Origin of the sequence: Psychroserpens jangbogonensis (assembly GCF_000797465.1) — a bacterium.
Classification (GTDB): domain Bacteria; phylum Bacteroidota; class Bacteroidia; order Flavobacteriales; family Flavobacteriaceae; genus Psychroserpens; species Psychroserpens jangbogonensis.
In genome coordinates this window covers 1-230,686 of the sequence record NZ_JSWG01000012.1, presented here as the reverse complement: position 1 = coordinate 230,686, position 230,686 = coordinate 1, and the positions used below count along the sequence as shown (strand labels likewise).

Annotated in this window: 218 protein-coding genes, 1 tRNA gene and 1 pseudogene (1 of these 220 cut by a window edge); 115 read left to right on the top strand and 105 right to left on the bottom strand. The window is 33.3% G+C overall.

The window, feature by feature from the left end; genetic code table 11:
* On the bottom strand, window positions 1-959 hold the 5' end (the start) of the coding sequence (locus RH81_RS13130; RefSeq protein WP_033961293.1) for a urocanate hydratase. Its footprint begins 1,027 nt before the window's first position; only the first 959 of its 1,986 coding nucleotides appear in the window; it begins with the start codon at window positions 957-959; its stop codon lies off the left edge, out of view.
* Between the two features lie 14 nt (window positions 960-973).
* Window positions 974-1,135, bottom strand: coding sequence for a C1orf53 family protein (locus RH81_RS17045; protein ID WP_161791994.1), 162 nt, complete (start codon window positions 1,133-1,135; stop codon window positions 974-976).
* Window positions 1,136-1,268: 133 nt separating this feature from the next.
* On the opposite strand from RH81_RS17045, the gene RH81_RS13125 reads away from it, so the two are divergent.
* Window positions 1,269-1,514: a hypothetical protein gene (locus RH81_RS13125; RefSeq protein WP_338152382.1), complete on the top strand. Its 246-nt coding sequence runs from the start codon at window positions 1,269-1,271 to the stop codon at window positions 1,512-1,514.
* Here the strand turns inward: RH81_RS13125 and RH81_RS13120 are convergent.
* The 3 genes from RH81_RS13120 to RH81_RS13110 form a co-directional block, all read right to left on the bottom strand.
* Window positions 1,511-7,012 carry a CUB domain-containing protein gene (locus RH81_RS13120; protein ID WP_033961035.1) on the bottom strand — a complete coding sequence of 1,834 codons (5,502 nt, stop codon included), beginning with the start codon at window positions 7,010-7,012 and terminating at the stop codon, window positions 1,511-1,513. The genes RH81_RS13125 and RH81_RS13120 overlap by 4 nt on opposite strands.
* Before the next feature lie 28 nt (window positions 7,013-7,040).
* Window positions 7,041-7,472 (bottom strand): hypothetical protein, encoded by a 432-nt coding sequence (locus RH81_RS13115; RefSeq protein ID WP_033961032.1) that lies wholly within the window; start codon window positions 7,470-7,472, stop codon window positions 7,041-7,043.
* A 383-nt stretch (window positions 7,473-7,855) separates the two neighbouring features.
* A complete protein-coding gene (locus RH81_RS13110; RefSeq protein WP_033961031.1) occupies window positions 7,856-11,233 on the bottom strand; it encodes a T9SS sorting signal type C domain-containing protein in 3,378 nt (1,125 codons plus the stop codon).
* 171 nt (window positions 11,234-11,404) lie between these two features.
* Here RH81_RS13110 and RH81_RS13105 point away from each other — a divergent pair, with 171 nt between their 5' ends.
* From RH81_RS13105 to hemL, 3 genes are read left to right on the top strand one after another with little or no spacing between them, the layout of a single operon-like run.
* Window positions 11,405-12,283, top strand: a complete 879-nt coding sequence (locus RH81_RS13105) for a 1-aminocyclopropane-1-carboxylate deaminase/D-cysteine desulfhydrase (protein WP_033961030.1) — start codon at window positions 11,405-11,407, stop codon at window positions 12,281-12,283.
* 6 nt (window positions 12,284-12,289) lie between these two features.
* Window positions 12,290-13,087 (top strand): glucosaminidase domain-containing protein, encoded by a 798-nt coding sequence (locus RH81_RS13100; RefSeq protein ID WP_033961029.1) that lies wholly within the window; start codon window positions 12,290-12,292, stop codon window positions 13,085-13,087.
* Window positions 13,088-13,092: 5 nt separating this feature from the next.
* Window positions 13,093-14,379 carry a glutamate-1-semialdehyde 2,1-aminomutase gene (gene hemL / locus RH81_RS13095; protein ID WP_033961026.1) on the top strand — a complete coding sequence of 429 codons (1,287 nt, stop codon included), beginning with the start codon at window positions 13,093-13,095 and terminating at the stop codon, window positions 14,377-14,379.
* Between the two features lie 54 nt (window positions 14,380-14,433).
* On the opposite strand, the gene RH81_RS13090 is transcribed toward hemL, so the two are convergent.
* The 3 genes from RH81_RS13090 to RH81_RS13080 form a co-directional block, all read right to left on the bottom strand.
* A complete protein-coding gene (locus tag RH81_RS13090; protein ID WP_152604835.1) occupies window positions 14,434-14,766 on the bottom strand; it encodes a hypothetical protein in 333 nt (110 codons plus the stop codon).
* 125 nt (window positions 14,767-14,891) lie between these two features.
* Window positions 14,892-15,335, bottom strand: a complete 444-nt coding sequence (locus tag RH81_RS13085) for a hypothetical protein (protein WP_033961016.1) — start codon at window positions 15,333-15,335, stop codon at window positions 14,892-14,894.
* A gap of 86 nt (window positions 15,336-15,421) precedes the next feature.
* Window positions 15,422-16,930 carry a hypothetical protein gene (locus RH81_RS13080; protein ID WP_033961002.1) on the bottom strand — a complete coding sequence of 503 codons (1,509 nt, stop codon included), beginning with the start codon at window positions 16,928-16,930 and terminating at the stop codon, window positions 15,422-15,424.
* Between the two features lie 151 nt (window positions 16,931-17,081).
* Between RH81_RS13080 and RH81_RS17040 the strand changes: the two genes are divergently transcribed.
* From RH81_RS17040 to RH81_RS13050, 7 genes are all read left to right on the top strand, one after another.
* A complete protein-coding gene (locus RH81_RS17040) occupies window positions 17,082-17,240 on the top strand; it encodes a hypothetical protein (protein ID WP_161791993.1) in 159 nt (52 codons plus the stop codon).
* Between the two features lies 1 nt (window position 17,241).
* Window positions 17,242-17,709: a hypothetical protein gene (locus RH81_RS13075; RefSeq protein WP_033961001.1), complete on the top strand. Its 468-nt coding sequence runs from the start codon at window positions 17,242-17,244 to the stop codon at window positions 17,707-17,709.
* A gap of 11 nt (window positions 17,710-17,720) precedes the next feature.
* A complete protein-coding gene (locus tag RH81_RS13070; RefSeq protein WP_161791992.1) occupies window positions 17,721-18,470 on the top strand; it encodes a ceramidase domain-containing protein in 750 nt (249 codons plus the stop codon).
* A gap of 34 nt (window positions 18,471-18,504) precedes the next feature.
* Window positions 18,505-18,987, top strand: a complete 483-nt coding sequence (locus RH81_RS13065) for a hypothetical protein (protein WP_033960999.1) — start codon at window positions 18,505-18,507, stop codon at window positions 18,985-18,987.
* Window positions 18,988-19,158: 171 nt separating this feature from the next.
* Complete coding sequence (locus tag RH81_RS13060; RefSeq protein ID WP_033960998.1) at window positions 19,159-20,445, top strand: DUF2157 domain-containing protein; 1,287 nt, start codon at window positions 19,159-19,161, stop codon at window positions 20,443-20,445.
* 4 nt (window positions 20,446-20,449) lie between these two features.
* Window positions 20,450-21,004 (top strand): GDYXXLXY domain-containing protein, encoded by a 555-nt coding sequence (locus RH81_RS16575; RefSeq protein ID WP_081988318.1) that lies wholly within the window; start codon window positions 20,450-20,452, stop codon window positions 21,002-21,004.
* Window positions 21,005-21,079: 75 nt separating this feature from the next.
* Window positions 21,080-22,723, top strand: a complete 1,644-nt coding sequence (locus RH81_RS13050) for a dipeptidyl-peptidase 3 family protein (protein WP_033960997.1) — start codon at window positions 21,080-21,082, stop codon at window positions 22,721-22,723.
* A 75-nt stretch (window positions 22,724-22,798) separates the two neighbouring features.
* Here RH81_RS13050 and RH81_RS13045 read toward each other — a convergent pair whose 3' ends face one another.
* From RH81_RS13045 to kynU, 7 genes are read right to left on the bottom strand one after another with little or no spacing between them, the layout of a single operon-like run.
* Window positions 22,799-23,884, bottom strand: a complete 1,086-nt coding sequence (locus RH81_RS13045) for an amidohydrolase family protein (protein ID WP_033960996.1) — start codon at window positions 23,882-23,884, stop codon at window positions 22,799-22,801.
* Between the two features lie 37 nt (window positions 23,885-23,921).
* A complete protein-coding gene (locus RH81_RS13040) occupies window positions 23,922-24,458 on the bottom strand; it encodes a 3-hydroxyanthranilate 3,4-dioxygenase (RefSeq protein ID WP_033960995.1) in 537 nt (178 codons plus the stop codon).
* Between the two features lie 36 nt (window positions 24,459-24,494).
* On the bottom strand, window positions 24,495-25,277 hold the full coding sequence (locus RH81_RS13035; protein WP_033961289.1) for an SDR family oxidoreductase: 783 nt from the start codon (window positions 25,275-25,277) through the stop codon (window positions 24,495-24,497).
* An 8-nt stretch (window positions 25,278-25,285) separates the two neighbouring features.
* Window positions 25,286-26,725, bottom strand: a complete 1,440-nt coding sequence (locus RH81_RS13030; protein ID WP_033960994.1) for an aldehyde dehydrogenase — start codon at window positions 26,723-26,725, stop codon at window positions 25,286-25,288.
* Window positions 26,725-27,129 (bottom strand): RidA family protein, encoded by a 405-nt coding sequence (locus tag RH81_RS13025; RefSeq protein ID WP_033960993.1) that lies wholly within the window; start codon window positions 27,127-27,129, stop codon window positions 26,725-26,727. Before RH81_RS13025 ends, RH81_RS13030 begins: the two co-directional genes overlap by 1 nt.
* A 5-nt stretch (window positions 27,130-27,134) precedes the next feature.
* Window positions 27,135-28,529 (bottom strand): FAD-dependent oxidoreductase, encoded by a 1,395-nt coding sequence (locus tag RH81_RS13020; protein ID WP_033960992.1) that lies wholly within the window; start codon window positions 28,527-28,529, stop codon window positions 27,135-27,137.
* A 1-nt stretch (window position 28,530) separates the two neighbouring features.
* Window positions 28,531-29,799 carry a kynureninase gene (kynU, locus tag RH81_RS13015; RefSeq protein ID WP_033960991.1) on the bottom strand — a complete coding sequence of 423 codons (1,269 nt, stop codon included), beginning with the start codon at window positions 29,797-29,799 and terminating at the stop codon, window positions 28,531-28,533.
* A 126-nt stretch (window positions 29,800-29,925) separates the two neighbouring features.
* On the opposite strand from kynU, the gene RH81_RS13010 reads away from it, so the two are divergent.
* A complete protein-coding gene (locus RH81_RS13010) occupies window positions 29,926-30,345 on the top strand; it encodes a (4Fe-4S)-binding protein (RefSeq protein WP_033960990.1) in 420 nt (139 codons plus the stop codon).
* A 156-nt stretch (window positions 30,346-30,501) separates the two neighbouring features.
* On the opposite strand, the gene RH81_RS13005 is transcribed toward RH81_RS13010, so the two are convergent.
* Complete coding sequence (locus RH81_RS13005; RefSeq protein ID WP_033960989.1) at window positions 30,502-31,188, bottom strand: hypothetical protein; 687 nt, start codon at window positions 31,186-31,188, stop codon at window positions 30,502-30,504.
* 112 nt (window positions 31,189-31,300) lie between these two features.
* On the opposite strand from RH81_RS13005, the gene RH81_RS13000 reads away from it, so the two are divergent.
* Window positions 31,301-32,095, top strand: coding sequence for a class I SAM-dependent methyltransferase (locus tag RH81_RS13000; RefSeq protein WP_033960988.1), 795 nt, complete (start codon window positions 31,301-31,303; stop codon window positions 32,093-32,095).
* Here the strand turns inward: RH81_RS13000 and msrA are convergent.
* The 3 genes from msrA to RH81_RS12985 form a co-directional block, all read right to left on the bottom strand.
* Window positions 32,092-32,748 carry a peptide-methionine (S)-S-oxide reductase MsrA gene (msrA, locus tag RH81_RS12995; protein WP_033961286.1) on the bottom strand — a complete coding sequence of 219 codons (657 nt, stop codon included), beginning with the start codon at window positions 32,746-32,748 and terminating at the stop codon, window positions 32,092-32,094. The genes RH81_RS13000 and msrA overlap by 4 nt on opposite strands.
* A gap of 136 nt (window positions 32,749-32,884) precedes the next feature.
* Window positions 32,885-33,664, bottom strand: coding sequence for a zinc ribbon domain-containing protein (locus RH81_RS12990; RefSeq protein ID WP_033960987.1), 780 nt, complete (start codon window positions 33,662-33,664; stop codon window positions 32,885-32,887).
* 2 nt (window positions 33,665-33,666) lie between these two features.
* Entirely contained in the window at window positions 33,667-34,761 is a 1,095-nt protein-coding gene (locus tag RH81_RS12985) for a Nif3-like dinuclear metal center hexameric protein (protein ID WP_033960983.1), read from the bottom strand.
* 71 nt (window positions 34,762-34,832) lie between these two features.
* On the opposite strand from RH81_RS12985, the gene lpxK reads away from it, so the two are divergent.
* Window positions 34,833-35,846: a tetraacyldisaccharide 4'-kinase gene (gene lpxK, locus RH81_RS12980; protein WP_338152381.1), complete on the top strand. Its 1,014-nt coding sequence runs from the start codon at window positions 34,833-34,835 to the stop codon at window positions 35,844-35,846.
* Here the strand turns inward: lpxK and RH81_RS12975 are convergent.
* From RH81_RS12975 to RH81_RS12945, 7 genes are read right to left on the bottom strand one after another with little or no spacing between them, the layout of a single operon-like run.
* Window positions 35,841-38,072 carry an ATP-binding protein gene (locus RH81_RS12975; RefSeq protein WP_033960980.1) on the bottom strand — a complete coding sequence of 744 codons (2,232 nt, stop codon included), beginning with the start codon at window positions 38,070-38,072 and terminating at the stop codon, window positions 35,841-35,843. The two genes, lpxK and RH81_RS12975, sit on opposite strands and share 6 nt — an antisense overlap.
* Before the next feature lie 51 nt (window positions 38,073-38,123).
* Window positions 38,124-39,119: a type I glyceraldehyde-3-phosphate dehydrogenase gene (gene gap, locus RH81_RS12970; RefSeq protein ID WP_033960978.1), complete on the bottom strand. Its 996-nt coding sequence runs from the start codon at window positions 39,117-39,119 to the stop codon at window positions 38,124-38,126.
* Window positions 39,120-39,998 (bottom strand): lipoyl synthase, encoded by an 879-nt coding sequence (gene lipA, locus RH81_RS12965; RefSeq protein ID WP_033960972.1) that lies wholly within the window; start codon window positions 39,996-39,998, stop codon window positions 39,120-39,122.
* 49 nt (window positions 39,999-40,047) lie between these two features.
* Window positions 40,048-41,259: an Nramp family divalent metal transporter gene (locus RH81_RS12960; protein WP_033960969.1), complete on the bottom strand. Its 1,212-nt coding sequence runs from the start codon at window positions 41,257-41,259 to the stop codon at window positions 40,048-40,050.
* 6 nt (window positions 41,260-41,265) lie between these two features.
* The gene (locus RH81_RS12955) at window positions 41,266-41,814 is read right to left on the bottom strand and encodes an RNA polymerase sigma factor (RefSeq protein ID WP_081988317.1); all 549 of its coding nucleotides are present in this window, start codon (window positions 41,812-41,814) and stop codon (window positions 41,266-41,268) included.
* Window positions 41,805-42,917, bottom strand: coding sequence for a glycosyltransferase (locus RH81_RS12950; RefSeq protein WP_033960967.1), 1,113 nt, complete (start codon window positions 42,915-42,917; stop codon window positions 41,805-41,807). The genes RH81_RS12955 and RH81_RS12950 overlap by 10 nt, the downstream gene beginning before the upstream one ends.
* A 6-nt stretch (window positions 42,918-42,923) precedes the next feature.
* Window positions 42,924-43,127 (bottom strand): membrane or secreted protein, encoded by a 204-nt coding sequence (locus tag RH81_RS12945; RefSeq protein WP_033960966.1) that lies wholly within the window; start codon window positions 43,125-43,127, stop codon window positions 42,924-42,926.
* 181 nt (window positions 43,128-43,308) lie between these two features.
* Here RH81_RS12945 and aqpZ point away from each other — a divergent pair, with 181 nt between their 5' ends.
* On the top strand, window positions 43,309-43,995 hold the full coding sequence (gene aqpZ, locus RH81_RS12940) for an aquaporin Z (protein WP_033960965.1): 687 nt from the start codon (window positions 43,309-43,311) through the stop codon (window positions 43,993-43,995).
* Between the two features lie 81 nt (window positions 43,996-44,076).
* Here aqpZ and RH81_RS12935 read toward each other — a convergent pair whose 3' ends face one another.
* The 4 genes from RH81_RS12935 to RH81_RS12920 all read right to left on the bottom strand — a co-directional run bounded on the left by RH81_RS12935 (window position 44,077) and on the right by RH81_RS12920 (window position 47,841).
* Window positions 44,077-44,880: an anti-sigma factor gene (locus RH81_RS12935; protein WP_033960963.1), complete on the bottom strand. Its 804-nt coding sequence runs from the start codon at window positions 44,878-44,880 to the stop codon at window positions 44,077-44,079.
* A gap of 11 nt (window positions 44,881-44,891) precedes the next feature.
* Window positions 44,892-45,422: an RNA polymerase sigma factor gene (locus tag RH81_RS12930; protein WP_033960962.1), complete on the bottom strand. Its 531-nt coding sequence runs from the start codon at window positions 45,420-45,422 to the stop codon at window positions 44,892-44,894.
* A gap of 215 nt (window positions 45,423-45,637) precedes the next feature.
* The gene (murB, locus tag RH81_RS12925) at window positions 45,638-46,651 is read right to left on the bottom strand and encodes a UDP-N-acetylmuramate dehydrogenase (protein WP_033960960.1); all 1,014 of its coding nucleotides are present in this window, start codon (window positions 46,649-46,651) and stop codon (window positions 45,638-45,640) included.
* Window positions 46,651-47,841 carry a pyridoxal phosphate-dependent aminotransferase gene (locus RH81_RS12920; protein ID WP_033960958.1) on the bottom strand — a complete coding sequence of 397 codons (1,191 nt, stop codon included), beginning with the start codon at window positions 47,839-47,841 and terminating at the stop codon, window positions 46,651-46,653. Before RH81_RS12920 ends, murB begins: the two co-directional genes overlap by 1 nt.
* A 118-nt stretch (window positions 47,842-47,959) precedes the next feature.
* Between RH81_RS12920 and RH81_RS12915 the strand changes: the two genes are divergently transcribed.
* Window positions 47,960-49,300, top strand: coding sequence for an aspartyl protease family protein (locus tag RH81_RS12915; RefSeq protein ID WP_033960956.1), 1,341 nt, complete (start codon window positions 47,960-47,962; stop codon window positions 49,298-49,300).
* A gap of 34 nt (window positions 49,301-49,334) precedes the next feature.
* On the opposite strand, the gene RH81_RS12910 is transcribed toward RH81_RS12915, so the two are convergent.
* Window positions 49,335-49,763 carry a DUF1573 domain-containing protein gene (locus tag RH81_RS12910; RefSeq protein ID WP_033960955.1) on the bottom strand — a complete coding sequence of 143 codons (429 nt, stop codon included), beginning with the start codon at window positions 49,761-49,763 and terminating at the stop codon, window positions 49,335-49,337.
* A 188-nt stretch (window positions 49,764-49,951) separates the two neighbouring features.
* On the opposite strand from RH81_RS12910, the gene RH81_RS12905 reads away from it, so the two are divergent.
* Entirely contained in the window at window positions 49,952-52,582 is a 2,631-nt protein-coding gene (locus RH81_RS12905) for a valine--tRNA ligase (protein ID WP_033960953.1), read from the top strand.
* 58 nt (window positions 52,583-52,640) lie between these two features.
* On the opposite strand, the gene rodA is transcribed toward RH81_RS12905, so the two are convergent.
* From rodA to purH, 6 genes are all read right to left on the bottom strand, one after another.
* Window positions 52,641-53,921, bottom strand: coding sequence for a rod shape-determining protein RodA (gene rodA, locus RH81_RS12900; protein WP_033960951.1), 1,281 nt, complete (start codon window positions 53,919-53,921; stop codon window positions 52,641-52,643).
* A gap of 2 nt (window positions 53,922-53,923) precedes the next feature.
* Window positions 53,924-55,867, bottom strand: coding sequence for a penicillin-binding protein 2 (mrdA, locus tag RH81_RS12895; protein ID WP_052172549.1), 1,944 nt, complete (start codon window positions 55,865-55,867; stop codon window positions 53,924-53,926).
* Window positions 55,864-56,370, bottom strand: a complete 507-nt coding sequence (locus tag RH81_RS12890) for a hypothetical protein (protein WP_033960949.1) — start codon at window positions 56,368-56,370, stop codon at window positions 55,864-55,866. Before RH81_RS12890 ends, mrdA begins: the two co-directional genes overlap by 4 nt.
* Window positions 56,363-57,190: a rod shape-determining protein MreC gene (gene mreC, locus RH81_RS12885; RefSeq protein ID WP_033960947.1), complete on the bottom strand. Its 828-nt coding sequence runs from the start codon at window positions 57,188-57,190 to the stop codon at window positions 56,363-56,365. The genes RH81_RS12890 and mreC overlap by 8 nt, the downstream gene beginning before the upstream one ends.
* Before the next feature lie 19 nt (window positions 57,191-57,209).
* Window positions 57,210-58,238 carry a rod shape-determining protein gene (locus RH81_RS12880; protein WP_033960946.1) on the bottom strand — a complete coding sequence of 343 codons (1,029 nt, stop codon included), beginning with the start codon at window positions 58,236-58,238 and terminating at the stop codon, window positions 57,210-57,212.
* A gap of 216 nt (window positions 58,239-58,454) precedes the next feature.
* Window positions 58,455-59,987, bottom strand: a complete 1,533-nt coding sequence (gene purH, locus RH81_RS12875) for a bifunctional phosphoribosylaminoimidazolecarboxamide formyltransferase/IMP cyclohydrolase (RefSeq protein WP_033960945.1) — start codon at window positions 59,985-59,987, stop codon at window positions 58,455-58,457.
* A gap of 189 nt (window positions 59,988-60,176) precedes the next feature.
* On the opposite strand from purH, the gene RH81_RS12870 reads away from it, so the two are divergent.
* The gene (locus tag RH81_RS12870; RefSeq protein WP_033961281.1) at window positions 60,177-61,427 is read left to right on the top strand and encodes an ABC transporter permease; all 1,251 of its coding nucleotides are present in this window, start codon (window positions 60,177-60,179) and stop codon (window positions 61,425-61,427) included.
* 3 nt (window positions 61,428-61,430) lie between these two features.
* Here the strand turns inward: RH81_RS12870 and RH81_RS12865 are convergent, their stop codons facing one another.
* Window positions 61,431-61,889: a GAF domain-containing protein gene (locus RH81_RS12865; RefSeq protein ID WP_033960944.1), complete on the bottom strand. Its 459-nt coding sequence runs from the start codon at window positions 61,887-61,889 to the stop codon at window positions 61,431-61,433.
* An 88-nt stretch (window positions 61,890-61,977) separates the two neighbouring features.
* On the opposite strand from RH81_RS12865, the gene xrtF reads away from it, so the two are divergent.
* From xrtF to RH81_RS12835, 6 genes are all read left to right on the top strand, one after another.
* Window positions 61,978-62,529, top strand: a complete 552-nt coding sequence (gene xrtF / locus RH81_RS12860) for an exosortase family protein XrtF (RefSeq protein WP_033960942.1) — start codon at window positions 61,978-61,980, stop codon at window positions 62,527-62,529.
* Window positions 62,522-62,950 (top strand): exosortase F system-associated membrane protein, encoded by a 429-nt coding sequence (locus RH81_RS12855; protein ID WP_033960940.1) that lies wholly within the window; start codon window positions 62,522-62,524, stop codon window positions 62,948-62,950. The genes xrtF and RH81_RS12855 overlap by 8 nt, the downstream gene beginning before the upstream one ends.
* 69 nt (window positions 62,951-63,019) lie before the next feature.
* Entirely contained in the window at window positions 63,020-63,433 is a 414-nt protein-coding gene (locus RH81_RS12850) for an HYC_CC_PP family protein (protein ID WP_033960938.1), read from the top strand.
* Between the two features lie 79 nt (window positions 63,434-63,512).
* Window positions 63,513-64,244, top strand: coding sequence for a heavy-metal-associated domain-containing protein (locus RH81_RS12845; protein WP_033960936.1), 732 nt, complete (start codon window positions 63,513-63,515; stop codon window positions 64,242-64,244).
* Window positions 64,245-66,485, top strand: a complete 2,241-nt coding sequence (locus RH81_RS12840) for a TonB-dependent receptor plug domain-containing protein (protein WP_033960933.1) — start codon at window positions 64,245-64,247, stop codon at window positions 66,483-66,485.
* Between the two features lie 20 nt (window positions 66,486-66,505).
* The gene (locus RH81_RS12835; protein WP_033960931.1) at window positions 66,506-66,862 is read left to right on the top strand and encodes a heavy-metal-associated domain-containing protein; all 357 of its coding nucleotides are present in this window, start codon (window positions 66,506-66,508) and stop codon (window positions 66,860-66,862) included.
* 65 nt (window positions 66,863-66,927) lie between these two features.
* On the opposite strand, the gene RH81_RS12830 is transcribed toward RH81_RS12835, so the two are convergent.
* The 11 genes from RH81_RS12830 to miaB form a co-directional block, all read right to left on the bottom strand.
* Complete coding sequence (locus tag RH81_RS12830) at window positions 66,928-69,354, bottom strand: hypothetical protein (protein ID WP_033960929.1); 2,427 nt, start codon at window positions 69,352-69,354, stop codon at window positions 66,928-66,930.
* 54 nt (window positions 69,355-69,408) lie between these two features.
* Complete coding sequence (locus RH81_RS12825; RefSeq protein WP_033960927.1) at window positions 69,409-71,829, bottom strand: hypothetical protein; 2,421 nt, start codon at window positions 71,827-71,829, stop codon at window positions 69,409-69,411.
* Between the two features lie 151 nt (window positions 71,830-71,980).
* On the bottom strand, window positions 71,981-73,615 hold the full coding sequence (gene groL, locus RH81_RS12820; RefSeq protein ID WP_033960925.1) for a chaperonin GroEL: 1,635 nt from the start codon (window positions 73,613-73,615) through the stop codon (window positions 71,981-71,983).
* A 22-nt stretch (window positions 73,616-73,637) separates the two neighbouring features.
* Window positions 73,638-73,913, bottom strand: a complete 276-nt coding sequence (gene groES / locus RH81_RS12815; protein ID WP_033960923.1) for a co-chaperone GroES — start codon at window positions 73,911-73,913, stop codon at window positions 73,638-73,640.
* A gap of 149 nt (window positions 73,914-74,062) precedes the next feature.
* Window positions 74,063-74,416, bottom strand: a complete 354-nt coding sequence (gene secG, locus RH81_RS12810) for a preprotein translocase subunit SecG (RefSeq protein ID WP_033960922.1) — start codon at window positions 74,414-74,416, stop codon at window positions 74,063-74,065.
* Window positions 74,416-75,372 carry a hypothetical protein gene (locus RH81_RS12805; RefSeq protein ID WP_033960921.1) on the bottom strand — a complete coding sequence of 319 codons (957 nt, stop codon included), beginning with the start codon at window positions 75,370-75,372 and terminating at the stop codon, window positions 74,416-74,418. Before RH81_RS12805 ends, secG begins: the two co-directional genes overlap by 1 nt.
* Window positions 75,373-75,379: 7 nt before the next feature.
* The gene (locus RH81_RS12800) at window positions 75,380-75,886 is read right to left on the bottom strand and encodes an LptE family protein (protein ID WP_033960920.1); all 507 of its coding nucleotides are present in this window, start codon (window positions 75,884-75,886) and stop codon (window positions 75,380-75,382) included.
* Window positions 75,887-75,889: 3 nt separating this feature from the next.
* Complete coding sequence (locus RH81_RS12795) at window positions 75,890-76,081, bottom strand: hypothetical protein (RefSeq protein WP_033960918.1); 192 nt, start codon at window positions 76,079-76,081, stop codon at window positions 75,890-75,892.
* Between the two features lie 77 nt (window positions 76,082-76,158).
* Window positions 76,159-78,105 (bottom strand): immunoglobulin-like domain-containing protein, encoded by a 1,947-nt coding sequence (locus tag RH81_RS12790; protein WP_161791991.1) that lies wholly within the window; start codon window positions 78,103-78,105, stop codon window positions 76,159-76,161.
* A 64-nt stretch (window positions 78,106-78,169) separates the two neighbouring features.
* Window positions 78,170-79,438: a sigma 54-interacting transcriptional regulator gene (locus RH81_RS12785; RefSeq protein ID WP_033960912.1), complete on the bottom strand. Its 1,269-nt coding sequence runs from the start codon at window positions 79,436-79,438 to the stop codon at window positions 78,170-78,172.
* An 8-nt stretch (window positions 79,439-79,446) separates the two neighbouring features.
* Window positions 79,447-80,892 carry a tRNA (N6-isopentenyl adenosine(37)-C2)-methylthiotransferase MiaB gene (gene miaB / locus RH81_RS12780; protein WP_033960911.1) on the bottom strand — a complete coding sequence of 482 codons (1,446 nt, stop codon included), beginning with the start codon at window positions 80,890-80,892 and terminating at the stop codon, window positions 79,447-79,449.
* A gap of 169 nt (window positions 80,893-81,061) precedes the next feature.
* On the opposite strand from miaB, the gene RH81_RS12775 reads away from it, so the two are divergent.
* From RH81_RS12775 to RH81_RS12735, 9 genes are all read left to right on the top strand, one after another.
* Window positions 81,062-81,826: a hypothetical protein gene (locus RH81_RS12775; protein ID WP_033960910.1), complete on the top strand. Its 765-nt coding sequence runs from the start codon at window positions 81,062-81,064 to the stop codon at window positions 81,824-81,826.
* Between the two features lie 44 nt (window positions 81,827-81,870).
* The gene (locus tag RH81_RS12770) at window positions 81,871-82,314 is read left to right on the top strand and encodes a hypothetical protein (protein WP_152604834.1); all 444 of its coding nucleotides are present in this window, start codon (window positions 81,871-81,873) and stop codon (window positions 82,312-82,314) included.
* 164 nt (window positions 82,315-82,478) lie between these two features.
* The gene (gene topA / locus RH81_RS12765; RefSeq protein WP_033960908.1) at window positions 82,479-84,983 is read left to right on the top strand and encodes a type I DNA topoisomerase; all 2,505 of its coding nucleotides are present in this window, start codon (window positions 82,479-82,481) and stop codon (window positions 84,981-84,983) included.
* A gap of 5 nt (window positions 84,984-84,988) precedes the next feature.
* Entirely contained in the window at window positions 84,989-86,155 is a 1,167-nt protein-coding gene (locus RH81_RS12760; RefSeq protein WP_033960907.1) for a formimidoylglutamase, read from the top strand.
* 195 nt (window positions 86,156-86,350) lie between these two features.
* Window positions 86,351-87,715 carry a T9SS ring complex lipoprotein PorK/GldK gene (gene porK, locus RH81_RS12755; RefSeq protein ID WP_479551606.1) on the top strand — a complete coding sequence of 455 codons (1,365 nt, stop codon included), beginning with the start codon at window positions 86,351-86,353 and terminating at the stop codon, window positions 87,713-87,715.
* A gap of 72 nt (window positions 87,716-87,787) precedes the next feature.
* Window positions 87,788-88,420 (top strand): type IX secretion system motor protein PorL/GldL, encoded by a 633-nt coding sequence (gene porL, locus RH81_RS12750; protein ID WP_033960905.1) that lies wholly within the window; start codon window positions 87,788-87,790, stop codon window positions 88,418-88,420.
* Between the two features lie 57 nt (window positions 88,421-88,477).
* Window positions 88,478-90,040, top strand: a complete 1,563-nt coding sequence (porM, locus tag RH81_RS12745) for a type IX secretion system motor protein PorM/GldM (protein WP_033960904.1) — start codon at window positions 88,478-88,480, stop codon at window positions 90,038-90,040.
* A gap of 42 nt (window positions 90,041-90,082) precedes the next feature.
* Window positions 90,083-90,982 carry a type IX secretion system ring subunit PorN/GldN gene (porN, locus tag RH81_RS12740; RefSeq protein ID WP_033960903.1) on the top strand — a complete coding sequence of 300 codons (900 nt, stop codon included), beginning with the start codon at window positions 90,083-90,085 and terminating at the stop codon, window positions 90,980-90,982.
* 135 nt (window positions 90,983-91,117) lie between these two features.
* Window positions 91,118-92,161: an NAD(P)/FAD-dependent oxidoreductase gene (locus tag RH81_RS12735; protein WP_033960901.1), complete on the top strand. Its 1,044-nt coding sequence runs from the start codon at window positions 91,118-91,120 to the stop codon at window positions 92,159-92,161.
* Between the two features lie 8 nt (window positions 92,162-92,169).
* Here the strand turns inward: RH81_RS12735 and RH81_RS12730 are convergent, their stop codons facing one another.
* Window positions 92,170-92,553 (bottom strand): DUF983 domain-containing protein, encoded by a 384-nt coding sequence (locus tag RH81_RS12730; protein WP_033960899.1) that lies wholly within the window; start codon window positions 92,551-92,553, stop codon window positions 92,170-92,172.
* 81 nt (window positions 92,554-92,634) lie between these two features.
* Here RH81_RS12730 and RH81_RS12725 point away from each other — a divergent pair, with 81 nt between their 5' ends.
* The 4 genes from RH81_RS12725 (at window position 92,635) to RH81_RS12710 (ending at window position 96,041) form a co-directional block, all read left to right on the top strand.
* Window positions 92,635-94,542: an ABC-F family ATP-binding cassette domain-containing protein gene (locus RH81_RS12725; protein WP_033960897.1), complete on the top strand. Its 1,908-nt coding sequence runs from the start codon at window positions 92,635-92,637 to the stop codon at window positions 94,540-94,542.
* Window positions 94,543-94,560: 18 nt separating this feature from the next.
* Entirely contained in the window at window positions 94,561-94,743 is a 183-nt protein-coding gene (locus RH81_RS12720; RefSeq protein ID WP_033960895.1) for a CPXCG motif-containing cysteine-rich protein, read from the top strand.
* Between the two features lie 142 nt (window positions 94,744-94,885).
* Window positions 94,886-95,791: a leucine-rich repeat domain-containing protein gene (locus RH81_RS12715; protein ID WP_033960892.1), complete on the top strand. Its 906-nt coding sequence runs from the start codon at window positions 94,886-94,888 to the stop codon at window positions 95,789-95,791.
* A 177-nt stretch (window positions 95,792-95,968) separates the two neighbouring features.
* Window positions 95,969-96,041: transfer RNA gene (locus RH81_RS12710), tRNA-Met, on the top strand.
* 100 nt (window positions 96,042-96,141) lie between these two features.
* On the opposite strand, the gene RH81_RS12705 is transcribed toward RH81_RS12710, so the two are convergent.
* Window positions 96,142-97,191: an adenylate/guanylate cyclase domain-containing protein gene (locus tag RH81_RS12705; protein WP_206539389.1), complete on the bottom strand. Its 1,050-nt coding sequence runs from the start codon at window positions 97,189-97,191 to the stop codon at window positions 96,142-96,144.
* A gap of 307 nt (window positions 97,192-97,498) precedes the next feature.
* Between RH81_RS12705 and RH81_RS12700 the strand changes: the two genes are divergently transcribed.
* The 6 genes from RH81_RS12700 (at window position 97,499) to RH81_RS12675 (ending at window position 104,896) form a co-directional block, all read left to right on the top strand.
* A complete protein-coding gene (locus RH81_RS12700; RefSeq protein ID WP_161791990.1) occupies window positions 97,499-98,431 on the top strand; it encodes a helix-turn-helix domain-containing protein in 933 nt (310 codons plus the stop codon).
* Between the two features lie 237 nt (window positions 98,432-98,668).
* On the top strand, window positions 98,669-99,634 hold the full coding sequence (locus RH81_RS16800; protein ID WP_081988315.1) for a YSC84-related protein: 966 nt from the start codon (window positions 98,669-98,671) through the stop codon (window positions 99,632-99,634).
* A 94-nt stretch (window positions 99,635-99,728) separates the two neighbouring features.
* Window positions 99,729-101,189 carry an amidase gene (locus RH81_RS12690; RefSeq protein ID WP_033960889.1) on the top strand — a complete coding sequence of 487 codons (1,461 nt, stop codon included), beginning with the start codon at window positions 99,729-99,731 and terminating at the stop codon, window positions 101,187-101,189.
* 171 nt (window positions 101,190-101,360) lie between these two features.
* Window positions 101,361-103,742: a TonB-dependent receptor gene (locus tag RH81_RS12685; RefSeq protein WP_033960886.1), complete on the top strand. Its 2,382-nt coding sequence runs from the start codon at window positions 101,361-101,363 to the stop codon at window positions 103,740-103,742.
* Window positions 103,743-103,746: 4 nt separating this feature from the next.
* A complete protein-coding gene (locus RH81_RS12680; protein ID WP_033960882.1) occupies window positions 103,747-104,592 on the top strand; it encodes a DUF4249 domain-containing protein in 846 nt (281 codons plus the stop codon).
* A gap of 34 nt (window positions 104,593-104,626) precedes the next feature.
* Window positions 104,627-104,896, top strand: a complete 270-nt coding sequence (locus RH81_RS12675) for a hypothetical protein (protein ID WP_033960880.1) — start codon at window positions 104,627-104,629, stop codon at window positions 104,894-104,896.
* Between the two features lie 99 nt (window positions 104,897-104,995).
* On the opposite strand, the gene RH81_RS12670 is transcribed toward RH81_RS12675, so the two are convergent.
* From RH81_RS12670 to RH81_RS12660, 3 genes are all read right to left on the bottom strand, one after another.
* Window positions 104,996-105,478, bottom strand: a complete 483-nt coding sequence (locus RH81_RS12670; RefSeq protein ID WP_033960878.1) for a YybH family protein — start codon at window positions 105,476-105,478, stop codon at window positions 104,996-104,998.
* 161 nt (window positions 105,479-105,639) lie between these two features.
* A complete protein-coding gene (locus tag RH81_RS12665; protein ID WP_033960876.1) occupies window positions 105,640-106,893 on the bottom strand; it encodes a pyridoxal phosphate-dependent decarboxylase family protein in 1,254 nt (417 codons plus the stop codon).
* A 128-nt stretch (window positions 106,894-107,021) separates the two neighbouring features.
* The gene (locus tag RH81_RS12660; protein ID WP_033960874.1) at window positions 107,022-108,689 is read right to left on the bottom strand and encodes a formate--tetrahydrofolate ligase; all 1,668 of its coding nucleotides are present in this window, start codon (window positions 108,687-108,689) and stop codon (window positions 107,022-107,024) included.
* A gap of 235 nt (window positions 108,690-108,924) precedes the next feature.
* On the opposite strand from RH81_RS12660, the gene RH81_RS17335 reads away from it, so the two are divergent.
* The 3 genes from RH81_RS17335 to era all read left to right on the top strand — a co-directional run bounded on the left by RH81_RS17335 (window position 108,925) and on the right by era (window position 110,291).
* Window positions 108,925-109,107: a T9SS type A sorting domain-containing protein gene (locus RH81_RS17335; protein WP_033960872.1), complete on the top strand. Its 183-nt coding sequence runs from the start codon at window positions 108,925-108,927 to the stop codon at window positions 109,105-109,107.
* A gap of 8 nt (window positions 109,108-109,115) precedes the next feature.
* Complete coding sequence (locus tag RH81_RS17150) at window positions 109,116-109,280, top strand: hypothetical protein (RefSeq protein ID WP_173424373.1); 165 nt, start codon at window positions 109,116-109,118, stop codon at window positions 109,278-109,280.
* A gap of 126 nt (window positions 109,281-109,406) precedes the next feature.
* Complete coding sequence (era, locus tag RH81_RS12650; protein WP_033960871.1) at window positions 109,407-110,291, top strand: GTPase Era; 885 nt, start codon at window positions 109,407-109,409, stop codon at window positions 110,289-110,291.
* A gap of 1 nt (window position 110,292) precedes the next feature.
* On the opposite strand, the gene RH81_RS12645 is transcribed toward era, so the two are convergent.
* Window positions 110,293-110,835 carry a GTP-binding protein gene (locus RH81_RS12645; RefSeq protein ID WP_338152380.1) on the bottom strand — a complete coding sequence of 181 codons (543 nt, stop codon included), beginning with the start codon at window positions 110,833-110,835 and terminating at the stop codon, window positions 110,293-110,295.
* 127 nt (window positions 110,836-110,962) lie between these two features.
* Here RH81_RS12645 and der point away from each other — a divergent pair, with 127 nt between their 5' ends.
* Window positions 110,963-112,270, top strand: a complete 1,308-nt coding sequence (gene der, locus RH81_RS12640; RefSeq protein ID WP_033960868.1) for a ribosome biogenesis GTPase Der — start codon at window positions 110,963-110,965, stop codon at window positions 112,268-112,270.
* A 60-nt stretch (window positions 112,271-112,330) separates the two neighbouring features.
* On the opposite strand, the gene RH81_RS12635 is transcribed toward der, so the two are convergent.
* Genes RH81_RS12635 through RH81_RS12615 form a run of 5 tightly spaced genes read right to left on the bottom strand, consistent with a single transcriptional unit; the run spans window position 112,331 to window position 115,511 of the window.
* Window positions 112,331-113,155 carry a TPM domain-containing protein gene (locus tag RH81_RS12635; RefSeq protein ID WP_033960867.1) on the bottom strand — a complete coding sequence of 275 codons (825 nt, stop codon included), beginning with the start codon at window positions 113,153-113,155 and terminating at the stop codon, window positions 112,331-112,333.
* Window positions 113,156-113,593, bottom strand: coding sequence for a TPM domain-containing protein (locus RH81_RS12630; protein ID WP_033960866.1), 438 nt, complete (start codon window positions 113,591-113,593; stop codon window positions 113,156-113,158).
* 2 nt (window positions 113,594-113,595) lie between these two features.
* The gene (locus tag RH81_RS12625; protein WP_033960865.1) at window positions 113,596-114,198 is read right to left on the bottom strand and encodes a LemA family protein; all 603 of its coding nucleotides are present in this window, start codon (window positions 114,196-114,198) and stop codon (window positions 113,596-113,598) included.
* A gap of 12 nt (window positions 114,199-114,210) precedes the next feature.
* Window positions 114,211-114,540, bottom strand: coding sequence for a MerR family transcriptional regulator (locus RH81_RS12620; protein ID WP_033960864.1), 330 nt, complete (start codon window positions 114,538-114,540; stop codon window positions 114,211-114,213).
* Complete coding sequence (locus RH81_RS12615) at window positions 114,540-115,511, bottom strand: M23 family metallopeptidase (protein ID WP_033960863.1); 972 nt, start codon at window positions 115,509-115,511, stop codon at window positions 114,540-114,542. The genes RH81_RS12620 and RH81_RS12615 overlap by 1 nt, the downstream gene beginning before the upstream one ends.
* Before the next feature lie 153 nt (window positions 115,512-115,664).
* On the opposite strand from RH81_RS12615, the gene alaS reads away from it, so the two are divergent.
* Both alaS and RH81_RS12605 read left to right on the top strand, forming a co-directional pair.
* The gene (gene alaS / locus RH81_RS12610) at window positions 115,665-118,280 is read left to right on the top strand and encodes an alanine--tRNA ligase (protein WP_033960862.1); all 2,616 of its coding nucleotides are present in this window, start codon (window positions 115,665-115,667) and stop codon (window positions 118,278-118,280) included.
* A gap of 24 nt (window positions 118,281-118,304) precedes the next feature.
* Window positions 118,305-119,657 (top strand): UDP-N-acetylmuramate--L-alanine ligase, encoded by a 1,353-nt coding sequence (locus RH81_RS12605; RefSeq protein WP_033960860.1) that lies wholly within the window; start codon window positions 118,305-118,307, stop codon window positions 119,655-119,657.
* A gap of 10 nt (window positions 119,658-119,667) precedes the next feature.
* Here the strand turns inward: RH81_RS12605 and RH81_RS12600 are convergent, their stop codons facing one another.
* From RH81_RS12600 to RH81_RS12585, 4 genes are all read right to left on the bottom strand, one after another.
* Window positions 119,668-120,435: a LytR/AlgR family response regulator transcription factor gene (locus tag RH81_RS12600; RefSeq protein WP_033960859.1), complete on the bottom strand. Its 768-nt coding sequence runs from the start codon at window positions 120,433-120,435 to the stop codon at window positions 119,668-119,670.
* A gap of 1 nt (window position 120,436) precedes the next feature.
* Window positions 120,437-123,034 carry a tetratricopeptide repeat protein gene (locus RH81_RS16570; protein ID WP_052172548.1) on the bottom strand — a complete coding sequence of 866 codons (2,598 nt, stop codon included), beginning with the start codon at window positions 123,032-123,034 and terminating at the stop codon, window positions 120,437-120,439.
* 12 nt (window positions 123,035-123,046) lie between these two features.
* On the bottom strand, window positions 123,047-123,403 hold the full coding sequence (locus tag RH81_RS12590; RefSeq protein WP_033960858.1) for an Hpt domain-containing protein: 357 nt from the start codon (window positions 123,401-123,403) through the stop codon (window positions 123,047-123,049).
* A gap of 227 nt (window positions 123,404-123,630) precedes the next feature.
* Window positions 123,631-124,302, bottom strand: coding sequence for a hypothetical protein (locus tag RH81_RS12585; protein ID WP_033960857.1), 672 nt, complete (start codon window positions 124,300-124,302; stop codon window positions 123,631-123,633).
* Window positions 124,303-124,620: 318 nt separating this feature from the next.
* Between RH81_RS12585 and RH81_RS12580 the strand changes: the two genes are divergently transcribed.
* Window positions 124,621-125,259 carry a hypothetical protein gene (locus tag RH81_RS12580; RefSeq protein ID WP_033960856.1) on the top strand — a complete coding sequence of 213 codons (639 nt, stop codon included), beginning with the start codon at window positions 124,621-124,623 and terminating at the stop codon, window positions 125,257-125,259.
* Between the two features lie 2 nt (window positions 125,260-125,261).
* On the opposite strand, the gene RH81_RS12575 is transcribed toward RH81_RS12580, so the two are convergent.
* The 3 genes from RH81_RS12575 to RH81_RS12565 all read right to left on the bottom strand — a co-directional run bounded on the left by RH81_RS12575 (window position 125,262) and on the right by RH81_RS12565 (window position 127,268).
* Complete coding sequence (locus RH81_RS12575) at window positions 125,262-126,161, bottom strand: proline and serine-rich protein 1 family protein (RefSeq protein ID WP_033960854.1); 900 nt, start codon at window positions 126,159-126,161, stop codon at window positions 125,262-125,264.
* 73 nt (window positions 126,162-126,234) lie between these two features.
* Window positions 126,235-126,825 carry an FMN-binding negative transcriptional regulator gene (locus RH81_RS12570; protein ID WP_033960852.1) on the bottom strand — a complete coding sequence of 197 codons (591 nt, stop codon included), beginning with the start codon at window positions 126,823-126,825 and terminating at the stop codon, window positions 126,235-126,237.
* The gene (locus RH81_RS12565; RefSeq protein WP_033960850.1) at window positions 126,825-127,268 is read right to left on the bottom strand and encodes a DUF1569 domain-containing protein; all 444 of its coding nucleotides are present in this window, start codon (window positions 127,266-127,268) and stop codon (window positions 126,825-126,827) included. Before RH81_RS12565 ends, RH81_RS12570 begins: the two co-directional genes overlap by 1 nt.
* Window positions 127,269-127,338: 70 nt before the next feature.
* Between RH81_RS12565 and radC the strand changes: the two genes are divergently transcribed.
* From radC to RH81_RS16565, 4 genes are all read left to right on the top strand, one after another.
* Window positions 127,339-128,037 (top strand): RadC family protein, encoded by a 699-nt coding sequence (gene radC / locus RH81_RS12560; protein WP_033960849.1) that lies wholly within the window; start codon window positions 127,339-127,341, stop codon window positions 128,035-128,037.
* 94 nt (window positions 128,038-128,131) lie between these two features.
* Window positions 128,132-129,433 (top strand): polysaccharide deacetylase family protein, encoded by a 1,302-nt coding sequence (locus RH81_RS12555; RefSeq protein WP_033960848.1) that lies wholly within the window; start codon window positions 128,132-128,134, stop codon window positions 129,431-129,433.
* Complete coding sequence (locus RH81_RS12550; protein WP_033960847.1) at window positions 129,423-130,112, top strand: YjjG family noncanonical pyrimidine nucleotidase; 690 nt, start codon at window positions 129,423-129,425, stop codon at window positions 130,110-130,112. Before RH81_RS12555 ends, RH81_RS12550 begins: the two co-directional genes overlap by 11 nt.
* 37 nt (window positions 130,113-130,149) lie before the next feature.
* Entirely contained in the window at window positions 130,150-131,037 is an 888-nt protein-coding gene (locus RH81_RS16565; protein ID WP_052172547.1) for a hypothetical protein, read from the top strand.
* Here RH81_RS16565 and RH81_RS12540 read toward each other — a convergent pair.
* Entirely contained in the window at window positions 131,034-132,314 is a 1,281-nt protein-coding gene (locus tag RH81_RS12540) for a replication-associated recombination protein A (protein WP_033960846.1), read from the bottom strand. The genes RH81_RS16565 and RH81_RS12540 overlap by 4 nt on opposite strands.
* A gap of 88 nt (window positions 132,315-132,402) precedes the next feature.
* Between RH81_RS12540 and RH81_RS12535 the strand changes: the two genes are divergently transcribed.
* Entirely contained in the window at window positions 132,403-133,149 is a 747-nt protein-coding gene (locus tag RH81_RS12535) for a rhomboid family intramembrane serine protease (RefSeq protein WP_033960845.1), read from the top strand.
* On the opposite strand, the gene rlmB is transcribed toward RH81_RS12535, so the two are convergent.
* The 3 genes from rlmB to RH81_RS12520 form a co-directional block, all read right to left on the bottom strand.
* On the bottom strand, window positions 133,146-133,880 hold the full coding sequence (rlmB, locus tag RH81_RS12530) for a 23S rRNA (guanosine(2251)-2'-O)-methyltransferase RlmB (RefSeq protein WP_033960844.1): 735 nt from the start codon (window positions 133,878-133,880) through the stop codon (window positions 133,146-133,148). The genes RH81_RS12535 and rlmB overlap by 4 nt on opposite strands.
* A gap of 61 nt (window positions 133,881-133,941) precedes the next feature.
* Window positions 133,942-135,585, bottom strand: a complete 1,644-nt coding sequence (locus RH81_RS12525) for an aryl-sulfate sulfotransferase (RefSeq protein WP_033960843.1) — start codon at window positions 135,583-135,585, stop codon at window positions 133,942-133,944.
* 174 nt (window positions 135,586-135,759) lie between these two features.
* The gene (locus tag RH81_RS12520) at window positions 135,760-137,397 is read right to left on the bottom strand and encodes a POTRA domain-containing protein (RefSeq protein ID WP_033961274.1); all 1,638 of its coding nucleotides are present in this window, start codon (window positions 137,395-137,397) and stop codon (window positions 135,760-135,762) included.
* Between the two features lie 223 nt (window positions 137,398-137,620).
* On the opposite strand from RH81_RS12520, the gene rpsL reads away from it, so the two are divergent.
* The 34 genes from rpsL to eno all read left to right on the top strand — a co-directional run bounded on the left by rpsL (window position 137,621) and on the right by eno (window position 157,489).
* Window positions 137,621-137,995, top strand: a complete 375-nt coding sequence (gene rpsL / locus RH81_RS12515) for a 30S ribosomal protein S12 (RefSeq protein WP_008269190.1) — start codon at window positions 137,621-137,623, stop codon at window positions 137,993-137,995.
* A gap of 22 nt (window positions 137,996-138,017) precedes the next feature.
* Window positions 138,018-138,494, top strand: coding sequence for a 30S ribosomal protein S7 (rpsG, locus tag RH81_RS12510; RefSeq protein ID WP_033960842.1), 477 nt, complete (start codon window positions 138,018-138,020; stop codon window positions 138,492-138,494).
* 6 nt (window positions 138,495-138,500) lie between these two features.
* A complete protein-coding gene (gene fusA / locus RH81_RS12505; RefSeq protein ID WP_033960838.1) occupies window positions 138,501-140,627 on the top strand; it encodes an elongation factor G in 2,127 nt (708 codons plus the stop codon).
* Between the two features lie 12 nt (window positions 140,628-140,639).
* Complete coding sequence (gene rpsJ / locus RH81_RS12500; protein WP_007650482.1) at window positions 140,640-140,945, top strand: 30S ribosomal protein S10; 306 nt, start codon at window positions 140,640-140,642, stop codon at window positions 140,943-140,945.
* 142 nt (window positions 140,946-141,087) lie between these two features.
* Window positions 141,088-141,705, top strand: coding sequence for a 50S ribosomal protein L3 (rplC, locus tag RH81_RS12495; RefSeq protein WP_033960831.1), 618 nt, complete (start codon window positions 141,088-141,090; stop codon window positions 141,703-141,705).
* The gene (gene rplD / locus RH81_RS12490) at window positions 141,705-142,334 is read left to right on the top strand and encodes a 50S ribosomal protein L4 (RefSeq protein ID WP_033960830.1); all 630 of its coding nucleotides are present in this window, start codon (window positions 141,705-141,707) and stop codon (window positions 142,332-142,334) included. Before rplC ends, rplD begins: the two co-directional genes overlap by 1 nt.
* A 6-nt stretch (window positions 142,335-142,340) precedes the next feature.
* Window positions 142,341-142,631, top strand: coding sequence for a 50S ribosomal protein L23 (gene rplW, locus RH81_RS12485; protein WP_033960829.1), 291 nt, complete (start codon window positions 142,341-142,343; stop codon window positions 142,629-142,631).
* A 10-nt stretch (window positions 142,632-142,641) separates the two neighbouring features.
* The gene (gene rplB / locus RH81_RS12480; RefSeq protein ID WP_033960828.1) at window positions 142,642-143,469 is read left to right on the top strand and encodes a 50S ribosomal protein L2; all 828 of its coding nucleotides are present in this window, start codon (window positions 142,642-142,644) and stop codon (window positions 143,467-143,469) included.
* Window positions 143,470-143,479: 10 nt separating this feature from the next.
* Entirely contained in the window at window positions 143,480-143,758 is a 279-nt protein-coding gene (rpsS, locus tag RH81_RS12475) for a 30S ribosomal protein S19 (protein ID WP_033960826.1), read from the top strand.
* A gap of 6 nt (window positions 143,759-143,764) precedes the next feature.
* On the top strand, window positions 143,765-144,172 hold the full coding sequence (gene rplV, locus RH81_RS12470; RefSeq protein WP_033960823.1) for a 50S ribosomal protein L22: 408 nt from the start codon (window positions 143,765-143,767) through the stop codon (window positions 144,170-144,172).
* 8 nt (window positions 144,173-144,180) lie between these two features.
* The gene (gene rpsC / locus RH81_RS12465; protein WP_033960820.1) at window positions 144,181-144,903 is read left to right on the top strand and encodes a 30S ribosomal protein S3; all 723 of its coding nucleotides are present in this window, start codon (window positions 144,181-144,183) and stop codon (window positions 144,901-144,903) included.
* 19 nt (window positions 144,904-144,922) lie between these two features.
* Entirely contained in the window at window positions 144,923-145,342 is a 420-nt protein-coding gene (rplP, locus tag RH81_RS12460) for a 50S ribosomal protein L16 (protein WP_033960818.1), read from the top strand.
* 11 nt (window positions 145,343-145,353) lie between these two features.
* Entirely contained in the window at window positions 145,354-145,545 is a 192-nt protein-coding gene (gene rpmC, locus RH81_RS12455) for a 50S ribosomal protein L29 (protein WP_033960816.1), read from the top strand.
* Window positions 145,546-145,563: 18 nt separating this feature from the next.
* On the top strand, window positions 145,564-145,821 hold the full coding sequence (gene rpsQ, locus RH81_RS12450) for a 30S ribosomal protein S17 (protein ID WP_033960814.1): 258 nt from the start codon (window positions 145,564-145,566) through the stop codon (window positions 145,819-145,821).
* A gap of 2 nt (window positions 145,822-145,823) precedes the next feature.
* Window positions 145,824-146,192: a 50S ribosomal protein L14 gene (gene rplN / locus RH81_RS12445; RefSeq protein ID WP_033960812.1), complete on the top strand. Its 369-nt coding sequence runs from the start codon at window positions 145,824-145,826 to the stop codon at window positions 146,190-146,192.
* Window positions 146,193-146,203: 11 nt separating this feature from the next.
* Window positions 146,204-146,515, top strand: coding sequence for a 50S ribosomal protein L24 (gene rplX, locus RH81_RS12440; RefSeq protein WP_033961272.1), 312 nt, complete (start codon window positions 146,204-146,206; stop codon window positions 146,513-146,515).
* A gap of 2 nt (window positions 146,516-146,517) precedes the next feature.
* Entirely contained in the window at window positions 146,518-147,066 is a 549-nt protein-coding gene (gene rplE, locus RH81_RS12435) for a 50S ribosomal protein L5 (RefSeq protein ID WP_033960810.1), read from the top strand.
* A 3-nt stretch (window positions 147,067-147,069) separates the two neighbouring features.
* Window positions 147,070-147,339 (top strand): 30S ribosomal protein S14, encoded by a 270-nt coding sequence (rpsN, locus tag RH81_RS12430; protein ID WP_033960808.1) that lies wholly within the window; start codon window positions 147,070-147,072, stop codon window positions 147,337-147,339.
* A gap of 86 nt (window positions 147,340-147,425) precedes the next feature.
* Window positions 147,426-147,824 carry a 30S ribosomal protein S8 gene (rpsH, locus tag RH81_RS12425; protein WP_033960806.1) on the top strand — a complete coding sequence of 133 codons (399 nt, stop codon included), beginning with the start codon at window positions 147,426-147,428 and terminating at the stop codon, window positions 147,822-147,824.
* A gap of 17 nt (window positions 147,825-147,841) precedes the next feature.
* The gene (rplF, locus tag RH81_RS12420; protein ID WP_033960804.1) at window positions 147,842-148,384 is read left to right on the top strand and encodes a 50S ribosomal protein L6; all 543 of its coding nucleotides are present in this window, start codon (window positions 147,842-147,844) and stop codon (window positions 148,382-148,384) included.
* 10 nt (window positions 148,385-148,394) lie between these two features.
* Window positions 148,395-148,751: a 50S ribosomal protein L18 gene (gene rplR, locus RH81_RS12415; protein WP_033960802.1), complete on the top strand. Its 357-nt coding sequence runs from the start codon at window positions 148,395-148,397 to the stop codon at window positions 148,749-148,751.
* A gap of 6 nt (window positions 148,752-148,757) precedes the next feature.
* Window positions 148,758-149,282, top strand: a complete 525-nt coding sequence (gene rpsE / locus RH81_RS12410) for a 30S ribosomal protein S5 (protein ID WP_033960800.1) — start codon at window positions 148,758-148,760, stop codon at window positions 149,280-149,282.
* Between the two features lie 11 nt (window positions 149,283-149,293).
* Window positions 149,294-149,476 carry a 50S ribosomal protein L30 gene (gene rpmD / locus RH81_RS12405; RefSeq protein ID WP_033960798.1) on the top strand — a complete coding sequence of 61 codons (183 nt, stop codon included), beginning with the start codon at window positions 149,294-149,296 and terminating at the stop codon, window positions 149,474-149,476.
* 9 nt (window positions 149,477-149,485) lie between these two features.
* On the top strand, window positions 149,486-149,938 hold the full coding sequence (gene rplO / locus RH81_RS12400) for a 50S ribosomal protein L15 (protein WP_033960796.1): 453 nt from the start codon (window positions 149,486-149,488) through the stop codon (window positions 149,936-149,938).
* 13 nt (window positions 149,939-149,951) lie between these two features.
* Window positions 149,952-151,301, top strand: a complete 1,350-nt coding sequence (gene secY, locus RH81_RS12395; RefSeq protein ID WP_033960793.1) for a preprotein translocase subunit SecY — start codon at window positions 149,952-149,954, stop codon at window positions 151,299-151,301.
* 7 nt (window positions 151,302-151,308) lie between these two features.
* Window positions 151,309-151,524 carry a translation initiation factor IF-1 gene (gene infA / locus RH81_RS12390; protein WP_026753784.1) on the top strand — a complete coding sequence of 72 codons (216 nt, stop codon included), beginning with the start codon at window positions 151,309-151,311 and terminating at the stop codon, window positions 151,522-151,524.
* Between the two features lie 4 nt (window positions 151,525-151,528).
* Window positions 151,529-151,645, top strand: coding sequence for a type B 50S ribosomal protein L36 (ykgO, locus tag RH81_RS16795; protein ID WP_081988313.1), 117 nt, complete (start codon window positions 151,529-151,531; stop codon window positions 151,643-151,645).
* A gap of 2 nt (window positions 151,646-151,647) precedes the next feature.
* Window positions 151,648-152,022 carry a 30S ribosomal protein S13 gene (gene rpsM, locus RH81_RS12385; protein WP_033960790.1) on the top strand — a complete coding sequence of 125 codons (375 nt, stop codon included), beginning with the start codon at window positions 151,648-151,650 and terminating at the stop codon, window positions 152,020-152,022.
* An 8-nt stretch (window positions 152,023-152,030) separates the two neighbouring features.
* Window positions 152,031-152,414, top strand: a complete 384-nt coding sequence (gene rpsK, locus RH81_RS12380) for a 30S ribosomal protein S11 (RefSeq protein ID WP_033960788.1) — start codon at window positions 152,031-152,033, stop codon at window positions 152,412-152,414.
* 212 nt (window positions 152,415-152,626) lie between these two features.
* On the top strand, window positions 152,627-153,232 hold the full coding sequence (gene rpsD / locus RH81_RS12375; RefSeq protein ID WP_033960786.1) for a 30S ribosomal protein S4: 606 nt from the start codon (window positions 152,627-152,629) through the stop codon (window positions 153,230-153,232).
* A 94-nt stretch (window positions 153,233-153,326) separates the two neighbouring features.
* Window positions 153,327-154,319, top strand: a complete 993-nt coding sequence (locus tag RH81_RS12370) for a DNA-directed RNA polymerase subunit alpha (RefSeq protein ID WP_033960784.1) — start codon at window positions 153,327-153,329, stop codon at window positions 154,317-154,319.
* A 61-nt stretch (window positions 154,320-154,380) separates the two neighbouring features.
* Entirely contained in the window at window positions 154,381-154,851 is a 471-nt protein-coding gene (gene rplQ, locus RH81_RS12365; protein ID WP_033960782.1) for a 50S ribosomal protein L17, read from the top strand.
* An 86-nt stretch (window positions 154,852-154,937) separates the two neighbouring features.
* A complete protein-coding gene (gene carA, locus RH81_RS12360) occupies window positions 154,938-156,041 on the top strand; it encodes a glutamine-hydrolyzing carbamoyl-phosphate synthase small subunit (protein WP_033960780.1) in 1,104 nt (367 codons plus the stop codon).
* Window positions 156,042-156,196: 155 nt separating this feature from the next.
* Complete coding sequence (gene eno / locus RH81_RS12355; RefSeq protein WP_033960778.1) at window positions 156,197-157,489, top strand: phosphopyruvate hydratase; 1,293 nt, start codon at window positions 156,197-156,199, stop codon at window positions 157,487-157,489.
* Window positions 157,490-157,597: 108 nt separating this feature from the next.
* Here eno and RH81_RS12350 read toward each other — a convergent pair whose 3' ends face one another.
* On the bottom strand, window positions 157,598-158,371 hold the full coding sequence (locus tag RH81_RS12350; protein WP_161791989.1) for a DUF481 domain-containing protein: 774 nt from the start codon (window positions 158,369-158,371) through the stop codon (window positions 157,598-157,600).
* A 187-nt stretch (window positions 158,372-158,558) separates the two neighbouring features.
* Here RH81_RS12350 and RH81_RS12345 point away from each other — a divergent pair, with 187 nt between their 5' ends.
* Both RH81_RS12345 and RH81_RS12340 read left to right on the top strand, forming a co-directional pair.
* The gene (locus RH81_RS12345) at window positions 158,559-159,845 is read left to right on the top strand and encodes a citrate synthase (RefSeq protein ID WP_033960774.1); all 1,287 of its coding nucleotides are present in this window, start codon (window positions 158,559-158,561) and stop codon (window positions 159,843-159,845) included.
* Window positions 159,846-159,910: 65 nt separating this feature from the next.
* Window positions 159,911-160,822, top strand: a complete 912-nt coding sequence (locus tag RH81_RS12340) for a dimethylarginine dimethylaminohydrolase family protein (RefSeq protein ID WP_033960771.1) — start codon at window positions 159,911-159,913, stop codon at window positions 160,820-160,822.
* 8 nt (window positions 160,823-160,830) lie between these two features.
* On the opposite strand, the gene RH81_RS12335 is transcribed toward RH81_RS12340, so the two are convergent.
* From RH81_RS12335 to rsfS, 9 genes are all read right to left on the bottom strand, one after another.
* Entirely contained in the window at window positions 160,831-161,397 is a 567-nt protein-coding gene (locus tag RH81_RS12335; RefSeq protein ID WP_033960769.1) for a hypothetical protein, read from the bottom strand.
* A gap of 34 nt (window positions 161,398-161,431) precedes the next feature.
* Window positions 161,432-162,511 carry an NADH:flavin oxidoreductase gene (locus tag RH81_RS12330; protein ID WP_033960767.1) on the bottom strand — a complete coding sequence of 360 codons (1,080 nt, stop codon included), beginning with the start codon at window positions 162,509-162,511 and terminating at the stop codon, window positions 161,432-161,434.
* A complete protein-coding gene (locus tag RH81_RS12325; protein WP_033960765.1) occupies window positions 162,512-163,672 on the bottom strand; it encodes a M28 family peptidase in 1,161 nt (386 codons plus the stop codon).
* 27 nt (window positions 163,673-163,699) lie between these two features.
* On the bottom strand, window positions 163,700-163,966 hold the full coding sequence (locus tag RH81_RS12320) for an acyl-CoA-binding protein (RefSeq protein WP_033960763.1): 267 nt from the start codon (window positions 163,964-163,966) through the stop codon (window positions 163,700-163,702).
* A complete protein-coding gene (locus RH81_RS12315) occupies window positions 163,963-164,616 on the bottom strand; it encodes a phosphatidylserine decarboxylase family protein (RefSeq protein ID WP_033960761.1) in 654 nt (217 codons plus the stop codon). Before RH81_RS12315 ends, RH81_RS12320 begins: the two co-directional genes overlap by 4 nt.
* The gene (locus RH81_RS12310) at window positions 164,606-165,427 is read right to left on the bottom strand and encodes a phosphatidate cytidylyltransferase (protein ID WP_033960759.1); all 822 of its coding nucleotides are present in this window, start codon (window positions 165,425-165,427) and stop codon (window positions 164,606-164,608) included. The genes RH81_RS12315 and RH81_RS12310 overlap by 11 nt, the downstream gene beginning before the upstream one ends.
* Complete coding sequence (locus RH81_RS12305; RefSeq protein WP_033960757.1) at window positions 165,428-166,033, bottom strand: LUD domain-containing protein; 606 nt, start codon at window positions 166,031-166,033, stop codon at window positions 165,428-165,430.
* A gap of 107 nt (window positions 166,034-166,140) precedes the next feature.
* Window positions 166,141-168,129, bottom strand: a complete 1,989-nt coding sequence (gene ftsH, locus RH81_RS12300) for an ATP-dependent zinc metalloprotease FtsH (protein ID WP_033960755.1) — start codon at window positions 168,127-168,129, stop codon at window positions 166,141-166,143.
* Between the two features lie 30 nt (window positions 168,130-168,159).
* Entirely contained in the window at window positions 168,160-168,531 is a 372-nt protein-coding gene (rsfS, locus tag RH81_RS12295) for a ribosome silencing factor (protein ID WP_033960754.1), read from the bottom strand.
* A 96-nt stretch (window positions 168,532-168,627) separates the two neighbouring features.
* On the opposite strand from rsfS, the gene RH81_RS12290 reads away from it, so the two are divergent.
* On the top strand, window positions 168,628-169,359 hold the full coding sequence (locus RH81_RS12290) for a biotin--[acetyl-CoA-carboxylase] ligase (protein ID WP_033960752.1): 732 nt from the start codon (window positions 168,628-168,630) through the stop codon (window positions 169,357-169,359).
* On the opposite strand, the gene RH81_RS12285 is transcribed toward RH81_RS12290, so the two are convergent.
* The gene (locus RH81_RS12285) at window positions 169,356-169,751 is read right to left on the bottom strand and encodes an orotate phosphoribosyltransferase (RefSeq protein WP_033960750.1); all 396 of its coding nucleotides are present in this window, start codon (window positions 169,749-169,751) and stop codon (window positions 169,356-169,358) included. The genes RH81_RS12290 and RH81_RS12285 overlap by 4 nt on opposite strands.
* 36 nt (window positions 169,752-169,787) lie before the next feature.
* Window positions 169,788-170,432 (bottom strand): orotate phosphoribosyltransferase, encoded by a 645-nt coding sequence (pyrE, locus tag RH81_RS12280; RefSeq protein WP_033960748.1) that lies wholly within the window; start codon window positions 170,430-170,432, stop codon window positions 169,788-169,790.
* A 124-nt stretch (window positions 170,433-170,556) separates the two neighbouring features.
* On the opposite strand from pyrE, the gene RH81_RS12275 reads away from it, so the two are divergent.
* Together RH81_RS12275 and RH81_RS12270 are read left to right on the top strand one after the other, a co-directional pair.
* Window positions 170,557-171,138 carry an NUDIX hydrolase gene (locus RH81_RS12275; protein WP_033960746.1) on the top strand — a complete coding sequence of 194 codons (582 nt, stop codon included), beginning with the start codon at window positions 170,557-170,559 and terminating at the stop codon, window positions 171,136-171,138.
* 120 nt (window positions 171,139-171,258) lie between these two features.
* Entirely contained in the window at window positions 171,259-171,699 is a 441-nt protein-coding gene (locus tag RH81_RS12270; RefSeq protein ID WP_033960744.1) for a hypothetical protein, read from the top strand.
* A gap of 1 nt (window position 171,700) precedes the next feature.
* On the opposite strand, the gene RH81_RS12265 is transcribed toward RH81_RS12270, so the two are convergent.
* On the bottom strand, window positions 171,701-173,446 hold the full coding sequence (locus RH81_RS12265) for a M14 family metallopeptidase (RefSeq protein WP_033960743.1): 1,746 nt from the start codon (window positions 173,444-173,446) through the stop codon (window positions 171,701-171,703).
* A 124-nt stretch (window positions 173,447-173,570) separates the two neighbouring features.
* Between RH81_RS12265 and RH81_RS12260 the strand changes: the two genes are divergently transcribed.
* Window positions 173,571-173,960, top strand: a complete 390-nt coding sequence (locus RH81_RS12260; RefSeq protein WP_033960742.1) for a hypothetical protein — start codon at window positions 173,571-173,573, stop codon at window positions 173,958-173,960.
* Window positions 173,961-174,008: 48 nt separating this feature from the next.
* The gene (gene ctlX / locus RH81_RS12255; protein ID WP_033960737.1) at window positions 174,009-174,941 is read left to right on the top strand and encodes a citrulline utilization hydrolase CtlX; all 933 of its coding nucleotides are present in this window, start codon (window positions 174,009-174,011) and stop codon (window positions 174,939-174,941) included.
* Here the strand turns inward: ctlX and RH81_RS12250 are convergent.
* The 3 genes and pseudogenes from RH81_RS12250 to RH81_RS16920 all read right to left on the bottom strand — a co-directional run.
* Window positions 174,938-175,573: a chromophore lyase CpcT/CpeT gene (locus RH81_RS12250; RefSeq protein WP_033960735.1), complete on the bottom strand. Its 636-nt coding sequence runs from the start codon at window positions 175,571-175,573 to the stop codon at window positions 174,938-174,940. The two genes, ctlX and RH81_RS12250, sit on opposite strands and share 4 nt — an antisense overlap.
* A gap of 37 nt (window positions 175,574-175,610) precedes the next feature.
* Complete coding sequence (locus RH81_RS12245) at window positions 175,611-177,671, bottom strand: tetratricopeptide repeat-containing sensor histidine kinase (protein ID WP_033960733.1); 2,061 nt, start codon at window positions 177,669-177,671, stop codon at window positions 175,611-175,613.
* Window positions 177,672-177,996: 325 nt separating this feature from the next.
* Window positions 177,997-178,134 (bottom strand): annotated as a pseudogene (locus RH81_RS16920) (glycosyl hydrolase 53 family protein); the annotation flags it as partial.
* Window positions 178,135-178,307: 173 nt separating this feature from the next.
* On the opposite strand from RH81_RS16920, the gene argS reads away from it, so the two are divergent.
* Window positions 178,308-180,089, top strand: a complete 1,782-nt coding sequence (gene argS / locus RH81_RS12240; protein ID WP_033961271.1) for an arginine--tRNA ligase — start codon at window positions 178,308-178,310, stop codon at window positions 180,087-180,089.
* A gap of 2 nt (window positions 180,090-180,091) precedes the next feature.
* Here the strand turns inward: argS and RH81_RS12235 are convergent, their stop codons facing one another.
* From RH81_RS12235 to RH81_RS12220, 4 genes are read right to left on the bottom strand one after another with little or no spacing between them, the layout of a single operon-like run.
* Window positions 180,092-180,634: a YfiT family bacillithiol transferase gene (locus RH81_RS12235; protein ID WP_033960731.1), complete on the bottom strand. Its 543-nt coding sequence runs from the start codon at window positions 180,632-180,634 to the stop codon at window positions 180,092-180,094.
* Between the two features lie 19 nt (window positions 180,635-180,653).
* On the bottom strand, window positions 180,654-182,969 hold the full coding sequence (locus RH81_RS12230; protein ID WP_033960730.1) for a TonB-dependent receptor plug domain-containing protein: 2,316 nt from the start codon (window positions 182,967-182,969) through the stop codon (window positions 180,654-180,656).
* Complete coding sequence (locus RH81_RS12225; protein WP_033960729.1) at window positions 182,962-183,858, bottom strand: FecR family protein; 897 nt, start codon at window positions 183,856-183,858, stop codon at window positions 182,962-182,964. The genes RH81_RS12230 and RH81_RS12225 overlap by 8 nt, the downstream gene beginning before the upstream one ends.
* A gap of 60 nt (window positions 183,859-183,918) precedes the next feature.
* The gene (locus RH81_RS12220; protein WP_033960728.1) at window positions 183,919-184,434 is read right to left on the bottom strand and encodes an RNA polymerase sigma factor; all 516 of its coding nucleotides are present in this window, start codon (window positions 184,432-184,434) and stop codon (window positions 183,919-183,921) included.
* A gap of 352 nt (window positions 184,435-184,786) precedes the next feature.
* On the opposite strand from RH81_RS12220, the gene ffh reads away from it, so the two are divergent.
* The 4 genes from ffh (at window position 184,787) to RH81_RS12200 (ending at window position 195,153) form a co-directional block, all read left to right on the top strand.
* Entirely contained in the window at window positions 184,787-186,115 is a 1,329-nt protein-coding gene (gene ffh / locus RH81_RS12215) for a signal recognition particle protein (protein WP_033960726.1), read from the top strand.
* 38 nt (window positions 186,116-186,153) lie between these two features.
* Window positions 186,154-187,029: a bifunctional 5,10-methylenetetrahydrofolate dehydrogenase/5,10-methenyltetrahydrofolate cyclohydrolase gene (locus RH81_RS12210; RefSeq protein WP_033960724.1), complete on the top strand. Its 876-nt coding sequence runs from the start codon at window positions 186,154-186,156 to the stop codon at window positions 187,027-187,029.
* 22 nt (window positions 187,030-187,051) lie between these two features.
* Complete coding sequence (locus RH81_RS12205) at window positions 187,052-187,774, top strand: YwaF family protein (protein ID WP_033960722.1); 723 nt, start codon at window positions 187,052-187,054, stop codon at window positions 187,772-187,774.
* A 284-nt stretch (window positions 187,775-188,058) separates the two neighbouring features.
* Complete coding sequence (locus tag RH81_RS12200; protein WP_161791988.1) at window positions 188,059-195,153, top strand: T9SS type A sorting domain-containing protein; 7,095 nt, start codon at window positions 188,059-188,061, stop codon at window positions 195,151-195,153.
* 72 nt (window positions 195,154-195,225) lie between these two features.
* Here RH81_RS12200 and RH81_RS12195 read toward each other — a convergent pair whose 3' ends face one another.
* From RH81_RS12195 to RH81_RS12170, 6 genes are read right to left on the bottom strand one after another with little or no spacing between them, the layout of a single operon-like run.
* Complete coding sequence (locus tag RH81_RS12195) at window positions 195,226-195,648, bottom strand: VOC family protein (protein ID WP_033960720.1); 423 nt, start codon at window positions 195,646-195,648, stop codon at window positions 195,226-195,228.
* Window positions 195,649-195,678: 30 nt separating this feature from the next.
* Window positions 195,679-196,431 carry a pseudouridine synthase gene (locus RH81_RS12190; protein WP_033960718.1) on the bottom strand — a complete coding sequence of 251 codons (753 nt, stop codon included), beginning with the start codon at window positions 196,429-196,431 and terminating at the stop codon, window positions 195,679-195,681.
* Between the two features lie 18 nt (window positions 196,432-196,449).
* Window positions 196,450-197,277 (bottom strand): alpha/beta hydrolase, encoded by an 828-nt coding sequence (locus RH81_RS12185; RefSeq protein WP_033960710.1) that lies wholly within the window; start codon window positions 197,275-197,277, stop codon window positions 196,450-196,452.
* Window positions 197,278-197,640 carry a cupin domain-containing protein gene (locus tag RH81_RS12180; RefSeq protein ID WP_033960702.1) on the bottom strand — a complete coding sequence of 121 codons (363 nt, stop codon included), beginning with the start codon at window positions 197,638-197,640 and terminating at the stop codon, window positions 197,278-197,280.
* Window positions 197,641-197,690: 50 nt separating this feature from the next.
* A complete protein-coding gene (locus RH81_RS12175) occupies window positions 197,691-198,248 on the bottom strand; it encodes a hypothetical protein (RefSeq protein WP_033960701.1) in 558 nt (185 codons plus the stop codon).
* 22 nt (window positions 198,249-198,270) lie between these two features.
* Window positions 198,271-199,800 (bottom strand): helicase HerA-like domain-containing protein, encoded by a 1,530-nt coding sequence (locus RH81_RS12170; RefSeq protein WP_033960700.1) that lies wholly within the window; start codon window positions 199,798-199,800, stop codon window positions 198,271-198,273.
* A 110-nt stretch (window positions 199,801-199,910) separates the two neighbouring features.
* On the opposite strand from RH81_RS12170, the gene RH81_RS12165 reads away from it, so the two are divergent.
* The 4 genes from RH81_RS12165 (at window position 199,911) to RH81_RS12150 (ending at window position 206,019) form a co-directional block, all read left to right on the top strand.
* Window positions 199,911-200,543: a 7-carboxy-7-deazaguanine synthase QueE gene (locus RH81_RS12165; protein WP_033960699.1), complete on the top strand. Its 633-nt coding sequence runs from the start codon at window positions 199,911-199,913 to the stop codon at window positions 200,541-200,543.
* Between the two features lie 103 nt (window positions 200,544-200,646).
* On the top strand, window positions 200,647-202,665 hold the full coding sequence (locus RH81_RS12160; protein ID WP_033960697.1) for an ATP-binding protein: 2,019 nt from the start codon (window positions 200,647-200,649) through the stop codon (window positions 202,663-202,665).
* Between the two features lie 2 nt (window positions 202,666-202,667).
* Window positions 202,668-203,309 carry a response regulator transcription factor gene (locus RH81_RS12155; protein ID WP_033960695.1) on the top strand — a complete coding sequence of 214 codons (642 nt, stop codon included), beginning with the start codon at window positions 202,668-202,670 and terminating at the stop codon, window positions 203,307-203,309.
* 217 nt (window positions 203,310-203,526) lie between these two features.
* Window positions 203,527-206,019: a tail fiber domain-containing protein gene (locus RH81_RS12150; RefSeq protein WP_033960693.1), complete on the top strand. Its 2,493-nt coding sequence runs from the start codon at window positions 203,527-203,529 to the stop codon at window positions 206,017-206,019.
* A gap of 27 nt (window positions 206,020-206,046) precedes the next feature.
* Here the strand turns inward: RH81_RS12150 and RH81_RS17035 are convergent, their stop codons facing one another.
* Window positions 206,047-206,187 carry a hypothetical protein gene (locus RH81_RS17035; protein WP_161791987.1) on the bottom strand — a complete coding sequence of 47 codons (141 nt, stop codon included), beginning with the start codon at window positions 206,185-206,187 and terminating at the stop codon, window positions 206,047-206,049.
* A 107-nt stretch (window positions 206,188-206,294) separates the two neighbouring features.
* On the opposite strand from RH81_RS17035, the gene RH81_RS12145 reads away from it, so the two are divergent.
* Together RH81_RS12145 and RH81_RS12140 are read left to right on the top strand one after the other, a co-directional pair.
* Window positions 206,295-208,544 carry a hypothetical protein gene (locus RH81_RS12145; RefSeq protein ID WP_033960691.1) on the top strand — a complete coding sequence of 750 codons (2,250 nt, stop codon included), beginning with the start codon at window positions 206,295-206,297 and terminating at the stop codon, window positions 208,542-208,544.
* 18 nt (window positions 208,545-208,562) lie between these two features.
* A complete protein-coding gene (locus RH81_RS12140) occupies window positions 208,563-210,875 on the top strand; it encodes a lamin tail domain-containing protein (protein ID WP_033960689.1) in 2,313 nt (770 codons plus the stop codon).
* 80 nt (window positions 210,876-210,955) lie between these two features.
* Here RH81_RS12140 and RH81_RS12135 read toward each other — a convergent pair whose 3' ends face one another.
* On the bottom strand, window positions 210,956-211,501 hold the full coding sequence (locus tag RH81_RS12135) for a DUF2911 domain-containing protein (RefSeq protein ID WP_033960687.1): 546 nt from the start codon (window positions 211,499-211,501) through the stop codon (window positions 210,956-210,958).
* A 101-nt stretch (window positions 211,502-211,602) separates the two neighbouring features.
* The gene (locus RH81_RS12130) at window positions 211,603-212,877 is read right to left on the bottom strand and encodes a YCF48-related protein (protein WP_033960685.1); all 1,275 of its coding nucleotides are present in this window, start codon (window positions 212,875-212,877) and stop codon (window positions 211,603-211,605) included.
* 181 nt (window positions 212,878-213,058) lie between these two features.
* Between RH81_RS12130 and asnB the strand changes: the two genes are divergently transcribed.
* From asnB to secDF, 6 genes are all read left to right on the top strand, one after another.
* Window positions 213,059-214,720, top strand: a complete 1,662-nt coding sequence (asnB, locus tag RH81_RS12125; RefSeq protein ID WP_033960683.1) for an asparagine synthase B — start codon at window positions 213,059-213,061, stop codon at window positions 214,718-214,720.
* Window positions 214,721-215,014: 294 nt separating this feature from the next.
* Window positions 215,015-216,964, top strand: a complete 1,950-nt coding sequence (gyrB, locus tag RH81_RS12120) for a DNA topoisomerase (ATP-hydrolyzing) subunit B (protein WP_033960681.1) — start codon at window positions 215,015-215,017, stop codon at window positions 216,962-216,964.
* 161 nt (window positions 216,965-217,125) lie between these two features.
* Window positions 217,126-217,863: a hypothetical protein gene (locus RH81_RS12115; RefSeq protein WP_033960679.1), complete on the top strand. Its 738-nt coding sequence runs from the start codon at window positions 217,126-217,128 to the stop codon at window positions 217,861-217,863.
* A gap of 237 nt (window positions 217,864-218,100) precedes the next feature.
* Entirely contained in the window at window positions 218,101-219,027 is a 927-nt protein-coding gene (locus RH81_RS12110; RefSeq protein WP_033960677.1) for a malate dehydrogenase, read from the top strand.
* A gap of 67 nt (window positions 219,028-219,094) precedes the next feature.
* Window positions 219,095-219,733: a hypothetical protein gene (locus tag RH81_RS12105; protein WP_033960676.1), complete on the top strand. Its 639-nt coding sequence runs from the start codon at window positions 219,095-219,097 to the stop codon at window positions 219,731-219,733.
* A gap of 219 nt (window positions 219,734-219,952) precedes the next feature.
* Window positions 219,953-222,922: a protein translocase subunit SecDF gene (secDF, locus tag RH81_RS12100; RefSeq protein WP_033960674.1), complete on the top strand. Its 2,970-nt coding sequence runs from the start codon at window positions 219,953-219,955 to the stop codon at window positions 222,920-222,922.
* Window positions 222,923-222,992: 70 nt separating this feature from the next.
* Here secDF and RH81_RS12095 read toward each other — a convergent pair whose 3' ends face one another.
* The 5 genes from RH81_RS12095 to folE all read right to left on the bottom strand — a co-directional run bounded on the left by RH81_RS12095 (window position 222,993) and on the right by folE (window position 227,197).
* Entirely contained in the window at window positions 222,993-223,496 is a 504-nt protein-coding gene (locus RH81_RS12095; protein WP_033960672.1) for a DUF192 domain-containing protein, read from the bottom strand.
* A 2-nt stretch (window positions 223,497-223,498) separates the two neighbouring features.
* Window positions 223,499-224,422: a prolipoprotein diacylglyceryl transferase gene (lgt, locus tag RH81_RS12090; protein WP_033960670.1), complete on the bottom strand. Its 924-nt coding sequence runs from the start codon at window positions 224,420-224,422 to the stop codon at window positions 223,499-223,501.
* Window positions 224,423-224,730: 308 nt separating this feature from the next.
* Window positions 224,731-224,967 (bottom strand): membrane protein insertion efficiency factor YidD, encoded by a 237-nt coding sequence (gene yidD, locus RH81_RS12085; RefSeq protein ID WP_033960669.1) that lies wholly within the window; start codon window positions 224,965-224,967, stop codon window positions 224,731-224,733.
* 44 nt (window positions 224,968-225,011) lie between these two features.
* A complete protein-coding gene (gene cysS / locus RH81_RS12080; protein WP_033960667.1) occupies window positions 225,012-226,493 on the bottom strand; it encodes a cysteine--tRNA ligase in 1,482 nt (493 codons plus the stop codon).
* Window positions 226,494-226,519: 26 nt separating this feature from the next.
* Window positions 226,520-227,197 (bottom strand): GTP cyclohydrolase I FolE, encoded by a 678-nt coding sequence (folE, locus tag RH81_RS12075; RefSeq protein WP_033960666.1) that lies wholly within the window; start codon window positions 227,195-227,197, stop codon window positions 226,520-226,522.
* Window positions 227,198-227,499: 302 nt separating this feature from the next.
* Here folE and RH81_RS12070 point away from each other — a divergent pair, with 302 nt between their 5' ends.
* Both RH81_RS12070 and RH81_RS12065 read left to right on the top strand, forming a co-directional pair.
* The gene (locus RH81_RS12070) at window positions 227,500-227,976 is read left to right on the top strand and encodes an RNA-binding protein (protein ID WP_033960664.1); all 477 of its coding nucleotides are present in this window, start codon (window positions 227,500-227,502) and stop codon (window positions 227,974-227,976) included.
* A gap of 10 nt (window positions 227,977-227,986) precedes the next feature.
* Window positions 227,987-230,686, top strand: a 2,700-nt coding sequence (locus RH81_RS12065) for a PKD domain-containing protein (protein ID WP_152604833.1), incomplete at its 3' end; no start/stop codon positions are given.

Sequence of the window (230,686 nt, the reverse complement as noted above, 5' to 3'; positions counted from 1 at the left end):
TCCCAGACTTCGACAATATTTCCTAAATAGGCTATTGATACTGTTTCTTGGTTAGACTTTGCTTGATTTACACGAGATACCAACGTATCTAAATCTGTAACTTTCTCATCTATCCAACCTTGATCTAATCTAACTTGTGTGATTTTCGGATTTACTTCAGCACAAACAGTTATACAGCCAGCAATATTACCTGCTTTTGGTTGTGCGCCAGACATACCGCCTAGTCCAGAAGTCACAAAGAGATTGCCTTTAGGTTCTTTTTTGATTTTTCTAAATCCGTTTAAAACAGTTATTGTTGTTCCATGTACAATGCCTTGAGGACCAATATACATAAAGCTTCCAGCGGTCATTTGTCCATATTGGGTTACACCTAACGCATTAAATTTTTCCCAATCATCTGGTTTAGAGTAGTTAGGTATCATCATACCATTTGTTACAACAACTCTTGGTGCATCTTTATGACTTGGGAATAATCCCATTGGGTGACCAGAATACATAGCGAGAGTTTGCTCATCACTCATTTCTGATAGGTATTTCATTGTCAACCTGTACTGTGCCCAATTAGAAAACACACCTCCATTCCCTCCATAAGTAATCAGTTCATGAGGGTGTTGAGCAACCGCATAATCTAAATTGTTTTGAATCATTAGCATTATAGCTGCTGCTTGCTGAGACTTTGCAGGATACTCTTCAATAGGTCTTGCATACATTGCGTAATCAGGACGAAATCGATACATATATATTCTTCCGTAAGTATCTAATTCGCTTTTGAATTCTGAAATTAATTCAGCGTGATTAGATTTATCAAAGTATCGTAATGCATTTCTTAATGCTAATTTTTTTTCTTCAGAAGATAATATTTCTTTTCGCTTAGGAGCGTGATTTATTGAGGAATCATAAGGCTTTGGTTGAGGCAAAACATTTGGTATTCCTTCTTTTATTTGTTCTTTAAAAGAGATATGTGTTGTTTGCATTACTTTTTTTTTAATGTGTTTTTGTCGAAACCATAAGGGCAATGTCTACATCCACTTTCACAACAATAGCCTCTTTTTAAGAGATACTGTTCTGTGAAGCAACGATAACCTTCAGGTGTTAAATAATAATCGCCTTCTTCTAAAGGAATGATTTTCTTCATATATTACAAAGATAGTGGAAATTGGATTGATTTTTGAATGCAATAAACTATGATTTTAATCTCTAAATATTTGGTGCCTAAAGGTTATGTTGGAATTACGATTTTCCCTTTCGTTTTCCTTAAACATAGGCGTTTGAAAACTGACATTAATTTAGTGAACCATGAGAAAATCCATTTAAGACAGCAATTAGAACTTCTTATTATTGTATTTTATTTATGGTATAGTATTGAATTTTTGATTCGCCTTTTAGTTTATGGAAATTGGAAAAAAGCTTATAAGAATATTTCATTTGAAAGAGAGGCTTATGTAAATGAAAAAGACCCTAATTATTTAAAATTAAGGCCTCTTTGGAATTTTATAAACTTTATTAAAATTTAATTTTTTAATACTATTTTTTGAGCTTTAGATTGACCATTTGCTAATGTTGCTTTTACAATATATGTACCACTAGAAAAGTTATGGTTATTTAAAATGAATTCAGATTCGTTAATAGAATTCTTATCAAATAATACTCTTCCTAAAAGGTCATAAACAATGACTGATTCAATTAAGCTTCGCTCAGAATTTACTTTAATATAATTGTTTTGCGGAGCTACAATAATTAATCCTGAGCCTAATTCTAATTCATTTATTCCGAGAGTATCATTTGTATATCTTAGAATGAATCGGTCGTTAAAAGTTCCATTTTCAGAAGTAAAACTATAAGGTGATATGCGTAAATCATGAATTGTATTTGTATAGGTATCTTCTAGATAAATATCTTGTGATTCATTTTCAAATAAACCATCAACGGTATTTATAGCTATTTGATGTATAGCATTTTCAGTTATTATTATACCAAGTGGCACTCTATCCTCTTGATCAAAAGGCAAGGTTTTTCCTTGAATTGAAAATTCTTTGTCGTCAATTATTGAATATAGTCTTGTCCCAAATTTATTTAAATCATAGCCATCAAATAAACGATCAATAGCATTTGTAGCATTTTCAATATAACCAACTAAGATAGATGTCGCATCATTATTTGGTTTTATTAAATCTAACCATATTCTATGACGTTCAATTGCATTAGTTGTAGTGGATTCGTTAGTTGCGGATCTTAAAAAACTGTTGTTATCATATGCATCATTATCACCAGATATTGTGAAATACCTCATTGAATTTCTAAATGTGATATCAGCACTTAAGGTTGGTCCAGCTATATCTTCCATAAGCACGAAGAATCCTTGCCCTGAAGCAATGTTGCCATTAAAACCACTAGGGTTTGGTCCAGATAAATTATATGCAGCATATTGATTTCCATTGTAATTATAGTAATAATCACCATAAAAAGGGTCATTAATTATACTGGTCGTATTTTCATGACGCCATAGCCATATTGTTCCGCTAATGCTGGGATCGGTGTCGTTAGTTATCAAAGCTGCATTTTCGGTAATAAAAGCATCTGCCGAAATAGAAGATGGATATGGATTACCAATTAAATTCCAGTTATCATCTAAAGGTGTTGCTTGCGTATTTCCTGCACCAGGATAGTTTCCATCAGCAGGAAGGTGATTTCCTCTATAAATAGGTATTGTTAATTCACCATTACGAGGTACTCCAATAAATTCTGATGTAGTTGCAGGAGGCGTGATGGTTCCACCCTCAGGAGTAGTGCCAAGAATGTCTCTAATAATATAGCCTTTTCCTTGAGTCATAGTAGAACTTACTGGATTTATCCAGTTACCATAAGGTACTGCTACTGATGTAGTAGGATCCCATTCGAAAATATTGCTAGAAAGCGGTGAAACATTTTGTACGTCAAATCCTTCAACTGGCGAAGACCAATACACATAACTGTCAGATGCAACACCTGTCACACTTCGTTGCATTTTGATATCTCCGCTATTGTTGTTTGTGTTAATAGCTCCGCCTGTTATTTGAACTAAATTACCACCACTTCTGATGAGTAATTTACCATCAGTAATGGCAGGAGAGGGGTCTTCTTCAACAGTAATGCTATTGGTTACAATTAATCTTCCACCATTTCCTATTTCGATAAATCCATCATATTCAATGGTCAAACATCCAGCTCTAGATACAGCAGGAGGTATAGGAGCTCCTCCCAGAATTAATGGTGATTGTATTGCTGTGATATTTGGGATAATTACACGTTCGCTATCAGTTGGAATAGTTCCTAATGACCAATTTGTTGCTGTATTCCAATCACTAGTATTTCCTAGCCAAATATTGTCATTTCTGTCAACAATAATAGTATCTGTACATGCAGAAGAATCTTCTGTTGCAGTATAGGTTAGTGTACTGTTAGGGTTTGCATAAACTGTGCCTGCGTAATCATTTAGAATATAAGGCGTAGTTAAGGAGCTGTCTGTAAATAAGCCAACGACTGGGGCCCATGTGATTTGTGGCGCTGTTGGTATACCGTCTGCAGTTAATAAAATATTATCTAAGTACCAATAATTAAAACCAAATGGATTCCCATTCATTCTAAATCTAATTTGAAGATTGTTTCCACTTATAGCAGATAAATCCAAATTAGGTGCATTAGGACCAATATCTGCTCCAATATTAAGATTAGAACTTTGTGTTACCCAACCAGCACCATCAACATTTGTCTCTACATAAATAGAGTGAGGATAGGTGGCTGAATAATAATCAAAGAATTGATTGTATTCAAGTGCTAAATTTGTTTCACCAGAAATTACAATAGTTGGCGAGGTTAGTCTCCAATTACCAGTATCTGTAGTTCCAGAATTCCAATCTAATACAACTTCGTTAGCAGTACCACCTGCTTGATTACTATTTGCAATTGTCCAAATTGTATTTGGAGTTGCATTAAATATAGTCCAGCCAGTAGGCATACCTGCTCCATTAAAATTTTCAGAAAATATATCTATTCTATTTAATGATGGGTTACCTGTTGTAGCAACTAATTCAGTATAGTCAAGCGTACATTCGTCTGCACCAATTGGATAGATTGTATCTGTAATGCTTAAGTTGCAGTTGCTTGCACATGTTACGTCAGCTGCCCAACCATCATATTGAACAGAGCTATCACTATCAAAAACAAAAGTTAATGCACCACTAGCATCCGAAGATGTGAAAGGTCCTGGAATTGTGTTTCCAGCAAATGTTCCTAGTAAGGGATATGTTGCGTCTGGACCATCATACACTAATAATTCATCACAACATGTTTCTAAATCAAATGCAGTAAACGTTACTGTAACAACATCAACAGGCGTATCAGGGAAAAATGTTGTGGTTTGAAATTCATAGGCAGAGTAATCTCCACCAGCGCCACCACTGTCATAAAACGTAGTGCCACAAGTTGGAGGTGGTAAACAAATTACGTCTGCAGCCCAACCGCTGTTTTGAATAGTACCATTACTGGTAAAAACAAAGGTAATAGCACCAGTTGCTAAGTCTGAAGACGTAAAAGGGCCAGGAATAGTTGTACCAGAGAATGTTCCTAGTAATGGGTATGTTGCATCAGGACCATCATAAATACTTAATTCATCAATACCATTCTGTGTGTTAAAAGCAGTAAAAGTTACATTTACTAAGTCGCCAGCAATATCTGGATATAAGGTTGTTGTTTCCGATTCGTTAGCTGAATAATTTCCTCCTAAACCACCACTGTCATAAACTGTAGTACCGCAAATGGGAGCGCTACAAGTTAAATCTGCTGCCCAACCACTATATTGAACAGAGCTATCACTGTCAAAAACAAAGGTTAAAGCTCCTGATGCATCAGTAGATGTAAAAGGTCCTGGAATTGTAGTTCCTGCAAAAACACCCAAGAGTGGATATGTGCTATCAGGACCATCATAAACATAAAGATCATCGCAACATCCTTCAGTATAAAATGCTGTAAATGTTGCTGTAACAACATCACCAGGCGTATCAGGGAAAAATGTTGTGGTTTGTAATTCATAGGCAGAGTAATTTCCACCAGCGCCTCCACTGTCATAAAATGTATTACCACATGTTGGAGGTGGTAAACAGATTACGTCTGCAGCCCAACCGCTGTTTTGAATAGAACTATTACTGGTAAAAACAAAGGTAAGAGCACCTGTGGCTAAGTCCGAAGACGTAAAAGGGCCAGGAATTGTAGTGCCAGAGAATGTTCCTAGTAATGGATATGTTGCATCAGGACCATCATAAATACTTAATTCATCAATACCGTTTTGTGTGTTAAAAGCAGAAAAAATTACGTTTACTAAGTCGCCAGCAATATCTGGATATAAGGTTGTTGTTTCGGATTCGTTAGCAGAATAATCTCCTCCTAAACCACCACTGTCATAAACTGTAGTACCGCAAATGGGAGTCCTGCAGGTTAAATTAGCAACCCAACCACTATATTGAACAGAGCTATCACTATCAAAAACGAAAGTCAATGCACCACTGGCATCTGAGGATGTAAAAGGCCCTGGAATTGTTGTTCCTGCAAAAACACCTAAGAGTGGATATGTGCTATCAGGACCATCATAAACATATAGATCATCACAGCATGATTCTATATCAAATGCTGTAAATGTCGCTGTAACAAGATCACCAGGCGTATCAGGATAAAATGTGTTGGTTTGTAATTCATTAGCTAAGTAATCTCCACTTGGCCCACCACTGTCATAAAAGGTAAAGCCACAAGTTGGAGGTGTTACACATGTGATATCTGCTGTCCAACCACTACTTTCAATAGTGGCATTACTAGTAAAAACAAAAGTTAGTGCACCTGACAGGTCACTAGAGGTAAATGGACCAGGAATCGTTGTGCCTGAGAAGATTCCAAGTACAGGATAAGTAATATTCGGGCCATCATAAACGGTTAATACATCAGCACCATTTTCTGTGTTAAATGCTGTAAAGGTTACTGTTACTATATCACCAGCAGTATCAGCAAAAACGTTTATTACTTGTGCTTCGTTAGCAACATAATTACCTCCAGAACCTCCACTATCATAAAACGTTTCGCCACAAGTTGGAGGAGGAGGTGGTGGTGTACAGGTGATATCTGCTTCCCAACCAGTACCAACGTTGGTATCATTGTTACTTATGAGTTCAAAGGTTATAGCTCCAGTAGGATTTGCTGCTGTTGTAGAAGTGAATATAGCTGGTAGTCCAGTAACAATACCCAAAACAGGAAACGTATTATTAGGACCATTATATACGGTTAATACATCTCCAGGATCTGGAATGTCAACAAGTGTGAAATCTACGGTTACAGTTCCTCCTGCAAAATAAGGTGTTATAGTCGTTGTTTCGTAACCTGCATGATTTCCAGTTGGACCGCCTACATCAAAGTATTTATTACCACAAACTGGCAAGATAGAACAGGTTGTAGTTCCTAGTCCTCCAACTTGCTGGAAATTAATAATCCCTTCATCACTATCAAAATTAGTAATTAATACAACATAAATTTGACCAGGTAATGCATTTAAAATAGTCATTGTTTCAGTTGGAGCTGCATCATAGCTACAGTCTGTAATATAATCCGGAGCATAAGGGTAAAATGTAGGATTACCTGCATTGTTAGGACATGTAGGGCAATCTGTATAAGTAATACTTGTATTTGCATCATTAAGATCGATAAAAGGTCCCCAAGCAATAAAATCTACATCAATAGGTGCTCCAAATAGATCCTCTTGATTAATATTGAAATATAAATCTCCTGGTTGATCAATTACCATATAGAAATAACTAGCATTCGGTATTGAGCCTAAACAGCCAACAGGTGTGAAATCTGAGCCACCATAAACATTGTTAAATGTTAATTGAGAATTGCCAGAACAAAATTGTTCAGCACCTAGTATATCAGTTCCTTGCGAAAAGGATAAGTTAAGCGAAATTGAAAAAATAATGAGAAATGTAATTTTTTTCATGTCATCAAATGCATTAATTCGTTTGTAATTACAAAAAGCTAGTAAATTGCCATTCAGTTTCAATTTGACAGTTTGTTCTTAGGTCAATTATTATAGCCTTCCATTTTAAACATTTGCAATTCAGGTTATTAAATTCTAGTTTTTGACTTCCACTAGTGTTTTCAATGAAATTTCTAATTTTATATGTTTTAAGACTTGAGCGAATTTTTCCGTCAAGCTTTTTCCAGCAAGAATTTAGAGGTTGAACTTGGAAACTTAGTTCTACATTTTCTAACTTGGAAAGTTCTTTGAAATCCCATGAGATTAGAATATCATCAACACGTTGATTGTTTCCTGCTATAGTTTTGGCTTCTATTGTATAATCTTGAATACAGTCATTAGGATTAGAAATAACAGTCTGTCCGTTAACTGAGCAATAAAGAAGTGTAGTAAGTGCTAAAAAAAGTAATTTTCTAATCATATTATAAAATTTAAAAATAAGACCTGTAAACCATATACTAATGGGTCTTAAATGAGGTTAAAAATTTCAGATAGATTTGGGTAGCAATACGATAACAATGTAATCAATATACTTGTGATTTTAACAAAAATTTAATTTTTTTTTTTTTTTTGGTTTAAGTGTTTCTTTTTTTGGATAAAAACCTTATCGCCATTGATTACCATGTATTTATGATACTTATAAATTTAGATTAAAATTTATGTTTCAGTAATTAGCCTAGGAAGGATTAATGCAATTTATTTGAAGTTAAAAAGGTATGGTTTTTTAAAATCGGAGTATTAACAAATCAAAAGAGCCTTGATTTAAAATAGTCAAGGCTCTTTTGGAAGTTTATATAGTAATACTTAACGTTTTAATACTATTTTCTGAGCTTTAGATTTACCATTTGCTAATGTTGCTTTAACAATATATGTACCACTAGAAAAGTTATGGTTATTTAAAACAAATTCAGATTGGTTAATAGTGTTCTTGTCAAATATCACTCTTCCTAAAAGGTCATAGACTATAACCGCATCTATTGGGCTGCTGTCTGAATTGATTTTTATATATTCCCCTTTTGGAGCTATAATACTTAATGCGTTTAATTCCAATTCGTTTATACTTAAAGCATCATCTGTATACCTTAGAATGAACCTGTCTTCGTAATCTATAGCCTCACTTTCTGTAAATGAGTATGGCGCTGCTCTTAAATTATGGATTACTCCAGTTTGCGTGTCTTCTAAATAGATGTTTTGACTATCATCTAAAAATAAGCCATCTACATTACTTATTGCAATTGTATATTCTCCAGCTTGAGGAATAACTGTTCCTAAAGGCACTTGATCATTTTCATCAAAAGGTAATGAACGTCCTTGAATTATCATTCGTTCATCTCCAATTTTAGAATAGATGCTTAAGCTATTAACTTCTCGAGTAAATGCGTCAAATAATCTGTCTTTTTCTTGAGTTGCACCTTCAATATAACCAACTAATATGTTTGATGATGCGCCGTTTTGATTAATTAAATCTAACCAAATACGGTGACGTTCTATTGTGTCAGTATTTGATACGTTTTCATTTCCGCTAGATGTTCTGTAAAATTCAGTATTACTATGCGTTCTGCCACGCATACTGTTATTGAAAGTTACATTACCAGACTCATTATCTGCTAAAGCCAATACAAAAAAGCCTTGTCCAGAAGCAATATTTCCTAAAAATGTCTCATTTGGATAGCTGCTACCTGATATGTTGTAAGTGATATAATCAGCAGCACTGTAGGTGTATACAAAATCATCATAAAACGAATCTCCATTGTTACCAATAGCTGTTCCATGAGTCCAAATATGCACAGCGCCTTCTATTATATTATTACTTGGAAGCATTAAAAAAGCATCAGCATCTAAAGCAGATGGGTAAGGATTACCAATGAGATTCCAGTTATCGTCAAGTTGAGTTGCGCTTAAGTTATCTGTACCATAAGGGTTGTAGAGCAAACCACCTCCAGAATAATTACCACTGCTAATAGCTTGTGTAATCACACCATTATTTGGTACTCCAGTGAACACTGAGGTTGCTGTTGATAAAGTTGCTGTATGATTAGAAGGGCCTCTTACCGCATAGCCTTTACCAAGATCCATGACTCCAGAATTTAAATTATTCCAATTACCTACAATAATAGGTACATTTCCTGGCATACTTAAAAAACCTGTTGCTGTTGTTGGTTCCCATTCATAAATATGAGTGGGTGTAAAACCACCATAAACATTGGATACATCAAACCCTTGAACAGGACTGGAATAATAGACGTAGTCTAAAAGTCTAATAGAAGCATTTCTATTTAGTACGATATCTCCACTATTCGGAGCAGAAGGTGTGTCATTTACTTGAATTAAACTAGCATCATCACCAACCGTTAATAATCCAGTGCCTTGTATAGCAATGTAATCTTGAATTGTTAATGTAGAGCCAGTGAGGTCATCATTAATATTAGATGTTAAAGTAAGCGAAGCTCCAGTTTCAATGTTTAGGTTAAAACCATCTCCATTGTCATCATCGGCAATAATAGGGTCATTAGGAGTTCCTGCTGGAATATATATACATTGAGAATCAGTAGGAACTGAATTTCCAGACCAATTTGATGGAGTATTCCAATCATTTGTTGTACCATTCCAATGTTTACCTATCACGTAATCTACTCGAGTTCTTATTGTTGGAGCAGTAGAACAAGCAAACCAATACGGGTAAATCCCAGGAATACTAGTATCTGTTAATCCAGAACCAGGAAAGTTTACAGGGCTAAAACCTGCTCCTGTTGTAATAGGAGAGCCTCCAACGGCTACAGTATACCAATCTATTGGAATTACTGTAGTCCAATTTACATTTTGCCCAGAAGTTATCGTCCAAGTATAAGGGCTATTTCCACTGCCACCTGAAAAATACTCAGTAGTAACAAGTGTATAAGGTGTTGCAGCCGTTAATGTTACTGTTAATTGTGGTAAATTGCCTGGGCCTGAATCATCATCAACTCTCACAAATCCGGCTCCACAAACCCCAGGTGTAAAACCTTGTTGAACAATATATCCCATACCATCAAAACCAGAAGCTGCTGTCATTTCAAATACATACACACCATTTGTAGGCACTGTGAAGTTTATTTCTTCATATCGTCTTAGTGATGTTGAAAAATTACAAACTGCCGAATTGACTGGGATACCGTTTGGTTTAAATGCAGTTGGAGCACTCTCAAGATTTCCAAAAACTACAGCTGCTGCATTCACACCAGCAGGACAAGTATAATCTGATGTCAATTCTAAGCCTCTTTCATTTGGGCAGTCTGAATACACGCCATTGTTGCCAGGAGGTAATGGTGTTGTAACACAAATTTCAAAAGTACCATTATTGTCATTTCCATATTCCCAAAGTCTTACATAAATAATCTCTCCAGGTGGTCTGCCTGTAAGCGTTATCGAAGACATACTTGCAAACCCAAAAAAATCATTATTGCAATCTAACTGAGTTAAAGAACCACAAGTACCTGAATATACTGACATACCGCTATCTGTCATTACATTAGCTTCAGTAGTAATAGTAAATTCTCCACCAGAATCTACCTCATAAGTGAACCAAACATCACCACCTTGATAATTACCACAAGTTGGAAGAGGTTCTCCTGTAGAATTCGTAGCGCCTTCATTGGTATATGTAACAAAGGAACAGTCTACGGTTGAAAATAATTCAACGGCACCAGAACAATCACTATTTGAAATAGGTGTTGTTATCAATAATTCAAAAACAGCAGGCTGGAAAGTACCAGCGGGTGAGTCAACAACTAAATAATAGGTGCCAGGTGTCAAGACCGCTGTTGATGTTCCCTCATTATTTGTACCACCAGTTAAAATACCATTAGGTACACAAGCAGTAAGAGGGCAAGAATTATAAACCCTAAGTGACTTCCATACAGTGCCATAGTTGGCGAATTCAAAAGTATAAGTGCCACCTAAAACAACATCAATAGAGTATACGCCATCTATACCCCCGACAAATATAGCGTTCCCTACACCACAACCTATTAATGCATAATCATTAGTTAATCCTATATTTGATTGTTGGCCTGTTGATACGGCAGTACCAGGAGCAAGAGTTATAGGGACAGCAGATGCGCAGTCATTACCAGGAGCTTGTGCTAGAGCTAGTTGGGGTGTTGTTGCTAATAATAAAAAAAAGAAAAGTATCTTTCTAGTCATAATCTTTAAATTTAAGGCATAACAATATTGACTATTTTGCAATCAATTTTTGTAGGATTTATAAGATCTAGATACTACTGTGGCTAAGTAAACTCTAAATTTACTCAAAAATAAATAATTTTTACAGATATTTAGTGTTTTATTTACTTTTTTGATAAAGTGTTTCATTTTATGGATAAAAACCTTATTTCAATTGATTATCATGTTTTTATAAAGCCTGAATATCTAAATCACCCCTATGTTTCGGGTAATAAATTGAGGAAGCTTAAGTACAATTTGATTGAAGCTGAAGCGCTTAATAAAAAGGTGTTATTGACTTTTGGAGGTGCTTTCTCAAACCATATAGCTGCTGTGGCTCATGCTGGGCAGGAAAAAGGACTTCAAACCATAGGTGTTATTCGAGGGGAAGAGCTTCAGGATTTAAAAACATTAAATTCTACATTGTCATTTTCGAAGGCTTGTGGAATGAAATTTAAATTTGTTACTAGAGAAACGTATAGAGATAAAACTTCTAAAAGTTTTATTGAAGAACTTGAAAACGAGTTTGGTGATTTTTTCCTCATTCCAGAAGGAGGAACTAATGAGTTTGCAGTTAAAGGTTGCGAAGAGATTTTAACTGAGGTTAATGAGAAATTCGATTATATATGCTGTCCAGTAGGAACTGGAGGTACTATTTCAGGTTTAATAAATTCTAGTGATCCTGATCAGAGAATTATTGGTTTTCCGACCTTAAAAGGTGATTTTTTAAGAGAAGAAATTACTAAATTTGCAACGAAGTCCAATTGGGAACTTGTTACCGATTATCACTTTGGTGGTTATGCCAAAGTAAATGAAGATTTGATTCATTTTATAAATCAGTTTAAGAAGACACATAATGTGCCATTAGATCCAATTTACACTGGTAAAATGATGTTTGGTATTTATGATTTAATTTCAAAAGGTTATTTTAAAAAAGACTCGAAAATCTTAGCTATTCATACTGGTGGTTTACAGGGAATTGTAGGAATGAATGCGAAATTGAAACAACAAAACAAGCCTTTAATCGTTTAAAAATTTATGAAGAGAATTAGTATTGTTTTGATGATTTCGTTTTTAGTTTTAGGTTGTGGTTCTAAGCGGAAAATTGTTACCAAAAAGAAAGGTAGTGGTCAGAAAACAGAGCAAGTTTCAAAAAAAACTGAATCTGAAAAGACTTCAACGCCTGAAACACCTTCAAAACCTAAATCTTTTGCAAATGCTACTGAAGCTTATATTGCTAACTTTAGTGAAATAGCTAAAGAAGAGATGCGGATGTATAAAATACCTGCTAGTATTACATTAGCTCAAGGGATTTTGGAGTCGGGCTCAGGGAAAGGTCGTTTAGCGGTTAAAGCAAACAACCATTTTGGGATTAAGTGTCATGGGTGGACAGGTCAAAAAATATATCATGATGATGATGCGTCTCAAGAATGCTTCAGAAAATATAAACATGCAAAGTCTTCATTCGAAGATCATTCTACATTTTTAACAACTCGTGGTCGCTATTCAAAATTATTCCAATTAAGAGAAGATGATTATAAAGGTTGGGCAAAAGGGCTTAGATCTGCAGGCTATGCAACAGATAGAAAATATCCTGAAAAGCTAATTAGTTTAATTGAACGCTATCAACTTGATCAGTATGACGATGAAGTTTTAGGTAGAAAAAAAGTTACTCAAAAAAATAAGAAAAACAATCAAATCAATCATGTGGTAATTAAAGGTGATACTTTGTATTCATTATCTAAAGCCTATGATACCACTGTTGATGAACTCAAATTACTCAATAATCTTACTGATAATGAATTGTCAATCGGTCAGGTTTTGATTATAAAATAAATACTATGTTATACAAAAGAAGTAGTGCGCTTTTTAAAGATGCTGAGCATGTTATTCCTGGAGGTGTTAATTCTCCAGTTAGAGCTTTCAAAGCGGTTGGAGGAACACCGATTTTTGCTAAATCTGCCAAGGGAGCTTACGTTTATGATGAAGACGATAATCGTTTTATAGATTATATTAATTCTTGGGGACCAATGCTTTTAGGTCATGCTTTTGAGCCAGTAGTAAATGCAGTTATTGAAAAAACGAAACAAGGCACATCCTTTGGGATGCCAACTGAAATTGAAACGAAAATAGCGGAGTTGGCCGTATCTATGGTGCCAAATATTGATAAAATCCGATTTGTAAATTCTGGGACAGAAGCTTGTATGAGTGCTGTTCGATTGGCTAGAGGTTATACTAAAAAAGACAAAATCATAAAATTTGCTGGATGTTACCATGGTCATAGCGATTCTTTTTTAATTCAAGCTGGAAGTGGAGCGGTTACTTTTGGGAGCCCTAACAGTCCAGGAGTGACTCAAGGAACTGCTAAAGACACTTTATTAGCAAGGTATAATGATATAGATGCTATAAAAGCGCTGATTGAAGCTAATCCAGATGAAATTGCTTGTATTATTTTAGAACCAGTTGCTGGAAATATGGGATGTATTCCGCCAAAAGCTAATTTTCTACAAGATCTAAGAAGCCTTTGCGATGCTCATGATATTTTACTGATTTTTGATGAAGTAATGACTGGTTTTAGACTTGCTAAAGGTGGGTGTCAAGAACTATTTGGAGTTGATGCTGATATTATTTGCTTTGGAAAAGTAATAGGAGGTGGTCTTCCAGTTGGTGCTTTTGCCGCTCGTGAAGAAATCATGAATCATTTGGCACCTCTAGGAAGTGTATATCAAGCTGGGACTTTAAGTGGTAATCCATTAGCGATGGCTGCAGGATTTGCAATGCTAACATCTATTGATAATGATGCTGAATTATTTCAACGCTTAGCAGAGAAAACGGCATATTTACATAAAGGCTGTTCTGAGGTTTTGATTGCATCGGGAATTACACATACAATTAATAGAATTGGGTCAATGATTTCGATACATTTTTCTGAAGATGAAGTGGTAGATTTTGAAAGTTCTGCCAAGGGTAATAATGATACATTTAAAACCTTTTTTCACGGCATGTTAAACGAGGGTATTTATATTGCTCCAAGTGCTTTTGAAACTTGGTTCATTACAGATGCGCTATCCTACAAAGATTTAGATGAAACTATTGCTGCTGTTGAAAAAGTAGCGAAAAGCTTATAACAAAAAAGCCTGCTTATAGTTAAGCAGGTTTTTTTGTAGTATAAATGATTTAGATTACTGATTTGTTCTATAGAGTGCAAGGTATCTGTCGAATTGCTCTTCGCTTAAGATTCCTTTTAGTTTAGTATCTAAAATAGTATTAATTTTTTCCAGTTTTGCTTCGTTACCTTGTAAATCACTGCTTATTTTTTGATATGTAATTTCATATGTTTTATAAGCTTGGTAAACTTCTTCTAACTGATTGTTATTAATCTTTATAGTTTTTCGGATTTCTTTAGCTTTTTCAGAAGCAGCTGCATTGATTTCTAATTTATTTTGAGCATCCAATCCTTGTGTGCTAAATAAAAGTGCAAAGGCAAAAAAGCAAAGTGTTATTAGTTTTTTCATCATCGTTAATTTTAAGAAAGAAATTTAAGTGACTAAATTAATGATTTTAAATTTAAAATGGCAAATAAAAAAAGCATTGGTTTAAAAAAAACCAATGCTAATTAAACTACACTAACCAATCATTATTAATGTTTTTCATCAGATTTATTATCATGATGTCTTTTTCGTTTCTTTTTGTTTCTCTTAGAAAGCGATGTTTCCCACTTTTCGTATTGATCGGCATTTAAGATGCTTTTCATCTTTTTCTTCATTACAATTTGTCGATCTAATCGCTCGTTAGTCATTGTGTAACGTTCTTCTTTTGTAGGTTTCTGAGATGATTCTTTTTCCTTTTTTTCTTTACGAATAGCTCTTTTAATTTCTTTATGTTTTGCTTCTTCAAGAGCTAAAGCCATTACTTCAGTTTGTTGTGATTCCGTAAGATCTAGATGTAAAGTCATCTTTTTCGTTTTTAAAGTAGCTACTTCTTCAGTAGATAAATCTTTAAGATGTCCTTTCTTGTTTTTTTTGTCTTGAGCAATTGCGTTTAAGGTTAATAAAGCAATTGCAATTAGCATTAATTTTTTCATAATTTTAAAATATTTGTTTTTAATTGATATACTTAGGACTTCAATAGCCTTGAAAAGTTTAATCCATTTTTTGTTTTAACGTCTATTTAACTTTTTTGAGCAATTTCTACCAGTTGTAAAGTTGTTTCGTAAAGAGGTTTGTTTTCCATTTTACTTTTCAGCCAAGCGAAAAAACTCATAACAAAAATGTCTTCTTGTTTAGCTTCTATCCAATTGAAGGACATTTCAACCTTATTTTTGAATGTATCAGTTGTTGCCGATTCAGGATGCTTATAATATTGGTTAACGAGTTGCAAATAGGTTATGACACGTTCTTGATGAATTTGTTTTAAATAGGAATTGTAGTTCCTCTTAAAACTAAGTAGTCTTGATTCAACCAAATCAATATTTTCTAATTCGATGTGTAGAATAATTTCCACAAGATTTTTTTTAATAACCCATTCAATACCTGCTTTTTCAGTATAGTATTTGTCAGTATGGTAAAATTTTGAAAAAATGTGATGCGCTTCTTTGAATCTTGAGCCTTGTATGTAAAACATAACCAAGCTTAATTGGATGTCTAAAACCGATTCGGTATCAGGATGTTTCGATTGTTTAAAATTCTCAAGATGTTCAATGGCTCTATTTTGATTTCCATTGTAGTTTAAATTTAGGGATAACAGTAAATTGTATTTTAATTCAAAAGCTCTGAAATGCTTTTTTCGTTGTCCTTCCATTAAACTCTTCATTTGTTCCAAATGTGATAACGAGGCTTCAAATTTTTTGTTTCTGAATAAGGTATTCGCAATCATATAAACGATTTGAATATGATAATAGAGCTGCTTGTCTTTTAATTTATGTGTTTGAATCTTTAAATAGGTATCTAAAAGGAAGGGTTCTATTTTTAAATAATCATTAGTCACAAAAGCCGAAATACTTACAATAGTCATTAGTTGATAAAGTGATTTGAAAGACATCGAATCGTTAAGACTAATGTTGTGTTCTGCTAATGTGGTATTTAAAATCGTTTGAAAATCTAATACCTGACCTTTGTAGGTCATGTCATTAAGGGTTTGCTTGATTTTTGCATAAACCATATTGAGTTCTTCCTCTAGGTAATGGTTTTTTTGATTGGTTTTAAACTCCGAAACCAAGCTATTTATATCTACTGAAGGGTTTAAATAAGCATACTCAATTTTAGTGTGATAGATTTCATTTAATATTGGGAATAATGAATGCTCCTGAGCTATTACTTCGGCTTTTTCTAAAATAGCATATGCTATTTTAGCCTGTTTATTGATTAAGAATGTTCTGGATGCAAGAATGTATTTGATGATTTGCATGTCAATAGAGTTTTCTTCTTCCAGGTTTGTATTGGCAATAAAATCTATTAGTGATTGGTAAAGCCGTTTTCGAAGTGCATGGTAAGCTACTTTGTTGTCACTTTCATAAATGGCTTTGCACAACTCTTTAGAGTTGAATTCTTCTTTAACCAGTAGTGTGAATAGTTGAATGTTTTTGGTGTCGTTTCGCTTGTTCTTTTTTTCGAGATATTTAATAAACTGTTGTTGTTCTTCGGTAGAAAACGTGGAAACTATTGCGTTTAGGTTAGTCATTTAATCGTCAGTATTTTAAGTAAAAATATAATAAAAATAGTATTTATTTATTGTTTATTAATTATTTAATCGTCAGTTTTTAGTAAAACTTGTGTTTTGTTGTTGAGCTATTCGTTGCACATTTGTATCATAATCATTAAAACAAAACAGTATGAAAACTTTTTTCAAAACCACGATTTTAATCGCTTTCCTAAGTGTTATAGTGATGTATTCTAAGTCCATTCAAATAGAACTTATTGAAAGATATAATAATGCGATTTCATTTTTGTCAGATCGTACCATAACAGAAGTAAATATTGCAGGTTTTTAAGATGAAACTTAAGCAAGTAAATACTGCCTTTATAATAACTATAGGCGTTTCCGTAGTGGTATTTGTATATCTGGTGTTTCTAGGATATGACGAAATCAAAACCTTAAAGGATGTCATAAAAATTATAGCGTCTATTCTATTTCCAATACCAATGCTATTTTTTGTACGCTTTCTTTTGATTGAACATTTTTTGCCTAAAAACACTGATGAATACAAACGGAAAAATCAGAAACCAGCAATTCTATTACTAATCGTAACAATGATAATTAGTGTTGGAAGTATGCAATTGATTGAGTATTTCACGCAACAAAAACTAGAAGACCATCTCATTTTTGCACACCTTATCAACTCAACGACAATTAGTAGTTACGTGCTGAATTATATATTGTACAACAATTTAAAAGTGAACGGAATTTTAAGCGGAGTGTTGCTCTCTTTGGCTATACATGTGTTTTTTATAACCAGTTAATTATTATGAAAATGAAATTTGAACATATAGGCGAAATATTGACTGTGGTAATTGCTGTGGCTTTTGGAATCGTTATTTTTAATTTCCCTCCAATTGAACAGCGTTTAGATTATCATAATTTTATAGACATAAAGACCATATTTAATATTCCTAATTTTTGGAATGTCTTGTCAAACCTTCCTTTTTTGATTGTAGGAATATTAGGCTTAACGAAACTTAATGTATTCAATAAAAAGAGATTTCAGTACTTAATATTTTTTATGAGTATTCTGCTTGTTGCTTTGGGTTCTAGCTATTATCATTTAAACCCTAATCATGAAACCTTAGTTTGGGATAGACTGCCAATGACAGTTGCATTTATGTCTTTGCTTTCCATATTGATAAGTGAATCAATTAACGACAAAATTGGGAAGAACCTATTATTTCCACTATTGGTTTTAGGGATTGCTTCTATAGTCTATTGGCTGATTACAAAAGATCTGAGACTTTATGTTTTTGTTCAGTTTTATCCAATTCTGATTATACCTATCCTTTTGCTGTGCTTCAGACTTAAAATTAATGCTGTTAATGGCTACTGGTTTTTGCTACTAGCTTATGTAATTGCCAAAACACTTGAATATTTTGATGCGCTAGTTTTTGATTACCTCAAGTTTAGCGGACATTCTTTAAAGCATATCATTTCGGCAGTAGGACTTTTTGTTCTATACAAATATTATAAAAGAGCACTAACATCTAAAATGCCTCAACCATATAATTATTAAATAACAAAAGTAAAATCATCTAAAACTAAAAATTATGAATCCAATCATTGACAGTCCAAAACCCAGAACAAATTCTAATAAAAGAGAATTGTTATTCACCTTTCAATCTATTATTGTAACGGGCTTGCTTGCCTTTACTGCTATTGCTTTCTTTTTTTATTTTGACTTAACAATAGTTAAAGGAATTAAGATCATTTTCGCGCCCTTCTTATCGGTAGTGCCGTTGTTGTTCATTCTCTCTATTCTAAGAGATCTAAGAAAAGGTTTTAAAGAAGGTAACTATACTAAAGATGAAATTATAAGATTTTGTCTTATAACTGTAGGCATTACCATAGCATTTACTGGAATTACTTTTTTATTGGCTAAAATTGAAGCCTTAGAAATTTTACTGGCAGCAATTATGGCCATTTTAAGTGCAGTTTTCTTTTTGAGAAGTAAGATCAAGGATATTCTAGGGATGAGTATTATTACTGGAATAGCCGAAGGTATTATTGTGTATATGATTTTTTTGTTTTGATGATGGTTAGCAAAATAAATTGCTAACAATAAGCCTCGTAGCTTTTGCTGCGAGGTTTTTTTTAATACTTAAATTCAAAAACTTGAAACTTGATTTAAGAAGTCTATTTTATGTCTTTCAGTACTCTTGTTTCTAATTTTATACTTAACTTATTTTTATAAATGTATCATTATGAATTCTAGGCTTTTAAAAGAGTTGCCAGATTTGGTTAACAACGCCGTTATTTCTCAAGAAGTTGCAGCAAATATCGAAACATACTATCAATCACAGCAAAGTAATTCACCTAATCGATTATTTGTGGTTTTTGGTGTGTTGGGATCCTTACTTGTTGGGCTAGGTGTTATTTTAATACTAGCTCATAACTGGGATGATTTTAGCAGGTCAACAAAAACCCTATTTGCTTTTTCACCATTGCTTATTGGTCAGATAAGTGTTGCGTTCTCTATTCTAAAAAAGAAAAGTAAAACTTGGAAAGAAGCATCAGGAACCTTTTTGTTTTTTACAGTAGGATCAAGTATTGCATTGGTAAGTCAGATTTATAATATTCCTGGCGATTTGAGTGCTTATGTCCTCACTTGGATTTTATTATGTGCTCCTTTGATTTATCTCTTGAAATCAAATATGCTGGCTATTTTACATCTAGTATTTGTAACTTTTTATGCCTATGAAATAGGTTATGGCAACTATTATTCAGATGAGACACCATGGATGTATTTAGTATTAATTGCTATAGCATTGCCACATTATATTCAATTGCTGAAGCATAAAACAAACGATAATATAACCTCTGTTTTTAACTGGTTGTATCCTTTAAGTTTTACTATTGTTTTAGGAGCTTTTGTTAAAGATTTATCTGAATTAGGATTCTTGATGTATATCTTATTGTTTAGTATATTCTATACAATTGGTAAGATTCCGTTTTTTGATTCGCAAAAACTTCGTAAAAATGGCTATCTGATTTTCGGGTCTTTAGGGATTGTTATTTTGATGCTAACTATGAGTTTTGATGGTTTCTGGTCTGTTGAGCAGTTGTTATTCTTTGCTCAAGAAAGCTACTTGTCTTTAGTTTTATTTATTGTAAATGTATTGATTCTCGGATTTGCTTTTTATAAGCATTGGATTAAATCGTTTAATTTATTTCAATACGTTTTTATCCTATTTGCATTGCTGTATTTAGGAGGTTTAAATCTGCCGGTCGTAGGAACAATCATTGTTAATGTTTTGATACTTGCTTTAGGAATTACGACAATTAAAATTGGAGCAGATAAGTTTCATTTTGGGATTTTAAATTACGGATTGTTTATCATCACAGCTTTGGTTGTATGTCGATTTTTCGATACGAACATGAGTTTTGTGATTAGAGGATTGCTGTTTGTTGGTGTTGGTTTAAGTTTCTTTTTAACCAATTACATCATGTTAAGAAAACAAAAATCTAAAGCTAAAACCTTAAAACAATAATCTTATGAAAAGTAAATATATATTCATTCTATTTATCATTTTGGCAATAGTTCAATTGTGTATTCCTGCTCAAATGATTAATCATCGTGAAACCATTCTAGATGAAGGAAAAGCATTCAAGTTTAAAACAGAACCTATAGACCCTTCAGATCCATTTAAAGGAAAATACATTTATCTCAATTATGAACTCGAAAGTTTCAAAGTTGACAGTATGGATTGGAAGACTAATCAAGATATTTATGTGTCTATTGTAAATGATAGTTTCGGATTTGTAAAAGCAAGTGCTATTCAAAAGGAAGCTCCAGAAAATGGAGATTTTGTTAAAGCTAAAGTTGATTGGTATAATACCAATATGAAAGAAGTCCAATTTACATTTCCATTTAACGAGTTTTATATGGAAGAAACTAAGGCTTATGATGCTGAATTAGCACATAGGGAAGCGCAAAGGGATTCTTTGCCAGATAACACATATGCATTGGTTTATATAAAGAATGGAGAGGCGGTATTAGATAATGTATTTATCAATGATATTCCCATTGCTGATTTTGTTGAGAAATAATTAAAATTTGGCTAACTTTGATACCTATCAATAACTAATTATCGCTTTCGCGGAATTTAAAATCAAAACTATAAAATGAAGAATTTAGTATTAATAGCCGTATTGGCTCTACTTGTAATTTCTTGTAAAGAAGATAAAAAAGAAGAGATTGTTATTCCACAAGAAAAAATGACTCCAATGGAAAAGAATCTTAGTAAATATGTGAGTTTTAAGCTTACAGCAGATCTTAGTGGATTAACAGAAAATGAACGTAAAATGCTTCCTTTGCTTATAAAAGCTGCAGATAAAATGAATGATTTGTTTTGGTATGAATCTTTTGGAGATAAGGATGCGTTGTTAAAATCTATTTCAGACGAAGACACTAAGGAATATGTGAAAATTAATTATGGTCCTTGGGATCGACTTGATGGTAACTCATCTTTTGTAGATAGTTTTAAAGAAAAACCTTTAGGAGCAAACTTTTATCCAAAAGACATGTCAAAGGAAGAATTTGAAACTGCAGATATAGAAAACAAATCAAGCATTTATAATTTTGTAAGACGTGATGAGAGCGGAGAATTATATTCCATTCCTTACCATGTACATTTTAAAGAAGAATTAAAAGAGGTTTCAGATTTACTGAAACAAGCTACTGAGTTTGCAGATGACGAAGGTTTGCTAGTCTATTTAAAGTTAAGAGCTCAAGCTTTGCTAGATGATAATTACCAAGCCAGTGATTTAGCTTGGATGGACATGAAAACCAACACGCTTGATATTGTCATTGGTCCAATTGAAACCTACGAAGATCAGATGTTTGGGAATAAAGCAGCTCATGAAGGTTATGTGCTTATTAAAGATCAAGAATGGAGTAAGCGTTTGGCAAAGTTTAGTGCTTACTTACCCGAACTTCAAGAAGGTTTGCCTGTCGAAGATTTGTATAAAGCAGAAACGCCAGGAACAGATAGTGATTTAAATGCATATGATGTTGTGTATTACGCAGGAGATTGTAATTCGGGTAGTAAAACCATTGCGATTAACCTTCCTAATGATGAAGAAGTACAATTGCAAAAGGGAACACGTCGTTTACAATTAAAAAATGCTATGCGTGCAAAATTTGATAAAATTTTAGTACCAATTGCAGATGAATTAATTGAAGAAAGTCAACGTAAGCATATCACATTTGATGCGTTTTTTGCAAACACAATGTTTCATGAAGTCGCTCATGGTTTAGGTATCAAGAATACCATTAATGGCAAAGGAACTGTAAGGGCATCTTTGAAAGAACTCGCTAGTGCTTTAGAAGAAGGGAAAGCGGATATCTTAGGATTATACATGATTCAACAATTACATGCTAAAGGAGAACTGAAAGAAGATTTAAAAGATAATATGGTCACATTTATGGCAGGTATTTTTCGTTCTGTTAGATTTGGAGCGTCTTCAGCTCATGGTAAAGCAAATATGATACGTTTTAATTTCTTTAAAGAAAAAGGAGCCTTTACTCGTAATGATGACGGAACTTATAAAGTAAACTTTGAAAAAATGAATGGAGCGATGAAAGATATGTCAAACCTTATTTTAACGCTTCAAGGTGATGGTGATTATCAAGGTGTTGCTGATTTAGTAAAGGCAAAAGGTGTTATTTCTCCAGAACTTCAAGTAGATTTAGATCGATTGACTGATGCAAATATACCTGTCGATGTTATTTTTGAACAGGGAGTAGAAGCATTAGGCTTACAATAGAAAACCAAACAGAACAGAAAAACCTTTCAATTCTAAAATCTAGAGTTGAAAGGTTTTTTATGATTTAAATTTATGTTAAGACAAAATTCTATTTACTAGTTTTTGTTTAGCTGCTTCGTCATCACCGCACAACCATTGTATTACATTGTCTTCCCAAATGGCATCACGTTGTGTTTCGTTTATTATGTTTTGGTCTACAGCTAAATCTAATATTTTTCCTGGATAAGAACTTTGTTGTTCGCTTTCCATTTCTCCTAACGGATAGGGATCATCTAATCCCATCAATACCTGTTTAGAACCTTGATTTTTCATAAGTAAATCAAGTCCACCTGTATCATGTACTAAAGTGTCAAAGAAAATGTTTTTATGACCAACAGCTTTCCTAGGATGTGTTTTGCCTTCAAATAAATCAGGTCTGCCATCAAACCCTTGAATTCGTCGTCCTAAGTTGATTTGTGCTAATTGTCCACCATGAGCAAAGCAAACACGCATGTTCTTGTATTTTTCATAGTAACCATTTAAGGTTAAAAAATGATAGGCATCTGCACATTGTGCTAACATCCATATCAAATGAAAACGCCAAGTCGTGTTTTCAAGTTTTATAAATTTCTCTCCATCATATGGGTGAACTTCAACCGCCAAATTATATTTATCTGCAAGTTCAAAAATAGGCTCGTTTTCTTCATCAAAAATACATCGCCAAGTACCAATAGTATCCATGTAATGCGTTGGTAGACATAGTAGTTGCATCCCTAATTCTTCAACACAACGTTCAATTTCCCAACAAGCACCTCTTACAAAACCAGGATGCACTACAAAACCTGTGGTGAATTTACTCGGATTTTCTTTCTGGACTTTAGCATTAAAATCATTTTGAAAACGCAAGGCTTGTTTCATTTCTTCAAGCCTTAATCCATTTCCATAGAGTTGAGATAAATTTAGAACAACCGCATGATCAATCTTAAAATGTTCCATCCAAGCAAGCTTTTCATCTAAAAAGAAACTAGAATCTGTAATCGGTCGATTCCAATCTTTTTGAAGCATAAATTTTCGGTCTTTATCTACCCAAAAGATTCCTTTGTCTTTCATGAATTCAGGAATCTCTTCAGGATAAGGAAGAAGGTGTGAGTGACCGTTTATTCTTAGTTTGCGTTTTTCCATAGTAGTTATCCTAAATTACTTCAGGATATAATTAAATTTAGTTTTCTAATTGTACTTTTTTAGGTGGTTGCATAATCTCTCCACATTTTGGACAGCTACGTTTATCTTTGTCATTATAATATTTATCAAATATAGCAGGCATATCGGTTTCTATATTGTCTAATGTAAAGTCTTCTTCATACAACTTGGTTGTGCAGTTTTCACAAAACCATAATAGAGCATCTTGAACGCCTTCTTCACGTGGATATTCAATAACTAAACCTACAGTATTTGCACCTCTTTGCGGAGAATGTGGCACTTTTGGTGGTAATAAAAATATCTCACCTTCTTTTATATGAATGTCTTTTGGAGTGCCTTTATCAATCACTTTTAAAACAATATCACCTTCTACTTGATAGAAAAATTCTGGTGTTTCATTATAGTGATAATCTTTCCTGCTATTTGGACCACCAACAACCATGACAATAAAATCGCCATCTTTCCAAACGACTTTATTTCCAACAGGTGGCTTTAATAGGTGTCTGTTTTCTTCAATCCAAGCTTTAAAATTTATTGGTGGAAACAATTTGCTCATAAGTCTAGTTTTTTAGAATTCTATAATGATATAAAGTTACAAACTTTTTGTTCGTCCACCATCAACTGGTAGGTTAATTCCGTTTATATATGCAGCACGTTCACTTGCCAAAAATGTAATAGCATCAGCCAATTCTTCTGGTTTTGCAAACCGTTTTGCAGGTACAGCGCTTTTCATGGCATTGGCAGCTTCATCTTCTGTTGTTCCAGTTTTAGCCGATTTGTTTTTAATGATTTCAGCAAGACGATCTGTTCCTGTAGCTCCAGGAAGTACGTTATTAACTGTAATCCCAAATTGCCCTAATTCATTGGCTAACGTTTTACTCCAATTAGCTACAGCACCACGAATAGTATTACTAACACCTAAACCGTCTAGTGGCTGTTTAACAGATGTAGAAATCACATTTATAATTCGACCATAACCTTCGTTTTTCATAGAAGGTACAACAGCTTGTGCTAAAACATGGTTGCATTTTAAATGTTGAGTAAATGCGCTTTCAAATTCTTCAACTTCAGCTGAAAAAACGGGTCCTCCTTTTGGTCCACCTGTATTATTTACAAGAATATGGAAGCCATGATGTTCTGTAATATAAGCGCTTACTTTTTCTTTTAGTTCTTTTGGGTTTGAAAAATCGGCAACAATATAATCATGATTTCTATGTTGAGGTAATTCAGCCAAAGTCGCTTTAAGTTTGTCTTCATTCCTTGCGATTAAAGTTACTATCGCGCCTTCTTCAGCCAGTGCTAAAGCAGTTGCTTTTCCAATTCCTGCAGTACTTCCGCAGACTAATGCGTGTTTGTTATTGAGATTTAAATTCATAGTTTTTTTTAATATTTTATACACACATTTTTAGCTTCTGTAAAAAAACGTAAGGCTTCAAAGCCGCCTTCACGACCAACACCTGAAGCTTTTACACCTCCAAAAGGTGTTCGTAAATCACGCATCATCCACGTATTTACCCAAACGATACCTGCTTGTAATTGGTTGCTCATTCGCATTGTGCGTTTTAAATTGTTTGTCCAAAGTGTTGCTGACAATCCGTATTTAACTTTGTTTGCCATTATTAAAACATCGTCTTCTGTATTAAATGGCATTATGGTAACTACTGGACCAAAAATTTCTTCTTGATTTACTCGACATTCGTCAGAATCAACTTCAATAACTGTAGGTTCTAAATAATAGCCATTTTCGTAACCTTTGACGGTAACTTCATTTCCTCCAAATAACACAGTGCCATTTTCGTCTTTGGCAATTTGTATGTACTCTTTTACTTTGTCTAGATGAGGTTTTGAAACTAAAGCTCCGATATTAGTATCTGCTTCAGATGGATGTCCAACTTTGAGTTGTTTTATTTTAGCTACAAAATCAGTTTTGAATTTCTCGTAGATAGTTGCCTCTACAAAAATTCGACTTCCGCAAAGGCAAATCTGCCCTTGATTAGCAAATGAAGAACGCACTGTCGTATTAAGCATGTCGTCATAATCGCAATCTGCAAAAATGATGTTTGGATTTTTTCCGCCTAATTCTAGTGATAGCTTTTTAAACATTGGAGCTGCAACTTTAGCAATATGAGCACCTGTTGCTGTTCCTCCTGTAAATGAGATGGCTTTGATGTCTGGATGTTCAATAATAGCTTGACCAGTAGAACCACCAAGACCATGAACAATATTTAAAACACCTTTTGGTAATCCTGCTTCGTTGCAAATTTCTCCAAGAAGATATGCTGTCATTGGCGTAACTTCACTAGGTTTTGCAACCACACAATTTCCGGCTGCAAGCGCTGGAGCAATTTTCCAAGTAAATAAGTAGAGAGGAAGGTTCCATGGTGAAATACAGCCTACAACTCCAATAGGTTGGCGTAAGGTGTAGTTTATGGCTTGTTGACCAACACTTTCGTGGCTTTCGCTAGCGAATTGTGTAATTGCGTTTCCGAAGAATCTAAAATTGCTAGCTGCTCTAGGAATGTCTACAGCTTTAGCTAATGAGACAGGTTTTCCATTGTCTTTAGATTCGGCTTCTGCAAAACGTTGCAAGTTAGCTTCTAATAATTCTGAAATTTTTATAAGGATGCGACTGCGTTCTTCTAGAGTGGTTTGCGACCAAACTGGAAAAGCAGATTTTGCTGCGATGTATGCGTTTTCAACGTCTTCTTTAGATGAGTTAGGTATTTGTCCGTAGACGTCTCCACTAGACGGATTATAATTGTCAATCCAATTGTCTTGAATTGGATTATGAAAGTTGCCGTTGATGTAGTTTTGTATGTTCATTACGATTTCTTATAGGCCATGACTTTAATTTCGACAACCAAATCTGGATGTGGTAATTGATGTACTGCAACAGTTGTTCTTGTTGGTCCTGTTGCTTTTTCAAAGAATTCTCCGTAAGCTTTATTATAGCCTGCAAAATCATTCATGTTTACTAAAAAAGAAGTCACGTCAACCACGTCTTTTAAACTAGCTCCAACTTTTTTTAAATTGGCATCTATGTTTTTTAAAACTTCACGAGTTTGTGCTTCAGCATTAAGACGTTTCGTGCCCATTTCGTCAATAATATCAACGCCTGCAATTGAATTGTCTGGTCTTCTTGAGCTAGTTCCTGAAACGAAAATGAAATCGCCTACTTGCTTAACATGTGGATATGCTCCTCTTGGTGTTACTATTTTTTCGCTCATATTTTTTAATGTAATCCTGCAATTCTATCGTCTTGTAGAATGGCTTCGGTTTCTGTATTTACTTTATCTAAAATGTCTTTTATATCATCTTCTGTTGAGATAATATCATCAGCTAACAGGTTTAAAATCGCTTTGTCTTGAGCTCTTCCTTTAAGCATAGCTTCTCTATAACCAATATGTTCGTTAAAGGTAACTAAGCTATATTTTGAAGAATAGTCTTCTGGAAATTCTCTTTCTAAAGCCATTTCAATTTTTCGTTTCTCTTGAAATATAGCTTGACCAACGTGGTCTTTCATTTCATGGAAATTATCAATAGCTAAATCAGCAATAGCATCTGTATCTTTTTTTCTAGTCTTTTCGTATTCACTAAAAATGGTTTCCCAATCGCCTTCATGTTTATCTAAAACAGCATCAAACTCGACAACATCTTCAAAAGATGCGTTCATCCCTTGTCCGTAAAACGGAACAATTGCATGAGCTGAATCTCCCATGAGTAATGTGTTTCCTTTGTAATGCCAAGGAGAACATTTTACAGTTCCTAATGGAGCCGTTGGATTGTCGAAGAAGTCTTCAACTAAGTTTGGCATCAATTCTAAAGCATCTGGGAACTCTTTTTGGAAGAATTCGGTTACGATTTCTGGTGTTGTTAAATTATTGAAATTGTATTCACCTTCATCAAAACTCAAAAATAAGGTCACTGTAAAACTACCATCTAAATTTGGTAAAGCGATGACCATAAAGTCTCCTCTTGGCCAAATATGCAATGCGTTTTTATAGGTTTTATATCCTCCAGTTTCAGTTGGAATAATTGACAATTCTTTATAACCGTGTGTCAAATAATCTTGTGAAAAACTGAATAAAAATTTGCGCTCTAAATAATAGCTTCTTCGCAATGCAGAACCAGCTCCATCTGTTGCAATAATAACATCTGCATCTTCTATAAATTCTTTTTTAGTTTCAAAATCTTGAAACCTAGCAGTTGTATGTTCAAAATCTACCGATTTACATTTTTTATTAAAGTGAATCGTAACATTATCGTGTTTTTCAGCTTCAGTTAGCAATAGCCCATTAAGTTCGCCTCTTGAAATAGAATTGATATATTCATGATCTCTTCCACTATAATTTGATAAAAAAGTATCGCCTTCTTTATCGTGAAGCATGCGACCATTCATTGGAATACAAAGTGCTTTAACAACATCTTCAATACCAACAAGTTTCATGGCTTTATTGCCGCGATCTGAAAATGCTAAGTTAATAGAACGGCCAGCTGAAATATCTGTTTTACGTAAATCTGGACGCATTTCATAAACGGTAACGTTATAACCACGTTGTCCTAAACGCAATGCGAGTAGACTTCCACAGAGTCCTGCACCAATAATAAGTATATTTTGTTGTTTCATATTAGTTTAAAATGGTCTTTAAGCGTTCTACAAATCCATAAATATCCATAAACGAATTGTATAATGGAACAGGTGCACATCTAATCACATCAGGTTCTCTCCAATCGGTAATAATTCCAGCTTTAGTCAGTTTGTCGTGTAATGCTTTATCAGCATTTTTTACTTGAATTGAGAGTTGACATCCTCGTTCATCTGGATTGCTAGGAGTAATTATTTTAATATCAGAATTATTGAGTTCATTTAACAGAAACTCAAAATAACCGGTTAGCTGTTCCGATTTCTGACATAGATTTTCAAATCCAGCGTCTTTAAATACATCTAAAGATGCTCTAATGGCAGCCATAGATAAAATAGGCGGATTGCTTAATTGCCAACCTTCTGCTCCAGGTAATTGTTCAAATTCATCACGCATTCTAAAACGTGTTTGCTTGTTATGTGACCACCAACCTGTAAAGCGGTTAAGATCTTTATTATATGCATGACGTTCATGAACGAAGGCGCCAGATAAACTTCCTGGTCCTGAGTTTAAATATTTGTAACTGCACCAAACTGCAAAGTCTGCTCCAGAATCATGAAGATTTAATGGAACATTTCCAGCGCCATGAGCACAGTCAAAACCAACAACACATCCATGTTTATGCCCTAAGGTTGCTATCCGTTTTAAATCGAAAAATTGTCCTGTATAATAATTAACACCACCAATCATAACTAGTGCAATCTCATCACCATGTTGCTTTAAAATGGTTTCTAAATCATCATAGTTGGCTAATTCTTCGCCTTGGCGAGCTTTCCATAAAACTAATCCTTCTTTATCATCATATCCATGGTGACGCAATTGTGATTCTACAGCATATTTATCACTAGGGAATGCATCAGCTTCAATTAAAATTTTAAAACGTTTTGGAGTTGGTTTGTAAAAGCTTACCATCATAAAATGAAGATTAGCCGTTAGAGAATTCATCACAACAACTTCTAAAGGTTTAGCTCCAACAATATTTGCCATTGTTTCAGTTAAAAACTCATGGTAATGTAACCAAGGGTTTCTACCTTCTGTATGACCTTCAACACCAAGATTTGCCCAATCTTCGAGCTCTTGATTAATGTAGTCTTTTGTTATTTTAGGCTGTAAGCCTAAAGAGTTTCCTGTCATATAAATGAGCTCATTTCCGTTTTTGTCTTTAGGAAGATGAAACTGCTTTCTATAAGAAGAGAGTTTATCATTTTGGTCTTGTTGTTTAGCGAAATCAAGACCTGATTTATAGTTGGACAAGTTGTTTGGTTTTATGGTGTCAAACAAAAATAAGAATAATTACGATAGGAAAGAACTGTTGAAAGCGTCAATTTTAGAGAGAAAACGAACTACTTTTTTTAGTATCTTTAAAGAAATCATTGAGGTATGGGAAAGACAAAAGAATACAGCAACGGAGAGGTTACTATTGTTTGGAAGCCTGATTCTTGCATTCATTCGGCAATATGTGTTAAAGGTTTAGCTGATGTATTTCGGCCTAAAGAGAAGCCTTGGATTAAAATTGATGCAGCTTCCACTGAGGCATTAGTAAAACAAGTTAAAGCTTGTCCGTCTGGTGCAATAAGTTATTATATGAATGGTGCAGATGATAATGAAGCCGAATCTTTAGAAACTAAAGTTGAGGTGTTAGAAAATGGACCACTTTTGGTTTATGGCACGTTGAATGTAACACATAAAAATGGGAGTGAAGAAACTAAAAATAGAACAACAGCTTTTTGTAGGTGTGGTGCTTCTCAAAACAAACCATATTGTGATGGCGCGCACGTGGACAAAGGTTTTAAAGGATAAGTAAAAAGCGCTACAACTAAATAGATGAAGCGCTTTGAATATATATAGACGCAAAGTGCGGAATATTATTATACTTTATATACGTCTTTAAGTCGTGAATTGGATGTTATAATTACAATCAATATCCAACTTTAATATTTATTTAAGATTTAGAATTTACTTCACTGTAATATTTGAGAAGTAGAGATTAAAATTACCTTCAGCCATTTTGTGGTCTTTTGCTATTTTGATTCCGTTGAAATCTTCGTGGTTTTCAAAAGTTGTTGTCATTGAAGGTTCTTTACTATTACCTTCTCTAAAAACCCATTCTTTAATTATGTAGTCGTCGTCATAATAGATGTCATAAGCATCTCCTGGTGTATAACCACCTTCATTTCCGTAAGTCAAGGTGATTTTATTTAATTCGGTTTTAGAAATAGGAGTAATTTCTTTTATAGCTTCTGAAAATGTTGTGCCTTCATCCCAAACGAGTTGAAAAGGAATGAGCATCCAAAATTTGTCATTAATGAAAGCTCTATCGGTTTTCATGGATACGCTATCCATTGATTTTCGATTAAAGTTAATGGTGTCTTTTTTAGAAACTAATCTTACGTTATCAATTTTAGGATTCCACGTCCATGAGCGTTCAAAATGGTTTTCACCTCTATCGACATTAAAGGTAAATTTAATTTCGTTGACGTTTTTCCAATTGTCAAAGCCATGAGCTTTTGCGATTTTTTCAGCTGTAGTAAGTTCTTTTTTTTCTTCTGAAGCTGTTTCAGCTTCAGTGGTTTGATCTTTTGTTTCAGATTTACAAGCTGTCAGAATAGTAAGCAAGCATAAAATGGTTAGTAGTCTTGTCATTCTTTTTTTTTTGTAAAAATACTTTTTTGAATGCTCTTATCTACAAGGTTTTTGAAAGCTTTTAGAAAAAATAAGGTTGTAAGTATTATTTTAGGGTTTTAATACTGAAGTTATGAGTGACGACTATTTTGAAGTTAACAGACAAACATGGAATGAAAAAGTGAAAATTCATTCTAAAAGTGATATGTATGATTTGGATGCCTTTAAGAATGGAAAATCGTCTCTAATGTCATATGAGTTGAATGCTCTAGGAAATGTACAAGGGAAGTCTTTATTGCATTTACAATGTCATTTTGGGCAAGACACCTTAAGTTGGAGTAGAGCAGGAGCAAAATGCGTTGGCGTTGATTTAAGTGATGAAGGCATTGTGATGGCAAAAGCTCTAAATGAAGAACTTCAACTTGATGCCAACTTTGTGCGATGTAATGTTTTGGATACTTCTGAGTATGTAAACGAAACTTTTGATATTGTATTTACATCTTATGGAGTTATTGGCTGGTTGCCAGATTTGAAGCCATGGGGACAAATGATTGTAGAGCGTTTAAAAAAAGGAGGTACTTTTTATATGGCTGAATTTCATCCTATTGTTTGGATGTTTGATTACTTAGATGGCAAACAAATTATGAAATATGGTTATATGCAAGATGACGCCATTTATGAAGAATATGAAGGGACTTATGCTAATCAAGATTCAAAAATGACGAGTAAAGAATATGGCTGGAATCATGGATTAAGTGAAGTGGTTAATGCGCTTATTGAAGCTGGTTTAAAAATTGACTATTTAAACGAGTATGACGAAAGTCCGTATAACGTATTGCCAGATCTAGTAGAAACCAAATCTGGCAATTATGAGACTAAGAATAAACTGTATCCTCTTATTTTTGAAATTAAGGCAACTAAGCTTTAATGGTTTTCTTTTAAAATACCTGGCATTTTAGCTTGAAAACTTCTTAGCCTTGGTAGGGATACGTTTCTAATGTAACCATTGTTTGGATGAAGTCTTTCATAATTTTGATGATAATCTTCACCTATCCAAAATTTTTGAAATGGGTAAACTTCAGCTGCAATTTTTGAATTGAGTTTTTTTGCTAAGGCTGTTTTTTTTTGATCAATGATTTTCTTTTGCTCGTCGTTCTGGTAAAAGATAATAGAACGATACTGAGAGCCTCGATCTGGTCCTTGGCCATTAACTTGTGTCGGATTTTGTGAAGCAAAATAAACATCAACTAAAGTGGCAAAACTAACGACATTGGGATCGTAAATAACTTCTACAGCTTCGGCATGACCAGTTCTACCAGTATTGCTTAATTGATAGGTTGGCTTGTCAGAATGTCCTCCAGCGTATCCATTAATAACTTCGTCTACACCTTTAACGCTTTCGTAAACTGCTTCTACGCACCAAAAACAGCCACTTGCAAAGTAGGCTTTGGCTTTTCCGTTTTCTAATGATACTTCAATGGGATTTGCGTTAATAACCGCTTGTTGCTCTGTACTAGGTTGTGCAATGTTTTGGCAACTGAATAGTAATGTGATGGCTAATGTTGTAAAAAATGTTCTCATTTTTAAATATTGATTTTTCCTTTTCATTATGTCGATAAAAGATACGAAACCTTAATATGAAGATTGTGAAAGTTTTATTAAAATAAAAAAGCCTTCATTAGATGAAGGCTTTTTTAAATTTATAATGAGATGTTGACTATAGTTTAGAAAACATTTTCCCCATTTTATCTTGTTCTTCTTGTGCTAATTCAGCATCAACAAGAATTCTTCCACTATGCTCGTCTGTAATTACTTTTTTACGTGAAGCAATTTCAACTTGTATTTGTGGTGGAATTGTAAAAAATGATCCTCCAGCTGCACCTCTTTCAATTGGTACAACAGCTAATCCGTTTTTAACATTGTTTCTTATTCTTAAGTATGCATTCACTAAACGATCATCTAATTTCTTTTGAAAATCTTCAGATTTTTTAAGTAACGCATCTTCTTCTTTTTGTGTTTCAGCTAAAATTTCGTTCAACTCACTACGCTTATGCTTAAGATGTGTCGTACGATCTTTAAGTTTGTCTTTAGTTGTAGAAATAACTTCTTTTTTCTGATCAATCTGAACTTTAAACTCTTTAATATGTTTATCAGCTAATTGAATTTCTAATTCTTGAAACTCAACTTCTTTAGTTAAAGAATTATACTCTCTGTTATTTCTAACATTCTTTTGTTGCTCAGAATACTTTTTGATTAACGCTTTCGCTTCCTCAATAAGGTTTTTCTTTCCTTTGATTTGGTCATCGATAAGATCTAAGTTAGTACCTAACTTTTCAAGTCTTGTATTTAAACCTTCAACTTCATCTTCTAAATCTTGAACCTCTAAAGGTAATTCTCCTCTAAGGTTTCTAATTTCATCTACTCTAGAATCGATTAATTGTAAATCATACAATGCTCTTAATCGAACTTCAACAGTTGCTTCAGCTTTTTTTGCCATAATTATAAATACTTTACCGGATTTGTATTCGTCGTTGATAAAACGACTGCAAAATTAGTGATTTTTTTCGAGAGATAGTCTACTAAAAAGGTTTTTGTGAACTGTTCACTTTCATAATGTCCAATATCTGCTAAAATAATGTCATTTTCTGCCGAAAAGAAATCATGATATTTCAAATCTGATGTAATTAAAATATCTGCTCCAGCAGCTTTAGCAGCTGATATAGCGAAACTTCCAGATCCTCCTAATACTGCAATCTTGGACACATTCTCTTTTATAAGGTTAGAATGTCTGATGCATGAGACATTCATTTTTTCTTTTACAAATTGAAGAAATGTTTCAGTTTTCTCGCTGTTTACTATTTCCCCAACCATTCCTATACCTATATTTTGGTTATAATTATCAAGTGTTGTGACTTCAAAGGCAACTTCTTCATATGGATGGTGTTCAAAAAGTGTATTTAAAAGTCGCGGCTCTATATGTTTACTAAAGGTTACAGAAATTTGAGTCTCAGGCTCTTCATGTAATTCACCTTTTATGCCTACTTGAGGTTTTGAAGATTCATTTCCTCTATACGTGCCTTTGCCTTCTGTATTGAAACTGCAATTGTCATAATTTCCAATATTGCCAGCTCCTGCCTTAAACAATTCGGTTCTTAAAGATTCAGCATTTTTAGTAGGAACATATGTTGTTAACTTTTTAATGGTTCCTTTTTGAGGAATTAATATTTTTTTATTTGTTAACCCTAAAGTGTTACAAATAATATCATTAACGCCTTTTAGTGCATTATCTAAAGCTGTATGAATCGCAAAAATTGCGATATCATTTTTAATGGCTTTCAAGACGGTTCTTTCAACATAAGATTTCCCTGTTATTTTTTTTAATCCTTTAAAAATAATGGGATGAAAACTCACGATAAGATTGCAATTTTTTTCGATGGCCTCATCGACCACTGCTTCTAGAGTGTCAAGTGTCACTAGAACTCCTGTGACTTTTGATTGCTTGTCTCCAACTAAAAGTCCAACATTATCAAAGTCTTCTGCGTAATTAAGAGGTGCTAATTCTTCTAAATAGTTGATGACATCTTTTACAATCATAATTGTGAATTTGTTTCAAATATAAAATTTTATAGTCATTTGATATGATTATATTAGCAATTGATTTCGTAATGATGAAGCTAATCCGAAAGATACTTTTACCTATCGTTCCCATATACTATTTAGTAACTTGGTTTCGTAATGTGTTATATGATTTAGGTTGGAAGTCTTCAACTTCGTATCAAATTCCGGTGATATGTGTTGGAAATTTGAGTGTAGGAGGTACTGGAAAAACACCTACAATAGAATATCTCATCAGATTTTTAAGTCAAAATTATAAAGTAGCTACATTAAGTAGAGGATATAAGCGCGAATCTTCTGGGTTTATTATAGCTGATGAAAATTCAACTGCGATTTCAATTGGAGACGAACCATTTCAGTTTTATAAAAAGTTTAAAGATGTTATCGTTGCTGTAGATACAGATAGAAGACATGGTATTTTACAATTATTACAGCAAAAAAAGCCAGAAATTATATTACTGGATGATGCGTTTCAACATAGAAAGGTGAAAGCAGGCTATAATATTTTACTCACTTCATATGATAACTTGTATAGCGATGACATAGTATTGCCTACTGGTAATTTAAGAGAGCCAAGAGCAGGAGCTAATCGCGCTAATTTAATTGTTGTGACCAAATGCCCAGAAACAATCTCTGAGCCTAAAAAACAAGCGGTAGTTAATAGATTAGAACCATTACCTAATCAAAATGTGCTTTTTAGTTCTATTGTGTATTCTGAAAATGTTTTGAATGAAAATGGAAGTTTCGCTTTAAGTGAATTAAAAGATGAAACGTTTACGTTAGTTACAGGAATTGCCAATCCGAAACCGCTAGAAGATTATTTAACGCATAATGGGTTGCAATTTGAACACTTAGAATTTAAGGATCATCATAATTTTACTGATGAAGATATAAAAAACTTAAAAAGCAAAAAAAGAATACTAACTACAGAAAAGGATTATGTAAGGTTGCTGCCTTATTTTAAAGACGATAATTCACTGTTTTATTTACCAATTGAATTCAAAATAGATCAATCAAAGTTGTTTGAAGATTCGCTTAATGCGTACTTGAAAACTTCACTATAAAGAAGGTGTCGTTTTCTCGTTTTCAGAAAGCACTTCATACAATTTCTTTTCAAAATCTTCTTGTTTGAAAGGCTTAGAAATGATATCATCAAATCCTGCTTCGTCAAACTCATGCATTTTGTCTTCTAACGTTACAGCTGTAAGTGCAAAAATAGTAAGTTCTTTGTCGAATGTTCTAATGATTTTAGTGGCTTCGAGTCCACTAATTCCTGGCATATGGATGTCCATAAGTACAACATCGTAAGTGTTTTCTTTTACCTTTTCAACTGCATCCTCACCATTGTCTACGATTTCGCACTCAAGACCCATCTTATTCAAGATTTTCTTGGTAATCATTTGATTAATCTTGTTGTCTTCAACAATCAAAATCTTAATGTTGCTAATGTCCAATTTGCTAATGTTTTTAGAGTAATCCTCTTTAATAATTTTAACTTCTTCTGGAGCGTAGGTTAATGGTATTTCAAAAAAGAATGTTGTTCCTTTTCCGAGTTCACTTTTGAGGTAGATTTTTCCTTTTAATATTTCAATTAATCCTTTAACAATAGAGAGGCCAAGTCCTGTACCTCCATATTTCCTATTAATCTGAATTGAGCCTTGGGAGAAGCTCTCAAACATATTATCTTGCTTTTCTTTAGAGATACCAATACCATTATCTTCAATTTCAAATCGCAGAACATGGTCGTCTCCATTTTTAGAAATACTATATACTCTTACCCAAATATCTCCATCTTTGGTAAACTTAATCGAGTTACCAATTAGATTGATTAATATTTGTGATATTTTCAAATTATCTCCAACAAACGTATGTGGTAAATCTTTTTGAAAATCGTAGTGCATTATGGTATTGTTGTCTAATGCTGAATTATTTAAAGCAGAAACAACGTTTTCTACTTTCATCTTAAGGTTAAACTGAACTGGGTCAAGTTCAACTTTATTTGCTTCAATTTTGTTAATCTGAAGAATATCATTAATAAAGGTCAGTAAGTAATCTCCTGAAAACTTTAAAGACTTTAAATGCGGTATTTGGTGTTCTTTTGGCTCTTCATCTAATAACATATTTGTTAATCCTGTTACTGCATATAAAGGAGTTCTAAGCTCATGAGTAACGGTAGATAAGAAGTTCGCTTTAGTTTTAGAAGCTTGTTCTGCTTTACGCATAGCTTCAATAAGATCATCATTTTTTTCATGAAGCATATTATTTGACTTCAATCTAATATTGTTGTTTTTGTAAAGCGCTAATGTTAATAATGATAAAATTGTAATTAAGGCAATACTTAATATAGTTGTGATTTTTGCTAAACTACTTTCAGATTCTTGTTCTTCTATTATCGTTTTTAGCTTTTCATAGTCAGCAGCGTTGTATGCCTCAATATATTGTACTCTTTTCTCGGGAGTTAAATTTTCGCGTTTAATATCAAGTATGGAGTCAGATAAGCGGACATGTCTAGCCAAATAATCGTGTGCTAATTCAAAATCAGTTTCATTCTCATAAATATTACTTAGCGTTAAATAGGCTTCATTAGTGTTTTCAATAAATCCATTTGCTTCTGCAATTTCTAGACCTTCTTCAGTTATTGAAATAGCTAACTTATTGTTGCCAAGTTTATCTATTGTTTTTCCACTATAGATTAATGCATTCGACAGAATATTATTTTGATCATACTTTTTGGCAAGCACGATAGTGCGCTCAAGTAATGATTTTGCAGTTTTATAATCTTTAAGTTTAAGATTTACTTTTGCTTCGTTTAAAGTAACTTCAGGTATATATCGCTCAAGGTCTTCTTCCTCAAATTTGGTTTTTGCTGAGTTAAAGTAGTCTAAAGCTGTTTGATATTCTTTTTTACTTGCATGAAGTAAACCTCTAATATTATAGGTCATGGCTAGGTTACCATAATCATTAATTTCTCGTTGAATTTCTGCTGCTTTAGTAAGTGAAACAAGAGCATTCTCATGCTCGTTAACAGTGAATTGAAGTTTCGCTATTTTGGTGTGAATTTCACCTTCACTTTTCCTATCGCTTATTTTAATAGCGATAGTTAGGGCTTTTTCAAGGTTGTCTTTCGCATTAAAATAGTCACCTCTCTCATTATCAAAATTTGATTGAGTGATTAGGTTTTCAATGCGCATTTTTAATATATCAACGTCTTCTTCTGAATCTTCTTGAGCAGAGACAGATATCGAAAAAGTGATTAAAAAAGCTAATATGTAATATCTAATTTGGGACATATTTTGGCCACTTTATTTGGACAAATATAAATATTTATTCGATAAAAGACACTATTTCATCGACAAATTGCAAATTAAATCTAAAATTCGAGTAGAATAGCCAGTTTCATTGTCATACCAGCCCACTATTTTTATCATGTTTCCAATGACTGAAGTCATTTGAGAATCAAATATGCAAGAATGAGGATTACCGACAATATCTATAGATACAATTGGATCTTCAGTATATTCAAGAATATCCTTTAAATACGTTTGAGATGCGGTCTTAAAGGCCGAATTAATCTCTTCTATAGTAACTGTACGTTCTACGTTAAAAGTAATGTCTGTTAATGATCCGTTAGCAACGGGAACTCTAATTCCACAGCCACCAATTACGTTGGATAAATCAGGAAAAATTTTGGTTAGTGCCTTTGCTGCTCCTGTAGTTGTGGGAACAATAGATTGTCCTGCAGCACGTGCACGTCTTAAATCCTTATGAGGTTGATCGTGTAAACTCTGATCTGTAGTGTAAGAATGTATTGTTGTTATATAGGCTTGTTTTACTCCGCAAAGCTTGTGTATAACCGAAATCATAGGAGCGGCATTATTAGTCGTGCACGATGCATTTGAAATAATAGGCTCATTGCCTTCAATCTCATGATCATTGACTCCTAATACCACAGTTTTTATATCGTCTTCAATTGGAGGTACTGATAAAATGACTTGTTTTGCGCCATTTTTTATATGGTATTCTAAATCTGAAGATGTTTTAAATTTTCCAGAAGATTCAATGACGTAATCAACATTATATGGGTTCCAATCAATATCTTTTGGATGATTTTGATTTAAAAGCGGAATGCTTCTGTCGTTTATAACAATATCAGCTTCTGAGCATGAAATCTTATGTTTTGATACACCATGAATACTATCGTATTTCAATAAATGACTAAGAGTTTTGGTGTCTGCCAGGTCATTGATCGCTACAACTTGTATGTCTTCTCGTTCCTGAATGAGTCTAAAAACACGTCTTCCAATTCGACCAAACCCATTAATTGCGACATTAATCATTTAGTTGATATGTTTTTGTGCTTTGTACGAAGATCTCACTAAAGCGCTACTTTCTACATGTCGAAAGCCTAAATCTAGCCCAATGGTTTTGTACTCATCAAATTGTTCTGGTGTGATAAATTGCTTTACAGGTAAGTGCATTTTACTTGGTTGGAGATATTGTCCAATAGTAACGACATCTACATCATTTGCTTTTAAATCATGAAGTGTTTCGATTACTTCCTCACGAGTTTCACCTAAACCTAGCATAATACCAGATTTGGTACGACGTTGTCCTTGTTGCTTTAAATATTTAAGCACATGCATGCTACGGTCGTACTTGGCTTGAATACGAACTTCACGACTCAAACGTCTTACAGTTTCTATATTATGGGACACCACTTCTGGAGCTACTTTAATAATTCTGTCAATGTGTTGCTCTAAACCTTGAAAGTCCGGAATAAGAGTTTCTAAAGAAGTTTCAGGATTCATTCGCCTCACAGCTTTAACCGTTTCACTCCACATAATACTTCCCATATCTTTAAGGTCGTCTCGGTCAACACTAGTTAAAACGGCATGTTTGATTCCCATAATTTTAATAGAACGTGCTACTTTCTCAGGTTCGTCCCAATCTACAGTTTCTGGTCTTCCTGTTTTAACACCGCAAAAACCACAAGAACGTGTACAAATATTCCCTAAAATCATAAATGTTGCAGTCCCTTCTCCCCAACATTCTCCCATATTCGGGCAACTACCAGATGTGCAAATTGTATTTAATTTGTACTTATCTACTAGACCTCTGAGCTCTGTGTACTTTTTTCCGGTAGGAAGCTTAACACGAAGCCATTTAGGTTTCGGTTGACGTTTAGTGGTTGTATTTGAAGTTACTTCTGTACTCATTCTAAAAAATTTCAACTACAAAGATACGAAGTATTCTTTTAAATAAATCCTAATAAATAAGATACCAAATGCTAAATCCTACTAAAAATATTATTCCAAGAATACTTAGAAGATGTAAGCCTTTAGAAGGCCTCCATTCTTTAGGTGTGTGCTTGCTAGAAATTAAGATGTAATTAATTATAGCATAAAAGGGAGCAGTTAAAAACGATAGTATTGTTGCTGCTTTTATAAGTAAACCCATTTCAGATGCGAAGAGAAAGAAGATAATAATTGTGCCGCTGGTTAAAATGAGAATCCAGAATAAATATCCTTTTTTTAAGATATTGCCAGTAAGGAGTTGAGTCGTTTTAGCCATTGCCCTTGGTGATGCATCTAAAGTTGTGATTGTGGTGCTAAACATTGTTGTGAAAGCAGCTATGCCTATAAATACATATGCCCAATTACCAAGACTTTGAGTATACATGTCTAGTAGTTGGTTGGCAAACATTCCGGCAGAACCACTAAATGTTTCTCCGCTTTGAAACATGACTAAAGCACCTAAGGCTACAAATGCAATGCCTAGAACGATGGTACTAATGTATCCTACATTAAAATCGAATAATGCCGATTTTGGTGAAAATTCTCCTGAAGATTTCTTCTTTTCAATGGTCCATAACGAATGCCATACAGAAATATCTAAAGGAGCTGGCATCCATCCCATAAAAGCTATTAAAAAGGCGATTTCTATACTGTTTTTAGGAAGGATTTGTTGGAATGACATCGCTTGTGTTTCATTAAATAAAGCAAAACCAACAGCTGTTATGGTACTAATAGTAAGTGTTATAATAATTATTTTTATAAGCTTGTCAAGAAGATTATACTTTCCAACAAGCAATAACAATAGGCAAATTGCTAAAATAATGACAGTCCAAGTTTCAATATTGAAGAAGTCTCCAAATAATGATGCAGCTAAGCCAGCGGTTACAATTGTTACGGCAGTTTGGATGGTAAACATCGTAGCAAATGTGAGAAAGAAGTAAGCAATTAAGACAGGTTTGCCCAATTTTTTATAGCCATCTAAAAGGGATTCTCCAGTTGCTGAGGCATAACGAGGTCCAAATTGAAAAAAGGGATACTTAAAAAGATTAACTAAGAGTAAAGCCCAAATTAAACCAAAACCAAAATCTGCTCCAGCTCTCGTAGATTGAACTAAATGCGAAACACCAATAGCTGCTCCAGCAAATAATAATCCTGGCCCTATTTTTTTGAGACTAAAATTCACTTGTAGTTATTTCTTTTTAATAATCTCAGCTAAAAGTTTTTTTGCTCTTAGTAATTTGACTTTTACATTATTCATTGGTTCGTCAAGTTGTTCGGCTATTTCTTTGTAGCTAAATTCTTGGAAGTATCTTAAATTAATAACTTCTTGATAATGCGGTTTTAATTTTTTAATATCTCGAAGCAATTTAGTAAGGTTCTGTTCCGTAATAAGTTTATCTTCAGGAGATGGTGATTCATCAATAATAGAATGAAAATTATCATCTTTTTCATTGTTTGAAGTATGTGGAACAGATGATTTGCGTTTCCTTAATAAATCAATATGAATGTTTTTAGAGATTGTAATTAACCAAGTTTTAAATTCAAACTTGTCATTATAAGTGTGAATTTTATCAAAAGCCTTCGAAAATGTTTGAATGGTTATGTCTTCAGCATCGTTTTCGTTTTCAGTGCGCTTTAATTGAAATCCATAAACACTATTCCAAAAGGTGTCAAGCAAAAAGTTAAATGCTATTTGATCGTTAGTTTTTGCTTTTTCAATGGCGTCTTCTACTTCCAATACTCTGGTTTTGATATCATATTTTTTATAAATATAAAGAATTGAAAAACAATTAGAAACAACTCCAGAAAAGGGCTGAGGTATGGAAGGTCTTTTTCATTTAGCTTTTGAGAGGCTAAAAAAAGGTTGATTAGTTGAATTACAAATCTTAAAATGATTAATCCTAAGACTATTTTCCATTCAAACATTAAAATCATTAATGTGATAGCTAATGACCAAAATAGAAGTTGAGAGCAATAAAATGTGGCTAGAAAAACCTTATGCTTAAACTTATAATGTTTTGCAGTACTAATATGCCTGCGTTTTTGAATTGCCCAATCTTTTAATGACTTTTTAGGAATAGATTCTGTGAAACTTTCTTTAGAAATACAAATTGTAGTATTCGATGCAGTAGCAACTTGATTAATAAACAAATCATCGTCACCAGAAGCTATTTGCATGTGCTGCATGAACCCGTTTGCTTCAAAAAACTGTTCTCTTCTATATGCTAAATTTCTACCAACTGCCATATAAGGTTGTCCTAATGCCGCATAAGACAAATATTGAATTGCTGTAAAAAAGGTTTCATAGCGAATGAGCTTATTAATAAATGAGCCTTTAATTTTTTTATGAGCACCATACCCTAAAACAATAGTTTTATCATTAGTGAAATGCGAAGTCATTTCTTGAATCCAATGATGAGTTAAAGGTTTGCAGTCTGCATCAGTAAATAATAGAAAATTGTGAGTTGCTGCTTTTATGCCCAGCGTAAGAGCGTATTTTTTATTTCCCCAAAATTTCTCAATAGGTTTTACATTTACAATTTTGATGTTGCTGTATTTTTCTTTAAAGTCTTCCATGACGTTTAAAGTATCATCATTTGAATGGTCATTAATTAGAATGACTTCAAAATCAGAATAATCTTGAGCCAAAATCAATGGTAAAAATTCTCTTAGATTTTCCGCTTCATTTTTAGCACAAACAATAACTGAAACTGAAATATTTTTTTGATTGGGTTTAACTATTTTATGCCTAGTTAAGCTATTGAAAATAATTCCGTAAAAAAAAACTTGAATACCTACAACAACGATAAATACGTAGAATGTTATTTCAAGAATAACCATTAATGATTAAGAGTGTTGAGGTTCGTTGCAATTATCGAATTGTTCAGGGGCTTTTCCACAAAAACCGCAAGCTTCACCTTCTTGATTAAGCATAGGATTTTGACTTGCACAAGTGCCTGCAAACTTTCCGTCTTTTTTTGCCCAAATTTTAATGGCTATACCAGCTACACCTAGACCTAGAAGTATTAATGTGATGATGACGAGTTTCATAAATGAAAGGTTAAAAAATTCTATGCAAAGATACAATTTTTCAAATGTTTTACCGAACAATAAATAAAGATAGTCTAGTGCTTATTTGGGTATTATATAAATAGTGACTTTTTAACATTATTAGTGTCTTATTAATAATTATTATAAATTTAAAATCACTAACTAATATTTTTTATCACTTATGAAAAAATTATTCGCAGAGTTCTTCGGAACATTTTGGCTTGTTTTTGGAGGTTGTGGTAGCGCTATTTTTGCAGCTGCATTTCCAGAATTAGGTATCGGTTTTGCTGGTGTTGCACTAGCTTTTGGTTTAACAGTATTGACAATGGCTTATGCCGTTGGACATATTTCTGGAGGACATTTTAATCCAGCTGTATCTCTTGGCTTATGGGCAGGAGGTAAGTTTTCTGGAAAAGATCTTTTAGGTTACATTATTGCACAAGTTGTAGGAGCAATTGCTGCTGCAGGAATGTTGTATGTTATTGTTTCAGGAAAATCTGATTTTGTAGACGTAGGAGGATTTGCATCTAATGGGTATGGTGAATTATCTCCAGGAGGCTACAGTATGATGTCTGTATTAATAGCAGAATTTCTTTTAACAATGTTTTTTTTGCTTATCATTTTAGGAAGTACTAATGTAAGAGCTCCTAAAGGATTTGCTCCAATAGCTATTGGACTTGGGTTAACATTGATACATTTAATTAGTATTCCAATTTCTAATACGTCTGTAAATCCAGCACGATCTACTAGTCAAGCGTTATTTGCAGGAGCAGATTTCACATCTCAATTATGGTTGTTTTGGTTAGCTCCAATAGCAGGTGCTATTGTTGCAGGATTCATTCATAAAGCATTATTTGATAAAGAATAGGTAAACCCTGTTTCTCTATCAATAAAGAAAGCCACTTTTGATTTATTCAAAAGTAGCTTTCCTTATAAAAAACAATTGCTATTAATTATATCTTTTATTATTTAAGTCGATCTCTGCTACTGCGCTATCAGCTACAGTAGTATTTAAGCGATCTTTAGCTTCTATAGTAATACTTAAAGCTAAGGCATCTTTTAAATAAGGTACAGATTGTAGCTTTTTTTGAGAAGCATCTAAAATTCCTAGATTAACCATTCTATCTTGCATTTCTGCCCAAAGTTGATACGTTTGATCTTCTGGTAGTTGCGGTAAAGACACCACATCAATCATAGACGTTTCGTCTACAGGATTAATATAGGCTACAGTTTTTAAATCTTTAGCGCGATCATTTCCTCTAAACACATATTTTTCGGTTTCAGGATTGTTGAGCTTCATAAACTCGAGCATCAAGTTATCAAGTCTTTTGTTGTTCTCTTCAATATCACTCCTTAGATCAAAAATTTCTTCAACAACAACTTGATTTTCTTTTAATAAACCTTGGTTTTGTTTCGTCTTCATATAATATCCGCCAGCAAAAAGTAAAGCAATAATACTTGCTGCAATACTATACCAAGGTGTACTGCGTTGACCTTTTTCTAACTGGATAACAGGAGTCGTATCTCCTTCAATTTCATTTAAGATATTATCTAAAATTAATTTTGGAGCTTCTACAGCATTAGCTTTAGCGATAACCTCTAGGTTATTTTGTAACCTTATATATTCACTTTCCACTTCTGGATAGGTATCAATATAATGTTCTACTTTCAGGCTTTCTGTAGTAGAGGTTTCATCTAGTACGTACTTGTCAAGTAAACCAGATTGAAAAAAAGTATGTAATTTTTTTTCCATGTGTAACTTATTTAAGGATCATAAACTTTTTTGAGTTCACGAAGTCCTATTTTTAATCTAGACTTAATTGTACCTAACGGAATTTCTAATTCGTCGCTTGCTTCTTGTTGTGTCATACCTTCAAAAAACAAAGCTTTTAAAACAATTTGGTACTTTTCATCTAGCCTCGCAACATGCTCTTTTAAATCTATGACATCTTGATTTAAATTCACTGTTGGTAGGATATATACGTTTGATTTATCAATTTGGACTTCTTTATCAAATCGATTGTTAAAACTCCTTAATTTATCAATAGCTGTATTTTTGGCAATTCGATAGAGCCATGTAAATAATTTTGCTTTTTTAGAATCATACTTTTTGGCATTTTTCCAAACCTTGACAAAAGTTTCTTGCAGAGCGTCTTGAGCGATTTCTTCGTTTATTGTCACTTTTAAGATAACACCATACAAACTATCCGAATAATTTTCATAGAGAAGATTAATGGCTTTTTTATCACCTTTTTCAAGTAATTGTACGATTTGTTGTTCTAAAGGGGTGCTCAAAAAAAATTAAATTTTGTAAAAATTGAATTTGAAATGATCCAAATATCTAATTGTGTCCGTATATATAGAGGATGGTAAAGTTAATTAAAAATTAACGGAACGAAATTAAAATTTAAATCTGTAGAAATTAAACTTTCTTTCTTAAGAAATTGATTAATAGCTTTTTCATGATTCTACAGTAAAACAAAAGTCTCAATTCGTTGAGGCTTTTTGTTTTATATGATATTGACTTCTGTTTCAATAGTTATATCAAAAAGGCGCAATACAGTCTTTTGTATAAGTTTAGACAAATTTAGAATGTCATTGCCAGAGGCACCGCCATAATTTACTAAAACTAAAGCTTGTTTTTTGTGCACGCCATAATTGCCTAGTGTTTTTCCTTTAAATCCTGCAGTTTCAATTAACCAACCAGCTGGTACTTTTACTTCCTGATCTGAAATCACATAGTGTGGCGCATTTGGGAAATTGTCTTGTAACTTCAAAAATGCATCTTTGGCTATAATTGGGTTCTTGAAAAAACTTCCGCTGTTGCCAATTTCTTTTGGATCTGGCAATTTACTTTGTCTAATAGATATAACTGCATTAGAAACATCTTGAATGGTTGGTGTTGAAATATCCATTCGCTCTAATTCTGAAGTAATGGCTCCATAATTAGTGTGCAATACATGATTTTTAGTTGTTAGTTTAAAAACGACACTTAAAATGATATATTTTCCTTTAGCTTCATGTTTGAAAATAGAATTACGATAGTCAAACTTACAATCGCCATTTGTAAAGGTTTCTATGTCTAAAGTTTCAAGATTTAATGCTTCACAAGAATGAAAAGTATCTTTTAACTCAATGCCATAAGCTCCAATATTTTGGATTGGACTAGTGCCGACATTTCCAGGTATAAGTGATAGGTTTTCTAAACCTCCAAAGTTGTTTTCTAAAGTCCAAAGTACAAATTCATGCCAGTTTTCACCAGTATTAGATTTAACTAAAACATTTTCTTCAGTTTGAGAAATGATTTGTTTGCCTTTAATGTTTAAATGCATCACTAAAGCATCAATATCCCTTGTGAGTAGCATATTGCTTCCGCCTCCTAAAATAAACTTGGACGTAGTGCCTTCAGCAGAATACACTGCTATCAAATCAGCAATAGACGTAATAGATATGAACTGCTTTGCTTTTACATCGATACCAAAGGTATTGTAAGGTTTTAGAGATATGTTGTGTTTAATTTGCACTATTCTTTATAAACTTTTAAAGCTTCTTTTAAAATATTGACCGCTTTTATTAAACTTTCTTTGTTTAATACGTAAGCAATTCTAATTTGATTTAAACCAACTCCAGGAGTGCTGTAAAATCCTGCAGCAGGAGCAACCATAACTGTTTCTCCATCTACATCAAAAGATTCTAATAACCATTGTGCAAAAGCATCTGAGTCTTTAATTGGTAATTGCGCTATGCAATAAAAAGCTCCCTTAGGCATGCCTACTTTTACGCCTTCAATCTTCATGAGTTCTTCAACAACTACATTTCTACGTTCTACATATTCACTAATAACATCATCAAAATAACTTTGTGGAGTGTCTAAAGCTGCTTCACTTGCAATTTGTGCTAGAGTTGGTGGGCTTAATCGTGCTTGTGCAAACTTTAATGCTGTTTTAATGACGTCTTTGTTTTTCGAAACTAAACATCCAATACGAGCACCACACATGCTATAACGTTTTGATACAGAATCAATAACTATGGCGTGGTTTTCTAGACCTTCTTCTTGTAATATAGAATAATGACTTACACCATCGTAAGCAAATTCTCGGTATACTTCATCAGCTATTAAAAACAAATCGTGTTTTTTTACGATTTCGGCTAATTTCTTTATTTCTTCTTTAGAATATAGATATCCAGTTGGATTTCCTGGGTTGCAAATAAGAATTGCTTTCGTTTTCGGAGTGATTAATTTTTCAAACTCTTCAATTGGAGGTAGAGCAAAGTTATCTTCAATTTTAGAAATTACAGGAACTACTTTTACGCCTGATGCTGTTGAAAATCCGTTATAGTTAGCATAAAAAGGTTCAGGAATAATAATTTCATCATCAATATCTGTAATGGTACCAAAGGCAAAAAGTAACGCTTCGCTTCCACCTGTTGTGACAATAATATCATCATTTTTTACACTGATGTTATTATTTGCGTAATAATTGGCCAGTTTTTCGCGGAATGCTTCAGAACCTTCAGATCTTGTGTAAGCCAAAATTTCTAAGGAATGTGCCTTTACAGCATCCAACGCTATTTGAGGCGTTTTAATATCAGGTTGTCCGATGTTTAAGTGATATACTGTTTTGCCTTGCTTGTATGCGTTTTCAGCGAAAGGAACTAACTTTCGTATAGGAGATTCTGGCATTAGTTGCCCTTTTTTTGATATTCTTGGCATGATGATATTGTTTATGTGGTAAAGTTCTGAAAATTATCTTAAAGTTTATTTAAAAAATGCAGCTAATAAATAGACTTAGTTTTAAGATTTGTAAATTGAATTAATTACCATCCAACGAATGCTAAAAAAAAATTCTTTATTGCTGTTTTTGTTATTTGCGATAACATCATCTTTTTCGCAAAGTGATTTTAGTTTACCAAATTTAGAAAAGGATAAAATACGGTTCGAGCTTATAGGTAACTTAATTATTCTACCTGTTGAAGTTAATGGAGTTGAACTGTCGTTTGTTTTAGATACTGGAGTGAGTAAACCAATCTTATTTAACCTTGCAAATATTGATTCATTACAAATAAATAAAGTAGAATCTATTTTGTTAAGAGGACTTGGAGGAGGAGCACCTGTAGAAGCTATTAAGTCAAAACACAATTTTTTAAGTATTGGAAATGCCATAAATATTAATCAAGATATATATCTGGTTTTTGATAGTTCTATAAATTTCACTGCAAGGTTAGGAAGACCTGTACACGGCATTATTGGCTATGATTTATTCAAAGATTTTATAGTTGAAATTAATTACGCATCTAAATATATTGTACTTCACAAGCCTAATAGTTACACTTATAAATCGTGTAAAAAATGTGAAACTTTCGATTTGTCATTTTATAAGAATAAACCTTATGTTTTTGGAGAAATTGAAGTCGATTCTAGTTTTGTACCAGTAAAATTATTAATTGATACAGGAAGTAGTGATGCTTTATGGATATTTGAAAATGAAGATAAAGGTCTTGTGCCTACAGAAAACATGTATTTCGATGATTTTTTAGGTAAAGGTTTAAGCGGTAATATCTATGGTAAACGCTCTAAAATTGAAAGATTTAGATTAAAGAAGTTTGAACTAAATAATGTAAATACAGCATTTCCTGATTCTACCTCAATTAGTTTCGCACGTAAGTATACCCAACGAAATGGAAGTATTTCGGGAGAAGTCCTTAAACGTTTCAATATGATCGTAGATTATAAAAACAAAAAACTAACTCTCAAGAAAAATAAAAATTTCAGGTCTTCATTTTCTTATAATAAAAGTGGAATTATTATTGAGCAAAATGGTGTTATTATGATTAAAGAACGAAAAAATCGTTCAGGTTTAGGTTTTAGAGAAGGAAGCGATGCAAATATTCATGTAGAGACAATTACGCATTATAAACTTTCGGTAAAGCCTGCATATACCATAGTTGAAATTCGAAAAGACTCTCCAGCAGAAAAAGCAGGTTTGCTAGTAGGAGATATTATTTTAACAATAAACGGTAAAGAAACTCACATATTAGAACTTCAAAATGTGGTTGGGTATTTTAAATCTAAAACAGGAAAACTTATTAATCTTAAAATTAATAGAAATGGAAGGGTTATGTTGTTTGGATTTAGATTAGAAGATGTATTTAAACAAAAAGAACTCCCTTAAAAGAGAGTTCTTAATATTTATTATTTAAACAGAACTATTGTTGTTCCATTACGCTTTTGTCTTTTTTCTCTAGTGGATTTTGTTTACTAGAGTCTATAATAAGACCTTTAATTTTTAAAGCTACACTAGGTGTGTCCGCATTAGAAGTAACAGTTATTGTCTTTCTAATAGGATTCACTCTGTTTGTGTCATATTTTACAGAAATTTCTCCAGTTTCACCTGGCATAATTGGTCCGTCAGGTTTTTTTGGTACAGTACAACCACAAGTAGATTTTACCTTAGAAATGATTAAAGGTGCATTTCCTGTGTTGGTGAATTCAAATATTCTAACACCATCAGAACCTTTTTCAATGGTTCCATAATCAATTACATCGGTTTTAAATTCTATTTTAGCAACCTTCTCCTGAGCTGTAACACCCAAGCTTAGTAAACCTACAAATAAAATTAACATTACATTTTTCATCATTCAAATTTTAAATTGATACTATCAAAGCTACTTACTTTTTGGCATTCCGCAAAATTAATTAGATGTAATGCAACAATTATTAACATCGTCAAAGTTAAATCTGTCAATAATATGCTGACTTTAATTTCGCAAAAAAAGAAATATAAGTACTTTTGTCAGTTATAAAGCAAAAACAATACCAAAGCATGAGCATACCAACAAAATATTCAGCATCTAATGTAGAGAGTAAGTGGTATAACTATTGGATGGAGCATAATTATTTTCATTCTGTTCCAGATGAGAGAGAACCTTATACCATAGTCATTCCTCCACCAAATGTGACAGGAGTGCTGCATATGGGACACATGCTTAATAATACCATTCAAGATGTTCTTATTCGTAGAGCACGATTGCAAGGAAAAAATGCGTGTTGGGTTCCTGGAACTGATCATGCATCTATTGCTACCGAAGCTAAAGTAGCTGCTAAGCTTAAAGAGCAAGGGATTGATAAAAATGACTTAACTCGAGAAGAGTTTTTAGAGCATGCTTGGGAATGGACCGAAGAATATGGTGGAGTTATTCTTGAGCAGTTAAAAAAATTAGGTTGTTCATGTGATTGGGATCGTACCAAGTTCACCATGGATGATGATATGAGTGAATCTGTAATTAAAGTTTTCGTTGATTTATATAACAAAGGTTTGATTTATAGAGGGTACCGAATGGTTAATTGGGATCCAGAAGCAAAAACAACATTGTCTGATGAAGAGGTAATACATGTTGAACAACAAGGATTACTTTACTATTTAGAATATCAAGTAGAGGGTAGTGATGAGAAATTATCCATTGCAACTACTCGTCCAGAGACTATTTTTGGTGATACTGCGATTTGTATTAACCCTAATGATGAACGTTTTTCACATTTAAAAGGAAAAAAAGCTATTGTACCAATCTGCGGAAGGGTTATTCCTATAATTGAAGATGAGTACGTGGACATTGAATTTGGTACTGGTTGTCTAAAAGTTACGCCAGCTCATGATGAAAATGATAAAGTTCTAGGTGATAAGCATAAACTTGAAGTCGTAGATATCTTTAATGAAGATGCTTCGTTGAATAGCTATGGTTTACATTATGAAGGTCAAGATCGTTTTGTTGTTAGAAAAGCCATTGCAAAAGAGTTAGAAGCGGCTGGTTTGTTAGTGAAAACTGAAAATCACATCAATAAAGTAGGAACGTCTGAACGTACCAAAGCTGTTATAGAACCTCGTCTAAGTGATCAGTGGTTCTTGAAAATGGAAGATCTAGCTAAACCAGCAATAGATGCTGTTTTGGTTAATGGTGATGTAAAGTTGTATCCGAAGAAATTTGAAAACACATATAGACACTGGATGGAAAATATTCGCGATTGGAATATTTCGCGTCAGTTGAGATGGGGACAACAGATACCTGCATTCTTTTATGGTGACGGAAAAGAGGATTTCGTAGTTGCTGAGAACGTAAATGATGCCTTAGTCTTGGCAAAAGATAAAACCGGGAATTCTAGTTTAAAAGTTGAAGATTTAACTCAAGATTCTGATGCATTAGATACGTGGTTTAGTTCTTGGATATGGCCAATGAGTGTGTTTGATGGAATTAGAAATCCTGAAAATGAAGAAATCAAATATTATTATCCTACAAACGATTTAGTAACAGGTCCAGATATTTTATTCTTTTGGGTTGCACGTATGATTGTTGCAGGATATGAGTATAAAGATCAACGACCTTTTGAAAATGTATACCTAACAGGATTGGTGAGAGATAAGCAACGTCGTAAGATGTCTAAATCTCTAGGTAACTCACCAGATGCCTTAAAATTAATCGAAGATTATGGTGCTGACGGTGTTCGTGTTGGATTGTTACTAAGTGCAGCAGCAGGTAATGATTTGATGTTTGATGAAGAACTATGTAATCAAGGTAAAGGATTTATTAATAAAATATGGAATGCCTTTAGACTTGTTCAAGGTTGGGAAGTAAAAGATATCGAGCAGCCAGAATCGTCTAAAATTGCTTTAGAATGGTATGAGCATAAATTTCAAAGTGCATTAGCAGAGATTGAAGATCATTATAGTAAATACAGATTATCTGATGCTTTAATGGGCATGTATAAATTAATTTGGGATGATTTCTGTTCTTGGCTTTTAGAAATGATAAAGCCGGCTTATCAGCAACCAATAGATTCTCAAACGTACGCTTCTGTGATTTCTATTTTTGAAAATAACTTAAAGATTTTACATCCTTTTATGCCATTCTTAACAGAAGAGATTTGGCAACATATAGCATATCGAACACCTGAAGACGCATTAATAATAGCTGAATATCCAAAAGTTGAATCATTTGATGCGCAGTTAATTTCAGATTTTGAAACGGTTAAAGAGATCGTTTCAGGAATTAGAACTATCCGTAAAGAAAAGAACATAGCGTTTAAGGATACCATTGAATTAATGGTGTTGAACAACGAAAATGTGGATTCTAAATATGATACAGTGATTTCCAAAATGGGGAATGTATCAGAAATGAAAACAGTTTCTGAAGCTGTTGAAGGTGCATTGACTTTTAGAGTGTTATCTAATGAGTACTTTATTCCAATGGAAGGAAGTATTGATGTTGAAGCAGAAATTGTAAAGTTAACTGAAGAGTTAAAATATACTGAGGGATTTTTGAAATCAGTTCAAGGTAAATTGAAAAATGAACGTTTTGTTAATAATGCTCCAGAACAAGTAGTGGCTTCCGAAAAGAAGAAAGAAGCTGATGCTTTAGCTAAGATTGAAACGATTAAGGCTAGTTTGGCAAGTTTACAATAGATTCTAATTATAATATTTAAACAAAAAAAGGAGCTTATTATAAGCTCCTTTTTTTTGTTTACCATTCATTAATCTTATTACTATCTAATTTCACAAAAATGAAAAGGAGTATAGTAAAGCCCCAAAGTCCTGAACCTCCATAGCTAAAAAATGGAAGTGGAATTCCAACCGTTGGGATTAATCCCATAACCATTCCAGTATTAATTGTAAAGTGAATAAATAGTATTGAGGCGACCGCATAACCATAGACTCGACTAAATTGAGATTTTTGAGATTCTGCTAAAAATAGTATGCGAATAATGAGTACTACAAAAAGTATCACAACAAACGTAGTCCCTAGAAATCCCCATTCTTCACCTACAGTACTAAAAATATAATCGGTATGCTGCTCAGGAACAAACTTCCCTGTGGTTCGTGTACCTTCTAAGAAACCTTTTCCAGAGAAGCCACCAGAGCTTATTGCTTTTTCAGATTGGATGAGGTTATAAGCCTCTTCTTTTTTCATCTTTTCAAGCTTTAAAGGATCTTTTTCAAGTCGTAACCAGAGGCTTATTCTGTTTTGCTGATGAGGTTTAAGAACATGTTCATAAAACACTTTTACGCCTGATGAAAACGAAATACAAATCAAAAGAATAACCACAGATTGAATAAGTGAGGCACGCTTTTTTCGTCTAAAAAAATAGATTCCGAAAACAATTATTGCAGCTACAATTGCGGTAGGTAAAATTCCGAATTTGAGAGCCAGAACTGCTAAAACAATGGTTGAAAGTACAATGGCTAAATATATTTGTTGAAGCCCTTCTCTATAAAACACAAAGAAAAAAGAAGCATAAACCAAGGTACTACCAGCATCATTTTGTAGTAATATCAAAATCGCAGGTAGTATAATTATTGCAACTGCACGTAACTGATGCTTCAGCGTATTCATATCTGTTTGCAAATCACTCATGTACTTGGCAACTGCTAAAGCTGTCGCAAATTTTGCAAACTCACTTGGTTGTAAAGTCATACTTCCAATTCCGTACCAAGATCGTGCGCCATTTACATCCTTTCCGAAGATGAATAATCCAACAAGAGCTAACATGGCTACGATGTAAATAATACTGGCAAACCGTTCATAAAATTTGGCTTCGATAGAGAGAATTAATACAATCAGCACAAATGTTAGTCCGAGAAACACTAGGTGTTTACCATAAGGTAGACTCATATCAAAATAGCTCTCAATCTCGCCAACATGAGATGCAGACATAATGTTTAGCCACCCAAAAGTTACTAGAAGTAAAAATATAATGATAATTACCCAATCAAATTTAAAACCTCTGTGGTTTTCTCTATTCATGATTATTGATTTGGATTTATTGAAGAGTCGTTATTAAATTCATTGTTTTTTGGAGCTTGAACTTTTTCCACGACTTGTAAGGTTGTTTCTTTATTAATTTTAAAAGGTTCACCAGAATATGGTTTTGCATATTCATTCTCAAGGCTATGGGTCAAAATCCAATTTTCCATATCTGTTCTAGTGATATCTCCTTTAAGATATTTTTCTATCATTAAACTAGCCATTCGACCAGCAAATCGACTTCCCCAATACCCATTCTCTACAAAAATAGCTATGGCAATCTTCGGGTTGTCTTTAGGAGCAAAAGCTACAAATATAGAATGGTCTGTAAGCTGTGTTTTTACACCATCTATTTTCATGAAATTTTCAGCAGTACCAGTTTTTCCACAGATTTCAATTCCTGGGATTCTAAGTGTTGACGCAGTACCTTCATTGTAAACATCAAACATCCCTTGAACTACTGGTTCAAAATGACGCTTGTCGATGGTTGTGTGTTTTGGCGTGGTGTATTTACTTGGAATTGTGTCTCCTTCAATTTCTTTGATGATATGTGGTGTGTAATAATAACCTCGATTGCCAATAGCTGCGGCCATATTTGCTAGCTGAATTGGAGTAGCTTCAACTTCACCTTGACCGATAGCATTAGACACAGTATAGGTTGAACCCCATCGATTGTCACCATAAGCTCTGTCGTAGTAATTGCCATCCGGAATTCGACCAGGTCGACCAACTTGTAGATCATATCCTAAAAAATTCCCTAGCCCAAAACTTTTTGCATGATCAGACCATTTATTCATGGCATCTCCTGCATCATCATATTTATCAACAATTCGTCTATAAACATTTACGAAATAGGCGTTGCAAGATTGCGAAATACCTTTGTTCATGTTTACAGGACTTTTATGATGGTGGCAACCTGTGAGTTTTCGACTTCCGTAGTAATATCCCATTCTACACGTAAACTTTTCGTTAGTGTCTACAACACCTTCTTGAAGTGCAATTAGTGCATTAATTACTTTAAATGGAGAGCCAGGAGGATATTGAGCCTGCAATCCTCGGTCAAATAAGGGTTTGGCAATGCTGTCTCTAAATAATTTCGTAAAGTTTTTTGAACGACCTCTACCAACTAGTATATTAGGGTTATAACTAGGGCCAGTTACTAAGGCTAGAATTTCTCCATTGCTAGGATCTAAAGCAACAATACCACCTCTTTTGTTAGTCATTAATAACTCGCCATATTGTTGTAATTCAGAATCGATAGTAATAGTAATATCTTTTCCAGGTTGTGGTAAGGTGTCAAATTTTCCTTCTTTATAAGGACCAATATTTTTATTGAATCTATCTTTTTGAATGAATTTTATTCCTTTTACACCGCGTAAAACATCTTCGTAAGACAATTCAACCCCTTGTTTTCCTATGAGGTCACCCATTTTATAATATGGGTATTTTTCTATAATACGTCGATTTACTTCGCCTATATCTCCTAAAACATTTGCTCCTATGGTTGTTTGGTAATCTCTAAGGGAACGTTTTTGAATATAGAAACCGTCAAATTTTCGCATTTTTTCTTGTAACACAGCATAATCATTTTTAGATAACTGTGGTACAAAAACCGATGGTAAACGAGGTGAATATTTATAAGCTTTCTCGTAAATTCTTTTGAAATCTTCCTTCGTTATTTTTAGAAGGCTGCAAAACTCTAAAGTATCAAGAGCTCCTACTTCCCTGGGAATAACCATCACATCATATGATGGTTGATTAGCAACTAAAAGCTTGCCACTTCTATCATATACATAACCACGCTTTGGGTAATTATAAACTTTCCTAATAGCATTATCTTCATAAAGACTATAGGCCTTTTCGTTGTACACTTGCAAATAAAACAGGCGTGCAATAAATAAGAGTCCCACTGTAATTACAGTTAATAGGAGTAGAAGTTTTCTCATCGTTGTTTTTTGCTAAAAAGTACCGAAATTAATATACAAAGTATAAGCGTGAAAACACTTGAAAATAACGTCTTTTTAAGAACTAAAAGTATGTTTGATATGTTAAATACTTCTAACGAGAATAAAATGAGGTGATGAAGAATTATTAATATTAAGAAGTAGATCACTCTATTTCCAAATTCGGTATTGTTGAATTTAATAGTTTGATGTTCGTAAATCATTCCGAAGGCAAATTTTAGAATTGGAGGTCTTGCAAATGCAATAGATACACATGCTGCGGCATGAACACCTCCAGAATCGGAAAATATATCAACAAATAGCCCTAACATGAAACTTAAGAAAATAAATAAAGTACGATTGTTGTTTACTGGAAATAGAAGAATAAATAAAATATAAGGATACGGATTTACAGAATCAATAAAATTGATATGATTAAAAATCAATGCTTGTGCTAATATTAACACAACAAACCTTATAATGTTATTAATATTTAGACTATTCATTAACAGGGTTTTCTAATAGTTTTATTTCTTCAGTATCTAAATTTTCAATGATATAAACATGTGATAAATTTGTCATATCATTAAATAATTTGACGTCTACAGTATAGGTGTCTCCACTAATATCTAAAACAAAATTATCTACAATACCAATTGGTATTCCTTGTGGGAATATTGAAGATTGTCCTCCAGTTACAATTGTGTCTCCTTGTTTTACCGGAGCAAATTTTGAAATATCTGTCAACTGGACTATTGATGATGAATTAGCATTCCATTCTAAAGACCCAATGTGATTATTAGCTTTTAATTGTGCATTAATTTTACTCTTCGTGCTTAAGATCGAAAGCACTCTTGCGTATCCATTTGAGGTATTGTCAATAATACCCACTATTCCTTTTGATGTGATAACAGCTAAATCTTCTTTGAGTCCGTGTTTCTCACCTTTATTAATTGTTAAGTAGTTTTTTGAAGCTGAATAATTGTTATTGATAATTTTAGCTGTCTGAATTTTATAACGACCATTAAATGTTGTTGTATCAATTCTTGAAATTGAAGTTAGAGAAGAATCTAAATCGTTCAATAATTGTGAACGCAATTTATTGTTTTCCTCAACTAGTATTTCATTTTGCGTTTTTAAATCGAAATAGTTAGAAACACTACTTGCACTTTCATAAATGCCACCAGTAAAAAAGTTAGCAGAATTGATGAACTTACTCTTATGATACGAATGGGATTGAATTGTTAAAGCAATAGAAACAAAAAACAACAATAGAAACAAAAGAGAAGTTTTGTTTCTAAGGACAAAGTTTATAATCTGTTGCATGTTAAGTAGGTGTTCTCAGTTATTTAATCAATACACTTTTAAATTTAGGTAAGTTTTTAAGTGTAATTCCTGTACCACGAACAACGGCTCTTAAAGGGTCTTCTGCAATATAAACAGGTAAGTCTGTTTTTTGAGATAATCGCTTGTCTAATCCGCGTAACATTGATCCACCACCTGCTAGATAAATACCAGTATTGTAAATATCTGCTGCAAGTTCTGGAGGCGTTTGAGATAATGTTTCCATAACAGAATCTTCAATTCTCAAAATTGATTTATCAAGTGCTTTTGCAATTTCACGATAAGAGATTTGTACCTGCTTAGGTTTCCCAGTAAGTAAATCACGTCCTTGAACACTCATTTCTTCTGGTGGAAGATCTAAATCTTCTGTCGCAGCACCAATTTGAATTTTGATTTTTTCTGCAGTGCGATCACCAACATAAAGGTTATGCTGTGTTCGCATATAATATATAATATCGTTAGTGAATACATCACCAGCGACTTTCACAGATTTGTCACAAACGATTCCGCCAAGTGCTATAACAGCAATTTCTGTTGTACCACCTCCAATATCAACAATCATATTTCCTTTTGGTTGCATGATGTCAATACCAATACCAATAGCTGCTGCCATTGGTTCGTGAATTAAGTAAACTTCTTTACCGTTTACACGTTCACAAGATTCTTTTACAGCTCGCATTTCTACTTCTGTAATTCCAGAAGGAATACAAACTACCATTCGTAGTGCAGGTGTGAATAATTTCTTTTTGAGTGCAGGAATGTTTTTAATAAACATACTTATCATTTGCTCAGAAGCATCAAAATCGGCAATTACACCATCTTTCAACGGTCTAATTGTTTTAATATTTTCATGCGTTTTTCCTTGCATCATGTTGGCTTCTTTTCCAACTGCAATTATTTTTCCGGAAATTCTATCTCTTGCTACTATTGATGGACTATCAACAACCACTTTGTCGTTGTGGATAATAAGCGTATTCGCAGTTCCTAAATCTATGGCTATTTCTTCGGTTAAGAAATCAAAAAATCCCATGTGTTATTCTAATATTATGAGGGCGTTATTGTATTCAGTTCTTGGTCTTCTGTAAATGTAGTAAAACTTACTAAATATTTACAGTTTATTTCTATTTCAATTACTTTGAAAGCTAACTTATTAGCTTTTTATAATTAAACGTTTAGTTTTTGGTTTTGGATGTTTGAAATTGAGTAATTCTTTTCAATTTCTAAGATCTCTTTTTTTAAACGGTTTTTAGTGTTTAAAATGACGTGTTCCAGTCATAACCATTGATAAATTATTTTCATTGCAATAATCAATTGTTAATTGATCTTTAATTGATCCTCCAGGTTGTATCACGGCTGTGATTCCTGCATTATCTGCAATCTCTACACAATCAGGAAATGGAAAGAATGCATCACTTGCCATAACGACTCCTTTTAAGTCAAATTTAAATGACTGAGCTTTATGTATAGCTTGGTTAAGTGCATCTACACGACTTGTCTGTCCTGTTCCACTTGCGCACAATTGTTTGTTTTTAACCAAAACAATAGTGTTAGATTTAGTATGCTTACAAATTTTAGAAGCAAATATTAAATCTTCTAACTCGTTTTGAGTTGGCTTATTGTTAGTAGCCTGAACTAAATCGTCTATGCTATCTGTTTTATTATTTCTGTCTTGAACTAAAACGCCATTAAGACATGTTCTTACATTTGTTTGAGGAAAATCTACATCATGTAAAACTAGAAGAATACGATTCTTTTTTCCTTTTAAAATTTCTAAAGCATCATCAGAAAACGAAGGCGCAATAACTACTTCACAAAAAAGAGTATGAATTTTTTCAGCTGTTGCTTTATCAATTTCGGTATTGGCTATTAATACACCACCAAAAGCAGACACAGGATCACCAGCTAAGGCGTCTACATAGGCTTGGTGGATTGTCTCACGCTGTGCAAATCCACAAGCATTATTGTGTTTTAGTATAGCGAACGTAGGAATTTCACCTTTAAACTCGTTCATTAAATTTACAGCGGCATCAACATCTAAAAGGTTATTGTAGCTTAATTCTTTTCCGTGGAGCTTAGTGAATATGTCATCAAAATTTCCAAAGAAAAAACCACGTTGGTGAGGGTTTTCGCCATAACGTAACACTTTGCCATTTGTTTCACTAATTTTAAGTGAAGGGATGCTATGGTCTGCATTGAAGTAATTGAATATTGCCGAATCGTAATGTGATGATACGTTGAATGCTTTAGCAGCAAAATGTTTTCTATCGGCTTCTGAGGTGTCACCTTTTTTAGAGGTTAACAATTCTAAAAACTCAGAATAATCTTCAACAGAGGACACACAAACAACATCAGAATAATTTTTCGCAGCAGCTCTAATTAGTGAAATTCCTCCAATATCAATTTTTTCAATGATATCTTGATTGGAAGCTCCAGAAGCAACTGTTTTTTCAAAAGGATATAAATCTACGATTACTAAATCAATCTGAGGAATACCAAAATCAACCAATTCTGCAACATCACTTTCATTATTTTGGCGATTTAAAATGCCGCCAAAAACTTTAGGATGTAATGTTTTTACTCGACCACCAAGAATAGATGGATAGGATGTTACATCTTCTACTGGCACGACATCAATACCTAAATTTTTGATGAATTTTTCGGTTCCACCTGTAGAATAAATGGTTACATTTTGTTCGTTAAGTTGTTTTACAATTGGCTCTAAACCATCTTTGCTAAAAACTGAAATTAATGCAGATTTAATTGCTTTGTTGTTACTCATTGTTGTGTTGTTGTAGTTGAGTTTCTGCTGTAGAAACTTAGTTGTAAAAATTAAAGCTCAAAAATACACATTATCAAGAGTTTTAATAAGTGAAAAATAGAGTTTATTTAAGTTTTTTGTAACAAAAAATTGTTGAAAACGTCCTACCTTTATAATTCTAGTAGAATTCTAGAAAACAAAACCAGTCTTATGCTCGTTTATCTAAGATTATTTAAAGAAAGTTTTTCATTTGCTCTTAATGCGTTGCGTAATAATAAACTGCGTACACTCTTATCTTTATTAGGTATTACCATTGGTATTTTTTCAATTATTGCTGTACTTGCAGCTGTTGATTCTTTAGACCGAAGCATAAAAGAAGATTTATCTGGTTTAGATAAAAACACAATATATCTTACAAAGTATTCATTTGGACCTACAGATGTGCCAAGATGGCAACGTGATAATTATCCGCAGACAGAACATGATGATTTTGAGTTTATAGAACGGAATGTTCCGGAAATTGAAGCCATTGCTTATGTTATGTTTGGTAATTCAGAATCGATAAAATATCAAGGAGAATCAGTTTCAGGTGTTGAAGTAACTCCTGTGTCTAATGGGATTTATGAGATTGAGGATTTTAAAGTTGAGAACGGCCGTTTTTACACGGAATCGGAGTCAAATTCTGGTGCACCTGTTATCGTTTTAGGATTTTCTGTAGCCGAAAACTTATTCGGAAATTTAAATCCTATTGGAAAGCAAGTCCGTGTTTACGGAAGAAAACTTACTGTGATTGGTATATTAAAGAAATTTGGGTCAGGAATATTTGATTCGCCTGATGATAAGGCATACGTGCCTGTAAACTTTGTGAGACGTTTTAAAAGTGGAGGCCCTAATGGCGTTCCAGGAGCGATAATTATTAAACCTGAAAAGAATGTCGATATTGGTGCTTTTGAGCAGGTCTTAAAACAAAAATATCGTGTGTATAGAGGTTTAAAAGCTGGAGAGCCAGATAATTTCTTTGTGAATAAAATGTCTGGATTTACAGACGCTATTGATGGGATTATTGGAACACTGAATCTTATTGGTTGGATTATAAGTGGATTCTCTCTATTGGTAGGTGGTTTTGGTATTGCTAATATTATGTTTGTAAGCGTAAAAGAACGAACAAACCTTATAGGAATTCAAAAGTCTTTAGGAGCTAAAAATCGTTTTATCCTCTTTCAGTTTTTATTTGAAGCGATTATTTTATCTGTTCTTGGAGGAGTAATAGGAATTGTTTTAGTCTGGATAGTCTCACTCATTGCCTCAGAAATGGCTGGTGATTTTGAGTTTATACTGTCGTTTTATAATGTATTCTTAGGTTTTGCTTTGTCTACTTTTATTGGATTGATTTCAGGAGTTATACCAGCAATTTCTGCTTCAAAACTAGATCCTGTTGAAGCTATTAGAACAGGAATGTAATTTTTAGTTAAGAATTCCTGCTACTTTTTTACAAACAAATTCTAAAAAGCGTTCGTCTTCATCAGTAAAAGGATCTGCCGTATTTGAATCAATATCTATCTGACCAATATTTTCGCCATTTACAAAAATCGGAATTACAATCTCGGCTTTTACAGTAATACTGCAAGCAATATAATTATCTTGTGCGGATACATCAGGTACCACGAAATTTTGATTTGAAACAGCTGCTTGTCCGCAAATCCCTTTTCCAAAAGGAATAATGATATGGTCTGTAGGTTCACCAACATATGGTCCAAGTTTTAACTCATCCTTATCTCCATTTTTGAAATAAAAACCAACCCAATTGTAATGCGTTATGTGTTCTTCAAGAAGTTTACAGACATCCAATAGACGTTCGTCAATAGTTGCAGAATTGCTGTTTAAGAACGCTTCTACTTTTGGTTTTAGGGCATCGAAAGTCATATGTTATTAAAATTTTGGTAAAAGTATTTAAAAAGTGTCATTTCTATATTCATTTTATATAATTTTAACTGAATAAAATAGATAGCTATTGAAAGCACTTTTTCTTAAATACAAATCTGTCGTAAAGTTTATTTTAACCTTTCTAACGGTTTATTTTGTATTGACTTTGACCTATAAGTTTTATTTGGATATATCTGATGGATCGAAATACTATCCTGATTATTTTACCAATTTGGTGGCAATTCAAAGCGATGTGCTTTTAGATGCATTTGGTTATGATGCTCTAGTTACTCCGCATCCTGATGAGCCTTCAATGAAACTTATTATAAATGATAAATTTGTCGCTAGAGTAGTAGAAGGCTGTAATTCTATCAGTGTTATTATTCTATTTATCTCTTTTGTTGTCGCATTTGCAGGGAAATTTAAATCTACATTTTTGTATATAATTTCTGGAAGTGTATTGATTTATGCAGTCAATTTAATTCGTATCGTAATTTTATCAATTGGATTGTATAATTATCCTTGGCGTAAAGAAATTTTGCATACTGTGATTTTTCCGTTAATTATTTATGGTATGGTTTTCCTGCTTTGGATGTTTTGGGTCAATCGATTTTCTAAACTAGATAAAGCCAATGCGTAAGCCAATTATTTATATATTACTTTTTGTTTTATTCTTGATGTTAGTGCTTATTCGTGTTTTTGAGTATGAACTTTTTTACGATCCATACCTTTTGTTTTTCAAAAATGACTACTTGCATATTGATTCGCCTAGACATGAGATTTTTAAATTAACTATGTACACAACTTTACGGTATGCCCTTAATTCGGCGATTTCTTTAGGTATAATTTATCTATTTTTTAAAGATAAGTCCATTCTGAAATTCTCTGCTGCAATTTTCGGTTTAGCTTATGTTATTTTGATTGCTTTATTTTTATATTTTGTCATTCATCCACGTCAAGAAGATTACTATTTGTTTTTTAATTTCAGACGTTTTTTAATTCAGCCGATACTTTTGTTACTTTTGATGCCAGCGTTTTATTATTACAAGTTGAAACAATGAAACGTTAAGTCTAACTTAAAAAAAGCTACGTAATTAACTTTTTTGTAACTTTGTATTTCAAATTTTTGAATGTTAAAACAAGTTTTACATAAACTATTTTCAACAACATTAGCCTTGCTGGTATTGTTCTCTACAGTGTCTTTTACTGTGAAAAAACATTATTGTGGAGATGTTTTAGTTGATTCAGCTGTCTTTACGGAAGTTCAAAAATGTAACATGGCAGCATCAGAGATTAGTCAATCTAAAATGACGAAGAAAAGCTGTTGTAAGGATGAACTAGAAGTTGTAAAAGGTCAAGACCATTTAAACCAGTCAAAGTTTGAAGATTTGTCTTTTGATCAATTGCTTTTTGTTGCGTCTTTTGTTTACAGTTACATAAATATCTTTGAAAGTTTACCTAAACGTATTATTCCTCATAAAGATTATTCTCCTCCCAATCTCACAGAAGATATTTTACTCCTCGATCAAGTATTCTTAATTTAGTTTTTTAGTTTTTAAAGTGTTCTCATATAGGTTTCATTAAGCTTATGGGATATTAATTATTTACTAAAAATTTAAAATCATGACACACACATATACTATAACAGGTATGACCTGTAATAATTGTAAAGCTTCTGTCGAAGCGGCTTTGCAAGCATTAGATGATGTCAAAAATGTATCGATAGATTTAGAAACTTCTAAGGCAACAATTAGCATGTCTAAGCATATCTCAATCAAAACATTTCAAAACGTATTATCATCTAAATATTCAATTTCAGAATTAAAAGAATCCAATGCCTTTAACTCAGGTTCGACTGAAACAAAAGTTGAAGAAAGTGATCTTAAACAATTATTTCCGTTGTTCTTAATCTTCGGATATATCATTGGAGCATCCATTTTATTAAATAGAAACCCTTGGAGTATTGAGAGCTTTATGCTCGATTTTATGGGTTTGTTCTATATCGTATTTAGCTTTTTTAAATTGTTGGATTTAAAGGGGTTTCCTCAATCGTTTAAAATGTATGATCCTTTAGCGAAATCAATTCCGGCTTATGGATGGATTTACCCTTTTATTGAGTTAACCTTAGGATTACTGTTCTTAATGCGCATTGAAATCACGTTAGCACTCATCATCACTTTAATTATTCTTGGAATAACTACTTTTGGAGTTACTAGAACTTTATTGAGTAAAAAATCAATTCAGTGTGCTTGTCTAGGAACTGCTCTGAAACTTCCAATGACTAAAGCGACTTTCATTGAAAACAGTATTATGATTATTATGGCAGTTGTCATGTTATTAAAAACCTACAATTAGATGAAACACATACTATATATCATATTTCTACTTCCTTTAATTAATTTTTCACAAGATGAATTGTCTGGTGAAATTATGGAAGTCACTGCAGAGAATAAAGACATTCCATTAATTGGTGCCAATGTGTTTTGGCTTAACACTTCAGTAGGTGCAGTTACAGATATAGATGGGAAATTTACAATACCTTTTGAAGCGAGTTATAAGAAATTAGTAATTAGCTATGTTGGTTATAAAACAGATACTTTAACTGTTAATGAACCAAAATACATTAAGCACTTTCTTAGGTCTACAAGTGAATTAGATGAAATTGTTGTTACCTCACGAAAACAATCCACTGCTAAATCTTATTATAAAGCTGCTAATATAATTACTGTGAGTAGTGACGAGTTACTTAAAGCCGCTTGCTGTAATTTATCTGAAAGCTTTGAAACTAACCCGTCAATAGATGTTAACTTTTCTGATGCTCTTACTGGTACGCGACAAATTAAAATGTTAGGACTAACCAGTAAGTATATTTTAATTACGACAGAGAATGTTCCATCAATACGTGGTGCTTCGCAGGCTTTTGGATTAAGTTTCATTCCTGGAACTTGGGTAGAGAGTATTCAAATTACTAAAGGCGCAGGAAGTGTTACTAACGGTTTTGAAAGTATTGCAGGACAAATTAATGCCGAGCTTCAAAAACCTTCAACAGATGATCGCTTTTTTGCTAATCTCTATATGGCAAGTAGTGAGCGTATGGAGTTGAATACGCATATTAATACTAAAGTGAACGACAAATGGAGCACAGGCTTTTATATTCACGGGAATACACTTCAAAGAAAGCATGATGTAAATGATGATGGATTTTTAGACATGCCTTTGTATAATCAAGTCAATGTAATGAATCGTTGGCAGTATACTAACCTAGAAAAAGGATTAGTGAGTTTTATTAATGTACGATACTTAAATGACTCTAAGCAAGCTGGACAAGTGGATTTTGATCCTAGTCGAGATAAGTTTACCACTAATTCTTGGGGAAGCGAAATAGATACAGAACGATTTGAAATCACAACTAAGTTTGGTTACGTAAACCCTGAAGTTCCTTGGCAAAGTTTAGGAGTACAGTTAGCTTTTAGTACACATAATCAAGAATCTTATTATGGTTTAAATGCCTATGATATTAACCACAATAGTGTGTATTCTAATGTTATTTATAATTCTATAATTAGTGATTCGAGGCATAAAATAAAAACAGGATTAAGTTTTACTTATGACCATTATGATGAGTTTGCCATTAATGCCAATTTTGAGCGCAGTGAACGTTCGTTTGGAGGCTTTTTTGAGTATGCTTACGATAATTTAGACAAACTTACCTTAACTGCTGGACTGCGATTTGATACGCATAATTTGTTAGGAGAGTTTATTACACCTCGATTGCACATGAGATATACGCCTTGGGAAAAATCGGCTTTAAGATTTTCAGTAGGTAGAGGAAAGCGAAGTGCGAATATTTTTGCTGAAAACCAAAATATGTTTGCAACATCTAGATCCATAAATGTTCTTAATACTAAAGGTGATATCTATGGTTTAGATCCAGAAATTGCCTGGAATTATGGTGTGTCTTATTTGCAAGGTTTTAATCTATTTGAAAGAAAAGGTGATATTGCTTTTGATTTCTATAGAACTGATTTTCAAAATCAAGTGGTTGTCGATTGGGAGAATCCGCAGGAGGTTAATTTCTACAATTTAGAAGGTGATAGTTACGCGAATAGTTTTCAAGTGGAATTAAATTATAATGTTTTTGAACATTTCGATTTTAGAACAGCTTATAAATATTATGATGTAAAAACTGAATATTTAACCGGAAAACTGTCAAAGCCACTAATACCTGAGCATCGTTTTTTTGCGAATGTTTCATATGAAACTAATTTAGAAGAAGGAGAAACATCCAATTGGAAATTTGATGTCACTTATAACTGGTTAAGCGAACAGCGTTTTGCTTCAACAAGTTCAAATCCTTTAGAATATAGATTGCCAGAAGAATCACCAACGGTTGGAACCTTGAATGCTCAAGTGACTAAAGTCTTTTCTCCTAAGTTTGAAGTGTATGTTGGAGGTGAGAACGTCACGAATGTAAGACAGAATAATCCAATTTTAGGAGCAAATGATCCGTTTGGTTCAAATTTTGATACTACATTTGTATATGGCCCAATTTTTGGAAGCATGTATTACGCAGGTTTGCGTTTTAAAATTAAATAAATAAAAGTAAAATATAGATTATGAAAAAAGTACTTATAATGACGTTTGTGATGTTAGTTTCATTTGCATCATTTGCTCAGGACAAAAATGCCAAAGCATCTCTAGAAGTTGATGGTGTGTGTTTAATGTGTAAAGAGCGTATTGAAAAAGCAGCAATAAGGACAAAAGGCGTTAAGTCTGCAGTTTGGAATGTTGAGACTCATGAATTGAAACTCATTTATGATGAACGTAAAACTAGCTTAGATACGATAACAAAAAAAATTGTTGCAGTTGGACATGACACTAAAGAATTAAAAGCAACAGATGAAGCTTATAATACGGTTCATCCATGTTGTAAGTATCGTGATGATGAAGTACAAGAAGATCATAAGAACTAATTAGAACTATATAAATAAAAAAAAGCCACAGAATCTGTGGCTTTTTTTTGCAATTACAAGTCTTTTTATTCAGAGAGATTACTGGTTTTTATCGACTTTATTTCTGAGACTAGCTCACCAGTACTAGTAAAACCTTGAATAACTATAACAAGTTCATTAAGTCCTAAATTTTTAATTTTATAGCTATACATTCCTAAATCATTAGTGGTGATATCAGACTTCCAATCCAAGCAGGTGAATTCGTTTAATATATCATCAGACTTAAAATAATAGGCTGGTACGTAAAATTTCTTTTCAATTGAAAAACCATCTTTAATTACTACATCTCCATAATTTTTAAGTTTCATTTGTTCAAGAGATTGACTGCCATCTTTTCTGTACACTCTAATTACTCCAGCTCCACCAGTTGCACCATAACCTAATCCACTAGTACTAATGAATATTTCGTCTATATCTTCAAACGTCATATTAAATAAAATATCATGGTTATTGCCAAGATTTACATCGTCAATAATAAGAATGGGTTCATTACTTGCTAAAAATGAAACTGGTCTTCTGCTTTTAATTCTCGTGAAACCACTTCCTGCTAAATCTTCAACGACAAAACCATTCGAATTAATTAGATCCGCAATATTAAAATAAGTTCTTTTTATAATAGAGTCTATTTTTATCCCATTACTATATTTATTTGCGATATGAGATTTTTCATGTTTCATGGATTTCTCTACAGTCTTTTGTTTAGTATACGACAGGTTTACTGTGTCTAATCTTTCAATACCATAAGCTTTAAAAGCTGTTTTTAAAACTGATTCTTTAGATTTGCCTGAGGTGATGGAGTTTTTAATTTGAAAGGGGTGAACTAAAACTCTTTTACCGTTTGTGGTTTGTATAACAGGACTAACTTTGGGAACTTCTCTTTCGTTTTCTATCAATGTAAAATTGATAACAGCTCCATCTTTTAAAAAATAGTTGTCAAAAATAAATTTATTTGTGTTTTTATCAATAACAGTATATTCATTAACGTCGTTTGTCATTGAAAACATTTGAGTTCTATTCTCATTATGCTTTTTAGCAACTCTATTAAAAGTGCCCTCAACTTTAAGACCTACATCAAAACTATATGTGGCTTGGATTTGCCCTTTTTTAATATTCTTCCATTCATATTTACTCCATCCTTGAGTGAGTAGCAATAAATCTAAATCGTATTTTTTTAATCGGTCAACATTTTTAAAATAATGACCCGTATTTTGAACCTGACCTCTAATATATGGTTGAATTAAAAAGGCAGAAAGGATATCTGCTTTTGAAGCATTGGTAATATTAGGATTAGGTAAAGTACTAACACTTAAATGTGATAATTGATTTTGATTATTTTTAGTATTGACCTTTAAATTGATTGTAATGGAATCTTTATCTTTTTTAAGATTTGTATTTACTGAAGCTAAATTTAAATTGTTGTAATTGAAAATAAGGCGTTCTAAAATTGGATTCATATTATCATCAAACAGAGCAATAGTATTCACTCCTGGAACTAAGTTTGCAGATTCTACAGGAATAGTGTTTTCAGTTTTAAAATTAATTAAATCTAGATTGACAACCGATATTTTTGAATTCTGATTGATAACAAGATAATAGGTCTTACTCTTATTAGGTTCTAATGTATTAATATTGGTTTTAAGGTTTATATATGTGTATTTCTCATTAGAATAATTATCTATTGATATCGTAAACCCTGTGGGTTTTGCTTTAGGTAAATATGTTTTTTCCTCTTTGCCATCAATGGTGTAAATCGCATAGTATATTTTATTCGCTTCAAAGGTTAAATTGAATTTGCCAAGACCAAATAAATTCGTTTTAAAGGTTGTGACCTCTGTATCATCATTGTCAAAAATGGATCCATTTATTTTTGCTCCTTTTCCTTCGTGATTTGTAGTTTTTACACCAATAGTATTATTTGTATTTACAATAGCATAACCACCTTCAGGTAAAAATTGAATATCGTGTGGTGCAGTTGTAACTGCTTCTGTTGATACTTCTATTTCACCTTTATAAGGATTAACAACATTAAATGGAACAGATGCAAAAGATTCATCTTCTGGAAAATTATTCATCCAGTTGGTATAGGCTCTTAAGTAATAGCTTCCTGGTGTTACATTGGTACCTAAATCCATTGTTCCACTTACGACACCATTCTGTGCAAAAAAAAGTTTCTTATCAATTTCTTTTCCATTTGCATCATATAATGCCACAAAAATATTGGTAGAATTTATTGCTGGCTTGTTAGTATCCTTATTGTATATATAGGCTTTAAACCAAACAGGTTCTTCAAGGATAAAAACATTCTTGTTTAGGTGTAGGTGTATGTTTTCTCGTTCTAAGCTATAATAGGATGCATACGTGTTTTGTAGTTGACTTTTTTTCTCTACTTGAGCATTAGTAACGTTTGCTATTAGGCATAGTAAAACGAATAAAACTAAATGTTGTCCTTTCATATTTGAAAATGATATAATAAGAGTTCAATTTAATGATAATAATTGACCTTAAGATTAATTATTAGTGCTTTTACTAATCGATATTTCCTTAATTTCAGAAATTAATTTACCATTTACTGAAAATCCTTCGATGACAAATAATAGCTTGTCTACATTAGGATTTTTTATTTTGAATTGAATGTCACCATTTTTATCAGATATCAATTTAGGTTGCCAATCAATTGCTCCGTAAGCATTAAATAAATTGCTTGATTTATTATAGAAAAGAGGTGAGTAAAATTCTTTTTGATTAGCAAAACCGCCACTAACCAAAAGAGAATTTGCATATCTAGCTAGACTATTATCGGATAACACTCCTAAATTTTTTTTAAGGTATATTCTTATTACACCAGCAGCTCCTCTTGAGCCATAACCTAAACCTAATTTATTAAAGTAGATTTCATCAATTTCATTGGTTCGCATACTGGTTAAAACCTGATAATCTCTACCAAAATTAATACCATCAACTATGAGTAATGGCGAATTACTTGCAAGTATAGAAACAGGTTGCCTGTTAAAAATAGTAATACGGCCAACGTCATTTCTAGCAGTAAATCCATTAGCATTAATGATATCTATAATATATGGATATGTTCTCTCTTGATCTGGACCAACTTTAATGCCTCTACTGTATGCATTACCTATATCTTTTAAAACGTTTTCTCGCTTTTTTTGTTTCACACCTTTTTTTGAAAACAGATTTATTGTGTCTAGAACTTCTCCGTTAAAATCTATATCTGCATATGTAACTATCTCATTAACTTTATTGTATTCTATTATACTACATGATTTTGCTAATTCGAAAATTTGGTTTAGTGAACTCCTATCTTTATTTAGAACCCTTGCGTAAAGCTTTGGTTGTGTTATTTTTTCTCCATTTTTAAAAACACTAAAATGAACTTTTGTAGAATCTTGAATAAAATAATTTTCAAAATTAAAACCTTTGTCTTCTCCTATAGATCTCGTTTCGTTGATATTATTGACAAGTGAAAACATTTGAATCTTATACTTAGATCTTGGATCTAAATCTTCATTTATAGTTCCATTGATAGTGACGCCTTTGTCAAATGGAATGATGAGATTTTGAGCGCCTTTTTTAATATGATCCCATTTGTACTTACTCCAGCCTTGAGTGAGTAAGGTAAGATCAAGATGAAAGGATTTAATCCTATCAACATCTTCAAAATAATAATTTGCGTTTTCTAGTTCGCCATTTATGTATGGATCAATATACATAGCACTTATAATGTTTCTATTTGTACTTAAAGATTCTGTTTCTCCTGGAAGAATAGAAACACTTATGTTAGATGAAAATGCGGCTTTAGATTTGTCTTTTAAATTAATATGAATTGGTATAGAATCGTTACGAATTGTTTTTGAAGTGAGATTGATTTTAATATAATCACCTTCTCTATAGTTAAATACTAAACGCTCTAACATTGGCTGTAATTTGTCATTAAATACTGTAATTGTATTCACACCAATAGGAAGCCTCCTATTATCGATTGGGATGACATGATTTAGGTCTAATTTGTCGATTTCAAGATTAATAATTGAACTTTTATTATTTTGATGAATCACTATATAATAAGTTTTGCCTGCCTCTTTTGTAAGTGTATGTTTATTGGTTTTGAGAGTTAAATAAGTGATGAGTTTAGTCGTGTAATTGTTTAAAGATATTGCAAAACCTAGTGGACTGCTTATTGGTAAATCGGTTTCAAAATCTTTGCCATTTAGAGTATATCTTGCAGTATAGTTTTCTCCTGTTTTCATGAGCAATTCAAACTTGCCAATACCAAATTGATTGCTTTTAAAGGTGTTTATAATTTCATTTTTAGAATTTACAATCTCTCCTCTGATCATTAATCCAATTCCTTCACAATTTATAATTTTATAAGCTATGCTATTTGTAACATCAGATGTGCAATGGCCTCCTTCAGGTAAAAATTGTAAATCAAAAGAAGACGTTTTGTTTTCTGAAACATTATTAGGTTCAGAATTGGGATTTATAATTTCAATAGACTCAGAAGTAAAAGACTCGTCCTCATGAAAATTCTTCATCCAATTGGTATGTGCTTTAATAAAGTAATGACCAGAAGCTAGGTTTTCAGTGACTTTAAAATGGCCAGAAAACGTTCCGTTTTCGGCATAATACAAGTTTGTTTTTAATACTTTTCCATCTTTGTCATACAAGCTGACATAGATGTTAGAGGTTGTAATAAATGGAATGCTCCCTTTTTTGTCATAAATGTATCCTTTAAACCATATAGACTCATTTAATAAAAAGATGTTTTTATTAAAGTGTAAGTAAATAGTTTCTCGTTCTGTATTAAAATATGAAGCGTAATTATCTTCAAATATCTCTTTTTCATTTTGAGAGAAAACACTTGCAGTAAAACATAGTAACAATAACATAATGGTGAAGAAATGCTTCATAGAAGATGGTGTTATTAATGATGACTTACGGATTCAAAAAATCTCGTAAATAGATGCAACTTTTCTTATAAAGATAAATAAAAAAGAGCCTTTAAATAACTTAAAGACTCCATTTTAATTTTATATTAACAGTAATAATAAAAGAATGTTATTACATCATTCCTGGCATTCCGCCTCCCATTGGTGGCATTCCACCAGCTGGAGCATCTTCTTTAATGTCAACTAAAGCACATTCAGTTGTTAGAATCATTCCTGCAACAGAAGCTGCGTTCTCTAAAGCAACACGAGTTACTTTTTTAGGATCGATGATTCCTGCTTTAAGCATATTAACATATGTTTCCGTTTTAGCATCAAAACCAAAGTCTTTTTTGCCTTCTAGAACTTTATTAATTACAACAGAACCTTCACCACCTGCATTTTCAACAATAGTACGTAAAGGCGATTCGATTGCTCTTGCTACAATTTGAATACCTGTAACCTCATCAAGGTTTTCAGTAGTGATTTTTTCTAAAACTGATATTGCTCTTACTAAAGCAACACCACCACCTGCTACGATTCCTTCTTCAACTGCTGCTCTAGTTGCATGTAAAGCGTCATCAACACGATCTTTCTTTTCTTTCATTTCAACTTCAGAAGCTGCGCCTACATATAAAACAGCAACACCACCAGCTAATTTAGCTAAACGTTCTTGAAGTTTTTCTCTGTCGTAATCACTTGTTGTAGATTCAATTTGAGCTTTGATTTGATTTACTCTTGCTTTGATATCAGAAGACTTTCCAGAACCATTTACGATTGTCGTATTGTCTTTGTCGATCATTATTGATTCGGCAGTACCTAACATACTTAAATCTGCATTTTCAAGAGAGAAACCTCTTTCTTCAGAAATCACAGTTCCACCAGTTAAGATAGCTATATCCTCAAGCATTGCTTTACGACGATCTCCAAATCCTGGAGCTTTCACTGCAGCAATTTTAAGTCCACCACGTAATTTGTTAACTACTAAAGTTGCTAAGGCTTGACCTTCTACATCTTCAGCAATGATTAATAAAGGTCTGCTAGATTGCGCTATAGGTTCTAGTATTGGAAGAATTTCCTGTAAGTTGGCGATCTTCTTATCAAATAATAAAACATATGGATTTTCTAAATCTGCAACCATCTTATCAGAATCAGTAACGAAGTAAGGAGAGAGGTAACCTCTGTCAAACTGCATTCCTTCTACAACGTCAACATAAGTATCAGTTCCTTTTGCTTCTTCAACAGTAATTACACCTTCTTTTCCAACTTTACCAAAAGCTGTAGCAATTAAATCACCAATAGTATCATCATTATTAGCAGAGATTGAAGCCACTTGCTTAATCATTTCAGAAGAGTTACCAACTTTTTTAGATTGCTTATCTAAGTTTTCTGTAATAGCGATTACTGCTTTGTCAATACCACGTTTTAAATCCATTGGGTTTGCACCAGAAGCAACATTTTTCAAACCTTCTTTTACAATGGCTTGTGCTAAAACTGTTGCAGTTGTTGTTCCATCACCAGCTAAATCGTTGGTTTTAGAAGCCACTTCTTTAACCATTTGCGCTCCCATGTTTTCAAGCTCATTTTCAAGCTCTACTTCTTTTGCCACAGTAACACCATCTTTAGTCACCTGAGGTGCTCCAAATGATCTACCTATGATTACGTTACGACCTTTTGGTCCTAATGTTACTTTTACTGCATTTGCTAATGCATCTACGCCACGTTTTAATCCGTCACGTGCCTCAATATCAAATTTTATATCTTTTGCCATTTTTGTCTAGTTTTTAAGTTGATTAAACAATTGCTAATATGTCACTTTCACGCATGATGAGGTAATCCTTACCTTCTAACTTTAATTCTGTTCCTGCATACTTTCCGTAAAGAACAGTGTCACCAGTTTTAACAGTCATAGGTTCATCTGTTGTGCCTTTACCAACAGCAACAACTTTTCCTTGTTGTGGTTTTTCTTTAGCGTTGTCTGGAATAATAATTCCCGAAGCTGTTTTTGTTTCAGCTTGAACAGGTTCAATAAGAACTCTGTCTGCTAATGGTTTAATATTTAAGCTCATTGTTATATAAGTTTTTAATTAAATGTTTATTGTTAACGCTTAAGCGATATGCTAAAAATGTGCCAGCTATTTTTTTACTGACAAACTTGCAGAAATAAAAAATGCCAACTATTAAGTTGGCATTTTTTATATTATATGTTTTGTGCGTTTTATTCTGTAGCTCCTTCAGGAGTTGCAGTGTCTTCCGCTGGAGTATCTGGTGTTGTTACAGGAATTGAAATTTCTGTGTCATCGCCATTAATTATTTTAGAATCTTGAGCGCCTCCTGCACCAGGAATAGCAAAGTTTGAAGCTAAAATTAATGCTAACAATAAGGTTGCTAATGCCCAAGTACTTTTATCTAAGAAATCTGTTGTCTTTTTAACACCACCTAATTGTTGTGTTCCGCCACCTCCAAAAGAAGATGATAATCCGCCACCTTTTGGGTTTTGTACCATAACAACAACGATTAATAAAAATGCTACAAGCACGATAAGGATTAAAAATATAGTAAACGTATTCATTAGTTCTGTGTATTATTTTCTTGTAATTGTTTGACTGCTTTAATTTGGTCTGCAAAGAAACCACTTTTTTCTGGATATTTCAAACTTAAAATTTTATAAGATTGAATTGCCTTTTCATAATTTTTTTGTTCGAGATAAATTCTAGCTAAAGTCTCTGTCATTAAGCCATCATGCTTAACTGTGTCTTCAGATTTAATCTCTATTTTAGGCGTGTCTTTAGAAGGTACTATTTTCGGGTTGCTTTGTAAGAACTTGTCAATAAGTTCAAATTTTTTGCTTACCGAACTTTTAGTTTTTTGAGAATTAGTATCACTTTTTTCTTCTAAAACGCTACTTTCTTCATCTCGGTTAATCGGTTTGAAACTTGTGATTTTAAGCCATTCTGAGAATGAATGTGTTTCAGATTTATCAAAGTCTAATGGTTTTCCTATTTGTAACGCTTCTTCAGGAGTTTCTTCGATATTTTTTGCGTCAATATCTAGAATGACTTGTTCTGGAGTTGAATTTCTAAGTGATAAAAAGTTAGCGACGTCTTCTCTTTTTAACTTTTCCTCAAACAAGTTAGGATCAAGAACGCCTTCGGTATTTTTTATATGTTCTTTTAAAGCATCGTCAATAGTTACACTTTTGTCTACAGAAATGTCATCGGCTTCATTGACAAGCATGCCTTTGAGATGTTCGGAGTTTTGCTTGATAATCTGAGAAATCTCATTCTGATTAAAAGCTTCAGAAGTTATGTAATCAAACAAAATACTGCGATCTGTTGTGTGAGCAGCTGTCGTTTTTAATTCTTGATTGTATTTATAGCTGTCTTTGTTTTTAAGACCTTTAAGATATAATGCTCTAGCTGATTGTGTGTACGGGAACTCTACAATTAATTCTTTCAATTGCTGTGTTTGCTCAGAAGTAATATTCTGAGGGTTTTGGAGTATGTATGTGAAATCAGTTGTATTCAAAATAGTATTACCATTTAGCTAAGGTAGCATTAAATATGTCTTGAGTGATACGTTCAAAAATTTCTTCTATTGCTGTGTCTTTTTGAGATCCTATTAATTGTGCGCTACCTTCATAATCGAAAAAGAAAGAGAAGCGTTGTTCAAACTCTTCTTCAGGTTCATTTTTGTCATAAAACCGAACATTTACACCAATGGTTAGTCTGTTCTGTGCCGCAGTACTATTTGCTTGCGCAGTTGTAGGAGAAATGCGATATTCTGTAATTTCACCTTCATAAACTAAGTCACCACCAGAATTCACAATACTTAAATTGGTTTGATTAAGGATTAAATCTTGTAATGCTAAAGTAAAATCTCTATCTAATCCTGGTTCTACTAGGTTTGAAGAATTTTGAAAATAATTAACTTGGAACGTTTCAATATTATCTGCAATTGAAGTTCCTGTAAACGAATATGGTCCACATCCTAATAGAATGATTGATGAAAAAAGAAGTATGATGTAGTTAATTTGTTTCATTAATTAATAAGTATTAGGACGTTTCATGGTGATAAAAGCATAAATGTAACCACCTTCAATCGTAAAAGAAGTGGTTATTAATCGATAGCCTTTATAGTGTTTATCGTTAATTAAATCTTCAGCTTCTTTTCTAATTGTTTCAGAGCTGTTAGGCGAAAACGACATTCTTAATCTGAATATTTCAACTGCTTTCATGTGTTTTTTTAGATGATTTTGCAATTTCAAAAATAACTTATTAAAAATCTGTTTGTCATAAAATTTTCAAAAAATATTTAATCGGGAATTTCATCGCCTTGATAATAATAATTGGCTTCAATGTGACTATAAACCAACCAAGTTCCAGAATTTACTAAATATGCACGCGTGGAAGACGCAGGCATTCCTAAATTATTGAGGGAGTATCCAAATCCATACATAGTGTAAGGGCCTTCATCAAGATAATGCTGATTTATATTTAAATTAGAGAACAAGTGAATATTAAACAAGATGTTTGTTTTGTACAATTCTCGATATGGTTGTAAAAAAGAGAAAATTTGTAATAGATTGGTTTGACTTTGATGTAAAGGGTTAATCGTCGAATTCCAATAAACTAGACCTTCATAGCTATAATCAACTCCTATTTGGCGTAAAAGATCATTTTCATCATATCTAATATTATAAACATTTAAAACACCAAAGTCTGGATTTGTTATTAGGGAAGTGCTTCCGTCATTAGATACTCTAAAGATAAGATCTTTCTTAAAATAACGTATATAGCCAGTGTCTTCGACAGTTAAAACATTAAATGTATAATCTATATTCAGTCCTTGTGTTGTACTGCTAATGCTGGAGTCCTCAAGATAATGATTATCATAACCATTTGAGTAAGCGTTTGATAGATTAAAATTAAAGTCGTTTATGTAATCAGACATGATAGGATTGAATACAAAAGTTCTGTCATTTATCTGAGTGATTCTGTCATTTGCATCATAAAAAACCTCAATAAATGGTGTTCCATTGGCAATTATAGAAGTTAGTTTGCCATTACTATCAAAATTATAAAAGTATTCAGTGCCTGTAATGACTTCTTCGACAGAAGAAATTCTTCCATTAATATCAAATCTTAATTTAGCTCGAAGTGATGTGACTCCGGAATTATAGGAGAACAAATGACATTCAGCTATTATGGTACTTGACGATCCTTCAGCCACATTGACCATTCTAACAACTTCTTCAGCCATATTTCCAGACTGATCGGAAACATTATATGTAATTTCGTAGGAACCCGAAATATTTGGATTTACTACATCTCCGCCAATTACTATTTCTGAAGAGATATCACCATCGCTATCATCGACAGCTGTGGCACCAGATTCTTCATAGGTTTCACCAAAAGTATGTTCGATAGTTGCTTCTCCAATGAGCGTTATAACTGGAGGACTAGTATCTGGAATTACATTCACAGTTCTAATGACTTGTTCTGCAGCATTTTCTGATGAGTCGGAAACATTATATGTAATTTCGTAGGAGCCCGAAACGTTTGGGTCTACTACATCTCCGCCAATTACTATTTCTGAAGAGATATCACCATCGATATCATCAACAGCTGTTGCTCCAAGTTCTTCATAGGCTTCACCAAAAGCCAATTCGATCGTTGCTTCACCAATGAGTGTTATAACTGGAGGACTTGTGTTTGGTAATACATTCACAGTTCGTAACACTTGATCTGCAGCATTTCCTGCCGCATCAGACACATCATAGGTAATGATATAGGTGTTAGGTATAGTCGAATCTACAGTTGCACCACCAATTACTATTTCTGAAGAGATGTCACCATCGATATCATCAACAGCTGCTGCTCCAAGTTCTTCATAGGCTTCACTAAAAGCCAGTTCGATTGTTGCTTCACCAATGATCATTATAACTGGTTGATTTGAGTCCGGTAAGACATTCACAGTTCGTAACACTTGATCTGCAGCATTTCCTGCCGCATCAGACACATCATAGGTAATGATATAGGTGTTTGGTATATCCGAATTTACAGTTGCACCGCCAATAACAATATTTGAGGAAATGTCACCATCAACATCATCTGTGGCGGTAGCGTTTAGTTCCGCATATGCTGTTCCAAAAGTAAGATTAATTGTTGCATCACCAATTAAGGTGATTTCAGGCGGAGTGGTGTCTTCAGGAATACTATTATTCTCCTCCTGGTCACTATTACATGACAATAGAAACATAAGCAGGGTGAAAAAAATAAAGCGTTTTAGAATCATAATGTCAAATTAAAAAAATAATCTGACTCTACAAATCGTATTGCTTTATTTTTCTATAGAGCGTGCGCTCGCTAATACCTAATTCGGCAGCAGCTAACTTCCGTTTTCCGTTATGACGTTCTAATGATTTTTTGATAAGTTCCAATTCTTTATCATGTAGAGATAACGTTTCTTCTTCTTGAATCTCTTCGGCAAAATGATATTTGTCTTGTGAATTTTCTTCAATTGTTTCTGTAAAAGTATCTTGATTTTCTGGAAGCGGTAATACTTCTAAATTTTGAAAATCATTTTCGTAAGATTCTTTTTCATTGCCTCCATATATTTTCTCAATTAAGTGTTCGTTGTCTTTTTGAACTTCATTTGCATTGCCACTTTTCATTAACTCCATTGTGAGTTTTTTAAGATCTGAAAGATCACTTTTCATATCAAAAAGAACCTTATATAAAATCTCACGTTCATTACTAAAATCACTTTCAGCTTTAGAATTATTTATTACGGCAGGTAGATTGGTTGACGCATTTGGTAAGTAACTTCGAAGTGAAGCTGCGCTTATGATTCGATTTTGTTCTAGTACCGAAATTTGTTCGGCAACATTACGTAATTGCCTAATGTTACCATTCCAACGAAACTTTAATAAAACAGCAACGGCATCATCGTTAAGTTTAATGGTTGGCATTTTATATTTAAGTGCAAAGTCGCTTGCAAATTTTCTAAATAGTAAGTGAATATCTTCTTGACGTTCCCTAAGAGGTGGAATGGCAATTTCTACAGTACTTAGCCTGTAATACAAATCTTCACGAAACTTTTCTTTTTTTATAGCTTCAAACATATTCACGTTGGTTGCAGCTACAATACGAACGTCTGTTTTTTGAACTTTACTTGATCCAACTTTTAAAAATTCACCATTTTCTAATACACGTAATAAACGGACTTGTGTAGTTAACGGTAATTCGCCAACTTCATCTAAAAATATAGTTCCACCATCTGCTACTTCAAAATAACCAGATCGTGTTGAAGTTGCTCCTGTAAAAGCTCCTTTTTCGTGACCAAAAAGTTCACTGTCAATAGTTCCTTCAGGAATTGCTCCACAGTTAACCGCAATGTATTTACCGTGTTTACGATGTGATAATTGATGTATGATTTTCGGAATACTTTCTTTTCCAACACCACTTTCTCCAGTGACCAATACCGAAATATCAGTAGGTGATACTTGAATCGCTTTTTCAATAGCACGATTAAGTTTTTGGTTGTTTCCTATAATTCCGAAACGTTGTTTTATGGCTTGTATTGATTCCATTTGTTATCTTAATTATTTTTTGAATACCCTGTAGCTTCACCAATAAGTGTTGCAGTAGTGCAATCTTTTATTGTGACGTTAACTAATTCTCCAACCTTATAATTCTCCTTTGGAAAAACAGCGACAATATTCTGTGAGGTTTTTCCAGACCATTGATCGTTTGATTTTTTTGATTCACGTTCAATAAGGACTTCAACTTCGGTATTTAAATATTTCTTGATTTGAAATTCTCCAAGCTCACGCTGTAACTGTACAATTTCTGCAAGGCGTCGCTTTTTAACATCATGAGGAACATCATCTTCCAATTTACGTTCTGCCATAGTTCCTGGTCGTTCAGAATACATATACATAAATCCAAAGTTATACTTCACATACTCCATTAAACTTAACGTGTCTTTATGGTCTTGGTCCGTTTCTGTTGGGAAACCAGCAATTAAATCTTGGCTAATAGAACATTCAGGAAGAATACGTCTTATATGATCAATGAGTTCAAAATATTCTTCTCTCGTATGCAAACGATTCATCTCTTTCAAAATACGATTGCTTCCGCTTTGAACAGGTAAATGAATGTGTTTACAAATATTATCGAATTTCGCCATGGTTTCAATCACATCCAAAGTCAGATCTTGCGGGTTACTAGTTGAAAAACGAATTCGCATTTTTGGTTGTGCTTTGGCACATAATTCTAATAATTCCGTAAAATTAACTGCAGTTGCTTTTTGCAAGTCACTCGCTTTTGAGAAATCTTTTTTGAGTCCACCACCATACCATAAATAGCTGTCTACATTTTGACCTAAAAGCGTTATTTCTTTAAAACCTTTATTCCATAAATCATTAACTTCTTCAATAATACTTTGTGGATCACGACTACGTTCACGTCCTCTAGTAAAAGGGACAACGCAAAACGTACACATATTATCACAACCACGAGTTATAGATACAAAAGCGGAAACGCCATTGCTATTTAATCGAACTGGAGAAATGTCGCCATAGGTTTCTTCTTTTGAAAGTATAACGTTAATGGCATCTCGACCTTCATCAACTTCAGCTAAAAGGTTTGGTAAGTCTTTATACGCATCTGGACCAACAACTAAGTCGACAATCTTTTCTTCTTCTAAAAACTTAGTTTTTAACCGTTCAGCCATACAGCCCAAAACACCAACCTTCATTTTCGGGTTAATACGTTTAACGGCATTGTATTTTTCTAATCGCTTTCTAACGGTTTGTTCGGCTTTGTCTCTAATTGAGCAAGTGTTCACAAGAACCAGATCTGCATCTTCAAGGTTTTGTGTTGTATTGTATCCTTGTTCTGTCAAAATAGAAGCTACAATTTCACTATCACTAAAATTCATTGCACAGCCATAGCTTTCAATAAAAAGTTTACGATTATTTCCTTGTTTAGCTTCGAGGATAAGAGATTCTCCTTGTTTGCTTTCGTCTATTGTTTTTTCCATAGGTGTCTTCAGCTTCTGCGAACATCCAATTATATAAGGGTTCCAGACTCAATAAGCATGCAAAGATACGATAAATTTAAAAAATATGACAAAGTGTCAGAGCGGAATTTCTTTTGAAACTAGTTATTAATTCGTTTTCTTTGGTATCTCAACCAATACATATAAATACATGTTATTAGCAGAAATTCAACATAAAATTCAAAATGCAATACAACTTGATTTTGGCCAAATCTTTAATGAAAGCATAGAGTTGTTCAAGAAAGTTTGGGTACAAGGATTAATAATAATGTTGTTAACCATGGCATTTGCAATACCATTAATATTTTTGATTTATATACCTTTAATTGGTTTTAGTATAGCTGGAGAAGCTAATCCTAGTATGATTGATGATGCAGCTCCTTTAATGCTTCTTGTATTTGGTTTAACATATTTGATTGTTGTAGCTGTACTGTCTGTTATAACTGTTGGTCTAAAAGCAGCTTTTTTTAGAATTATGTTTCAGCATGATATGAATGTATCTGGTAAAGAAGATTATTTTTATTTTTTGAAACGACCATATCTTGGTAAAACCATTTCAATTGCCTTTGCTTATTTAGGAATTACCATCCTCGCTACATTATTATGCGTTATTCCATTGATTTATGTCATGGTTCCAATGAGTTTATTGATTGTGATTTATGCTTTTAATCCAGACTTAACAGCTTCTAATTTACTTAAGGTGAGTTTTGAATTGGGTAATAAAAAGTGGTTCATAACCTTTGGTTTAATAATAGTTGCTGGATTACTTGCTGAGATTGTTGGTATGTTATTGTGTTTTGTTGGTATTTTCTTTACAGCATCCTTTGTAAGTATACCTCTATATTTTATTTATAAAAAAGTAATAGGGTTTGAAGAACCTGAATTCACGAAAATTGAAGGTAATTCGAATATATAACGCAACCTTTTATGAGTTTAGGTATCTAATTAGAAATAGACCTTATGAAATTATCTAAAACTATTATTGCCTGTATTTGTTTTCCGTTATTATTAATGAATACTCAATGCGATGAAGATGATGATATCCAAGAAAGTAATTGCGGTCAATCTGTAATTATTGATAATGTGTTTTTTGAATCTGCAGTTTCTGGCGATTACCAATTAGTTAGCTTTGATATTAATGAAGATTGTCTAACTATTGAAGTCTCAGCTAGTGGATGTGACGGAGAAACATGGAGTATGGTGTTGGTTGATTCTGGAGAAGTTGCCGAATCCTCACCTGAGCAACGTTATTTGAAGTTTGTTTTTACAAATGAGGAAGCATGTTTAGCTGTGTTTAATCAAAGCAGAATATTTAATCTTTCAGGATTACGAGTGGATGGTAGCAATGAAGTTGTTTTAAATATTGAAGGTTTTCCAGAAGTCATTAATTATATGTATCCTTAAATAAAAATCAAGTCATATATATGTGTCTTAGATTTTTAAGCTTTTTTTTATGTGGTTTTATATAGATAAACACACACTTTTTTAAGATAAAATGTCATCGAAATTTTTAAAAATTAGGATGATAAATTTTTTTTCACATACATTTGTGCCTGAAAAAATCAAATATGTCGAAGAATTTAGTCATTGTAGAGTCACCAGCAAAAGCCAAAACTATAGAGAAATTTCTTGGAAAAGATTTTAAAGTAGAATCTAGTTTTGGGCATATTGCAGACTTACCTTCTAAAGAATTAGGAGTAGATGTAGAAGGTGATTTTGACCCTAAATATCAAGTTTCAAGCGATAAGAAAGATATTGTTAAAAAACTTAAAGCTCTTGCTAAAAAAGCTGAAATGGTTTGGTTAGCAAGTGATGAGGATCGAGAGGGAGAAGCTATTGCTTGGCACTTAGCTGAGACTTTAGGTTTAGATAAATCTAAGACTAAACGTATCGTATTTCATGAAATTACTAAAACGGCAATTCAAAAAGCTATTGAAAACCCAAGAGGTATAGATTACGATTTGGTAGATGCACAACAAGCAAGACGTGTTTTAGATCGTATTGTTGGTTATGAGTTATCTCCTATATTATGGAGAAAAGTGAAAGGAGGTTTGTCTGCAGGTCGTGTACAATCAGTTTCAGTACGTTTAATTGTTGAACGTGAACGTGAAATTAATAAGTTTAATGCAGAAGCTTCTTATCGTATAGATGCTGAGTTTTCAAATGAAGATGGACAGACATTTAAAGCGAAACTTCCTAAGAATTTTTCATCTAAAGAAGATGCTTATTCATTTTTAGAATCTAATGCAAACGCTGATTTTAAAGTCTCAGATTTACAAAAAAAGCCAGCTAAAAAATCACCAACTGCGCCATTTACTACTTCTACATTACAACAGGAAGCTTCAAGAAAGTTAGGATTCTCAGTAAGTAGAACAATGCAAAACGCACAGCGTTTATATGAAGCTGGTTTGATTACCTATATGAGAACTGATAGTGTAAATTTATCTGATGATGCTCGAAAAGGTGCGCAAGCAGAAATTGAAACGGCTTATGGTTCTCAATTTAGTAAACCAAGAAATTATAAAGGAAAATCTAAAGGTGCTCAAGAAGCGCATGAGGCAATTCGTCCTACAGATTTTTCAAAACATACAGTTGATGTAGAAAGAGATCAAGCACGTTTATACGATTTGATATGGAAACGTGCAATTTCATCTCAAATGAGTGATGCATTACTTGAAAGAACTAATGTGAAGATTAGTGCCTCAACACATAACAATACATTTACAGCTAATGGAGAGGTTATTACTTTTGAAGGCTTTTTAAAAGTGTATTTAGAAGGTACTGATGACGAAGATACAGAACAAGAAGGCATGTTGCCAGCAATGAAAGTGAATGAGAGATTGTTGAGTAGTTATATTACAGCTACCGAACGTTTTTCTCGTCCGCCTTACAGATATACTGAAGCTGCTTTAGTTAAGAAATTAGAAGAGTTAGGTATCGGTCGTCCGTCTACATATGCACCAACAATTTCTACAATCCAAAATAGAAATTATGTTGATAAAGGAGCTAATGAAGGGGTTGAAAGAGGCTATACACAATTAGTACTTCAAAGTGGAAGCATAAAAGATAATTCATTAACTGAAAAAGTAAATAGTGATAAAGGTAAACTAGTTCCAACAGATATTGGGATGATTGTTACCGATTTTCTAGTGACTCATTTTGGTGGAATTTTAGATTACAATTTTACAGCTAAAGTTGAAGCAGATTTCGATGAAATTGCTGAAGGAAAAGAAGATTGGAAGAAAATGATGAAAGCTTTCTATAAGGACTTTCATCCAAAAGTAGAAGATGTAGCAGCAAATGCCGATCGTGAATCAGGTGAACGTGTTCTTGGAAAAGATCCAAAAACAGGTAAACAAGTAAGTGTTCGTTTAGGTAAATTTGGACCAATGGTTCAGATAGGCACTGTCGATGATGAAGATAAGCCTCAATTTGCAAGTTTATCTCCAGATCAACAATTAACTACCATTACATATGAAGAAGCTATGGAGCTTTTTAAGTTACCAAAACAATTAGGAACTTATGAAGGTGAAGAGATCGAAGTTAATAATGGTCGTTTTGGACCTTACGTAAAGTTTGGTAAGAAATTTGTTTCGCTTCCAAAAGGAACTAATCCTATGGATGTTGAAATGGATATAGCTATTGAGTTGATCAAAGAGAAACAAGAAGCAGATGCTCCTATATATATGTTTCAAGATTTACCAGTACAAAAAGGTAAAGGGCGTTTTGGGCCATTTATTAAGTGGAACAATATGTTCATTAACGTGAATAAAAAATACGATTGGGATAATTTATCTGATAGTGATATTGTTACCTTGATTGAAGAAAAGATTCAGAAAGAAATTGATAAAGTCATCCACAATTGGGAAGATGAAGGAATACGTGTTGAAAAAGCACGTTGGGGAAGACACAATATTCTTAAAGGAAAAATAAAAGTAGAGCTTCCAAAAACTGTTGATGTTTCAGAAATGACTTTAGAACAAGCTAAAGCTGAAATTGAAAAGAAGACGCCAAAGAAAAAAGCTGCTGCAAAGAAAAAAACCACAAAAAAGAAAGCCACTACTAAAAAGTAATTTAAATGAATTTTAATTTCTTGTCACCTGTTGCAGATGCAGTATTAGCTCATAACGAACTTTTATCTGAACAAGCGCTGGGCAAAAAAATTAAAATACATTCCTCACAAAAAGGCATTCCAGATTTAGAAGGCGTTAAATTAGCAATCGTTGGTGTTAAAGAAAACCGAAACGATGTTAATTATATGGGAGAAGAATTAAACTTTGATACCATTCGTACATCGTTATATTCTCTTTTCCCTGGAAACTGGCATACTGCTGTTGCTGATTTAGGAGATATTCCTGCAGGAGCAACTATTGAAGATACGTATTATGCAGTGCGCACAATTATTTCTGTTTTAATTGAAAAAAAGATCATACCTATTATAATAGGCGGAAGCCAAGATTTAACTTATGCCAATTATCGTGCTTATGATACAATGGCTCCTATGGTTAACATTGTTAATGTAGATAGCAATTTTGATTTAGGAGATGCATCTGTTGAAATGAAAAACAATACTTTCTTTGGGAAAATCATTTTAGAACAACCTTATAATTTATTTAATTACTCAGTTATTGGGTATCAAACCTATTTCAATTCACAAGAAGAAATAGATTTAATGGATAAGCTTTATTTTGAAGCTTACAGATTAGGAGAGGTGACCCATAATATTAATATGGTAGAACCTGTTATGCGTGATGCGCACATTGTAACAATGGATTTAAAATCTGTACGTGCTGCTGAAGTTGGTTCAAAGCAAAAATATTCACCTAATGGATTTAACGGAAAAGAAATCTGTGCTATTTCCCGTTATGCAGGAATTAGCAATAAAGTATCTTCATTTGGAATATATGAATATAAAACCACTACTGAGTTAGATGCGACTCCAATGCTGATCTCACAGATGATATGGTATTTCATTGAAGGCGTTAACTGTAGAATAAATGATGATGATTTTGATGATGAAAATAATTATCAAAAGTTCAACGTACTTATTGAAGATGAAGAGCTTATATTTTATAAAAGTATAAAAACTGGACGATGGTGGATAGAAATTCCTTTTTTACCAAATGTTAATAATAAATTAAAAAAGCATACGTTATTACCATGCACACACGAAGACTATTTGGAAGCTAGTCAAGGTAAAATACCAGAAAGATGGTATAAAGCGTATAAAAAGAACAGTTTTTAGTATATTTAGCTTTTTAAAATTTAGCACTTTTTTAATCGATGAAATGTTAATTTTATAGGATGAAATGCAAAAAAACTATAAAAAAAATTGGTTTTTACAAAATATATAAATATGTTTACTGCCTTAAAAATAATAAACACGTTTTTAAGACATAATAATTACAACTAAATAATTTAACCTCGAGTTTCTATGAATATTAAGAAGTTTGTTTTATTAACTGCTGTTTTAGCTCTATTAGTCGGTTGTGGCTCTGGTGACAAAGGAGAACTGATTGGAGTTAAAGGAAAGAAATGGCATCCTGAAAAACCTTATGGAATGGCACTTGTTCCAGGTGGAGCATTTATAATGGGAAAATCGGATGATGACCTTGCTGGTGTACAAGATGCACCAACACGAACTGTTACTGTTAGAGCGTTCTATATGGACGAAACCGAAATTACTAATAGTGAGTATCGTGAGTTTGTATATTGGGTTAGAGATTCAATATTAAAAACTAAACTTGCAATTTTAGCTGATGAAATTGGTGAAACTCCTGGTAATGGAGGAATTGGAGAATTTGCATTTAACGATGCTGATCCAGAAAACATGTCTGTATACGAGAAGTATATGTATGATAACTATAGTGGATTAGGTCCTACAGGTTATGAAGGTCGAAAGCTTAACCGTGAGGCTGAGTTGATTTTTGATACCAATGACTATCCAGATGAGTATTATGCTGAGGTCATGGATACAATGTATTTACCAATTGAAGAATCATACAATGGTCAACGTACTTGGGATGTAACGAAATTTAAGTTCCAGTATAAATATATGGATATTCAAAAAGCTGCAAAAGATCGTAGTTTAAGACGTAAAGATGTAATAATTACAGAAGAAGTTGCTGTCTATCCAGACACAACAGCTTGGATACGTGATTTCTCATATTCTTATAACGAACCAATGCATAATGATTACTTCTGGCATGACGCTTATGGTGATTACCCTGTGGTAGGTGTGTCTTGGAAACAAGCAAAGGCCTTCTGTCAATGGAGAACACTAAAGAAGAATACATACCAGAAAAGTAAAGGAAAACCATATGTAAATAAATTCAGATTACCTTCTGAAGCAGAATGGGAATACGCTGCAAGAGGTGGTCTACAAGGGGCAACTTATCCTTGGGGTGGACCTTATGCGAAAAATGATAGAGGTTGTTTTATGGCAAACTTTAAACCATTAAGAGGGGATTATGCGGCAGATCAGGCATTATATACTGTTGAGGCTGATGCATACGAACCAAACGATTTCGATCTTTATAATATGGCAGGAAATGTTTCAGAATGGGTACAAGGATCTTATGATGCAGCATCATATGAGTACTCTGCATCATTTAATCCAAACGTAAATGATCCAGATAACGAACGTAAAGTAGTTCGTGGAGGATCTTGGAAAGATGTTGCTTACTTCTTACAAGTAAGTTCTAGAGACTATGAATATGCAGATTCGGCAAGAAGCTACATTGGGTTTAGAACAGTTCAGGATTACATGGGAACTGAAGTAACACTAAATGCAGCAACCAACTAATTAATAATTAACTAAACTAAATATCTAATCTACTTTAAGTGATTCACTTAAACTAAAAACTAAAAACAAATTATGGCACAAAAAGGAAAAGTAACCGTAACTAATATGATCTACGGATTAGGAGCAGCAATTGTAATTGTTGGAGCTTTATTTAAAATCCAACACTGGCCTTTCGGATCTGAAATCCTTACCATAGGTATGATTGTTGAAGCATTAGTATTTACATATTCAGCTTTTGAAAGACAACAATCAGAATTAGATTGGTCTTTAGTATATCCAGAACTTTCTGGAGGAATGTTGTCAAATAAAAAGAATAAAGAAGAACCTAAAGATGCTGAAGGTTTATTATCTAAAAAATTAGACAACCTTTTAAAAGAAGCTAAAATTGACGGTGAATTAATGGCAAGTTTAGGTTCAAGTATCAAAAACTTTGAAGGAGCTGCAACTGCAATTAGTCCAACTGTAGATTCAATGAATGCTCAAAAGAAATACAGCGAAGAAATGTCTTTAGCTGCTGCTCAAATGGAGTCTTTAAATAGTCTTTATAAAGTACAAATGGAAAGTGCTAATCGTCAAGCTGCTATTAATGAAGAAGCTGTTGAAAACGCAACTAAATTAAAAGAACAAATGCAATCATTAGCATCTAACCTATCATCTTTAAACGGTGTGTATGGTGGAATGCTTTCTGCAATGAATAAAAGCTAATTAGTTTTTAAACTAGATTTAATAACAACTATTAACAAACTAAAAAACTAATTTAAAATGGCAGGAGGAAAATTATCTGCAAGGCAGAAAATGATTAACTTGATGTACTTAGTATTTATTGCTATGATGGCGATGAATATGTCAAAAGAAGTACTATCCGCTTTCGGATTAATGGAAGCAAAATTTGCAAGTTCAAACGAGGCAACAACTGAAAGAAATGAAACGTTGTTGGCTGATTTAGAACTAAAATCGGAAGAGAAGCCAGAAGAATTTATGATTCCAGCTTCAAAAGCGAAAGAAGTTAGTATCGCATCTGAGAAGTTTTATAACTATATCGAAACTTTAAAGAACGATTTATTAAAAAAAGGAGAATACGCTATCGATCCTGAAACTGGTAAATTACCATTTGAAGCGATGGATAAGACTGATATCCTAGATGAGGCTTGGTTTACAGGTGATAGATTTACTAAAAAGGGTGATGAAGTCATGGCTAATATTATGTCTTATAAATCTGAGGTTAGAAAAATCTTAGGAGAGGATATTAAATACAGTAAGGCTTTAGAAAGTTTTGAAGATTTGTTTAAAACTGAGAAAGAGCCTAATAAAGATGGGAAGAAAATTGAGTGGTTAAATTACCATTTCCAAGGTTTTCCTGCAATTGCTTCTTATACTAAGTTAACTGCAATGCAGAATGACGTAAAAGTTACTGAGGCTGGTATGATGAACCTTTTCTTGGGTAATGTATTAACAGACGCTGTATCGCTTAACAAATATCAAGCTATAGTTTTATCTGATAAATCAGCATTCTTTGCTGGTGAAAAATTCCAAGGTAGAGTTGTTATTGGTAAATACGCTAAAGTACCTCCTACAGGATTAAGTATTGGTGGTCAATCTATCGACTTAGCAGAAGCAATAGATTCAACTGGTGCTGCACGTTTAGATTTTAACGTTGGTGGAGTTGGAGAGCATGAAATTGATGGGAAATTCACCTTCTTAGAAGATGGTAAACCATTAGAAATTCCAATTAAAGGAAACTATGTTGTTGTACCAAGACCAAATTCTGCTACAATTTCAGCAGATAAAATGAATGTTGTATATCGTGGTGTTGTAAATCCAATGACTATTTCATTCGCTGGTGTGCCAGATAATAAAGTATCTGCTTCAGGTGCTGGATTGAAAAAAGGTACTGGTATGGGTAAATACTCAATGGTTCCTACTTCAGGTAGAGAAGTTGCGATTAACGTAACTGCTACATTGGATGATGGTTCTAAAGTAAGTGATAAAGCTATTTTTAGAATTAAGGATATTCCTAAACCAGCAGGTCAAATGGCAGGTAAAAGTTTTGCTAAATTGCCTAGAAACAATGTAGAGATTGGTAAAGTTGATGCTGTATTATTAGATTTTGATTTTGATTTACCTTTAACGGTTACAGGATTTAAAATTAAAATACCAGGTCAACCATCTGTAACATGTGCTGGAAACAGATTAAATGGAGCAGCTAAAGGTGCTTTACGTAAAGCTAAACGTGGTGCTGCAATTCAAATTTTTGATATTAAGTCTAGAAGTAATGGACCAATTATTAAACCTGCAACTCCAATAGTTATAGAGTTATCTAATTAACCTACGTTATAGTAGATTAACCCAAATTTAAAATTAAAAGAGATGAATTATAAATTCGTATTATCAATTTTTGTTACTGTAGGACTTACTTCAAGTATGTTTTCTCAGGCAAATATTCTAAATGCTAGAACACCAGAAGCAATTGGTGTTAAAACTGAAGCTCAGTTAGCACTAGATAATGACAAACCATTAGAATACGGTTATCTTGATGATAGAGATATATTGTTCTCTAAAATGACTTGGGAAAAAGTGGTTTTAGACGAACGAGTTAACTTTCCGTTATACTTTCCTGTAGATACTAATAATATTGGGAAAGAAAGACGTTCTTTATATCATACTCTGATTAAAGCCGTTAAAGATGGAGTAATTCAGAATGTTTATAATGATTCTTATTTTACTGAAAAAAGAACCATAAAGGAACTTGGTGACATCACAACTAAAATTGATACTTTAGATATTGGTTACGACCAATTAAATGCTGATGGTTATGTAGATCCTGAGTATATCACAACAAGAAATATTGAAGCTTTTGATATCAGTGCTTATTTAATTAAAGGTCTTTGGTATTTTGATAAGCGTCATGGAGAATTAAAGTATAGAATTTTAGGTCTTGCACCTGCAGCACCAGATATTAACTTTATTGATTCTAATGACGAAACGAATAGAATGCCAAATGCATTGTTTTGGGTGTTTTTCCCTGAAGCTAGACAAGTATTACACGAATCTAAAGCTTTCAATAACAAGAATAGTGCTATGCCTTTAACTTTTGATCACTTGCTAAACTCTAGACGCTTTAACGCTTACATGTACAAAGAAGAAAATGTATATGGAGATCGTGAAGTAAAAGAATATATAGCAGATAATGCTTTAATGCAATTATTAGAATCTGATCGAATTAAAGATAAGATTCGTGATTTCGAACAAGATATGTGGTCTTACTAAGTAAGAACAAATAATTATATTATTAAAAAACGCTCACTTCATTAGTGAGCGTTTTTTATTTCACTCCTTCCGAAATGAGAATCTTTTTATGTAAAGTTGAATTATTCTTATGATATCTTCTTTATTTTTGTCTCAATGAAACACGTAGATTATATAATAGTAGGTAATGGATTAGCTGGTATTGCTTTTTGTGAGCAACTTAGAAAGCATAATAAAGACTTTATAGTCTTTGATAACCAATCCCAACAATCTTCTAAAGTTGCAGCAGGTCTTTATAATCCTGTAGTCTTAAAACGATTTACTCATGTGTGGAATGCTAAAGTTCAACTAGAGATATCAATTCCAAAGTATAAAATACTTGAAGAGCTGCTGAATGTAAAACTAAATTATAAACTACCAGTATATAGAAAGTTTACATCTGTTGAAGAACAAAATGATTGGTTTACAGCTTCAGATAAACCTATTTTGGAAGATTTTTTATCTACGAATTTAATTAAGAACGAAAACTCTGCAATACACGCTGAATTCGGTTTTGGAGAAGTGTTGCATTCTGGTAGAATCAATACAAGTCAATTAATTACATCATATAGGGATTTTTTGATTTCGGAGAATAAATTATATAAAGAAGAGTTTCACCATAATCAATTAGAAATCCAACAGCATTCTGTTCAGTATAAAAATGTAGTGTCAAAGAATATTGTATTTGCTGAAGGATTTGGATTAAATAGCAATCCTTTTTTTAAGAACCTTCCCATAATTGGAACTAAAGGAGAAATGCTTACTATCAAGGCACCAGATTTGAAAATGGATTTCATTTTAAAGTCATCAGTATTTGTTGTTCCACTAGGAGACGATTTATATTGGATTGGATCAACTTATGAAAGGGAAGACAAAACACATGGAATTACTGCTGATGCAAAGGATGAGCTAGTAGACAAACTTAAAAAAATAATTAACTGTGATTTTGAAGTCGTAAAGCAAATCGCAGGAATACGTCCTACAACAAGAGATCGTAGACCTTTTGTTGGCTCACATCCTGATTATCAAAATTTATTTGTGCTTAATGGTTTAGGAACCAGAGGTGTGATGATGTCTCCATTTGCGGCTGAACAGCTTTTTCAACATATCGAGAATGGAAACAGTTTAGATCCACAAATCGATATTACAAGGTTTTATTAAATCAATTGCTATTTCTTCACTAAGTTTTTATCGTAACTCATAAACAGATTAATCCAAATATTTCTGGAAAGTCTAAGTATTATTGGTCCGAAAGCAATCATGGTTACAACAATGGCAATAAATGCAGTCAATAAAGATGAGTGCAAAAATAAATAGCTAATTATAAAAGCAGCTACTGCAAATGCAATGCCAACACCATAACTTACATACATTGAGCCATAGAAAAAAGAAGGTTCTATGAGATAACGTGTATTACAATGCGAACACTTTTCGTTGATTTTAAAAACATCACGAAGCACATATGGGTTTCTATTTTTATACATAGATTCTTGATGACATTTCGGACAAGCTCCTGTGAAAATACTGTATACTTTTGTGCCTTTTAACATGATTTAAATTTGATTACTTTTGCGCTTTGTATTTAGGTACAAATTTACGGTTAATTAATAATTTCATTGTAACAAAAGTAACAAATGCTTAATATCCATAATCTTTCTATTTCTTTTCAAGGCGAATTTCTTTTTGAGGATATCACGTTTAAACTCAGTCCTGGAGATCGTATTGGTTTAATAGGTAAAAATGGCGCAGGTAAATCTACAATGCTTAAAATTCTGTCAAAAGAATTAGAGCCAGATTCAGGGCAAATTGCTGCAGATAAAAATTTGAGTATTGGTTTCTTAAAGCAGGATATAGATTTTGTTTTAGGAAGAACAGTTCTTGATGAGTCTTATGAAGCTTTTAAAGAGATTAAAGAGCTTGAAGCCAAAATGGAGGATGTTAATACTCAATTGGCTGAACGTACTGATTATGAAAGTGAAAGTTATCATCAGTTAATGGTAGACCTTAATGAGATTCAACACACCTATGAAATTATAGGAGGTTATAATTATCAAGGTGAAACTGAAAAAATATTACAAGGTCTAGGATTTAGGCGAGAGGATTTTAATAAACTCACAGACACCTTTTCTGGAGGTTGGAGAATGCGTATAGAGTTAGCTAAGTTGTTATTACAAAACAATGATGTTTTGCTTTTAGATGAGCCAACAAACCACTTAGATATCGAATCGATTATATGGTTAGAGAGTTTTTTGAAGAATTATTCAGGAGCAGTAGTAATTGTATCTCACGATAAAATGTTTTTAGACAATGTTACCAATCGTACAATTGAGATTTCATTAGGTAGAATTTATGATTATCCGAAACCATATTCTAAATTTTTAGTACTTCGTCAAGAAATAAAAACACAGCAACTTGCATCACAGAAAAATCAACAAAAACAGATTGAACAGACTGAAAAACTGATTGAAAAATTCAGGGCTAAAGCGAGTAAAGCTACTATGGCTCAGTCTCTAATAAAGAAATTAGACAGAATTGATCGTATTGAAGTAGATGAAGATGATAATAGTGTAATGACTTTAAATTTTCCAGTATCTGTTATTCCTGGGAAGGTTGTGGTTGAAGCGGAAAACATCTCTAAACGTTATGACGATAATCAAGTATTATCGGATGTTAATTTGATGATAGAGCGCAATAGTAAAACCGCATTTGTTGGTCAAAATGGTCAGGGTAAATCTACACTAGCAAAAATTATTGTCGGTGAAATTAAATATGAAGGACATCTAAAACTAGGTCATAATGTACAGATAGGATATTTTGCTCAAAATCAAGCAGAGTATCTAGATGGTAGCAAAACGGTTTTAGACACAATGATTGATGCTGCCAACGAAACTAATAGAAGTAAAGTACGTGATATTTTAGGATCCTTTTTGTTTCGTGGTGACGAAGCAGAAAAGTATGTAAGAGTCCTCTCTGGAGGAGAAAGAAACCGATTAGCTCTAGCAAAACTTATGCTGCAGCCAATTAATGTTTTAATCATGGATGAGCCTACAAATCACTTGGATATCAAATCTAAAAATGTATTAAAAGAAGCTTTAAAAAAGTATGAAGGGACTTTAGTATTGGTATCTCACGATAGGGACTTCCTTCAAGGTTTAACCAATAAGGTTTACGAATTTAAAGACGAAAAAATTAAAGAATACTTAGGTGATATTGATTTCTATTTAGAACAACGTAATGTTGAGAATTTACGTGAAGTTGAAAAACGAACAGTTGTAAAAGTAACTCCTAAGACTACAAATAAGCAATCTTACGAAGATCAGAAGAAGCTTAAATCGCTTAACAATAAGTTAAGCAATATCGAATCTAAAATAAATCAGTTAGAAAAGGAGATTAAAACTGATGATGTTGAGCTGGCAACAAATTATGATGCCACAGTTGCAGATGAAACTTTTTTTGATCGATATCAAACAAAGAAAGATAAGTTAAAACATTTAATGACAGATTGGGAAAAAGTCCATTTGAATTTAGAAGAACTTACATAATTTATACGATTATTGAACATGGAAGAACACTTTTTTCAATGTCCATATTGTTGGGAAAACATATCAATGCTCATTGATATTTCACAAGAAAAACAGTCATATATTGAAGATTGTGAGGTGTGCTGTAATCCTATTCAATTGAATATTAGTACTGAAAATAGCGAAATTTCAAGCTTTGAAGCTCAAAATATTGAACAATAGTCATTTTTTAAACACCTAAAAATCAAATGGTTATATATTTTTCGATGAACGACCATGCATTTCATCGAAAAAAGTTGGTAGATCGTCGATATTCTGTTATTTTCGTTATAGTAAATGTGCACCCTCACAAAAATCTACTATTATGAAAACCGTTAAAATTACATTGTTGTTATGCTTAGTAACGATATTTTCGTTTGCTAATGTTACTACACAAGAAAAAGAAGCACTTCTTGCTTTACACAATTCTACAAAAGGAACATCTTGGAATACCACTTGGGATATAAACAGTCCTGTTTCAACTTGGTATGGTGTTACTGTTGAAGATGAAAAAGTAGTTGCTCTTAATTTAGAATTCAATAATCTTGAAGGTCAACTTCCTGAAACAATTGGAGATCTAGTTAACCTTACAGAACTAAATTTATTTAGAAATAATATCACAGGAGTTATTCCAAATTCAATTGGAAACCTAAAAGCTCTTAAAGTATTAAATATAGCTTTTAATAATTTGGATGGAGAATTGCCAAATAGGATTGGTGACTTATCTTCATTACAATCATTGCAATTATTCATGAACAATATTGAAGGATCAATTCCTGAATCTATTGGTCAGTTATCACAATTACAAACTTTAGAATTATACAATAATAGACTTTCAGGAGTGTTGCCTAATTCATTAGGTAATTTAGGTAACCTAAACGAGTTATTGATTAGTAGTAATAACCTAACTGGTAAATTACCTCAAAGTATTGGTAATTTAACTGACTTAAAAATATTAAGTGTATTTGATAATAGTTTATTAGGAATAGTACCTAATGCGATTTCAAGTCTTGTAAATTTAGAAGAATTAGTTTTAGCTAATAATGCGTTTTTTGGCAATCTTCCAACAGACTTGGCAAACTTATCAAACCTTAAGGTATTAATGATAGGTAATAATGATTTTAAAGGCGAGTTCGCTAAGTTACATGGACAGTTTCCAAATATGGAACAATTTGATTTTGTAAATAACAATGATACAGGAGTATTAGCAACTTTAGACATAGAAGATTAATTATTTTTTATAGTTTTAATTTTTTAGATAACTCTCAACGTTTAAAGTTGGGAGTTATTTTTTTGTATTTTATTGTTGCTAAAATCAAAAAGCATTGTATATTTGCACTCCTAAATGATTGAGTCGGCATTATGAACCGAAAGTTAAAAGCTAAGAAAATCATTTTAGATATTAAATCGCGGGATAGAGCAGTAGGTAGCTCGTCGGGCTCATAACCCGAAGGTCACTGGTTCGAGTCCAGTTCCCGCTACTAATAGAACCTTCAGCCTTTTTGGTTGGAGGTTTTGTGTTTTTAGAATTTATGCGAATATATAATGGACACTTTGGATTTAATCTGTTATAAAAAAAATCTAATCATAAACCACATCATATAATTGGATGTGTTCTTTTTTTCCTTCAAGTAGTAATTCGTCAATTTTAATGAATGAATAGCCAGGTTCTTCGGTTAATTGATCAAACAATGATTCAGAAATAAGTGTTTTAGAATTATAACTATTACATTCGGCTTGAATTCGTGCCGTTGTATTTAATATATCTCCAGTATAGATTAAGTCCTTTTTAATGATGCCTATTTCTCCAGCTGTAACTTCACCAACATGAAAACCCGCTTTAAATTCTGGGATCAAACCAAATTCCGTGATATATGTGTCTTTGTTTTTAGTGATGGCGTTTGAAATTTTAATAAAACAATGAATACAATTATTATTATGAACACCTCTTTTTTCTTTCCAAGTCACAACAATTTCATCGCCTACGTATTGATATACTTCACCAGAAGTTTCTAATATAGCATTAGTCATATCGGCATAATACGTTTTTAATAATTTAAAATAACGTTCATGACCAATTTGCTCAGCAATGGTAGTGGATGATTTCATATCTAAAAACATGAATATTCGCTTTTCTTGAATAGGTTTATGATATTTTCCGAGGTAATTCAGCACAACGTTATTACCTAAATACGTTTCAATTACAGAATAAAACAGTGCAATGTCAAGAATTATACCTGTATAGATAATAATAGTCCAAAACGAAAATTCGGACATAAAATTTAATAACCTATCAAATACTTCCTGACTAAATACATTACTGTTTAAGAGAATAGCATTAGTTACTAAAGTTATGATTGATAGAAATAGAATGATCAAGATGAGGTAGAAGATGCTCTTAAATACAAACTTTTTCCATAACTCAAGTTTACTAAAGTATGCTTTCATCCATAACACTTCAACACAGCCTTGAAACAATCCCATACAGAAGCTACCAATGCTTACAACAAGTAATGATCCTTTAAAACTGTATAGATTTCCAGTTGTTGGGTATTGATCTAGTGCTCCTATTAGGCCAGCTTCTAGTAAAATATAGATCAATCCAAATAAGAGCCAGATGGCACCAAACATGAAAATTTGCCTTATTTGACGTTTATGTCTTGAATGTATAACCATTTAGTAAATATAAATAAATCATCCTTAAGAATTATTCCGTTATTTTGTACTCATAGAATTATTTAGCTACATGTTTTTTATAATTGGAATTTTCATTACCGTTTTTCTTTGCCTTCTTTTACTTATAAAAAAGAACAAATCCCGTGCAGATCAGATTTTGGTTCTTTGGTTAGTTCTAATTTTAATAAATCAGCTATTAAATTATTTTCTGGTTACAAAAGCCATTTATCAATACCCTGATTTTTTAGGAATCACTCTTTCGATGCCAGTGATGCTTGGTGTGTTCTTGTATTTGTATGTAAGGGAAATCACAGGGAATAGATTAGATAATAATTGGATAACACTACTGCACTTTGTGCCAACGATACTACTTGTGTTATTAGCTATTCCTTTTTATATGATAACAGGTGCCGAAAAGATTTATGTTTTTGAAAACGATGGAGAAGGTTTCGAATGGTATTCAATGATTCAAAATACTGTAGTTGCCTTATCTGGTCTAACATATTCTATATGGTCTTTAGTTATTATAAATAGACATCAAAAAAGTATTAAAGACAAATTTTCTAATACAGATAAAAAGGAGTTGCAATGGCTTCGATTGTTATCAATTGGTTTTGCTGTAATATGGGTTTTAGCTGCATTTTTTGATGAGGTTGTAATATATTCTGCCGTCTCAGTTTTTGTATTGTGTATTGCAATTTTTGGAATCAATCAGTTAAGTATATTTAATTCGAATGCAGAACTTGAAGACATTATAGACAATCAACCAACAAACGGAACTGGAAAACCAAGTACTAAAACACCTTCTAAAGAAGATATAAAGTCAGAGAAATATGCCAAATCGGGATTGAGTGAAGAGATGGCTTCAGAAATCTATACGAGCCTAAAAGTTTTAATGGAAGACAGCTCGTACTATAAAGACGAAGAGCTCACATTGATTGAGTTATCCAAACGTCTTGAAGTACACCCAAATCATTTATCGCAAGTGATTAATGAAATGGAAGGAAAGAATTTTTACAACTACATCAATTCTCTTCGAATAAATGAGTTTATTAAATTAGCTCAATTACCAGAAAGCAAAAAATACACCATGATTTCTTTAGCTTATGATTGTGGGTTTAGTACAAAATCTACATTTAACAAGCATTTTAAATTACAAACAGGAAAAACTCCTACTGATTTTTTCAAATCTTAAGCTTTTTTTTACCAATAATTCATTTTGCTTGTAAATACACACCTCTTTTATTAGTATTTATAATTCTCTTAAAACGCTTATAAACACTCCTTTTTTGAGTGCTTACCTATAAGCGCGTACCTCTGTTTTTATCCGGCTTGTATACTTGACCTTTTGAGATTCAAAACTGCCACATCTTTGTACAAGAATTAAAACGATATGAAATAGTTCATTCGTTAATAATTAAAATTTATAAAAATGAAAACAGTACAATTAACACAAGGGAAAATAATAACAGCTGTATTAGCACTTATTATTTCAATTACAATGAATGCACAAGTAGGTGGTTGGAATCCAGAATTAACAAATGATTCAAACGAGGCCTTAAAAACAATGCTTGAAAAAACTCCAAAACTAGAATCATTTTACAATAAGTCTTATGGCTATGTTGTTTTTCCAAAAATAACAAAAGCTGGTATCGGTATTGGTGGAGCAATGGGTAAAGGGATTCTTTTTGAAATGCATCAAGTCGTAGGAGTGTCTAAATTAAAACAAGCATCATTTGGCTTACAATTTGGTGGACAACAATACAGCGAAGTCATCTTTTTTGAAAATAAGGATTCTTTTGAAAAATTCACCAATGGAAAATTAAAGTTTGATGCACAAGCGTCAGCGGTAGCTTTGAAAAAAGGAGCATCAATTGATATGGCTTATCAAAATGGAGTAGCAGTATTTACAATGACAAAAGGTGGTTTAATGTATGAGGCTTCAATAGGAGGTCAGCATTTTAAATACATACCAAAAGGTGTAGTGAATGAACAACTTATTAAGGACTCTAAAAAAACAATTGGACAAGTTATTGAAAACAATCAAGAGCTAAAATCCTTAAAAAACAGCGCTTATGCTTATGCTGTCTTTCCAAAAATCAAAAAAGTAGGATCGAGTATTATTGTTCTTGGTGAAGGTGTTGTGTTTAAAAACGGACAAGCTATAGGTTATTCAAAATTAAAACAGAATTCAAAGATGACTAAAACGATGAATAGGAGGTTTAGTGAGATTATCTTCTTTGAAAACAAAGATGCTTTTGAGGGTTTTAAAAACAGTAACATCAAAAAAGACACTTCAAAAGGAGTAGCTGTGTTTAAGGTAGCAAAAGGAGGCTCAATTAAAAAAGCCTCAACTAATGGTCAGTATTTTAAATATACAGAAGCAAAACACTTGTAAATCATTGATGTCAATTAAAGGGTGTTCCGTTTTATAAAATGGAACACTCAAGACTGAACCTAAGTATACATTTGACAAACATAAATTCAATACGATGAAACCAATATTATTTCAAAGCGCAACAGTAATAACAAAACTAATAAGAGATAAAAAAATCTCTTGTGAAGCTGTTGCGATTGAATTCTTAAATCATATTAAAATTCATAATCCAACTATAAATGCTATATCAGACATTAGGGATTATGATGATATTATCTCTGAAGCAAGAGCAAAAGATCTGCTTTTACAGGATGGTATTGTATTAGGACCATTGCATGGTTTGCCAATAACTGTAAAAGATAGTTTTAATGTTGAGGGATTAATTTCTTCCAACGGCAATCCTAAATTAAAATCAAATATTGTTCTTACAGATGCTGAATTAGTTAAGCGATTTAAAAAGGCTGGAGCCATCATAATAGGTAAAACCAATTTAGCACTATATGCTTTAGATTGGCAAACAACAAACCCTTGGTTTGGGCAAACTAATAATCCATATAACCTTAATCACGTTGTTGGAGGAAGTTCAGGTGGATCTGCAGCAGCTTTAGCTTCAGGATTTACAGCTTTAGAATTGGGGACAGATGCTGGAGGTTCTATTAGAGTGCCTGCCCATTTTTGTGGTGTTTGCGGAATTCGTACTACAGAATCAGCATTACCAAATAGAGGGAATATGGTAACGCCTGGTTTACCAAGGCTGGGCAGATATTTAGTAAGTAATGGTCCTATGGCCAGAAACGTGGACGATTTAATACTGGCTATGGAAGTCCTTTGGAATAATGAACAACAGTTTTCAGAAAATCCTCCTGTAGCCTTAAAACAGTTTCAATACAAAGGAGAGAAATTAAAAGTCGCTTATTCAGAGACTCTAGATGGTCTATATCTTGACGAAGACTATACAGAAGTCTATCAGAAGTTTTTGACCAAGATTCACCAATCAAATCACGAACTAGTTCAATCTAAACCTAGCTATAGTTCTAGCACTTTAATTAACCTTTGGGGAAAAATAGCAGGTTACGATTTTGGTGCAGCTTTGAAAAAAATGCCATTTAAAGGATTGATTTCTTATGTGTTTATAAAATCAAAATATAAAGACAGACAATGGGCAAAAGGAATGAGCCAAGGAGCAAAAAGCTCTAAAAATCAATACGCTCAGGCATTACAGCTCAAGGAAGATGTTTCAGATACATTTACTGAATTTTTCAAAAAGCATGATGTATGGATTACACCTGTGTCAATAGCACCAGCTTTTCAACATCAAAAAACAGGAGCGTCGTTTGAAGTAAATAGAAGAAAAGTTCCTTATACAAAAGCATTTATCCCATTTAATTTTCCGTCAACAATTCCTGGCCATCCTATTGTCGTTATTCCAATTGGAATGACAAAAAAAGGATTACCAGTAGGCATACAAATTCATGGTCAGAAATGGCATGATTATAAAGTTCTTCAAATAGCAAAGGAGTTAGAACAATTTGCAGATGGCTTCCAAATTCCAAATATGTTTAATCAAGAGTTATGAATAAAATAGAACCTAAAAAATTGAATTATAGTATGGATTTTCCATTAGGAAGAGGCTGGTTTACTGGGTCTAACAAAACTGAAAAAAATTTCAACAACAAACAGATAATCAATTACTTAAGATAAATTAAAAAAGAAAACAATAATCAATTAAAAACGAACAATCAAAACAATGAACAATCAAAAAACGAATCAGTTATTAGTGTTATTTATACTATTTACTGTCTCATTATTCGCTCAAGAAAATTATACGATAAGCGGTATAGTAAAAGAAGCAGAAAATGGAGAGACCACCTTTGGAGCCTCAGTGTTTTTAAAAGGGACAACAATTGGAGCCGTTAGTAACGAATATGGATTTTATTCTATTACAGCACCTAAAGGGAATTACACCCTTGTAGTATCTTACATTGGTTTTGCAGATGTAACCCAGGAGATTTCACTTGACCAGAATTTTAAAATCGATTTTGAAATTAAAGAAGACACTACACAGTTAGATGAAATTGTTATCTCTTCTGAAGAGCCAGAACGTGTGAGTCTCAGAAGTCCACAAATGAGTGTTACTAAAGTTAAAGTAGCTACAATTAAAAAAATGCCTGTCGTGCTTGGAGAAGTAGATATAGTGAAAGCTATACAGATATTACCTGGAGTTACGAATACTGGTGAAGCTTCAGGCGGTTTTAATGTTCGTGGAGGTGCAGTAGATCAAAATCTTGTGCTTTTAGATGAGGCAATTATTTATAATACATCACACCTATTAGGCTTTTTCTCAGTGTTTAATGCCGATGCTATTAAAGATGTTAAACTCTACAAAGGTGCCATTCCAGCTCGCTTTGGAGGACGTGTTTCTTCGGTATTAGATGTGCGTCAAAAAGATGGTAATGCTAACAAGTTTATGCTTACTGGTGGCATTGGTGCAATTTCTAGTCGTTTAGCTGCTGAAGGCCCATTATTTAAAGATAAAGGTTCATTTTTAATTGCTGGTCGAGGATCTTATGCCCATTTATTTATGAAAGCCGCAGATGAAGAAAATAGTGCAAATTTCTATGACTTAAACTTAAAGACTCACTATAAAATTAATGACAATAACAAACTGTATTTATCAGGTTATTTTGGTAGAGATAATTTTAATTTTGAAGGAGGTTTTAAAAGTGGTTATGGAAACCTTTCAGGAAATTTACGATGGAATCACATCTTTAACGATAAGTTGTTTTCAAATGCATCGTTGATTTATAGTAAGTATGATTACGATTTAGATTTAGATGCTTTCGAGTTTGATTGGGTATCGTCAATTAAAAATTATAATATAAAATATGATTTAAAGTATTATGCTAGTGATAAGGTTAAATTAGACTTTGGAGTAAATGCTATTTATTATGATTTTGATCCAGGTGCAATAAAACCTACTTCAGAGTCATCTCCTATAAACGCTTTGCAGTTAGATAAGAAGAAGGCTTTTGAAAGTGGACTTTATATTAATGCTGAGCATAAGTTGACAGATAGATTAACGGCCCAATATGGTTTACGATATAGTAGTTTTTCAAGACTAGGAGGTCAGTCTTTGATGAATTACGAAAACAACCAACCTGTTGTTTACAATAAAAACTTAGGAATCTACCAGTCAGGAACAGCCGTCGGAGAAACAGATTACAGCAAAGGAGATGAGATAGAAACATTTAGTAATCTCGAACCTAGATTAGGTTTGTCTTATCAATTAAATGAATCATCATCAGTAAAAGCTGGATATTCGAGAACTGCGCAATACATTCATTTATTATCTAATACTTCAGCGGTTACACCATTAGATGTTTGGACACCTAGCGGAAAGTTTATTAAACCACAATTGTCTGATCAATTTGCTTTAGGATACTTCAGAAACTTTAAAGATAAAGCCTATTCGTTTGAAGCTGAAGTGTATTATAAAACTGTAGATAATAGAATCGATTATATAGATGGATCTGATTTGATTGGGAACAATACAATAGAAACTGAAATCTTAAATGGAGAATCTAGAGGTTATGGTTTAGAGTTATTACTTAGAAAATCTAAAGGCAGATTCACAGGTCTTTTCGGGTATACAATTTCAAAATCTGAACAACGTACTTTAGGAGGAAATGCAGGAGGCCCTGGAATTAATAATGGTAATTGGTACAATACAGCTCAAGATAGAACCCATGACTTTTCACTTACAGGAAGTTATAAATTAAATGAGAAATGGACCTTTGGATCAAATTTAGTATTTCAAACAGGAAGACCTGTAACATATCCTAATGGTCAATACGAGTATGAAGGTGTTTCTATTGCAAACTATTCCGATAGAAATTCTAACCGATTGTCTTCGTATCACAGATTAGACTTATCTGCAACTTATGTTCCAAATAGAAAACCAAATAACAGATGGAAAGGTGAATGGGTGTTTGGAATCTACAATGTTTATAATCAAAAAAATGCAGCTTCTGTTTCATTTGGTCAGAACAGAGAAACTGGAGCTAACGAAGCAACTAGAACTTCTATTTTTGGTATCGTACCATCAGTATCTTATAACTTTAAATTTTAATAAAATGACAACCATTTCAAGAATAATAATAGTAGTAATACTAGCGAGTATTATATTTACATCATGTACAGATGTTATAGATGTAGATGTCCCAGAAGCCGAATCTAGATTAGTGATTGAAGCTTCAATAGATTGGGAAAAAGGAACATCAGGAAGTGATCAAACAATAAAGCTGAGTAAATCAACGCCATATTTTGAACAGCAGTCTGTTCCTGCAACTGGAGCATCAGTTAAAGTTACTAATGCTAACGATGGCACGTTTTTCATATTTGATGACCAAAATAATGGAGCGTACACAACTAATAGTTTTATTCCGGAATTAAATCAGTCTTATACTTTAGAAATCATTTACATTGGTGAAACTTATACGGCAACTGAGACATTAACTCCAGTAGTTGATATTGAAGATATTTACCAATCAATGGATAAAGGAATAAGTGATGTTTTGGAAATAAATGTAGACTTTCAAGATCCTGCAAATGAAGAGAATTTTTACTTCTTTAAGATTCAGGAGCAGGCAGATGCTTTACCAACACTTTTTGACATTAAAGATGAATTTGTAGATGGCAATCTAATTAACATCTTTAACGAAAGAGATGAAGATGAAGACATCAACCAAGAAGAATATCAACCAGGCGATAGCGTAGATATTGAATTTCATGGTATATCAGAACAATATTTTGAATACATAAGTCTGCTTATAATACAATTTGAAGCCACAGACAATCCATTCGGAACTATACCTGTCCCTTTAAAAGGTAATTGTATTAACGAATCAAATCGAAACAAGGATGCTTTTGGCTATTTCAGATTAACAGAAGTAGTTAAGTCAACCTACATATTTCAGTAATTTAAGTGGTTAGTTGGTTAGCCAACCCTTTTAAATGAAGACCAAAATGATTGATGATTACTTAGGTTGGAATTTCAAGGGTTGGATTTTCCCTTTACACTCAAAAAATATAGCAATGAATAATTCGATACAGAATAACAACACTAAACTTATTAGCGTGATAGAATTTCAGCATTTAAAATTTGAAAATCAAAATGATGAGCATGTCGTCACTTTAGTAGATGCCGAAGGCTTTAAAATTATAAGAGGTTATGGCAACTCTATGGCAGAAGCGATTAATGATTTGCACCATAATTTGATTTAATTGGTCTGCCTTAGAATTGGTTAAATAGAAAAGCTAGAATTTACAATTAGAAATTCTAGCCTAAAGTTCTACGTTGTAGAAGTATGAATGTAATACTGTCTATTCTTTTTTTAATGGAGAATGATGTTCGTGAACCATCTTCCATCCATCTTTTGTTTTAACGAAAAGCAATGTAATTTGATCGTTTACGACAACAAGGTCTTCTCCGAACATCAAATGGAAATCAGAATGAAAAGTGAGGTTAGCAACATCGCCATAAACAGCAATTTTTAAGTCTTTTGCATCGAATTTTATAACTTCAGTTACAGAACCAAATACATTTCGTTCGTGTTCTTCATTAGCTACATCACCATTACGTGGCTCACCATTTTTGAATTCTGTAAATTTTGGTCCGTAAGCATGAAATGCAATGAGTTTATCTAGATCGCCATCCTTTATACTTTGAGCAATCGCTCCAAAAGTTTCCATGACTTCTTTTTCTGCTTCAGGAAATTCATCATTAATAAGATCTACTTGCGCATTACAAGTAAATGCAAAAAATACTAAAAAAATAATACTGGCTAATGTTAATTTTGATTTCATAATATAAAGTTTAAATAGTCAATTGATTGTTTTTGAATATAGTACAATATAGTGAATATTAGAAAACATGACATGTACTATTTCTTCAAAACCTAGCATTATTTGTGAAATATCAAAAACAATGCGAACTATTAACCGTAAAAATTATATTAATTTCATAGTTAATTAGTCATGTTATCTGAAGGCGTACTACTTTTAATGTCTTCAATTAGTAAAACAAGTTTTTCGATTGTCACATGGTCCATAATTACAATTTTGAACCAATTTGGAGCTGCATGGTTATCAGGAACTAAACCAAATTTAGATGTTGTTTCTTGGTTTAGATATTTACTTCTTATGGTAATAATATTTGACATTGGATGTCTAAAGTATTCAATATTCAATAGATTAAGTTGATTACACATCCACTCCGTTCTTTTCTGTAAAATAAACACTTTCTCTTGCCATCCAAAAGGTCCATTCTTCACTAATATCATCCAAACTGCAATTGCATTGGCTCCAGATCTACTGCCAATAAGCGTATAATCTTCTCCTTCTACATAACTGGCTTGTTGGGTGTTTACATTTTGCATGTATCCTTTACGAATCAAGAAAACACCTGTTCCATATGGAGCTTGAGCCATTTTGTGAGCATCAAGAGTGAATGACGAAATATGTTGATTTTTAAATGTTAGTTGGCTATCTTCTTTTATAAACGGATAATAAAATCCTCCGTATGCGCCATCAACATGTAGTTTGAATTCACAAGATAAATCTGTGAGTTGGTTTGTGTAAGCTTCAACTTTATCTACAGAACCAAACATGGTGGTCATCATGTTGCAGATAACAATGAAGTACTTTTTATTCTGATTTTGACATTCTTGAATAACCTCTCTTATGGTTTCTTCTTTTATTTCACGAGTATCATTATCAACAGGGACTTTATAAATATCTAAAACTAATAAGTTTGCCGCTTTATCCATAGAATAATGGCTGTCTTCACTACAAATAATACAGATATCTTCTCTATTTGCTGCATGTTCATTGATAAAGTAATTTCGGTAAATCCAAATCGCTTGAATATTGGCTTCTGTTCCTCCAGAAGCGATGTATCCATCTTGTTTTCCAGATTCCCCATTCAAAATATCAACAGCACAGATTTCAATTAGATTCTTTTCGATGTCTTGTGTGCCTTGAAAGAAAGATTCTGATTTTCCTAAAGTATGGCAACCAATATGATTAGGGTTTTGAATAAGACTTGAAATAAAAGGAGCCTGTTTTACAAAGGCATCATCTTGATTAAAAACTTTATCATCTAAATAGGATGCAGGAATCCCTAGAATATTTTGGTTGTCATAATTGACATTTTCTTCTAGAGCCTTAAAAACAATTGACTTAATATCTTCTTGTGATTTTTTCTTCCAATGGGTATCCATTTAATTTGCTTTTATTGTATTTAACGTGTTGGTTTATAGTTTGTTTCTCCAGTTCACTTCTCTTATGTGTTGCATTGAACACGAAGTTAGCGAAAATGGACGGACTAATTATTTAGGTGTAATTTATTTTAAAACAATCCTGTAATTTCGCCACTATCAGTAATGTCAATGCCTTCGGAAGCTGGATGAGCTGGTAATCCTGGCATTCGCATAATATCGCCTGTAATTGGAATTAGAAAACCAGCACCTGAGGCAATCTCAATTTCTCTTACAGTAATAATAAAGTCTTTTGGACGTCCTAATAATTTAGGATTATCAGATAAAGATTTTTGTGTTTTTGCTACACAAATTGGTAAAGTGTCTAAACCTAATTCTTTTATCTGTTTTAATTGTCGTTTTGCATTAGAATTGTAATCTACATGTTCAGCACCATAGATTTTTTGAGCGATGGTTTCAATTTTCGTTTCGATATCCATTTCCCATTTATATAAGGGCTTAAACTTTGTTTTACAAGCTTCAGAAACCTCAATAACATGCTTTGCTAATTCAATGGCACCAAGTCCACCTTTAGCCCAAACATTAGCAACAGCAACCCTTACATTTTTAATTTTTGCAAGGTCTTTAATGAGTTGTATCTCTTCTTTACTATCAGTCTTAAATTTATTGATTGCAATAATTGGAGTGACATTAAACTGTTCAATATTCTCAAGATGTTTTTCAAGATTAGGAAGCCCTTGTCTTAAAGCTTCCACATTCGGAATATCTAATGATTTAAGATCAACACCACCATGATACTTTAACGCTCTAATAGTGGTTGTGAGTACTACCGCTTTTGGTGATATTTTTGCACTCTGACATTTGATGTCGAAGAATTTTTCTGCTCCAAGATCAAACCCAAAACCAGCTTCAGTAACCGTATAGTCAGAAAAGCTCATTCCCATAAGCGTCCCAATTACAGAGTTAGTTCCTTGTGCAATATTCGCAAATGGTCCACCATGAATAATGGCAGGATTCCCTTCTATAGTTTGAACTAAATTTGGCTTAATAGCGTGTTTTAAAAGGGTTGCCATAGCACCTGCAACTTTTAGATCTTTAGCATAAATAGGTTTTTTCTTAAATGTATAGCCTATAAAGATATTTCCAAGACGTTTTTTTAAATCGCTTAAATCTGTAGTAATACATAAAATGGCCATAATCTCCGAGGCAGCAGTAATATCGAAACCGGTTTCTCTAGGGATTCCTGATGAGGTTCCGCCTAAACCAACAATGATTCGCCTTAAAGCTCTATCATTCATGTCAATTACACGTTTCCAAGTAATTGTTCTAGGATCAAGTCCTAAGGAGTTTGTCTTACTTTGAATATTATTGTCAATAACGGCAGCTAACAAATTATGTGCTTTTTCAATGGCTGAAAAATCACCAGTAAAATGTAAATTAATATCTTCTAAAGGGAGCACTTGAGAATATCCACCACCTGTGGCGCCACCTTTTATTCCAAATACAGGACCTAAAGAGGGTTCTCTTAGCACAACAGTTGTTTTCTTATCGAGTTGATTTAAAGCTTCAGAAAGACCTATTGAAATTGTTGTTTTCCCTTCTCCAGCTGGTGTAGGAGAAATAGCAGATACCAGTATTAAATTACTTTGTTTTACTTTTTTTCGATTGATACAGGATAGTGGTAGTTTCGCTTTATCATTGCCATACATTTCAATTTGATCAGGATCAATACCGAATTTTTTTGCGATTTCAGATATGGGTTTTATGTCTATGCGTTTTGCTATTTGTAAATCAGTCATCTTTGAATTCGTTATTTGCCATCAAAATTATTGTAATTTATATTCTAAAAGGCTGATTTTTATCATGTCTCAAAATATTTTTGTCACACTCAAAAGGAATCTAAGTTTATATTGTTTTTAATCCAATTTATACCTAAATTTAACTGTTTCAGGGAGCATTTTGATGTGTAAAAGAGGGCTCGATATCATTAATTTTTTTGTTTTAAATAGTTCTAAATAATTAATAGTTAGCGGAATGTTAAAAGAAAATACTATATTTGATAAATACAATATTCGAGGAAGAAAGATTTATTCAAGTCAGCTTGATTCATGTGTTGTTGAAAATCGAATAATTGTATCTTCACTTAGTGAAGGTGTTTATGTTGTAATTGTTAAAAATAGTACGCAACAAAAAACACAAAAAGTAATAATCAAATAGCTAAAACAATGAAAAAACAACCATCTCAAGATCAAATCAGCCGAAAGGATGCAATGAAAAAAATGGGGAAGTATGCAGCTTTAACGGCTATGGGTACTTTTATTATTTTAAATCCTAAAAAGGCTCAAGCCTCTTCACCACCAGATCCAGGAGGAGGAGGAGGATTAGGCTAACATATAATTAATCATCTTAATAAAACCTATGAAGTAAATTCATAGGTTTTTTTTGTAATGGAATCATTCATGTTATTTATTGTATGATAAAGGTTGTAACTTTGTAGCCAGTTTTAAAAGCATACTATGAGTCATAAAGCAGGTTTTGTAAATATTATTGGTAATCCTAATGTTGGGAAGTCTACATTGATGAATGCATTTATTGGTGAGAAATTATCAATAATTACTTCTAAGGCACAAACCACAAGACATCGTATTTTAGGAATTGTTAATGGTGAAGATTTTCAAGTCATCCTTAGCGATACGCCTGGTATTATTAAGCCAGCTTATGAGTTGCAAGCCTCAATGATGGATTTTGTAAAGTCGGCTTTTGATGATGCAGATGTTTTAGTGTACATGGTTGAAATTGGTGAAAAGGAATTAAAAGATGAAGCGTTTTTTAATAAAATCACCAATTCAAAAATTCCAGTTTTATTACTGCTCAATAAAATAGATAACTCTAATCAAGAACAATTAGAAGAACAAGCCGAATTATGGCAAAGTAAAGTTCCAAATGCCGAATTCTTTCCTATTTCGGCCTTACAAGGTTTTAATGTTCAGAATGTATTTGACAGAATTTTAGAATTATTACCAGAATCACCAGCGTTCTATCCAAAAGATCAATTAACAGATAAGCCAGAACGGTTTTTTGTAAATGAGGCGATACGCGAGAAAATACTAATGCACTACAAAAAGGAAATTCCGTATGCTGTTGAGGTTGATACTGAAGAGTTTTTTGAAGAGGAAAATATTATCAGAATGCGTTCAGTAATTATGGTTGAACGTGAAACTCAAAAAGGAATTATCATAGGTCATAAAGGTTCTGCTTTAAAACGTGTAGGCGTTGAAGCTAGAAAAGATTTAGAGAAATTTTTTGGAAAACAGGTGCATTTAGAACTGTATGTAAAAGTCAATAAAAACTGGAGAAGTGATCAACGACAGTTAAGACGTTTTGGTTACAATCAGAAGTAAGTTAGAGTTCTGCATGAACACCTATACTTCTTAAGGTATCTCGCATAAAGTGATGTAATTGGTGCATTTCCTTCATACCAGTCTTTTTTCCTAAGCTTCCACCAAAATATAGGGCAAACCAAATTACAATTGTAAATAAGGTGAAAAATAATTGGAAGGCGTAGCTATGGCCTAAAGACCAATTAACATAAGCCCAAATTCCAAAAGCAACAAATAATCCAGCAATCAAAAAGTGAAAAAACATAAACATGGTCCAAACGGTTGGATTGGGGCCAAACAAACCATAGACTGTACTGCCTTCTTCGTCGTATTCTTTATTTATTTCTAGGTGTAGTTGAGGAGACCAAAAATGTTGTTTTTCTTTTGGGATTTTTATAAACACATGGTCATCAACGCGCGATACAATAAAATCTGATTGGGTACCTTTTTTGTCTTCAAATAGTTTTAGCAGAATATCGTTATCTTCCTTTACATGAAACTTAAAGCGAGGTCTTAAAACAATATCGTTAGTGTCAGCCATTTTTGGTGTGAAATAGGGACTCAAATTACTATTTTTTATTCAAAAAACGAGCGCATTTCATGTTTAACGCAAAATTAATGCTGCATCACTACTTATTTAGTATCTTTGCAGCCGCTTACAGGATATGTAATGCATATAAAAACAATGAATTATGGGTAGTATAGTTGCAATAGTAGGAAGACCAAATGTAGGGAAGTCTACGTTATTTAATCGCTTAATCCAACGTCGAGAAGCAATTGTTGATGCCGTTAGTGGTGTGACACGTGATAGACATTACGGGAAAAGTGATTGGAATGGAAAAGAGTTTTCATTAATCGATACTGGTGGATACGTAAAGGGAAGTGATGATGCTTTTGAAGCCGAAATTGATAAACAGGTTGAATTAGCTATAGATGAAGCAGATGCTATTATTTTTATGGTAGATGTTGAAACTGGTGTGACTGGAATGGATGAAGATGTGGCACGATTACTTCGCAAAGTCGATAAGCCAGTATTTTTAGCTGTAAATAAGGTTGATAATGGAAAACGATCTGAAGATGCTGTAGAGTTTTATTCACTTGGTTTAGGAGAATATCATACCATTGCCAGTATAAATGGAAGTGGTACAGGAGACCTTTTAGATGATTTAGTTAAAGCATTACCAGAACAATTAGAAGAGGAAGAGAAAGATGAATTGCCACGCTTTGCAGTTGTTGGTCGTCCTAATGCAGGTAAATCTTCTTTTATTAATGCACTTATTGGTGAAGAAAGATATATCGTTACTGATATTGCTGGTACAACTAGAGATTCAATAGATACTAAATATAATCGTTTTGGTTTTGAATTTAACTTAGTTGATACTGCAGGTATCAGAAGAAAAGCTAAAGTTAAAGAAGATCTAGAGTTTTATTCTGTAATGCGAAGCGTTAGAGCGATTGAACATTGTGATGTATGTCTTGTAGTATTAGATGCAACGAGAGGTTTTGATAGTCAAGTACAAAATATTTTCTGGTTAGCACAACGTAACAGAAAAGGGGTTGTGATTTTAGTTAATAAATGGGATTTGGTCGAAAAAGATACCATGACCACTCGTGACTTTGAAAGAAAAATCCAAGAAGAAATAGCGCCATTTACAGATGTGCCTATTGTTTTTATATCAGTACTTACTAAACAGCGAATTTTCAAAGCAATTGAAACTGCTGTAGAAGTTTATACCAACCGAACTAAAAAAATTAAGACAAGTAAGCTAAATGAGGTTTTATTACCAATAATAGAAAATTATCCGCCTCCAGCTTATAAAGGTAAATTTGTAAAGATTAAGTATGTTATGCAATTGCCAACTCCGCAGCCGCAATTTGCGTTTTTCTGTAATTTACCGCAATATGTAAGAGATCCTTATAAACGTTATTTAGAAAATCAATTGAGAGATCATTTTGATTTTAAAGGTGTACCGATTAGCATTTATATGCGTAAGAAGTAATATCGATTATCAATATATTATAAAGCACTATTTCTAATTGGAATGGTGCTTTTTTTGTTTCTACCAACTTCCACTGGCACCACCACCACCAAAACCGCCTCCACCGAAGCCTCCACTGAATCCACCACCAGAGCTGCCACCGAAACCACCTCCAAAGCCACCCCTAGAACTAGAGCTTCCGCCATAACTGCCTCGTCCCATATTGCTTAAAATGATAGCATCAAGAATGCTGGTTCCATTAGTTCGTCCGCCTTTTCCATTACTTCCGCCACCACGTTTGTTTTTAGAGATTGCAATAAGGAAAATAATAAAAATGATGAATAATAAAAAGAAGATAATAATAACAGGAAATTCATTAGACTCATTTTGAACAGTATCTACAAACTCTCCATTTAAAATTTTAAACATTGCATCAGTTCCTTGGTCTAAACCAGCATAATAGTCTCCTTTTTTAAATGCAGGAATCATTATTCTGTTAATGATACGTTCAGCATCAATATCACTTATTCTATATTCAATACCATAGCCAGTATTAATATCTACATCACGATCATCCTTTGCTAGTAAAATAAATATACCATTGTCTTCGTCTGCCTGTCCAATTCCCCATTTGTGTCCCCATTCTGCACCTACTAAAGTAATGTCGTCTCCATTTAGAGTGCTTACAATAGCAACTACTATTTGTGTTGATGTAGAATCGGAATAACGTATTAATTTTTGTTCTAAATTAACTCTGTTTGAAGGAGAGAGTAAATCGATCTCGTCATAAACACTAGTCTGATTTTCTGGAACTGGAGGCACATCAAATTGTGCATTTGCAGTTATTTGAAAGCTACTTAAGAAGCTAACAAGAAATATTAATATGATGTGCTTTGACTTTAGCATTTATCCTTTAGATATGTCGTTTGGTAATTCGTTTTGATCTCCGTGAATCCAAGGGAAATGTTTTTCTAATTGTTCACCTGCCTTTAGAACACCTTCGATAAGACCTTTTTTGAAGTTGCTATCTTTAAAATGAGATTGCATAACTTCTTTAGTACTATCCCAAAAACCTATTGGCACCACATCATTGATGCCTTTGTCACCATAAATCACAAAGGTTTTGTCTTCAATAGCTACATAAATTAAGACACCATTTTGTAGTTTGGTATTGTCCATTTTAAGGTAGTGAAATACTTCCATTGCACGTTCATAACCATCAAGCTGTGATGATTTTTCAATGTGAATTCTAATTTCACCTGAAGTCGCTTTTTCTGCAATTCGTATGGCTTCAATTATTTCCTTTTCTTCTGCTGATGAAAGGAAATTTTCTATATTAGACATGACTAATTTTTTCTTATCGAATCATTTATATCAGGAGCATTTTCAATTCCTTCGTCTCCATCAAATCGTGATTTTTTCTCAAACCCAAAAATGGATGCATATAAATTATTTGGAAATTTTCTAACTAGATTATTATACGGAGTAATCGACTCGTTAAAGCGATCACGCTCGACTTTAATACGTTTTTCAACGCGATCATAAGAGTTCATTACTTCCTTGTAATTCTCATTAGCTTTAAGATCAGGATACCTTTCAAACACAGCTAGTAATCTTGATAAAGCGGAAGTCATTGAGCCTTGAGCTTGCTTAAATTGTTCTAACTTCTCTGGAGTAATATTTGAAGGGTCAATTTGAATGCTTGTCGCTTTTGATCTTGCTTCAATTACGCTTTTGAAAGTCTCTTGTTCGTATTCTGCATAACGCTCTGCAATCTTCATTAAATTTGGAATTAAATCACTTCGCAATTGATAAGCACTTTCTACTTTAGACCATTGTTCGCTAATATTTTCTTCTTCTTCAATAACACTGTTGTAAAAGCCTGAACCTTTCATGTACAAGCCAATAGCGATTATTGCAATAATAATCAACGGTAACCATTTTTTCATAATATGATTGTTTTAGAGTTGTGTTTTAATTTTAATAAGTTGAGCTTTTATACCTTCTAACTTATTAATGATCTCGAAGTTGTTCAACGTTTTTTGTTTTTCTTCTTTGAGATGTGTTTTTGCACCTTCAAGAGTAAAACCACGTTCCTTTACCAAATGATAAATAAACTGTAGATTCTTGACATCCTCAGGAGTAAACTTTCGATTTCCCTTTGCATTCTTTTTAGGCTTAATAGCATCAAATTCTTTTTCCCAAAATCGAATTAAGGATGTATTCACATCAAAAGCTTTGGCGACTTCGCCAATGTTGTAATATCGTTTTTCAGGTAAATCTATATGCATTAGTCTAAGGATTGATTTTCTAAGGATGCTTTTGCTAACAGTCTTGCATATTCGTCTGCAGAGAGGTTTCCGTAGTAAAAGTTTATTGGATTTATGCGTTCTTTATCTTTAAATACTTCATAGTGAAGATGAGGTGCTTCCGATCTGCCAGTACTTCCAACAAAACCAATTAAATCACCACGTTTTACTTTTTGATTTGAGCGCACATTGTATTTATACAAGTGGGCATATAATGACACGTAACCGTAGCCATGGTCTATTCTAATATGTTTACCATAACCTGATGCATTATTGTCAGCACGAGTTATAATCCCATCTCCTGATGCGTAAATAGGTGTGCCTCTCGGAGCTGTAAAATCCATACCAAAGTGAAATTTCCTAACCTTAGTAAAAGGGTCAGTTCTATAACCATAACCAGAAGCCATATGTTTTAGATCTTCATTTTTTACAGGTTGTATAGCTGGTATAGCTGATAAAAAATTCTCTTTATCTTCAGCCAATACAGCGATTTCATCTAAAGATCGGGATTGTACAACAATAGCTTTTTGAAGTAAATCTAAACGCTTATTGCTTTCAATAATTAGTTTTGAGTTGTCATAACCTTCATACTTTTTGTATCTGTTGATACCACCAAATCCTGCTCTTCTCTGTTCTGATGGAATTGGATTGGCTTCAAAATATAATCGGTAGATGGCATTATCGCGTTCTTCAACACTTTCTAATACAGCAAAAGCATTGTCAACACGTTTATTAATAAGTTTGTATTGTAATTCTAAATTAGCTTGCTCTCGTTTTAGAGCTCTTTCTTTAGGTGATTCAATATATTGACTTGCAATAAAAACAAATAGAAACCCAAATAATGCAGAGGCTAGCACAAACAACATGGCAAACTTTATCGTAGTTCTTTTTTTACGCTCTATTTTTCGATAAGAAAGCGTTTCAGAATCGTAATAATATTTTACTTTAGCCATATCTTAAAAAGTTCTATTTTTGCATGAATAATAGAACGAAACACAAATATATAAATTGTTTCACACTTTGAAGTCATTTGAACTTTTGTTTTAGACTTTTTCATTAATTTGGGTGCTGCAATTTGTTAATTTACAAGGATTTAATTTCTTATTATGAAGTCTCAAGACATTCGCCAAACATATTTAAACTTCTTTAAAGAAAAGAAGCATAGCATTGTGCCCTCTGCACCAATGGTTTTAAAAAACGATCCAACCTTGATGTTCGTCAATTCAGGAATGGCGCCTTTTAAGGAATACTTTTTAGGTAATGCAGAACCAAAAAACAATAGAATTTCAGATTCTCAAAAATGTTTGCGTGTTTCAGGTAAACACAATGATTTAGAGGAAGTAGGTTATGATACGTATCATCATACTTTATTTGAAATGCTAGGGAACTGGAGTTTTGGAGACTACTTTAAAAAAGAGGCTATTGCTTGGGCTTGGGAACTACTTACTGAAGTGTATGGTGTTGATAAAAGCATACTTTACGTGACAGTTTTTGAAGGAAGTGAAGATGCAGATAAGTTACCAATGGATCAAGAAGCCTATGATTTTTGGAAAGCTTTTATTCCTGAAGATCGCATCCTTATGGGAAATAAGAAAGACAACTTCTGGGAAATGGGAGAACAAGGACCATGTGGTCCATGTAGCGAGATACATGTTGATATTCGTTCTGATGAAGAAAAAGCAAAGGTTGACGGAAAGTCATTGGTAAATATGGATCATCCTCAGGTAGTAGAAATCTGGAATCTTGTCTTTATGCAATATAATCGAAAGGCAAACGGAAGTCTAGAAAACCTTCCTGAAAAACATATCGATACAGGTATGGGTTTTGAACGTTTATGTATGGTGCTTCAAGGCGTTCAGTCTAACTATGATACTGATGTCTTTACACCTATAATTAGAGAGATTGAAACTATTACAAATAAGGACTACGGAAAAGACGATAAAGTAGATATCGCTATTCGTGTCATTTCAGATCATGTTAGAGCTGTAGCATTTTCTATTGCTGATGGTCAGTTGCCAAGTAATACAGGAGCAGGATATGTAATTAGAAGAATTTTACGTCGTGCTGTACGTTATGGTTTTACATTTTTAGATAAAAAGGAACCATTTATTTATAGATTAGTTGGGATTCTTGTCAAAAAAATGGGACCAGCATTTCCAGAATTAAAAGAACAAAAACAACTGATTGAAAATGTGATTAAAGAAGAAGAAGCTTCTTTTTTAAGAACTTTAGATCAAGGTTTATTACTATTAGATCGAATTATTTCGAATTCAAAATCTAAAGAAATTTCAGGTAAAAAGGTATTCGAGTTAAAGGATACGTATGGTTTTCCTGAAGATTTAACCGATTTAATTCTTCGTGAAAAAGGGTATACTTATAATCATGATGAGTTTGAATTAAAACTTAAAGAACAACAAGAGAGAGGTAAGCAAGCGTCACAACTCAAATCTGATGATTGGACTGTTTTGGTTAAAGATGAAGTGCAAGAGTTTATTGGTTACGATACTACTGAAGCTAATGTAAAATTAACACAGTATAGAAAAGTAACTTCTAAGAAAGATGGAGAAATGTACCAATTGGTCTTTAATTTAACGCCATTTTATTCTGAAGGTGGAGGACAAGTTGGTGATAAAGGTTATTTAGAAGACACTTCAGGTGATGTGATTTATATTGTTGATACCAAAAAGGAAAACAATGTGATTATCCACTTTACTAAAAACTTACCTAAAGATATAAATGCCACATTTAAGGCATCTGTTGATACAAAACAACGAAACAGAACAGAATGTAATCATACAGCAACCCATTTATTACATCAGGCATTACGTGAAGTCCTTGGGATTCATGTAGAGCAAAAAGGGTCTGCTGTTCACTCTAAATATTTGCGTTTTGATTTTTCTCATTTTTCTAAATTAACTGTAGAAGAGTTGCGCGATGTAGAGAATTTTGTCAATTCAAGAATTGAAGGGAAACTCAAGTTGCAAGAACAACGAAATATTCCAATGGAAAAAGCAATAGAGGAAGGTGCTATGGCTTTATTTGGCGAGAAATATGGAGATACGGTTCGTACAGTGCGCTTTGGACAATCTGTTGAACTTTGTGGAGGAACACACGTAAAAAATACTGGTGATATATGGCATTTTAAAATTATTTCAGAAGGTGCTGTAGCTGCTGGAATTAGGCGTATTGAAGCCATTACTAACGATGCTGTTAAGGATTTCTATTTTGAAAATAACAGAGCGTATTTCGAAATGAAAGATTTACTTAATAATGTTAAAGAACCCGTTAAAGCATTAGTAAATCTTCAAGAAGAAAATTCAGATTTAAAAAAGCAGATTGAAAATTTACTTAAAGAAAAAGCTAAGAATATCAAAGGGGATTTAAAAAGTGAGATCACTGAAGTAAACGGTGTTCATTTTTTAGCGAAAAAGATAGATTTGGACGCTTCTGGAATAAAAGATTTATGCTTCGAATTGGGTAGTCAATTTGACAATTTATTTTTATTGTTTGGAGCAGAAAATAATGGTAAAGCAATATTGTCTTGCTATATCTCAAAAGAATTAGTTGCTAGTAAAGATTTAAACGCTGGAACTATAGTTAGAGAATTAGGTAAGCACATCGAAGGTGGTGGTGGAGGACAACCGTTTTTCGCTACAGCTGGAGGTAAAAATCCTGATGGATTAGATAATGCCTTAAATGCTGCAAAGTCATATATTGAATAGATTTAATCTTCAAAACGATTAACCATGAACGTACATTTTATAGCCATTGGTGGAGCAGCAATGCACAATCTCGCTATTGCTTTACATAACAAAGGATATAAGGTCACAGGAAGTGACGATACTATTTTTGATCCTTCTAAGTCACGTTTAGATGCTAAAGGTTTATTGCCAGAAGCATTTGGTTGGTTTCCTGAAAAGATTTCCAATGCTTTAGATGCAATTGTTCTGGGAATGCATGCTAAAGAGGACAATCCTGAATTATTAAAAGCTCAAGAATTAGGTTTAAAAATTTATAGCTATCCCGAATTTTTATACGAGCAATCTAAGCATAAAACACGAGTTGTTATTGGTGGAAGTCATGGCAAAACAACTATCACATCAATGATATTGCATGTGATGCATTACCACGATCGTGATGTTGATTATATGGTTGGTGCACAGTTGGAAGGTTTTGATGTGATGGTGAAACTAACAGAAGACAATGATTTTATTGTTTTAGAAGGTGATGAATACTTAAGTTCTCCAATTGATAGACGACCAAAATTTCATTTGTACAAGCCAAATATTGCATTGTTAAGCGGAATTGCTTGGGATCATATTAATGTGTTTCCTACCTATGAGAACTATCTGGAACAATTCTCGATTTTTGTAGATAGTATCGTTAATGGTGGCAGCATTAACTACAATGAAGAAGATTTAGAAGTGAAGCGAGTTGTTGAAGCTAGTGAAAACCCAATTCGTAAGTTGGCGTATCGAACACCTGAATATCGTGTTGAAAACGGACAAACCTTATTAGAAACTCCTGAAGGTGATTTGCCAATTGAAATTTTTGGAGCACATAACCTTAATAATCTTGCTGGTGCCAAATGGATTTGTCAGCATATGGGAATTGATGAAGATGATTTTTATGAAGCCATTGCAACTTTTAAAGGCGCAAGTAAACGTTTAGAAAAAATTGCTGAGTCTTCTCATAGTATTGCCTATAAAGATTTTGCACATTCGCCAAGTAAAGTAGAAGCAACAACAAATGCATTAAAAGAACAGTATAGTGACAGAACGCTTGTTGCTTGTTTAGAATTACATACCTACAGTAGTTTAAATGCTGAATTTTTAAAAGAGTATAAAGGTGCATTGAATGCTGCAGATGTTGCAGTCGTTTTTTACTCGCCACACGCTGTAGAAATTAAAAAATTGGACGAAGTTACTCACGAACAAATTGCCAATGCTTTTCAACGTGATGATCTAATTATTTATACCAATCCTGAAGACTTTAAAGATTTTTTGTTCGCTCAGAACTTTGATAATAAAGCTTTGTTACTGATGAGTTCTGGTAATTATGGTGGTTTAGATTTTGAAGAGGTGAAGAAGTTGTTTTAAATTACGTCTACTAATTTGAAGTTTGATAGGCTTCAAACCAATCCACAAAAGGTTTCTTTTTTCTTCGCGAGATAGGAATGTTTATTGTTTCAGAAAGCTGAACTAAATTCCCATTTGTATAAGCCGTAATATGCTTAGCATTTAGAATATGAGATTTATGACAACGATAAAATCCTTTAGAATCAAGTAATTCTTCAAGTTCTATTAAGGTCTTAGTAACGAGTTTTTTCGTTCCATTTTTTAAATAGATATAACTATAATTTCTGTCACCTTCTATGTGAATAATATCATTTAAAACTAACCTTAAATCGCCATCTTGGGTTTTTAAATTTAGCATATGATCTGCAACACTTTTGCAGGCTATGTTTTTTAATGCTAGAGATAAGTTTTCTTTTTGAAGTTCTACTTTATTATGTGCTTTAAAACGTTTTATGGATTTTTTTAATTCACCTAAATCTATAGGTTTTAATAAGTAATCTAAAGCATTAAAACGAATAGCTTTTATAGCGTAGTGACTATATGATGTAATAAATATAGTTTGAAAATTAATCTCTGATAATTGAGATAACATTTCGAAACCTGTCATATCTGTCATTTCTACATCAAGAAAAATAAGTTCAGGTTTGTGTTTTTCAATTTCTTGCATGCCCTCCTTACCATTGCTTGCAGCAGATAGTACTATTATATCTGGAAAATAATGATCTAACTTATCTTGTAATAACTCTCTTATAAAAGGATCGTCATCGATAATTAAGCATCTAATTTTATGAAAACTCATATTATGACTTTAGCTCGTTAAAGATAGGCACAATTAATTCTTCTAGCTTATAAGGCTTAGGAATGTAATTATTCATTCCAGCATCATAGCAACTATCTATTTCTGTCTTCAATAAACTTGCAGTCATGGCGATGATTGGAATTGTAGTTGTTCTTTCTTCAGATTTTTCTATTTCTCTAATGCTTTGTGTCGCTTCAAATCCATTCATTTCAGGCATTTGCACATCCATTAGAATGAGATCAAAGGTATTTGTTTTGAATTTTTCAATTGCCAAAGCACCATTTTCAACAGTGTCTATAGTAACATCTTCAATATAATACGAGAGGTCATCCTGAGCTATCATTTGATTAAATGGGTTGTCTTCAGCAATAAGAATTCGAATGCCCTTTAAAGATTCTGCCATCGTTTTTAGTTTGTCTTCAGATATGAAATTCTGACTAATGGCATCAGGTTCCGGAATAGTTAAAGGCAAGTCAAAATTGAATGTACTACCTTTCCCTTCTGAGCTTTCTACCCAAATTTCCCCATTTTGTAAATTGACTAGTTGTTTAGAAATATTAAGACCTAATCCAGTACCTCCATAATATCTTGTGGTTGATTCTTTGGCTTGTTCAAAAGCTCCAAAAATGGTTTTATGTTTGTCTTTTGGGATGCCTATACCTGTATCTTTTATTGCAAAATGAAGAACATTATTAGTCGAAGAGACTTCAATGTCCACGCTTCCTTTTTCAGTAAATTTAATTGCATTTCCAACAAGATTAATTAAAATTTGGTTTAATCGTGTTGGATCTCCCATGATCAACGTTGGTACATTTTCAGAAACATCATAAGATAAAATCAAACCTTTTTCTTCTGCTTTATATTTGAGAATTTGAATAACATTTTCTATTACAGCTTCAAGGTTTAGTGAAATGTTCTCAATTTCTAGTTTACCAGCTTCAATTTTTGAAAGGTCCAGAACATCATTTAAAATGACAACCAGATTGTCAGAACTTGTGCGCATCGCTTTTAGAAAAACATCTTGTGATTTTGGATGATCGTTACGCTCCAATATGTTTGTCATTCCAGAAATCGCATGCATGGGTGTTCTAATTTCATGGCTCATATTCGCTAGAAACTGTTCTTTATACTTTTCAGATTGTTCTACTTTTTTCTTTTGCTCCTCTATGATGACTTTCTGTTTACGCGTTACTTTAAGTCTATTAAATATGAGTATTGCCAATAAAGAGATGAGTAGTAACCCAATGCCAATGGCCCAAGAAATACGTTGTTGTGCGGCTGTTTTTTGCTCTTGCAATGCAATCTTCTTTTCATTTTCAAGATCGTCTATTGCTTTTTGTTTATCGTAATTTGATTGGACTTGCAATTCAATAATAGCTTTTTGGTTTTCTTTGCTATTTAAGCTGTCTCGCATCTGAAAATGAAGCGTATTCATTTCTAGAGCTTTTTTGTAGTTTCCGTTAGCTTTATAGCTTCTTGTTAGGTTTTTAGAAACATCACTAATGCCAATCACATCACCTGTGTCTTGGTAAAAGATTAATGCATCATTGCTATATGAGATGGCCTGATTATGTTTCCCTTGGTCCGCAAGGATTATTCCAATTTTTTTCTTTGCTGCAGCAGTTATGTTTAAATTTTTTGTTATTTCAGATAATTTTAAACTTTTTGTCGCGTATTCTAAGGCGCGTTCTAGGTTGCCTTCATCATAATAAAGACGTCCCATATTCTGAGAAAGCCTTGCGATGTATGGTATGTTTCCGATATCTTCAAAATGCCTTAAAGCTTTCTCTAAATTTTTTAAAGCTTTTTTATTATCGCCTTGTCTTGCATAAATACCAGCAATATTAGATAAAGAGCCTGCCAAAAGTGTTTTATTCCCTATGTCTTCAAAGTAATTAAGATTTAGAGTTATAAGTTTTATAGCTTCGTCTAGTTCTCCTTGTTGCATATAAATATTAGCCATGAAGGATCTAACTCTAGTAATGTTTTGTTTATCGTCGAGTTCTTCGAAGATTTTTTTGGATCTAATAAGATATTCTAATCCAGAAGTTAGATTACCTTTCCTCGCATAAGTTTTACCAATATCGGCTAAACTTTTTCCGACACTTACTTTATCTTGTATCTCTTCACTTATTTTTAATATTTGTAAATTATAGTCTAGTTCCTTTTCTAAATCACCTTTTGATTCGAAGACTCTTGAAATATTACCTAAAGAAATAACCTTTATTCTTGGATCATTAATTTCTTCAGATAATTCTAATGCTCGGTTAAATATGTCGTATGATTTATCAGGATCACCTTTTAATAAATAATAGTCGCCTTGTGTATTTAAAGCAAGAGCTTGAAAATTCTTATGCTTTGTTATAAGTGCAAAATCATATTGTAATTCGGCGTAATATAAAGCACTATCTGGTTTGTTAAAACGGTAGCCTTCCATTGCTATTCTGTGTATTGCGTTTAAGCGAATAGTGTCTTGTTGCGTTAGGTCTTTCCATATAGTAATTAACGAATCTTGTTTGGTTTTTGAAAGTAGTTGTGCTTTAGCTGATAATAGCAAACAAAAAAATGCAATTAAAAAAAGAAGTGGCTTTGTTTTCATGAGGGTTGGTGGTTAGAAATTTTCTCTAATTGCTAAATTTACATCGTTAATAGCGAGGTCTAGCTTTATTATTACTGTTTCTATTAGTGTGTTTAATTCTTCTAAGGGCATGGTTTCATAATCTAACTCTAAACGTCTAATGGGTTTTACAAGATCCATAATTCCAAAAAACTGTATCTGCGGACTCATTTGGTGTAACAATTGACGGACTTGTTTTCTGTCTTCAGCTTTTAAGCTTTCTTTTAAACTATCAATCCGTTGAGGGATTAATTCTTGAAATTGTAAAAGGTATTTAAGAATTATTTTATCGTCTCCTCTGGAGATTTTATTTAAATCTTGTGGATTTATAATTTTAGTATTCCAATGCATGTAAACTGTTGTAATAAATCTTATATCAATTATATATTCCGAAGATACACTTTAATAAGTATAGATAAATAGGTATCGGACTTCTGGGAAATAAAAGATAGTTGATCGTTTGATTAATGTTCTATCGTTATGTGTCTCTACAATTTGTTTTAATACAAAAAGTGTAGTACCAAGCTTTAATTCGATACTACACCTAATAGATTAATTAATAGCAAATATCTTAAGGTTTAATCGTTTACCTTTATTTTATCTTTAGATGACTCTACATCGGTAAATCCAAAAAATGACCATGGATTATTAGCTCCTCCACTAGAATCTTGATTACAATTATTTGATATGAAAGGACTGTATTGATCTGATGGAGCATTGTTTCCTTGTCCATTATCTTTGACGGCAAAGTACACATAGGTTCCAAGCTCATAAGGATCACATGGTGGTGCTGGAAATCCAGGTGGTGGTGGTGGGAACATTACAGTGTTTTCGATAACTTCAATAATTTGACCTCCATAGACTACTTGATTATCTCCTATTGATATTACACTTACTGTTTCTATTACAACATTGGCAGTGCCAAAAGGACCAAAAGTTAATTCAATTGCAGCGCTTCCATGGGCACCTCCATTGTTTTGAGTTCCTGAGAAAGAAATATGTCCTCCACCGAAAGCACCAAAATCTCCATGTGCATGTAAGCTATTTCCATTTCTACTAGATCCGAATGTATTATTTGTTTTCTCTCCTAAATCTGTACTTACAACAGCTTCCCAATCATTTGCATTAGATAGCTTAAATACATAAGCAGCTTCTGTTTTTTGTTCTAAAGTTGTTTCATTTACATCTTCTGTACTGCATGATGTAAATAAGATACATACAAGAGGAATTAATAGCATTAAATTTTTCATGATAATTGTTTTAACTTGATTAAAGCAGTATTGCTTGATGTAAATATATAGTGATTGTCAGGAGCTTAAGCCATGTGTTTATCTAATGGTGACTTGACTTATCTACTGGGTGTGTTTCTGGACGAACGGTCAATCTAATGGTAGGAAGATTTATTTTTTTTGCATTTGACTGTTTGTCATTCTGAACTTGATTTAGAATCTCATTATCTTTTACAATAACTTCAATAGTGTCTCGTTATCAATTCAAACCAACCAATTCAATACGTCTATTCTAAACAACTACGATTATTAATCAATTTTTAAAATCAATTAATTATTATGAGACGTATTCTTATCACAGTATGTATTCTATCTTTATTCTTTTCATGTTCTAGCGACGATTCTAATACACCAGAAGCTCAAATCGAAAATTTTTATGCCTTAACTGTTGATAATTTCTGGGTATATAAAAATTACCGTTACAATATAAATACAGAAACTTATGACGATACTGGAGTTGTGGATTCGATCAGTATTGTTGGGACTGAAGTGTTTGAAGGTAAAACCTATTTTAAGTTTAGACGTCTCACAACAGGTAATGAAAATCAAATAACTTATTGTAATCCCAATGGAGAATATTTTGAATATTTAAGGGAATTTGAAGGCAATCTTATTTGGAATACTGGTGAAGTAAAATTCACAAATAATGATTATTCAGTAAGAACTCTTGATGAAAATGATTGGGGAAATATCGTAGAAAAATTAACAGATGATACAACATCACTCAGTGTTGAAGCAGGAACTTTTGATTGTATAAATTCTGAGCGTTATGTTATTTTGCCAGATGGAGAACAAGCTCCTAGTCTAGATCGCTTTTATTATTCAGATGGTATCGGACTTGTGTATGATACTTCCTCTTTTGTATCACAGGAAACTCCAAGTATTATAAGGCGTCTTGAGTCTTATAACGTGCAATAAATTTAGTGTCCAAACGACGCAATATGTTCGTCTAATTCTTCAATTGTAGATTCGAATTGAAAAGAGTTATTTACTTTCCAGAAGTTCTCTGGATTAAAGCAATACGAATAAGCAAACTTTGCATACTCTAATCTAGTATCTTCAAAATCAAATAGGCTTGTAATATGAGCAACCTGACCTGAAGTCAAACAATTACCTTTCGTGATCTGTTTAGCCAGTGTTAACTTAGAATCTGAAAACGTTTTACTTTTAATTGATTCTAATGCCTGATTAAAATCAGGACGTGACATAACGTAACAACCTGGTTCTTCAACAATGATGACATCAGTAGGCCCTCCTGTTGTAGTTGTTGTAGTTTGCGTTGTAGTCGTTGATGATCCCGTATTAACATTAATTCCAACACCAACATTAGTTCCGTCTGCATTTACACCAACACCAATATTAATTTGGTCACCGTTACCAGAAGACGTAGTCGTAGTGGTTTGTGTTATGGTTTGTATAGGAGCTAGAGCTACAGCATTATAATGAATGACTGAAACATTACTTGGAGGTGGCAAAATAGCCTGAAAAGGCGTAAAAGAGTAATAGCGCAATTTTTTACCTCGCTTAGTTGTTTTGATTTTATAGACAAACTCTCCTCGGTTATTATCAATATCTACAACCATAAGATGTTTCTTTTCCAATACAGGAATCGATTCATCAGCAAATATGATTTTGGTGTCGTAGTATTCATTTACTAAATAGTCTACAGCAATATTAACTACTGGTTCTTCATTTTGTCTGATGCCATTTAGAATTACATAAAACGCATCTCCATCTTCTGAAAAGATTGTCAATTGAGATTCCTGAGCATTAGAGAATAGACTAACTAAAAGTAATGTTAAAAAGGTAATATTTTTCATAATGATTGATATTTAGAAATATGCTTTATTCAAAACATGTGCCAAAAATAATAATTTATTCAGATATGCATAATTAAAAAACAGAATCCAAAAATTTCCTGATACTTTCTTGATTTGCTCTCACTAATTCAGTTCTAGCAGCTTTGGTATCACTTGGTTTTTTATCTTGGGATAATTTGAATTTCCCTTCCCAATGGGTTATAGTAATTTCAAACATTTTTATGTAATTCAGGTTTCGATCTAACCTTGGGTTATCTGGTTCTAAAACATACTTATGATCAGGAGCTTCTAAAAATTCTGTCATAGCAATCAACGATTGTTTTAAAGCCGCTTTACTTTCAATCGCTTTTACTTTTCCTTTTAAATGTACTTTAATATAATTCCATGTTGGTAGTTGCGTCGTGTTATAAACACTAGGAGAAATATAACATTCAGGACCAGAAAAAATAAGTGTAATATCGTTGTTGTCTTTCAAAAGGTTCGCCTGAGGATTATAAATATCGATATGGCCAATGAGCTTTCCATTCTCGAAAATTAAAGGCAAATGTGTAATTAATGGTTGATTGTCTGCTATAGAAATAACAGTTGCCAAAGGATAGGTTTTAATCACCTCAATCATATGATTTTGGTCGTCGTCCAGATGGTGTTTAGGAGGATATTTCATTAAGCACCAAATTGTTTTAAATGATGATCTAAATGTTTGTATTGCATTTTTCCCCATTGCTCTTTGGTGAGTTCGCCAAATGCAGGATGAGGTTGCCAATCTGTTCTATCTTTATGTGTATGTAATTCTTCTAATAAACTTATCAATTTTGGTGTCTCTTCAGAAAAACGTCTCTTGTCTGTTGCTTTAAAACGAGGAACGGTAGGTAGATTTTTTCTCCACGGTTTGTCACTGTACATTGTTTTTTTAAACAATAAGTTGACTAGCCAATTTGGTTTTAGATTATAATCTTCCTTCTCAAGAATAATATGAAGCGGAAATTGACAGTGATTCAACATCTGACCTACACTCATTTTTCCCCATTGTGGCTGTGTATGTTCATCAAGTTTTTTAATTCTACTCATAATTTCAGTATGAGCTTCAGGAGTGAAAATGGATTTCATAATAATATAGTATTTTTTCTATATAATGCATATATTTATACTGTAGAAAGTTACAATATATCTTTATAAAATGACCGAAAAATCAATTTCCTTTTCCATAAAAAACTGGTCTCATGATGATCAGCCAAGAGAAAAGCTCCGTGATAAAGGAAAGGCGACATTAAGCGATGCCGAATTAGTTGCTATCCTTATTGGATCTGGAAATAGAGATGAAAGTGCGGTTTCGCTGAGCAAACGAATTTTAGCAAGTGTTGATAATAATCTCAACGCTTTAGGCAAACTTTCATTAAAACAACTCATGACCTTTAAAGGTATTGGAGAAGCTAAAGCCATAAGTATTGCTGCAGCTTTAGAGTTGGGAAGACGTCGACGAGGGAATGAAGCTCTTGAAAAAAATAAAATTAGTTCAAGTGTTTCAGTTTTTGAGCTCATGCAACCAGTAATTGGAGAATTACCTCATGAGGAGTTTTGGATTATATATTTAAACAATTCGAATAAAGTCATACAGAAAAATCAATTAAGTAAAGGTGGTATTACTGGAACTTTAGTTGACGTTCGATTGGCACTTAAAACTGCTTTAGAAGTTGGTGCTGTTGGATTAATCTTAACTCATAACCATCCTTCTGGGACTTTAAAACCTAGTGAAGCTGATAAAAATTTGACTCAAAAGTTAAAAATGGCTGCTCAAAGCCTAGATATTAAGGTTCTTGATCATCTTATTATTACAGAAAGCAGCTATTTTAGTTTTGCCGATGAATCTCTATTGTGAAAACGTCGAGAATCAATTTCTAAATTCCAATTATAAAATGACCATTTTCCATTCGTAATTTGGTATTTTTAAGAACTAGAATTTGAGTTCATTTATGCTTCTTGTTTATACACATAAAATAACACCAAGGTTACGTTACACATTTAAACATATGTGTACACGAATATTGGGTATTCCTGTATCTTTTACAACGACTATCGAGGATTTTATTGCGCATGATAGCATGAAAATGTCTTACACAAAAAAACCTCTGAGTAATGAGGTTTTTGTTAGAAGTCATGAGTTGCTTTTTGAGCAAGGCCTTTCAGATATTGATATAAATGTTCAAGATTGGAATGAAACAAAAGGCTTTTTTGCAACTGGAGAAAAGAGTGCTTTACCTTATGATATTTTTGCAGCATCATTCTATTTGCTGAGTAGGTATGAAGAATATTTGCCACACGTAAAAGATGATTATGGTCGATTTACACCTTCAGAAAGTATTGCCTTTAATAACAATTTTTTGCAAAAACCTGTTGTGGATATTTGGGCTTATAAGCTCAAAGCTATTCTAGAAGAAAAGTTTGAGCACTTTAGCTTCCCCAAAAAAGAATATTCAATTCAGCCTGTTATTGATGTGCCAAGAGCATACTATTATAAACAGAAGGGATTGATAAGAACTTTTGGAGGTATTTTTAATGATTTGTTTCGTTTAAGATTAAGACGACTATATCAAAGAACTATGGTGTTGTTTGGGTTTTCACGTGATCCACATGATACTTTCAAATGGATAATTAATAAGCAGAAAAGCTGCGATTTTAAGTTTGTATTCCTTTTTTTAATAGGTGACTATTCGACTTATGATAAAAACATCAATATCAATAAAAAGGGATTTGTATCACTGATAAAGTCCGTTGCAGATTATTCTAGAGTTGGATTAAAAGCTTCGTATTTTGCATTAGACGATATTTCTATTTTGAAAAAAGAGAAGAAAAAAATGGAATCTATTGTAAATTATGAACTGCAAGCCTCGCGTCATTCCTTTTCAAAACTAAACTTACCAAAGTCGTATCGTCATCTTGTAGAACTTGAAATTAATCAAGATTATACAATGGGCTATATTAAAGAATTAGGATTTAGAGCTGGTACGTGTACACCTTTTTTGTTTTACGATTTAGATTATGAAGTACAAACGCCATTGCAAATACATTCATTTCATTGCTTAGATTCAGCATTGTTAAAGCACCAATCTCAATTAGATAAAAAAGAAGCCATACAACGTATAATAAAACAAGTAAAACAAGTTAATGGTACGTTTACACCTATATTTCATAATTATAGTTTTAGTGATGATTTACTTTGGAAAGGCTATAGAGAACTATTCACCATGATATTAGATTCAGCAAATGAAGATTAAAAACATAAAACACGTATTTTTCGATCTCGACCATACACTTTGGGATTTTGATAAAAATTCGGCACTAGCGTTCGATAAAATATTTAATTTGCATCAACTCGATATTGATAGATCGGAATTTTCTTCAGTGTATGAACCTATTAACTTGAACTATTGGAAACTCTATCGTGAAGAAAAAATTGACAAGTCAAATTTACGTTATAAGCGTTTGAAAGATACATTTGACGCTATCAAGTTGGAAGTTTCAGACGATACTATAAATCAATTATCTGAAGATTATATAACGTATTTAACAACGTTCAACCATTTATTTGATGGCACTTTTGATATCCTAGAACATTTAAAAGACCTCTATCAGTTGCATATCATCACTAATGGTTTTGATGAAGCTCAACAAAAGAAAATGGATAATGCCAATATCTCTCAGTATTTTGAAACGGTTACGAATTCAGAAATTGCAGGTGTTAAGAAACCTAATCCTATTATTTTTGAATATGCTTTAGATGTTGCCAATGCAAAACCTCATGAAAGTATCATGATTGGTGATAGTCTAGAAGCTGATATAATGGGAGCAATTGACGTCGGTTTTGATGCCATTCTATTCAATTACCATAACAACAATCCAGAACCACATATTAAGCAAGTAAAGACCTTGTTAGATATAAAAATGTACCTTTAATCATTCGTTTTAGAAAATTAAAAAACTGATAATTCACATGAAAAACATAGTTCTAATTCTTTCACTATCCTTCTTTTTTGCTTTTAATGCGTCTTCTCAAGAAGAGAAAATAAATGTAGAAGCTATTGACAATTATAAGTATGTCATAGTCCCTTTGAAATTTGAATTTTTGAAGGACGTAGACAAGTATCAAATTAATTCTTTGACTAAATTTTTGTTTAATAAATATGGCTATACCGCATTTTTGGAAAATGATCCTTTTCCAGAGGATTTGCGTCAGAATAGATGTTTAGCACTTAAAACAGACCTAGTAAAAGTTAAAGGTGGTTTTTTAAGTACAAGACTTCAAATTAATCTGATGGATTGTAATGGAGTGATAGTAGCGTCTTCAAAAATTGGAAAAACTAGAGAAAAAGAATTTAAAGTGGCTTATAATTTGGCAGTACGAGATGCTTTTCAAACCTTTCAATTTTACGAGTACAATTATAAACCAGATTTAAAAATTACTGCATTGCCAACAAATGTTAGTGCTGATACTACTAAACAAAATGAAGAAGAAACTATAGTTGCACAAGAAGAAATTGAACGTTTAAAACAAGAAGTTGCTGCTCTAAAAGAAGAAAAGGTAGTTAAACAAGCTGTAATTGTACCAGTAGTTATTACTTCGCCTAAAAAGGAACCGATTGAAACACCTCAAGAGCTAACAGAAGACATCAAAATACTCTACGCTCAACCTATAGACAAGGGTTTTCAAGTGGTTGATAAAACACCAAAAGTAATCATGATACTTTTAGAAACACCAAAAGAAAACACGTTCATTGTTAAAGACCAGAATGCTATTGTTTATAAAGAAGATGGGTTTTGGTATTTATCAAAAAATGATGGTAATGCAACCTCATTAGAAACCTTGAATATTAAATTTTAATAACCGTATTTGTCTTTCCAGCGTTGCTTTAAAAATTCACGTTGCGCATTCTCTCTAGAATTGTTTCCTGGATTATATAGGGTTGTATTTTTTATTTCTTCAGGTAGGAATTCCTGGTTCGCAAAATTGTTATCATAGCTATGCGCATATTTATAATCTTCACCATAACCCAATTCTTTCATTAATTTAGTTGGTGCATTTCTTACAGATAGAGGTACAGATAAGTCTCCCGTTTCTTTAACCAGTTTTAGAGCTTTACCAATAGCTTCATATGCAGCATTGCTTTTTGGTGACGTAGCCAAATAAGTAGCACATTGACTTAAGATTATTCGAGATTCAGGAAAACCAATAATAGAAACAGCTTGAAATGTGTTGTTTGCAATTACCAATGCGGTCGGATTTGCATTCCCAATATCTTCACTGGCTAAAATAAGTAAACGTCTTGCAATAAACTTCACATCTTCACCTCCTTCAATCATTCGCGCTAACCAATACACAGCAGCATTAGGGTCACTGCCTCTAATCGATTTTATAAAGGCTGAAATGATATCATAATGTTGCTCACCTGTTTTGTCATATCGAACTGTATTACTTTGGATTTTTTCAGAAACAACATCATTTGTAATTATAATCTTTTCATCACTGTTATACGATGTAACGATTAACTCAAAAACGTTAAGTAATTTACGAGCATCACCTCCAGAGATTCTGATAAGTGCTTCGGTTTCTTTTAGTTTTATATTTCGTTTTGATAATAAATCGTCATCTTTAATGGCACGTTTTAAAAGCGCTTCCAAATCTTTTTTATCAAAGGCATTTAAAACATATACTTGACACCTTGAAAGTAGGGCAGGAATCACCTCAAAACTTGGGTTTTCAGTTGTAGCACCAATAAGTGTGACCCAACCTTTTTCAACAGCTTGTAATAGAGAATCTTGTTGAGATTTACTAAACCTATGAATCTCATCAATGAATAAAATAGGGTTTTTAGTTGTGAATAATCCGCCTCTTTGCTTGGCCTTATCAATGACTTCTCTAATATCTTTAACGCCAGAATTTATAGCACTTAATGCGTAAAAAGGTCTGTCGGATTCGTTTGCAATAATATTAGCAAGTGTAGTCTTTCCAGTACCAGGTGGACCCCAAAAAATCATAGAAGCAATTATTCCATGTTGCAATTGTTGAGTTAAAACGCCAGTTTTGCCAACTAAATGCGACTGACTTAAATAATCGTCAAGAGTTTGCGGACGTAATCGTTCTGCTAAAGGTTCGTTCATAATGTAAAATTACAAAAAACGAATGTGACAATATTTCATAGTTTTAATAAATGGAGAGCATTTTGCTAATTAAATTCTAAATTTGAAGATGAGTCATAACCAACAACAGTTTAAATATTCTACAGGAGTCGTTGCATATCCTGTATTTTTTGTGCTTTTGATATGGATCGTATTTTGGTTACAAGTACGTTTTTTTCCTGCTATTAAAACGTTTGGAGTGTATCCTCAAAAGCTTGAAGGACTAAGTGGCATCTTTTTTAGCCCATTTATACACGCAGATATTCAACATTTATATCATAATAGTATTCCTTTATTTATTCTATCGGTCGCCTTGTTTTATTTCTATCGGAGAATCTCTTGGAAAGTTATTCTCTACGGAATTGTTTTATCTGGTTTAATCACTTGGATTATTGGTCGACCATCAAATCATATTGGAGCGAGTGGCTTGATATATGTTCTTGTGAGTTTTATTTTCTTTAAAGGCGTTTTTGCAAAACATTTTAGATTGGTTGCTTTATCACTTTTGATTATTTTTTTATACGGAAGTATGATATGGTATGTGTTTCCTGTAAAGGAAGGCATGTCTTGGGAAGGGCATCTTGGCGGATTAATTTCTGGGTTACTTTTTGCAATTATTTTCCGAAAATCTGTAGCTAAACCAGAACGTTACGTTTGGCAACAACCAGATTATAACGAAGACAATGATCCTTTTTTAAAACACTTTGATGAAGACGGAAACTTTATTGAAATTATAGAACCTGAGATTGAAGACGAATTGCCTTCCGAGGATAATCAATCAGATGTTACTTATACGTTTAAAGAAAATAAGGATTAACGTCGTTGTCTAACAGCTTCGTAAAGAAAGGCTCCACAAGCTACAGATACATTTAAAGATTCTATTTCTCCTAAGATTGGCAGTTTCGCTGTTTCATCAGAAATTTTCAATACTGAAGGATTAATCCCTTTACCTTCAGAACCCATAACAATAGCACAAGGTTCTTTAAACGAAACATCGTAAATAGTGTTTTCTGCTTTTTCAGTCGCAGAAATCACTTTAATTCCTGAGGCTTGCATGTAAAATACAGCATCCTTAATATGATCTACCTTACAAATCGGAATCTTGAAAATTGCACCTGCACTAGTTTTTATAGTATCTCCATTTACTGGTGCACCACCTTTTTTCTGAATGATAATTCCTGAAACTCCTGTGCATTCAGCAGTTCTAATTATTGCTCCAAAATTTCTTACATCACTTAATTGATCGAGTAGAAGGAAGAGTGGTGTTTTGTCAGACTCTAAAACAGATTCTACTAAATCCTCAATTGTAGCAAAGGTTATAGGAGCTATTTGAGCTATTGCACCTTGATGATTTTGTTTAGAAAGTCTATTTAGTTTCTCAACTGGAACATAAGAAATATTGAGGCGTTCTTTTCTAAGCAATTCTTCCAATTCTGAAAATAAATCACCTCGTAATCCTTTTTGCAAAAATACTTTATCGATGTTTTCTTCAGATTTAACGGCTTCCATAATTGCACGAATTCCAAAAATTGTAGTCTCTTTTTCCATGCGCCAAAGGTATAAAAAAAACCACCTTATAAAAGGTGGTCTTAAATTATGTATAGATAATTTATTGTTTTATTATTTTTTTGGTGACGGATCTCAAGTTTGAAGAAATTCTTAAAAAGTAAATTCCAGAATCATAGTTGGAAACATTTATTTCATTAACATCACTTACTTGATTTATTAAAGCTCCAAGACTATTATAAACCTCTATTTTGCTAATGAGTTGAGTTGAGTTTACTTTAATAATGTCTGTTGCTGGATTTGGGTAAATTGCTAAATCCTGAAATGAAAATTCTTCAGTACTTAAAACATCACATGGTTCATTTATACCTGAATTTAATTCAATTGGGATTCCAGGAGTTAGATCTCTTCCCGTAAATGCAGGATAAGCAAGATCGTATTTAATAGCTCTAAAAACTAAATTTGGTATGCCAATAGGATCGTCACCTTGTGATAAAATTCCCGTTGCTCCAGTTGGGTTAATATATTCCCAAACGATATTATTACTACTATCAATTTCAAAGAAATAGCCAGAATCACCATCACAAATCAAGATATTTCCATTAGGAAGTACTTGCGCACTAGATAATATTCTTGAAAAGAAATTAATAGGATCGTCTGGATTGGTATAGGTGTAATCAGTGCTTGTTGGTCCATAAGCTGTGTCAGGAACATATTCATAAACGCCTGGAGCTGTCGTTGGAGGTGTAAAAATAAATACTTCTGAAAAACTAGGCGCTCTAGAAAAGCCATTATTAAATAAGATAAGCTGACCAGCATTTGGTAAGCCAGCAGGAATCCAGTGAGGATAGTGCTGACCATAAAGTTTTTGGTCGCTCTGAATGCCTTGTCTATACGATTGAGGATTTCCCCATCGATACAAAAAGTCACCACCATTACCGTAAATGCCTCCTATATTTGTTGAAGCCTCAGATGTTGTAGTTGAATGATCAATAATATATAATTCACTCATGTGTCTAGAGCTCATTACGATTTGATTTAGATTGTCATTATACTGAATAGAATTCACATGTAACCAGTTCGCACTTCCGCTTAAACCACCTAAAAAGTTAATGTCGAGTAATTGAGGATTGTCTTCTACAACACCAAAATTGTCCTTTGTTACATCAAAATCTTGAATCAAATGATCCTTGACATTCCATTCCCAAACGATATTAGCTTGATCGACACCAACTGGTTCAATCTCCATTATTTGCTCGTTATAAAGTATAGAATCTGTAAGGAAACTTGGATCACGTCCTGCTTGTATTGCTTCAGCATTTGACATTATAGTAACAGCAAGCACTAAAACATTTCCATTAGGCATTGGGAAAATATCGTGATGTTGTAACGTAGTATCACTTGATACGGTATAACTCCAAGTTAGATTGCCATCCCAATCAAATTTTTCAACAATTCCTCCTGTACCACCAAAAACTATAGTAGTATTTCCAACTTTTCCAGCTCTTAATAAAGAACCATCTTCTAATAGATAAACGGCATTTCCTGGAGGGTAAGCACTAGTCCATTGGTTTACTACTTCACCACAACTATTTATTAAATAGGTTTCAGTTTGAGAAGTGAATAGTGTTAATCCGTTGTAGGTGTCCGTTTGATTATACGAAAGAACTCCTACCGTGTTTTGTGAAATTAATATTGAACTAGAAGCAATACATATTAAAAGACACGCAATTTTTTTTAAAGTCATAATTAGATTATTGTCGAATAGAATGATTGTACTCGTGTCGCGTTCCTTGTAAAAATCACGATTTCGAGGAAATCAATTCAATTCAAGAATTATTTTTCTTTTTCAATGGGTTAAAGGTATAAAAAAAGACGCTTTTTAGGCGTCAATATTAGGTATAAGATGAAGTGAATGTTGTTAAAAAGTAGCCGTTAAACTTAAATGTACTTTAGAATCGGATAATTTGAATTGTTGATTTTCTGTTTTTCCACTAGAATAATTAAAGCGAAACAGTCCAGCCTTACTAAGTAGACCAAAACCAAAACCAAAACCAAATAATTTTCCTTTCTGGTCACTTATCTTATTTTCAAAATAGGCTGCATCAATAACCGAATGCACATAAATGTCTCGGTTTAAGCGATAGCGATATTCAGTATTGATCACTCCAAATAGATTACCAATCAAACTATTCTCTTCAAAACCACGAATAGAGTTAATTCCTCCAAATCTAGGAAGTTCATTTTCAAGGAAAGAATCAGAATCTATAAGTTGACCACTCCCTCTAACATAAATGCTATTCCGATCATTAAGATTAAAAATCTTAAATGTATTGACGGCAAATTTTGTTTGGTCTTCTTTGATATCATCAAACGTTCTATTTCCAAATCCTGCAGTAATATCGAACAAGAAATTTACAGGGAATAGAAAATCATAATTCTGACGTTGAGTAAACACATAATTCGTAAAATAGTAGCTCGAATTAAAATCGTTTATGGACGAGACTTCAGTGTCTAATAAGTCAGAAGAATTCACACCACTTAAACCAATACCAATTATATGGTTAGAATTAATTTGGTAATTGAGTTTTGCAGATTGTCTGGCTGTTACAAACGTCGAATCTTTCCTAAATATATTAAGGTTGACTTCTACACCTAATGGAGAACCAAACATGTATGGCATTGTTACTTTACCATCAAAGGTTTGCTGATCATTCTCATCGCTTTTATAAAGCAATTTTAAGGTTTCACCATAATTAAGATTATTTGTAAGACTTAAGTTTAAATAACCGTCAAATTCAATTTTATTGGTATCTTCATTTGTTCCAAATCCTAAAAAACCATCAAAAGAATTACTCTTAGATTTTTCTATGTACATATAGAGTATAGTAGAATCTTTTGTAAAAAGAACTTCAGGATCTTTAATCTGATTGGCGAAACGTAAGTCATTAAGTTCAGAAGTTTTTTCTTTAATACGAGCTAAGTTAAAACGTTGACCGATTTTTATTTTCATATACCGTTTGACATATGTCTTTGGGAACTTTTCATAACCTTTAATGATTATTTTATCAATTGTACGCTCTAAAGGTTGCGATAGTTCTAAACTTGCTGATAGACTCGTTTCGCTTTCTAGTTTAATGTCTATAAGTTGAAGTGTAGAAAAGGGTTTGCCTCGATTAGCAATTTCGGCGTTTATAAATTCTAAGGTTTGTTCTAATTTTGAAACTGGAAGAGTAAACGAAGTTCCGTCGAATTTTAAATCACTTAGTTTTAAAATGTCTTCATCTATTAAACCGTTATGATTTATGGTAATGGATTTAAAACGTGTTTTCAAACTGAACTGTACCTCATGCAACGAATCATTCTTTTTTTTGAGATCTAATAACTTGCTGTTTATGTAGCCAATGGATAATAATCGTTTAGCTAACGAATCAACCTCCTTACTAAGTGAACTATAATCCTTGAAATAATTTTCATAACCTAATGAATCTATAATCTTAGTTTCAGTTTTATCACTTCCATAAACCTTAAGTTCTAGACTCTGTGAATAAACTTGCACAAAAAATAGACAAAATATTAAAGTTATATAAATATGAAATTTACTAGACATCTACTGGATTATTTTTCAAAACTAACGCAAAATACCAAGTAAAAATATGCAAGAGATAAAATAATTTTGAAAACTTTTAAAAATTAATGGCTTAGCATTTGAAAAACTCAAATTTATTTCTACCTTTGCAGCCCTCTAAAGAGAGGGTTAAATAATAATTATATAGAAATATATGCCAACAATTTCACAATTAGTACGAAAAGGAAGAGCCAAAATAACCAAGAAGAGTAAATCGGCTGCTTTAGATTCGTGTCCACAAAGACGTGGTGTGTGTACTCGTGTTTACACGACGACTCCTAAAAAACCAAACTCAGCAATGCGTAAGGTAGCAAGGGTTCGTTTAACAAACGGAAACGAGGTTAATGCATACATCGGTGGTGAAGGACACAATTTGCAAGAGCACTCGATAGTATTGGTTAGAGGTGGAAGGGTAAAAGATTTGCCAGGAGTTAGATATCACATCGTTCGTGGTGCCTTAGACACAGCAGGTGTCGCAGGTAGAACACAACGTAGATCTAAGTATGGTGCAAAACGCCCTAAGAAGTAATTTAAAACTTTAAGAAGAAGACATGAGAAAAAGAGCAGCAAAAAAGAGACCGCTTTTACCGGATCCACGTTTTAACGATCAGTTAGTAACTCGTTTCGTTAACATGATGATGTGGGATGGAAAGAAGTCTGTAGCTTTTAAAGTATTCTATGATGCAATTGACATTGTAGAATCAAAGAAAACTGACGAAGAAAAAACAGCTTTAGAAACATGGAAAGATGCTTTATCAAACGTAATGCCTCACGTAGAAGTACGTAGTCGTCGTGTTGGTGGTGCTACATTCCAAATTCCAATGCAAATTCGTCCAGACAGAAAAGTATCAACAGCTATGAAGTGGTTGATATCTTTCTCAAGAAAAAGAAATGAAAAATCTATGCCACAAAAATTAGCTGCTGAAATTTTAGCTGCAGCTAAAGAAGAAGGTGCAGCTGTTAAGAAAAGAGTTGATACTCATAAAATGGCTGAAGCAAATAAGGCATTCTCTCACTTTAGATTTTAATAAGAAATGGCAAGAGATTTAAAATTCACAAGAAATATAGGTATTGCTGCTCACATTGATGCAGGAAAAACTACTACTACAGAACGTATTCTTTATTATACAGGTGTTTCTCATAAAATTGGTGAAGTACATGATGGTGCTGCAACAATGGACTGGATGGAGCAAGAGCAAGAAAGAGGTATTACAATTACTTCTGCTGCTACAACCTGTGAGTGGGAATTCCCTACTGATAATGGAGAAGCTAATGCTGATACAAAAGGATACCATTTTAATATAATTGACACACCAGGTCACGTTGATTTTACGGTTGAAGTAAACCGTTCGTTACGTGTACTTGATGGTTTAGTATTCTTGTTTAGTGCAGTTGATGGTGTTGAGCCACAATCTGAAACTAACTGGAGACTTGCCGATAACTATAAAGTACCAAGAATTGGTTTCGTAAATAAAATGGATCGTCAAGGTTCTGATTTTATGATGGTTTGTGGTCAAGTTAAAGAAATGTTAGGTTCGAATGCTGTGCCTATAGTTTTGAATATTGGTGATGAAGAAAACTTCAAAGGAATTGTCGATTTAGTTAAGAATAGAGCTATTGTTTGGCATGAAGAAGGAATGGGTGCAACATTTGATGTTGTTGATATTCCTGAAGAGCTTAAAGAAGAAGCAAAAATTTTACGAGCTAAACTTATTGAAGAGGTAGCAAGTTATGATGAGGACTTACTAGAGAAGTTCATGGAAGATGAAGATTCTATTACAGAAGAAGAAGTGCATGCTGCACTTAGAGCTGCTGTTATGGATATGGCAATCATTCCTATGATTTGTGGTTCTGCTTTCAAAAATAAAGGTGTACAGTTCTTATTAGACGCTGTATGTCGTTACTTACCTTCTCCAATGGATAAGGAAGGTATCGTTGGAGTGAATCCAGATACAGAACAAGAAGAAATTCGTAAGCCAAGTGTAGATGAGCCGTTTGCTGCATTAGCATTTAAAATTGCTACAGATCCTTTCGTAGGACGTTTAGCATTTTTTAGAGCATATTCTGGTCGTTTAGACGCTGGATCTTATGTGTTAAACAATCGTTCTGGTAAGAAAGAACGTATTTCTCGTATCTATCAAATGCACGCTAATAAGCAAAATGCAATTGATTATATAGAAGCTGGTGATATTGGAGCTGCTGTTGGATTTAAATCTATAAAAACAGGAGATACACTTACAGCTGAAAAGCATCCTATTGTTTTAGAATCTATGGACTTCCCAGATCCAGTTATTGGTATTGCGGTTGAGCCTAAAACTAAAGCAGATGTTGATAAGTTGGGGATTGGATTATCTAAGTTAGCTGAAGAAGACCCAACATTTACTGTGCGTTCAGACGAAGCTTCAGGGCAGACTATTATATCAGGTATGGGTGAACTTCACCTTGATGTTATTGTAGATCGTTTAAGACGTGAGTTTAAAGTTGAAGTAAACCAAGGTCAACCACAAGTTGAATATAAAGAAGCTATTACTCAAGCAGCTGATCATAGAGAAGTTTATAAAAAGCAATCTGGTGGTCGTGGTAAATTCGCAGATATCGTATTTACTGTAGAGCCTGCAGATGAGGGAGAAACTGGACTTCAATTCAAATCTGTAATTAAAGGTGGTAACGTTCCTAAGGAATTTATCCCTTCAATTGAAAAAGGATTCAAAATGGCTATGGTAAATGGACCATTAGCAGGATATGAAATTGATGCTATGAAAGTGACATTGAAAGATGGATCTTACCATGATGTGGATTCTGATCAATTGTCATTTGAATTAGCTGCGAAGTTAGGATTTAAAAATTGTGCTAAAGCTGCCAAGGCGGTAATAATGGAGCCTATTATGAAACTTGAGGTGATTACACCTGAAGAAAATATGGGTGATATAGTAGGAGATTTAAATCGTCGTCGTGGACAAATGAGTGATATGGGTGATAGAGCTGGTGCAAAAACTGTAAAAGCTACTGTGCCATTATCTGAAATGTTTGGATATGTAACTACATTAAGAACATTGTCATCTGGTCGTGCAACATCAACAATGGAATTTTCACATTATGCTGAAACTCCTTCTAATATTTCAGAAGAAGTAATTAAAGCAGCAAAAGGCATAGAAGCTTAAAACTAAAAGAAAATGAGTCAGAAAATTAGAATAAAATTAAAGTCTTACGATCACAATTTAGTTGATAAATCTGCTGATAAGATTGTAAAAACAGTAAAAAGTACAGGTGCTGTTGTAACTGGACCAATTCCATTACCAACACACAAAAAGATTTTCACTGTATTACGTTCACCACACGTAAATAAGAAGTCAAGAGAACAATTTCAATTAAGCTCTTACAAGAGATTATTAGATATTTACTCGTCATCTTCTAAAACAATTGATGCGTTAATGAAGCTTGAATTACCAAGTGGAGTGGAAGTTGAGATTAAAGTGTAAGTGAATCATAACGCTTAATATATAAAGCGAAACATGTCCGGAGCTGCGTGCAAAGGAAAAACGGTAAAAATACAATTCAAGGTCGAATGTATTTTCGGCCTTGAGTTTTTAATAAATAGTAATAATAAATAAATTAATAATTATGTCTGGGTTAATAGGAAAAAAGATCGGTATGACCAGCATTTTCGATGAGAACGGGAAGAATATTCCTTGTACAGTAATCGAAGCTGGACCATGTATCGTTACCCAAGTCAGAACCGAAGAGGTCGACGGGTACAGTGCCCTTCAACTTGGTTTCGATGACAAGACAGAGAAAAGTGCTACTAAAGCTGAAATTGGTCACGCCAAAAAAGCTGGTACTTCTGTTAAGAGAAAAGTCGCGGAATTTCAAGGATTTGAAGGAGATTACAAATTAGGAGATGCTATAACAGTAGATCACTTTATTGAAGGTGAATTTGTTGATGTAGCTGGAACTTCAAAAGGAAAAGGTTTCCAAGGTGTTGTAAAACGTCATGGATTTGCTGGTGTTGGTCAAGCAACGCATGGTCAGCATAACCGTTTAAGAGCTCCAGGTTCTATTGGTGCAGCTTCATATCCAGCGAGAGTATTCAAAGGGATGAAAATGGCTGGACGAATGGGTGGCGAAAGAGTATATGTTGAAAATTTAAGAGTCTACAAGGTAGTTGCTGAAAAGAACTTAATTGTGGTTAAAGGATGTGTTCCAGGACACAAAAACTCTTATGTAATTATTCAGAAATAATGAAAATAGCAGTTTTAGATATAAACGGAAAAGACACAGGTAGAAAAGCAGAGCTTTCTAAAGATGTGTTCGCTATAGAGCCTAATAATCATGCAGTTTACTTAGACGTTAAGCAGTATTTGGCTAACCAACGTCAAGGTACTCATAAGTCTAAAGAAAGAGCTGAAATTTCAGGAAGTACACGTAAGATTAAAAAACAGAAAGGTACTGGTACTGCAAGAGCAGGTAGTATTAAATCTGGTGTATTTAGAGGTGGTGGACGTATGTTCGGACCAAGACCAAGAAATTATAGTATCAAATTGAACAAAAACCTTAAGCGTCTTGCCCGTAAATCAGCATTGACAATGAAGGCTAATGCTAAAGATATCGTTGTGTTGGAAGACTTCAGTTTTGATAGTCCAAAGACGAAAAACTTTACAGCAGTATTGAAAGCGCTAGACATACAAGACAAAAAATCGTTGATTGTGTTGGGTGCTTCAAATAATAATGTATATTTGTCATCACGAAATTTTAAAGGGTCTGATGTTATAATTAACTCAGAATTAAGCACTTATAAAATTTTGAATGCAAATAAATTAATTCTTCTGGAGAGTTCTTTAGAGGGAATTGAATCGAATTTAAGTAAATAGAAAGTCATGAGTATCTTAATTAAACCTATAATCACAGAAAAAGCAACCATGCAAAGTGAGTTGTTAAATGCTTATGCATTTGAAGTGAACACTAAGGCGAACAAGGTAGAAATCAAAAAGGCTGTGGAAGCAACCTATGGTGTTTCTGTTGAAAAAGTTCGTACTATAAATGTCCGTCCAGATCGTAGTACTAAGTTTACAAAAACTGGTATTCAACATGGTAAAACAAATGCTGTTAAAAAAGCAATTGTACAACTGGCGGAAGGTGAAGTAATTGATTTATACACTAACATGTAATTAGACAATAATGTCAGTAAGAAAATTAAAACCAATCACATCAGCTCAGCGTTTTAGAGTAGTAAATGGATTCGATGCCATAACTACTGATAAGCCGGAAAAGAGTTTACTCGTTCCGAACAAGAGATCTGGTGGTAGAAACAATCGAGGAAAAATGACCATGCGCCATATTGGTGGAGGTCATAAGAAAAAGTATCGTATTATCGATTTCAAACGTAACAAAACAGGAGTTCCTGGTGAAGTTGCGTCAATCCAATACGATCCAAACAGAACAGCTTTTATCGCTTTATTGAATTATCAAGATGGAGAAAAGAGTTACATCATTGCACAAAATGGATTACAGGTTGGGCAAAATGTAGTATCTGGAAGAGAAGGAATTGCACCAGAAATTGGTAACGCAATGCCATTAAGTCAAATACCTTTGGGTACAATTATTTCTTGTATAGAATTACGTCCTGGTCAAGGAGCAGTAATGGCAAGAAGTGCTGGAGCATTTGCTCAACTTATGGCAAGAGATGGTAAGTTCGCTACGGTTAAATTACCTTCAGGAGAAACAAGATTAGTACTTACGGAATGTATGGCTACTATAGGTGTTGTATCTAATTCAGATCATCAATTAACTGTTTCTGGTAAAGCAGGACGTTCAAGATGGTTAGGTAGAAGACCAAGAGTAAGACCAGTGGTAATGAATCCAGTCGATCACCCAATGGGTGGTGGTGAAGGTAAATCTTCAGGAGGACATCCAAGATCTAAAAATGGTATTCCAGCTAAAGGATTTAGAACACGTTCTAAAACTAAAGCGAGTAATAAATATATTGTAGAACGTAGAAAGAAATAACTGATATAATATGGCACGTTCATTAAAAAAAGGACCTTACATCCATTATAAATTGAGTAAAAAAGTTGAAGCGAATGTAGCTTCTAACAAAAAGACAGTAATCAAAACGTGGTCTAGAGCCTCGATGATTTCTCCAGATTTTGTTGGACAAACTATCGCAGTACACAACGGTCGTCAATTTGTACCAGTTTATGTAACTGAAAACATGGTAGGTCACAAATTAGGAGAATTTTCACCAACAAGATCTTTTAGAGGTCATGCAGGTGCAAAAAATAAAGGAAAAAAATAGTAAGCTATGGGAAGTCGTAAAAAACAAATGGCAGACGCTATTAAGGAAGGCAGAAAGAAAGTTGCATTTGCAAAATTAAATAACTGTCCTACCTCACCAAGAAAAATGCGCTTAGTTGCGGATTTGGTTAGAGGAAAAGAAGCTGAGAAAGCACTTCAAATCTTAAGATTTAGTTCTAAAGAAGCATCACGTCGTTTAGAGAAATTATTATTGTCAGCTATTGCTAACTGGCAAGCTAAAAACGAAGATGCAAGTATTGAAGAAGCAGATTTATTTGTGCAAGAGATTAGAGTTGACGGAGGATCTATGTTAAAAAGATTACGTCCAGCACCTCAAGGTCGTGCACACAGAATTAGAAAAAGATCTAATCACGTTACAGTTGTGATTGGAGCAAAAAATAACACACAAGCTTAGATAGAGATATGGGACAAAAGACAAATCCAATCGGAAATCGTTTAGGAATTATCAGAGGATGGGAATCTAACTGGTATGGTGGAAATGATTATGGTGATAAACTTGCTGAAGACTATAAAATCAGAGAGTATATCCATGCTCGTTTATCAAAAGCTAGTGTATCTAGAGTAATTATTGAGCGTACGCTTAAACTTGTAACCGTTACTATCACTACTGCAAGACCTGGTATTATTATCGGAAAAGGTGGCCAAGAGGTAGACAAGTTGAAAGAGGAACTTAAGAAAATTACTGGTAAAGAGGTTCAGTTAAACATCTTTGAAATTAAAAGACCTGAACTCGATGCGTTTTTAGTAGGAACAAGTGTCGCACGTCAAATTGAGAATCGTATCTCTTACCGACGAGCAATCAAAATGGCAATTGCTGCTGCTATACGTATGAATGCTGAAGGAATAAAAATCCAAATCAGTGGTCGTTTAAATGGTGCTGAAATGGCACGTAGTGAACACTACAAAGAAGGACGTATTCCTTTATCAACATTTAGAGCCGATATTGACTATGCTTTAGTTGAGTCACACACTACTTATGGTAGATTGGGTGTAAAAGTATGGATCATGAAAGGTGAAGTATATGGTAAAAGAGAACTTTCTCCATTAGTTGGCTTGTCTAAGAAACAAGGTGGCAAACCTGGAGGACGCGGAAGAGATAATAATAAATCTCGTCGCAGAAAGTAATTTTTAAAGACAAAGAACAATGTTACAACCGAAAAGAACAAAATTTCGTAAAGTCCAAAAAGGACGTATGAAAGGAAATACCGGAAGAGGACACCAGCTTTCTTATGGTATGTTTGGTATAAAATCTCTAGACACTAACTTTTTAACGTCACGTCAAATCGAGGCAGCTCGTATTGCAGCAACACGTTATATGAAAAGGGAAGGTCAATTATGGATTAAAATATTTCCAGACAAGCCAATTACTAAAAAACCTTTAGAGGTTCGTATGGGTAAGGGAAAGGGTGCTGTAGAATACTGGGTAGCTGTAGTTAAGCCAGGAAGAATCCTTTTTGAAGTTGGTGGTGTGCCAATAGACGTTGCTAAAGAAGCATTACGTTTAGCAGCTCAAAAACTACCAGTAAAAACTAAGTTTTTAATAGCTCGAGATTACGAAGCTTAATATAAAAAATTATGAAGCAAGCAGAAATTACACAGCTATCAGTAACTGAGTTACAAGAGAAATTTAGCGAGACAAAAAAGAGTTATTCAGACCTTAAATTGGCTCATGCAATCTCTCCATTAGAGAATCCAATTCAGTTACGTAACGTTAGACGTTCAGTAGCTAGAATTGCAACAGAATTAACTAAAAGAGAAATACAGTAATTGTATTCTGGCTGAAAGATGGAAAAAAGACATTTAAGAAAAGAACGTGTAGGAGTAGTTACTAGTAACAAAATGATGAAATCAATCGTTGTTGCAGAAGTAAAAAAAGTTAAACATCCTATGTATGGAAAATTCGTTTTGAAAACAAAGAAATATGTTGCTCACGACGAAACAAATGACTGTAACATTGGTGATACGGTAAAGATCATGGAAACAAGACCTTTAAGTAAATCTAAATGTTGGAGATTAGTAGAAATAATTGAAAGAGCTAAATAATTATGGTACAACAAGAATCTAGATTAAAAGTAGCTGATAACACAGGAGCAAAAGAAGTATTAACAATACGTGTTCTTGGTGGTACAAAAAGAAGATATGCTTCAATAGGAGACAAAATCGTAGTATCTGTTAAAGATGCAGCGCCTAATGGAGGTATTAAAAAAGGTGCAGTTTCAACTGCAGTAGTGGTTCGTACTAAAAAAGAAGTAAGACGTCCAGACGGTTCTTATATTCGTTTTGACGATAATGCTTGTGTACTCTTAAATCCAACAGGAGAAATGAGAGGTACTCGTGTATTTGGACCAGTAGCTAGAGAACTTCGTGACAAACAGTTCATGAAAATTGTATCATTGGCACCAGAAGTGCTTTAATGTATAAAAAAATGACAAAGCTTAAAATTAAATCAGGAGATACAGTTCAAGTAATCGCTGGAGACCATAAAGGGACAGAAGGTAAAGTACTTAAAGTATTTATAGATAAGAACAAAGCCATCGTAGAGGGTGTAAACATGGTTAAGAAACATACTAAACCAAGTGCACAAAGTCCTCAAGGTGGAATTGTAGAGAAAGAAGCACCAATGCATATATCTAACTTGACGTTGTTAACTTCAAAAGGAGAAGCAACAAGAGTTGGTTTTAAAATGGAAGGTGATAATAAAGTGAGATTTTCTAAGAAATCAAATGAAGTAATATAGTTATGTATACTCCAAGATTAAAACAAGAGTACAAGGACAAAGTAGTTTCTGCTCTTACAGAAGAATTCGGATATAAAAATATAATGCAAGTTCCTAAACTTACTAAGATAGTTATATCTAAAGGTGTAGGTGGTGCAGTTTCTGATAAGAAATTAATTGATCATGCTATTGATGAATTAACTAAAATTTCTGGTCAAAAAGCTGTAGCAACATTATCTAAAAAGGATGTTGCATCATTCAAATTACGTAAAGGAATGCCAATTGGTACTCGTGTAACGTTAAGAGGTGAGCAAATGTATGAGTTTTTAGATCGTTTAGTAACTTCAGCCTTACCAAGAGTAAGAGATTTTGGCGGAATCAAAGCAACAGGTTTTGATGGTCGTGGAAATTATAACTTAGGTGTAGTTGAGCAAATTATCTTTCCAGAAATAGATATTGATAAAATCAATAAAATATCTGGTATGGATATTACATTTGTAACAACAGCTGATACAGATAAAGAAGCAAAATCGTTATTAACTGAAATGGGATTACCTTTTCAAAAGAACTAAGATATGGCTAAAGAATCAATGAAAGCCCGTGAGGTTAAAAGAGCAAAAACAGTAGCTAAATATGCTGAAAAACGTAAAGCTTTGAAAGAAGCTGGAGATTACGAAGCATTACAGAAGTTACCAAAAAACGCTTCTCCAGTTCGTATGCACAATAGATGTAAACTTACAGGAAGACCTAAGGGATATATGAGAACTTTTGGTGTTTCACGTGTAACATTTCGTGAAATGGCTAACCAAGGTTTGATTCCAGGTGTAAGAAAAGCATCTTGGTAAAATCTATCGCTTAGCGATAAATAGTGAATTATAAATTGGTTTCAGGTTCGAGATATAACGAAAACCGTTACCGCAAATTAATATAAATGAATACAGATCCAATTGCTGATTTCTTAACAAGAATCAGAAATGCAGTGAAAGCAAATCACAGAGTGGTTGAAATTCCTGCATCAAACTTAAAGAAAGAAATGACTAAAATATTATTCGATCAAGGATATATTTTAAGTTATAAATTCGACGATTCTAGTGTACAAGGAACAATTAAAATTGCTTTGAAGTACAACAAGGAAACTAAAGAATCGGTTATCAAGAAAATTCAAAGAATAAGCACGCCAGGTTTACGTAAGTATGCTAATGCTAAAGAAATGCCAAGAATCCTTAACGGTTTAGGTATTGCTATTGTGTCGACATCTAAAGGTGTAGTTACAGGTAAGCAAGCAGAAAGAGATAATGTAGGTGGTGAATTATTGTGTTACGTTTACTAATTTAAAGCAGAAAGAACATGTCAAGAATAGGAAATAATCCAGTAGCAATTCCAGAAGGAGTTACGGTTGATGTTAAGGATAGCTTAGTTACCGTAAAAGGTAAATTAGGAGAATTAACACAAAGCTATGATACTGTTGAAATTAAAGTTGAAGACGGAAACGTACTTGTAACTAGATCGGCAGATAACAAAGAACAAAAAGCTAAACACGGTTTATACAGATCTTTAATGAACAACATGATAGATGGTGTTTCTAAAGGATGGGGTAAAGAATTAGAGCTTGTAGGTGTAGGTTATAGAGCTTCAAATCAAGGACAGAAATTAGATTTGGCTTTAGGTTTCTCTCACAATATTGTTTTAAATATTGCACCAGAAGTAAAAATTGAAACTATTTCAGAAAAAGGTAAAAACCCAATAATAAAATTAACATCTCACGATAAACAATTGGTTGGTCAAGTTGCTGCAAAAATCCGTAGCTTCAGAAGACCTGAGCCTTATAAAGGAAAAGGGATCAAGTTTGTAGGTGAAGAGTTAAGAAGAAAAGCAGGTAAATCAGCTTAAAAAATTAGTTATGGCATTAACAAAGAACGAAAAAAGACTAAGAATAAAAAGCAGAATCCGTAAGGTTGTTTCTGGTACAGAAGCAAGACCAAGATTAGCTGTTTTTAGAAGCAATAAAGATATCTACGCTCAAGTAGTAGATGATGTAACAGGTAAAACGTTAGCTGCAGCATCTTCAAGAGATAAAGATGTAGCTTCTGCAAAAGGAACTAAAACAGAAATGGCAACCTTAGTTGGTAAAGCTGTTGCTGAGAGATCAATAAAAGCTGGTATCAGTACTATTTCTTTTGATAGAGGTGGATACCAATATCACGGAAGAGTAAAATCATTAGCTGAAGGCGCAAGAGAAGGCGGACTTAAATTCTAAGACACTATGTATCAAAAATATAAAAACGCAGAATTAGTAAAACCAAGTGGAATTGATCTTAAAGATCGTTTAGTTGGTGTACAGAGAGTTACCAAAGTAACAAAAGGTGGTAGAGCTTTTGGTTTTTCAGCGATCGTAGTGGTTGGTGATGAAGCTGGAGTTGTAGGTCACGGTTTAGGAAAATCTAAGGATGTTGCTACTGCAATTGCGAAAGCAATTGAAGATGCTAAGAAAAACTTAGTAAGAATTCCTATTATTAAAGGAACCTTACCTCACGAACAAAAAGGTAAATTTGGTGGAGCTAGAGTAAATATTATTCCTGCTGCTCCTGGTACAGGTGTAATTGCTGGTGGTGCTGTGAGAACAGTATTAGAAGCCGTCGGTATTCACGATGTATTATCTAAATCTCAAGGTTCTTCTAACCCTCACAATGTTGTAAAAGCGACTTTTGACGCTTTATTACAATTAAGAGATGCAAGAACAATTGCAAAGGATAGAGGAGTTTCTCTTGAAAAAGTATTTAACGGATAACCAATAGGACGATGGGAAAGATTAAAGTAACAAAGGTAAAAAGTGCAATCAATCGTACTCAGAACCAAAAAAGAATATTAGAAGCTCTTGGACTAAAAAGAATTGGTCAAACAATTGAGCATGATGCTTCACCAAGTATTCTTGGTATGGTAAATAAAGTTTCACATTTAGTTTCTTTTGAAGAAACAAAATAATAATATAGAATGGACTTAAGTAATTTAAAACCAGCAGAAGGTTCTGTAAAGAATCAAGGTAAAAGAATAGGTCGAGGACAAGGTTCTGGAAAAGGTGGTACTGCAACTCGTGGTCACAAAGGAGCTAAATCTCGTTCTGGTTATTCTAAAAAATTAGGTTTTGAAGGTGGACAAATGCCTCTTCAAAGACGTGTACCAAAATTTGGATTTACAAATGTTAACCGTGTAGAATATCAAGGTGTGAACTTAGATAAGTTACAAGAGTTAGTAGACAATAAGAAAATAAAGGATGCAGTTGATTTTCAAACTCTAGTTAATCTAGGTTTGGCGGGAAAGAACGAATTAGTAAAAATTCTTGGTCGTGGTGAATTAAAATCAAAATTAACAGTAACTGCTCATAAATTTACTGCTTCAGCAAAAGCTGCAATTGAAGCTGCAGGTGGAGAAGCAGTAACTTTATAAGACAACTTAGAGTATGAAATTAATAGAAACATTAAAGAATGTTTGGAAAATAACCGAACTAAAAGACAGAATCATTCTAACGCTTGGTTTACTTTTAGTGTACCGTTTTGGTGCTCAGGTTGTTTTACCAGGTATTGATGCAAGTCAACTAAGCAATTTACAAGCTGGAGCAGGAGAAGGTATTCTTGGTTTATTAAACATGTTTACTGGTGGTGCTTTTGCTAACGCTTCTGTTTTCGCATTAGGTATTATGCCATACATTTCGGCTTCTATTGTAGTACAGTTGATGGGAATAGCAATTCCTTATCTTCAGAAACTACAAAAAGAAGGCGCGAGTGGTCAAAAGAAAATTACTCAGATTACACGTTGGTTAACCATCGTAATCTGTTTATTTCAAGCACCAGGATATTTGGCTAGTTTACCAACAGCATTTGGTATTCCTCAATCAGCATTCTTATTAGGTACAGGACCTACATTTTATATATCTTCAGTAATCATTTTAGTTACTGGATGTATATTCGCAATGTGGCTAGGTGAGAAGATTACAGATAAAGGTATTGGTAATGGTATTTCATTATTAATTATGGTTGGAATTATAGCAACTTTACCTTCTTCATTTATTCAAAATGCTGCGTCACGTTTAAGTGGTGGTGGTAATGGAGGATTAATGATGATCTTAATCGAATTAGTAATATGGTTTGTAATTATTATGGCATCCGTAATGTTAGTTATGGCTGTTCGTAAGATTGCAGTACAATATGCAAGAAGAACTGCTTCTGGTGGATACGAGAAAAACGTATTTGGATCTAGACAGTTTTTACCATTAAAGTTAAACGCATCAGGTGTAATGCCAATTATCTTTGCTCAAGCAATTATGTTTGTACCAAGTTTAATCGGTAAATCAATTGATGATAGTGATGCTGGTCAATGGATGATTGCACAATTCTCTGATATTTTCGGATTATGGTACAATGTTGTATTTGCATTATTGATTATCATATTTACCTATTTCTATACTGCTATTACTGTTCCAACGAACAAAATGGCGGATGATTTAAAACGAAGTGGTGGTTTTATTCCAGGTATTAGACCAGGAACAGAAACTTCAGAATATTTAGACAAAATTATGTCTCAAATTACCTTACCAGGTTCTATATTCTTAGCATTGATAGCTGTGTTCCCGGCAATTATTGTAAAGCTTATGGATGTTCAAGCTGGATGGGCTTTATTCTTTGGTGGTACATCACTATTAATTATGGTTGGAGTTGCAATAGATACAATGCAACAAGTCAATTCATATTTGTTGAATAAACATTATGACGGCTTGATGAAAACTGGTAAAAACAGAAAAGCAGTAGCTTAATTTAACTATGGCAAAACAAGCAGCAATAGAACAAGACGGATCAATCATTGAAGCATTGTCAAATGCAATGTTTCGTGTTGAACTTGAAAATGGTCACATTGTGACTGCACATATCTCTGGTAAGATGCGTATGCATTATATTAAATTATTACCAGGTGATAAAGTAAAATTAGAAATGAGTCCTTACGATTTAACTAAGGCTCGTATAACTTATAGATACTAATTCGATGAAAGTAAGAGCATCAGTAAAGAAAAGAAGCGTAGACTGTAAATTAGTGCGCAGAAAAGGTAGACTTTACGTCATTAACAAAAAGAATCCTAGATTCAAACAAAGACAAGGGTAATTATGGCAAGAATTGCAGGAGTAGACATACCAAAAAACAAAAGAGGAGTAATCTCTTTAACTTATATCTACGGAGTAGGTAGAAGTAGATCAAAAGAAATTTTAGCAACAGCTAAAGTTGACGAAAGCATCAAAGTACAAGATTGGACTGACGAGCAAATAGGTAATATTCGTGAAGCAGTAGGAACTTTTACTATTGAAGGTGAGTTACGTTCTGAAACACAGATAAACATCAAGCGTTTGATGGATATTGGTTGTTACAGAGGTATTCGTCATAGAGCTGGTTTACCTTTAAGAGGTCAACGTACTAAAAACAACTCTAGAACAAGAAAAGGTAGAAGAAAAACAGTTGCTAACAAGAAAAAAGCAACTAAATAATAAATAGTATGGCAAAGTCAAGTACTAAAAAACGTAAAGTAATAGTAGATGCTGTAGGTGAAGCGCACGTTGCTGCTTCATTCAACAATATCATTATCTCTTTAACGAACAAGAAAGGTGACGTTATTTCATGGTCATCAGCAGGAAAAATGGGATTCAGAGGTTCTAAAAAGAACACACCTTACGCTGCTCAATTAGCCGCAGAAGATGCAGCTGGAGTTGCTAAGGAAGCTGGTCTTAAAAAAGTAAAAGTATACGTTAAAGGTCCAGGTAACGGAAGAGAATCTGCTATCAGATCTATTCATAATGCAGGTATCGAAGTGACAGAAATTGTTGATGTTACTCCATTACCACATAATGGATGTCGTCCTCCTAAACGTAGAAGAGTTTAATCTGAACACGTTTCAGATTTTGCATAATTTTATTATGTAATCTCATAAATTTTAAGATAAACTAATATTATTGCATTTATGTATGATATTAGTTTATTTTGCATAAATTTGCAAACTGAAAAATTATAAACAAGTATCAACGAGAGATCAACGTTTATCGAAGGATAAGATTAAGACCTTAATTCATAAACACTCTCATAACAAATTTTAAAATGGCAAGATATACTGGTCCTAAAACTAAAATAGCCCGAAAGTTCGGTGAAGCTATTTTTGGAGATGATAAAGCTTTCGAAAAAAGAAACTATCCTCCAGGACAACACGGAAACAACAGAAGACGTGGAAAAAAATCTGAATATGCAATCCAATTAATGGAGAAGCAAAAAGCAAAATATACTTATGGTATATTAGAAAAGCAATTCAGAAACATGTTCAAAAAAGCAACTGCTGCACAAGGTATTACTGGTGAAGTATTATTACAATTATGTGAGTCTCGTTTAGATAACGTTGCTTATAGAATGGGTTTATCTCCTTCTCGTAGTGGTGCAAGACAATTAGTGTCTCACAGACACATTACTGTAAATGGTGGAATCGTAAACATTCCTTCTTACCAATTAAAAGCAGGAGATGTTGTTGCAGTTAGAGAAAAATCTAAATCTTTAGAATCTATTGAAAATTCATTAGCTAATTCTAGTACTGTATTTGAGTGGATCACATGGAATAACGATACGAAACATGGAACTTACGTTTCTGTTCCAGAAAGAATCCAAATTCCAGAAAACATCAATGAGCAATTCATCGTTGAATTATACTCTAAATAATTAAATAATCATATTGCTATTTAGCCAAAGGATTTATTAGTGTTCTTCAAACTTATAAATCGCGCAACTAAATAACAATTAAAACGAAGAAAATATGGCAATATTAAATTTTCAAAAGCCGGATAAAGTAATCATGATTGATTCTACTGAGTTCGAAGGTAAGTTTGAATTCAGACCTTTAGAACCAGGATACGGTTTAACAGTAGGTAATGCACTTAGACGTGTGTTGTTATCTTCATTAGAAGGATTTGCAATTACTTCAATTAGAGTTGAAGGTGTAGATCACGAATTTTCTACAATTGCAGGTGTAGTTGAAGATGTTACAGAAATGATTTTGAACTTAAAGCAAGTTAACTTTAAGCGTCAAATTGACGAAGTAGATAACGAATCTGTTTCTATTTCTATTTCTGGTCAAGAGCAAATTACAGCTGGAGATTTCCAAAAGTTTATCTCTGGATTCCAAGTATTGAACAAAGACTTAGTGATTTGTAACTTAGATCCTAAAGTAAGCATCAATATGGAAATCACTATTGAAAAAGGTAGAGGATATGTTCCTGCTGAAGAAAATAAGAAAGCTTCTGCACCAATTGGAACAATCTTTACTGATTCAATATATACTCCAATTAAAAATGTAAAATATAGTATTGAAAACTGGCGTGTTGAACAAAAGACCGATTTCGAAAAATTAGTTTTCGAAATTGTTACTGATGGTTCAATTGCACCTAAAGATGCTTTAACTGAAGCAGCTAAAATATTAATTCACCACTTCATGTTATTCTCTGATGAGCGTATCACTCTTGAAGCTGATGAAATTGCACAAACTGAAACTTATGATGAAGAATCACTTCACATGAGACAACTATTGAAGACTAAATTAGTTGATATGGATCTTTCTGTACGTGCATTAAACTGTTTAAAAGCTGCAGAAGTAGATACTCTAGGAGACTTAGTGTCTTTCAATAAGAATGACTTAATGAAGTTCCGTAACTTTGGTAAGAAATCTTTAACTGAGCTTGAAGAGCTTGTAAATGTTAAAGGCCTTAACTTCGGAATGGATTTGGCAAAATATAAATTAGATAAAGATTAATACGTCATATTTTGCTCCTCAATACTGAGTTGTAGCAAGATGATGATTAAAACAAAATGTCATGAGACACGGAAAGAAATTTAACCATTTAGGAAGACAGACTGCTCATAGAAAAGCAATGTTAGCTAACATGGCGTGTTCGTTAATCGAACACAAACGTATCAACACAACTGTTGCTAAAGCAAAAGCTTTAAAACAATTTGTTGAGCCAATGATTACTAAGTCAAAAACGGATACGACTCACAACAGACGTATTGTTATGGCTAAACTAAGACAAAAGGATGTTGTCGCTGAATTATTCAGAGACGTTGCTCCTAAAATTGGTGATCGTCCAGGTGGTTATACAAGAATTATCAAATTAGGTAATAGACTTGGTGATAACGCTGATATGGCAATGATCGAGTTAGTAGATTATAATGAGATCTACAACGCTGGTAAGAAAGAAAAGAAAACTACTAGAAGAAGTAGAAGAGGAGCTTCAAATGCTGAAGCGGCTCCAGTACCACCAGTAGCAACTAACGAAGAAGAATAAATGTTAATAAGCATTTAATATATAAAGGATAATCTATTTTAGATTATCCTTTTTTTTATGCAATTTTGTAAAACTTTTCTATAAAAATGATATACTTAAAACGTAAAAAAGCCTTAATCTTACTCGCAGACGGAACGATTTTTCACGGAAAATCTATAGGTAAAGAAGGTACTGCCTTTGGTGAAGTTTGTTTCAATACTGGTACTACTGGATACCAAGAGATTTTCACTGATCCTTCATATTATGGTCAGCTTATGGTTACGACCAATGCACATATTGGTAACTACGGAACTAAAGCGGATGAAGTAGAATCTGATTCTATCAAAATTGCTGGATTGATTTGTAAAAACTTTAGTTTTCACTATTCACGTCCTTCAGGAGATCAGTCTTTAGAAGAATTTCTTAATGACAATAATCTTTTAGCTATTTCAGATGTAGATACGCGAGCATTAGTAAGTCATATTAGAGATCATGGTGCAATGAATGCTGTAATATCTACAGATGTTGATAATGTTGAAGGCTTGAAGAAACAACTAGCTGAAGTGCCAAGCATGGAAGGTCTAGAATTGGCTTCACAAGTATCAACTAAAGAACCTTATTGTTATGGTGATGAAAATGCTACATATAAAGTAGCAGCTTTAGATATTGGGATTAAAAAGAACATACTGCGTAATCTAGCGAAACGTGATGCTTATATTAAAGTGTTTCCATACAATTCAAAGTTTGAAGATTTAGAAGCTTTTAAGCCTGATGGATATTTCTTATCTAATGGACCTGGAGATCCACAACCTTTAGTGGAAGCTCAAGCAGTTGCTAAAGAAATTATCAAAAGAGATTTACCATTATTCGGAATCTGTTTAGGACATCAGGTAATTGCCTTAGCTAATGGGATTTCAACTTATAAGATGCATAATGGACATAGAGGGATAAATCATCCTGTGAAAAATTTGGTTACGACTAAAGGGGAAATCACATCTCAAAATCATGGTTTCGCGATCAATAGAGAAGAGACTGAAGCTAATCCTGATATTGAAATCACACATGTGCATTTAAATGATCATACTGTAGCTGGAATTAAAATGAAAAACAAAAATTGCTTCTCAGTACAATATCATCCAGAAGCAAGCCCTGGACCAAATGATTCAACCTATTTGTTTGATGAGTTTATTCAGAATATAAAAAATAATTAATATCAAAAAAGCAACGATTGTAAAGATTCGTTGCTTTTTTAATTTTACGAAAACATTGTAGTTGAGATATAATGTAATTCTGCAATGTCAGATGGGTTTTAGGCCAACTATTTCGTAAATTTGTAATACATTTTTAACATAAAAATCAAAAGAAAATGAGCATTATAATTAATATTCATGCAAGACAAATTTTAGATTCAAGAGGTAACCCAACTGTTGAAGTTGATGTCGTTACTGAAAATGGAGTGATGGGAAGAGCAGCAGTGCCTTCTGGTGCTTCTACTGGAGAACATGAAGCTGTTGAGCTTCGTGATGGTGGAGATGCTTATATGGGAAAAGGAGTTTCTAAAGCTGTAAATAATGTAAATTCAATAATCTCTCAAGAATTATTGGGAGAGTCTGTTTTTGATCAAAATAGAATCGATCAGTTAATGATAGATTTAGACGGAACACCTAACAAATCAAAACTAGGAGCTAACGCTATTTTGGGTGTCTCTTTAGCTGCTGCAAAAGCTGCTGCTAGCGAATTAGGAATGCCTTTATATAGATATGTTGGTGGCGTTTCAGCAAATACTTTACCAGTACCAATGATGAATATTATCAATGGAGGTTCTCACAGTGATGCACCAATTGCATTTCAAGAGTTTATGGTAATGCCAGTAAAAGCAAAAAATTTCACCCACGCTATGCAAATGGGAACTGAAATTTTCCATAACCTTAAAAAAGTATTACACGATAGAGGTTTAAGTACAGCTGTTGGTGATGAAGGTGGTTTTGCACCAAACTTAGAAGGAGGAACAGAAGATGCTTTAGAAACGATTTCTAAAGCGGTTTCAAATGCAGGATACAAATTAGGTGATGATGTTATGATTGCTTTAGATTGTGCTGCCGCAGAATTCTATAAAGATGGAAAGTACGACTACACAATTTTTGAAGGTGATTCAGGAGTTTTAAGAACAAGTAAAGAACAGGCTGATTATTTAGCTGAGTTGTCTCGTAAGTATCCAATTCTTTCTATTGAAGATGGAATGGATGAAAACGATTGGGATGGTTGGAAATATCTAACTGAACAAATTGGTGATAAAGTACAATTGGTTGGTGATGATTTATTCGTAACTAATGTAGAACGTTTATCTCGAGGTATACAAAACGGAATCGCAAATTCTATTTTAATTAAAGTGAATCAGATTGGTACATTAACTGAAACAATTTCAGCAGTAAATATGGCACACAATGCAGGTTATACGTCTGTAATGTCTCATCGTTCTGGTGAAACTGAAGATAACACGATTGCGGATTTAGCTGTGGCTTTAAATACCGGTCAGATTAAAACTGGTTCGGCTTCTCGTAGTGATCGTATGGCTAAATACAACCAATTATTACGTATTGAGGAAGAATTACAAGAAGTGGCTTACTTTCCGCAAATGAATGCGTTTAAAGTGAAGTAAAACTTTTTAAATAGATAAGCTCAAAACCTATACGTTGATTCGTGTAGGTTTTTTGTTTTTTAAAGAAAACGTAAAATATCATTTTTAGTAAATCAAATCTAAAGGTGCTTAAAAACTATACAACAATCCATTCATTAATCGATATTGAGTCTTTGGAATGTCATTGGTTACTGGAAAAGCATCAAAATTGTAATTAAAAGTTGTAGAAAAATAGAGGTCGTCAAAGATTTTAAATGATACGGAAGTTTCATTAGCAATTCTGTAATCATTAAACGATTCCAATAACGGTTGATAATAGGTTGTGCTTATAACAGAAACCTGATCATTAGGATATAAACTAAATGAAAAATAGGTGGTTCCTCTATAATCTCTTTGGATTCTGTCGGCTATTACATTTGTCGATTTCTCATATTCATACATTATCAAAGAGCCTAAATAAAAACGATAATCATCATTTTTGCTTAACTTAAATCTTGGGCCTATACCTGCTAAACCTCTAAAAGCGATAAGTGAAACCGCATCATATTGACCTTGTACAAAGACTTCTAATTTAACCCTTTCTGTGAGTTTGTAATTATACCTTAAATGTTGAGTCCCTCTATTAATAAAAGAGTTGCCTTCAATTTTTTGAAAACTAAAATCATTAAGAAACAGTAAAATAGATTTGCCGCTTTTGTATTGAATATGTGCTCTACTGCTTATACCAAAAATAGAGTTTACATTTTTTATTAAATGAATATTTAAACTTACAGAGCCATTCCATTTTGTTGAATCAGAAGGTTTTCTGAGAGATTCAGCGTTAATGATTTGGGCAAAATTTACAGATGTTGTTAAGACAAACAATAACAAGATATAAGCGCTTAGAGGGGTTTTTAAATTCATAGGAGTTAATTTACTAATTATAATTTGTATTTGATAAAAATTATGACAATTAGCCATAAAATAAGGATATGGCCTTAATCGATTTTCTAAATATCATAATTGTTAAAAGCATTATAAATAGACTTTATAAATCATTAGATATTTCGTAAATTTACAAGACTTAAAAAAATATAAAAAACATCAACAAATGTCAGATAAAGCTACGTTAGAAATTAATGGTGAAAAGTATGAATTTCCAATAGTTGTAGGTTCAGAAAATGAAGTTGCTATAGATATAAAAGCCTTAAGAGGATCTACAGGAGGCGTGATTACTATTGACCCAGGATATAAGAATACGGGAAGTTGTGAGAGTGCAATTACTTTTTTAGATGGTGAAAAAGGAATCTTAAGATATAGAGGATACTCAATTGAAGAATTAGCTGAAAAAGCCGATTTCTTAGAAGTAGCATATTTGTTAATCTTTGGAGAGTTACCAACTCAAGAAGAGCTTGATCAATTTCATACAGATATCAAAAAACACGCTGTTGTTGATGATGATATCAAGAAAATATTAGATGCATTCCCGAAATCTGCACATCCAATGGGAGTTTTAGCATCGCTAACTAGTGCATTAACCGCTTTTAATCCAACATCTGTAAATGTAGATTCTGATGAGGAAATGTACAATGCAATTGTTAGAATTTTAGGTAAGTTTCCAATTCTTGTAGCTTGGACTATGCGTAAAAAACATGGTATGCCATTAGATTATGGAAGTACGTCTTTAGGATATGTTGAGAATATTTTACATATGATGTTCAAACGTCCTGATGAAGAATACACTCAGAATCCAATATTAGTAAATGCTTTAGATAAATTATTAATTCTTCACGCAGATCATGAGCAAAACTGTTCTACGTCTACTGTAAGAATTACAGGATCGTCTCATGCTGGATTATTCGTTTCATTATCGGCTGGAATCTCTGCACTTTGGGGACCACTACATGGTGGAGCAAATCAAGCAGTTTTAGAAATGCTTGAAGCGATTAAAGAAGATGGAGGAGACACGAAGAAATATATGTCAAAAGCAAAAGATAAAGAGGATCCTTTCCGTTTAATGGGCTTCGGACATAGAGTATATAAAAACTTTGACCCAAGAGCAAAAATCATTAAAGTTGCTGCTGATGATGTATTATCAGATTTAGGTGTTCAAGATCCTATTCTTGATATCGCTAAAGGTTTAGAAAAAGAAGCCTTAGAAGATCCATATTTTGTGGATAGAAAGTTATATCCAAATGTTGATTTCTATTCTGGAATCATTTACAGAGGAATGGGGATTCCAACAGAAATGTTCACAGTAATGTTTGCATTAGGACGTTTACCTGGTTGGATTTCTCAATGGAAAGAAATGCGTACACGTAAAGAACCAATTGGTCGTCCACGTCAGTTATATACTGGTGAAACGTACAGACCATTTAAAGATATTACAAACAGATAATCCTTTAATAAAAGGTTTAAAAAGCTTCATAAGAAATTATGGAGCTTTTTTTATATTTGCAACATATGAAACTACACATACAAAACGAAACATCACGACTTAGAGCTGTCATTCTAGGTACTGCCGAAAGTAATGGTCCAACACCAACTGTTGAAGAAGCATACGATCCAAAATCTGTGCAACATATTATAGCAGGAACTTATCCAATGGAAGCTGATATGATTAAAGAAATGGAAGCCGTTGCTAACGTTTTGAAAAAGTATGATGTAAAAGTGTATCGACCAGAAATCATTAAAGATTACAATCAGATTTTTGCTAGAGATATTTCGTTTGTGATAGATGATAAAATCATAATTGCGAATATTCTTCCAGATCGCAAACGTGAAGTCGAAGCTACAGAATATGTTTGGGAAACGGTTGCTAAAGAAAACCGAATTGTTTTACCAGACGAATGTCATGTAGAAGGAGGAGACGTCATGCCTTGGAACGATTTTATTTTTATTGGCACTTATTCTGGTGACGATTATGCCGATTATATTACAGCTCGAACCAATATGGATGCTGTGATTGCTTTGCAAGAGTTGTTCCCTCATAAAACGGTTAAGTCGTTTGAGTTACGTAAATCGAATACAGATCCAAAAGAAAACGCCTTGCATTTAGATTGCTGTTTTCAACCGATTGGTAAAGACAAAGCGATTCTACATAGAAACGGATTTCTAGTTGAAAGTGAATACCAATGGTTAGTTGGTTTCTTCGGGAAAGAAAACGTTTTTGAAATCACGAAAGACGAGATGTATAGAATGAATAGTAATATCTTTTCTATTTCAGAAGAGGTAATTATTTCTGAAGGTAATTTTACCAGATTAAACACTTGGCTTCGTGAACAAGGGTTTACTGTAGAAGAAGTTTCTTATTCCGAAATTGCCAAACAAGAAGGTTTACTACGTTGCTCTACCATGCCTTTGATAAGGGATTAGGTAGGTTTTTAATCTGTTGTTCCCCAAGGAGCTTCGGGAATTTTAATAGGTTTCGTTAAATCAAAACGCACAGAAAACAATCGTTCGGTTCCAAGACGACGAAGGTTATAAGTGATACTTGTCTCATCTATGGTAAACCACCAAACATTAGAAGACGCTTCTGGTATAATCTGCGATGTGTGAACATCAGCAGGAAATATTTGTCGGTCAGCTAAGCCATGATTTGGGCTTATGCCTCCATATTGAGTTAACTCATCTTCTGTTCCATCAGGTTTGCGATGGTCATGCTTGAGGCTAATTATATTATCAGCATTCAATTGCAAGACCCAAGTTCGGGATTTGTTTTCACCTACAAAAAACGGAATTCTAATATCATTTGTATCGCACGAACGTACGTGCATAACTAATTTTTCACCTGTAAATCCATCACCTGGTTTTGCACCAGCGATAATCTCACCTTCGTAAGCTTTCCCGCAATGTGTTTGCAGTTGTGTCCAGAATTTTTCTGAATTTGTTTGTTCTTGCGCAATAATGTGTAGTGGTAATACTAGTAAAAAACAGAGTAGTGCTTTCATTTTTATATAATTTATATCCTTATAAAGGAAGTTTTTATTCTGCTACAAAATCTGGCCAGCGTTTCATATACGTTACAAATTTGTCACTTAAGCCTTCGTTGTGTAAGTAGTCTTTTGTAACAGGAGTAGGAGTAGGTTCAAAATTTGGGTTAGCTATAACTTGTTTAGGGAAATCATGATGTAAAATTCCAGAGCGACCAATAGAAACAAAATCTACTTTGGCATCTAGAATCTTCTGTACATCGTTTCCAGAGTTAATCTTACCAGCAACTGTCAATTTAATGTTCTTGTAGTCTAAACTCGTAAAATGTTCTAATAAGGTTTGATCTTGGTATGCTTCTTCTTCAGGCATTTTAAAACAATCCCAAAGTGAGACATCTAAAAAGTCTATTTGCCCTTCGTCAATAAAACGTTGACAAATGGTTTTTACCTCTTGTAATTGCATTCCAAAACGCTCAGGAGATAAGCGAACGCCTAATAAAAATTTTGGTCCGCAAGCTTGTCGAATACCATTTGTGATTTCAAAAAGTAATCTGGCTCTGTTTTCTAAACATCCTCCATAATCGTCAGTACGTGAGTTAATGTCTGAGCTTAAAAATTGCGTTAATATATAACCATGAGCACCATGTACTTCAACGCCATCATAACCGCTTTTCTGTGCTCTTATAGCTGCAGTAATAAAATCGACTTTGAGTTGTTGTACTTCAGCAAGTGATAAACCACGAGTCTTATATTTCTCAATATTTGATGCAGACACACATTGTCCTTCTATGATGTCTTCTGGTGAACGCATGCCAGCATGATGTAATTGCACAACAGCCAAGCTTCCTTGTGCTTTAATACCAGCTGCGAGTCGTTTGTGACCTTCAATATGTATATCTGAGAAAATACCTAATTGTCCTGGAAAACCTTTGCCAACAGCTTGCACATGCGAAGCGCAAGTCATGGTCAAACCAAAACCGCCTTTGGCTCGCATTGTTAACCAATTATATTCATCGTCTGATAATGTACCGTCCACATGACTTTGGCAATTGGTCATTGGTGCCAACATAAAACGATTGGACATTGTTGCACCACAAGAAAAGGTTAGGGGATTATCTGCTGATTGCGACATCTATTCTACGATAAGACGTTTAATAAAACGTTTGTTATTCATTTTGAATACTGCAATGTATTGCGCTGAAGAAAGCATGTCTATCGAAATAGTTTGTGTTTGTTCTGTTAGTGTGCTTTTATATACATTTTTACCTAGCATGTCTATCAATTTAAAATCGACAGGCTGCTCTAAAGGTTTCGTAAATGCAATATTTAAGAAACTATCTGAAGGGTTAGGTGTAATTCGAATTGAGTTATTTAAGTCGCTTGCTTCTTCAGTGCTTAATGTTTCATAAGCCATAGCAAACTCTAAAGCAGCTCCAATAGAACCTTTAGTGACTTGATATAAATATGGCACATCCATGTTCACTAACAAGTCATTTGCTGTATGCGCATAAGGTGTTTCGTTCTTTTCAAACAAACCTGTAATAATTTCACCATTGTTTTCAAAAGGAATATAATCAGATGCGTAGGCATAAGAAATTTCAGTGTTCAAAGTGGAATACAATTCGATAAGCGTAGCTAAATCATTCGTGAATTCATTAGAAGCCGCATTGTTTGATGCAGGAGTAGTTTGATCACGTTCGCAAACAACTGTATCGTTATTTGTTCCAGCAAGACCACCAACTTCATCAATATTAAATACCAATCTAATATCTAAGTCCTCAGGAATAACAGTATTATTCACATAAAAATTACTGCCAATTAATCCGTCTTCTTCACCAGAAAAGTGAATGAACTTGATAGAGTATTCAGTATTTATATTTTTTAATAAACGTGCCAATTCCATAATTAAAACAGTTCCAGAACCATTATCGTTTGTTCCTGTACCATTGATAGTATCGTAATGTCCATCAATAATTAAAAAGGTGTTTGGATACACTGTTCCTGTTTTGGTAATAATAATATTATTGCTTGTTCCTGCTGAATAGCTAAAAGGCTGCAATACGATATCTGTATAACCTAAACTTTGATAACGTGATGTAATCCAGTTTTCAGCATCAGTAAGTTTCGTAGAACCTACGTTTTTAACTCCGAAACCTTCAAAAGTCGTCAGGTCATTTAAAATGTTGGTTTGAGATGTGTTTTCAACAATCGTTGAATAAAACGAATTAAACGTTTGTGCATAGATCGAAAAAGAAGCAAATGCTAATAAATAGGTTAAGACTAATTTTTTCATGGGATGACGGTTTGGGTAATTTGGTACTTATTCTCTGTATAAGAAGTAATTATCAACTAAATCAATATACACTTGTTTGGCTTCATCTTCAGTAACATCTTTAACTTGAAACAGTGCATTGGTTTTAAAAGCATTAATTATAGGTTTGCTACTACTTGGTCTGCCATAATTATTTGTGGCCTTTTTGTAGTACGCATATAGACGTAGCAAGAAATCTGCAGGAAAAGGTTCCGTATGCGCATTGATGCGGTCTACAGCTTCTCTAAACGTTATGTCTAATTCCTCTGAATTCATACTTTTTCGGCAATAATACTTTCGCCTCCTTTTACTTTTTGGTTAAGTTCTACTTTAATATCTGCATCTAAAGGTAAAAATAAATCTACCCGACTTCCAAATTTAATAAAACCAGAATCACCACCTTGTAAAGCTTGGTCTTCTACCTTAGCGTAATTGACAATACGTTTAGCTAAAGCACCAGCAACTTGTCGGTATAAAATTTGTCCGAAGTTCTTATTTTCAACAACAACCGTTGTACGTTCGTTTTCTTCACTGGCTTTAGGATGCCAAGCAACTAAATACTTTCCAGGATGATATTTACTGTAACTTACTTTTCCGCTAATAGGATAACGTGTAACATGTACATTAATTGGTGACATAAACACAGACACCTGAATACGCTTATCGTTAAAGAATTCTTTTTCAAAGACTTCTTCAATTACAACCACTTTGCCATCAACTGGAGATACAGCAGTATGGTCTTCTAGTTTGGTATGACGTTTCGGATTTCTGAAAAATTGTAAGATTAGAATCAGAAATACTAATAGAGTTATAGATAGCAATAGCCTAAGCCATTCGATATCAATAAACCAGTCTATAGCCAAAACTGAAGCGATTATCACAACTAGTGTGATGACTATAATTTTATAACCTTCTTTATGAAACATACGTTACGAGTCTTAAAAATAAAAATATGAATGGTGCAGCAAAGATAATACTATCTAAGCGATCTAGTAAACCACCATGTCCTGGCATTATCGCTCCACTGTCTTTAACATCAGCTTGACGTTTGAATTTTGATTCTATTAAATCACCAATAGTGCCAAAAACACTTACAATAATAGCTAATATAAGCCAGCTTGTAAAACTTAATGTCTCTGTATATTCAGCAATAAAATAACTAGCAATGCATGAAAAGAATAAACCACCTAGAAAACCTTCAACCGTTTTCTTAGGAGATACACTAGGAAAAAGTTTTTGCTTTCCGAAGTTTTTACCAACTAGAAATGCAAATGTATCGTTAATCCAAACCAGAATAAACGATCCTAATAATAGAAGAGGTGTGAAGGTTTGTTCGAAATTTGCAATAGATATTAAAAACACAAAACCACTAGATAAATAAAAGGTCGTTATGATAAATCGTTTCGATTCAAATAATGGGATGGTCTTTTCTGAAAATAAATCTTTTATTAAAATAAGTAGAACAAATATGGTAATTACCAATAATATCTGACAGGCTTCATCATGACCTTTAGCGGCATTGGATATGGTTTCCCAATAAGCAAAACCTAAATACAATACTGTGAAAATGGGATAAGGTAAAAAGCTTTTAAGGTTGATGAGCTTTTTAAACTCTGCCATACATATGAGTCCGAAAACAAAAAAGAGACCAATAAGCGCATGTTGCCAATAAAGAGAAGCAATAAGAAGGGAAACATATAATAGTCCAGAGAGTGCTCTTGTAAGAATTTCTTTCATCTATAAATCTTCTAGGAGCAGCAAATATAGGTTTTTTGAGCTACTGCCATACGTAAGGAAGTCTTTGTCTTCAATAGCCTTAAAGTGTTTAATAGTGGTAATATTAGTAGGGATTCTATCTTTATTTTTTCCTTTGATACCTCTTAAGCCTTCACCAATATTTTGAACAAACTGACTTGTAGTCGCATAAATAATGAAATTTGCTGGGAGTTCTTTTAGTTTCTTTTCTGCAATTTGGTTTGAAGAAATTAAAAGTGAGCCATCATCTGAAATTAGGTATTCGCAAGTAGATAAAAAGTAGGTGCATTCAGACACCTTTTTAGAAGTTTTAAATTTGAAGTCCTTGAACATTTCATCTAAACGCTCATCAATAACTAGAACATTTTCGTCTTCCCAATTATTCTCCTTTAAAATGTTGTTGAGGCTATTATTGACTTCTCGCATGTCTTCACAATACAAAAACTTACCACCATTTGCTTTAAAATTGATTGTGAATTGTTCATCAATAGGCAGCTTTACTTCAGGCATATACTTGCCTCTCTCTTCGCTTTTTATGTGGTCTTCTGGTGTGTCTTTTAAACCGAAGATTTTACGAAATAGACTCATTTAAGGAATTGTGCTATTAACCTAGTTATATTATAGTAAGTATCAAATATAAAAAAACTTAAATTAATGATAAGTTAATTTAAGTTTTTTATAGGATTTTAAAGGATTTACTCCTCTTCTGATTCCGATTCTTGAGTATCTTCTGTAACGATACTTTCTTTTCGTTCTACAAGTTCTCGCTTTAGAAAAGGACGTTTTCCAAAGATAACTTCAAGATTATCTTTAAAGATGACTTCTTTTTCAAGGAGTACTTCTGCCAATTGTGTTAATTTATCTTTATGTTTTTCTAATAAAGTAATAGCGCGTTGGTATTGCTTTTCTATAATATCTGAAATCTCTTTATCAATTAACTCAGCAGTACGTTCACTGTAAGGTTTTGTAAACCCATACTCAGATTGTCCAGAAGAATCATAATAGGTTAAGTTACCAACTTTTTCACTCAAACCGTAGATTGTTACCATCGCTCTAGCTTGTTTAGTTACCTTTTCAAGATCACTTAAAGCACCAGTTGAGATTTGATTAAAAATTACTTTTTCAGCAGCTCTACCACCAAGTGCAGCACACATTTCGTCTAGCATTTGCTCAGGACGAACAATAAGTCGCTCTTCGGGTAAATACCAAGCAGCTCCTAAAGATTGTCCACGAGGAACAATAGTTACTTTTACTAAAGGCGCAGCATGCTCAAGCATCCAACTCACAGTTGCGTGACCAGCTTCATGGTATGCAACCGCTTTTTTCTCTTCAACAGTGATGATTTTATTTTTCTTTTCAAGACCACCAACAATTCTGTCAACAGCATCTAAGAAATCTTGTTTACCAACAGCCTTTTTACCACCACGAGCTGCAATAAGAGCGGCTTCGTTACAAACGTTAGCAATATCTGCTCCAGAGAAACCTGGTGTTTGCTTAGCAAGGAAATCGACATCTAGTTTTTCAGATTGTTTTATTGGTCTTAAGTGTACTTCAAAAATTTCTTTACGTTCTCTTACATCTGGTAAATCCACAAAAATTTGTCTGTCGAAACGACCAGCACGCATTAAGGCTTTATCCAGAACATCTGCTCTGTTGGTTGCAGCTAGAACAATAACATTAGTATTAGTTCCAAAACCATCCATTTCTGTAAGCAATTGGTTAAGCGTGTTTTCACGTTCATCATTAGAACCTGAGAAGTTATTTTTTCCACGAGCTCTACCAATAGCATCTATCTCATCAATAAAGATTATAGCTGGCGACTTTTCTTTAGCTTGTTTGAATAAATCACGAACTCTTGAAGCTCCAACTCCAACAAACATTTCTACGAAATCTGAACCAGATAATGAGAAGAAAGGTACTTGAGCTTCTCCAGCGACGGCCTTAGCTAATAAAGTTTTACCAGTCCCTGGCTGACCAATTAACAATGCTCCTTTTGGTATTTTACCACCAAGTGAAGTATATTTTTCAGGATTTTTAAGGAAGTCTACAATTTCTTGTACTTCTTCTTTTGCACCCTCAAGACCAGCAACATCTTTAAATGATGTTTTTACATCTGTTTTTTCATCAAATAGCTTTGCTTTAGATTTTCCAATGTTGAAAATCTGTCCACCTGCTCCTCCTCCAGAACCTCCAGACATACGTCTCATGATAAAGATCCAAACACCAATAATTAAAATGAATGGGAGTAAAGAGAATATAAAGTTGCCCCAATGATTTTCTTCAGTTTTAAAAGACACAGGAACATTTAGACTGCTATTACTGTCTTTAATATTTTTTAATTCTTGTTGAAATAACTCTAATTCACCAAACTCAAATGTGTAATTTGGTTGAGGTGTTACCGAAGGTAATAAGTTACTCGGTTTTGATTTTTTATGAACTTCTTGCTCTTGAGCCTCCTTAGTTAAATAAACACGAGCTTCTCGCCCATTAACTATTACAAGTTTAGCAACATCACCTTTATCAAAGTATTCGAAAAACTCAGAAGGGATTATTTGTTTTGTAGTCGAACCACCAAATCCACCAGAAAATAATTGAATACCTAAAAAAGCAGCAATTATAATTCCGTAAATCCAATACGGATTTATTTTTGGTTTCTTATTTATGTTTTTATTGTCTTTTGCCATTATATAAATGCCACGAAGTGGCTAATTTTGTTAGTAACTAGTTTCTATAACTGTCGTCTTTGCATCTCCCCAAAGGCTTTCAATGTCGTAGTAAGATCTTATGTGCTTTTGAAATACATGCACAACCACATTAACATAATCCATTAATACCCATTCAGCATTATCAACACCTTCAACGTGCCAAGGGTTATCTTTAAGTTCTTTACTTACTTTTTTCTGTATGGAATTTACTATGGCGTTTACTTGAGTATTCGAAGTACCTTCACATATGATGAAATAATCACAAACTGTATTCTCAATTTCTCTTAAATCAAGAATTGTAATCTCTTTTCCTTTTACATCTTCAATACCAGCAATTACTGTTGCAATTAGTTCGTCTGGACTCGTATTTTTTTTCGCCATTAAATTGATTTAATTTTGTGCAAAGTTATTATTTTTTTTACTCTTATTAAGTTTTAATACTGATAAGAAATTCTTAAATTTTTTTAACACAATACTATGCGTATAATCAAACTTAATGCCATTGACTCTACTAACTCTTTTTTACGACAGCTTAGTGCTGAAGAATCCGTTGAAGATTTCACAGTAGTTGTAGCCGATAACCAAACTAATGGTCGTGGGCAAATGGGTACGCAATGGCAATCTCAAAACGCTAAAAACCTTATGTTTAGTGTCTTTAAAGAGATGTCTGGTTTGAGTGCAGAGTCCCATTTTTACTTAAGTATGGCTGTGTCTCTTGCTGTTTTTGATGCCTTAAAGGCGTTTCAAATTAAGACACTAAAAATTAAATGGCCTAACGACATTTTGTCAGAACAGCAAAAACTATGTGGTATTTTAATTGAAAATGTCATTAAACAGAATCAATTACAGTCATCAATTATTGGAATTGGCATCAATGTAAACCAAACAATATTCAATGATTTGCCTAATGCAACGTCAATGCAATTGATATCTGGAAAGCATTTTGATCGTGATCAAGTGCTTCAAGAAGTGTTAAAACAGTTAAAGAAGTATTTTTCAATCTTAGAATCTAAATCATATGGAGATTTAAAGTTAGCTTATGAAAATAACTTATTCAGAAAAGATAAACCATCCACGTTTAAGGACAAGGAAGGTACTCTATTCTCCGGATTTATTAGAGGCGTAGATGATTCTGGTCATCTCAAGGTGTTGATTGAAGATGATATTGTGAAATCGTTTGAACTTAAAGATGTGCAATTACTTTTTTAAACCGCTTTTGGAATATTGGTAGCCAAGGTTTCAATAAATTTAGTGATTGGCCCTTTTATCATCATGGCCATCATGGCATTAAATTCTCCTTCAAAAGCTAATTGAGTTTCACTTGAGTTTTCGTCAATAGCAGTTATATCTGCAGTAAGTGAGAAATCTAATTTACCTCCAGCTGCACCCAAAACAATTTTGCTAGGTGAAATGGCTTCCTTCTTTTTGAGTATAATTTCTGGCATTCCTTTTAAGGCAAACAAAAATTTGTCGTCGTCAAGAACTTCAAATTTGCTAATGTTTTCAGGCATTAACTTTTCGAAATTTTTCACATCAGATAAAAAATCAAAAGTTTCTTTAGCCGATTTATTTATAGTTGTTTTTGGTGATTCTAAATTCATTCTTTTAAATATTTGTATTAATTATTAAGTATGTATTCAAAATCCGTTCCATTCACTCGGATTGGCATTCCAAAGTGCTAAAATGTCCTGTTCTTTTGAAGTAATATATTTTGTGTCTAGTGCTTGTTCTAATAAGTTTTCATAGTTACTTAGCGTATACAACTCGACATTTGCTTTCTCAAAATTATCGCTTGCTACTTCAAAACCGTATGAAAATATAGCAACCATGCCTTTGACATTCACCTTGGCTTCTTCTAGAGCTTTAACAGCGTTTAGGCTACTTTTTCCTGTGCTAATTAAATCCTCAACAACTACAACATTTTGCCCACTCTCTATAAACCCTTCAATTTGGTTTTGACGACCATGAGACTTTGCTTCTGGTCTAACATAAACGAATGGTAGTCCTAGTTCTTCCGCAACCAAGATGCCAATTCCAATAGCACCTGTAGCAACGCCAGCAATAACATCGATATTACCATATTTTTCTTCAATTTGTTTAGCCATTGTGGTACGAATGTAATTTCTAATCTTAGGAAAAGAGAGTACAATTCTATTGTCACAATAAATAGGAGACTTCCAGCCTGAAGCCCATGTGAAGGGATTATTAGGTTGCAATTTTATAGCATTTACCTGTAGTAAAACTTCGGCAGTTTGTTTTGCGGTTTTTTTGTCAAAAATCATAGCGCAAAATTACATAATTTAAACCTAATTTGATTTTAAACTTAATATAAAATTAATATTAAAATGGAGCATAGTAGTATAAAAAATTATATTTTTACTTTCCAAATACTATACGAGCAAACTAATGTACCGCGTTTTTGTAAATGATAAACCTATAATTCTAACTACCCAAGTTAGTCCTGAACGTAATTTTAAAAATTACCTACTGTCTACCGTAAATATAGGTAAGGTAGTAAGAGAATTAAATTCAACGTCTTTGAAAGAAATTCGTCTTATTGGAAGAACAAACGAAGGTCTAATCAATAAGTTCTTAAAAACACTTCCTAATGTTATTGCTGGAGGAGGAAAAGTCATTAATGACAAAGGAGAAGTCCTTTTTATCTACAGAAATGATAAATGGGATTTACCAAAGGGAAAAGCTGAACATAAAGAAACTATTGAAGAAACTGCTTTAAGAGAAGTGGAAGAAGAAACTGGTGTTTCTGGCTTGTCGATTACAAAACCTATTGATATAACATATCATATCTTCAAACGTAATGGCAAGCACAAAATTAAAATTACGTATTGGTTTGAAATGAAAACGTCTTATAAAGGATCATTGTCTCCTCAGGAAAATGAAGGGATCACTAAAGTTGCATGGCTAAATGAAGAAGAATCTATAAAAGCTCTAGAGAATAGTTATGCTAATATTAAAATATTAGTTTAATTCAGGATTAATTTTTTTCAACGCCGTTTTTAGATTTTTTTTTCAAATAAAACCCTATGGGTTAGTTTTTTTATGAATTATTAATGCTAATTTTAGTTAGTAATTTATAAATCACAATACATGAGAAAATTTACATTCCTAATTATAGTTTTTCTTATTGTTTCATTTAATTCAAGTTTTGCTCAAACAGGACTTCCAACACAGGAGGCTGCAATGGTTGGGGAAATAGCACCAGCAGATTTTAAAAATTATGAAGGAACAGTTCTTGTCATGCCTGCATTTAAAGCTAGAGGTACTAAAAAATGGCTGACAAAACAATTTGATAAAAACTACGGAAAGCCGTTTTATATTGCAGATGTTTCTGACGTTACAACAGGATATGGTGATGACAAATATCCTATAGAGACTTATAAATATATGATATTTATTCAGAGTTCTAAAAGTTTTTCTGGAAACACAGAATATTCATTCCAACTTGTAGATAGAAGTACAAATACAGTATATTATCATCCTTCTTCAGGAAATATGGTAAAGAAATATTTGAAAAAACTAATGAAATAAGTTATTTGAATAAGCGATACACTGGATATTGTAAATGCGCTTTTTCATAATGTTCACTTTGTTTATGCAGCCAATCTAATTGCGCATACCAATTGTTTGCAAATTCCTGGTCGTTTGTCTTTTTTATATTGAATTCTTTATTGAGTTCAGGATTCTGTTCTAAAATTAATTTTGCTTTATCTTCCCATACATAAGGAGAGAAACCTTCCTTTTGCTGTAGAATAGTGTCAAAGAAGTTCCAAATAAAAAATGAATCTGGCGCTTGTGGTTCTAGAGTTTCAATCAGATACCTAAATGCATTTTGGTTTGTCAACACCAAATAGTCTCCTTTTGTGAAAGTAACTTCTTCCTCAGTATGATCTAACTCCACATTGTAGTGTTGGTAATGACCTTCATAAGCTTGTTTTCTGGTGTCGTAGCTTATTATTTTATAAGATTTCACGATGAGTGTTGTATCATTTTTAAACGGAGTCATCTCTACAGCATTCAACTTTAATAAATCAATAACAGTCCACCAATTTTTCGGAATCACATAAGCTTTTGGAACATCAACTTCTAAAGTAGATTTCATATAATTACTATACCTTATTTCTTTAGTAAATGGTTTAGTTGAATCGTATTTTAAACGTTGTGAATCTGTTACATCACTATCAATCATATTACCTTCAAAACCTTTAAACTGAAGTGTAGTTGTTTGTGTGGTGTCAATAGACCATTGTATTGGATATGTTGAATTTTTTTGTAATTCTTGAACTGCATTTGCTCTTAAATTTGAAATTTCATCGCCTTCAGATTCTGTGATTTCAATCATGCTTTTCATGAGTTCATAGGTGCCTTCAACACGTTGCTTATACGGTTTTAGCATATGAGTCTCAACCATCATTCCTAAAGTGTTCCAGAGTGTTGTGTAGCCAGTTGAGTACCTCGGAGAATCCATAAACTGACTGAATCCTTTTTCAGGAGTTCTGTTGAATACATTCACATATGGAGTGATGTCCCAATTCTTATCTTGTAATTTTTGCTCGAGTTGAGGCATCATTTTAGTATGTAAAAAATCACCTAGACTACCACCTAATTTATCATGCTGTGTAAATAAATGTGTTAAAGTATATTGGTAGTCAGCTCCATTGCTTACATGGTTGTCAATAAAGACATCTGGTTTTACTAAATGAAAAATTTCAGCAAAAGTTCTTGCGTTTTTTGTGTCACTCTTAATAAAGTCTCTGTTAAGATCAAAATTGCGAGCATTTCCTCTAAATCCATATGATTTAGGCCCATTTTGATTAGTTCTTGTAGTTGAATTTCGATTTAGACTTCCACCTACATTATAAATAGGAATGGTGACTAGCACTGTTTGTTTAGGGAGATTGATTTTACCTTGTACGATATCTCTAAATAAAAGCATTGTAGCATCAATTCCATCAGATTCTCCAGGGTGAATACCATTGTTAATTAGCAAAATTCGTTTGCCGTTTTTTCTTATGGCTTCAAAATTAAATTCATTGTTAGAATTAAGAGTTACAATGTGTAAAGGTTTGCCAGAATCAGTTTCACCAATGGCTTGAATAGAAATTTCAGGATAAGTTTCAGCTAAATCTGAATAGAAACCTATAGTTTGTTCGTAGGTTGCTGTTTCTGTACCGTTTGAAGTTTCGAAAACAGTTGTGAAGTTATCGGTTTGCTGTTTTTTTTTCGAAGAACAAGAAACTAAAATTAAAACGAGAAAGAGAAGGGCTAATTTATTCATTTGTCATTAGATAGTGAAGATGATTTTTTAATTGTTAACATTCTTGTTTATTTCTTTAGCAAAATTGATGAAAAACAATTCAAAGTTAATCTAAATTTGATTATCCCTTTAAACTAATAACTAAATGAAAACTTTTCTCTTACCCTTCGGAAAGATTATTCTTCTTGAATCTAATATCGCAGAAATTATAATAAATGATGCTGTCGTTCTTGACGAGTCTATGGTCATCAAATATCGTAACATTATGCAAGCTCAATTAAAGACGCCATATTCATTATTAATTAATAAAGAAAATGGTTATTCATACACATTTGATGCCCAATTGATTATGGGTCAATTAAATGATGATGTTGCGTTTCGAGCAGTTGTTGTCTATAGTCAGAGTGCCGAAATGGCAACTCAAATAGTCATGAATATTAATAAAAACAACAATTGGAATATAAAAATATTTCGTGAGCGAAAACTTGCCATCGAATGGTTACTTCAAAATCAAAATAATAAAAGTGCAATGTGATTTTCTACATTAAAATTAATTAATTTTGCACTACTCTATTTATAAGCAATGTCACAGACCACAAATACGATTTTAATGATTCGTCCTATAAACTTTAGGATGAACGAACAAACATCTATCAATAACTATTTTCAGGAAGATATTGATATTAAAAATGCTGAAATTAACACAAAAGCGCAAGCAGAATTTGATGCTTTTGTTGAAAAGTTGAGAGCTGTTGGTGTGAATGTTATTGTTGAGGATGATGATAAATTAATGGATACTCCTGATTCTATTTTCCCCAATAATTGGGTGAGTTTTCATTCAAATGGAGATATTGGTTTGTATCCTATGTTTGCTGAAAATAGAAGACAAGAACGTCGAGACGAAGTCTTTTTACGATTGGAGCAAGAAGGTTTTAGAATTGAAAATATAATTGATTACACCAACGCCGAAGAAGAAGGCGTGTTTTTAGAAGGCACTGGAAGCTTACTTCTTGATAGAGTAAATCATAAAGCATATTGTGCCTTATCGGCACGAGCAGATGAGGAATTATTCATTGAGTTTTGCGAAGATTTTGAATACACACCAGTTGTCTTTACAGCTAACCAAACTGTTGAAGGAAAACGTTTAGCGATATATCATACGAATGTAATGATGTGTTTAGCCGAAAAATTTGCTGTGATTTGCCTGGATAGTATTGATGATAAAAAGGAACGTAAAAATGTAATTAAGCACCTCATACAAGACGGTAAAGCAATTATTGAGATTTCTGAGGCACAGATGCATCAGTTCGCAGGAAACATGTTACAGGTAAAAGGACATCTAAACCAACGCTATTTGGTAATGAGTAAAGCAGCTCATGATAGTTTAACTCAAAAGCAAGTAGCCACTATAGAAAAATTCTGTCCAATTATATCGAGTTCTCTTGAAACTATAGAAACTTGTGGTGGTGGTAGTGCACGATGTATGATGGCAGAAGTGTTTTTGCCTAAAATTTAATCGAGTCTATTAAAAATATAACCCCCTTTTTCGGCTCCCCAAATATGTTCGTCTTTATCGTCAAAACCTCGATCCCAAGAGATGATTTTGTCTGATAAAATTTCTACTTCACTTGTTGCATATGATGCGCCATATAATGTGCTTTCACAAGTCTTTTCTCCTGTTTCGCCTTTATAATAATCAGATTTGATTCTTGTAAGGACTACTTCACAACCTTCTTTTTTAGTCACTTGATCCATAGTTAGTGAGTCAAAAGCCTCAGGAGTTTTCCATTTCCCAATCCATAATGAATCATGCTCTATAGAATAGATGGCAGAACTAAAAACACTATCATTTAATTGTGTTACTTCGTAAACACGTTGTCTGTAAGGTTTGTTTTGTCTTGCGTTTAGTGCTTGTTCTACATATAAAAAATTACCCTTTTCTTCCCAAATTGGATACATATGAAGTGAGATATTGAAATAAGTAGTATCTATTTCAGATTGTATTTCAGAATTAAAAGAACCTTGCATCATAACAAATAAATCATCTAGACCATTTATTTCAGCTTTACTGATTTCAGGTTTTGTTTCAGCATTTTTACAGTTAAACATAGATGCTAGAATAGCAAGAGAGAGGATAAGGTGTTTCATTTTAAATTGCTTTTGACGAATATACAGATAAAAGCAATTACTCTGTAGGCTTATTTTTAGGGAGTTCAACATAGAACTTTGTACCAACGTTAGGTGTGCTTTCAACCCAAATACGACCATTATTAAGTTCTACCAATTCTTTACAAATACTTAGTCCGAGACCTGTTCCTTTTTCGTTGTTCGTTCCTCTAGTTGTAAAGGTTCCATTTTGGAACAGTTTATCGACATTTTCACGTGAGATACCAACACCTGTATCTTCAACGCAAATTAGAGTTTTTCCATTGTGATCATTATTAGATACTGTAATCACATCTCCAACACGTGTAAATTTTACAGCATTTGTAATTAAGTTTTGAATAACGATTTCTATCATACTCTTATCTGCATAGATAAAGTCTCTATGAGATTCATCAATTAGTACAATACGTTTTTGCTCTACTTTTTGTTCGACAAGTGCCATCTTATTTTGGAATACATCTTGTATATTGAATAGCTCAGCTTTTGGTTCAAGATTTTGCATTTGAGACTTAGACCAGTTTAAAAGATTGTACAATAATGACGAAGCACTATCTGCATTTTCACTTAGTTCTGGCACCAAATTATAAAACTCTTCACGCGATATACTATCTTCTTTTAAAAGGTCAATAAACGCTTTAATAGATGATATAGAATCTTTCAAGTCATGAGAAACTATTGAGAATAAACGATCTTTTACTTTGTTAATGTCTTCTAAGTTTTTGGTTTGCTCAGAAAAAACTTCGTTTTGTAAAACTATTTGTTCGTTTTTCGCTTGTAATTCTCTATTGAATCTTAAAGTACTTTGACGTTTTAAATAAATGAGAAGTAAAATTGTAGACACAATTAAAAAGGCAGCAATCAAAACATATGATATCGCTTTTAATCGTTTAACTTCTTCTTCACTTTTAAGATCTGATTTTTGTTTTGCAATAGAATTAAATTCGTTGTCATTAATTGCTTCAACAACTTCACTTTTAATTACGTTAGTGTTTACTGGAATTTTAGGTTGTTTCGCGTTGTCTAATTCTGTTTTTAAATCGTAGAATTTACTTTGCCAGAAAAAAGCATTTTGAAATTTACCATTAGTCGAATCCAGCTCCTTACGTAATCTGTAATTTTTTAGAAGTTCAGGTTTGTTGTTTATTCTAGAAGCGATCGAGTATGCCTCATTTAGTTGAATTTCAGCGAGCTTTACTTTTCTTTGTAGCATGTTAAGCTCTCCAATTGCATTTAAAGTTCTTAAAATACCATCTTCATTATTAGTGCTTCTATTAAATTTCAATCCTTCAATTAGATATTCGGCAGCTTTGTCATAGTCTTTAAACTGTAAATATTCGCTACCAATTCTTGGGAGAACTTCTCCTCTAAGGGCTTGATCTTCTTTTGGGTTTAAAAGCTTTAATACTTTCTCGTAATATTCAATAGCTCGTCTATGTTCTTTTCTGTCTGAATATAAGGATGCAATATTTTTGGTAGAGTTTTTAATTCCAGAACTGTCCTTAAGTTGTTCTCTTACATTTAAAGCTTTGATATTAAATTCTAAAGCTTTGTCTACCTGATGCGTATTATAGTATGCTTCAGCTAAATTATTATATGCCGAACTCAGTTCATCAAGTAGATTCCTAGTTTCAAATGTTTGGATAGCAGATAATGAGTTTTCAAGTCCAACGCTATAGTTACCACGTTTAATTTCAATGAGTCCAATACTATTATTTACTTTGGCAATTCCTAAGGTGTCACCTAATTGTCTGTAGTATTTTCGTGATTTATTGTAACCATCTATGGCATTGTAATAATCATCTTTTTTAGAATAGATTAAAGCTTTGTAGTAATTTACATCAGCAATACCTTTAGTATGATTTAAGAATTTTGAAAGTCTTTCAGTTTGGTCAATATACAAAAGCGCCTTTTTAAAGTTCTTACTTTTATACAATGCTTTAATCAAATATAACGACGTATCTACTTTAGACGAGTCTTGTTTTTGATAAGCTAATTGTATGGTAAGACTATCGATCTCATTTGTTTGGGAGAAACAAAAAAGCGAAGAACATAAAACAGCTAATGTGATTAACTGCTTCATAGCGTTGTATTAAAAGTTACCGAGTTATTTAAACACTTTTTGGCCCTGAGGGAAAGGGTAAACAAGTTTAAAAAAGTCAAGGGCAACCTCAATAATGATTGAATATTAAGTTTCATCAATGTTTGGGACTCTTGATTAATAGCTTTCCAAAAATGGATAAAAGGGTTCTAAAATGCTAATTTTCGGGTTTTAATACCTAAAAACTAGATAAAGTGGTCTTTAGATTTTATGAAAAAATCGACGAATAGATGAACGGCAAAAAACATAGAAAAACTACACTTTGGTCGACGAAATGCATGTTTTAAGTTAAAATATTGATTATCAGCTAATTACTTTTGTAAACGTCAAAAAGAGGCAATGCATTACCATTAAAATCAAACATACATTGATTTTCCCACGAGCTTCCTGATGTAGAGGTGTTTTCATTACCTGGAAACGCGATCCAATCTGGTGCCCAATAGCAAAAACACGTATTCCTATAGGGTTATCTTCATGTGATTCTTCAGAAAGAATCACACCTTGATGTTTTGTTTCCTTATATAAGGTGTCAATTTTATCATCATCAATTAAAACTAGTCATATTCATAAAAAAATAATAAAAAACCTATCTTTGCAGACTTATAAATAATGACTAAAATGAATCTTCAGGATACACTTTCAAAGCATGTGAAAAAGGCTATAAATTCAATTTATAGCGCTGAATTAGAATCGGTTGAATTTCAAGCAACTCGTAAGGAGTTTGCAGGAGATATTACTGTTGTAGTGTTTCCAATGTTGAGAGTGGTTAAAGGGAACCCAGTTCAAATTGGAGAGCAATTAGGGAATTATTTGGTTGAAAATGTTTCAGAAGTTAAAGCCTTTAATGTTGTAAAAGGGTTTCTAAATATTGAAATTGATGAATCATATTACGTCAATTTCTTCAATGCAATTAAAGACAAACAAGACTTCGGATTTGTATCTCCAAATGCTTCTGAAAAAGCAGTGATGGTAGAATATTCCTCACCAAATACTAATAAACCATTACACTTAGGTCATATTAGAAATAACTTATTAGGTTATAGTGTTTCTGAAATTTTAAAGGCTTCAGGAAAGAAAGTATACAAGACTCAAATTATTAATGATAGAGGTATTCATATTTGTAAGAGTATGTTGGCTTGGAAACGATTCGGAAATGAAGAAACTCCAGAGTCTACTGGATTAAAAGGTGATAAGCTTGTTGGAAATTACTACGTGAAGTTTGACCAAGAGTATAAAAAAGAAATACAACAGTTAATTTCAGAAGGACAGACTGAAGATGACGCTAAGAAAAATGCACCACTATTATTGGAAGCCCAACAAATGCTTCAAAAATGGGAAGCTGGTGATGATGATGTTGTGTCGCTTTGGAAAGAAATGAACAGTTGGGTATATGCTGGTTTTGGTGAAACCTATAAAAACTTAGGTGTTGATTTTGATAAACTCTATTACGAAAGTGAAACCTATTTATTAGGTAAAGAATTTGTAGCAGAAGGTTTAAAAACTGACGTATTTTTTCAAAAAGAAGATGGTTCTGTTTGGTGCGATTTAACCGAAGATGGTTTGGATGAGAAAATCGTCTTGCGTAGTGATGGTACTGCAGTTTATATGACTCAAGATATTGGAACAGCAATTCAACGTGTGAAAGATTTTCCAGATGTTGGAGGCATGGTATATACCGTTGGAAATGAGCAAGAGTATCATTTTCAGGTATTATTCCTAATCATTAAAAAATTAGGTTTTGATTGGGCTAAAAACTTGTTTCATTTAAGCTACGGAATGGTAGACTTACCTTCAGGAAAAATGAAGAGTAGAGAAGGAACTGTTGTTGATGCTGATGATTTAATTGTTGAAATGACTCAAACTGCTGAAGAGATTTCAGAAGAGTTAGGGAAATTAGATGGTTATTCTACTGAAGAAAAACAAGTGCTTTATAAAACCATTGGATTAGGCGCTTTAAAGTATTATATTTTAAAGGTCGATCCAAAAAAACGAATCTTATTCGATCCTAAAGATTCTATTGATTTTCAAGGAAACACAGGGCCTTTCATTCAGTATACGTATGCAAGAATTCAATCTATTTTGAGAAAGTCAGCTTTAGAAAATAATTCAACGAATTTTACAGGATTAACGTTACATCCTAAAGAAAAGGAGTTAATCAAACAGTTAGAATTATTTCCTGAAGTGATTCAGAATGCAGCAGCACATCACAGTCCTGCACTAATTGCAAATTATACATATGATTTGGTTAAAGAGTTCAATTCATTTTATCAAAATGTATCTATTCTAGGAGCAGATAACGACAATGAAAAAGGATTTAGAGTACAATTATCTCAAACAGTTGCAAACGTCATTAAAAACACATTTGGTTTGTTAGGAGTTGAGGTTCCTGAACGTATGTAATCTTAAAAATTTCCCTTGTACTCAATAGCTTGCTTTATGTGTGCTAAATGATGATTGCAATGCCAGGAATAAACTCCTATAGTTTCGTCAAGTCTAAAGTGTTTTCCATGTTCTGGATGTACAAATTCCTTTGGTAGATCTTCTGGTGATAGGTTGCGAAGTAGCGTTCCGAGTTTTGCATGTAATCCTTTTAAAAGGAGCATGGTGTCATCTAATTTGTCATCGTTTCCATCTATCAAATTCGCCCAACGTCCTTCATAATAAGGCCTTACGGTTGGTGTGTCTTCTGTAAGTGCTAATTTAAATCGAATTATGCTATTCATATGACTGTCTGCACAATGGTGAACTACCTGTTTGATTGTCCATCCTTCTGGTCTGTACTTCCAATTTAATTGTTCAACACTTAGATTTTTTGTGTGATGCTCTACTTTATTTGGAAACCCTTCAATGTCATCAATCCATTGAGAAATTTGGTTATTATTGATGTTGTCCGGTTTTGTGAATTCTCCTATTGGGAATTTTAGTTTTATAAGTTCTTCTTCCATTTTTCAAGTTTTTTTGACACTAAAAACGAACTCTAAAGCTAAAGTTTGGAGTAATGCCTAACGATAAATTATCAATAGTGACAATCTCACCATTTTCGTCGGTAGCAAAATAGGTATTAATAATATTTTTTCTATCAAATAAATTCCAAATAGAAGCTCCTATGGAGGCATCTAACTTTTTTCCAAACTTTAATTTATAGGTTGCTGAAATATCTGTTCTAAAATAGCTACTCAAGTTATCAGTATTGGGAGACTTGTATTCTATAGAATTGTTAGCTGTATTTTGCACACTTGATGGAAGTGTTATTGGTTTTCCTGAATGCCAATTAAAACCAAAAGCAAGATTAAGATTATTAATTGAATAGGTGTTGGCAAAAGTTATGGCATGTCTAACATCTAAATTATTCCGAAATGCGTTATTATCATTTAAATTATCAAAGGTATAATCATTGTTACTAAACGAATAACTCAACCATGTGCTGAACGTTTCAAACTGTTTATTGATTAAAAAGTCAACCCCTTTCACTTGGTATTTGCCTATGTCGTTAATAAATTGAAATTGGTTTTGAAACCCTTGACTTCTGCTTGTTATCCCTTCAACATTTTTAATAAATGCTTCGGCACTAATAAACAATTTGTTTTTGTTATAATGAATTCCGAAAGCACCTTGGGCACTTTTAATAATAGGAATGTCTTCGTTGTTTGATAGAATCCATCGTCGTTTTTCTATACCTAAAAAGTCATTCTGTAAATCAATTATTTGGGAAGTGGTTTGGCTTTTAAATTCTGCCAGAAATTCTAATCTAAAGTTGTTGCTCAGCTTATGGCTTACTGAAAGTCTAGGTTCTGTGAAAAACTCTGAAAATTTTTCAATATAATTAGTTCTAATCCCTATTCTAGCATACGTGTTCTTATCTGCAGAAGTAAATTCAGCTTCACCATAAATAGAGTGTGTTCGATTAACCTCTTTAACAAAACTGGTAAAGTCGATAAGATTCACTTCTTCGAAATTGCTAATAATGACTTCATTAAATTGATAACCTCCATGTAACTTTAGGTTGTCATCTATATGATTTGTAGCATTTATTTTGATGCCTAAATCCTTTACCTCATTTTCTTGATTTTGGCGCTGACTATTTATAACATCAAAATTGGTTGATTTGAGGTCATAATTAGAAATATAGACTTGAGCTGTTGTTGTGAGTTTACTATTCCAATACTTTAAGTACTGCATACCTGCCGCAAAATTATTTTGCTCTAAAGTGTTAGTTAACGATTCGTTTTCGTCGGCTATTGAAAGTTGATCATAGGTTAGATTATTATTAATGGTAGAAAAATTAAACCGAATTTGATCTTGATCGGTTATGTCGAATAACAATTTCGCTGCAATGTCGTAAAAGTAAAAACGTTCGTTGTTAGATACAATTTGCGTTGGATTTTGTAGTGAGTTTGAAAAATCTGAATCTTGAAAAACACGCTGTAAATACTGATCATAGGTTGGTGTGAAAATAAAATCAGTTATCGAACGTCTAGCAGAAACCTGAATTTCCGCTTGTTTGGTCAATGGGACTTTGGCAAATCCATCAGCATGGATGAGATTAAAACCTGCTCCAGCTTTAAAGTCTTGATCTAAACTATTAGATTGTTGCATGTCTATAACACTTGAAACACCATCACCATAAATGACACTAGAACCATTTTTTGAAACGTTAATATCGGTAGTGAGGTATGGATTGAAAGCAGAGACTAATCCAAAAAAGTGACCAGACTGATACATCTTTATACCATCCCAAAGGATAAGATTTTGATCATGTGTGCCACCTCTAACATTAATGTTTGAAACTGTTTCGTCTACACTTAAAATTCCTGGTAGTGCTTGTATGGTCTGTAATATGTCTGGTTCAATGAGTCCTGGAAGAATTCCGAAGTCTTCAGTTTTAATCTGTGTTTTACCATCACTTTTTCTAGAAATTCCTTTGGTTAAATAATTGGTGATGACGACTTCTTCCAATTTTTGAGTAATGAATTTACTCAATGGATTAATTCGTTTAGAAATGACAACATTATAATTGTCAATTAGAATAAAATCTAGATTGGCGTGTGTTTGTAAGTAGTCTAAAAGCTCTTCTAGTGTATAGTTTTTATCTGGTTTTAAGATACTAATATCAGCAATAGTCTGATCAACATAGGTAAAATTGATACTGTATTGTGTTTCTAATTCTACTAAGATTTTGGCAAGAGGTTGTATCTCTTCAGATGTATTTTGAGCTATACTGCTGTTTATACTCGAGAAAAATAAAATTAGAAAAAGATAAATGATACCTTTCTTACTCACGTTTTAATGTAATGATATTGTCAATTTTACTATGCGTTAAATGTAACGGTAAAGTAATGGATTTTAAGGCAATTTCAATATCATTATGAGTAAAACTTCCTGTAAATAATTGCGAATCGTCAATATTTTTAAGAGAAATAAATACATTATGTTGTCTTTCAAATTCAGCAATAACCTCTCGGTATGGTAAGCTTTTAAAACGACTTTGGTTAAGTAACCATGATGGAGTAGATTGATTTTCTTTTTCAGTAGTAAATAATTTCCCATCTAAAACGAAGAATGAATCTCCTGGTAATAATTTGGTAGTCTTTGCGTTGTGCGTTACAGCAACTTTTCCTTCGTAACAAATAACTTCAAAATAATTGTCACGCTGTTTTATGTTAAACTGTGTTCCTAAAACTGAAATAATACCATCTTCAGTCTTTACATCAAATCGCGACCCTTTTGCAACTTTAAAGAATGCTTCACCTTGTAAAGTCACTTCTCTATTGTTGGTCCAACTACTTTCATTAAAAGCAAGTAAAGACACTGCATTAAGCTCTACTATAGAAGCATCAGGTAATTCAACTGTTTGCTTTTGAGAGGCAATTGTGTTAATCGTGGTATCTAAAGTAGTTGTGTAATAGTATGCACTAAAGCAAATCACAAAAACTGCTGCTATTTTAATGGCTGCAGATAACCAATTTATATTGTTTTGTTTATCAGTTTTAATAGTACTCATTACCTGCTCTAAATTCTCAGAAGTGTTATATTCTGGAGCTTTAAAGTATTTAAGGCTAGTATCTAACTTCGTTAATGCTTCATAATCTTCAAGCTGTTTAAAAGCCTCAAGTTCTTGAGTATTAAGTTCGTGATCTAACCACTTTTGTATGAGTTCTTCTTTATTCATGATTTGGTTTACATCTATATAACAGTTATAAGCATAAAATTCCTACCCTTTATTATTTCATTATAATTCTTCAATATCTTTTCTCAATTTTTTTAATGCACCATAGATTCTTTTTTCAACTGCTTTAGTTGAAATGTCTAGGAGTTGGGCAATTTCTTTAAAGCGTTTCCCTTCAACTCGATTCATTAAAAATGCAACGCGTTGCGCTTCGGTTAAATTTGCAATGGCTTTATTTAATTTTGCATGGTATTCCTTTTCCTGTAAGAGGAATTCAGGCGTTTCATTTGTGCTAAATTTTGGTTTTATTTGCTCGTGTTTACGAACTACTTTTTGATGCGCATAGGCATTAAGCATTAAATTATTAGCAGTAGTAAATAAAAAGCTTTTGGCTTTGTCAGGCGCTATTTTTCCACAGTTTTCCCAAAGTTTAACAAAGGCTTCTTGAACTTTATCGCTAGGACTCAGTGTGCTACCAAACTTATAAAACAAGAAGTTATTTAGGTCTTCGGAGTATTTGTTGAACAGTGATGAGAATAACCGTTCTTCACAGATGTTGTCATTAAGCGGTTTTGACATAGTTTGAAACTTGAAGCTAAGTTTGAAATTTTGCTAAAGGTAGGGGATTTTTATATTTAGCTGTTATATAATAAAACAATAGTATAATTTATTGATTCTGTTGAATAGTTCATAAAATGGATGTCAATAATAACTATTGTTTAAAAAATTCATAAATAGTTATTAAAGCTGAACCGCTTGGTTTTTAGTTTTAGTTTTTAGTTGGTAAAAAAGGATTGTGGTCATAGCAATCCTTTTTTCTGTTTTAATTTATAGTTCATCACTTTATAAATACATCACAAATCCTTAAATTTGCATCTTTCCAAATACACCTAGAATAATTATGGCGTATTAATTAATCTGAAGAAAGACTATGTTTAATAATTTAAGTGAAAAGTTAGATAAGGCGTTACATGTTTTAAAAGGACATGGAAGTATTACTGAAGTCAATGTTGCTGAAACTTTAAAAGAGGTTAGAAGAGCGTTACTAGATGCCGATGTTAACTTTAAAATAGCTAAAGAATTTACTAATAGAGTTAAAGAAAAAGCTTTAGGTCAAGACGTTTTAACAAGTTTACAGCCAGGACAGTTAATGGTGAAGCTTGTAAAAGATGAACTTACTGAGTTGATGGGAGGAGATGCTGAAGGGATTAACCTTTCTGGAACTCCTAGTATTATTTTAATGTCAGGTCTTCAGGGTTCTGGTAAAACAACTTTTTCAGGAAAACTAGCGAATTATTTAAAAAACAAGAAAACTAAAAACCCTTTATTAGTTGCCTGTGATGTGTATCGACCTGCAGCAATTGATCAATTGCATATCGTTGGAGACCAAATAGGAATTGATGTTTATAGTGATAAAGGAAACAATGATCCAGTAGCTATTGCACAAGCAGGTATAGCTCATGCAAAGTCAAATGGCCATAATGTAGTAATCATTGATACTGCTGGTCGTCTAGCAGTTGATGAAGCTATGATGACCGAAATATCGAATATTCATAAAGCGATTCAGCCTCAAGAAACACTATTTGTTGTGGATTCTATGACAGGTCAGGATGCAGTAAATACGGCTAAAGCATTTAATGACATCTTAAATTTTGATGGTGTTATTTTGACCAAATTAGATGGTGATACTCGAGGTGGAGCAGCAATATCTATTAAATCCGTAGTTAATAAACCAATTAAATTTATTGGTACAGGTGAGAAGATGGAAGCTATTGATGTGTTCTATCCATCACGTATGGCAGATCGTATTCTTGGAATGGGAGATGTTGTATCTCTTGTTGAAAGAGCTCAAGAGCAATACGATGAAGAAGAAGCAAGAAAGATTCAGAAGAAAATTGCAAAAAATCAGTTTGGTTTTGATGATTTCTTAAAGCAGATTCAGCAAATCAAAAAGATGGGTAATATGAAAGACCTTATCGGAATGATTCCTGGTGCTGGAAAAATGATGAAAGATGTTGATATTGATGATGATGCCTTTCAAGGAATTGAAGCGATTATTCATTCTATGACACCAGATGAAAGATCTAATCCTTCAGTTATTAATGCTAGTAGAAAAAAACGAATCGGAAAAGGTTCAGGAACTTCTGTTCAAGAAGTTAATCAATTATTAAAGCAATTCAATCAAATGAGCAAAATGATGAAGATGATGCAAGGTGGAAAAGGAAAAGCGATGATGCAAGCTATGAAAGGAATGAAATAATAGCTCTTTAGAAAATAATATTATAAAAACAGACCAACATGACACTCTTAGATGGAAAAAAAGTAAGTAATGACATTAAAGATGAAATTACTGAGCAAGTCAGAAAAATGAAAGCTAAAGGTGAAAAAGTACCGCATTTAGCTGCAGTTATTGTTGGTAATGATGGAGCAAGTTTAACTTATGTTGGTAGTAAAGTTAGAGCATGTGAACGTGTAGGTTTTGAATCTACAATGGTACGCATGTCTAATACAACTAGTGAGATTGAGTTATTAGATCAAATTGAAGAATTAAACCAAAATGATGATATTGATGGTTTTATAATTCAGTTGCCATTGCCTCCTCAAATTAATACACAAAAAGTATTAATGGCCGTAGACCCAAGTAAGGATGTTGATGGATTTCATCCTGAAAACTTCGGAAAAATGGCCTTAGATATGAGTACGTTTATTCCAGCAACACCTTTTGGAATTCTAGAATTGCTAGATCGTTATGGAGTAGAAACTAATGGTAAGCATACTGTTGTTATTGGAAGAAGTCATATCGTTGGAAGACCTATGAGTATTTTAATGGGACGTAAAGGATTCCCTGGAAACTCTACAGTTACTTTAACCCATAGCCATACAAAAAACATCACGCAGATTACATCTCAAGCAGATATTATCATTTCAGCACTTGGAGTTCCTAATTTTTTAAAAGCAGAAATGGTTAAAGATGATGTTGTTATTATTGATGTTGGAATTACTAGAGTTCCTGATGAAAGTTCTCCAAAAGGATATAGAATTACTGGAGATGTAGACTTTGAGAATGTAAGTAAAAAAGCAAGCTTCATTACGCCAGTGCCAGGAGGTGTTGGTCCAATGACAATTGCAATGCTACTTAAAAATACCTTACTAGCTAGAGAACAACGTATGTAAATCAATTTTGCTAAATTGCTTTATGAACTTTATAGGTTTTTTATCATTACAACGTGTAAGTATTGGTAGTTTAGAACATGTTCTTCCTATTATAATTGCTGTTTCGTTTTCTGTTTTATTTATCAGGTATGGAAAACAATCTTCAAACCCGAAAGTGAAACAAAACCTTTTTAATGGATTGACAATATTTGTCTCACTAACCGTTTTTCTATATCATTTTTATCATATTTTTTTTAAATCTTATGATTTTAGAACAGATTTACCACTCTATCTATGTAGTTTAATGGCATTATTAATCCCAATTTTCTCTTATTATAGAAAGTATTGGATGTTCGAAATTTTAGTGTTTTGGATTATAGCCGGAACCTTACAAGCTGTATTAACCCCAGATATTGCATTTGGATTTCCAAGTTTTGATTATTTCAGATACTGGATTGTGCATCTAGGGCTATTATCTATAATTTTTTATGCCATTTTTGTTCTAGAAATGAGACCTAGATTTAAAAGTGTTTTTATTTCATTTTTTGCGCTTCAGTTGTATGTTGTTTTTATGGTGACTATAAATTTTCTCCTTGATGCAAATTATTTTTACCTTAATGAAAAGCCAAATTCAGCATCTCTACTAGATTATTTTGGTGAGTGGCCATATTATATAATTATGACTCAATTAATAATTGTTCCTTTATTTTTAATTATTTATTTAGGTTTTTATTTGTCTTCGCTACGAAAAAGCTTTAAAATATAATTTATGTATACTGTTGCTAAACAGTTTTTTAGTTTATTTGATAGTGTTAAAGAATTTTCCTACAACCCTAATCTTTTAAACTATTTTTTTTGGGAATAGTCTAAAAGTGAGTTGTTCATGTTCATTTTGTTGTACATTTCATCGGATTTAATATCATATTTTCCCTACAGATATTATTTAACATACAATAGCATTTTTTTTATGGTTGATTAATAGCCTATCAACCCAAGTTTACACTAACCTGTAACACATTTATGTTTGGTTTAACAAAAAAACCAATCATTATGAAAACCTTTGCTATTAGTTCAACTAAGTTGGATGCGAGTTGTTGTCAGAAACAAGTGACTTTATTCAGTAAAATCTTGTTACTGTTTTTTATTTCTATTAGTTCAATTCAATTTGGATATGCTCAATGTATTAATACTGATTTATATCCAGCTGCTACTGTAGCAATTCCTTCAATTGGTTTAACTACAATAGCAACTAACAGTTATACTAAAGAATATACCAATCTCTCAGGAGCTATTTTAGGAGAATCTTATGATTTCAGTTGTGTGCGTAATGGAGCTGATAAATATGTTACAATTACAGATACATCAGACAATGTTCTTGCTCATGGACCCTCACCTTTCACGTGGGTGTCTACTATTAACGGAAATATTCGTGCGCATTGGACTGATAATGGAAGTTGTGATACAACTAGCTCAAATCATACCACAACAGTTGGAAATGTATGTTTAAATCCAATAAACCCCTCACCTTCGTGTAATGCATTAAATGTAGCTGTAGTTTTAGATGAATCAGGTTCAATAGGTGCTTCAACAGAGGCTCAGGTTGAAGCTGCTTCTTTGGCATTGGCTAATGCATTAAAAGATACAGGAGCTCAAATGGCTTTTGTTGAATTCGCTTCTAGTGCAGATATCCCAACATATGGTGGATTTACAAATTGGAATACCGTAAATCAAGCTTATATTAATGGGTTAGAAAATGCTACAACAGGTCTTGTGGCGCAATATGGAAATCGAAATAATACGACTAGTCAATATACCAATTGGGAAGATGCTTTAAATAAAGTTTTAGATCTTAACGCGATCCAAACGGCAGATATTGTTTTATTTATGACTGATGGTAATCCTACGGCTTATATAAGAGATTCCGATGGAGTTATTCTAACAAGTCAAGGAGCAGCCATTTCTTTAAGTAATGCATTAGATGAAGCTTGTGAAGTAAAAGAAGATGGCTCACATATGTTTATGTTAGGTGTAGGTACAGGAATTACGGCATCTAATCTTGCAGCAATTTCAGGATCAATTGTTGATGATGGACCAACAAATCCAGCCTTAACAGTGTTAACTGCAGATTATGGTTTAATTTCTGAAGGTGATTTAACGCAATGTTTCTTAGATATTGCTCAAAGTGGATGTAATAACGATTTGTCACTAGAGAAAACAGTATATGCAGGACATAATGGAGGAGTAACTTGTGATGGTGCTAAAACCATTCCTAATCCAAATGATTCTAAAGTGACGTATTGCTTTACCATTTCAAATGACGGTCAGCAAACCATAAGTAATATGGATTTTTCAGATTTAGATATAAGTATAGATGACACCAATTTGTTACCAGTTTTTCAAACTTCTATGACATCTGGTCAATCGATAACCTACTATTATGAGCATACATTTACAGGAGGACAAGCATTTCCTTTTATTAATACGGCTAATGTTTCAGGACAAACACCAGTAGGAGATCCATTAAGTGATTCTTCACAAGCAGAAGTGACTGAGTCTTTATGTAACCCAACAGCAACATGTAATAGTTTAGCAGATGTGCCAATTGAAAGTTGTACAGCTACCATACCATCTAATTATGATTCTGGAGATTCTGAAGGAGAACTTACTGATGTATTTTCAAATGTAGAAACTTGTGGAACAGCAGGTATTAGACATGAAGATAGTAATCCAGGAGATATTTGTAATGGAATAACTATTACTAGAACTTATTATTTAACTGATGATGGTCAGGATATAACAGGTGTAACTTGTACTCGTGATTTTATATTTACAGTGCCAGCATTAACTTTATCTGGAAACTGTCTTGGAGATCCCGAACTGACAGGTTGTGCTACACCTTCAGAAATTGACTCAGCTTGGACAACATGGATTAATGGATTAAATGCGATTTCAGCAGCAGGAGGATGTAACCCGATAACAGAATATTCTACACCAATTGGTCAATTAATTAAACCAACTGTTTGTGGGAATTCAGAACAAGTAGTATCAATAAGTATTAATGCAAAAGACGATTGTGGAGTAACTTCTCCAATTGAATGTACTTTTACACTAGGTGCTTATGTAGAAAATATAGTAATCTCAGATTGTCCATCAGATCCTAATTTGGATGGGTGTGCTAGTGATACAGATATAGATAATGCATGGAATACTTGGGTTTCAGGTATCCAAGCAATGACAGCTAATGGTTCTTGTGGAGCTATCAATGTCGATATTAATCCTGCTTTGAATTCTTTAGTGAAGCCTACGAAATGTGGTTTAAGTGAACAACAAATATCTGTATTTATAAGTGCTTCTGATCTATGTGGTCAAGCTGGTACTGAATGTACATTTACTTTAGGTGCATATTCAAATGACTTATCATTAAGTCCAAAGCCAACAGATGTTACAACATTAGCTTGTGTAAACCCAGCAGATGAGTTTGCAGCATGGATGCTTGCACTACAAAATATGACGGCATCAGGTGGTTGTGCTGCTACTGTTGAGTATTCAGTAGATTTAACGACACTTTCAGTAGATGGTTATTGTAATAATTCAGCACAAGTATTGTCAGTAGATATAAATGCAAAAGATGATTGCGGTGAAACAACACCAGTAACAGCGACTTTTACAGTTCCTGCTTATTCAAATGATTTAGCTTTAGTTGGTGACTGTCCAACAGTCAATGAAGTAGATGGTTGTTCAACAGATGCAGAGATATTGGCTGCGTTTAATATTTGGAAAGCAGCAGTATTAGCAAACTTTAGTGCAACGGGAGGTTGTAATGCAGAGGTAGAATATTCTACTGATGTATCAGCCTTACAAGCACCAACACAATGTGGTAGTGCAGATCAAATAATCTCAGTAGATGTAAATGCTAGTGATGATTGTGCAAAGACATTGGCTATTACTTGCAGTTTTACAGTAAAAGCTTTTGTGTCAACTTTAGAAGCTACAGAAGTAGCAGACGAGAGTTATGCATCCTGTGATTATGATGATGCAGCATTAAATGTAGTTTTCCAAGCGTTTTTAGATAAGTTTGGTTTCACTGGAGGATGTGATGCTTCAGGACAATTAGCAAGTGCTTATAGTGCACCAGGCTTATGTTCGGGAGGTACAGTTGAAGTAACATATAATGTAACAGATTTATGTGAGAATAAGAGTGAGACGGCAAGTTTTACTATTACAAGATCACCTAATTTACAGGTAGACTGCCCTGCAGGAGTTAATTTAGATTCATCTTCAACAGTTCAAGAAATTCAAGATGCATATGATGCATGGAAGTTAGGCTTCACTAAAACAGGAGGATGTAATGCAACAGATAATTTAGGAACATTCCCTAGCTTACCAGATTCTTCTTGTGATACGAATATTGAATTGTCATTTAACTTTAGAGCAATAGATCGTTGTAATCCAGATGGTGTAAGCTGTAGTTCAACGTTTAATGTTGAAGGAAGCGAGTCTTTGGATGCAGGTGATGATAATTCAGATGAATTCTGTGGCGAACAATTTGGACTAGATTTATTCTCTTATTTAGAAGCTGGAGTTGCTACTAATGGGGAATGGACTCAAATTAACGGACCATTTGCATTAGATTTAAATAATGCTTCAAGTGTTGATTTTCCAGATAATGGTGCAGGTAACTTTGCATTGAGATATACGCTTCAATCAGATTTAGGTATTTGTGCAAGTGATTCAATGGATTTAGCAATAGCATTCGATTTACCAGTTAGTGCTGGTGATGATAATTCAGATGATTTCTGTGGCGAACAATTTGGACTAGACTTATTCTCTTATTTAGATGGAGGCGTTGCTACTAATGGGGAATGGACTCAAATTAACGGACCATTTGCATTAGATTTAAATAATGCTTCAAGTGTTGATTTTCCAGATAATGGTGCAGGTAACTTTGCATTGAGATATACGCTTCAATCAGATTTAGGTATTTGTGCAAGTGATTCAATGGATTTAGCAATAGCATTCGATTTACCAGTTAGTGCTGGTGATGATAATTCAGATGAATTCTGTGGCGAACAATTTGGACTAGACTTATTCTCTTATTTAGAAGCTGGAGTTGCTACTAATGGGGAATGGACTCAAATTAACGGACCATTTGCATTAGATTTAAATAATGCTTCAAGTGTTGATTTTCCAGATAATGGTGCAGGTAACTTTGCATTGAGATATACGCTTCAATCAGATTTAGGTATTTGTGCAAGTGATTCAATGGATTTAGCAATAGCATTCGATTTACCAGTTAGTGCTGGTGATGATAATTCAGATGAATTCTGTGGCGAACAATTTGGACTAGATTTATTCTCTTATTTAGATGGAGGCGTTGCTTCCAATGGAGCATGGACTCAAATTAATGGACCATTTAATTTAAATTTAAGTAATGCTTCAAATGTTGATTTCCCAGATAATGGAGCAGGAAACTTCACATTACGATATACTGTTCAGTCAGCATTAGGAGTTTGTGATGAGGATTCAATGGATTTAGCAATAGCATTCGATTTACCAGTTGGTGCTGGTGATGATAATTCAGATGATTTCTGTGGCGAACAATTTGGAATAGATTTATTCTCTTATTTAGAGAATGGAGTTGCTACCAATGGAGAATGGAGTCAAGTATCAGGATTGGTTAATTTAGATTTAAGCAATGCTGCAAATGTTGATTTCCCAGATAATGGTGCAGGAAATTTCAAATTACGATATACTGTTCAGTCTGAATTAGGTGTTTGTGATGACGACGCAATGGATTTAGACATAACATTTGATACACCACCTGATGCTGGAAATGATAATGATGATCTATTATGTGGTTCAGATAAATTTGATGTAGATTTATTCTCTTATTTAGAGAATGGAATACCTGCTAATGGAGGTTGGACTCAAATTAATGGACCTTCACAGTTAGATTTAAATAACGCATCTAGCGTAGATTTCCCAGATAATGGTGCAGGTCAATTTAGATTACGATACACAATACAATCTGCATTAGGTGTTTGTGGTGATGATTCAATGGATTTAGTAGTAGACTTTGATTCACCAGTAAATGCTGGACAGAATGGTTCATTGACTATCTGTTCTGATGATACAATTGAATATGACTTATTTAGTGAATTGACAGGAGCTGAGACTGGAGGTACTTGGGCTGATCCTAATGGAGATCCAACAGATGGAACTTTCCAATCAGGTGAATTAGTTGGGGTATATACATATACTAGAGAATCTGAAGGTATTGTTTGTGATGACGCTTCTGCAACCGTTACTGTAGTTGTAAATGCTTTACCAGAAGTAACTGCCTCAGGTGGAGAATTGAGCTGTTCAACTTTAAGTGTTCAGTTATCTGGATCTAGTACCACAGCAGGTGTTACTTATTCTTGGTCAGGTCCTAATGGATATTCTTCTAATGAACAGAATCCATCAGTAGACGCAATTGGAAGTTACACATTAACGGTTACCGAAACATTAACTGGTTGTTCAGCATCGAGTACTACAGAAGTAACTATTGATAATATCAAACCAAGTGCAGATGCAGGAGCAGATGCAGAACTGACGTGTACAACTTTAGAGGTGACATTAACAGGTTCAGGAAGTTCAACTAATCCAGACGCAAATTTATCATACGAATGGAGTGGGCCAAATGGATATTCAGCTATAACAGAAGAAATCACAGTAAGTGAAATTGGTACGTATACTTTAACGGTTACGGATAATGATAATGGTTGTTCAGCAATGAGCAATGCTGAGGTAACATCAGATACAACAGCACCAACAGCTGATGCAGGTGCAAATGCAGAATTAACTTGTACAGTTTTTGAAGTAACATTTGATGGAAGTGGAAGTTCTACTAATCCAGATGCAGATTTATCTTATTCTTGGAGTGGACCAAACGGTTATTCTGCAGCTACAGAAAATATCACAGTTGATGAAGTTGGAACATATACCTTAACAGTTACAGATAATGATAACGGTTGTTCAGCAATGAGTAGTTCAGAATTGACTAAAGAGGTGATTGATTTACAATTGTCTTATACAGATGTTACATGCTTTGGACTTAATGATGGTACAATAACAGTAGATCTTGTTACAAATGGAGCAACAGTTACCGTAAATGGAAACCCTTATGATGCAAATATGCTTTATGTGCCAGGAACTTACACAGTTGTGGCTTATTTTGATGGTAATAATGATGTTGATTGTATGACTTCTCAAGAGATAATAATAGTTGAACCGGTTCTTGTTGATGTTCAAGTAAGCTCTACGGATGCCACTTGTTATGGACTTGATGACGGGACAATAACTATAGAAAGTTTGAGCGAAGGCGCATTTTATACAATTAGATTGAATGGGATTGGTCCAGATTTAAGTGGACAAGAATACTTTGCTCCTGGAAGTTATGTTGTAGAAGCTAAGTTAATTGCAAACGAATTGACTCGAATGAGCTCTAATAGTAAAAAAGACTTTTCTTCAAGATCTCAGAATCCATGTGTTGATGGAAGATTAGTTGAAATTGGACAACCAGATGAGTTGAGTTGTAAAATTGGTAAATCTTTTGGCGGAAATGAGATTAGATGTAATGATAGGGTTAATAATAGTATAAATGTACTTCAATTAGGAGGTGTAGGACCTTATACCTATTCATGGTCTATGGATAAGTCAGGATACATGGGAATGTGGGAAATTGAGTCTGGATCTGAAAATCAAGAGATGACTTATATCCCAGGTCTGAGTTATGCAACTTTTATCGTTGAAGTTACAGATGCAAATGGATGCACAACAACTTGTGAAATCACATTGAATTCAACATGTACTAAAGCTGATTATTACAATAATATGTTTGGTAGAAACGGTAGTTTTGATTTTGATTTGTATCCTAATCCAACTAGTGGTAAACTGACTATCAAGCCTAATAGATTGTCTGATGATAGTGCAACAGTAGAACTCTTTGATTTGATTGGAACTAGAATATTTAGTCAATCATTTAATAAGATAAGAGACAAGGAAATAAATATTAATCTGTCTGGCTTAGCAAGTCAAGTATATTACTTAAAAGTGATTACTAAAGATGGAACTAAAATTAAAAAAGTTGTTTTAGATAAATAACCAACCAAAGTAATTGATTTTTTAGCAACTTTCAGCACCTTTAATCTGTAAAAAGATTAGAGGTGTTTTTTTTTATTTAGCAAAAAGTTGAGTGATATCTTTAAAGGATTTAAATTCTAAAGCATTTCCCGCTGGATCTAAAAAAAACATAGTGGCTTGCTCACCAATTTGCCCTTCAAATCTGATGTATGGTTTAATAATAAAGTGAACCTCTTTTTGTATTAGTGATTTCGAAAACTCTTCAAATATCTGCCATGGCAGTACAACACCATAATGAGGCACTGGAACAGATTTTCCATCAACAGCATTTGTGTGAAGTTTTTCTTCTGTTTTTGGTTTGTAATGAATAACTAATTGATGCCCAAATAAATTAAAATCGACCCAATGATCACTACTTCTGCCTTCTTCACAGTTAAGAATGTTTCTGTAAAAGGTTCGACATTCCTCTAAATTATGAACAGGAATTGCTATATGAAAGGGTGAGATTTTGGACATAGTTTAAAACTAATTATTCAAAATTAACTATTATCTTCTAGTTGAATTTGCTTGATAATTCATTTGTGAATTTTCAAGTAAAACAGTCAGTTCTTTAAATTCTTCTTGTGTTAGTTCTCGGTATTCTCCAACTGGAATATCTAAACCAATGTTCATAATTCTAACACGTTTTAGAGTGTGTACATCGTAATTTAGATAATCACACATACGTCTAATTTGTCTGTTAAGACCTTGAGTTAATACAATTCTGAAAGAATACTTGCTTAGTTTTTCAACCTCACACTTCTTCGTTGTTTTTTTTAATTCATCAAGGAAAATACCACCAGACATTCGTGTAATAAAAGTTTGAGAAATAGGTTTGTCGACGGTTACTAAGTATTCTTTTTCGTGATTATTACTGGCACGTAGAATCTTATTTACAATATCACCATCATCAGTTAAAAGAATCAATCCTTCACTAGGTTTATCTAATCGACCTATAGGGAAAATTCGTTTGGGATAATTTATAAAATCTATTATGTTGTCTTTTTCAACTCGAGTGTCTGTGGTACAAACAATGCCAATTGGCTTATTAAAAGCCAAATAAACAAAAGCCTCTTTAGTGTTTTTTATGAGTTCACCATCTACATGGACTTCATCAGTAGGTCCAACTTTTGTTCCCATTTCAGGTACAGTTCCGTTAATGGTTACGCGTCTAGCTTCAATGAGTTTGTCTGCTTCACGACGTGAGCAATGACCAGCTTCGCTAAGGTATTTATTGATTCTTTTTAATTCTTCAGACATATTCAAAAGTACAACAAACTAATTACTTACAAATGCCAAAATATGTTCATCAACAGTTTCAGACTTTAATCCGTGACCAAATCCTTCAGTAGTTATTAATTTAGAATTTTTGTAGAAATTTTTAAAATCTTCGGCATCACTATATGGAATTATAGAATCGTGTTTATCATGAATTAATAGGCCTTCAGCTGCTATGGTTTCTGAAAACTTCGCAGCATTAAAATGTTCTGGTTTATAATTAAAACGTTCATGAATAATGTTATTCATAGCTTTTGAAATTCTAGTGTTGTAACCCATCATATCAATATATCTTCCAAAAACATCTACAAAATTTGAAGGTGCTCCAAGCAATACTAGTTTTTCAATTGTAGGTAATTGATATTTATGTTGAAAAAACGTTGTTGCCATTCCACCAACAGAATGCCCAATAACAATATTTGCATTAAACTTTTGTGCTACAACATTAATACATTCAGAATATATTACAGCATTGAAGAGCTTTCCGCTTGATCTACCATGAGCCGGAGCATCAAGTGCAATGACATTAAAATCTGAAGCTGTAAGTTTTACAATTAAGTCTTTCCATCTAAACGAATTGCTTTCCCAACCATGCACCAACAAAACTGTATCTTTTTTGCCCAACCATCGGTAGGTCATGATACTCATGTCATTGTATTTTATGTCTTCAATAAATGCAGTTTCTAAGAAGTCTTTCTCTGATTCTTTTAATCTTTTTCTCTTAGGTGATGAAAATAATTTAATAGCCATTTTTCCTGCTGTTAGCGAAGAAAATAGACTAATAAAATTGATTATACTACCTATGAATTTTGCAATTATATATTTCATCTACTCTTCTCTATTAACTAATTCCATTGAAAAAGCTGGCTTACAAATAGCAATATATTCACAAACGTCGGTAAATGGATTTGAGTATTGAACTTTAGTGTTTTTTTCAATTTTAATTGACTGACCTTCTGCTAAGACCACTGTTTCTCCTTCAATTATAAATTGTTTTTTACCTTTAATTATAAAAGTATATTCGTCAAATTTTGGAGTTTGAAAAGGTTCACTCCAACCTGGAGGAGCAATCATATGAGCAATGCTTATTTCAGAATTGCCATCTGTGGCTAGTCCGAAGTGCTCATTAATAACTTTTCCATCAGTAGTAGGTACAACAAATGGGGAGTTTTGTACAGTGTATTTTCTCATTATTAAGTTTAATTTTTCAAAATCACAGCGTGTCAAAGACTGTTATTCTGCTACCAATATACCATGAAATATTTAATTTCAGCATTATCAGGTATTTGGACAGCTTCAATTTTTAAGTCCATGTTAAACTGTAAACTAGCTGGTAATTGTTTTTTGTCTATAGTAAATGAGGCATTAATCTCATTCACCGAAATGACTATTGAATTAATTAGTGTTGAAATTCCCGAAATTTTATAGTTGTTCTTTATATCTCCAAATGTGCTCATTGTAGATACATTTTTATCCGTTTTATATCGTGAATCTGTAATATGAATGCTTTTAATTACAGCAGTAGAATCTAAAGATTGCGTAGGAGTAAGGGTTAAGAGTTGTTTTCCAGTTGTATCGTAAATTTCTATGTCATTGATGTCTCCTGTAAACTCATCTCCCATGATATTTTTCACAATAGAATCTGAAGGGAAAATTAATTCTAAATCTTTAACCTGAGTAGAATCGGTTAGCAAACCAATGTGTTGCTTCCCAATTTGAAATGGATCTTGTTTTTTTTCTTTAGTACAACCAACAATGAGTAAGGCAATAAGTACTAATGTAACTAGGGATTTATTCATAAATATAAAAAATTGGGTATTGTTATTTTAATAATTTTGTCAGGATACCAAGAACACTTCTAATAACAGTTGGACTTGTTAATACTTTAATAATTGGGTTTTGTCTTGTGCTTGTTCGTCTTGTGCGTTGTTTCGTTTCGGCCTTTTTAAGTGCTTCTTTTTCCTTAAGTGCTTTTTCTTTAGCTTCTTCTGCTTCTGCAACCTCAATTTTTTTATTGAGCATTTCATAAGCACTTTCTCTATCTACTTCTTTGTTGTATTTTCTTGCTAATTTAGATTTTGCTAAAAGCGCACCTAATTCACTCTCACTTAAAATGTCCATTCTGCTCATTGGAGCTCGCATCATAGTAGCAGCCAAAGGCGTAGGTTTTCCTTTTTCGTTTAAAGCGGAAACAAGTGCTTCACCAATTCCTAAAGAAGTTAATACATCTGCAGTATCGTAAAACTCTGTATCAGGATAATTCTGTGCTGTGAGTTTAATCGCTTTTCTGTCTTTCGCTGTAAATGCTCTAAGTGCATGCTGAACTTTCAGTCCGAGTTGACCTAAAACAGCTTCTGGAACATCAGTTGGATTTTGGGTTACAAAATATAAACCAACACCTTTACTACGAATCAATTTAACGATACTTTCAATTTGATTTAATAAGGCTTTTGAAGCTTCATTGAAAATTAAATGCGCTTCGTCAATAAACATAATAAGTTCTGGACGACCACTATCACCTTGTTCAGGAAATGTAGAATATATTTCAGCCAATAAACTCAACATAAATGTTGAAAATAATTTTGGTCTATCTTGAATATCAGTTAATCTGATAATGTTGATATACCCTTTTCCTTCGTCATTAACACGCAATAAATCATCAACTTCAAACGAGGCCTCACCAAAGAATAAGTTAGCACCTTGCTGTTCTAGCTCAACTATTTTTCTCAAAATAGCTCCTGTAGATGCCGTTGAAATTCTTCCGTAAGCTTCTGTGAATTCAGCTTTACCTTCTTGGGTAGCATATTGTAATATTTTTTTGAAATCTTTTAAATCTAGTAATGGTAATTTGTTGTCATCACAGTATTTAAAAATCACTGCAACTACTCCAGATTGCGCATCAGAAAGGTCTAAAATCCGAGATAATAAAACGGGTCCAAATTCACTTACGGTTGCTCTTAAACGTACACCATCTTGTTCAGAAAGTGTCATGACTTCAACTGGAAATGACTTGGGATCAAATGGTATTCCGATTTTTTCGTGACGTTCATCAATTTTGGGGTGTCCTGGACTTGGCTTTGCCAAACCACTCAAATCACCTTTAATATCCATCAATAAAACAGGAACGCCTTTTTCACTTAAATTTTCAGCTAAAACCTGTAATGTTTTTGTTTTACCAGTACCAGTTGCACCAGCAATTAATCCATGTCTATTCATGGTTTTTAATGGCACATTAACAAATGCATTCGCCAATGTTTCACCATCTAACATGGCAGAACCTAAAGTGATATACTCACCTTTATTGGTGTTTCCTTCTGTGATTTCTTTTAAAAAATCGTCCGCTCTACTCATAATTCAAAATTTGCATAAAAATAGCATAATTTTAATCAAGTTTAAAATGTACTAAAATGAAAAATATATTGCTAGTGAATACTGCCAAGTAATCAATATATTTGCAGGCTATGACAAGAAGAGAACGACAAGAACAAATCGACAAAGGATTACTATTGCCTTTGATGGAAGAATTTTATACCATTCAAGGTGAAGGTTTTCATAAAGGTACCGCTGCATATTTTGTAAGAATTGGTGGCTGCGATGTTGGTTGTCATTGGTGTGATGTGAAAGAAAGCTGGTTAGCTGAATTGCATCCACCTACTGAAACTTCAACCATTGTCGAGAATGCTGTAAAGTATAGTAATACCATTGTTGTCACAGGTGGTGAGCCATTAACTTGGGATATGGGACCATTAACTGAGCAGTTAAAAGCTAAAGGTGTTCAAACTCATATTGAGACCTCAGGAGCTTATAAATTAACAGGTACTTGGGATTGGATTTGTCTATCTCCAAAAAAGATGAAACTACCTACAGATGAAGTCTATGAAAAAGCGCACGAATTGAAGTGCATCATCTATAATAAAGATGATTTTCGTTTTGCTGAAGAACAAGCGGAAAAAGTAAATAAAGATTGCATTTTGTATCTACAACCAGAATGGAGTAAGCGAGATAAAGTAGTTCCGCAAATTGTAGATTATGTCATGGCAAACCCAAAATGGAAGGTGTCTCTACAAACACATAAATATTTAAACATACCTTAAATTAGTTATAGTCAATGTGTTGAGTGTGGGTTTCTAAACTAAACCCATTTAAGCCCTATTTTGGGGTCTAAAAGAATTATCTTACAAATCTATCTAGGTTCTTATGAAGTACATTCTTATCGCCGTTATTTTATTATTTGGGTTCCAAATAACAGCTCAGGATATAGAATTACAAACCAAAATTGAATTTGCAAATTCTAAGATTCAGCAAACTCAAAAAAGGGAACGTCTTTTTTGGTTAGATAGCTTAACAAAACTCACATATCGTAATTCTGAATTAAAATACGATTCAATTGTACGTCAAACCATTTCTTTAGCGATATCATTAGATTCCTTAAGATTAGCATCTCAAAGAGTATCCGATTTAATTGGGTTTCAAAATAATTATTTAGGAAAGCCAGAAGAAGGACTCAAACTATTCAAAACCTATCATGAAAAATTAAGTAAAGGAACAGATTTTGGTCCAATTGGTTATATGTATTTAAATGCAGCAGATAGTTATTACTATACTGGAGATTTCGATACGTCATTTGAGTATTATGCAATCGCCAAGGATTACGCTTCAAAAGCAAAAGATGAGCGTTTAAAGGGCTATGCCATTATGTATACAGGTTATAATGAATCTGAATTAGGAGAATTCGCTGAAGCCTCTAAGCATTTAAAAGAAGCATCAAGTATATTCTCAAAATTGAAAGACACCACTAATATTCTTGGAGCAAAAAATGCATTAGCGATTCTCTATAGTAGAAATGCTTTTTATGAAGAGGCCGAAAAAGAACGGAATGAATCTATCATAATGATTGGTGATACAGATCGATATAGAGCTCTATCCAACTTATATTTCAATGCAGCTGAAGACAATAAAAGAATAGAAAGTTTTGAACAACAATTAGTAAATATTAAAGCGTGCTTTTTAGCAAATGAAAAAACAAATAATAGTTTTGTGGTAAAGCCTAGAATTTTAACGCAATTAGTCCATGCCTATTGTGAAAACGATAGCATAGTACAAGCTGAAACATATTTTGAAGAGCTGAAGATTATTTACCAAAAAGATGAAACGGATAGGCTAAAAGAAGAACTTGTAAAAGCAAAACGAGTTCTAGCATTTACAAAGGGCGATTACGAAAATGCGATAAAAAATAGCGCAGAGTTATTATCAATATTAAAAAACAAAAAAGCACATATTGGAGATATTGTTTCAGCCGAACAATACTTGGCAAAAGCTTATAAGGCAAATGGAGACGAGATTAATTATAAAAAGCACATTTTAAATCATTATGCCATTAAAGATTCGATTTCAAGTGTTCAAAAGTTAAAATCCCTAGCCTATTACCAAACACTCTACGAAACAGAAAAGCGAGATCTTGAAATTGAAAACCAAAAGGCAAGTATTAGTGTCCTAAATCTTAAAAATAAAAATAAAAACCAACTCTTACTTTTTGGGTCTTTGGGCTTACTAGTGCTGTTTGGTGGAATCATATTTTATCGTTCTTTTTTAACTGCCAAGCGAAGAGAATTAAGACAACAAGTATTTTCACAAGAGCTCATTAAAACTCAAGAAGAAGAACGTACCCGAATAGCAAAAGATTTACACGATGGCGTTGGGCAACAAATAACATTGCTGAAAATGAAGGCTCAAAATACAAATCAAACAGAATTGTCTAACCTTGCTCATGATGCTTTAGAAGAAGTGCGCAGTATTTCTAGAGATTTGTATCCTGTAACATTGGCTAAACTCGGACTTACAGATAGTATTGAACAATTATTATTAGATTTAGACGAAGAAACTGAGATGTTTATATCTTTAGAAATCGACGATGTTAATGAGCGTTTTAATGAAATTGAATCACTCAATTTTTACAGGTTTATTCAAGAATCTGTGAATAATGTGCTGAAACATGCCAATGCAAAAACATTAATTGTCAATATTTTGAAACAAACTGACGGCATTAAAATCTTAATAAAAGATAACGGTCAAGGTTTTGATGTTGGTGATAAGATTACACAAAACAGTTTGGGTTTAAAAACCATGGCAGAGCGTATCAGCATGTTAAAAGGCAGTTTTTCCATTAAAAGTAAAAGAGCAGAAGGCACATCCATATTAGTTCAAATCCCAGTTTAAAAATGAATAGCAATATCACATTAATTGTAGCAGACGATCATCCTATTTTATTAAATGGTTTAGTCAATCAACTTAAAGATTATAATTACGAGGTCCTTGCTGTCGCAGAAAATGGTGCAGTAGCTTTAGATAAGATTATGGATTTAAAACCAGATATAGCTGTTTTAGACGAACAAATGCCATTACTCACAGGATTTGAAGTCATCCAGAAATGCAAAGAAAAAGGCTCAGATACTAAATTTATCATCCTCAGCTCACATAAAGAAAAAGCCTTTGTTTATAAAGCGAAAAAATTGAATATTTGGGGTTACATCTTAAAAGACGAACCGTTTGAAGAATTACATAACTGTATTCAAAGTGTGCATAAAGGAACACCATACTTTAGCCTTGTTTTTGATACTATTTTTAATGATGAAGTCGCTCCACAAATGCAAAAATTAAAATTACTTTCGGCTTCAGAACGAACTATTGTGAAGTTAGTTGCCGAAGGAAAATCTACCAAAGATATCGCAGAATTGTTGTCCTTGTCCATGAGAACGATAGACAAACACCGTTCTAATATTATTTCAAAATTAGGTCTTGTTAAAGAGAAAGATATACTTACCAATTGGGCAAAAGAAAATATTGAATTCGTTAATTATTAGTAATTTACTCTAGTTTATTACTAAGTAGTACTACGTAGTTTTTGCGTTAACTACGTATTGTTTGCACCAAGAATTTAAATTATGTTTGTATCATAAAAGTATATTCCTTGCCAACTGATAGCCGCTAAGGTCTTAGATGATATCTAAAGATTCGTTTTCTTCTTCCCCAGAGAATCGGGCTGCTTTATAATACTAACCAACCAAAACCAATATTAAAATGAAGAGAATTACTCTAGCATTGCTCATGTTGTTTACTTTAACAACAGTTGCCCAATCAAACAGTATCAATTACAAAGCCTTAATTAAAGATGCCAGTAATGCAGTCGTTGCCAACACACAAGTCACTGTGCAGTTTCGTGTTTTACAAGGTGTTGCACAAGCCAACGTGTATCAAGAAACACACACACCAACCACAGATGCCAATGGTATCATTATTATTAATATTGGAGATGGTGTAGTTAATAGTGGTGTCTATGCCAATATTGATTGGTCTAGCGACGATCATTTTTTAAACACTCAAATAGATTCTGGTAGTGGTTTAACAAACATGGGGACCACAGGTTTTAATGCTGTGCCTTATGCCTTGAGTGCTAAAACTGCAGAAACAGCATCCAATGTCACAGGTTTAGAAACCATAAATGAAGGCAATGGCAATGGTTTAGTAAAAGTAGGTAGAGTTGCTGCTAATTATGGATCTATTGGTTTAAATGCTGTGGATTTGACTTATTCTTCCGGCGCGAGTACGACTCTAGGAGCTACTGGTCTCTATTCAGCGGCTACTGGTTTTCAAACCACTGCAATAGGAGATTATTCTACAGCAATGGGATGGTTAACAGAAGCCTCAGGTGATTATTCCACAGCAATGGGTCGTACAAACACAGCATCAGGGCATTTTTCCACTGCAATGGGTATAAGTAATCAAGCCTCAGGAATTAGATCAACAGCAATGGGTGCAGGATCAACCGCTTCGGGGGATAATTCAATGGCATTAGGTCATCTAGCAATAGCCGAGAGTTGGGGGCAAACCACTTTAGGAAACTATAATGTTGCAACAACAGCACAAAATACTACAGCTTTTGATCCTTTAGATCGTTTATTAGTTGTTGGTAATGGAGTATTCAATTCACATAGTGACGCCTTAGTCATTTTAAAAAATGGTACAATTACAGCACCAAGTTTTGGTATAGCAGAAATTACAGACGCTAAAGCTTTAGTGACTAAAGAGTTTGCAGATGCTAATTATATAGATGCTGTATTTAGTGGAGATTATAACGATTTAACGAATGCACCTGATACACCTCTTAGTTTCAATACCACCAGCAACACAGGAATTGAATCGACTACTAACACAGCAATAGGAGATTATTCTATCGCAATGGGATGGTTAACAGAAGCCTCAGGTGATTATTCCACAGCAATGGGTCGTCAAACAATAGCATCAGGGCTTTTTTCCACTGCAATTGGTATAGGAACAACAGCCTCAGGAACTAGATCAACGGCAATGGGTGCCGGATCAACCGCTTCTGGGGATAATTCAATGGCATTAGGTCATCTAGCAATAGCCGAGAGTTGGGGGCAAACCACTTTAGGAAACTATAATGTTGCAACAACAGCACAAAATACTACAGCTTTTGATCCTTTAGATCGTTTATTAGTTGTTGGTAATGGAGTATTCAATTCACATAGTGACGCCTTAGTCATTTTAAAAAATGGTACCATTACAGCGCCAAGTTTAGGTATTTCAGAAATTACAGACGCTAAAGCTTTAGTAACTAAAGAGTTTGCAGATGCTAATTATATCGATGCTGGCTTTAGCGGTGATTATAATGATTTAACGAATACACCTGATACACCGTTTACTTTCAATACCACCAGCAACACAGGAATTGAATCTGCTTCTAATACCGCAAGTGGAGTAGGTGCAACAGCGTTTGGTAGCTCTAATACAGCCTCAGGTGATTATTCCACAGCAATGGGTCGTACAAACACAGCATCAGGGCATTTTTCCACTGCAATAGGTCAAGGAACAACAGCCTCAGGAACTAGATCAACAGCAATGGGTGCCGGATCAACCGCTTCTGGGGATAATTCAATGGCATTAGGTAGTCTAGCAATAGCCGAGAGTTGGGGGCAAACCACTTTAGGAAACTATAATGTTGCAACAACACCACTAAATACTACAGCTTTTGATCCTTTAGATCGTTTATTAGTTGTTGGTAATGGCTATTACCTAGCACATAGTGACGCCTTAGTCATTTTAAAAAATGGTAATGCCACATTAGCAGGTTCATTAACTCAAAACTCAGACCGTCGCTTAAAAACAGACATAAAGGATTTGAACTATGGGCTAAATACCATTTTACAACTTAATCCTGTAAGTTATTACTGGAAAAAACATAGAGATTCTCAAAGTCACAGAAGTTTAGGACTTATAGCACAAGAGGTTCAGCCAATTTTAAAGGAGTTGATTAGCGTTGGAAGGGATGAGAATAAAACCTTAAGTCTAGACTATGTGAGTTTAGTACCTGTGTTAATAAAAGGCATGCAAGAGCAGCAAGCTATTATTGAAACACAAGCCAAAAAAATTGAAGCGCTAGAGAAAAAAGAAAAATTATATGCCAGTTTAGAGGCAAGGCTTTCTGCTTTAGAAACTGCAAAAACAAATGAAGATGAGGTTGCTGTAGCAACAATAGAAACAACAAAAGAGTAACTTATGAAACATATATTTAAAACAATACTAATCAAAACCAATACATAAATGAAGAGCATTGTTCCTGTTGTTTATAATTACAACATGAGCTATCCAACGGTTAATTCGTTGATCTAACGGTAACATAACCACTTGATTTTCCATTCGTACAATAGATGTTGATGTCATTTTATTTAAGTCTACATTCGAGTAGAATCAAAGAATCCTAGCGTGCTAATTCATGCAAAGGTCTTATATGTTAACTAAAGATTTTACAAACCGAAACCAATACTAAAATGAAAAAAATTTCGCTCGCAGTGCTCTTATTGTTTACAATAACAACAATGGCACAATCTAACAGTATCAATTACAAAGCGCTTATTAAAGATGGCAACAACGCTGTTGTGGCTAATACACAAGTGACTGTGCAATTTATTATTTATCAAGGTGCAGGAGAAACTAATAATGTGTATCAAGAAACGCACACACCAACGACTGATGCCAATGGTATCATCATTATTAATATAGGTGATGGTACAGTTAACAGTGGTATTTATGCCAATATCAACTGGTCAAATGACGACTATTTTTTAAACACACAAATTAACTCAGGCTCTGGTCTTACAGATATGGGTACAACAGGTTTTAATGCAGTACCTTATGCCTTGAGTGCTAAAACTGCTGCTAATGTCACAGGTTTAGAAGCTATAGACGAAGGCAATGGCGATGGCTTAGTAAAAATAGACAGAATCGCTGCTAATTTTGGGAATGTTGGTGCGAATGCTGTGGATTTGAGCTATTCTTCAACTGCTAGTTTAACAAAAGGAGCCACTGGTCAGTACTCAGCCGTAATGGGAGCAAACACAGAAGCGTCAGGATATAATTCAACAGCATTAGGAGATGGCACAATGGCTTCTGGAAGTCGTTCAACAGCTCTTGGTCATAATAACGAAGCATCAGGTGCAACATCAATAGCAATGGGCTTTGGTTCAACATCAACAGGGACAATTTCGACCGCAATGGGATTCTTTACAAATTCTCTAGGTCAATATTCAACCGCAATGGGTATTAATACTATTGCTCGTGCCTATGATGTTGTAGCTCTTGGTCGTTTTAATGTTGGTGGAGGTACAACAGATAGCTGGGTAGAAACTGATCCCTTATTTGAAATTGGTAATGGATCTAATAATAGTAATAAGAGTAATGCCTTAACCATACTTAAAAATGGTAATGCAACACTAAACGGAACCTTAACAGCAAGTGTTGATTCTGCTCCAGATATTATTGTAAGTGGTACTCAAAATACAACTTCTGGCGATGATGGTATTATTTCTTCAGACCCGAATTATTTAGGAAGTGATATTTTTCTTCGTAGTTATGATGCTGTCCATATACAGTTGGATTATGATGAAAATGAAACGGGTGATTTCGTTGTCCAAAATGGTTCAGCTAATCAGGTTTTTAAAGTAAATGATGATGGTGTGATTACGGCGCCAAGTTTTGAGATCTCAGAAATTACAAATGCGAAAGCTTTAGTGACGAAAGAGTATGCAGATGCTAATTATATAGATGCTACATTTAGCGGTAATTATAATGATCTTTCTAATGTACCAGTTCTGTTTAATGGTGATTATAACAATTTAACCAATCAGCCAACGCTCTTTAGTGGAAGTTATAATAATTTAACTGATTTACCAGTATTATTCACTTCTGCAGATGAAACAGATCCAAAAGTTGCTTCGGTTACAACCAATACAGTTCCTAAATGGGATGGTACAAGTTTAGTGGACGGTTCTATATCTGATGTCGATGGAGATATAGGAATTGGTACTACAAGTCCAGACCCTTCAGCACAATTAGATGTAAACTCTACAACAAAAGGATTTCTACCGCCACGTATGTCAGAGGTTGAGCGTAATTCAATTGCAGCACCAGTGGCTGCAGGTTTAATCGTCTGGTGTACCAATTGTGGTGACAATGGAGAAGTTCAAGTATATAACGGTACAGAATGGACTAATATCATTGGAGGCACAGCTAGTGCAGCTCCAGCCTTAGGAGATTTCTATAAAGGAGGTTATATTTTTTACTTAGATGCTAGTGGTGAACATGGTTTGATAGCTGCAACTGCAGACTTGCCAGCAAGTTCTTGGGGATGCGTTGGGACAGGTGTTGGTACGGCTGCTGCAGTAGGCAGTGGACAGGCTAATACAACGGCTATTGTTAATAATGCTTGTCATATGGCAGACGGTTTTACATTGGCAGGCGAGGCATGTGATAACTATGATGATGGCACCTATAGTGATTGGTTTTTACCCTCAAGATTCGAGTTACAATTAATGTGGACTAATCTCGCGGATTCAGATCAAAATGGAATTAATACTGGTCCAGGAGATTCAGGAAATATTGGTGGTTTTCAGACGGGTAACTATTGGAGTTCTTTTGAAAACGGAAGTAATAACGCGTTTATTAGGGGATTTGGTTCTGGAAATGAAAACAATTTCAGTAAAATCCATTCTTTGCAAGTACGTCCAGTTCGGGCTTTTTAATTAAAAAAATAAAAGAATATGAAACACATATTAAAAACAGTAATTACCAGCTTGATTGCCATAAGTTTTTGCCAAGCGCAAACGCTTTATAAAACAAGCATAGACAGTGGAGGAGATAATGTAAAAGTGGGCAATACCAAAGTGCTCTACACTATTGGTGAAGTCCATGTGCAAGAGTTAACCGTTGCTAACACCTATGTATCTGAAGGCTTTATAAGTCCACAAGAAAAAATAGAGGTCATCATCACCGAAATCATGCAAAATCCAGATGCGGTTACTGATGCCAATGGCGAATATTTTGAGGTGTATAACCCAACAAAGCTGCCTATTAATTTAAAAGGTTGGACTATAAAAGATGATTTGGCAGATGCCTCACCACATGTTATTGCGAGTGATGTGATTATACCTTCAGATGGTTTTGTAGTCTTAGCACGTAATAGTGTTTTAGCAAGCAATGGAAATGTAGTGGTTGATTATCAGTATGCAAGTACGATACTCAATAACACGGCAGATGTTCTTATTTTGGAAGACGGCGAAAACACGCAAATAGATATTACGTCTTACGATGGAGGACCAGTTTGGCCAAATCCAGTTGGCGCTTCTATGGAATATGTTGGTAGTAACATTCAAGATAATAACGATGGAAACTTATGGGCAGCAGCCAAAAGATCAGAAGGCATTGATGCACCAGATTTAGGGTCGCCAGGAACTAGTGGTTCTAACCAAATCGTTAACCATTTAGTGTATGACAATGATGCGTGGAATGAAACACCAACACCAAATACTGGTATTAAAAATGCTGTAGTTATGGAAGGTGAATCTACTATCATAGCGTCAGATGTTTCTGTATTAAGCTTAAAAGTGAGAGAAGGCGCAGATGCCACGATTAATACTGGAGTGACTTTAACAGCACCAACAGTGACTTTAGAATCGTCATCAACATCATACTCTAGTTTAATTCTTGATGGTTCAATAACTGGAACAATTTACTACAATCGCCATGTAAATATTAATGGTTCTGGTGAAACTGGTAGTAATGATTTAATTTCTCCGCCTTTGACAGGTCAAGCATTTAATACGTTTGCTTCTGCTAATCCAAATATTTTAAGTAATTCTGGTGGAACTTTATTCTTGTTTGGTCCTTATGATAAAACAGTTGGTGAATACCTTACATATGCTGATACTGAAACTGCAACTCTAGATGCTGGAGTTGGCTACAGAGCTGCCTCTGACGATAATGGTACATTTACATTTACTGGAACTGCTAATAATGGCACTATAACTCATGACATTACAAATTCTGGACCAACAGAAGTAGAATGGAACCTTGTTGGAAATCCTTATCCTTCATATTTAAATGTTCAGGATTTCCTTCTTCATGAAGTTAGTACTGGTGTTAGCAATTTAAGTTTAATGAACTTTGGAACTGCTGCAATATATGGCTATGACGGAACTGTATTAGATGGCTGGACCATTTATAATTTGGCAAATACAACAGCTTCTACGGTAATTGCTCCAGGTCAAGGATTTTTTGTGAGTGCAGATCCAACTAATGCTCCTCTTTATGATTTAGAATTTACTCCAGCAATGAGAGCTACAGGTGCAAGTGATGATTTTATTTTAGGTCGAAATAATGAATTTGTAAATACCCATTTAAAATTACAATTGTCAAATAACAATACGTCTAAAAGCACCGATTTTTATTTTATTGAAAACACAACCTTAGGATTAGATCCAGGGTATGACGCTGGAGTTTGGGGAAACAATGCTGGCGGTTTTTCAATTTATTCTGAACTTGTCGAAGACAATACAGGTATTGATATGGCTATTCAATCCTTGCCAAATGAAGATTTTGAATCCATAGTCATTCCTTTAGGAATCAATTCAAATGCAAGCGAACAAATAACGGTTAGTATTTTAGAATCAGATTTACTAGCATCAACAGATGTGTTTTTAGAAGATCGATTGAATAATACCTTTACCTTATTAAATCAAACTGATTTTGTAATGACTCCCAATTTGAATTTAGTTGGCACAGGTCGTTTCTTTTTAAGATTTGCTGATGAAACTCTTGGCACATCTGAAAACGAGTTAGAGGATTTGAAGATTTTCACAACTAAAACGCCACGAGCGTTAACAATTAGTGGTCAGTTGTTTGAAAAAACACAATTGCAGTTATTTGATGTAAGAGGTCGATTGGTTTTAGAAACTGATTTAGAACCTACTTTGAACGTTCATACAATAGATGTGGCAAGTTTAGAAGATGGTGTGTATATAGTTCAACTTGATAATTCAAGTCAAGCAAAAACTCAAAAAGTAATTATTAGATAGTTAGAATTAGACATAAAAAAACGCCTTAAAAATCTTAAGGCGTTTTTTTTTATGTTCTGAAATATCAGAGTAATTGTTTTTTATCTTGCAAAAGGAATAGTAATACGTACGTCATCCCAAGCTAAGTGCATTTCTATGCCTTTATCTGCTTCTGAGAAAGCAATAGAAAATACTTCCATTGACTCCTTTGCTATTACAACCGGAACGGTTACTCTAGCAAAATCGTTTTCTTCATTGTAAGAATAACTCCCCCAAACATTAAGGTCTTTACTAATAATAGCTGTCCATTCTGTTTCGCCAGGAATCACATAAAATGTGTAAGTGCCAGCATCTACTTTCTTTTCACCGAACACCATTGTAGTGTAAAGAGTTAATTCAGCAGCTTCATTTGCTCCAGTTCTCCATACTTCGCCGTTAGGAGCTAGTTTTTCAAGTGGACGTTCTTTTAACTGTGGTCTGCTGTATACAATTTTAATTAGCTTTTTAGATTCTTTATAACTTGTAGGGTATGATGCCGCATCCATCGGGCTTTTATCTAAGTCAGCATAATCCTGTGCATTGATATTAATAGATACAAGCATTAAAAATGCCATAGAAATAGTTGAAATAAGCGTTGATTTCTTCATAATTGTTTTAGGTGTTTTTGAATTTTTTCTAAATTTAGAACCTATTGGTCTTAATATTATATTAAATGTCGCAATTACATGTTAAAGTTTACAATAAAAGATTACTTCTTTATAAACTTTAAAGAGGACCTTCCAGAATTGTTATGAAAATCAATAAAGTAAGTTCCCGATGCTAATTCTGAAACATTAAAGTTGTAGCTCTTTAAAGTCTTTTGAACTATGATGTCTCGAGATAACCGTTTTACGAATTTTCCGTTTATGTCGTAAAGCTCAATAAGAATATTGTCGTCACTCTTAAAATTAATGGTAAATTCTAAATTAGTTTCCACGGGATTTTGAAAAATTGAAATATCTAAATGTTCATTGTCTTCTTGACTTAAGTCTTCAACACTTAAGGTATCTTCCGTGTATTTGTAAACTGTAGTTCCAGAGGCATACGCTGTAGTAGAGTTAATAATGAAAATCCGATTTAAATTATTACCAATATTTAAGTCATTCCAAGTTTGACCTCCATCTAAAGTTTCTTGAAAACCTGTAGTATGTCCACCCATCCATCCATGGTTTTCTGTAATAAAGCCAACCGCTTGAATTTCGGTTTCTGCAGCTTCAAAGCTGTCCCAATTAACACCGCCATCAATTGATTTAATTAATTTTCCATTAATTCCTCCTACAGATGATACGGCTCCAAACATGACATCAGTATTGCCTTCAAGAGTTTGTAATTTCCATACGTATTCACCACTTAAATTTGTGTTGTAAATCTCTGTCCAAGATATTCCGCCATCTATTGTTTTTAAAATCAGTCCACCATCAGCGCCACTTCCAGAAGCGAATCCTGTAAGTTCATCTAAAAATAAAACTTCTACCAAACCATTGGCATAACTGGACATATCAGTAAAGGTCCAAGTATCTCCACTATCTATTGATTTTATAATGTGAGCTGGATTAAAATAAGCACCACAGCCATAAACGGTTGAAGTTCCAACAGCATCAAGGCCACAAAGTGCATTAGGATTTGGAGTTATGTTTGTGACTTCAGTCCAATTTGTTCCTCCATCAATGGTTTTGAAGAACGTACCGTTTAGTGTTCCAATAAAACCAATGTCTTCATTTAAAAATTCGATGTTTCTAAAATAGTATCCACCAGGTATATCATTTTCATTGAGCTGTTCAGTCCAATTCAAACCTCCATCAGTAGTTTTGTAAACAGCTGCATAGTATCCATTAGCTGCCCAGCCTAAATTTTCATTTAAAAAAAACACGTCGTCAAAACGTTGACCATTAGGATTTGAGAGAATGTTTGGAGCAGGTTGCCATGTGGATTGTGCACCAATACTAATGCTAAATAACAGGAAGAACAGTTTTGCTAATTTCATGAGCTTATTTCTACTTTCAAATTACAAAGTTAAGAATCTGAATTTTAGTCAAAGAATTATTTTTAGTATTAAAATTGACTTTTTGGTTACAAAGTGTAAGTTAAATTATGCTTTATGTTTTAAATATTAAACTTATAATTGATATTTGTATTCTATTAATAATCAAAAAAGAAATTTAGTTATGTGCGGAATTGTATGTGCGTTTGATCTAAAACAGAAATCAGAAGAATTAAGACCTCAGTTATTGGAGATGGCTAAACGTATTCGTCATCGTGGACCAGATTGGAGTGGAATATATAGTGATGAAAAAACCATAATGGCTCATGAGCGATTAGCAATTGTTGATCCAGCTTCAGGTAAACAACCTTTATTGAGCGAAGATAAACAACTCATTTTAGCAGCTAATGGAGAGATTTATAACCATCGTGAGTTGCGTAAACAGTTTCCTTCTTATCAATTTCAAACCGAAAGTGATTGCGAAGTAATTTTGGCTTTGTACCAAGAAAAGGGAGTGAGTTTTTTAGACGAACTTAATGGTATTTTTGGCTTCGCTATTTATGATGTCGAGAAAGACGAGTATTTTATTGCTCGCGATCATATGGGCATTATTCCATTATATATTGGTTGGGATCAAAATGGAACCTTTTATGTCGCTTCAGAATTAAAAGCTTTGGAAGGCGTATGTACAAAAATTGAATTATTTCCTCCTGGACATTATTTGAGTAGTAAAGATGGCAAGTTTGTGCAATGGTATAAGCGTGATTGGACAGACTATAATGCCGTAAAAGATAACGAAACAAGTATTGCTGAAATTAAGGAAGCGCTTGAAGCTGCCGTTCATAGACAATTAATGAGTGATGTACCTTATGGTGTTTTATTATCTGGTGGATTAGATTCGTCTATCACGTCTGCAATAGCAAAAAAATATGCACAAAAACGAATTGAATCTGATGATAAGTCCGAAGCATGGTGGCCACAATTACACAGTTTCTCTGTAGGATTAGAAGGTTCGCCAGATTTGGCTGCAGCACAAAAAGTAGCAGATCATATTGGTACAGTGCATCACGAAATAAAATTTACCATTCAAGAAGGTTTAGACGCAATAAAAGATGTCATATATAACCTTGAGACTTATGATATTACTACTATTCGGTCAAGTACGCCAATGTATTTAATGGCTCGTGTTATTAAGTCAATGGGAATTAAAATGGTATTGTCTGGTGAAGGAGCCGATGAATTACTTGGTGGTTATTTGTATTTCCATAAAGCACCAAATGCTCAAGAGTTTCATGAAGAAACGGTTCGTAAATTAGAAAAACTACACATGTACGATTGCTTAAGAGCAAATAAAAGTTTAGCTGCTTGGGGAATTGAAGGACGTGTTCCTTTTTTAGACAAAGAATTTATGGATGTGGCTATGAGGATCAATCCTAAAGATAAGATGATTAATGGCGAACGTATGGAAAAATGGGTGCTTAGAAAAGCGTTTGAAGATATGTTACCTGAAAGTGTAGCTTGGAGACAAAAAGAACAGTTTAGTGATGGCGTAGGTTATAGTTGGATTGATACTTTAAAAGAAGTGGTAGATGCTGAAGTTTCTGATGAGCAATTGGCAAATGCCAAATATAAGTTTCCATTACAAACGCCTGCTAACAAAGAAGAGTTTTATTACAGAACAATTTTTGCGGAGCATTTCCCTAGTGATGCAGCTGCTTTATCTGTTCCACAAGAAGCTAGTGTAGCTTGTAGTACACAAATTGCATTAGAGTGGGATGAGGCATTTAAAAATATGAATGACCCTTCAGGAAGAGCTGTTTCTAAAGTTCACGATAAAGCTTATTAAAAGGTATAATTAGAGCCTATTAGTATTAATAATTGAAATCAAAATCTCGCTTCTGCGAGATTTTGTGTTTTTAGCACTTTTCCGAAGATGTTAAAAAGCAACAAAATTCATTTTAAGCTATTTTTTATTCGATTTAAGACACTTTTGAGTAATTAACAAATGTTGATAATTATTGATCTCATTCAATAAAAAGCTTTTAAAAAGCCTTCTGATTTCGTATCTTTGTTTGTATTCAAAAGGATGCTTAGTGCATCTTTTTTTATGCGACGTATAATTCAAAATAAATAACAATTTATGAGCGATAAAAAAGAAGAGTTTAATAAGGATAATTATTCAGCTGATAGCATTCAAGCCTTAGAAGGAATGGAGCATGTGCGTATGCGTCCTTCCATGTATATTGGAGACACTGGTACAAGAGGTTTACACCATTTGGTATATGAAGTTGTCGATAACTCTATTGATGAGGCTTTAGCTGGTCATTGTGATAATATTACTGTAATTATTAATGAAGATAATTCCATTACAACAGAAGATGATGGTCGTGGTATTCCTGTAGATTTACATAAAAAAGAAGGTGTTTCTGCACTTGAGGTTGTAATGACTAAAATTGGTGCAGGTGGAAAGTTCGATAAAGATTCTTACAAGGTTTCTGGTGGATTACATGGTGTTGGTGTAAGTTGTGTTAACGCTTTATCAGATCATTTAAAAGCAACTGTCTTCAGAAAAGGAGAAATCTGGGAGCAAGAATATGAAAAAGGTAAGGCAATGTATCCTGTTAAGAAGGTTGGTACAACCGATAAAAGAGGAACAATAGTTACGTTTAAGCCAGATGCTACAATTTTCACACAAACCTTAGAATATAATTACGATACTTTGGCTAGTCGTTTACGTGAGTTAGCATACCTTAATAAAGGTATTACAATTCATTTAGTAGATAAACGTCATAAAAAAGATGATGGTGAGTTTGAAGGTGAAACATTCCATTCAACTGAAGGTCTTAAGGAATTTATCCAATTTCTTGATGCAACAAGAGAGCCTTTAATGAAAGATGTAATTGCTTTTGAAGGTGAGAAAAACGGAGTTCCTGTTGAGGTTGCCATGATTTATAATACCTCTTATGCTGAGAATTTACATTCTTATGTAAATAATATTAACACACATGAAGGTGGTACGCATTTATCAGGTTTTAGAAGAGGATTAACGCATACACTTAAGAAGTATGCTGATTCTTCTGGAATGTTAGATAAATTGAAGTTTGACATTGCTGGTGATGATTTCCGAGAAGGTTTAACAGCTATTATATCTGTAAAAGTTCAAGAACCTCAATTTGAAGGACAAACAAAAACAAAATTAGGTAACAGAGAAGTATCTGCTTCTGTAAGTCAAGCAGTATCAGAAATGTTAACTGATTATCTTGAAGAAAATCCTGACGATGCTAAAATCATTGTTCAAAAAGTAATTCTTGCTGCTCAAGCTCGTCACGCTGCACAAAAAGCACGTGATATGGTGCAACGTAAATCTGTAATGAGTATTGGAGGTTTGCCTGGGAAATTATCTGATTGTTCAGAACAAGATCCTACAAAATGTGAAATTTACCTTGTCGAGGGAGATTCGGCAGGTGGAACAGCAAAAATGGGACGTGATAGAGCATTTCAAGCGATTTTACCATTAAGAGGTAAAATTCTTAACGTGGAGAAAGCAATGACTCATAAGGTTTTTGAAAACGAAGAAATCAAAAATATCTTTACAGCTCTTGGTGTAACTATAGGTACAGAAGAGGATAGCAAAGCACTTAACCTTTCAAAATTAAGATACCATAAAATTGTGATTATGTGTGATGCCGATATTGATGGTAGTCACATTGAAACACTGATTTTGACGTTCTTTTTCAGATACATGAAAGAATTGATTGAAAATGGACATATTTATATTGCAACACCACCTTTATTTTTAGTTAAAAAAGGTGCTAAGAAAGAATACGCATGGAATGATGAAGAGCGTTTGGCATTAATGGAACTATATGGAGATGGAGCGAAAATTCAACGTTATAAAGGTCTTGGGGAAATGAATGCTGTTCAACTTTGGGATACTACAATGAATCCTGAGTTTAGAACATTACGTCAAATACAAATTGATAATGGTGTAGAAGCCGATCGAGTATTCTCTATGCTTATGGGTGACGAAGTGCCACCTCGTAGAGAGTTTATTGAAAAGAATGCTATTTATGCGAATATTGATGCATAATTTATAATCATTAAAGTAAAAAGGCGCTTATAATTATAAGCGCCTTTTTTATTAGTTCTTACACTTAAATCACTGTAAGAATTATCTGTATATTTTATTCGTTTACAGCGATTTAATCTGTATCATTGGCTACTATTAACTAATAAGAAAAATAAAATAATATGAAATTAAGATTTTTAAGCGCATTTTTAATTGCCACAGTATGCATTGGTAATGCTCAAGACAAAAAGGTTGATATGCTTATGTTTGAGCCTGTTTTTAATAGCTACTCTCCTAATGTAGTTTCAACCGTTATTTTAGAAAACGGAAACGTTATTAAAGGTTTTAGAGACGATGTTGATAGAAAAAAAGGACAGATTTATTATGTAAAACTTAAAGACAGTATTACGGGTAAAAAGAGTGAATTTAATGCAACAGAAATTAAAGAAATGTATTTGTTTCCTGGAGGATTTGAGAAATTCACAAAAACAACAAGTCATATATTTGACGCTCGTCAATGGGAAAATCAAGACTTACAATCTGATTTAATAGATAAGGGGTTTATCTTTTTTAAAAAGCAGACGGTCTCTTTAAAAAACAAAAAAGATGAAAGAGAACTACTGATGCAGTTAATTAATGCCAAGTTTAGTTCTTTTATTGAAGTTTATGGAGATCCTATGGCGAAAAAAACTACAGGCCTCGGTATTGGTGGTTTTAATGTTGCTGGTGGTTTGGCTAAGTCCTATTACTTCAAAAAAGGAGATGATATCTTTTGGTTAGAAAAGAAAAATTTAAAAGACTATTACGATAGCTTGTTTGGAGATAATGCTGATTTCATGGCGAAATACCCTAAAAAGGGAGTCAAATGGAAAATGCTAGGTGAATATGTATTTATGTATACCAAAATGAGTATCAAATAAATTTAAGATATTAAGCAGTTATAAAAGAGCTACCAGATTTTGGTAGCTCTTTCTGTTGGTGCAACTTTGATTTCTATTTTAGACCCTTAAGGTTTTCATTTCAAACTGAATAAACAATAAATACCATTAGAAAATCAGAAAGAATTATCTATTTACTTTCTTCCTTAAGACTAGAATAATTCGTAATTTTGCACACTCAAATAACAACACAATTTTAAAATATTAAAAAATAAGAATATGAAAGTAACAGTAGTTGGTGCAGGAGCAGTTGGAGCAAGTTGTGCAGAATATATTGCAATTAAAAACTTTGCTTCAGAAGTCGTGATATTAGACATTAAAGAAGGATATGCTGAAGGGAAAGCAATGGACTTAATGCAATGTGCCTCATTAAACGGATTTGATACTAAAATTACAGGTAGTACTAGTGATTATTCAAAAACATCAAATAGTGATATTTGTGTGATTACTTCTGGTATTCCTCGTAAACCAGGAATGACTCGTGAAGAACTTATTGGTATTAATGCTGGTATAGTTAAAACGGTGTCTTCTAGTTTGGTTGCACATTCACCAAATACTATCATAATTGTTGTTAGTAATCCAATGGATACGATGACATATTTAGTTCACAAAACTACTGATTTACCAAAACATAGAATTATTGGTATGGGTGGCGCTTTAGATTCTGCTCGTTTCAAATATAGATTGGCTGAAGCTTTAGACGCTCCTATTAGCGATATTGACGGAATGGTTATAGGTGGACATAGTGATAAAGGAATGGTGCCTTTAACATCTCATGCTACTAGAAACAGTATTAACGTATCTGAGTTTATTTCAGAAGACCGTTTAAACCAGGTAAAAGAAGATACTAAAGTAGGTGGTGCTACATTAACAAAGTTATTAGGAACTTCTGCATGGTATGCTCCAGGAGCTGCAGTAAGCGGATTAGTTCAAGCTATTGCTTGTGATCAGAAGAAAATGTTCCCATGTTCTACATTATTAGAAGGTGAGTATGGTTTAAATGACCTTTGTATTGGTGTTCCAGTAATTCTTGGAAGAAACGGTATTGAAAGTATTGTTGATGTACCATTAAGTGATGCTGAAAAAGCACATATGATTGAAAGTGCAGAAGGTGTAAAGAAAACTAACGGATTATTAGAACTATAATTCATATAACATACATTGAAATAAAGACTGTAGAAATACAGTCTTTATTTTTTTATATATTTGGCTCATGAATAAAAGATGGTACATTAGTGCTTTAGTCATAATTCTAGCCTTATTAGGTGGTATAGCTTCTCATGAGCAGAACATTACACCTAATCAAGAAATAGTATTACAGTTTACCAGCGAAACTGTTACAAGTGACGAAGCGCAAAATGCTATTGCGACTGTAAAACAACAGTTGCAAACAGTTGGTGTACATGATGTTCAGGTGTCTCAAAATGAAAGTGGTCAGTTAAAAATCACCTATTTCAGTACTACTGATATTGTAAGTATAAAGAAGATACTTTCAAAAGAACAGACATTCGAATTAAACGATTCTGGAGCGGATAATAATAACATCCCTTTTGAAATCCCTTCTAAAGAAAGCTCTGTTGCCTATAATCTTGATGTATATGAAATCCAAAATGGATCTGATACAGTATTCAACATTTCGGGAAAACTTGGTTTAGAGAATAAAACAGATAATGAACGTCTTTCAAATACTAATCCGTATGCTAATACTAAGGCGGTTGATTTTAATTATCTTGAACAACAAGTAAAAGTTGCCTATAAATTCCATAAATATTCTGGAATTACTATAGATCATAAGTCTAACAAAATCCCAGAGGTTCGAGCAGGACCAATGCTCATGGGATCAATAGTCTAAGCAAAGATTTTCTTATACAGCTTAAGACATCCTTAAAAATTTCGAAATATATTGACTCAAAGTAGTTTATCGCTTTAGTCATTCACTTAAAAGATAGCCATATGTGTTTAATCGAAAAGCTATCACAATTACGCATATAATCATTGAAAATAATTGTCAAATCGGGAGTAAAGTATATATTTGCTCGTTTTAAAAATTTGACCTAAAAAAATTAAAGTAATGCAAAACAAAGGATTAGTAAAGCTTTTTGCACTGTTATTTGGATTGGTAAGTATTTACCAATTATCATTTACATTCAAAGCTAACCAAGTTGAAAAAGAGGCAAAAATCTATGCCGAAAGTAAATTTCAAGATAGTGAAGCAATCAGCGAAGCTGAAGTTCGCTATTTAGATTCTCTTTCAAGTAAAGAAGTATTTGATATAGGAGTTGCAAACTTCACATTTAAAGAAGTAAAAGAAAAATCGATGAATCTTGGTCTTGACCTTAAAGGTGGACTTAATGTGATTTTAGAGATTTCAGTAAAAGATATCTTAAGTGGTCTCGCAAACAAAAGTAAAGATCCAGCTTTTAATAAAGCTTTAGCTGATGCTGAAGAACTTCAGAAAGATGCGCAGGAATCTTACTTAGAATCGTTTTACCAAGCATGGGATGCAACCAAAGGAGATCAAAAATTAGCCTCTCCAGATATATTTGCTAACAGAAGTTTAGATGATGTGATAAACATCAATATGACTGATGATGAAGTGAAAGCTAAAATTGAAGAAAAAGTAGATGAGTCTATCGTTTCTGCTTTCGAAGTATTACGTAAACGTATTGACCAGTTTGGTGTGACATCTCCAAACATTCAACGTTTAGGTAACTCAGGTCGTGTATTAGTTGAGCTTCCAGGTGTTAAGGATGTAAAACGTGCAACAGAGTTAATTACAACTACTGCACAATTACAATTCTGGGATGTTGATAATGGTCAAGCCATTGGAAACTTCTTCGTAGCATCAAATGAAACACTTAAAAAAGTTTTAGGACTTGATGAAAAAGAAGAAGCTGCTGAAACACAAGATTCAACTTCTGTAGATAGCACAATTGATGACTTATTAGGTGATACATCAACTGATTCGACAACTGTTGCTCAAGTAAATCCATTATTTGATATGATGGGACCTCCACGTTCTGGTGGAATGATTGGAATTAAATTAGAAGATAAAGAGAAATTACAGTCTTATCTTGAAATGCCTCAAGTAAGAGCTAACCTTCCTGCAGATGCAAGAAATATTAGATTCGCTTTTGGTTTACCTTCTTTAGATGTTGACACTGGAGTTGAGTATGTAGATTTATATACTTTAAAAGGAAATAGAGCTGATGAGCCAGAACTAAGTGGAGCAGTAATTACTGATGCACGTCAATCATATAGTGTAACGAATAAGCCATCTGTTACAATGCAGATGAATGCTAAAGGAGCTAAAGTATGGGAAGAGATTACTGGTAGAGCATTTACTAATAAATCTCAGATTGCGATTGTATTAGATGATATTGTATATTCTGCACCAACAGCATCAAATGGAGCTATTTCTGGTGGAAATACTGAAATCTCTGGAAACTTCTCAGTGAATGAAGCTGTCGATTTAGCAAACGTTTTAAGAGCAGGTAAGTTACCAGCTTCTGCAGATATCGTTCAAGCGGATCAAGTTGGTCCTTCGTTAGGAAAAGAAGCTATTGAGAGTGGTACAAAGTCATTCTTAATTGCATTGTCTTTAGTCTTACTATGGATGATTATGTACTATGGTAAAGCTGGTATTTTTGCTGATATCGCCTTAATGCTGAACATCTTATTAATCTTTGGTGTGCTTTCTGGATTAGGAGCTGTATTAACACTTCCTGGTTTAGCTGGTATCGTTTTAACAATTGGTATGTCTGTGGATGCAAACGTGCTTATTTTTGAACGTATACGTGAAGAAATAGGAAAAGGTAAAGGAATGAAAGAAGCTGTTAAAGATGGTTTTGCAAATGCCTTATCTTCAATTTTAGATGCTAACATTACAACAGGTTTAACAGCTTTAATATTATTTGTATTTGGTACAGGTCCTATTAAAGGTTTCGCTACCACTTTACTTATTGGTATCGTAACATCATTGTTTACAGCAATATTTATTACACGTTTATTAGTTGATTGGTATGTGAACAGCGGAAAGAATTTAGATTTCTCTACGTCTATTACTAAGAACTTATTCAAGAATATAAATATCAAATTTATCTCTAAGCGTAAAGTTGCTTATGTAATTTCTAGTATTTTAATTGTAGTGAGTTTGGTGTCTTTATTTACTAACAAACTAGATCAAGGTATTGATTTTGTCGGAGGAAGAACCTATCAAGTACGATTTGATAAAGCTGTAAGTTCTGAAGATGTTGCAAAAGATTTAACTGCCGTATTTGGAAGTGCTGAAGTGAAAACTATTGGTTCTGCTAATCAATTAAAGATTTCAACGAAGTATAAAGTAGATGAAAATTCAGCTGAAGCAGATGAAGAAATTCAAACCATGTTATTTAATGGATTACAGTCTTACTTGCCAGCAGATATTTCTTATACTGAATTCTCTGAAGCTACAAATGGAGTAGGTAAAGTATTATCAAGTAAAGTAAGTCCAACAATTGCCGATGATATCAAAAAAGAATCATTCTGGGCAGTTTTAGGGTCTTTAGTTGTGGTATTCCTTTACATCTTATTCAGATTTAAAAGATGGCAATTCTCAATTGGTGCAGTTGTAGCTGTATTCCATGATGTGATAATTGTATTGGGTATTTTCTCTTTACTTTATAAGTTCATGCCATTTAGTATGGAGATTGATCAAGCCTTCATTGCAGCGATCTTAACAGTAATTGGTTACTCTTTAAATGATACAGTTGTTGTATTTGATAGAATTAGAGAAGTGATTGCTGAAAGAGCAGGATTTAAAGGTGGAACTAATATTAACTCTGCAATCAACAGTACATTAAGTAGAACATTAAATACATCGTTAACAACATTAGTGGTGTTAATAGCAATGTTTACTTTTGGTGCAGATTCGCTAAGAGGGTTATTATTTGCATTAATCATAGGTGTTGTTGTTGGTACATATTCGTCTGTGTTTATTGCTACACCAATTATGTATGATACATTAAATGATAAAGGTGAAGCTCCTAAAGAAGAGGAATAATTCATTAGTCTTTATAAAAACAAAAAGCCATTCAATTTGAATGGCTTTTTTGTTTTTAGATTATAAAGGTTTAGTTGTATGTGAATTCAATAGTATCTCCTTTTTCTAAGCTCCAAGTTTCACTTAAGCCAGCATTGACCTCTAATACATATTTTGCAGGTGCATCAGATGGTAAAGAGGTTTCGTCCATTGGTTTGGCATTTTTCTGAATGCTTACAATTTGTTTCTCTTCTGAAATATATATAATGTCTAATGAGATTTCAGTGTTCTTCATATAGAAACTTCTAAATTCAGAATCTGGAAAGATAAATAACATGCCTTGACTGTCTTGCATGCTTTTACGATACATCAATCCCGTTTGGGTTGAATAGTCATCATCAGCAATTTCAATATCAAGAGTTGCGATAATAGAATCTGAAGTCGCTTTTCTAATCTTAATTTCTCCTTCTTTTTTAAAAAGAATAGTAGCTTGTTTTACTGTAGTATTTTGCTCATTTCCTTTACAAGCAATACTAGAGAAACACAAAACACCAATTGTAGAAATAGCGAATAGTTTAAGCCATTGACGTTTCATAACTAGCTCAATTTCTGTTTCGCTTTATAAACAAACATGAAATATAATCCTATTAAAACAAAAGGAATACTTAATAACTGCCCTGTATTTAAAAGCCAATCTGCTCGTTCAATATTTTGAGGTTCCTTTACATATTCTACAAAGAAACGAACGGTCCAGAGTAGGACTAAAAACAAACCAAATAAAAAGCCTTGTTGCTCACTTTTATTCGTTTTCCAATAGATATACATCAATATTAAAAATACAAATACATAACTAAACGCCTCATACAATTGAGCAGGATGTCTAAATGGTACTTTTTCTAATAGCTCAGCGTATTTAGGATCACTACCTAAAGCTGTATAGGCATCTTTAACGTCTTTAATACCTGTGATTTTTACAACATCGTACTTATTGTAGGTGTCTTGAATAAATTGTATTCCAAAAGAAGAATCGGTGGCTTTACCTATAATTTCAGAATTGATAAAATTTCCTAACCGCACAAATACGGCACCTAACGAAACTGGAACTACAACACGATCGAGAACCCAAAGCACACTTTTCTTGATTACTTTTTTGTTGTACAAATACATAGATAAAATCATACCTATGGCAGCTCCATGACTTGCCAAGCCTTGAAAGCCTGTAAATTCAATACCTCCTTTAAATTTGAATGGAAGAAAAATGCTAAAGAAATCATCATTGATTAATTCAGGCTGATAAAAAATAACATGGCCTAAACGTGCACCTAGCATAATACCAATAACGGAGTAGATAAATAGAGAATCTAGAGCTTCATTAGATTGCTTTTCGTTTTTGAAAATACGTTTAATAATAAAGAAGCCTAATAGAAAGGCCGTTATCCACATTAAACTGTAGAAATGAAGTGTATAAAATCCTAAATCAATTCCTTTAGAAGGGTTCCAGACGATATCTAAAGCGTACATATGTTTTGTTTTGTGTTGGGTAAAGATAATATTTATGCTCGAATGGCAGTAAACCTTAAGATAGTTTTAATCTTCTTTCTCAGGTACAGGGTCGTAACCACTTTTTCCCCAAGGCGACGGAACGAAAAAGAAAATGTACAGTGTACATTTTTAGTGAACGTGCGAGCTTGCGTGTTGATGTTTTTTTTAGTTGTCATCTTTCTCAGGAACAGGATCGTAACCGCTTTTTCCCTAAGGCGACGGAACGAAAAAGAAAATGTACAGTGTACATTTTTAGTGAACGTGCGAGCTTGCGTGTTGATGTTTTTTTAGTTGTCATCCTTCTCAGGAACAGGATCGTAACCGCTTTTCCCCCAAGGATGACAACTAAAAATCCTGATTATTGCTAATTTCCCGCCTTTTAACAATCCATGCTTTTCAAGTGCTTCTTTACTGTAGTGAGAACACGTAGGCTCAAACCTACAAGATGCTGGCGTTAATGGTGAAATTAACATTTGGTAGACTTTAATAAGAAATAAAAAAGGAGCAATGAGTATTTTTTTCATAACTATTGCGTGACAGTAAATAAAATTATATGTCCATTATGGTCTTAGTTGGTCGAAAATGTCGTTCCATCCTTTCCATCATTTAACTGAATCCCTTTAGCAGCTAATTCATCACGAATTTTATCAGAAAGGGCAAAATCTTTATTTGCTCTAGCATCCTGTCGTAATTGAATTAATAAATCAACAGCTCCTGAAAGTTTATCAGTTCCACTATCAGATTTAGAAGCATTTTCCAATCCTAAGACATCAAAGGTAAAGGCATTCATAGTTTGTGTTAATACTTCTAAATCTTCAGAAGTTAATGATGCATTATTGTCTTTAATTTGATTGATTAATTTTCCGGCTTCAAAAAGATGAGCAATTAAAATGGGTGAATTGAAATCATCGTTCATGGCATCATAACATTTTTGTTTCCATTCGGATACATTAAATGTAGATGTTGTTCCTGCTTTTAAATCGTCTAAACCATTTATAGCATCCATTAATCTGTAGAAGCCTTTTTCACTCGCTAATAATCCATCATCAGTTAAATCTAAAACACTTCTGTACGATGATTGTGCATTAAAAAATCGGATGACGCTTGGTCCATAAGCTTTACTGAAGAATTTGTTGTTTCCAGATAATAATTCATCAGGATTAACTGTGTTTCCAGTTGTTTTAGACATACGTTGTCCATTTAACTGAAGCATATTAGCATGCATCCAATAATTTACTGGAGAGATTCCTTTTGCAGCTTCACTTTGAGCGATTTCACATTCGTGATGCGGGAATTTTAAGTCCATTCCACCACCATGAATATCAAAATTGTCTCCTAAATATTTTGTGCTCATTGCCGTACACTCCAAATGCCATCCTGGAAAACCATCACTCCAAGGAGAAGGCCAACGCATAATGTGTTGAGGTTCGGCTTTTTTCCAAAGAGCAAAATCCTGAGGATTTTTCTTGTCGCTTTGCCCTTCAAGAGCTCTGGTATTATGAATTAAGTCTTCAAGCTTACGTTTGCTTAATTTTCCATAGTCGTTAGACTCATCAAATTTATGTACATCAAAGTAAACAGAACCATTAACTTCATATCCAAAACCGTTATCTATAATGGTTTTGATAAGTTCAATTTGTTCTATAATATGTCCTGTTGCTGTAGGTTCAATACTTGGAGGTAAGAAATTGAGTGTATTTAAAATATTATGAAAATCCACAGTATAACGCTGAACAACTTCCATAGGTTCTATTTGTTCTAAACGTGCTTTTTTAGTGATTTTATCTTCACCTTCATCTGCATCGTTTTCCAAATGTCCAGCATCTGTAATGTTTCTAACGTATCTTACTTTAAAATCGATATGTTTTAAATATCTAAACACCATGTCAAATGACATAAATGTTCTAACATTACCTAAATGTACATTACTGTAAACTGTTGGGCCACAAACATACATGCCAACATAACCCGTTTCAATAGGCTTGAAAACTTCTTTTTTACCGCTTAATGAATTATAAATTTGAATTGTTTGGTCTTGGTATAGTTGCATGCTGAATAATTGTAAGGTCCTTAAAACTAAAACGCTGTATCTAGATTGATGTAGTCTAAAAATTCTCTTTTGGTGTCTTTTTCTTTGAATTTCCCACCAAATTCTGAAGTTACTGTACTACTGTCAATATCTCTAATTCCTCTTGAATTTACGCAAAGGTGCTTAGCATCAATAACGCAAGCGACGTCATCAGTATTAAGAACGTTTTGTAATTCTTTTACAATTTGAATGGTAAGACGCTCCTGTACTTGTGGACGTTTTGCAAAATAATCCACAATACGATTCATTTTAGACAGTCCTACAACAGTTCCGTTTGAAATGTAAGCAACATGTGCTTTTCCCACGATAGGGAGTAAGTGGTGTTCACAAGTTGAATAAACAGTGATATTCTTTTCAACTAGCATTTCACCATATTTATACTTGTTATCAAAAGTTGATGCTTTAGGTTTTCTTTGAGGATCAAGTCCGCCAAAAATCTCATTCACAAACATTTTTGCAACACGATTTGGAGTTCCATTTAAACTATCATCTGTTAAATCAAGTCCTAAGGTTTCCAGAATATGACGAACATCGTCTTTAATGATATCTATTTTTTCGTCATTATTAAGTTTGAAAGCATCATTACGTAATGGTGTTTCAGATGAAGAACCTACATGGTCGTCACCTATTGCTTCAAAATCTTCCAAGTCTTTTTCTATTTTCATTAATTAAATATTTCTGAACATTACTAAACCTTTTTATTAAAATTTAATAGTATTCTTTAATCAAATTTTTGTCAAGCGTTTTTTATAAAATTGCTCAAAATTAAAAATTTCTAAATCAACTTAAAAAGTTGCTTTTAGAGTTTGCAAAGATAAACAATTAAAAAAAGTTAATACATAGGTAGGAGTTTTTTAATCTCAAATGTTATAGTAATGTAAGTATTGGTCGTTAATTGCCAATCAACATTAACAGTATTTTAATTAAAATTTTCTTAAATTTCACGTCTTTTAATCAATAGAAAGCTATGAATACAAAATTCCTCTTGCCTTTGGCATTCATTTTTAGTGTGTTAACGATAAACACGTCGTTTTCCCAAAGTAATCAAAAGCAAAAACCATTAAAACATGTTGTGTATAATGACAATGTTGATGCGCCTCTCACAGCAAATGAGTTAAAGCAAATTACCGAAGTTTATGGAGAACATGCTGAGGAAGATATTTTAAGTAGACCACAGCGATTAAAGGATGTAAAAAATATCCTTAGAAACCGAGTAGAAATAATTATGATTTCTGATAAAGATTTATCAAGTTTTACTAATTTATCTTCGGTTGCACTTTTCAATCATTATAATAAGGCTTTAAATCGCGATACATCTTATAGCGCGAGCACATTTAATCCTTTAAAATATCAATTCAATTTTTATTCAAGAGAAGGTTCAAAAACCTATCGATTTGATAATTCGCCATATTTAGTAATCATCAAATCTCAAAACCCTCAATAATCGTCATATTATGAAAAAAGTAATTACTCTATTATTTATCGCTTTTTCAGTTTTTTCATATGGTCAGGATATTCTGATGCAAGATGGAACTATAAATCAATGTACTGATCGATTTTTTGATTCTGGAGGTGAGTTTGGACCTTATTCCAGTAACGAAGATTTTACGTTAACTATTTGCCCAACAGCTGCTGGAGATGCTATTCAGTTAAGTTTTACGGCTTTTAGTACTCAGTTAAATTCAGATATATTGACTATTTATGATGGACCAGATAATACATTTCCATCTTTTGGTTCGTTTTCTGGAGGAAATAATCCAGGTATTATTGAAGCAACCACACCTTCAGGATGTTTAACAATTGAGTTTGTGTCTAACGGTTCTGGTACAACTACTGGTTGGGAAGCAGATATCGCTTGTTTAACACCTTGTCAATCAATTGTTGCAAATTTAGATAGTACTAATCCAGCTTTTGATGTAAACAATGTTGTCGTTGCAGATGTAAACGAAGTGATTACATTTAATGCGAGTGGAACATTTTCAATAGATGGTACAGGAGCAACTTATACATGGGATTTTGGAGATACAAATATGGGTGCAGGAGCAACAACAACCCATCAATATGCTACAGCTGGTTTGTATACTGTGACTTTAGTCATTACGGATACTAATCCTGCAGGTTGTTCTAGTACAAATATGATAGACTTAACGGCACAAATTGGTGCGTCAGGACCTGGTACTCCATTTGTAGAAGCTGGTGATGATATTATAATTGATTGCGCAGATGATTGTACAGATATTACAGCAGAATTTTTAGAAATTGGAGAAACAAACACATATACAGTATCTGAAATACCTTTTGTGCCACCATTTGCTTTTGAAGGATTAACAAATTCTTTGAATCCAAATCAAGATGACCGTTGGTCTGATGTTGAAAATTTACCTTTTGACTTTTGCTTTTTCACAAATATTGAAACTCAATTCCAAGTTGGTTCTAATGGTGTAATTAGTTTTGATGTTGATGCTGGAGATACAAGTAACGGATGGGCATTTACAGAGAGTTTACCAAATAACACCAATGATACTTTAGGAGAAGCTAATATTTTCACACCTACACATGATATAGATCCATCTGTAGGAAATGCAGAAGAGATTGCATGGGAAATTATTGGAACAGCACCAAATAGAGTGTTAGCGGTATCCTTTTTTGAAGTACCAATGTTTTCATGTAACGATTTAGTGGCTACACACATGGCTGTGTTTTATGAAACGACCAATGTGATAGATATTTATATAAAAGATAAGCCTTTATGTCCAGGTTGGAATAGTGGTAATGCTGCAGTTGGTATTCAAAATGATGCTGGTACAACAGCTTTTGTACCACCTGGAAGAAATACAGGACAATGGCAAACATCAGACGAAGCTTGGCGTTTTACTCCAGCAGGTCCTAGTATAATTGATTTTGCTTGGTTGGATTCTGCAGGAACTGTTATTGGGACAACACCTACATTAAATGTTTGTCCAACAGGTACAACTACTTATACAGCTGAAGTAACTTATACAAATTGTAATGGTGATACAGTAGTAATAACAGACGACGTTACTGTTAGTAAGGATGTACCTTTTACTGTAGATTTAGGTCCAGATCTAGATTTGTGTGAAGGTGATGCAGATGTTGTTCTAGATGCAGATATTGCTTCTGGTACTGCAACTTATCAATGGTTTGAAAACGGGATTCTAATGGCAGGAGAAATAAATCCAACGCTTACTGTCTCTTCACCAAACTCAAATACATTTCTTGTTGAAGTTACTGATCAAAGTTGTACGCTAAGTGAAGAAATAGAGATTACGTTTTTTCCAAATCCATTAATTAATCCTATTTCGGTTTATGAGTTATGCGATGATGCTGTTGTAGATGATTTTACAGAATTTGATTTATCTACTAAAGACGCTGAAGTAATTGGTGCACAAGTCGATGTTACAATATCTTATCACGCTTCACAAGCTGATGCTGATAATGATGCAAATCCGCTTGCTAACTTGTTTACAAATACAGTAAATCCACAAACCATTTTTGTTAGAATTGTAAACACAAATAATCCTAATTGTTTTGTTACTACAACTTTTGAGTTATTAGTAGCTTCTGGAATTGTGTTGACCCAACCTGCAGATATGGTAGTTTGTGATGATATTTCTGGTGATGGTTTTGAATCTTTTGATTTAAATTCTCAAACGGCTACTATTCTTAATGGGCAAATGGATGCTACCCTTACTTATCACCCAACGCAAACCGATGCAGATAACAATGCTAATGCTTTAGTAAGCCCTTACACTAACCTGACTAATCCTCAGACTATATTTGTGAGAGTAGAAAATGATTTTAATACGTTGTGTTTTGAAACTATAACTTTCGATTTAATTGTAAATCCAGGGCCAACTATAATCGTGCCAACACCTTTATCTGTATGTGATGATGATACCGATGGCTTTGCTATGTTTACATTATCTGATGCAAATACTGAGGTGATTAATGGTCAAGCTAATATAGCGGTTACTTATTATGAAACATTGGTTGATGCAAATGCGGCTACAAATGAAATCTTTTCGCCTTACACTAATATTGTTCCAAGTTTACAAACTGTTTTTGTAAGATTGGTTGATACAGTAAATGGATGTTTCAGCACCACGACTTTGGATTTAGAAGTTATAGTAAAT

Excerpts from the sequence above, each read along its gene's own strand:
- RH81_RS13115 (WP_033961032.1), bottom strand. The coding sequence starts at position 7,472 with ATGATTAGAAAATTACTTTTTTTAGCACTTACTACACTTCTTTATTGC.
- rlmB (WP_033960844.1), bottom strand. The coding sequence starts at position 133,880 with ATGGAAAAAGAGACTACAATTTTTGGAATTCGTGCAATTATGGAAGCC.
- rpsH (WP_033960806.1), top strand. The coding sequence starts at position 147,426 with ATGAATACAGATCCAATTGCTGATTTCTTAACAAGAATCAGAAATGCA.
- pyrE (WP_033960748.1), bottom strand. The coding sequence starts at position 170,432 with ATGATTTTTGACAAAAAAACCGCAAAACAAACTGCCGAAGTTTTACTA.
- RH81_RS12525 (WP_033960843.1), bottom strand. The coding sequence starts at position 135,585 with ATGACTTTAAAAAAAATTGCGTGTCTTTTAATATGTATTGCTTCTAGT.
- rpsE (WP_033960800.1), top strand. The coding sequence starts at position 148,758 with ATGTATCAAAAATATAAAAACGCAGAATTAGTAAAACCAAGTGGAATT.
- rpsD (WP_033960786.1), top strand. The coding sequence starts at position 152,627 with ATGGCAAGATATACTGGTCCTAAAACTAAAATAGCCCGAAAGTTCGGT.
- porL (WP_033960905.1), top strand. The coding sequence starts at position 87,788 with ATGGCACAAAAAGGAAAAGTAACCGTAACTAATATGATCTACGGATTA.
- RH81_RS12105 (WP_033960676.1), top strand. The coding sequence starts at position 219,095 with ATGAATAAAAGATGGTACATTAGTGCTTTAGTCATAATTCTAGCCTTA.
- rodA (WP_033960951.1), bottom strand. The coding sequence starts at position 53,921 with ATGAATAGAGAAAACCACAGAGGTTTTAAATTTGATTGGGTAATTATC.
- RH81_RS12275 (WP_033960746.1), top strand. The coding sequence starts at position 170,557 with ATGTACCGCGTTTTTGTAAATGATAAACCTATAATTCTAACTACCCAA.
- RH81_RS12625 (WP_033960865.1), bottom strand. The coding sequence starts at position 114,198 with ATGAAAAAATGGTTACCGTTGATTATTATTGCAATAATCGCTATTGGC.
- RH81_RS12370 (WP_033960784.1), top strand. The coding sequence starts at position 153,327 with ATGGCAATATTAAATTTTCAAAAGCCGGATAAAGTAATCATGATTGAT.
- RH81_RS13075 (WP_033961001.1), top strand. The coding sequence starts at position 17,242 with ATGAAACTTAAGCAAGTAAATACTGCCTTTATAATAACTATAGGCGTT.
- RH81_RS12585 (WP_033960857.1), bottom strand. The coding sequence starts at position 124,302 with ATGAAAAATTTAATGCTATTAATTCCTCTTGTATGTATCTTATTTACA.
- RH81_RS17150 (WP_173424373.1), top strand. The coding sequence starts at position 109,116 with ATGAAAAAACAACCATCTCAAGATCAAATCAGCCGAAAGGATGCAATG.
- ftsH (WP_033960755.1), bottom strand. The coding sequence starts at position 168,129 with ATGGCAAAAGACAATAAAAACATAAATAAGAAACCAAAAATAAATCCG.
- rpsQ (WP_033960814.1), top strand. The coding sequence starts at position 145,564 with ATGGAAAAAAGACATTTAAGAAAAGAACGTGTAGGAGTAGTTACTAGT.
- RH81_RS12160 (WP_033960697.1), top strand. The coding sequence starts at position 200,647 with ATGAAGTACATTCTTATCGCCGTTATTTTATTATTTGGGTTCCAAATA.
- rpsJ (WP_007650482.1), top strand. The coding sequence starts at position 140,640 with ATGAGTCAGAAAATTAGAATAAAATTAAAGTCTTACGATCACAATTTA.
- cysS (WP_033960667.1), bottom strand. The coding sequence starts at position 226,493 with ATGCAACTATACCAAGACCAAACAATTCAAATTTATAATTCATTAAGC.
- rplP (WP_033960818.1), top strand. The coding sequence starts at position 144,923 with ATGTTACAACCGAAAAGAACAAAATTTCGTAAAGTCCAAAAAGGACGT.
- rplR (WP_033960802.1), top strand. The coding sequence starts at position 148,395 with ATGGCATTAACAAAGAACGAAAAAAGACTAAGAATAAAAAGCAGAATC.
- RH81_RS12605 (WP_033960860.1), top strand. The coding sequence starts at position 118,305 with ATGAACGTACATTTTATAGCCATTGGTGGAGCAGCAATGCACAATCTC.
- RH81_RS12350 (WP_161791989.1), bottom strand. The coding sequence starts at position 158,371 with ATGAATTTAAAAACCCCTCTAAGCGCTTATATCTTGTTATTGTTTGTC.
- RH81_RS12835 (WP_033960931.1), top strand. The coding sequence starts at position 66,506 with ATGAAAAAAGTACTTATAATGACGTTTGTGATGTTAGTTTCATTTGCA.
- RH81_RS13050 (WP_033960997.1), top strand. The coding sequence starts at position 21,080 with ATGAAGAATTTAGTATTAATAGCCGTATTGGCTCTACTTGTAATTTCT.
- RH81_RS12170 (WP_033960700.1), bottom strand. The coding sequence starts at position 199,800 with ATGAGTAGAGCGGACGATTTTTTAAAAGAAATCACAGAAGGAAACACC.
- ffh (WP_033960726.1), top strand. The coding sequence starts at position 184,787 with ATGTTTAATAATTTAAGTGAAAAGTTAGATAAGGCGTTACATGTTTTA.
- der (WP_033960868.1), top strand. The coding sequence starts at position 110,963 with ATGGGTAGTATAGTTGCAATAGTAGGAAGACCAAATGTAGGGAAGTCT.
- rplW (WP_033960829.1), top strand. The coding sequence starts at position 142,341 with ATGAGTATCTTAATTAAACCTATAATCACAGAAAAAGCAACCATGCAA.
- RH81_RS16800 (WP_081988315.1), top strand. The coding sequence starts at position 98,669 with ATGAAAACAGTACAATTAACACAAGGGAAAATAATAACAGCTGTATTA.
- rpsG (WP_033960842.1), top strand. The coding sequence starts at position 138,018 with ATGAGAAAAAGAGCAGCAAAAAAGAGACCGCTTTTACCGGATCCACGT.
- alaS (WP_033960862.1), top strand. The coding sequence starts at position 115,665 with ATGAAGTCTCAAGACATTCGCCAAACATATTTAAACTTCTTTAAAGAA.
- purH (WP_033960945.1), bottom strand. The coding sequence starts at position 59,987 with ATGAGTAACAACAAAGCAATTAAATCTGCATTAATTTCAGTTTTTAGC.
- RH81_RS13085 (WP_033961016.1), bottom strand. The coding sequence starts at position 15,335 with ATGAAAAAATTAATGCTAATTGCAATTGCTTTATTAACCTTAAACGCA.
- miaB (WP_033960911.1), bottom strand. The coding sequence starts at position 80,892 with ATGGAAAAAACAATAGACGAAAGCAAACAAGGAGAATCTCTTATCCTC.
- RH81_RS13120 (WP_033961035.1), bottom strand. The coding sequence starts at position 7,012 with ATGAAAAAAATTACATTTCTCATTATTTTTTCAATTTCGCTTAACTTA.
- radC (WP_033960849.1), top strand. The coding sequence starts at position 127,339 with ATGACCGAAAAATCAATTTCCTTTTCCATAAAAAACTGGTCTCATGAT.
- rplV (WP_033960823.1), top strand. The coding sequence starts at position 143,765 with ATGGGAAGTCGTAAAAAACAAATGGCAGACGCTATTAAGGAAGGCAGA.
- rpsK (WP_033960788.1), top strand. The coding sequence starts at position 152,031 with ATGGCAAAGTCAAGTACTAAAAAACGTAAAGTAATAGTAGATGCTGTA.
- RH81_RS12600 (WP_033960859.1), bottom strand. The coding sequence starts at position 120,435 with ATGAGTTTTCATAAAATTAGATGCTTAATTATCGATGACGATCCTTTT.
- ctlX (WP_033960737.1), top strand. The coding sequence starts at position 174,009 with ATGTCACAGACCACAAATACGATTTTAATGATTCGTCCTATAAACTTT.
- groES (WP_033960923.1), bottom strand. The coding sequence starts at position 73,913 with ATGAGCTTAAATATTAAACCATTAGCAGACAGAGTTCTTATTGAACCT.
- RH81_RS12335 (WP_033960769.1), bottom strand. The coding sequence starts at position 161,397 with ATGAAAGCACTACTCTGTTTTTTACTAGTATTACCACTACACATTATT.
- RH81_RS13025 (WP_033960993.1), bottom strand. The coding sequence starts at position 27,129 with ATGAGCGAAAAAATAGTAACACCAAGAGGAGCATATCCACATGTTAAG.
- RH81_RS12735 (WP_033960901.1), top strand. The coding sequence starts at position 91,118 with ATGAAACACGTAGATTATATAATAGTAGGTAATGGATTAGCTGGTATT.
- RH81_RS12950 (WP_033960967.1), bottom strand. The coding sequence starts at position 42,917 with ATGGTTATTCTTGAAATAACATTCTACGTATTTATCGTTGTTGTAGGT.
- rpsN (WP_033960808.1), top strand. The coding sequence starts at position 147,070 with ATGGCTAAAGAATCAATGAAAGCCCGTGAGGTTAAAAGAGCAAAAACA.
- rpsS (WP_033960826.1), top strand. The coding sequence starts at position 143,480 with ATGGCACGTTCATTAAAAAAAGGACCTTACATCCATTATAAATTGAGT.
- RH81_RS12260 (WP_033960742.1), top strand. The coding sequence starts at position 173,571 with ATGAAAACTTTTCTCTTACCCTTCGGAAAGATTATTCTTCTTGAATCT.
- rsfS (WP_033960754.1), bottom strand. The coding sequence starts at position 168,531 with ATGGCGAAAAAAAATACGAGTCCAGACGAACTAATTGCAACAGTAATT.
- RH81_RS12865 (WP_033960944.1), bottom strand. The coding sequence starts at position 61,889 with ATGACTTTCGATGCCCTAAAACCAAAAGTAGAAGCGTTCTTAAACAGC.
- lpxK (WP_338152381.1), top strand. The coding sequence starts at position 34,833 with ATGATGAAGCTAATCCGAAAGATACTTTTACCTATCGTTCCCATATAC.
- RH81_RS12935 (WP_033960963.1), bottom strand. The coding sequence starts at position 44,880 with ATGGAAAAAAAATTACATACTTTTTTTCAATCTGGTTTACTTGACAAG.
- RH81_RS12635 (WP_033960867.1), bottom strand. The coding sequence starts at position 113,155 with ATGCTAAAGTCAAAGCACATCATATTAATATTTCTTGTTAGCTTCTTA.
- RH81_RS12555 (WP_033960848.1), top strand. The coding sequence starts at position 128,132 with ATGCTTCTTGTTTATACACATAAAATAACACCAAGGTTACGTTACACA.
- RH81_RS12945 (WP_033960966.1), bottom strand. The coding sequence starts at position 43,127 with ATGAAACTCGTCATCATCACATTAATACTTCTAGGTCTAGGTGTAGCT.
- RH81_RS12115 (WP_033960679.1), top strand. The coding sequence starts at position 217,126 with ATGAAATTAAGATTTTTAAGCGCATTTTTAATTGCCACAGTATGCATT.
- RH81_RS12550 (WP_033960847.1), top strand. The coding sequence starts at position 129,423 with ATGAAGATTAAAAACATAAAACACGTATTTTTCGATCTCGACCATACA.
- RH81_RS13030 (WP_033960994.1), bottom strand. The coding sequence starts at position 26,725 with ATGAACATACAAAACTACATCAACGGCAACTTTCATAATCCAATTCAA.
- porM (WP_033960904.1), top strand. The coding sequence starts at position 88,478 with ATGGCAGGAGGAAAATTATCTGCAAGGCAGAAAATGATTAACTTGATG.
- RH81_RS12200 (WP_161791988.1), top strand. The coding sequence starts at position 188,059 with ATGAAAACCTTTGCTATTAGTTCAACTAAGTTGGATGCGAGTTGTTGT.
- rplO (WP_033960796.1), top strand. The coding sequence starts at position 149,486 with ATGGACTTAAGTAATTTAAAACCAGCAGAAGGTTCTGTAAAGAATCAA.
- RH81_RS12685 (WP_033960886.1), top strand. The coding sequence starts at position 101,361 with ATGAACAATCAAAAAACGAATCAGTTATTAGTGTTATTTATACTATTT.
- RH81_RS12800 (WP_033960920.1), bottom strand. The coding sequence starts at position 75,886 with ATGAAACAAATTAACTACATCATACTTCTTTTTTCATCAATCATTCTA.
- RH81_RS12990 (WP_033960987.1), bottom strand. The coding sequence starts at position 33,664 with ATGGCAAAAAAAGCTGAAGCAACTGTTGAAGTTCGATTAAGAGCATTG.
- RH81_RS12760 (WP_033960907.1), top strand. The coding sequence starts at position 84,989 with ATGAATTTTAATTTCTTGTCACCTGTTGCAGATGCAGTATTAGCTCAT.
- RH81_RS12590 (WP_033960858.1), bottom strand. The coding sequence starts at position 123,403 with ATGCATTGGAATACTAAAATTATAAATCCACAAGATTTAAATAAAATC.
- RH81_RS13035 (WP_033961289.1), bottom strand. The coding sequence starts at position 25,277 with ATGAATTTAAATCTCAATAACAAACACGCATTAGTCTGCGGAAGTACT.
- RH81_RS12140 (WP_033960689.1), top strand. The coding sequence starts at position 208,563 with ATGAAACACATATTAAAAACAGTAATTACCAGCTTGATTGCCATAAGT.
- RH81_RS12675 (WP_033960880.1), top strand. The coding sequence starts at position 104,627 with ATGAAGACCAAAATGATTGATGATTACTTAGGTTGGAATTTCAAGGGT.
- rplF (WP_033960804.1), top strand. The coding sequence starts at position 147,842 with ATGTCAAGAATAGGAAATAATCCAGTAGCAATTCCAGAAGGAGTTACG.
- rpmC (WP_033960816.1), top strand. The coding sequence starts at position 145,354 with ATGAAGCAAGCAGAAATTACACAGCTATCAGTAACTGAGTTACAAGAG.
- RH81_RS12205 (WP_033960722.1), top strand. The coding sequence starts at position 187,052 with ATGAACTTTATAGGTTTTTTATCATTACAACGTGTAAGTATTGGTAGT.
- lgt (WP_033960670.1), bottom strand. The coding sequence starts at position 224,422 with ATGTACGCTTTAGATATCGTCTGGAACCCTTCTAAAGGAATTGATTTA.
- RH81_RS13105 (WP_033961030.1), top strand. The coding sequence starts at position 11,405 with ATGGATAAAAACCTTATTTCAATTGATTATCATGTTTTTATAAAGCCT.
- RH81_RS12670 (WP_033960878.1), bottom strand. The coding sequence starts at position 105,478 with ATGAAATCAAAATTAACATTAGCCAGTATTATTTTTTTAGTATTTTTT.
- porN (WP_033960903.1), top strand. The coding sequence starts at position 90,083 with ATGAATTATAAATTCGTATTATCAATTTTTGTTACTGTAGGACTTACT.
- RH81_RS17335 (WP_033960872.1), top strand. The coding sequence starts at position 108,925 with ATGTTAAAAGAAAATACTATATTTGATAAATACAATATTCGAGGAAGA.
- RH81_RS12320 (WP_033960763.1), bottom strand. The coding sequence starts at position 163,966 with ATGAATTCAGAGGAATTAGACATAACGTTTAGAGAAGCTGTAGACCGC.
- RH81_RS13040 (WP_033960995.1), bottom strand. The coding sequence starts at position 24,458 with ATGAGCAAATTGTTTCCACCAATAAATTTTAAAGCTTGGATTGAAGAA.
- RH81_RS13045 (WP_033960996.1), bottom strand. The coding sequence starts at position 23,884 with ATGGAAAAACGCAAACTAAGAATAAACGGTCACTCACACCTTCTTCCT.
- secY (WP_033960793.1), top strand. The coding sequence starts at position 149,952 with ATGAAATTAATAGAAACATTAAAGAATGTTTGGAAAATAACCGAACTA.
- RH81_RS12705 (WP_206539389.1), bottom strand. The coding sequence starts at position 97,191 with ATGTTTGGTGCCATCTGGCTCTTATTTGGATTGATCTATATTTTACTA.
- RH81_RS12340 (WP_033960771.1), top strand. The coding sequence starts at position 159,911 with ATGAAACTACACATACAAAACGAAACATCACGACTTAGAGCTGTCATT.
- topA (WP_033960908.1), top strand. The coding sequence starts at position 82,479 with ATGTCGAAGAATTTAGTCATTGTAGAGTCACCAGCAAAAGCCAAAACT.
- RH81_RS12165 (WP_033960699.1), top strand. The coding sequence starts at position 199,911 with ATGACAAGAAGAGAACGACAAGAACAAATCGACAAAGGATTACTATTG.
- RH81_RS12975 (WP_033960980.1), bottom strand. The coding sequence starts at position 38,072 with ATGTCCCAAATTAGATATTACATATTAGCTTTTTTAATCACTTTTTCG.
- RH81_RS12850 (WP_033960938.1), top strand. The coding sequence starts at position 63,020 with ATGTTAAAACAAGTTTTACATAAACTATTTTCAACAACATTAGCCTTG.
- RH81_RS12315 (WP_033960761.1), bottom strand. The coding sequence starts at position 164,616 with ATGTTTCATAAAGAAGGTTATAAAATTATAGTCATCACACTAGTTGTG.
- RH81_RS12330 (WP_033960767.1), bottom strand. The coding sequence starts at position 162,511 with ATGTCGCAATCAGCAGATAATCCCCTAACCTTTTCTTGTGGTGCAACA.
- RH81_RS12285 (WP_033960750.1), bottom strand. The coding sequence starts at position 169,751 with ATGAATTTAGAATCACCAAAAACAACTATAAATAAATCGGCTAAAGAA.
- RH81_RS12135 (WP_033960687.1), bottom strand. The coding sequence starts at position 211,501 with ATGAAGAAATCAACGCTTATTTCAACTATTTCTATGGCATTTTTAATG.
- lipA (WP_033960972.1), bottom strand. The coding sequence starts at position 39,998 with ATGAGTACAGAAGTAACTTCAAATACAACCACTAAACGTCAACCGAAA.
- RH81_RS12250 (WP_033960735.1), bottom strand. The coding sequence starts at position 175,573 with ATGAAACACCTTATCCTCTCTCTTGCTATTCTAGCATCTATGTTTAAC.
- RH81_RS12345 (WP_033960774.1), top strand. The coding sequence starts at position 158,559 with ATGTCAGATAAAGCTACGTTAGAAATTAATGGTGAAAAGTATGAATTT.
- RH81_RS12310 (WP_033960759.1), bottom strand. The coding sequence starts at position 165,427 with ATGAAAGAAATTCTTACAAGAGCACTCTCTGGACTATTATATGTTTCC.
- RH81_RS12070 (WP_033960664.1), top strand. The coding sequence starts at position 227,500 with ATGAATACAAAATTCCTCTTGCCTTTGGCATTCATTTTTAGTGTGTTA.
- RH81_RS12180 (WP_033960702.1), bottom strand. The coding sequence starts at position 197,640 with ATGAGAAAATACACTGTACAAAACTCCCCATTTGTTGTACCTACTACT.
- RH81_RS12870 (WP_033961281.1), top strand. The coding sequence starts at position 60,177 with ATGCTCGTTTATCTAAGATTATTTAAAGAAAGTTTTTCATTTGCTCTT.
- RH81_RS17040 (WP_161791993.1), top strand. The coding sequence starts at position 17,082 with ATGAAAACTTTTTTCAAAACCACGATTTTAATCGCTTTCCTAAGTGTT.
- RH81_RS12770 (WP_152604834.1), top strand. The coding sequence starts at position 81,871 with ATGAAATTATCTAAAACTATTATTGCCTGTATTTGTTTTCCGTTATTA.
- RH81_RS12235 (WP_033960731.1), bottom strand. The coding sequence starts at position 180,634 with ATGGAAGAAGAACTTATAAAACTAAAATTCCCAATAGGAGAATTCACA.
- RH81_RS13000 (WP_033960988.1), top strand. The coding sequence starts at position 31,301 with ATGAGTGACGACTATTTTGAAGTTAACAGACAAACATGGAATGAAAAA.
- RH81_RS12795 (WP_033960918.1), bottom strand. The coding sequence starts at position 76,081 with ATGAAAGCAGTTGAAATATTCAGATTAAGAATGTCGTTTTCGCCTAAC.
- RH81_RS12265 (WP_033960743.1), bottom strand. The coding sequence starts at position 173,446 with ATGAATAAATTAGCCCTTCTCTTTCTCGTTTTAATTTTAGTTTCTTGT.
- RH81_RS12680 (WP_033960882.1), top strand. The coding sequence starts at position 103,747 with ATGACAACCATTTCAAGAATAATAATAGTAGTAATACTAGCGAGTATT.
- RH81_RS12775 (WP_033960910.1), top strand. The coding sequence starts at position 81,062 with ATGTTATTAGCAGAAATTCAACATAAAATTCAAAATGCAATACAACTT.
- RH81_RS13110 (WP_033961031.1), bottom strand. The coding sequence starts at position 11,233 with ATGACTAGAAAGATACTTTTCTTTTTTTTATTATTAGCAACAACACCC.
- secG (WP_033960922.1), bottom strand. The coding sequence starts at position 74,416 with ATGAATACGTTTACTATATTTTTAATCCTTATCGTGCTTGTAGCATTT.
- RH81_RS12725 (WP_033960897.1), top strand. The coding sequence starts at position 92,635 with ATGCTTAATATCCATAATCTTTCTATTTCTTTTCAAGGCGAATTTCTT.
- infA (WP_026753784.1), top strand. The coding sequence starts at position 151,309 with ATGGCAAAACAAGCAGCAATAGAACAAGACGGATCAATCATTGAAGCA.
- RH81_RS12575 (WP_033960854.1), bottom strand. The coding sequence starts at position 126,161 with ATGAAAAATATTACCTTTTTAACATTACTTTTAGTTAGTCTATTCTCT.
- rplC (WP_033960831.1), top strand. The coding sequence starts at position 141,088 with ATGTCTGGGTTAATAGGAAAAAAGATCGGTATGACCAGCATTTTCGAT.
- RH81_RS12845 (WP_033960936.1), top strand. The coding sequence starts at position 63,513 with ATGACACACACATATACTATAACAGGTATGACCTGTAATAATTGTAAA.
- RH81_RS12325 (WP_033960765.1), bottom strand. The coding sequence starts at position 163,672 with ATGAAAAAATTAGTCTTAACCTATTTATTAGCATTTGCTTCTTTTTCG.
- mreC (WP_033960947.1), bottom strand. The coding sequence starts at position 57,190 with ATGCAACAGATTATAAACTTTGTCCTTAGAAACAAAACTTCTCTTTTG.
- rpsC (WP_033960820.1), top strand. The coding sequence starts at position 144,181 with ATGGGACAAAAGACAAATCCAATCGGAAATCGTTTAGGAATTATCAGA.
- RH81_RS12580 (WP_033960856.1), top strand. The coding sequence starts at position 124,621 with ATGAGACGTATTCTTATCACAGTATGTATTCTATCTTTATTCTTTTCA.
- rpmD (WP_033960798.1), top strand. The coding sequence starts at position 149,294 with ATGGGAAAGATTAAAGTAACAAAGGTAAAAAGTGCAATCAATCGTACT.
- RH81_RS12245 (WP_033960733.1), bottom strand. The coding sequence starts at position 177,671 with ATGAAGCAGTTAATCACATTAGCTGTTTTATGTTCTTCGCTTTTTTGT.
- RH81_RS13070 (WP_161791992.1), top strand. The coding sequence starts at position 17,721 with ATGAAATTTGAACATATAGGCGAAATATTGACTGTGGTAATTGCTGTG.
- era (WP_033960871.1), top strand. The coding sequence starts at position 109,407 with ATGAGTCATAAAGCAGGTTTTGTAAATATTATTGGTAATCCTAATGTT.
- RH81_RS12615 (WP_033960863.1), bottom strand. The coding sequence starts at position 115,511 with ATGGCTAAAGTAAAATATTATTACGATTCTGAAACGCTTTCTTATCGA.
- rpsL (WP_008269190.1), top strand. The coding sequence starts at position 137,621 with ATGCCAACAATTTCACAATTAGTACGAAAAGGAAGAGCCAAAATAACC.
- RH81_RS12220 (WP_033960728.1), bottom strand. The coding sequence starts at position 184,434 with ATGTCAAAACCGCTTAATGACAACATCTGTGAAGAACGGTTATTCTCA.
- mrdA (WP_052172549.1), bottom strand. The coding sequence starts at position 55,867 with ATGAGAAAACTTCTACTCCTATTAACTGTAATTACAGTGGGACTCTTA.
- RH81_RS16570 (WP_052172548.1), bottom strand. The coding sequence starts at position 123,034 with ATGAAAACAAAGCCACTTCTTTTTTTAATTGCATTTTTTTGTTTGCTA.
- argS (WP_033961271.1), top strand. The coding sequence starts at position 178,308 with ATGAATCTTCAGGATACACTTTCAAAGCATGTGAAAAAGGCTATAAAT.
- RH81_RS12130 (WP_033960685.1), bottom strand. The coding sequence starts at position 212,877 with ATGAAATTAGCAAAACTGTTCTTCCTGTTATTTAGCATTAGTATTGGT.
- RH81_RS12620 (WP_033960864.1), bottom strand. The coding sequence starts at position 114,540 with ATGCATATAGATTTACCTGAAAAACGATATTACAACATTGGCGAAGTC.
- RH81_RS13065 (WP_033960999.1), top strand. The coding sequence starts at position 18,505 with ATGAATCCAATCATTGACAGTCCAAAACCCAGAACAAATTCTAATAAA.
- RH81_RS12790 (WP_161791991.1), bottom strand. The coding sequence starts at position 78,105 with ATGTTTCTATTGTCATGTAATAGTGACCAGGAGGAGAATAATAGTATT.
- RH81_RS12290 (WP_033960752.1), top strand. The coding sequence starts at position 168,628 with ATGCGTATAATCAAACTTAATGCCATTGACTCTACTAACTCTTTTTTA.
- RH81_RS12840 (WP_033960933.1), top strand. The coding sequence starts at position 64,245 with ATGAAACACATACTATATATCATATTTCTACTTCCTTTAATTAATTTT.
- RH81_RS12535 (WP_033960845.1), top strand. The coding sequence starts at position 132,403 with ATGAGTCATAACCAACAACAGTTTAAATATTCTACAGGAGTCGTTGCA.
- rplQ (WP_033960782.1), top strand. The coding sequence starts at position 154,381 with ATGAGACACGGAAAGAAATTTAACCATTTAGGAAGACAGACTGCTCAT.
- RH81_RS12185 (WP_033960710.1), bottom strand. The coding sequence starts at position 197,277 with ATGAAATATATAATTGCAAAATTCATAGGTAGTATAATCAATTTTATT.
- RH81_RS12150 (WP_033960693.1), top strand. The coding sequence starts at position 203,527 with ATGAAGAGAATTACTCTAGCATTGCTCATGTTGTTTACTTTAACAACA.
- RH81_RS13080 (WP_033961002.1), bottom strand. The coding sequence starts at position 16,930 with ATGACTAACCTAAACGCAATAGTTTCCACGTTTTCTACCGAAGAACAA.
- RH81_RS12910 (WP_033960955.1), bottom strand. The coding sequence starts at position 49,763 with ATGAAAAATGTAATGTTAATTTTATTTGTAGGTTTACTAAGCTTGGGT.
- RH81_RS12155 (WP_033960695.1), top strand. The coding sequence starts at position 202,668 with ATGAATAGCAATATCACATTAATTGTAGCAGACGATCATCCTATTTTA.
- RH81_RS13060 (WP_033960998.1), top strand. The coding sequence starts at position 19,159 with ATGAATTCTAGGCTTTTAAAAGAGTTGCCAGATTTGGTTAACAACGCC.
- yidD (WP_033960669.1), bottom strand. The coding sequence starts at position 224,967 with ATGAAAAAAATACTCATTGCTCCTTTTTTATTTCTTATTAAAGTCTAC.
- ykgO (WP_081988313.1), top strand. The coding sequence starts at position 151,529 with ATGAAAGTAAGAGCATCAGTAAAGAAAAGAAGCGTAGACTGTAAATTA.
- RH81_RS12665 (WP_033960876.1), bottom strand. The coding sequence starts at position 106,893 with ATGGATACCCATTGGAAGAAAAAATCACAAGAAGATATTAAGTCAATT.
- RH81_RS12785 (WP_033960912.1), bottom strand. The coding sequence starts at position 79,438 with ATGGAATCAATACAAGCCATAAAACAACGTTTCGGAATTATAGGAAAC.
- aqpZ (WP_033960965.1), top strand. The coding sequence starts at position 43,309 with ATGAAAAAATTATTCGCAGAGTTCTTCGGAACATTTTGGCTTGTTTTT.
- RH81_RS12630 (WP_033960866.1), bottom strand. The coding sequence starts at position 113,593 with ATGTCTAATATAGAAAATTTCCTTTCATCAGCAGAAGAAAAGGAAATA.
- RH81_RS12660 (WP_033960874.1), bottom strand. The coding sequence starts at position 108,689 with ATGACTGATTTACAAATAGCAAAACGCATAGACATAAAACCCATATCT.
- RH81_RS12110 (WP_033960677.1), top strand. The coding sequence starts at position 218,101 with ATGAAAGTAACAGTAGTTGGTGCAGGAGCAGTTGGAGCAAGTTGTGCA.
- RH81_RS12095 (WP_033960672.1), bottom strand. The coding sequence starts at position 223,496 with ATGAAACGTCAATGGCTTAAACTATTCGCTATTTCTACAATTGGTGTT.
- RH81_RS12915 (WP_033960956.1), top strand. The coding sequence starts at position 47,960 with ATGCTAAAAAAAAATTCTTTATTGCTGTTTTTGTTATTTGCGATAACA.
- RH81_RS17045 (WP_161791994.1), bottom strand. The coding sequence starts at position 1,135 with ATGAAGAAAATCATTCCTTTAGAAGAAGGCGATTATTATTTAACACCT.
- folE (WP_033960666.1), bottom strand. The coding sequence starts at position 227,197 with ATGAAAATAGAAAAAGACTTGGAAGATTTTGAAGCAATAGGTGACGAC.
- RH81_RS12920 (WP_033960958.1), bottom strand. The coding sequence starts at position 47,841 with ATGCCAAGAATATCAAAAAAAGGGCAACTAATGCCAGAATCTCCTATA.
- RH81_RS12190 (WP_033960718.1), bottom strand. The coding sequence starts at position 196,431 with ATGTCTGAAGAATTAAAAAGAATCAATAAATACCTTAGCGAAGCTGGT.
- RH81_RS12715 (WP_033960892.1), top strand. The coding sequence starts at position 94,886 with ATGAAAACCGTTAAAATTACATTGTTGTTATGCTTAGTAACGATATTT.
- RH81_RS12210 (WP_033960724.1), top strand. The coding sequence starts at position 186,154 with ATGACACTCTTAGATGGAAAAAAAGTAAGTAATGACATTAAAGATGAA.
- RH81_RS12305 (WP_033960757.1), bottom strand. The coding sequence starts at position 166,033 with ATGAGTCTATTTCGTAAAATCTTCGGTTTAAAAGACACACCAGAAGAC.
- RH81_RS12195 (WP_033960720.1), bottom strand. The coding sequence starts at position 195,648 with ATGTCCAAAATCTCACCCTTTCATATAGCAATTCCTGTTCATAATTTA.
- RH81_RS12175 (WP_033960701.1), bottom strand. The coding sequence starts at position 198,248 with ATGAATAAATCCCTAGTTACATTAGTACTTATTGCCTTACTCATTGTT.
- groL (WP_033960925.1), bottom strand. The coding sequence starts at position 73,615 with ATGGCAAAAGATATAAAATTTGATATTGAGGCACGTGACGGATTAAAA.
- RH81_RS16565 (WP_052172547.1), top strand. The coding sequence starts at position 130,150 with ATGAAAAACATAGTTCTAATTCTTTCACTATCCTTCTTTTTTGCTTTT.
- RH81_RS13010 (WP_033960990.1), top strand. The coding sequence starts at position 29,926 with ATGGGAAAGACAAAAGAATACAGCAACGGAGAGGTTACTATTGTTTGG.
- RH81_RS13090 (WP_152604835.1), bottom strand. The coding sequence starts at position 14,766 with ATGAAAAAACTAATAACACTTTGCTTTTTTGCCTTTGCACTTTTATTT.
- asnB (WP_033960683.1), top strand. The coding sequence starts at position 213,059 with ATGTGCGGAATTGTATGTGCGTTTGATCTAAAACAGAAATCAGAAGAA.
- RH81_RS13100 (WP_033961029.1), top strand. The coding sequence starts at position 12,290 with ATGAAGAGAATTAGTATTGTTTTGATGATTTCGTTTTTAGTTTTAGGT.
- rplD (WP_033960830.1), top strand. The coding sequence starts at position 141,705 with ATGAAAATAGCAGTTTTAGATATAAACGGAAAAGACACAGGTAGAAAA.
- RH81_RS12690 (WP_033960889.1), top strand. The coding sequence starts at position 99,729 with ATGAAACCAATATTATTTCAAAGCGCAACAGTAATAACAAAACTAATA.
- RH81_RS12270 (WP_033960744.1), top strand. The coding sequence starts at position 171,259 with ATGAGAAAATTTACATTCCTAATTATAGTTTTTCTTATTGTTTCATTT.
- RH81_RS13005 (WP_033960989.1), bottom strand. The coding sequence starts at position 31,188 with ATGACAAGACTACTAACCATTTTATGCTTGCTTACTATTCTGACAGCT.
- eno (WP_033960778.1), top strand. The coding sequence starts at position 156,197 with ATGAGCATTATAATTAATATTCATGCAAGACAAATTTTAGATTCAAGA.
- rplE (WP_033960810.1), top strand. The coding sequence starts at position 146,518 with ATGTATACTCCAAGATTAAAACAAGAGTACAAGGACAAAGTAGTTTCT.
- rplN (WP_033960812.1), top strand. The coding sequence starts at position 145,824 with ATGGTACAACAAGAATCTAGATTAAAAGTAGCTGATAACACAGGAGCA.
- rplX (WP_033961272.1), top strand. The coding sequence starts at position 146,204 with ATGACAAAGCTTAAAATTAAATCAGGAGATACAGTTCAAGTAATCGCT.
- RH81_RS12720 (WP_033960895.1), top strand. The coding sequence starts at position 94,561 with ATGGAAGAACACTTTTTTCAATGTCCATATTGTTGGGAAAACATATCA.
- gap (WP_033960978.1), bottom strand. The coding sequence starts at position 39,119 with ATGATTAATGTCGCAATTAATGGGTTTGGTCGAATTGGAAGACGTGTT.
- RH81_RS13020 (WP_033960992.1), bottom strand. The coding sequence starts at position 28,529 with ATGAAACAACAAAATATACTTATTATTGGTGCAGGACTCTGTGGAAGT.
- RH81_RS12225 (WP_033960729.1), bottom strand. The coding sequence starts at position 183,858 with ATGAATAAAGAAGAACTCATACAAAAGTGGTTAGATCACGAACTTAAT.
- RH81_RS12855 (WP_033960940.1), top strand. The coding sequence starts at position 62,522 with ATGCGTAAGCCAATTATTTATATATTACTTTTTGTTTTATTCTTGATG.
- RH81_RS12825 (WP_033960927.1), bottom strand. The coding sequence starts at position 71,829 with ATGAAGCATTTCTTCACCATTATGTTATTGTTACTATGTTTTACTGCA.
- secDF (WP_033960674.1), top strand. The coding sequence starts at position 219,953 with ATGCAAAACAAAGGATTAGTAAAGCTTTTTGCACTGTTATTTGGATTG.
- RH81_RS12890 (WP_033960949.1), bottom strand. The coding sequence starts at position 56,370 with ATGAATAGTCTAAATATTAATAACATTATAAGGTTTGTTGTGTTAATA.
- gyrB (WP_033960681.1), top strand. The coding sequence starts at position 215,015 with ATGAGCGATAAAAAAGAAGAGTTTAATAAGGATAATTATTCAGCTGAT.
- RH81_RS12145 (WP_033960691.1), top strand. The coding sequence starts at position 206,295 with ATGAAAAAAATTTCGCTCGCAGTGCTCTTATTGTTTACAATAACAACA.
- msrA (WP_033961286.1), bottom strand. The coding sequence starts at position 32,748 with ATGAGAACATTTTTTACAACATTAGCCATCACATTACTATTCAGTTGC.
- carA (WP_033960780.1), top strand. The coding sequence starts at position 154,938 with ATGATATACTTAAAACGTAAAAAAGCCTTAATCTTACTCGCAGACGGA.
- RH81_RS12830 (WP_033960929.1), bottom strand. The coding sequence starts at position 69,354 with ATGAAAGGACAACATTTAGTTTTATTCGTTTTACTATGCCTAATAGCA.
- RH81_RS17035 (WP_161791987.1), bottom strand. The coding sequence starts at position 206,187 with ATGACATCAACATCTATTGTACGAATGGAAAATCAAGTGGTTATGTTA.
- RH81_RS12880 (WP_033960946.1), bottom strand. The coding sequence starts at position 58,238 with ATGGGATTTTTTGATTTCTTAACCGAAGAAATAGCCATAGATTTAGGA.
- rpsM (WP_033960790.1), top strand. The coding sequence starts at position 151,648 with ATGGCAAGAATTGCAGGAGTAGACATACCAAAAAACAAAAGAGGAGTA.
- RH81_RS12570 (WP_033960852.1), bottom strand. The coding sequence starts at position 126,825 with ATGAAATATCCTCCTAAACACCATCTGGACGACGACCAAAATCATATG.
- fusA (WP_033960838.1), top strand. The coding sequence starts at position 138,501 with ATGGCAAGAGATTTAAAATTCACAAGAAATATAGGTATTGCTGCTCAC.
- RH81_RS12540 (WP_033960846.1), bottom strand. The coding sequence starts at position 132,314 with ATGAACGAACCTTTAGCAGAACGATTACGTCCGCAAACTCTTGACGAT.
- rplB (WP_033960828.1), top strand. The coding sequence starts at position 142,642 with ATGTCAGTAAGAAAATTAAAACCAATCACATCAGCTCAGCGTTTTAGA.
- RH81_RS12700 (WP_161791990.1), top strand. The coding sequence starts at position 97,499 with ATGCCAGTGATGCTTGGTGTGTTCTTGTATTTGTATGTAAGGGAAATC.
- RH81_RS12985 (WP_033960983.1), bottom strand. The coding sequence starts at position 34,761 with ATGATTGTAAAAGATGTCATCAACTATTTAGAAGAATTAGCACCTCTT.
- RH81_RS12565 (WP_033960850.1), bottom strand. The coding sequence starts at position 127,268 with ATGAAATCCATTTTCACTCCTGAAGCTCATACTGAAATTATGAGTAGA.
- RH81_RS12905 (WP_033960953.1), top strand. The coding sequence starts at position 49,952 with ATGAGCATACCAACAAAATATTCAGCATCTAATGTAGAGAGTAAGTGG.
- hemL (WP_033961026.1), top strand. The coding sequence starts at position 13,093 with ATGTTATACAAAAGAAGTAGTGCGCTTTTTAAAGATGCTGAGCATGTT.
- RH81_RS16575 (WP_081988318.1), top strand. The coding sequence starts at position 20,450 with ATGAAAAGTAAATATATATTCATTCTATTTATCATTTTGGCAATAGTT.